At 73.2% G+C, this 222355-nt stretch carries 222 protein-coding genes, 1 tRNA gene and 2 pseudogenes (2 of these 225 only partly in view); 82 read left to right on the forward strand and 143 right to left on the reverse strand.

Features of this window, described 5'->3' with window-relative positions; genetic code table 11:
• Positions 1-133 carry the start of a D-inositol-3-phosphate glycosyltransferase gene (gene mshA / locus BLU82_RS26690; protein ID WP_092623971.1) on the reverse strand. It extends 1136 nt beyond the left edge of the window, so the window shows 133 of its 1269 coding nt (coding positions 1-133); the start codon lies at positions 131-133; its stop codon lies beyond the left edge, outside the window.
• Between the two features lie 226 nt (positions 134-359).
• Between mshA and BLU82_RS26695 the strand changes: the two genes are divergently transcribed.
• On the forward strand, positions 360-1499 hold the full coding sequence (locus tag BLU82_RS26695; protein ID WP_197682497.1) for a peptidoglycan-binding protein: 1140 nt from the start codon (positions 360-362) through the stop codon (positions 1497-1499).
• Positions 1500-1549: 50 nt separating this feature from the next.
• Here BLU82_RS26695 and BLU82_RS26700 read toward each other — a convergent pair whose 3' ends face one another.
• Positions 1550-2257 carry a hypothetical protein gene (locus BLU82_RS26700; RefSeq protein ID WP_092623972.1) on the reverse strand — a complete coding sequence of 236 codons (708 nt, stop codon included), beginning with the start codon at positions 2255-2257 and terminating at the stop codon, positions 1550-1552.
• A gap of 181 nt (positions 2258-2438) precedes the next feature.
• On the opposite strand from BLU82_RS26700, the gene BLU82_RS26705 reads away from it, so the two are divergent.
• A complete protein-coding gene (locus tag BLU82_RS26705; RefSeq protein WP_092623973.1) occupies positions 2439-2717 on the forward strand; it encodes a winged helix-turn-helix domain-containing protein in 279 nt (92 codons plus the stop codon).
• Between the two features lie 8 nt (positions 2718-2725).
• Here the strand turns inward: BLU82_RS26705 and BLU82_RS26710 are convergent, their stop codons facing one another.
• From BLU82_RS26710 to sigK, 6 genes and pseudogenes are all read right to left on the reverse strand, one after another.
• The gene (locus BLU82_RS26710) at positions 2726-3367 is read right to left on the reverse strand and encodes a sortase domain-bontaining protein (RefSeq protein ID WP_092623974.1); all 642 of its coding nucleotides are present in this window, start codon (positions 3365-3367) and stop codon (positions 2726-2728) included.
• The gene (locus BLU82_RS26715; RefSeq protein ID WP_092623975.1) at positions 3364-4197 is read right to left on the reverse strand and encodes a DUF4397 domain-containing protein; all 834 of its coding nucleotides are present in this window, start codon (positions 4195-4197) and stop codon (positions 3364-3366) included. The genes BLU82_RS26710 and BLU82_RS26715 overlap by 4 nt, the downstream gene beginning before the upstream one ends.
• Positions 4194-6104 carry a hypothetical protein gene (locus BLU82_RS26720; protein ID WP_157741281.1) on the reverse strand — a complete coding sequence of 637 codons (1911 nt, stop codon included), beginning with the start codon at positions 6102-6104 and terminating at the stop codon, positions 4194-4196. The genes BLU82_RS26715 and BLU82_RS26720 overlap by 4 nt, the downstream gene beginning before the upstream one ends.
• A gap of 667 nt (positions 6105-6771) precedes the next feature.
• Positions 6772-7771, reverse strand: a pseudogene (locus BLU82_RS26725) (IS481 family transposase).
• Between the two features lie 484 nt (positions 7772-8255).
• A complete protein-coding gene (locus tag BLU82_RS26730) occupies positions 8256-9056 on the reverse strand; it encodes an anti-sigma factor domain-containing protein (RefSeq protein ID WP_092623977.1) in 801 nt (266 codons plus the stop codon).
• Positions 9053-9643, reverse strand: a complete 591-nt coding sequence (sigK, locus tag BLU82_RS26735; protein WP_092623978.1) for an ECF RNA polymerase sigma factor SigK — start codon at positions 9641-9643, stop codon at positions 9053-9055. The genes BLU82_RS26730 and sigK overlap by 4 nt, the downstream gene beginning before the upstream one ends.
• A 115-nt stretch (positions 9644-9758) precedes the next feature.
• Between sigK and BLU82_RS26740 the strand changes: the two genes are divergently transcribed.
• Genes BLU82_RS26740 through BLU82_RS26760 form a run of 5 tightly spaced genes read left to right on the forward strand, consistent with a single transcriptional unit; the run spans position 9759 to position 15016 of the window.
• On the forward strand, positions 9759-11045 hold the full coding sequence (locus BLU82_RS26740) for an NAD(P)/FAD-dependent oxidoreductase (RefSeq protein ID WP_092623979.1): 1287 nt from the start codon (positions 9759-9761) through the stop codon (positions 11043-11045).
• Entirely contained in the window at positions 11042-11755 is a 714-nt protein-coding gene (locus BLU82_RS26745; protein WP_092623980.1) for a DUF1365 domain-containing protein, read from the forward strand. The genes BLU82_RS26740 and BLU82_RS26745 overlap by 4 nt, the downstream gene beginning before the upstream one ends.
• Positions 11752-12984: a cyclopropane-fatty-acyl-phospholipid synthase family protein gene (locus tag BLU82_RS26750; RefSeq protein WP_092623981.1), complete on the forward strand. Its 1233-nt coding sequence runs from the start codon at positions 11752-11754 to the stop codon at positions 12982-12984. The genes BLU82_RS26745 and BLU82_RS26750 overlap by 4 nt, the downstream gene beginning before the upstream one ends.
• Positions 12981-14195: a cyclopropane-fatty-acyl-phospholipid synthase family protein gene (locus BLU82_RS26755; protein ID WP_092623982.1), complete on the forward strand. Its 1215-nt coding sequence runs from the start codon at positions 12981-12983 to the stop codon at positions 14193-14195. The genes BLU82_RS26750 and BLU82_RS26755 overlap by 4 nt, the downstream gene beginning before the upstream one ends.
• Complete coding sequence (locus BLU82_RS26760) at positions 14195-15016, forward strand: DUF1295 domain-containing protein (RefSeq protein WP_092623983.1); 822 nt, start codon at positions 14195-14197, stop codon at positions 15014-15016. Before BLU82_RS26755 ends, BLU82_RS26760 begins: the two co-directional genes overlap by 1 nt.
• Here BLU82_RS26760 and BLU82_RS26765 read toward each other — a convergent pair.
• Positions 14989-16329, reverse strand: a complete 1341-nt coding sequence (locus tag BLU82_RS26765; protein WP_370246223.1) for a deoxyribodipyrimidine photo-lyase — start codon at positions 16327-16329, stop codon at positions 14989-14991. The two genes, BLU82_RS26760 and BLU82_RS26765, sit on opposite strands and share 28 nt — an antisense overlap.
• A 41-nt stretch (positions 16330-16370) precedes the next feature.
• On the opposite strand from BLU82_RS26765, the gene BLU82_RS26770 reads away from it, so the two are divergent.
• On the forward strand, positions 16371-17828 hold the full coding sequence (locus BLU82_RS26770) for an SDR family oxidoreductase (protein WP_092623985.1): 1458 nt from the start codon (positions 16371-16373) through the stop codon (positions 17826-17828).
• Positions 17829-17926: 98 nt separating this feature from the next.
• On the opposite strand, the gene BLU82_RS26775 is transcribed toward BLU82_RS26770, so the two are convergent.
• The 4 genes from BLU82_RS26775 to BLU82_RS26790 all read right to left on the reverse strand — a co-directional run bounded on the left by BLU82_RS26775 (position 17927) and on the right by BLU82_RS26790 (position 23027).
• Positions 17927-19960 (reverse strand): MMPL family transporter, encoded by a 2034-nt coding sequence (locus tag BLU82_RS26775; RefSeq protein ID WP_092623986.1) that lies wholly within the window; start codon positions 19958-19960, stop codon positions 17927-17929.
• 47 nt (positions 19961-20007) lie between these two features.
• The gene (locus tag BLU82_RS26780) at positions 20008-20508 is read right to left on the reverse strand and encodes a MarR family winged helix-turn-helix transcriptional regulator (protein WP_092623987.1); all 501 of its coding nucleotides are present in this window, start codon (positions 20506-20508) and stop codon (positions 20008-20010) included.
• A gap of 143 nt (positions 20509-20651) precedes the next feature.
• Complete coding sequence (locus tag BLU82_RS26785; protein ID WP_092623988.1) at positions 20652-21335, reverse strand: fasciclin domain-containing protein; 684 nt, start codon at positions 21333-21335, stop codon at positions 20652-20654.
• Between the two features lie 51 nt (positions 21336-21386).
• Positions 21387-23027 (reverse strand): molybdopterin-dependent oxidoreductase, encoded by a 1641-nt coding sequence (locus BLU82_RS26790; RefSeq protein ID WP_092623989.1) that lies wholly within the window; start codon positions 23025-23027, stop codon positions 21387-21389.
• 198 nt (positions 23028-23225) lie between these two features.
• On the opposite strand from BLU82_RS26790, the gene BLU82_RS26795 reads away from it, so the two are divergent.
• Both BLU82_RS26795 and BLU82_RS26800 read left to right on the forward strand, forming a co-directional pair.
• On the forward strand, positions 23226-23807 hold the full coding sequence (locus BLU82_RS26795) for a Uma2 family endonuclease (RefSeq protein WP_092623990.1): 582 nt from the start codon (positions 23226-23228) through the stop codon (positions 23805-23807).
• 83 nt (positions 23808-23890) lie between these two features.
• The gene (locus BLU82_RS26800) at positions 23891-27607 is read left to right on the forward strand and encodes an ABC transporter ATP-binding protein (RefSeq protein WP_172885708.1); all 3717 of its coding nucleotides are present in this window, start codon (positions 23891-23893) and stop codon (positions 27605-27607) included.
• 105 nt (positions 27608-27712) lie between these two features.
• On the opposite strand, the gene BLU82_RS26805 is transcribed toward BLU82_RS26800, so the two are convergent.
• Positions 27713-28999: a sugar phosphate isomerase/epimerase gene (locus tag BLU82_RS26805; protein ID WP_092623992.1), complete on the reverse strand. Its 1287-nt coding sequence runs from the start codon at positions 28997-28999 to the stop codon at positions 27713-27715.
• 225 nt (positions 29000-29224) lie between these two features.
• Here BLU82_RS26805 and BLU82_RS26810 point away from each other — a divergent pair, with 225 nt between their 5' ends.
• Entirely contained in the window at positions 29225-29596 is a 372-nt protein-coding gene (locus tag BLU82_RS26810; protein WP_092623993.1) for a hypothetical protein, read from the forward strand.
• Between the two features lie 15 nt (positions 29597-29611).
• On the opposite strand, the gene BLU82_RS26815 is transcribed toward BLU82_RS26810, so the two are convergent.
• Positions 29612-30301 (reverse strand): FadR/GntR family transcriptional regulator, encoded by a 690-nt coding sequence (locus tag BLU82_RS26815; protein ID WP_092623994.1) that lies wholly within the window; start codon positions 30299-30301, stop codon positions 29612-29614.
• 62 nt (positions 30302-30363) lie between these two features.
• On the opposite strand from BLU82_RS26815, the gene BLU82_RS26820 reads away from it, so the two are divergent.
• A complete protein-coding gene (locus tag BLU82_RS26820) occupies positions 30364-31575 on the forward strand; it encodes an alpha-hydroxy acid oxidase (RefSeq protein ID WP_092623995.1) in 1212 nt (403 codons plus the stop codon).
• Positions 31576-31602: 27 nt separating this feature from the next.
• On the forward strand, positions 31603-32451 hold the full coding sequence (locus BLU82_RS26825; protein WP_092623996.1) for a fumarylacetoacetate hydrolase family protein: 849 nt from the start codon (positions 31603-31605) through the stop codon (positions 32449-32451).
• Between the two features lie 115 nt (positions 32452-32566).
• Here BLU82_RS26825 and BLU82_RS26830 read toward each other — a convergent pair whose 3' ends face one another.
• The 3 genes from BLU82_RS26830 to lysS form a co-directional block, all read right to left on the reverse strand.
• The gene (locus BLU82_RS26830; protein ID WP_069108942.1) at positions 32567-32902 is read right to left on the reverse strand and encodes an Lsr2 family protein; all 336 of its coding nucleotides are present in this window, start codon (positions 32900-32902) and stop codon (positions 32567-32569) included.
• A gap of 76 nt (positions 32903-32978) precedes the next feature.
• Positions 32979-33569: an amino-acid N-acetyltransferase gene (locus tag BLU82_RS26835; RefSeq protein ID WP_092623997.1), complete on the reverse strand. Its 591-nt coding sequence runs from the start codon at positions 33567-33569 to the stop codon at positions 32979-32981.
• Complete coding sequence (lysS, locus tag BLU82_RS26840) at positions 33566-35062, reverse strand: lysine--tRNA ligase (protein ID WP_092623998.1); 1497 nt, start codon at positions 35060-35062, stop codon at positions 33566-33568. The genes BLU82_RS26835 and lysS overlap by 4 nt, the downstream gene beginning before the upstream one ends.
• Before the next feature lie 105 nt (positions 35063-35167).
• On the opposite strand from lysS, the gene BLU82_RS26845 reads away from it, so the two are divergent.
• Positions 35168-35509: a hypothetical protein gene (locus BLU82_RS26845; protein ID WP_157741282.1), complete on the forward strand. Its 342-nt coding sequence runs from the start codon at positions 35168-35170 to the stop codon at positions 35507-35509.
• A gap of 564 nt (positions 35510-36073) precedes the next feature.
• Here the strand turns inward: BLU82_RS26845 and BLU82_RS26850 are convergent.
• Positions 36074-37009: an NAD(P)-dependent oxidoreductase gene (locus BLU82_RS26850; protein ID WP_092624000.1), complete on the reverse strand. Its 936-nt coding sequence runs from the start codon at positions 37007-37009 to the stop codon at positions 36074-36076.
• Between the two features lie 71 nt (positions 37010-37080).
• Here BLU82_RS26850 and BLU82_RS26855 point away from each other — a divergent pair, with 71 nt between their 5' ends.
• Entirely contained in the window at positions 37081-37989 is a 909-nt protein-coding gene (locus tag BLU82_RS26855; protein ID WP_197682499.1) for an RNA polymerase sigma-70 factor, read from the forward strand.
• Here BLU82_RS26855 and BLU82_RS26860 read toward each other — a convergent pair.
• The 6 genes from BLU82_RS26860 to BLU82_RS26885 all read right to left on the reverse strand — a co-directional run bounded on the left by BLU82_RS26860 (position 37986) and on the right by BLU82_RS26885 (position 44149).
• Positions 37986-38765 (reverse strand): type III pantothenate kinase, encoded by a 780-nt coding sequence (locus BLU82_RS26860; RefSeq protein ID WP_092624001.1) that lies wholly within the window; start codon positions 38763-38765, stop codon positions 37986-37988. The genes BLU82_RS26855 and BLU82_RS26860 overlap by 4 nt on opposite strands.
• 2 nt (positions 38766-38767) lie before the next feature.
• Positions 38768-39652, reverse strand: a complete 885-nt coding sequence (gene nadC, locus BLU82_RS26865) for a carboxylating nicotinate-nucleotide diphosphorylase (protein WP_092624002.1) — start codon at positions 39650-39652, stop codon at positions 38768-38770.
• Between the two features lie 2 nt (positions 39653-39654).
• The gene (locus BLU82_RS26870; RefSeq protein ID WP_092624003.1) at positions 39655-41283 is read right to left on the reverse strand and encodes an L-aspartate oxidase; all 1629 of its coding nucleotides are present in this window, start codon (positions 41281-41283) and stop codon (positions 39655-39657) included.
• 337 nt (positions 41284-41620) lie between these two features.
• On the reverse strand, positions 41621-42457 hold the full coding sequence (gene panC, locus BLU82_RS26875; protein WP_092624004.1) for a pantoate--beta-alanine ligase: 837 nt from the start codon (positions 42455-42457) through the stop codon (positions 41621-41623).
• A 16-nt stretch (positions 42458-42473) separates the two neighbouring features.
• Positions 42474-43499 (reverse strand): hypothetical protein, encoded by a 1026-nt coding sequence (locus BLU82_RS26880; RefSeq protein WP_092624005.1) that lies wholly within the window; start codon positions 43497-43499, stop codon positions 42474-42476.
• Positions 43493-44149: a hypothetical protein gene (locus tag BLU82_RS26885; protein ID WP_157741283.1), complete on the reverse strand. Its 657-nt coding sequence runs from the start codon at positions 44147-44149 to the stop codon at positions 43493-43495. The genes BLU82_RS26880 and BLU82_RS26885 overlap by 7 nt, the downstream gene beginning before the upstream one ends.
• 109 nt (positions 44150-44258) lie before the next feature.
• On the opposite strand from BLU82_RS26885, the gene BLU82_RS26890 reads away from it, so the two are divergent.
• Genes BLU82_RS26890 through BLU82_RS26900 form a run of 3 tightly spaced genes read left to right on the forward strand, consistent with a single transcriptional unit; the run spans position 44259 to position 46844 of the window.
• Positions 44259-45053 (forward strand): ABC-2 family transporter protein, encoded by a 795-nt coding sequence (locus BLU82_RS26890; protein ID WP_197682500.1) that lies wholly within the window; start codon positions 44259-44261, stop codon positions 45051-45053.
• A complete protein-coding gene (locus BLU82_RS26895; protein ID WP_092624007.1) occupies positions 45046-45849 on the forward strand; it encodes an ABC transporter permease in 804 nt (267 codons plus the stop codon). Before BLU82_RS26890 ends, BLU82_RS26895 begins: the two co-directional genes overlap by 8 nt.
• Complete coding sequence (locus BLU82_RS26900) at positions 45846-46844, forward strand: ATP-binding cassette domain-containing protein (RefSeq protein WP_092624008.1); 999 nt, start codon at positions 45846-45848, stop codon at positions 46842-46844. Before BLU82_RS26895 ends, BLU82_RS26900 begins: the two co-directional genes overlap by 4 nt.
• Here BLU82_RS26900 and BLU82_RS26905 read toward each other — a convergent pair.
• Positions 46813-48195, reverse strand: coding sequence for an MFS transporter (locus BLU82_RS26905; RefSeq protein ID WP_092624009.1), 1383 nt, complete (start codon positions 48193-48195; stop codon positions 46813-46815). The genes BLU82_RS26900 and BLU82_RS26905 overlap by 32 nt on opposite strands.
• Before the next feature lie 90 nt (positions 48196-48285).
• Here BLU82_RS26905 and BLU82_RS26910 point away from each other — a divergent pair, with 90 nt between their 5' ends.
• Positions 48286-48804, forward strand: coding sequence for a helix-turn-helix domain-containing protein (locus BLU82_RS26910; RefSeq protein ID WP_092624010.1), 519 nt, complete (start codon positions 48286-48288; stop codon positions 48802-48804).
• Here BLU82_RS26910 and BLU82_RS26915 read toward each other — a convergent pair whose 3' ends face one another.
• The 3 genes from BLU82_RS26915 to BLU82_RS26925 all read right to left on the reverse strand — a co-directional run bounded on the left by BLU82_RS26915 (position 48805) and on the right by BLU82_RS26925 (position 52732).
• On the reverse strand, positions 48805-49698 hold the full coding sequence (locus BLU82_RS26915; RefSeq protein WP_092624011.1) for a Rossmann-like and DUF2520 domain-containing protein: 894 nt from the start codon (positions 49696-49698) through the stop codon (positions 48805-48807). It lies immediately after the preceding gene.
• 124 nt (positions 49699-49822) lie between these two features.
• Positions 49823-51958 carry an FtsX-like permease family protein gene (locus tag BLU82_RS26920; RefSeq protein WP_092624012.1) on the reverse strand — a complete coding sequence of 712 codons (2136 nt, stop codon included), beginning with the start codon at positions 51956-51958 and terminating at the stop codon, positions 49823-49825.
• 3 nt (positions 51959-51961) lie between these two features.
• A complete protein-coding gene (locus BLU82_RS26925) occupies positions 51962-52732 on the reverse strand; it encodes an ABC transporter ATP-binding protein (protein ID WP_092624013.1) in 771 nt (256 codons plus the stop codon).
• Positions 52733-52839: 107 nt separating this feature from the next.
• On the opposite strand from BLU82_RS26925, the gene add reads away from it, so the two are divergent.
• Positions 52840-53799: an adenosine deaminase gene (add, locus tag BLU82_RS26930; protein WP_092626338.1), complete on the forward strand. Its 960-nt coding sequence runs from the start codon at positions 52840-52842 to the stop codon at positions 53797-53799.
• On the opposite strand, the gene BLU82_RS26935 is transcribed toward add, so the two are convergent.
• Positions 53796-54851 carry a LacI family DNA-binding transcriptional regulator gene (locus tag BLU82_RS26935; protein WP_092624014.1) on the reverse strand — a complete coding sequence of 352 codons (1056 nt, stop codon included), beginning with the start codon at positions 54849-54851 and terminating at the stop codon, positions 53796-53798. The genes add and BLU82_RS26935 overlap by 4 nt on opposite strands.
• 124 nt (positions 54852-54975) lie before the next feature.
• Here BLU82_RS26935 and BLU82_RS26940 point away from each other — a divergent pair, with 124 nt between their 5' ends.
• Positions 54976-56202 (forward strand): MFS transporter, encoded by a 1227-nt coding sequence (locus BLU82_RS26940; protein WP_197682502.1) that lies wholly within the window; start codon positions 54976-54978, stop codon positions 56200-56202.
• On the opposite strand, the gene BLU82_RS26945 is transcribed toward BLU82_RS26940, so the two are convergent.
• From BLU82_RS26945 to BLU82_RS26955, 3 genes are read right to left on the reverse strand one after another with little or no spacing between them, the layout of a single operon-like run.
• A complete protein-coding gene (locus BLU82_RS26945; RefSeq protein WP_092624015.1) occupies positions 56199-56609 on the reverse strand; it encodes a VOC family protein in 411 nt (136 codons plus the stop codon). The genes BLU82_RS26940 and BLU82_RS26945 overlap by 4 nt on opposite strands.
• A gap of 20 nt (positions 56610-56629) precedes the next feature.
• Entirely contained in the window at positions 56630-57304 is a 675-nt protein-coding gene (locus tag BLU82_RS26950) for a response regulator transcription factor (protein ID WP_197682503.1), read from the reverse strand.
• Positions 57301-58482, reverse strand: coding sequence for a sensor histidine kinase (locus BLU82_RS26955; RefSeq protein ID WP_157741284.1), 1182 nt, complete (start codon positions 58480-58482; stop codon positions 57301-57303). Before BLU82_RS26955 ends, BLU82_RS26950 begins: the two co-directional genes overlap by 4 nt.
• A 100-nt stretch (positions 58483-58582) precedes the next feature.
• Between BLU82_RS26955 and BLU82_RS26960 the strand changes: the two genes are divergently transcribed.
• Positions 58583-59188 carry a dihydrofolate reductase family protein gene (locus BLU82_RS26960; RefSeq protein WP_157741285.1) on the forward strand — a complete coding sequence of 202 codons (606 nt, stop codon included), beginning with the start codon at positions 58583-58585 and terminating at the stop codon, positions 59186-59188.
• Here BLU82_RS26960 and BLU82_RS26965 read toward each other — a convergent pair.
• The 12 genes from BLU82_RS26965 to BLU82_RS27020 form a co-directional block, all read right to left on the reverse strand.
• Positions 59104-59517: a hypothetical protein gene (locus BLU82_RS26965; protein WP_092624017.1), complete on the reverse strand. Its 414-nt coding sequence runs from the start codon at positions 59515-59517 to the stop codon at positions 59104-59106. The genes BLU82_RS26960 and BLU82_RS26965 overlap by 85 nt on opposite strands.
• The gene (locus BLU82_RS26970) at positions 59514-59879 is read right to left on the reverse strand and encodes a hypothetical protein (RefSeq protein WP_092624018.1); all 366 of its coding nucleotides are present in this window, start codon (positions 59877-59879) and stop codon (positions 59514-59516) included. The genes BLU82_RS26965 and BLU82_RS26970 overlap by 4 nt, the downstream gene beginning before the upstream one ends.
• Before the next feature lie 11 nt (positions 59880-59890).
• Positions 59891-61570 (reverse strand): DUF885 domain-containing protein, encoded by a 1680-nt coding sequence (locus tag BLU82_RS26975; protein ID WP_197682504.1) that lies wholly within the window; start codon positions 61568-61570, stop codon positions 59891-59893.
• 296 nt (positions 61571-61866) lie between these two features.
• Positions 61867-62289, reverse strand: a complete 423-nt coding sequence (gene panD, locus BLU82_RS26980) for an aspartate 1-decarboxylase (RefSeq protein ID WP_092624019.1) — start codon at positions 62287-62289, stop codon at positions 61867-61869.
• 4 nt (positions 62290-62293) lie between these two features.
• Positions 62294-63739 carry a PH domain-containing protein gene (locus tag BLU82_RS26985; protein WP_092624020.1) on the reverse strand — a complete coding sequence of 482 codons (1446 nt, stop codon included), beginning with the start codon at positions 63737-63739 and terminating at the stop codon, positions 62294-62296.
• Positions 63736-64230: a PH domain-containing protein gene (locus BLU82_RS26990; RefSeq protein ID WP_197682505.1), complete on the reverse strand. Its 495-nt coding sequence runs from the start codon at positions 64228-64230 to the stop codon at positions 63736-63738. The genes BLU82_RS26985 and BLU82_RS26990 overlap by 4 nt, the downstream gene beginning before the upstream one ends.
• 42 nt (positions 64231-64272) lie before the next feature.
• Complete coding sequence (locus BLU82_RS26995; protein ID WP_092624021.1) at positions 64273-65316, reverse strand: hypothetical protein; 1044 nt, start codon at positions 65314-65316, stop codon at positions 64273-64275.
• 36 nt (positions 65317-65352) lie between these two features.
• A complete protein-coding gene (locus BLU82_RS27000) occupies positions 65353-65973 on the reverse strand; it encodes a hypothetical protein (protein ID WP_092624022.1) in 621 nt (206 codons plus the stop codon).
• Positions 65974-66044: 71 nt separating this feature from the next.
• A complete protein-coding gene (locus tag BLU82_RS27005) occupies positions 66045-66560 on the reverse strand; it encodes a DUF1684 domain-containing protein (RefSeq protein WP_197682506.1) in 516 nt (171 codons plus the stop codon).
• A gap of 110 nt (positions 66561-66670) precedes the next feature.
• Entirely contained in the window at positions 66671-67648 is a 978-nt protein-coding gene (locus BLU82_RS27010) for an ABC transporter substrate-binding protein (RefSeq protein WP_092626346.1), read from the reverse strand.
• A gap of 99 nt (positions 67649-67747) precedes the next feature.
• Entirely contained in the window at positions 67748-68485 is a 738-nt protein-coding gene (locus BLU82_RS27015) for an ABC transporter permease (RefSeq protein ID WP_197682507.1), read from the reverse strand.
• Positions 68482-69186, reverse strand: coding sequence for an ABC transporter permease (locus BLU82_RS27020; RefSeq protein ID WP_092624024.1), 705 nt, complete (start codon positions 69184-69186; stop codon positions 68482-68484). The genes BLU82_RS27015 and BLU82_RS27020 overlap by 4 nt, the downstream gene beginning before the upstream one ends.
• Before the next feature lie 24 nt (positions 69187-69210).
• Between BLU82_RS27020 and BLU82_RS27025 the strand changes: the two genes are divergently transcribed.
• A complete protein-coding gene (locus tag BLU82_RS27025; RefSeq protein WP_092624025.1) occupies positions 69211-70365 on the forward strand; it encodes an ABC transporter ATP-binding protein in 1155 nt (384 codons plus the stop codon).
• A gap of 13 nt (positions 70366-70378) precedes the next feature.
• Here the strand turns inward: BLU82_RS27025 and BLU82_RS27030 are convergent, their stop codons facing one another.
• Positions 70379-70966, reverse strand: coding sequence for a hypothetical protein (locus BLU82_RS27030; protein WP_092624026.1), 588 nt, complete (start codon positions 70964-70966; stop codon positions 70379-70381).
• A 412-nt stretch (positions 70967-71378) separates the two neighbouring features.
• Between BLU82_RS27030 and BLU82_RS27035 the strand changes: the two genes are divergently transcribed.
• Positions 71379-72227, forward strand: coding sequence for an alpha/beta fold hydrolase (locus tag BLU82_RS27035; RefSeq protein WP_092624027.1), 849 nt, complete (start codon positions 71379-71381; stop codon positions 72225-72227).
• Between the two features lie 51 nt (positions 72228-72278).
• Positions 72279-72770: a GNAT family N-acetyltransferase gene (locus BLU82_RS27040; RefSeq protein ID WP_092624028.1), complete on the forward strand. Its 492-nt coding sequence runs from the start codon at positions 72279-72281 to the stop codon at positions 72768-72770.
• Here BLU82_RS27040 and BLU82_RS27045 read toward each other — a convergent pair.
• From BLU82_RS27045 to BLU82_RS27070, 6 genes are all read right to left on the reverse strand, one after another.
• On the reverse strand, positions 72767-73240 hold the full coding sequence (locus BLU82_RS27045; protein WP_157741286.1) for a DUF3180 domain-containing protein: 474 nt from the start codon (positions 73238-73240) through the stop codon (positions 72767-72769). The two genes, BLU82_RS27040 and BLU82_RS27045, sit on opposite strands and share 4 nt — an antisense overlap.
• Before the next feature lie 20 nt (positions 73241-73260).
• Entirely contained in the window at positions 73261-73827 is a 567-nt protein-coding gene (gene folK, locus BLU82_RS27050) for a 2-amino-4-hydroxy-6-hydroxymethyldihydropteridine diphosphokinase (protein ID WP_092624029.1), read from the reverse strand.
• Positions 73824-74186: a dihydroneopterin aldolase gene (folB, locus tag BLU82_RS27055; RefSeq protein ID WP_092624030.1), complete on the reverse strand. Its 363-nt coding sequence runs from the start codon at positions 74184-74186 to the stop codon at positions 73824-73826. Before folB ends, folK begins: the two co-directional genes overlap by 4 nt.
• A gap of 68 nt (positions 74187-74254) precedes the next feature.
• A complete protein-coding gene (gene folP, locus BLU82_RS27060; protein WP_197682508.1) occupies positions 74255-75115 on the reverse strand; it encodes a dihydropteroate synthase in 861 nt (286 codons plus the stop codon).
• The gene (gene purD / locus BLU82_RS27065; protein WP_092624031.1) at positions 75112-76350 is read right to left on the reverse strand and encodes a phosphoribosylamine--glycine ligase; all 1239 of its coding nucleotides are present in this window, start codon (positions 76348-76350) and stop codon (positions 75112-75114) included. The genes folP and purD overlap by 4 nt, the downstream gene beginning before the upstream one ends.
• An 11-nt stretch (positions 76351-76361) precedes the next feature.
• Positions 76362-77264 (reverse strand): TIGR03564 family F420-dependent LLM class oxidoreductase, encoded by a 903-nt coding sequence (locus tag BLU82_RS27070; protein WP_092624032.1) that lies wholly within the window; start codon positions 77262-77264, stop codon positions 76362-76364.
• Between the two features lie 91 nt (positions 77265-77355).
• Between BLU82_RS27070 and BLU82_RS27075 the strand changes: the two genes are divergently transcribed.
• Positions 77356-78237 carry a LysR family transcriptional regulator gene (locus BLU82_RS27075; protein WP_092624033.1) on the forward strand — a complete coding sequence of 294 codons (882 nt, stop codon included), beginning with the start codon at positions 77356-77358 and terminating at the stop codon, positions 78235-78237.
• Positions 78237-79013 carry a tyrosine-protein phosphatase gene (locus tag BLU82_RS27080; RefSeq protein ID WP_092624034.1) on the forward strand — a complete coding sequence of 259 codons (777 nt, stop codon included), beginning with the start codon at positions 78237-78239 and terminating at the stop codon, positions 79011-79013. Before BLU82_RS27075 ends, BLU82_RS27080 begins: the two co-directional genes overlap by 1 nt.
• An 8-nt stretch (positions 79014-79021) precedes the next feature.
• Here the strand turns inward: BLU82_RS27080 and BLU82_RS27085 are convergent, their stop codons facing one another.
• Positions 79022-79612: a GNAT family N-acetyltransferase gene (locus BLU82_RS27085; protein WP_092624035.1), complete on the reverse strand. Its 591-nt coding sequence runs from the start codon at positions 79610-79612 to the stop codon at positions 79022-79024.
• Positions 79613-79662: 50 nt separating this feature from the next.
• Between BLU82_RS27085 and BLU82_RS27090 the strand changes: the two genes are divergently transcribed.
• Complete coding sequence (locus tag BLU82_RS27090) at positions 79663-80256, forward strand: GNAT family N-acetyltransferase (protein ID WP_092624036.1); 594 nt, start codon at positions 79663-79665, stop codon at positions 80254-80256.
• A 10-nt stretch (positions 80257-80266) separates the two neighbouring features.
• Here the strand turns inward: BLU82_RS27090 and BLU82_RS27095 are convergent, their stop codons facing one another.
• The 4 genes from BLU82_RS27095 to BLU82_RS27110 all read right to left on the reverse strand — a co-directional run bounded on the left by BLU82_RS27095 (position 80267) and on the right by BLU82_RS27110 (position 84415).
• Positions 80267-81553, reverse strand: a complete 1287-nt coding sequence (locus tag BLU82_RS27095; RefSeq protein ID WP_092624037.1) for an adenylosuccinate synthase — start codon at positions 81551-81553, stop codon at positions 80267-80269.
• Positions 81554-81617: 64 nt separating this feature from the next.
• Positions 81618-82028 (reverse strand): DUF3151 domain-containing protein, encoded by a 411-nt coding sequence (locus BLU82_RS27100; protein ID WP_092624038.1) that lies wholly within the window; start codon positions 82026-82028, stop codon positions 81618-81620.
• Positions 82028-83050, reverse strand: coding sequence for a class II fructose-bisphosphate aldolase (fbaA, locus tag BLU82_RS27105; RefSeq protein ID WP_092624039.1), 1023 nt, complete (start codon positions 83048-83050; stop codon positions 82028-82030). The genes BLU82_RS27100 and fbaA overlap by 1 nt, the downstream gene beginning before the upstream one ends.
• Before the next feature lie 87 nt (positions 83051-83137).
• Positions 83138-84415 carry an ATP-binding protein gene (locus BLU82_RS27110; RefSeq protein ID WP_092624040.1) on the reverse strand — a complete coding sequence of 426 codons (1278 nt, stop codon included), beginning with the start codon at positions 84413-84415 and terminating at the stop codon, positions 83138-83140.
• Between the two features lie 194 nt (positions 84416-84609).
• Between BLU82_RS27110 and BLU82_RS27115 the strand changes: the two genes are divergently transcribed.
• The 3 genes from BLU82_RS27115 (at position 84610) to BLU82_RS27125 (ending at position 87627) form a co-directional block, all read left to right on the forward strand.
• On the forward strand, positions 84610-84876 hold the full coding sequence (locus BLU82_RS27115) for an HPr family phosphocarrier protein (RefSeq protein ID WP_069108994.1): 267 nt from the start codon (positions 84610-84612) through the stop codon (positions 84874-84876).
• A 138-nt stretch (positions 84877-85014) separates the two neighbouring features.
• The gene (locus BLU82_RS27120; RefSeq protein WP_172885709.1) at positions 85015-85737 is read left to right on the forward strand and encodes a FadR/GntR family transcriptional regulator; all 723 of its coding nucleotides are present in this window, start codon (positions 85015-85017) and stop codon (positions 85735-85737) included.
• 81 nt (positions 85738-85818) lie between these two features.
• Positions 85819-87627, forward strand: a complete 1809-nt coding sequence (locus tag BLU82_RS27125) for a hypothetical protein (protein WP_157741287.1) — start codon at positions 85819-85821, stop codon at positions 87625-87627.
• Between the two features lie 185 nt (positions 87628-87812).
• Here the strand turns inward: BLU82_RS27125 and BLU82_RS27130 are convergent, their stop codons facing one another.
• Both BLU82_RS27130 and BLU82_RS27135 read right to left on the reverse strand, forming a co-directional pair.
• Positions 87813-89231, reverse strand: coding sequence for an MFS transporter (locus BLU82_RS27130; RefSeq protein WP_197682510.1), 1419 nt, complete (start codon positions 89229-89231; stop codon positions 87813-87815).
• 50 nt (positions 89232-89281) lie between these two features.
• Positions 89282-89947: a hypothetical protein gene (locus BLU82_RS27135; protein ID WP_092624043.1), complete on the reverse strand. Its 666-nt coding sequence runs from the start codon at positions 89945-89947 to the stop codon at positions 89282-89284.
• Between the two features lie 102 nt (positions 89948-90049).
• On the opposite strand from BLU82_RS27135, the gene BLU82_RS27140 reads away from it, so the two are divergent.
• A complete protein-coding gene (locus tag BLU82_RS27140) occupies positions 90050-90649 on the forward strand; it encodes a hypothetical protein (RefSeq protein ID WP_092624044.1) in 600 nt (199 codons plus the stop codon).
• Here the strand turns inward: BLU82_RS27140 and BLU82_RS27145 are convergent.
• Positions 90646-91290 (reverse strand): class I SAM-dependent methyltransferase, encoded by a 645-nt coding sequence (locus tag BLU82_RS27145; RefSeq protein ID WP_092624045.1) that lies wholly within the window; start codon positions 91288-91290, stop codon positions 90646-90648. The two genes, BLU82_RS27140 and BLU82_RS27145, sit on opposite strands and share 4 nt — an antisense overlap.
• Before the next feature lie 53 nt (positions 91291-91343).
• On the opposite strand from BLU82_RS27145, the gene BLU82_RS27150 reads away from it, so the two are divergent.
• On the forward strand, positions 91344-91799 hold the full coding sequence (locus BLU82_RS27150) for a hypothetical protein (protein ID WP_197682511.1): 456 nt from the start codon (positions 91344-91346) through the stop codon (positions 91797-91799).
• A gap of 38 nt (positions 91800-91837) precedes the next feature.
• Here the strand turns inward: BLU82_RS27150 and BLU82_RS27155 are convergent, their stop codons facing one another.
• Positions 91838-92200 carry a hypothetical protein gene (locus BLU82_RS27155; RefSeq protein WP_092624046.1) on the reverse strand — a complete coding sequence of 121 codons (363 nt, stop codon included), beginning with the start codon at positions 92198-92200 and terminating at the stop codon, positions 91838-91840.
• A 106-nt stretch (positions 92201-92306) separates the two neighbouring features.
• Between BLU82_RS27155 and BLU82_RS27160 the strand changes: the two genes are divergently transcribed.
• Positions 92307-94853, forward strand: a complete 2547-nt coding sequence (locus BLU82_RS27160; protein ID WP_092624047.1) for a polysaccharide lyase family 8 super-sandwich domain-containing protein — start codon at positions 92307-92309, stop codon at positions 94851-94853.
• A gap of 28 nt (positions 94854-94881) precedes the next feature.
• Here the strand turns inward: BLU82_RS27160 and BLU82_RS36050 are convergent, their stop codons facing one another.
• The 7 genes from BLU82_RS36050 to BLU82_RS27190 all read right to left on the reverse strand — a co-directional run bounded on the left by BLU82_RS36050 (position 94882) and on the right by BLU82_RS27190 (position 102226).
• Positions 94882-95016 carry a hypothetical protein gene (locus tag BLU82_RS36050; RefSeq protein WP_255367090.1) on the reverse strand — a complete coding sequence of 45 codons (135 nt, stop codon included), beginning with the start codon at positions 95014-95016 and terminating at the stop codon, positions 94882-94884.
• Between the two features lie 68 nt (positions 95017-95084).
• Positions 95085-95744 (reverse strand): ribonuclease H, encoded by a 660-nt coding sequence (locus BLU82_RS27165; protein WP_197682512.1) that lies wholly within the window; start codon positions 95742-95744, stop codon positions 95085-95087.
• A 60-nt stretch (positions 95745-95804) separates the two neighbouring features.
• Complete coding sequence (locus tag BLU82_RS27170) at positions 95805-96710, reverse strand: aminoglycoside phosphotransferase family protein (protein ID WP_092624048.1); 906 nt, start codon at positions 96708-96710, stop codon at positions 95805-95807.
• Positions 96707-98014, reverse strand: coding sequence for an alkaline phosphatase family protein (locus BLU82_RS27175; RefSeq protein ID WP_092624049.1), 1308 nt, complete (start codon positions 98012-98014; stop codon positions 96707-96709). The genes BLU82_RS27170 and BLU82_RS27175 overlap by 4 nt, the downstream gene beginning before the upstream one ends.
• A 44-nt stretch (positions 98015-98058) precedes the next feature.
• Positions 98059-100509, reverse strand: a complete 2451-nt coding sequence (locus tag BLU82_RS27180) for an excinuclease ABC subunit UvrA (RefSeq protein ID WP_092624050.1) — start codon at positions 100507-100509, stop codon at positions 98059-98061.
• Positions 100506-101285, reverse strand: a complete 780-nt coding sequence (locus BLU82_RS27185; protein ID WP_092624051.1) for an ABC transporter permease — start codon at positions 101283-101285, stop codon at positions 100506-100508. Before BLU82_RS27185 ends, BLU82_RS27180 begins: the two co-directional genes overlap by 4 nt.
• Positions 101282-102226 carry an ABC transporter ATP-binding protein gene (locus BLU82_RS27190; RefSeq protein WP_092624052.1) on the reverse strand — a complete coding sequence of 315 codons (945 nt, stop codon included), beginning with the start codon at positions 102224-102226 and terminating at the stop codon, positions 101282-101284. Before BLU82_RS27190 ends, BLU82_RS27185 begins: the two co-directional genes overlap by 4 nt.
• Before the next feature lie 70 nt (positions 102227-102296).
• On the opposite strand from BLU82_RS27190, the gene BLU82_RS27195 reads away from it, so the two are divergent.
• Positions 102297-103040 (forward strand): TetR/AcrR family transcriptional regulator, encoded by a 744-nt coding sequence (locus BLU82_RS27195; RefSeq protein WP_197682513.1) that lies wholly within the window; start codon positions 102297-102299, stop codon positions 103038-103040.
• Between the two features lie 6 nt (positions 103041-103046).
• Here BLU82_RS27195 and BLU82_RS27200 read toward each other — a convergent pair whose 3' ends face one another.
• Both BLU82_RS27200 and BLU82_RS27205 read right to left on the reverse strand, forming a co-directional pair.
• Positions 103047-103424 (reverse strand): SRPBCC domain-containing protein, encoded by a 378-nt coding sequence (locus tag BLU82_RS27200; protein ID WP_092624054.1) that lies wholly within the window; start codon positions 103422-103424, stop codon positions 103047-103049.
• A gap of 3 nt (positions 103425-103427) precedes the next feature.
• On the reverse strand, positions 103428-103913 hold the full coding sequence (locus BLU82_RS27205) for a hypothetical protein (protein WP_157741288.1): 486 nt from the start codon (positions 103911-103913) through the stop codon (positions 103428-103430).
• A 127-nt stretch (positions 103914-104040) separates the two neighbouring features.
• Here BLU82_RS27205 and BLU82_RS27210 point away from each other — a divergent pair, with 127 nt between their 5' ends.
• Together BLU82_RS27210 and BLU82_RS27215 are read left to right on the forward strand one after the other, a co-directional pair.
• Positions 104041-105459 carry a PLP-dependent aminotransferase family protein gene (locus BLU82_RS27210; protein WP_092624056.1) on the forward strand — a complete coding sequence of 473 codons (1419 nt, stop codon included), beginning with the start codon at positions 104041-104043 and terminating at the stop codon, positions 105457-105459.
• Between the two features lie 5 nt (positions 105460-105464).
• Entirely contained in the window at positions 105465-106031 is a 567-nt protein-coding gene (locus BLU82_RS27215) for a GNAT family N-acetyltransferase (protein ID WP_092624057.1), read from the forward strand.
• On the opposite strand, the gene BLU82_RS27220 is transcribed toward BLU82_RS27215, so the two are convergent.
• From BLU82_RS27220 to BLU82_RS27250, 7 genes are all read right to left on the reverse strand, one after another.
• Positions 106018-108132: an alpha-galactosidase gene (locus tag BLU82_RS27220; protein ID WP_092624058.1), complete on the reverse strand. Its 2115-nt coding sequence runs from the start codon at positions 108130-108132 to the stop codon at positions 106018-106020. The genes BLU82_RS27215 and BLU82_RS27220 overlap by 14 nt on opposite strands.
• A 61-nt stretch (positions 108133-108193) precedes the next feature.
• Positions 108194-109102 carry a dihydrodipicolinate synthase family protein gene (locus BLU82_RS27225; RefSeq protein ID WP_092624059.1) on the reverse strand — a complete coding sequence of 303 codons (909 nt, stop codon included), beginning with the start codon at positions 109100-109102 and terminating at the stop codon, positions 108194-108196.
• A gap of 173 nt (positions 109103-109275) precedes the next feature.
• Positions 109276-110109 (reverse strand): carbohydrate ABC transporter permease, encoded by an 834-nt coding sequence (locus tag BLU82_RS27230; RefSeq protein ID WP_197682514.1) that lies wholly within the window; start codon positions 110107-110109, stop codon positions 109276-109278.
• Entirely contained in the window at positions 110106-111044 is a 939-nt protein-coding gene (locus BLU82_RS27235; protein WP_092624060.1) for a carbohydrate ABC transporter permease, read from the reverse strand. The genes BLU82_RS27230 and BLU82_RS27235 overlap by 4 nt, the downstream gene beginning before the upstream one ends.
• Positions 111041-112315 carry an extracellular solute-binding protein gene (locus BLU82_RS27240; RefSeq protein WP_157741289.1) on the reverse strand — a complete coding sequence of 425 codons (1275 nt, stop codon included), beginning with the start codon at positions 112313-112315 and terminating at the stop codon, positions 111041-111043. Before BLU82_RS27240 ends, BLU82_RS27235 begins: the two co-directional genes overlap by 4 nt.
• Before the next feature lie 107 nt (positions 112316-112422).
• Complete coding sequence (locus BLU82_RS27245) at positions 112423-113184, reverse strand: SDR family NAD(P)-dependent oxidoreductase (protein WP_092626362.1); 762 nt, start codon at positions 113182-113184, stop codon at positions 112423-112425.
• Between the two features lie 47 nt (positions 113185-113231).
• Positions 113232-114287 (reverse strand): zinc-binding alcohol dehydrogenase, encoded by a 1056-nt coding sequence (locus tag BLU82_RS27250; protein WP_092624062.1) that lies wholly within the window; start codon positions 114285-114287, stop codon positions 113232-113234.
• Between the two features lie 113 nt (positions 114288-114400).
• Here BLU82_RS27250 and BLU82_RS27255 point away from each other — a divergent pair, with 113 nt between their 5' ends.
• The 4 genes from BLU82_RS27255 to BLU82_RS27270 are packed head-to-tail and all read left to right on the forward strand — an operon-like array spanning position 114401 to position 118846.
• Positions 114401-115804 carry an ABC transporter substrate-binding protein gene (locus BLU82_RS27255; RefSeq protein WP_092624063.1) on the forward strand — a complete coding sequence of 468 codons (1404 nt, stop codon included), beginning with the start codon at positions 114401-114403 and terminating at the stop codon, positions 115802-115804.
• A gap of 5 nt (positions 115805-115809) precedes the next feature.
• Entirely contained in the window at positions 115810-116751 is a 942-nt protein-coding gene (locus BLU82_RS27260; protein WP_197682515.1) for a carbohydrate ABC transporter permease, read from the forward strand.
• A 2-nt stretch (positions 116752-116753) separates the two neighbouring features.
• Positions 116754-117677, forward strand: a complete 924-nt coding sequence (locus BLU82_RS27265) for a carbohydrate ABC transporter permease (protein ID WP_370246338.1) — start codon at positions 116754-116756, stop codon at positions 117675-117677.
• Positions 117674-118846, forward strand: coding sequence for an ROK family transcriptional regulator (locus BLU82_RS27270; RefSeq protein ID WP_092624065.1), 1173 nt, complete (start codon positions 117674-117676; stop codon positions 118844-118846). The genes BLU82_RS27265 and BLU82_RS27270 overlap by 4 nt, the downstream gene beginning before the upstream one ends.
• A gap of 14 nt (positions 118847-118860) precedes the next feature.
• Here the strand turns inward: BLU82_RS27270 and ptsP are convergent, their stop codons facing one another.
• The 3 genes from ptsP to BLU82_RS27285 all read right to left on the reverse strand — a co-directional run bounded on the left by ptsP (position 118861) and on the right by BLU82_RS27285 (position 122896).
• Complete coding sequence (ptsP, locus tag BLU82_RS27275) at positions 118861-120519, reverse strand: phosphoenolpyruvate--protein phosphotransferase (protein ID WP_370246226.1); 1659 nt, start codon at positions 120517-120519, stop codon at positions 118861-118863.
• Positions 120520-120605: 86 nt separating this feature from the next.
• On the reverse strand, positions 120606-122063 hold the full coding sequence (locus BLU82_RS27280) for a PTS transporter subunit EIIC (RefSeq protein ID WP_092624066.1): 1458 nt from the start codon (positions 122061-122063) through the stop codon (positions 120606-120608).
• A 53-nt stretch (positions 122064-122116) separates the two neighbouring features.
• On the reverse strand, positions 122117-122896 hold the full coding sequence (locus BLU82_RS27285) for a GntR family transcriptional regulator (RefSeq protein WP_069109023.1): 780 nt from the start codon (positions 122894-122896) through the stop codon (positions 122117-122119).
• 150 nt (positions 122897-123046) lie between these two features.
• On the opposite strand from BLU82_RS27285, the gene BLU82_RS27290 reads away from it, so the two are divergent.
• The 6 genes from BLU82_RS27290 to BLU82_RS27315 all read left to right on the forward strand — a co-directional run bounded on the left by BLU82_RS27290 (position 123047) and on the right by BLU82_RS27315 (position 126851).
• Positions 123047-123817, forward strand: coding sequence for a GntR family transcriptional regulator (locus tag BLU82_RS27290; protein ID WP_197682517.1), 771 nt, complete (start codon positions 123047-123049; stop codon positions 123815-123817).
• A gap of 59 nt (positions 123818-123876) precedes the next feature.
• Entirely contained in the window at positions 123877-124917 is a 1041-nt protein-coding gene (locus BLU82_RS27295) for an SIS domain-containing protein (RefSeq protein ID WP_092626368.1), read from the forward strand.
• A gap of 35 nt (positions 124918-124952) precedes the next feature.
• Complete coding sequence (locus BLU82_RS27300) at positions 124953-125183, forward strand: glucose PTS transporter subunit EIIB (protein WP_053204840.1); 231 nt, start codon at positions 124953-124955, stop codon at positions 125181-125183.
• Positions 125180-125641 carry a PTS glucose transporter subunit IIA gene (locus tag BLU82_RS27305; RefSeq protein WP_231947593.1) on the forward strand — a complete coding sequence of 154 codons (462 nt, stop codon included), beginning with the start codon at positions 125180-125182 and terminating at the stop codon, positions 125639-125641. Before BLU82_RS27300 ends, BLU82_RS27305 begins: the two co-directional genes overlap by 4 nt.
• A complete protein-coding gene (locus tag BLU82_RS27310) occupies positions 125638-126303 on the forward strand; it encodes an HAD family phosphatase (RefSeq protein ID WP_157741290.1) in 666 nt (221 codons plus the stop codon). The genes BLU82_RS27305 and BLU82_RS27310 overlap by 4 nt, the downstream gene beginning before the upstream one ends.
• Before the next feature lie 65 nt (positions 126304-126368).
• A complete protein-coding gene (locus BLU82_RS27315; RefSeq protein WP_092624069.1) occupies positions 126369-126851 on the forward strand; it encodes a hypothetical protein in 483 nt (160 codons plus the stop codon).
• A gap of 613 nt (positions 126852-127464) precedes the next feature.
• On the opposite strand, the gene BLU82_RS27320 is transcribed toward BLU82_RS27315, so the two are convergent.
• Positions 127465-127944: a DUF4262 domain-containing protein gene (locus BLU82_RS27320; RefSeq protein ID WP_157741291.1), complete on the reverse strand. Its 480-nt coding sequence runs from the start codon at positions 127942-127944 to the stop codon at positions 127465-127467.
• Between the two features lie 184 nt (positions 127945-128128).
• On the opposite strand from BLU82_RS27320, the gene BLU82_RS27325 reads away from it, so the two are divergent.
• A complete protein-coding gene (locus BLU82_RS27325; protein ID WP_092624071.1) occupies positions 128129-128626 on the forward strand; it encodes a pyridoxamine 5'-phosphate oxidase family protein in 498 nt (165 codons plus the stop codon).
• Positions 128627-128633: 7 nt separating this feature from the next.
• Here BLU82_RS27325 and BLU82_RS27330 read toward each other — a convergent pair whose 3' ends face one another.
• The 8 genes from BLU82_RS27330 to BLU82_RS27365 all read right to left on the reverse strand — a co-directional run bounded on the left by BLU82_RS27330 (position 128634) and on the right by BLU82_RS27365 (position 135691).
• On the reverse strand, positions 128634-129350 hold the full coding sequence (locus tag BLU82_RS27330) for an ABC transporter permease (RefSeq protein WP_092624072.1): 717 nt from the start codon (positions 129348-129350) through the stop codon (positions 128634-128636).
• Positions 129351-129361: 11 nt separating this feature from the next.
• A complete protein-coding gene (locus BLU82_RS27335; protein WP_092624073.1) occupies positions 129362-130273 on the reverse strand; it encodes an ABC transporter ATP-binding protein in 912 nt (303 codons plus the stop codon).
• The gene (locus tag BLU82_RS27340; protein WP_092624074.1) at positions 130270-131166 is read right to left on the reverse strand and encodes an ABC transporter permease; all 897 of its coding nucleotides are present in this window, start codon (positions 131164-131166) and stop codon (positions 130270-130272) included. Before BLU82_RS27340 ends, BLU82_RS27335 begins: the two co-directional genes overlap by 4 nt.
• Entirely contained in the window at positions 131166-132071 is a 906-nt protein-coding gene (locus BLU82_RS27345) for an ABC transporter ATP-binding protein (protein ID WP_092624075.1), read from the reverse strand. The genes BLU82_RS27340 and BLU82_RS27345 overlap by 1 nt, the downstream gene beginning before the upstream one ends.
• A gap of 130 nt (positions 132072-132201) precedes the next feature.
• Entirely contained in the window at positions 132202-133560 is a 1359-nt protein-coding gene (locus BLU82_RS27350; protein ID WP_092624076.1) for an FAD-dependent oxidoreductase, read from the reverse strand.
• Positions 133553-134212 carry a TrmH family RNA methyltransferase gene (locus tag BLU82_RS27355; RefSeq protein WP_092624077.1) on the reverse strand — a complete coding sequence of 220 codons (660 nt, stop codon included), beginning with the start codon at positions 134210-134212 and terminating at the stop codon, positions 133553-133555. The genes BLU82_RS27350 and BLU82_RS27355 overlap by 8 nt, the downstream gene beginning before the upstream one ends.
• 37 nt (positions 134213-134249) lie before the next feature.
• Entirely contained in the window at positions 134250-134888 is a 639-nt protein-coding gene (locus tag BLU82_RS27360) for a hypothetical protein (protein ID WP_092624078.1), read from the reverse strand.
• A gap of 65 nt (positions 134889-134953) precedes the next feature.
• A complete protein-coding gene (locus BLU82_RS27365) occupies positions 134954-135691 on the reverse strand; it encodes a DUF5642 family protein (RefSeq protein ID WP_157741292.1) in 738 nt (245 codons plus the stop codon).
• A 155-nt stretch (positions 135692-135846) separates the two neighbouring features.
• On the opposite strand from BLU82_RS27365, the gene BLU82_RS27370 reads away from it, so the two are divergent.
• Both BLU82_RS27370 and BLU82_RS27375 read left to right on the forward strand, forming a co-directional pair.
• On the forward strand, positions 135847-136332 hold the full coding sequence (locus BLU82_RS27370) for a SigE family RNA polymerase sigma factor (protein WP_370246227.1): 486 nt from the start codon (positions 135847-135849) through the stop codon (positions 136330-136332).
• A complete protein-coding gene (locus BLU82_RS27375; RefSeq protein WP_092624080.1) occupies positions 136325-137224 on the forward strand; it encodes a hypothetical protein in 900 nt (299 codons plus the stop codon). Before BLU82_RS27370 ends, BLU82_RS27375 begins: the two co-directional genes overlap by 8 nt.
• Here BLU82_RS27375 and pyrE read toward each other — a convergent pair.
• Positions 137221-137760, reverse strand: a complete 540-nt coding sequence (gene pyrE, locus BLU82_RS27380) for an orotate phosphoribosyltransferase (RefSeq protein ID WP_092624081.1) — start codon at positions 137758-137760, stop codon at positions 137221-137223. The genes BLU82_RS27375 and pyrE overlap by 4 nt on opposite strands.
• 30 nt (positions 137761-137790) lie before the next feature.
• Here pyrE and BLU82_RS27385 point away from each other — a divergent pair, with 30 nt between their 5' ends.
• A complete protein-coding gene (locus tag BLU82_RS27385) occupies positions 137791-138426 on the forward strand; it encodes a hypothetical protein (RefSeq protein WP_092624082.1) in 636 nt (211 codons plus the stop codon).
• A gap of 49 nt (positions 138427-138475) precedes the next feature.
• On the forward strand, positions 138476-139597 hold the full coding sequence (locus BLU82_RS27390; protein WP_092624083.1) for a VanZ family protein: 1122 nt from the start codon (positions 138476-138478) through the stop codon (positions 139595-139597).
• Here BLU82_RS27390 and BLU82_RS27395 read toward each other — a convergent pair whose 3' ends face one another.
• Positions 139598-140359: an SDR family oxidoreductase gene (locus BLU82_RS27395; RefSeq protein ID WP_092624084.1), complete on the reverse strand. Its 762-nt coding sequence runs from the start codon at positions 140357-140359 to the stop codon at positions 139598-139600.
• Between the two features lie 110 nt (positions 140360-140469).
• On the opposite strand from BLU82_RS27395, the gene BLU82_RS27400 reads away from it, so the two are divergent.
• A complete protein-coding gene (locus BLU82_RS27400; RefSeq protein ID WP_092624085.1) occupies positions 140470-141909 on the forward strand; it encodes a serine hydrolase in 1440 nt (479 codons plus the stop codon).
• A gap of 69 nt (positions 141910-141978) precedes the next feature.
• Here BLU82_RS27400 and BLU82_RS27405 read toward each other — a convergent pair whose 3' ends face one another.
• Positions 141979-142212 (reverse strand): hypothetical protein, encoded by a 234-nt coding sequence (locus BLU82_RS27405; protein ID WP_092624086.1) that lies wholly within the window; start codon positions 142210-142212, stop codon positions 141979-141981.
• A gap of 243 nt (positions 142213-142455) precedes the next feature.
• Between BLU82_RS27405 and BLU82_RS27410 the strand changes: the two genes are divergently transcribed.
• From BLU82_RS27410 to BLU82_RS27420, 3 genes are all read left to right on the forward strand, one after another.
• Positions 142456-143262 (forward strand): helix-turn-helix transcriptional regulator, encoded by an 807-nt coding sequence (locus BLU82_RS27410; protein ID WP_157741293.1) that lies wholly within the window; start codon positions 142456-142458, stop codon positions 143260-143262.
• The gene (locus tag BLU82_RS27415) at positions 143259-143468 is read left to right on the forward strand and encodes a DUF397 domain-containing protein (RefSeq protein ID WP_092624088.1); all 210 of its coding nucleotides are present in this window, start codon (positions 143259-143261) and stop codon (positions 143466-143468) included. The genes BLU82_RS27410 and BLU82_RS27415 overlap by 4 nt, the downstream gene beginning before the upstream one ends.
• Positions 143469-143532: 64 nt before the next feature.
• Positions 143533-144282 carry a siderophore-interacting protein gene (locus BLU82_RS27420; RefSeq protein WP_092624089.1) on the forward strand — a complete coding sequence of 250 codons (750 nt, stop codon included), beginning with the start codon at positions 143533-143535 and terminating at the stop codon, positions 144280-144282.
• A 32-nt stretch (positions 144283-144314) separates the two neighbouring features.
• On the opposite strand, the gene clpB is transcribed toward BLU82_RS27420, so the two are convergent.
• Positions 144315-146900, reverse strand: a complete 2586-nt coding sequence (clpB, locus tag BLU82_RS27425) for an ATP-dependent chaperone ClpB (protein ID WP_092624090.1) — start codon at positions 146898-146900, stop codon at positions 144315-144317.
• A gap of 106 nt (positions 146901-147006) precedes the next feature.
• On the opposite strand from clpB, the gene BLU82_RS27430 reads away from it, so the two are divergent.
• Positions 147007-147369 carry a DUF4333 domain-containing protein gene (locus BLU82_RS27430; RefSeq protein WP_157741294.1) on the forward strand — a complete coding sequence of 121 codons (363 nt, stop codon included), beginning with the start codon at positions 147007-147009 and terminating at the stop codon, positions 147367-147369.
• Here the strand turns inward: BLU82_RS27430 and BLU82_RS27435 are convergent.
• Entirely contained in the window at positions 147352-147822 is a 471-nt protein-coding gene (locus BLU82_RS27435) for a TetR-like C-terminal domain-containing protein (protein ID WP_231947594.1), read from the reverse strand. The genes BLU82_RS27430 and BLU82_RS27435 overlap by 18 nt on opposite strands.
• 7 nt (positions 147823-147829) lie before the next feature.
• Between BLU82_RS27435 and BLU82_RS34850 the strand changes: the two genes are divergently transcribed.
• The gene (locus BLU82_RS34850; protein WP_172885494.1) at positions 147830-148306 is read left to right on the forward strand and encodes a hypothetical protein; all 477 of its coding nucleotides are present in this window, start codon (positions 147830-147832) and stop codon (positions 148304-148306) included.
• Between the two features lie 105 nt (positions 148307-148411).
• Positions 148412-149378: pseudogene (locus BLU82_RS27440) on the forward strand (IS481 family transposase).
• Between the two features lie 13 nt (positions 149379-149391).
• On the opposite strand, the gene BLU82_RS27445 reads toward BLU82_RS27440, so the two are convergent.
• The 4 genes from BLU82_RS27445 to dnaK all read right to left on the reverse strand — a co-directional run bounded on the left by BLU82_RS27445 (position 149392) and on the right by dnaK (position 153557).
• A complete protein-coding gene (locus tag BLU82_RS27445; protein ID WP_231947852.1) occupies positions 149392-149712 on the reverse strand; it encodes a heat shock protein transcriptional repressor HspR in 321 nt (106 codons plus the stop codon).
• Between the two features lie 98 nt (positions 149713-149810).
• Positions 149811-150959, reverse strand: coding sequence for a molecular chaperone DnaJ (gene dnaJ / locus BLU82_RS27450; protein ID WP_092624094.1), 1149 nt, complete (start codon positions 150957-150959; stop codon positions 149811-149813).
• A gap of 31 nt (positions 150960-150990) precedes the next feature.
• Complete coding sequence (gene grpE / locus BLU82_RS27455) at positions 150991-151677, reverse strand: nucleotide exchange factor GrpE (protein WP_092624095.1); 687 nt, start codon at positions 151675-151677, stop codon at positions 150991-150993.
• Positions 151674-153557, reverse strand: coding sequence for a molecular chaperone DnaK (gene dnaK, locus BLU82_RS27460; protein WP_092624096.1), 1884 nt, complete (start codon positions 153555-153557; stop codon positions 151674-151676). Before dnaK ends, grpE begins: the two co-directional genes overlap by 4 nt.
• A 150-nt stretch (positions 153558-153707) precedes the next feature.
• On the opposite strand from dnaK, the gene BLU82_RS36055 reads away from it, so the two are divergent.
• Together BLU82_RS36055 and BLU82_RS27465 are read left to right on the forward strand one after the other, a co-directional pair.
• Complete coding sequence (locus tag BLU82_RS36055) at positions 153708-153836, forward strand: hypothetical protein (RefSeq protein ID WP_255367091.1); 129 nt, start codon at positions 153708-153710, stop codon at positions 153834-153836.
• 4 nt (positions 153837-153840) lie between these two features.
• Positions 153841-155028 carry a heparan-alpha-glucosaminide N-acetyltransferase domain-containing protein gene (locus BLU82_RS27465; protein WP_092624097.1) on the forward strand — a complete coding sequence of 396 codons (1188 nt, stop codon included), beginning with the start codon at positions 153841-153843 and terminating at the stop codon, positions 155026-155028.
• Here the strand turns inward: BLU82_RS27465 and BLU82_RS27470 are convergent.
• Positions 155008-156315 (reverse strand): SGNH/GDSL hydrolase family protein, encoded by a 1308-nt coding sequence (locus BLU82_RS27470; RefSeq protein ID WP_092624098.1) that lies wholly within the window; start codon positions 156313-156315, stop codon positions 155008-155010. The two genes, BLU82_RS27465 and BLU82_RS27470, sit on opposite strands and share 21 nt — an antisense overlap.
• Positions 156316-156808: 493 nt before the next feature.
• Between BLU82_RS27470 and BLU82_RS27475 the strand changes: the two genes are divergently transcribed.
• Positions 156809-159292 (forward strand): M14 family zinc carboxypeptidase, encoded by a 2484-nt coding sequence (locus BLU82_RS27475; protein WP_172885711.1) that lies wholly within the window; start codon positions 156809-156811, stop codon positions 159290-159292.
• Between the two features lie 57 nt (positions 159293-159349).
• On the opposite strand, the gene BLU82_RS27480 is transcribed toward BLU82_RS27475, so the two are convergent.
• The 3 genes from BLU82_RS27480 to BLU82_RS27490 all read right to left on the reverse strand — a co-directional run bounded on the left by BLU82_RS27480 (position 159350) and on the right by BLU82_RS27490 (position 162615).
• Positions 159350-159862 carry a ferritin gene (locus BLU82_RS27480; protein ID WP_092624100.1) on the reverse strand — a complete coding sequence of 171 codons (513 nt, stop codon included), beginning with the start codon at positions 159860-159862 and terminating at the stop codon, positions 159350-159352.
• A gap of 81 nt (positions 159863-159943) precedes the next feature.
• Entirely contained in the window at positions 159944-161878 is a 1935-nt protein-coding gene (locus BLU82_RS27485; RefSeq protein WP_092624101.1) for an FtsX-like permease family protein, read from the reverse strand.
• Positions 161875-162615 (reverse strand): ABC transporter ATP-binding protein, encoded by a 741-nt coding sequence (locus BLU82_RS27490; RefSeq protein WP_231947595.1) that lies wholly within the window; start codon positions 162613-162615, stop codon positions 161875-161877. The genes BLU82_RS27485 and BLU82_RS27490 overlap by 4 nt, the downstream gene beginning before the upstream one ends.
• Before the next feature lie 103 nt (positions 162616-162718).
• On the opposite strand from BLU82_RS27490, the gene BLU82_RS36060 reads away from it, so the two are divergent.
• Positions 162719-163267 carry a helix-turn-helix transcriptional regulator gene (locus tag BLU82_RS36060; protein ID WP_092624103.1) on the forward strand — a complete coding sequence of 183 codons (549 nt, stop codon included), beginning with the start codon at positions 162719-162721 and terminating at the stop codon, positions 163265-163267.
• Between the two features lie 19 nt (positions 163268-163286).
• Here the strand turns inward: BLU82_RS36060 and BLU82_RS27500 are convergent, their stop codons facing one another.
• Entirely contained in the window at positions 163287-164474 is a 1188-nt protein-coding gene (locus BLU82_RS27500; protein WP_092624104.1) for an MFS transporter, read from the reverse strand.
• Positions 164475-164566: 92 nt separating this feature from the next.
• On the opposite strand from BLU82_RS27500, the gene BLU82_RS36190 reads away from it, so the two are divergent.
• Positions 164567-165541, forward strand: coding sequence for a LysR family transcriptional regulator (locus tag BLU82_RS36190; RefSeq protein WP_092624105.1), 975 nt, complete (start codon positions 164567-164569; stop codon positions 165539-165541).
• On the opposite strand, the gene hutI is transcribed toward BLU82_RS36190, so the two are convergent.
• The 5 genes from hutI to BLU82_RS27530 all read right to left on the reverse strand — a co-directional run bounded on the left by hutI (position 165527) and on the right by BLU82_RS27530 (position 172518).
• Positions 165527-166711, reverse strand: coding sequence for an imidazolonepropionase (gene hutI, locus BLU82_RS27510; protein WP_092624106.1), 1185 nt, complete (start codon positions 166709-166711; stop codon positions 165527-165529). The genes BLU82_RS36190 and hutI overlap by 15 nt on opposite strands.
• Positions 166712-166731: 20 nt before the next feature.
• Entirely contained in the window at positions 166732-167229 is a 498-nt protein-coding gene (locus BLU82_RS27515) for a helix-turn-helix domain-containing protein (protein WP_069109061.1), read from the reverse strand.
• A gap of 212 nt (positions 167230-167441) precedes the next feature.
• Complete coding sequence (locus BLU82_RS27520) at positions 167442-169676, reverse strand: bifunctional diguanylate cyclase/phosphodiesterase (protein WP_092624107.1); 2235 nt, start codon at positions 169674-169676, stop codon at positions 167442-167444.
• Positions 169673-171805 carry an Rv1355c family protein gene (locus tag BLU82_RS27525; protein ID WP_092624108.1) on the reverse strand — a complete coding sequence of 711 codons (2133 nt, stop codon included), beginning with the start codon at positions 171803-171805 and terminating at the stop codon, positions 169673-169675. Before BLU82_RS27525 ends, BLU82_RS27520 begins: the two co-directional genes overlap by 4 nt.
• Positions 171802-172518 carry a hypothetical protein gene (locus BLU82_RS27530; RefSeq protein WP_092624109.1) on the reverse strand — a complete coding sequence of 239 codons (717 nt, stop codon included), beginning with the start codon at positions 172516-172518 and terminating at the stop codon, positions 171802-171804. The genes BLU82_RS27525 and BLU82_RS27530 overlap by 4 nt, the downstream gene beginning before the upstream one ends.
• Before the next feature lie 863 nt (positions 172519-173381).
• On the opposite strand from BLU82_RS27530, the gene BLU82_RS27535 reads away from it, so the two are divergent.
• The 3 genes from BLU82_RS27535 (at position 173382) to BLU82_RS27545 (ending at position 177560) form a co-directional block, all read left to right on the forward strand.
• Positions 173382-174674, forward strand: a complete 1293-nt coding sequence (locus tag BLU82_RS27535) for an MFS transporter (protein WP_092624110.1) — start codon at positions 173382-173384, stop codon at positions 174672-174674.
• Between the two features lie 465 nt (positions 174675-175139).
• Positions 175140-176495 carry a GGDEF domain-containing protein gene (locus tag BLU82_RS27540; protein ID WP_172885713.1) on the forward strand — a complete coding sequence of 452 codons (1356 nt, stop codon included), beginning with the start codon at positions 175140-175142 and terminating at the stop codon, positions 176493-176495.
• Between the two features lie 42 nt (positions 176496-176537).
• Positions 176538-177560 carry a lactonase family protein gene (locus BLU82_RS27545; protein ID WP_092624112.1) on the forward strand — a complete coding sequence of 341 codons (1023 nt, stop codon included), beginning with the start codon at positions 176538-176540 and terminating at the stop codon, positions 177558-177560.
• Between the two features lie 17 nt (positions 177561-177577).
• Here the strand turns inward: BLU82_RS27545 and BLU82_RS27550 are convergent, their stop codons facing one another.
• Positions 177578-179017, reverse strand: a complete 1440-nt coding sequence (locus BLU82_RS27550) for a multidrug effflux MFS transporter (protein ID WP_197682521.1) — start codon at positions 179015-179017, stop codon at positions 177578-177580.
• A gap of 145 nt (positions 179018-179162) precedes the next feature.
• Entirely contained in the window at positions 179163-180200 is a 1038-nt protein-coding gene (locus tag BLU82_RS27555) for a hypothetical protein (protein ID WP_092624113.1), read from the reverse strand.
• A 110-nt stretch (positions 180201-180310) separates the two neighbouring features.
• Between BLU82_RS27555 and BLU82_RS27560 the strand changes: the two genes are divergently transcribed.
• Both BLU82_RS27560 and BLU82_RS27565 read left to right on the forward strand, forming a co-directional pair.
• The gene (locus BLU82_RS27560; RefSeq protein WP_092624114.1) at positions 180311-180739 is read left to right on the forward strand and encodes an SPW repeat protein; all 429 of its coding nucleotides are present in this window, start codon (positions 180311-180313) and stop codon (positions 180737-180739) included.
• Positions 180740-180818: 79 nt separating this feature from the next.
• Positions 180819-181421, forward strand: a complete 603-nt coding sequence (locus tag BLU82_RS27565) for a nitroreductase family protein (RefSeq protein WP_092624115.1) — start codon at positions 180819-180821, stop codon at positions 181419-181421.
• Between the two features lie 2 nt (positions 181422-181423).
• Here BLU82_RS27565 and BLU82_RS27570 read toward each other — a convergent pair whose 3' ends face one another.
• Genes BLU82_RS27570 through BLU82_RS27585 form a run of 4 tightly spaced genes read right to left on the reverse strand, consistent with a single transcriptional unit; the run spans position 181424 to position 183686 of the window.
• Complete coding sequence (locus tag BLU82_RS27570; protein WP_157741297.1) at positions 181424-181948, reverse strand: SRPBCC domain-containing protein; 525 nt, start codon at positions 181946-181948, stop codon at positions 181424-181426.
• Positions 181945-182265 carry a helix-turn-helix transcriptional regulator gene (locus BLU82_RS27575; protein ID WP_092624117.1) on the reverse strand — a complete coding sequence of 107 codons (321 nt, stop codon included), beginning with the start codon at positions 182263-182265 and terminating at the stop codon, positions 181945-181947. Before BLU82_RS27575 ends, BLU82_RS27570 begins: the two co-directional genes overlap by 4 nt.
• Before the next feature lie 48 nt (positions 182266-182313).
• Positions 182314-183336, reverse strand: coding sequence for a DUF1648 domain-containing protein (locus BLU82_RS27580; RefSeq protein WP_092624118.1), 1023 nt, complete (start codon positions 183334-183336; stop codon positions 182314-182316).
• Positions 183333-183686, reverse strand: a complete 354-nt coding sequence (locus BLU82_RS27585; protein ID WP_092624119.1) for a GntR family transcriptional regulator — start codon at positions 183684-183686, stop codon at positions 183333-183335. The genes BLU82_RS27580 and BLU82_RS27585 overlap by 4 nt, the downstream gene beginning before the upstream one ends.
• A gap of 69 nt (positions 183687-183755) precedes the next feature.
• On the opposite strand from BLU82_RS27585, the gene BLU82_RS27590 reads away from it, so the two are divergent.
• The 5 genes from BLU82_RS27590 to BLU82_RS27610 all read left to right on the forward strand — a co-directional run bounded on the left by BLU82_RS27590 (position 183756) and on the right by BLU82_RS27610 (position 188108).
• A complete protein-coding gene (locus BLU82_RS27590; RefSeq protein WP_092624120.1) occupies positions 183756-185861 on the forward strand; it encodes a S9 family peptidase in 2106 nt (701 codons plus the stop codon).
• A gap of 98 nt (positions 185862-185959) precedes the next feature.
• On the forward strand, positions 185960-186283 hold the full coding sequence (locus BLU82_RS27595) for a YtxH domain-containing protein (protein ID WP_092624121.1): 324 nt from the start codon (positions 185960-185962) through the stop codon (positions 186281-186283).
• Entirely contained in the window at positions 186249-186662 is a 414-nt protein-coding gene (locus BLU82_RS27600; RefSeq protein ID WP_092624122.1) for a phage holin family protein, read from the forward strand. The genes BLU82_RS27595 and BLU82_RS27600 overlap by 35 nt, the downstream gene beginning before the upstream one ends.
• A complete protein-coding gene (locus BLU82_RS27605; protein WP_092624123.1) occupies positions 186659-187003 on the forward strand; it encodes a DUF3618 domain-containing protein in 345 nt (114 codons plus the stop codon). The genes BLU82_RS27600 and BLU82_RS27605 overlap by 4 nt, the downstream gene beginning before the upstream one ends.
• A gap of 10 nt (positions 187004-187013) precedes the next feature.
• Entirely contained in the window at positions 187014-188108 is a 1095-nt protein-coding gene (locus tag BLU82_RS27610; RefSeq protein WP_092624124.1) for a YihY/virulence factor BrkB family protein, read from the forward strand.
• Positions 188109-188715: 607 nt separating this feature from the next.
• On the opposite strand, the gene BLU82_RS27615 is transcribed toward BLU82_RS27610, so the two are convergent.
• The 11 genes from BLU82_RS27615 to BLU82_RS27665 form a co-directional block, all read right to left on the reverse strand.
• On the reverse strand, positions 188716-188907 hold the full coding sequence (locus BLU82_RS27615; protein ID WP_092624125.1) for a hypothetical protein: 192 nt from the start codon (positions 188905-188907) through the stop codon (positions 188716-188718).
• Between the two features lie 12 nt (positions 188908-188919).
• Positions 188920-189768, reverse strand: a complete 849-nt coding sequence (locus BLU82_RS27620) for a DUF4097 family beta strand repeat-containing protein (protein WP_092624126.1) — start codon at positions 189766-189768, stop codon at positions 188920-188922.
• A 28-nt stretch (positions 189769-189796) separates the two neighbouring features.
• A complete protein-coding gene (locus tag BLU82_RS27625) occupies positions 189797-190291 on the reverse strand; it encodes a hypothetical protein (protein ID WP_092624127.1) in 495 nt (164 codons plus the stop codon).
• A 116-nt stretch (positions 190292-190407) separates the two neighbouring features.
• Entirely contained in the window at positions 190408-192531 is a 2124-nt protein-coding gene (locus BLU82_RS27630) for a (Fe-S)-binding protein (RefSeq protein WP_092624128.1), read from the reverse strand.
• Between the two features lie 62 nt (positions 192532-192593).
• Positions 192594-193178, reverse strand: a complete 585-nt coding sequence (gene dcd / locus BLU82_RS27635; RefSeq protein WP_092624129.1) for a dCTP deaminase — start codon at positions 193176-193178, stop codon at positions 192594-192596.
• Between the two features lie 22 nt (positions 193179-193200).
• Positions 193201-193839 (reverse strand): trimeric intracellular cation channel family protein, encoded by a 639-nt coding sequence (locus BLU82_RS27640; RefSeq protein WP_197682522.1) that lies wholly within the window; start codon positions 193837-193839, stop codon positions 193201-193203.
• Positions 193840-193873: 34 nt separating this feature from the next.
• A complete protein-coding gene (locus BLU82_RS27645) occupies positions 193874-194305 on the reverse strand; it encodes a hypothetical protein (protein WP_157741298.1) in 432 nt (143 codons plus the stop codon).
• A 10-nt stretch (positions 194306-194315) separates the two neighbouring features.
• Positions 194316-195500, reverse strand: coding sequence for an ABC transporter permease (locus tag BLU82_RS27650; protein ID WP_197682523.1), 1185 nt, complete (start codon positions 195498-195500; stop codon positions 194316-194318).
• A 44-nt stretch (positions 195501-195544) separates the two neighbouring features.
• Positions 195545-196219 carry an ABC transporter ATP-binding protein gene (locus tag BLU82_RS27655; protein ID WP_092626378.1) on the reverse strand — a complete coding sequence of 225 codons (675 nt, stop codon included), beginning with the start codon at positions 196217-196219 and terminating at the stop codon, positions 195545-195547.
• A 17-nt stretch (positions 196220-196236) separates the two neighbouring features.
• Positions 196237-197583 (reverse strand): hypothetical protein, encoded by a 1347-nt coding sequence (locus BLU82_RS27660; RefSeq protein WP_092624132.1) that lies wholly within the window; start codon positions 197581-197583, stop codon positions 196237-196239.
• Complete coding sequence (locus BLU82_RS27665; RefSeq protein WP_092624133.1) at positions 197580-198737, reverse strand: hypothetical protein; 1158 nt, start codon at positions 198735-198737, stop codon at positions 197580-197582. Before BLU82_RS27665 ends, BLU82_RS27660 begins: the two co-directional genes overlap by 4 nt.
• A gap of 100 nt (positions 198738-198837) precedes the next feature.
• Between BLU82_RS27665 and BLU82_RS27670 the strand changes: the two genes are divergently transcribed.
• Positions 198838-199542 (forward strand): response regulator transcription factor, encoded by a 705-nt coding sequence (locus BLU82_RS27670; RefSeq protein ID WP_092624134.1) that lies wholly within the window; start codon positions 198838-198840, stop codon positions 199540-199542.
• Positions 199532-201484, forward strand: a complete 1953-nt coding sequence (locus tag BLU82_RS27675) for a cell wall metabolism sensor histidine kinase WalK (RefSeq protein WP_092624135.1) — start codon at positions 199532-199534, stop codon at positions 201482-201484. The genes BLU82_RS27670 and BLU82_RS27675 overlap by 11 nt, the downstream gene beginning before the upstream one ends.
• Here BLU82_RS27675 and BLU82_RS27680 read toward each other — a convergent pair whose 3' ends face one another.
• From BLU82_RS27680 to BLU82_RS27720, 9 genes are read right to left on the reverse strand one after another with little or no spacing between them, the layout of a single operon-like run.
• Positions 201485-202771, reverse strand: a complete 1287-nt coding sequence (locus BLU82_RS27680) for a TRAP transporter large permease (RefSeq protein WP_092624136.1) — start codon at positions 202769-202771, stop codon at positions 201485-201487. It lies immediately after the preceding gene.
• A 3-nt stretch (positions 202772-202774) separates the two neighbouring features.
• Positions 202775-203551: a creatininase family protein gene (locus BLU82_RS27685; RefSeq protein ID WP_092624137.1), complete on the reverse strand. Its 777-nt coding sequence runs from the start codon at positions 203549-203551 to the stop codon at positions 202775-202777.
• Complete coding sequence (locus BLU82_RS27690; protein ID WP_092624138.1) at positions 203548-204087, reverse strand: TRAP transporter small permease; 540 nt, start codon at positions 204085-204087, stop codon at positions 203548-203550. Before BLU82_RS27690 ends, BLU82_RS27685 begins: the two co-directional genes overlap by 4 nt.
• Positions 204084-205133 (reverse strand): TRAP transporter substrate-binding protein, encoded by a 1050-nt coding sequence (locus tag BLU82_RS27695; protein WP_092624139.1) that lies wholly within the window; start codon positions 205131-205133, stop codon positions 204084-204086. Before BLU82_RS27695 ends, BLU82_RS27690 begins: the two co-directional genes overlap by 4 nt.
• Entirely contained in the window at positions 205130-205609 is a 480-nt protein-coding gene (locus BLU82_RS27700) for a RidA family protein (RefSeq protein ID WP_092624140.1), read from the reverse strand. The genes BLU82_RS27695 and BLU82_RS27700 overlap by 4 nt, the downstream gene beginning before the upstream one ends.
• Positions 205606-206571, reverse strand: coding sequence for an NAD(P)-dependent oxidoreductase (locus BLU82_RS27705; RefSeq protein ID WP_092624141.1), 966 nt, complete (start codon positions 206569-206571; stop codon positions 205606-205608). Before BLU82_RS27705 ends, BLU82_RS27700 begins: the two co-directional genes overlap by 4 nt.
• On the reverse strand, positions 206568-207713 hold the full coding sequence (locus BLU82_RS27710) for a mandelate racemase/muconate lactonizing enzyme family protein (protein ID WP_092624142.1): 1146 nt from the start codon (positions 207711-207713) through the stop codon (positions 206568-206570). Before BLU82_RS27710 ends, BLU82_RS27705 begins: the two co-directional genes overlap by 4 nt.
• The gene (locus tag BLU82_RS27715) at positions 207710-209353 is read right to left on the reverse strand and encodes a thiamine pyrophosphate-dependent enzyme (RefSeq protein WP_092624143.1); all 1644 of its coding nucleotides are present in this window, start codon (positions 209351-209353) and stop codon (positions 207710-207712) included. Before BLU82_RS27715 ends, BLU82_RS27710 begins: the two co-directional genes overlap by 4 nt.
• Entirely contained in the window at positions 209350-210021 is a 672-nt protein-coding gene (locus BLU82_RS27720) for a GntR family transcriptional regulator (RefSeq protein WP_092624144.1), read from the reverse strand. Before BLU82_RS27720 ends, BLU82_RS27715 begins: the two co-directional genes overlap by 4 nt.
• A 146-nt stretch (positions 210022-210167) precedes the next feature.
• Between BLU82_RS27720 and BLU82_RS27725 the strand changes: the two genes are divergently transcribed.
• A tRNA-Gly gene (locus tag BLU82_RS27725) sits at positions 210168-210241 on the forward strand.
• Between the two features lie 87 nt (positions 210242-210328).
• Positions 210329-211072, forward strand: a complete 744-nt coding sequence (locus BLU82_RS27730; protein ID WP_157741299.1) for a hypothetical protein — start codon at positions 210329-210331, stop codon at positions 211070-211072.
• Here the strand turns inward: BLU82_RS27730 and BLU82_RS27735 are convergent.
• From BLU82_RS27735 to BLU82_RS27755, 5 genes are read right to left on the reverse strand one after another with little or no spacing between them, the layout of a single operon-like run.
• Complete coding sequence (locus BLU82_RS27735; protein WP_092624146.1) at positions 211029-211430, reverse strand: GNAT family N-acetyltransferase; 402 nt, start codon at positions 211428-211430, stop codon at positions 211029-211031. The genes BLU82_RS27730 and BLU82_RS27735 overlap by 44 nt on opposite strands.
• Before the next feature lie 21 nt (positions 211431-211451).
• The gene (locus BLU82_RS27740; protein ID WP_092624147.1) at positions 211452-211739 is read right to left on the reverse strand and encodes a DUF1905 domain-containing protein; all 288 of its coding nucleotides are present in this window, start codon (positions 211737-211739) and stop codon (positions 211452-211454) included.
• A 26-nt stretch (positions 211740-211765) separates the two neighbouring features.
• On the reverse strand, positions 211766-212443 hold the full coding sequence (locus BLU82_RS27745; protein ID WP_092624148.1) for a hypothetical protein: 678 nt from the start codon (positions 212441-212443) through the stop codon (positions 211766-211768).
• Positions 212444-212453: 10 nt separating this feature from the next.
• Positions 212454-213203 carry a glycoside hydrolase family 16 protein gene (locus BLU82_RS27750; RefSeq protein ID WP_092624149.1) on the reverse strand — a complete coding sequence of 250 codons (750 nt, stop codon included), beginning with the start codon at positions 213201-213203 and terminating at the stop codon, positions 212454-212456.
• A gap of 27 nt (positions 213204-213230) precedes the next feature.
• Positions 213231-213761 (reverse strand): GrpB family protein, encoded by a 531-nt coding sequence (locus tag BLU82_RS27755; RefSeq protein ID WP_092624150.1) that lies wholly within the window; start codon positions 213759-213761, stop codon positions 213231-213233.
• 43 nt (positions 213762-213804) lie between these two features.
• Between BLU82_RS27755 and BLU82_RS27760 the strand changes: the two genes are divergently transcribed.
• On the forward strand, positions 213805-217041 hold the full coding sequence (locus BLU82_RS27760; protein WP_092626385.1) for a BTAD domain-containing putative transcriptional regulator: 3237 nt from the start codon (positions 213805-213807) through the stop codon (positions 217039-217041).
• Here BLU82_RS27760 and BLU82_RS27765 read toward each other — a convergent pair.
• Positions 217026-217565 carry a dihydrofolate reductase family protein gene (locus tag BLU82_RS27765; protein ID WP_092624151.1) on the reverse strand — a complete coding sequence of 180 codons (540 nt, stop codon included), beginning with the start codon at positions 217563-217565 and terminating at the stop codon, positions 217026-217028. The two genes, BLU82_RS27760 and BLU82_RS27765, sit on opposite strands and share 16 nt — an antisense overlap.
• 125 nt (positions 217566-217690) lie before the next feature.
• On the opposite strand from BLU82_RS27765, the gene BLU82_RS27770 reads away from it, so the two are divergent.
• On the forward strand, positions 217691-218065 hold the full coding sequence (locus BLU82_RS27770; RefSeq protein WP_092624152.1) for a DUF1801 domain-containing protein: 375 nt from the start codon (positions 217691-217693) through the stop codon (positions 218063-218065).
• A 22-nt stretch (positions 218066-218087) separates the two neighbouring features.
• Positions 218088-218840, forward strand: coding sequence for a GNAT family N-acetyltransferase (locus BLU82_RS27775; protein ID WP_092624153.1), 753 nt, complete (start codon positions 218088-218090; stop codon positions 218838-218840).
• Positions 218841-218849: 9 nt separating this feature from the next.
• Here the strand turns inward: BLU82_RS27775 and BLU82_RS27780 are convergent, their stop codons facing one another.
• Together BLU82_RS27780 and BLU82_RS27785 are read right to left on the reverse strand one after the other, a co-directional pair.
• Entirely contained in the window at positions 218850-219449 is a 600-nt protein-coding gene (locus BLU82_RS27780; protein ID WP_092624154.1) for a hypothetical protein, read from the reverse strand.
• A 65-nt stretch (positions 219450-219514) separates the two neighbouring features.
• On the reverse strand, positions 219515-220564 hold the full coding sequence (locus BLU82_RS27785; RefSeq protein WP_092624155.1) for a glucose 1-dehydrogenase: 1050 nt from the start codon (positions 220562-220564) through the stop codon (positions 219515-219517).
• Positions 220565-220667: 103 nt separating this feature from the next.
• Between BLU82_RS27785 and BLU82_RS27790 the strand changes: the two genes are divergently transcribed.
• Positions 220668-221255, forward strand: a complete 588-nt coding sequence (locus tag BLU82_RS27790) for a dihydrofolate reductase family protein (protein ID WP_092624156.1) — start codon at positions 220668-220670, stop codon at positions 221253-221255.
• Here the strand turns inward: BLU82_RS27790 and dinB are convergent.
• Positions 221233-222355: the 3' portion of a DNA polymerase IV gene (gene dinB / locus BLU82_RS27795; protein WP_092624157.1), read on the reverse strand. It continues 74 nt past the right edge of the window; 1123 of the gene's 1197 nt are visible here — the last part of the coding sequence; its start codon lies off the right edge, out of view — the gene reads right to left on this strand; it ends in the stop codon at positions 221233-221235. The two genes, BLU82_RS27790 and dinB, sit on opposite strands and share 23 nt — an antisense overlap.

Raw genomic sequence — 222355 nt, forward strand, 5'->3', positions numbered from 1 at the left:
GCGCCGCCAGCCGGCGGGCCAGCTCGACGACGTACACGTTCATGCCGCCGGCGTTGCCGCCGCCGGGCTGGTCGAGCGGTGAGGTGTGGACGCTCAGCATCATCACCCTGCGCGGTGCGCCCGTGCCCGACATCACAATCCGTGCAACCGCCTGCGCCGGTGCCCGATTCCCTGGCACAGTGCGCTCGATTGCTGCTGTTTTGACTGGATAACCGCGAATCACCCGAGAAATCCCTGTGGCCGATACCGAGTCGTGATGGAGATTGCCGCCTCCATACGGCAACCTGGTCGCGGTTTGGTGAGTCTTCAAGGGTGGGAGCGGCGTCGAGGGGACGCCGTCAAGAGGGGGAGGAACGATCGTGACGCGTGGCAGGAAGGCCGGCACGGGCGCGCTCATCGCCGTGCTCGCCGTCGCCGTGGTGTCGGCCGTGCTCATCGGCTGGAACCAGTTCGGCCGCGACGAGCCGGCGTCGGCCAGCCCGGAGCGGTCCGGCCAGACCGCGACGCCACCGGCCGAGGAGCCATCGGACACCCCGACCCCGACGGCGACACCCACCCCGACGGTCACCCCGACGCCGACTCCCACCACCACGCCCACGCCGGAGGCGCTGATGGCCACCGGCGCCAGCGGCGACCAGGTGCGCGAGCTGCAGGCCCGGCTCAAGCAGCTGGAGTGGTACGCGCCCGACATCACCGGCGAGTTCGACGAGGTCACCGCCACCGCCGTCGCCGGGTTCCAGGGCAAGCGCGAGCTGCCGGCCACCGGCGAGGTCGACCAGGCCACCTGGGACACCCTGGTCGGGATGACGCAGACGCCCACCGAGGACGAGCTGAACAACGTGCTGACGCCCGGCCCGACCATCCTCGGCCCCGGCGACACCGGCGACCAGGTCCGCGAGCTGCAGGCCCGGCTCGAGCAGATCGGCTGGTTCAGCGGCGACGTCACCGACACCTACGGCGACACCACCACCGCGTCGGTCAAGGGCTTCCAGGACAAGCGCGGCTTCCCCGCCACCGGCGAGGTCGACCAGCGCACCTGGGACAAGATCGTCGAGATGACCCGCACGCCCACCGACGACGAACTGCACAACCGCGAGCCCGAGAACAACGGCGGCGACACCGACGGCCTCGACCCGCGCTGCCTCACCGGCCGGGTGCTGTGCATCGACAAGTCGACGAACTCGCTGCGCTGGGTCGTCGACGGCGAGGTGCGCATGACCCTCGACGTCCGGTTCGGCACCGACGAGCTGCCGACCCGCGAGGGCGCGTTCCAGGTGAACTCCAAGTCGCGCGACCACGTGTCGTCGCTGTACGACACGCCGATGCCGTTCGCGATGTTCTTCAGCGGCGGCCAGGCGGTGCACTACTCGCCCGACTTCGCGGCCAACGGCTACAACGGCGGTTCGCACGGGTGCGTCAACGTCCGCGACCGCGACGCCATCGAGTCGCTGTTCGACCAGGTCAACGTCGGCGACGCCGTCATCGTCTACTGGTCCTGACTTAGCGCTGACCGACGGCGGCCGGGGGCTCCCCGGCCGCCGTCGGCGCGTCAGCGCTCGCCCGGGCGGCGCACCGCCCTCGGCCCCGGCCCGCCGGTGGGCCTGGCCGGCGGGACGTCGGCGAGCTGCCAGCTGTGCGGCGGGCTGGCGTCGTCGTGGCCTCGCGGCAGCGAGCAGGCGTCGACGGCGCGGCCACTGTCAGGCGCCGGTCCCTCGGCGACGCAGGGCAACGCCTCGGTGAGCATGACGTCGTCGGCGTACCAGAGCAGCCACCACCACGGCTGCGTGCTGACGGCGGCGTGGTCGCGCGGCTGGCCCAGCCCGATGTGCGGCAGCCGGTGGCCGGCGGCGTACTCGCACACGATGAGGTCGCCGGCCCGGGCGTCGGACTCGCCGGCGGCGCCGTTCCCACGGTGGAGGGCGAGCCGTTCGGCGTCGGAGCGCGACAGCACGATCGAGGCGGCACAGGGCGGATCCAGGCCCGCGACCGGCGGCACGCCGGCCGGCAGCGGCTCGACCTTGCACAGGTGGGCCGGGCCGCCGCCCAGCCCGACGTCGGTCTCGCTCCAGCGGGTGACCGGCCGGTAGCCCAGGCGCCGGACCAGTGCGTCCCAGCCGCGCGGGCCCGGCACGGACGGCTGGCCGCGGACCGCGTCGATCAGGGTGCCGTCGGGTCGCCTGATCTGGACGACCGGCAGCGGCCGGTCGGGCGCCAGTGCCGGGATGTGGAAGGCGGCGTAGTGCAGGCGAGGCAGCATGTCGGATCGGTCTCCGATCCCCCGGGGACGGGGTCGTGAGTACATTGCAAACAGCTAAAAGGTGTCACGAACCTCGGACAATTGCTATAGGGAGCCGTAGGGTGCGGCCGGACGCACAGGGGTGCGCGCCCGTGCGTCCTGGTGATAACCGCAGGTCGGGCACGCTCTAGATTCTGGATCCGTGGAGACCTTCGATCCGGATCCTCAGCTGCGCGGCTACGTCTTCGTGCGACTCGCGGACCATCTCCTCGCCGAGATCGCCGCGGGCCGGATCACGGTCGGCGGGCGCCTGGCCAACGAGCGCGAGATGGCGCAGACCTACGGGGTGGGCATCGGCACGGTGCGCCGGACGCTGGAGCTGCTGCGCGAGCGCGGCATCGTCGAGACGTACCCGAGCAAGGGCACCTTCGTCATCGCGGCGACGCCTGCCGACGACAGCGGCGCCGACGGGGCCGGCTGACCCCGGCGTCAGGCGCTGGCCGTCGCGAAGACCACCAGGTTGTCGACGTAGTGGCCGGTGGACTCGTCGAACGTGTGGCAGGTGATCAGCCGCAGCTGGCGGTCCGGCACCGGGCCGTAGACCTCGTCGGACGGGAAGTCGGCCTGGGGCACCGTGCGGCTGCCGTCCACCACGAACTCAGCGACGGCGCCGGAGCTGAGCTCCACCTCGATCCGGTCGCCCGGACGCAGCCGCGACAGCGCGGCGAAGACGGCCGGACCGTCCGGCGAGTCGACGTGGCCGGCGAGGACCGCCGGGCCGGGCGCGCCGGGCACCGGGCCGCCGGCGAACCAGCCCGCCGACTGCCAGTCCTCCGGCGCGGCCAGCCGTCCGTCGTCGCCGCGGTGCAGGGTCTCCAGCGCGCTGTCGACGCCTATCGCCGGGATCCGCACCCGCACCGGCGCCGTGTGGTCGACGGGGATCGGACGCGGCCCGGTGGTCCCGGCCGGCGTGGTGACGTCCGGCGGGGCCGCCGCGGGCGACCCGGCCGTGGGCCCGCGGCCCGCAGCCGGCTCCGTCCGGTCCGCGACGGGCTCCGTCCCGTCCGTGCACCCGCCGAGACCGGCGGCGACGACGGCCGCCACGACCAGCGCCGCCGCCGCTCGGCTCATGCCACTCGTCGGCGGCGCGCCAGCACCCCGGTGACGACGGCCAGCCCAGCCGCCAGCACCACCGCGCCGAGCGGCGCCGTCCAGCCCGGGGAGGTGTCGAGCCCGCGGCCGCCGGTCTGCACGCCGCCGGCCGGGGCGTCCGGCGTGCCGGTGCTGTCCACGACCCCGACGACGCTCAGCGCGCCGTCCACGTCGAGGACGAAGAGCGTGTTGACGGTGCCGGCGGCGAGGTCGACGGAGGTACTCCCGGTGCCGGCGTCACTGCTGAGGTCGAGCGTCCAGCGGCCGCCCGGCACCTCGCTGTAGCCGGTCGCCGTCCCGAAGGCGGCGTCGTCGGCTAGGACCGTGCCGGTGTCGGTCGTGACGGTGACCGACGGCGACGAGACGGCGGCCGAGATCAGCCGCACGCGCGCCTGGCCCGCCGCCGGCGCCGTCAGGTCGTCGACGAGGATGCGGCCGGACAGCTCGGCGTTCAGGCCTACCGCGGCGACGGTGATCGCGACCCCGTCCTCGATCTCCACCGCCGCCGTGATGACCGGCTCGGAGTCCGCCGGCGCGCCGGCCGGGCGCATCGCCGCGGTGTAGGTGCCGGCGGGCAGCCGCGCGTAGCCGGACACGTCGCCGTAGCCGACGTCCTGCAGTTCCAGCACGGACTCGCCGTCGAGGCCGGTCAGGCTGACGTCGACCTCCGGGGTGTCCGGTGACAGGTGCGCCAGCCGGGCCCAGCCCGCGGCCGCCGGTTCCTCGCTCCCCTGGGCGCCGGCGGCGGTGCCGGCGGCCAGGGCGACGACTCCCACGGCCGTGGCCAGGGACCTGACGATGCGTTTCATGGGCTCTCCTCGGGATGCGGTGGGTCGGGGAGCAGACCGCGCGGTGCGGTCAGCGAGTACGTGGCGGTGACGGTGGTCCCGTCGGTGTCGACCTGCGACGGCGTGAACGGCGCCGGCTGCCCGAGCAGCCAGAGCGCCAGCCGGGCCGCCTCGTCCTCCGTCGGCAGGCCGGTGAGCACGAGCCGGCGACGCACCCCGGCGTCCTCGCCCGGCAGCGCGGGCAGCGACACGCCCAGCTCGTGGGTGCCGGACAGCTTGCCCAGGACGATCACCAGCCGCGGGTCGACCCGCCCGGCCGCCGCGACGGCGCGCGCGGCGGCGTCGAAGGTCAGGGCGTCGTTGCGCAGCAGCTGGCCGGTCGCGTACCGGACCGTGTGCCGGTCACCCGCGGCGACCGCCTCGGCGACGTCGCGGCCGAGCGGGTGGACCGCCCGGATCTCCACCCGGCCGTCGCCCTGCCCGAACGCCGCGACGACGGTCGACTCGGCCAGCGCGGACCTGATGTCAGCCCGGTCGGCGTCGTCGTCGCGCAGTGCCGCGGTCCACACGACGTAGTCGTAGTGGGTCCAGCCGGGCGGGCGCGGGTCGAACGGGCCGTCCTCCTGGACGTCGTCGTCCTCCTGGACGTCGTCGTCCTCCCGCGCGGCGGCGTCCGGGAAGCTGGTGAACGGCACCAGCCCGGCCGCCGCGAACCCGGACCGCAGCAGGTCCGCCCGCAGCGTCTGGTCGACCACCAGCCGGCCGTCGCGCGGCACGTTCGCCGTCAGCCAGCGCTCGGCCTGGGCGACCGGCGCGACCGGGTCGTCCCGCAGCAGCGGGCGCAGCTCGCCCGGCCAGGTCGCCGTCACCGCGACGACCAGCGCGGCCGCCGCGGTCGTCGTCATGATGGCCAGCGGCGTCGCCTCCGGCCGCCCGCGCACCGCCAGCAGCCGGACGACCAGCCGGTGCGCCGTCGCGGGCACCAGCAGGGCGGCCAGCGGGACCGCCGCGACCGGCAGCACGACCGGCACCGGCCCGCCCGGCACGACGATCAGCAGCGCCAGCGTGATCAGCGCGGCCGCCGTCGGCCGCAGGGCCGGAAACAGCAGCGCTGCGCCCGCCGCGACCGGCCCGATCGCCACCAGGACCGGATCCAACGCCCACCACCGCTCCGGCGCCGCACTGCCCAGGTCGTCCAGCGTCGCGAGCACGTACCCGTAGGCGCCGGCGCTGGCCGCGGCGGCCACCCCGGTCAGCGCGAGCCGCCACCGTCGCGCCGTCACCTGCTGCCACATCGTCCACACGACGAACGGCGCCACGACGACGAACGTGGGCTGCGTCAGCGCCGCCAGCAGCACCGCGACCCCGGCCGCCGGGAACGCGACGGGCCGACCTCGCCGCGCCGTCGCCAGGACGAACGCGAGCAGCATCCACAGCACGGCGACGTTCTCGGCCAGCACCAGCCGGTGCAGGTGCAGCGCCAGCGGCGACGCCGCGAAGATCACGACGGCGACCGCGGCGGCCGGCCGGGCCACCCCCAGGCGCCGGGCCAGCGCCCACATCAGGACGGCGCCGAGCAGCAGCACGACCAGCAGCGCCTCCCGCCCACCCCCCACCACGTGCGTCGCCCGGTCCAGCGCGCCGGCCGGCCCGGTCCACGCCGCCAGCTGGGCCGCGGCGACGCCGTTGGCGCCGTCGGTCACCTGGGCCATCAGGTCGCCCTCGGCCTCGGTGAACGCGGGCGAGCGGGTCATGCCGGCGGCGTGCACGAAGCCGGCCAGCGTCAGCAGCGGCGCCAGCCAGGCGAGGTCCGGGCCGTGCCTGCGGAACCAGCCGCGCACCCGGCGCGGCCGCGGCGGCCTCGGCTGCACCGGAATCGGCAGCCGCAGGTCGTCGAGGTCCGGCGGCAGCGCGGGCAGGGTCGTCACGGTGTCGCGCAACGCCGACGCCTCCCCCCGAGGTGTCGCACAGACCTGCGCGCCGGCCCATGGCGCGGCGATGCCACGCCATGATCGCCAGGCAGGTCAGGCTCGCGGTTCCTGACCAGAAAGTCTTCGGCGGGAGTGTATACCTGAATGTGACTATGTGAGGCGAAATGTGGTGATTGGGTTCCGCGGTTGGCGGTGCGGGCCCTGTCAGTGCTCCGCTGGTCCGCCGGCAGGCCGCGCCGCTGGTCCGCCGGTGGGCCGCGCCGCTGGTTCCCCGGCGGGCCGCGCCGCGGGTACGCCGGTGGGCCGCGCCGCGGGTACGCCGGTGGGCCGCGCCGCAAGCGTTCGCCCGTGTGCACGTCGTCGCGGGCCACAGCGACCAGCGCCGCGCGAGTCTGTCGGTGCCCGCCCGTAGGGTGGGCACCCTCCCTAGAGGGGCGGGTCATACCTACCTCGCGCTGAGCAGCAACCGCACCACTGCCCTGCACTACAGCCACGCCCGCCGCCCGGCACGACTACCGCCGGGCACCGCCGTGCTACGCCCGCCGCCCGGCGCCACCGCTGCCCCGCACACCGCCGCCCCGCACCACCGCCCGCCGCCGACGCCGGGCGCGCTTGCAGCGCCGCGCGAGTCTGTCGGTACCCGCCCGTAGGGTGGGCACCCTCCCTAGATGTGATGTCCAGGGAGGTTGGTCAGCCGGGTGATCGGTGGCTGGCCTCCGATGGCGGAGTGGGGGCGGTGGTGATTATAGAAGTGCAGCCAGCCGGGCAGGGCTGTGTTGCGCTGGTCGGTTGACTCGTAGAGGCGTGCGTAGGCCCAGCCGTCGGCCAGGGTGCGGTGGAATCTCTCGATTTTGCCGTTGGTCTGCGGCCGGTAGGGCCGGGTCCGTTTGTGGACGATGCCGAGGTCGGTGCAGGCGTCGCGCCAGGCGTGGGAGCGGTAGCAGCTGCCGTTGTCGGACAGCACCCGTTCAACGGTGATGTCGTGGTCGGCGAACCAGGCCACCGCGCGGTGCAGCACGCCGATCGCGGTGGTGGCTTTCTCGTCGGTGCAGATCTCGGCGTAGGCGACGCGGGAGTGGTCGTCGACGACGGTGTGCACGAACGCGGTGCCGGTGCGAGGGTCGTGGCGGTGGTTGCGCTGCCCGGTCCTGTTCGCCGTGGCTTCTCGGTTCTTGTCGCCTTGCTGGCGTCCGAGGAAGCGGTGCCCGCCGCCGTCGGGGATGTTGGGCGAACTTGGTCACATCGACGTGGATCATCGAGCCCGGGTGCGGGTGTTCGTAGCGGCGCAACGGTTCAGCGCTGACCCGGTCGATACGGGCAAGCCGGTTGATCCGGCACCGCACCAGCACCGCGTGCACGGTCGACGCGGGCATCCCGAGCCGGCCAGCGATCTGGACCGGACCAAGCCGATGCCGCCACCGCAGCCGCACGATCCGCCGCACCACCTCCGGCGTGGTCCTGGTCGGGCTCGAGTGCGGCCGCGAGCTACGATCGGCCATCCCCGCAGCACCTTCGCTGCGGTAGCGGTCGGCCCACTTCTTCGCGGTGCGCGCAGCGACCATGAACATCTTGGCCGCGGCGACGTAGGTCCAGCCACGATCGACGACCAGCCGAGCCAGCCGCAGACGGGCACGCGGGGTCAGAGCAGCGTTAGCGTGGGACACGAGGGCCTCCGGTCGATGAAGCGGTGAACTAGACAGCTCCACTTCACAACCGGAGGCCTTCACCTGTCAGCCAGGCTCACCAACACCGGGCGGCACAACCTCCCCGGACATCACACCTAGAGGGGCGGGCCATACCTACCTCGCGCTGAGCAGCAACCCCACTACCGCCGCCCCGCACCACCGCCCGCCGCCGCCCCCCAGCCCGCTTGCAGCAACCGTGCGAGTCTGTCGGTACCCGCCCGTAGGGTGGGCACCCTCCCTAGAGGGGCGGGTCATACCTACCTCGCGCTGAGCAGCAACCCCACCACCGCCGACACCACCGCCCGGCGCACCCGCCGGCCCCCAGCCCGCTTGCAGCACCGCGCGAGTCTGTCGGTACCCGCCCGCAGGGTGGGCACCCTCCCTAGAGGGGCGGGTCATACCTACCTCGCGCTGAGCAGCAACCCCACTACCGTCCGGCACGACCGAGGGGCGGGCCCGGCGATCAGGCGGTCGGCAGGTCGATCAGCATGACGGGGTCCGTGGTCGGCTGCGGCGACCCGCCGTCCGGTTCGACGGTGATGCCGAGCCGGTCGGCGCCGGCGAGGCCGCGGGCGGTGAAGGGACCGACGTGGCCGTCGGGGGGGTTGCCGAGGACGCCGGCGGACACCACGCCGCCGTCGTCGTGCATGAACCACAGCTGGTAGGTGTGCCCGGCCGGTGCCGGCGCCATGCCGTCGCCGATGAACACGGCGACGTCCAGCGAGCGCGCCAGCAGCACGGTGCCGCTGCTGTCGCCCTCGCCGACCCGCACCATCTCCATGTCCTCCGCACCGACCAGTTGCCGCATCTGGGCGCCGATCTGCTGCGACCGGTCGAGGTCGGACTGCACGTCGTTCAGCCGGATCCCGAGCACGACGATCGCCGCCACGGCCGCTGCGGCCAGGCCGGTCGCGACCCGCGGCCACCAGCGCCGCAGCGCCCGCCCCGCGGCAGAACCCGACCCTGCAGCAGAACCCGACCCCGCGGCAGAACCGAGCGGCGTCGACCCCGCCGCAACCCGCGGCGGCAGCGGCCGCACCTCGGCGATCCGGGCGAGCACCTCCTCACGCATCCGCGGCGGCGGCGTGACGGCGGCGGCGACGCCGAGGCGGGCGGCGGTCTCGCGCAGCTCGTCGACCTCGACGCGGCAGTCGGCGCACTGTTCGAGGTGCTCCTCGAACCGGCTGACCTCGTCCGGCGGCAGCGCGTGCAACGCGTACGGCGCGGCCAGGGTGTGGATTCCGGCGTCCACGTGCTCGTTCATCGCCCCACCCCCATGCAGTCGCGCAGCCGGGCGAGGCCGTCGCGCAGCCGCGTCTTGACCGTACCGAGCGGAGCATGCAGCAGCTGCGCGACCTCGCGATACGTGTAGCCGTCGTAGTAGGCCAGCGCGATCGACTCGCGCTGCAGCCCGGTCAGCGAGTCGAGACAGCGGCGTACCTGTTCACGCTCCACGTTCGCCTCCACCTCGTCGGCCACATGGTCGTAGGGCCGCTCGTCGTCGCGGCGGGCGGCGCGCTCCTCGCGGTCGCTGCCGGCCTGTTCGCGGCGGACGCGGTCGACGGCGCGGCGGTGGGCGATCGTGAGGATCCAGCCGCGCGCGCTGCCCCGCTCGGGCTCGTACCGCGACGCCGTCCGCCAGACCTCGACCAGCACCTCCTGGGCGACCTCCTCGGCCAGCGCCCGGTTGCGGACCACCGTCGTCGCGATGCCCAGCACCGGACCGGCCATGCTGTCGTAGACCTGCTCGAAGGCGGCGTGGTCGCCGCGGGCACAGTGGTCGAGCAGCCGGCCGAGCCGGTCGCCCGGCGGCTCCGGCTCACCCGCCGGCACCGATCGCAACGTCACCATCGTGCGTCCTCCACCGTCATCGTCCACCTGACTGCCCCGAGTTCGCAGCCGTGGGGACGGCGGATTGGTCGCGGTCCGCACCAATCCGCGCGCACGCGGGCCGCGAACCCCGGGCATGGAGCCCACGCGACCGTCGGTGGCGGTGATCGGATCCGGCATCGCCGGCCTCACCGCCGCCTACCTGCTGCAGCGCCGGTACGACGTGCACCTGTTCGAGGCGGACGACCGGCTGGGCGGGCACGCGCACACGCACGACGTGCCGGGCGCGGGCGCGCCGGTCGCGGTGGACAGCGGATTCCTCGTGCACAACGAGCGAACCTATCCGCGGCTGACCCGGTTGTTCGGCGAACTCGGCATCGCGACCACCGAGACGGACATGTCGATGAGCGTGAGCTGCGCGTCGTGCGGGCTGGAGTACGCGGGCGCGCTCGGCCCGTCCGGCGTGTTCGCCCAGCGCCGGTCCGCGGCCAGGCCGCGGTTCCTGCGGATGCTCGCCGAGGTCGCGGCGTTCCACCGGCGGGCGCGAGCACTGCTGGCGAACGACGCGGACCAGAGGCTGACGCTCGGCGCGTTCCTCGCCCGGCACCGGCACACCGCCTACTTCGCCGACCACTTCATGGTGCCGCTGGTGTCGGCGGTCTGGTCGGCGGGACGAGCGGACGTGCTGCGGTATCCGGCCCGGTTCCTGTTCCGGTTCCTCGACAACCACGGCATGCTCGCGGTCGGCGGGTCGCCGCGCTGGCGGACGGTCACCGGCGGCTCGCGGACGTACGTCGAACGGGCGGCGAAGGAGCTCACGTCCGTGCGCACGTCGACCCCGGTCCGCGGACTGCGGCGCACCGGCGACGGCGTCCTGGTGCGCGAGGCGTCGGACACGGTGCAGCGGTTCGACCACGCCGTCGTGGCGACCCACGCCGACCAGGCGCTGCGACTGCTGGAGGACCCGACGGCGGACGAGCGGGCCGTGCTGGGGACGTTCGGGTTCTCGGTCAACACGGCGGTGCTGCACACCGACGCGACGCTGCTGCCCCGGGAGCGGCGGGCGTGGGCGTCGTGGAACCACGTGGTGCCGGCCTGCGGTCCCGGCGCGGGGGCACGCACGCGGCCCGTGGCGATCTCGTACCACCTGAACCGGCTGCACCGGCTGGGCGGTGCGGCGGGTGGGCGGGAGTACATCGTCACGCTGGGCGGGACGGACCGGATCGCGCCTGACGCCGTCGTCGCCCGGATGGTCTACGCGCACCCGATCCACACCGTCGAGACGGTCGCGGCACAGCGGCGGCTGCCCGGCCTCGCCACCGCCCGGACGGTGTACGCGGGCGCCTGGCAGGGCTGGGGGTTCCACGAGGACGGCTGCGCGTCCGGCGTCCGCGCCGCCGAGCATCTGGGGGTCCGCTGGTGACGGCGCTGTACTTGGCCACGGTGACGCACACGCGGTACGAGCGGGCCCGCCGGACGTTCCGCTACGGCACCTTCCTGTGGCTCGTCGACCTCGACGACCTGCCCCGGCTGCCGCGGGCGCTCGCGGCGTTCCGGGCCCGCGATCACTTCGCCGGCGACGCCGCGACGATCCGGGACGGGCTGGCATCGTGGCTGGCGGAGAAGGGTATGGCTCTCGGCGGCGGCCGCGTGCTCATGCTCTCGGGCGCGGCCGTGCTCGGGTACGTGTTCAATCCGCTGACAGTGTTCTGGTGCCACGACGCGGACGGCGCGCCGCTCTGCGTCGTCGCGGAGGTGCACAACACCTACGGAGGCCGGCACGCCTACGTCCTGCACCCGGACGAGCAGGACCGGGCGACGACCGCGAAGGAGCTCTACGTGTCGCCGTTCTTCCCCGTCGACGGCCGCTATGCGATGTCCGTCCCCCGTCCCGGCCACCGGCTGCGGCTGGCGGTCACCCTGTTCCGGCCCGGGCCCGGCGGCGCGGACGTGCCCGCGTTCGCCGCGTCGCTGACGGGCCGCCGCCGGCCGGCCACCGTGCCGCAGCTGCTCCGGCTGCTACTGCGCTACCCCTGGGCGCCGCTGCGGGTCAGCGCGCTGATCCGCTGGCAGGGCGTCCGGCTGTGGCTGCGCCGGCTGCCCGTCGTCCCGCGCCGAGGTGCGGCCGCATGAGCGCCGTCACCAGCATCGACATCGGCCGCTGGCCGGACGTCGCCGTCACGCCCGCGGCCGGTGGCGCACGGCTGCGGGCGGCCCGGACGGCGGTCGGGTACGCCGCGCGGGTGGCAGGGGTCCGGGTCGTGACGGCGGACGGCGCGCTCGGCGCCGCGCCGGGCGCACCGGTGCTCGAGGTCCGCCGGGCCCGCGAGTTCTTCGCCCGCATCGGCCGCGACGGCATGATCGGCTTCGGCGAGGGGTTCATGAGCGGCGCGTGGACGGCGCCCGACCTCACCGGCGTGCTGACGGCGTTCGCCGGCCGGCTGACCGGCCTGGTCCCGCCGCCGTTGCAGCGGCTGCGCCGGCTGACGCAGCCGTCGATGCCGGCCGCCGAGTTCGCCGACCGCGCCGGCGCACGGCGCAACGTCAGCCGTCACTACGACCTCTCCAACGAGCTGTTCGCGCTGTTCCTCGACCCCTCGATGACGTACTCGTCGGCGTTGTTCGGACCCGGCGACGACCTCGAGCGGGCCCAGCTGCGCAAGATCGACGCGGTGCTGGACGCCGCGGCGGTCCGGCCCGGCGCACGGGTGCTGGAGATCGGCACCGGCTGGGGCGCGCTGGCGGTCCGGGCCGCGACCGAGCGCGGGGCGCACGTCACCACCGTCACGCTGTCCGAGGAGCAGGCCGCCCTCGCCCGGTCCCGCGTCCAGACGGCGGGGGTGACGGACCGCGTCGACGTGCAGGTGCGCGACTACCGCGACGTCGAGGGCCGCTACGACGCCGTCGTCAGCGTCGAGATGATCGAGGCCGTCGGCGAGCGGCACTGGCCGCAGTACTTCGCCACGCTGGGCCGGGCGCTGGCGCCGGGCGGGCGGATCGGGCTGCAGGCCATCACGATGCCGCACGAGCACCTGGTGGCGACGCGGCACTCGTGGACCTGGATCCACAAGTACGTCTTCCCCGGCGGGCTGATCCCGTCGGAGCGGGCGATCCGGGAGCACGCGTGGCGCGACGGCGGGCTGTCGGTGCTGCACCGGCGCTCGTTCGGCGCGCACTACGCCGAGACACTGCGGCAGTGGCGCGAGCGGTTCCTGGCCGGCGCCGACGCCGTCGGCGCGCTCGGCTTCGACCCGGTGTTCCGGCGGATGTGGGAGTTCTACCTGGCCTACTGCGAGGCCGGGTTCCGCACCGGCCGGCTGGACGTCGAGCAGTACACGCTCGGGACTGGAGGGGTCCGATGACCGCGACGGCAACGCGGCTGCACGGCCTGCTAGGAGAGGTGCTCGGGACCGAGCCGCCGGTGCGGATCCGGGCGTGGGACGGCAGCCTGGCCGGCCCGGCGGACGCGCCGGTGGTCGCGCTCCGGTCGCCGATGGCGCTGCGCCGGCTGCTGTGGCGGCCCGGCGAGCTGGGGCTGGCCCGGGCATACGTCGCCGGCGACCTCGAGGTGGAGGGCGATCTCGGCGCCGCGTTCGCGCACACGCGGCGCGCGTTCGCGGCGGCCCGGACACGGCCGACGCCGGGCGCCGTCCGGTCGGCGTGGCGGGCGGCTCGCGACTGGCGGCTGCTGGGCGCGCCACCGCCGGCCCCGCCCGAGGAGGCCCGGCTGCGCGGACGACGGCACACGCAGCGGCGCGACCGCGCGGCGATCAGCCACCACTACGACCTCGGCAACGACTTCTACGCGCTGCTGCTGGACGAGACCATGGCGTACTCGTGCGGTTACTGGACGCCGGACGTGCCCGACGGCGACGGCGCGGCCGCGTCGCGGGCCAAGCTGGACCTCGTCTGTCGCAAGCTCGAGCTGCGCCCCGGCGACCACCTGGTCGACGTCGGCTGCGGCTGGGGCTCGCTGGTGCTGCACGCGGCCCGCGAGTACGGCGTCCGGGTCAGCGGCTACACCATCTCGCAGGCGCAGGCGTCGTTCGTCCGCGACCGCATCGCCCGGGCCGGGCTGGGCGACCACGCCGCCGTCGAGCTGCGCGACTACCGCGACCTCGACGTCACCGGCGCCGACGCCGTCGCGTCGATCGAGATGGGCGAGCACGTCGGCGCAAAGCGGTACCCGGAGTACGCGGCCGTGCTGCACAACACCGTCCGCCCCGGCGGCCGGCTGCTGCTGCAGCAGATGTCGCGGGGGCGGCACGCGGCCGGCGGCGGCGCGTTCATCGAGTCCTACATCGCGCCCGACATGCACATGCGCCCGCTGCCCGAGACGCTACGGATGGTCGCGGCCGCCGGGTTCGAGCTGCGCCACGTCGAAGCGCTGCGCGAGCACTACGTGCGGACGATCCGGTGCTGGGCCGGCCGGCTGGAGCAGCACTGGGACGACGTCGTCGCGCTGGCCGGCGAACGGACCGCGCGCGTCTGGCGGCTCTACCTCGCCGGCGGCGCGGCCGCGTTCGACGAGGGCCGCATGGGCGTCGACCAGATCCTGGCGGTGCGGCGCTGATGGGCGGCATCGCGTGGAACGGGCTCGGGGCGAGCCTCGGGCTGACCGCCGCCGTCGTCGTCGTGCTGATGGCCGGCGTGGTGGCTTGGGTGGCCCGCGGCGGCGCCGTCGTCGTCATCGACACCGTGTGGGGCGCCGGGTTCGCGCTGGTCGCCGTCGTGACCTGGCTGGCGTCCTCCGGTGACGGCGACGACGTGCTGCGGGCGGTCGTCACCGTCCTCACCGTCGTCTGGGGCGTCCGGCTCGCCGTCCACCTGCACCGGCGCAACCACGGCAAGGGCGAGGACCCGCGCTACGAGGACCTGTTCGCCCGGCATTCCGGCAGCAGGGTGCGCGTGACGGCGCTCTGGGTCTGCCTGCCGCAGGCGGTGATCCTCTGGTTCGTCTCGCTGCCGGTGCAGGTGGCGCAGTACGTGACGCTGGAGCCGGCGTGGTGGCTGGTCGGGCTGGGCGTCGTGGTGTGGGCGGTCGGGCTGGTCTTCGAGGCCGTCGGCGACGCCCAGCTGGCTCGGTTCAAGGCCGACCCGGCCAACCGCGGACGGATCATGGACCGTGGGCTCTGGCGCTACACACGGCACCCCAACTACTTCGGCGACGCCTGCGTCTGGTGGGGCCTGTGGCTGTGCGCGTGCGTCACCTGGCCGGGCGCGGCCACCGTCGCATCGCCGCTGCTCATGACGTTCTTCCTGGCCCGCGGGACGGGCAAGGCGCTGACCGAGAAGCGCATGTCCGGGCGGCCCGGTTACGCCGAGTACGTCGAGCGGACCAGCGGCATCGTCCCGTTGCCGCCGCGTCAGAGGTCGACCAGCGGGTCCGGATAGTCCAGGCCCCGGCGACGGTCGTCCGGCAGCGTCCACGGCGTGTGGACGGCGGCGCCCTCGACGTCGCGCAGCTCGGGCACGTAGCGGCGGACGTAGGCGCCGTCGGGGTCGAAGCGCTTGGCCTGGCGCAGCGGGTTGAGGACGCGGTTGGGCCGCGTGTCGTTGCCGGTGCCGGCCACCCACTGCCAGTTGCCGGCGTTGTTCGCGACGTCGCCGTCGACCAGCCAGCGGAAGAAGTGGGCGGCGCCGGCCCGCCAGTCGACCCGCAGGTTCTTCGTCAGGAACGACGCCGTCACCAGCCGGGCCCGGTTGTGCATCCAGCCCTCGCGCAGCAGCTGGCGCATGCCGGCGTCGACGATCGGCACGCCGGTACGGCCCTCCTGCCAGGCCCGCAGTGCGTCGGCGTCATCGCGCCATTCGACGTCACGGCGCCGGTAGTCCTTCGCGGCGACGGACGGGACCGCCGCCGTCACCTGGTGGTGGAAGTCGCGCCAGGCCAGCTGCCGGACCTGTTCCGGGGCACAGCCGGCCAGCCGGTTGGCCACCTCGAGCGGCGAGACGCAGCCGAAGTGCAGGTACGGGCTGAGCCGCGAGGTCCGGTCGCCGGCGAGGTCGTCGAGGTCCGGCTCGCCGTCGCCGGCCCTTCGGACGGCCGCCTCGAGGACGGCGCGCCCGGCGGTCTCGCCACCGTCGGGAAGATCGGGCGAGGAGTCGCCGTCGGACAGGTCCGTGACGGCAGGCAGCCGGCCGATCCGGTCGAGGGCGCCGCCAGCTCCGGGGATCGTCGGCGGCGCCGCGTGCTGGTCGCGCCACTCGACCGCGTCCCAGGCCCGCCAGTACGGAGTGAAGACGCGGTAGTGGTCGCCGCCGGCCGGGGCCAGCGCGCCGGGCGGGACCACCGTCACGCCGGGATGGGCCCGGAACCGCACGCCCCGCCCCGCGCACCCGTCGGCCAGCCGCTGCTCGCGGCGCTGGGCGTAGCCACTGACGTCGGCGCTGCACACCAGCGCCGTCGCCCCTGTCTCCGCGACTACCGCCATCGTCTCCTCGACGACGTCGCCGCGGCGCAGCACCAGGTTGCCGCCGCGCTGCCGCAACTGTTCGCGCAGGTCGGCCAGCGCCCGGGCGAGGAACGCGGCCCGGTTGGGCGCGGCGTTCCGGCCGCCCAGGATCGCGTCGTCCAGCACGAACAGCGGCACCACCCGGTCGGCGTGCTCGCAGGCGGCGGCCAGCGCCGGGTGGTCGTGCACCCGCAGGTCGCGGGTGAACAGCACCACTGCCGTCTTCTCCATCGTCGGACTCATACCCGTCATTCGAGGCCCATCCGCTCCCGGATGGGGTACGAACCCCCGACATGAGGGTTCTCGTCGCCGGCGCGACCGGCTATGTCGGCAGCCGCCTGGTCCCGCGGCTGGTCGCCGCCGGACGCACCGTCCGCTGCCTGGCCCGCGATCCCGGCAAGCTGCGCGACCAGCCCTGGGCGAGCGAGGTCGAGGTCGTGCGCGGCGACGTGCTGGATCGGGCCGGCCTCGCCCCTGCCATGGAGGACGTCGACGTCGTGCACTATCTCGTGCACTCGCTGGCGACGCGCGGCTTCGCCGAGACCGACCGGAGGGCGGCGACGACAGTGGCGGCGGCGGCCGCGGACGCCGGTGTGGGCCGGCTCGTCTACTTGGGCGGGTTGCACCCGCCGGCCACCGCCGGGCTCTCCGACCACCTGGCGTCGCGCACCGAGGTCGGCCGGATCTTCCTCGACGGGCCGGTACCGGCGGTCGTGCTGCAGGCCGGCGTGGTCATCGGCTCCGGTTCGGCCAGCTTCGAGATGCTGCGCCACCTCACCGAGCGGCTGCCCGTCAGCGTGACGCCACGCTGGGTGCACACCCGCACCCAGCCCATCGCGATCCGCGACGTCCTCGCCCACCTGGTCGCGGCCACCACCCTGCCGGGCGAGCCGAACCGGACCTTCGACATCGGCGGCCCGGACGTGCTGACGTACGCGGACATGATGCGCGGCTATGCCCGCGTCGCCGGGCTGCCCCGCCGGGTGATCGTGCCGGTCCCGCTGCTGACGCCGTGGCTGTCCGCGCAGTGGGTGAACCTGGTGACGCCGGTGCCGCGATCCATCGCGGTCCCGCTGATCGAATCGCTCGAGCACGAGGCCGTCTGCACCGAGGACGACCTGCGCGACCTGCTGCCGGAGCCGGTCGACCCGACGCCGTATGAGCGTGCGGTCGAGCTGGCGCTGGCCCGCATGCGCGACGGCGAGGTCGAGAGCCACTGGTCCGCCGCGTCGCCCGCCGGTGCGCCGTCGGACTCGCTGCCCAGTGATCCGTCCTGGTCCGGCGGCTCGGTGCGGGTGGACCAGCGGTCCGTACGGTGCGCCGTCCCGCCCGAACGGCTGTGGCGCGTGGTCGAAGGCATCGGCGGTCAGAACGGCTGGTACTCGTTCCCGCTGGCCTGGGCGGTGCGCGGCTGGGCCGACCGGCTCGTCGGTGGCGTCGGCCTGCGCCGCGGCCGCCGCGACCCGGCCCGGCTGCACCTCGGTGAGGCGCTGGACTGGTGGCGGGTCGAGGCGATCGAACGTGGCCGGCTGCTGCGACTGCGCGCGGAGATGAAGGTGCCGGGGAGGGCCTGGCTCGAACTGACGGTGACGCCCGACGGCGACGGCGCCCGCTACGGCCAGCGCGCGGTCTTCGTGCCCCGCGGCCTGACCGGCCAGCTCTACTGGTGGATGTTGTGGCCCTTCCACGGGATCATCTTCGGCGGCATGTCCCGCAACATCACCCGCACGGCCGCTCGTCCGAGCGTCTGAGGGGCGGAGGATGCGGAGCCGGCGTCAAGAGCGCCCGCGGCATGCTTCACCGCCGCGAAGCGGAGCCGGCGCAGCATCCTCCGCCCCTCAGGCGCGGGCTAGCGATCCGTGCGCTTCGGCCACCAGACGCGTGGGCCGAGGTCGTAGGCGAGGGCGGGCACGAGCAGCGAGCGGACGACGAAGGTGTCGAGCAGCACGCCGAACGCGACGAGGAAGGCGATCTGCGCCAGGAACAGGATCGGGATCACCGCGAGCGCCGAGAACGTGGCCGCGAGCACCAGCCCCGCCGACGTGATGACGCCGCCGGTGACGGCGAGCCCGCGCAGCACGCCGGGCCGCGTGCCGATGCTCGCCGACTCCTCCCGCACCCGGCTCATCAGGAAGATGTTGTAGTCGATGCCGAGCGCCACGAGGAACACGAACGCGAACAGCGGCACGCCGGGGTCGGCGCCGGGCCAGCCGAGGACGTGGTCGAAGACCAGCCCGGCCACGCCCAGCGTCGCGGCGAAGCTCAGCACGACGGTGAGCACCAGCAGCACGGGCGCCAGGACGGAGCGCAGCAGCCCGATCAGCACGAGCAGGATCACCGCCAGCACCACCGGGATGATCAGGGTGCGGTCGCGGGCGGAGATCTCGTTGGTGTCCAGCAGTTCGGCAGTCCGGCCGCCCACCAGCACGTCCTCGCCGACGTCGTCGAGGGCGGCCCGCAACTCGCGGACGGTGCCGACGGCGGCGTCGCTGTCGGCGGGGTCGGCGAGGGTCAGCTCGAGCAGCGCACGGTCACCGGCGATCTGCGGCTCCGGCGCGTTCGCCGCCGGGCTCACGCCGTCGACGCCCGTGGCCGCCTGAGCCACCCGGTCCGCGTCGCCGGACGAGCTCAGGACGAGCACCGGCGAGCCGGAGCCGCCGGGGAAGTGCCGGCTCAACGCCTCCTGACCCTCGACCGCCTCGACCCGATCGAGGAACAGCTCGCTCTCGCTGACGCCGTCGGCGCGGAAGGTGGGCACGAGCGCGGTCAGCGCCAGCAGCACCGCGCCAACCCCGGCCCACAGTGCGCGGGGGCGCCGGCCGACCAGCCGGGCGACGCGGTCCCACACGCCGGCGCGCTCCGGCGCCTCCGAGCCGTACCGCGGCCGGAACGGCCAGAACGCCGCCCGCCCGAGCAGCACCAGGACGGCCGGCAGGAAGGTCAGCGCCGCCAGCAGCGAGGCGCCGATGCCGAGGGCGGCCACCGGGCCCAGGCTGCGGTTGGAGTTCAGGTTCGACAGCAGCAGGCAGAGCACACCGGCGATGACGGTGCCGCCGGAGGCTACGATCGGCCCGGCCGCCCGCCGCAGCGCCGTCGCCATCGCCTCGAACCGGCCGCGGTGCTCGCGCAGCTCCTCGCGGTAGCGGGCGACCAGGAGCAGCGCGTAGTCCGTCGCGGCGCCGACGACGAGGATCGACATGATGCCCTGGCTCTGCCCGTTCAACGTCAGCGTGCCGGCGTCGGCCAGCAGGTACACCGCCCACGACGCCAGGCCGAGCCCGAGCACCGACGACACCAGCACGGCGAGCGGCAGGATCGGGCTGCGGTAGACCACCAGCAGGATCACCAGCACCACGGCCAGCGCCACCACCAGCAGCACGCCGTCGATGCCCGCGAACGCCGATCCCAGGTCGGCGGCGAACCCGGCCGGGCCGGTCACGTGCACGGCGGCGCCCGCCGCCTCGCCCAGGGTGGCCCGGATCTCCTCGACGACGGCGTCGACCTCGGCCGCGCCGGAAGTGTCGATCTGGACGACGGCGGTGAGCGCGTTACCGTCCTCGGACGGGATCGGCGGGCTGACCGGCGGGGTGACGCCGTCGAGCCCGGCCACCCGCTCGAGCTGGGCCGCGGCCTCGCCGGCCGCCTCGGGCGCCAGCCCGTCCGGGGCCTCCCAGACCACGACCGCCGGCAGGACGTCGGCGTCCTGGAAGTCCGCCCGCGCGTCGGCGACCTCGGTGGACTCGGCGTCGGAGGGCAGGAACGCGGCGTTGTCGTTCTCGGCGACCTCGCCGAGCCGGCCCGCGTACGGGCCGCCGACAGCGCCGACCGCCAGCCACCCGAGCAGGAGGAGGACGGGGACGAGCCAGCGCAGCCGAGAGGGCATGCTCGGGCCTTTCGTTTCGATGGTCGAATATCTCGATCGTCGAGATATTACCCGCGCCCGGCCCCGTCACGCTCCCGGTGGGCGACGAGCGCCTCGAGCGCCGTCGTCAGGAACCGCTGCACGACGTCGAGGTCGTGCTCGTCGTACCCGGCGAGCCGGTCCGCCATGTCGACCGCCAGCGGGCCGAAGTAGGCCGGGCCGAGCGCGGCGGCCGACGGCTCCAGCCGGACCAGCACCCGGCGGCGGTCGCGCGGATCGGTCTCGCGGCGCAGGTGGCCCGACGCGACCAGCCGGTCGACGAGCGCCGTCACCGATGCCGACGAGAGTCCCAGTTCGCGCCCGATCGCGCCGGCCGTGACGTCGCGGCCCTCGCGCGCGGCTGCCACCAGGACGAGCAGCGCGCGGGCGGCGGAGTGGTCGATGTCGTGGGCCGCACCGAAGCGGCGGGCGAGGTCGGCCATCTCGGCGCCGAGCAACTGGAGCTGCCTGATGACGGCGTCGGTGCGCGCGTCCCTCGGCCCCGCCTCGCCGGGCGTCTCCGTCGCCATGGGGTCATGGTCGCAGACACCCGCGCCCGCGGGCCGGAGGGATCGGTGGATGTGGAGCCGGCGTCAAGAGCGCCCGCGGCATGCTTCACCGCCGCGTAGCGGAGCCGGCGCAACATCCACCGATCCCTCCGGGTCGCCCTTTCTCACATCGGCGGCATCAGCACGCCGTCGATGAGGTAGACGGTCGCATTGGCCGTGGTGACACCGCCGCAGATGACGTTGGCGTCGTTGACGGTCATCGCGTCCGGCGTGCCGGCGACGGTCACGGGCGCGCCCTGGACCGTCGTCTGCTCGCCGACCACCTGGTCGGGCGACAGCTGGCCGGGCACCACGTGGTACGTCAGCACCGTCGTCAGCAGGTCGGCGTCGGTCGACAGCGTCGTCAGCGTGGCCGGGTCGACCGCTGCGAACGCGTCGTCCACGGGCGCGAAGACGGTGAACTCGCCGCCGTTCAGCGTGTCGACGAGGTTGACCTGCGGGTTCAGCTCGCCGGACACGGCCGAGACGAGCGTCGTCAGGATCGGGTTGTTCGACGCGGCCACCGCGACCGGGTCGTCGGACATGCCCTCCACCGACCCCTCGCCGTCGGGCACCTGGGACGCGTAGTCGGCGCAGCCCGGGCCGACCGGGCCGGCCATCGGTTCCTCCGTCATCTCGTCGGCCGGCTCGCCGGCGTCCTCGCTCGGCGCCGCGGAGCTGTCGCCGCTGCCGCCGTTGCCGCTCGCCGTCGAGTCGTCGTCGCCGTCGTCGCCGCAGGCGGACAACGTCAGTGTGAGAGCGGCGGCGGTCGCCAGCAGGACGGGGACTCGCCTGGTCAGGAGCTTCATGATCGGTTCCTCTCGTGCTCGTTCTGATGGGTGTCGGGTCGTGTCGGGGAGTCAGGTCACGCGCACCACCACCGAATGCCAGCCGCTGGACCCGTCCGGGAACGGCGGTGCCTGCTCGTCGGTCTGCCGGTCGCCGGCGCCGTCGGTAGCGCGGACGCGCAGCGTGTGGTTGCCCGGTTCGGCGTCCCAGTCCCACGACCACTGCCGCCAGGTGTCCGCCGACGCCTCGGCGGCCAGCCGCGCGGGCCGCCAGTCGCCGTCGTCCACCTGCACCTCGACCCCGGCGACGCCGCGGTGCTGCGCCCACGCCACCCCGGCGACGACGGTCCGGCCGGCAGGCAGCTCGGCGAACGACCCCGGCACGTCGATGCGCGACGCCGTCTTGATCGGGGCCTCGGCCGCCCAGCCGCGGTCGGTCCAGTAGGCGGTGGCGCGGTCGAAGCGGGTCAACTCCAGGTCCGTGACCCACTTCGTCGCCGACACGTAGCCGTACAGGCCGGGGACGACGAGGCGGGCGGGGAAGCCGTGCGCCACCGGCAGCGGCTCACCGTTCATGCCGATCGCCAGCAGCGCGTCCCGCCCGTCCGTGACGACGTCCAGCGGCGTGCCCGCCGTGAACCCGTCGACGCTGGTCGAGAGCAGCATGTCGGCGTCGGCGCTCGGGTTCGCCCGGGCCAGCAGGCCGGCCAGCGGGTAGCCGAGCCAGACGGCGTTTCCGGCCAGCTCGCCGCCGACCTCGTTGGAGACGCAGGTGAGCGTGATCATGCGCTCCACCAGGTCCAGCCCGAGCACGTCGTCGAAGTCGAGCTCGATCTCCCGCTCCACCATCCCGTGGATCCGCAGCCGCCACTCCTCCGGCGTCACGCGCGGCAGGTCGAGCGCGGTGTCGACGCGGTAGAAGTCCGGGTTCGGTGTGGTGAACGGCGACACCCCCGCGACGTCCAGTTCGGCGCCGGCCGGGACCGCGGGCGCCGGATCGCTCGGCGGCGGGAGCCGCAGCGCATCGCGTGCCGCCCGCACGTCGGCCAGCGTCTGCCCGAACCGCCGCCCGCCGACCGCCGACAGCACCGCCAGGCCCGCCACCGCCGCCGTCAGCACGACGACCTCCCGCCGCGACGGCCGCTTTGCCTCCGCCCTGCCGACACCCGCCCTGCCGACGCCCGCCCCCTCGGGGTCGGCGTCGGTGTCGGTGCCGGTGGGGTCGTCGCCTCGGCCTGCAGTCACCCTGGTCCCGGGCGCGCCGGAAACGGCGCGGAGCCGCCCCACCAGCACCGTCAGCGCCACTACGCCCGCGACGACCCCGGCGAGGGTCGGCACCGCCCAGGCCGCGGTGGCCGTCGGACGGTTCAGGGCCGCGGCGACCGCCACGGCGCCCAGCACCAGCAGCACCGCCGCGCCGGCCCACCGCCGCCACAGCTCGAGCAGTCCGCCCGCCGCCGACACCAGCAGCAGCACGCCGGCCATCCCGGCCAGCAGCACCTGCTTGTCGTTCTCGCCGAACGTGCGGATGGCGAAGCTCTTCAGCCACTCCGGCGTCAGGTCCACGAACGTGTTGCCGACCGCCAGGAACGGCGCCGCGGCCGGCTCCGCCACGAGCGCCGCGACCAGTTCGCCGACGCCCAGGGTGAGCCCGCCGGCCGCGATTCCGGCCAGCGCGGCCAGTGCTCGAGTCCCCCACCGGTGCGTCGTCATGCCCCGTGTTCGACGCGACTCCGGGCCCGGATTGGTCGCGTCCCGGGAATCAGCCGTTCGGCCGGTTGTCCACAGGCTCGGCCGGACTCGCCGGTTGTCCACATTTCCCGATCTGCCGATGGATCACGGCCCACCGACCAGCAAGAGTGGCGGCATGCCGAACAGCAGTGCGAAACTCACGAGAACAGGAGAAGCCAGATGGTGGTGGTCGACATGGCGGCGGTCGAGTTCCCGGCGAGCCGACAACGCTGGGCGTTCGAGGACCTCCTCGAGTTGCCCGAATCCGACTGGCGCTTCGAGATCGTCGACGGTGGGCTGCACATGACCCCGCCGCCGAGCCTCTATCACGACGGCATCTGGTTGCGGCTGCGCGACCTCATCCGCGATGCCGTCCCAGCGGCCTACGTGGTGCACGGGCCGACGGCGATCGACCTCGATCCCAGTTACCTCATCCCCGACCTCACGGTGCTTCGACGCGACACGGTCCGGCGCGGCCGCAACCTGATCCGTCCGTCCGAGGCGCTCCTCGTGGTCGAGGTGGTCTCTCCGGGGTCGAAGTCCGCCGACCGCATCCTGAAGCCGGCCACCTACGCGGCCGCGGGCATCCCACATTTCTGGCGGGCGGAGTTCCAGCCGGAGCTCAGCCTCACCGCCTACGCGCTGCCCGACGGCGCCCGCACGTACACCGAGGTGGGCACCTGGACGGCCGGCCAGACGGCACCCATCCGGGCGCCGTTCGAGGTCGACATCGAGATCGCGGAGCTGGCTCCGGACCGTTGATCCGCCCGACCGGCCAGGCGTAGGCTTTTCGCCGACCCCCAGTCGGGGTGATCACAATCCGACCGCTGCTTCGGGAGCTCCCTGTGCCCAGCCGCACCGCGTCCGCGCGTCCCTCAGCCCAGACCGCCAAGCCGTCAACGCCGTCGCTGGCCGTCGCGTCAGCCGAACCCTCACAGCCGCCCGGCACGTTCCGCCGGCTCGCTCCGTACCTCCTCCGCCACCGCGGCACCCTGGCCATCTCCGTCGTCGTGGCCCTGGCCTGGGCCGTCGCCGTCGCCGCCGTTCCGGTCACGCAGGGCCGGGTCGTCGACGACGCGATCACCGACCGCAGTGCGCCGCTGCTGCCGATGATCCTGCTGCTCATCGGCCTGGCGGTAGCCCGCTTCGTCCTCTCCGGCTGGTGGCGCTACGTCGGTGGCACCACCGCGTTCCGCATCCAGGACGACCTGCGCCGCGACGTGTACGACACGTTGCAGCGCCTCGACTTCACCGGCCACGCGCAGTTGCAGAGCGGCCAGCTGGTGTCGCGCATCAGCGGCGACCTTCGCTACGTGCACATGCTGCTCAGCTGGATCCCGCAGGTGGCGGCGACATTGCTGTCGTCGCTGCTGGCGGTCGTCGTCATGTTCATGCTGTCGCCGCTCATCGCGGCGCTGGTGGTGGCCGTCATCGTGGTGGTGTTCGCGGTGACGAACCGGCAGCGCCGCCAGGTGTACGCGGCCGGGTGGGACGCCCAGGACCGGGAGGCGGAGATGACCTCCCGGGTCGAGGAGGCCGTCACCGGCGTCCGCGTCGTCCGCGCGTTCGGCCAGCAGCCGGCCGAGACCGAGCGGCTGCACGGTGCGCTGCTCGACATGTTCCGGGCCCGGGTCCGGGCGGTCCGGTTGCGCGCCCCGTTCATCGCCTCGCTGCAGGGCGCGCCGCTGTTCGGGCAGGTCCTGGTGCTGCTGGCCGGCGGTCTGCTGGTCATCCAGGGCCAGCTCACCCTCGGCGTCTTCCTGGCCTGCACCGGCTACCTGGCCGAACTCATCGGCGCCGCCCGGGTGGCCGGCATGGTGCTGACGAACGCGCCGCTGTGCAAGGCGTCCACCGAGCGGGTCGGCGAACTGCTCGACCTGCGGGCCGAGATCACCGAACCGCTGCGCCCGGCCGCCGCCGACGAGCAGGGCGGCGCGGTCTCCTTCCACCGTGTCCGGTTCGCCTACGCCGACGGCGACGGCCACCAGGTGCTGCGCCACTTCAGCCTCGAGGTGCGGCCGGGCGAGACGGTCGCGCTGGTCGGGCCGTCCGGCTGCGGGAAGTCGACGGCGCTGTCGCTGCTCCCCCGCTTCTTCGACGCCGACGCCGGCACCGTTACCGTCGACGGCATCGACGTGCGGCGGTGGTCGCTGCCGGAGCTGCGCCGCCGCATCGGGGTGGTGTTCGAGAACAGCTTCCTGTTCTCCGACACCATCGCCGCCAACATCGCCTACGGGAAACCCGAGGCCGGCATGGACGAGATCCGCGCGGCCGCCCGCGCGGCGCTGGCCGACGAGTTCGTCGAGGCGCTGCCCGACGGCTACGACACCGTGGTCGGCGAGCAGGGCATCACGTTGTCCGGCGGGCAGCGGCAGCGGGTCGCGCTGGCCCGGGCGCTGCTGGCCGAACCCGACATCCTGCTGCTCGACGACGCCACCTCGTCGGTCGACGTGAAGGTCGAGGAGCGCATCCACGCCAACCTCGAACCGTTCCTCGCCAGCCGGACCGTCCTGCTGGTCGCCTACCGCGAGTCCACGCTGCGGCTGGCCGACCGCGTCGTCCTGGTCGACGACGGCCGGGTGGTCGACGAGGGCGGGCACGCCGAACTGCTGGAACGCAACACGCTGTACCGCGACCTGTTCGGCGACGGCCCCGGCAGCGACGAGCGCGCCGACGATCTGATGTCGCACGCCCGGGCCGGACGGTTCGAGGCCACGGCGTCGGCGTGGGAGTCGCGGCAGGACGCCACCGGCTCGCTGCCCAGCCTGCACATGACGGTGCCGCCGGCGGTCGCCGAACGCATCGCCGCGCTGCCACCGCCCGCCGACCCGCCCGGCGTCGACCTCGGCCGCGAGAACTCCGCGCGCGGTCCGTTGCGGCTGGCGTCGTTCCTGCGCCCGTACGTCGGCGGCCTGCTGGTCGGCCTCGCGCTGGTCGTCCTCGAAGCGGCGATCACGCTGGTCAACCCGATGCTGGTGCAGCGTGCGGTCGACGACGGCATGCGCGCCGGCGCCACGGACGTGCTGTTGTGGGTGTGCCTCGGAGCGGCGGTGCTGGTCGGGCTGCTGTGGCTGGACCAACGCACCGGGTTCCTGTGGACGACGCGCAGTACCGAGCGGCTGCTGCTGGCGATGCGGGTGCGCATCTTCGGGCAGCTGCAACGGCTGGGCATCGACTACTACGACCGCACCCAGGCCGGCCGCGTCATGACCCGCATGACGTCCGACGTCGACGCGATCGCCCAGTTGTTCCAGGTCGGGTTGATCAACGCCGTCGTCAGCATCGCCACGTTCGCCGGCATGACGGTCGTGGTCATCGCGCTCGACCCGATGCTGGCGCTGGTCGTGCTGGGCGTCGTGCCGTTCGCCGCCGCCGTCACGTGGTGGTACCGGCGGCGCGCCTCGGTCGCCTACGACGACGCCCGCGAGCTGCTGTCGACGATCAACGCCGACGTGCAGGAGAGCATGGCCGGCATCCGGGTGACGCACGCGTTCCGGCGCGAGGCCGTCAACCTCGAGCGGTTCGCCGGGCTCGGCCGCCAGTACGTCGACGCCAGCCTGCGCGGGCTCTACGCCACCGCGGTGTACGTCGCCGCCATCGAACTGCTCTCGGTGCTGGCCATCGCGGCCGTGCTCTGGGTGGGCGCGCAGCGCATCGAGGCCGGCACGCTGGCGCTCGGCACGCTGATCGCGTTCCTGCTGTACCTCGCCCAGGTGTTCGCGCCGATCCAGCAGCTGTCCTCGGTGTTCGACGTGTACCAGCGGGCCCGCACGGGGCTGGTCCGGGTGCGTGCGCTGCTGGCGCTGGACACGTCGACGCCGGTCCGGCCCGACGCCGTCCCCGTCGACTCGATCGCCGGTGACCTCCGGTTCGAGCAGGTCCGGCTGCGCTACGCCAGCGCCGCCACCGACGCCGTCCGCGACGTCGACCTGCACGTGCCGGCCGGCCAGCGGGTCGCGTTCGTCGGGCGCACCGGCGCCGGCAAGTCGACACTGTCGAAGCTGGTCGCCCGGTTCTACGACCCCACCGACGGCCGCGTGCTGGTCGACGGCCGACCGCTCGACGACCTGGACGTCACCAGCTACCGGCGGCACCTGGGGTACGTGCCGCAGGAACCGTTCCTGTTCTCGCGGACCATCCGCGACAACATCGCCTACGCGCGGCCGGACGCCAGCGACGCCGAGGTCGAGGCGGCCGCCCGCGCCGTCGGGGCGCACGAGTTCATCACCCGGCTGCCGGGCGGTTACCACCACGTGGTGGCCGAACGCGGCCGGTCGCTGTCGGCCGGCCAGCGGCAGTTGGTGTGCCTGGCCCGGGCGCTGCTCGGCGACCCGTCCATCCTCATCCTCGACGAGGCGACGTCGAACCTCGACCTCGCCAGCGAACGGAAGGTGAACCAGGCCATGCGCGTGGCGTCGGCCGGCCGCACCACCATCGTCGTCACGCACCGGCCGCAGTCGCTGCACTGGGTCGACCGCGTGGTGGAAGTGGCGGACGGGCGCATCGCCACCGACGAGCCGGCGCCGAGGTATGTGGAGCGGGTGTTGAGCCGGGCGGGTTGACGACGGCGCGGGGTCGGCTCCTCGGGGTCGGAGGGGGCGGATCTGGGCGTGCTTCTAGGGGTATCACCCGGCCGGCCGGGGGTCGCCCGGCCGGCCGGGGAGTCCTCAGCGCGCCATGTTCGCCATGTTGGTGCCGCTGATGATCGCGTGCCGCAGCGACCGGCCCGGGTCGCCGGCGCCGCCGGGTGCGGAGTCGTCCTCGTAGTTGGGGTTGTGGTAGCCGCGCGGGCGGTGCCGCCGGAAGATCGCGTCGTAGTCGATGTCGCTGCGGGGGTCGCCGAACGGGATCATCCGGTAGCCCTCGCCGACGCCGACGGGCTGGTCGTCGCGGCGGTCGCCGTCCTTGGCGTGGTACAGGGGGTAGCGCAGCGGCTGGGCGGCGATCTGGTCGATCGGGCTGAAGATGCTCTCGCGGCGCTGGCCGTCCCAGTCGTAGTACCAGCGGAACCGGTGCTGCGCCGAGTGCGCCCAGTAGATGTCGATCTCGCAGTAGCACTTCGTGCTGGGCGTGATGTCCAAGTAGTACTGCATCTTGCGGATGCCGGACTCGCCACGCACCATCTGCGGCTGCGGCAGCGGATTGCCGGTGACGCGGTCGACCGTGACCTCGACCATCGGACCGTCCTGCAGGAAGCCGTAGGCGTCGGCGTGGTTGTGCGGGTAGATCGAGATCCGCCATTCGCGGCCGAGGTCGTTCAGCGCCTCCCACTTCTGGCCGGCGACGTCCCAGGCCTCCTTGGCCGAGCTGCCGGTCGGGTCACCGCCGGTGCCCATGTACGGCATGCCGACGATCGAGGCGAACTCCAGCTCGATCTGGAACCGGTCGTAGTCGTCGGCGGTCATGCCGCCGTTCGGCCCGCCCGGCCAGCTGTTGGGGATGAAGCCGTGGTTGCCGATGGCCTCCAGCCCGGCCTCGTCGAGGAAGCCGCGCAGCGTCCGCGCGTAGTCGAGGTAGGCGGGGAAGTTCTCCCGCAGCAGCCGGCCGCCCGACGAGAGCGGCGGGACGGTGCCGCCCTGGTTCTCGGCGTGCTGGCCGTATCCGGCGAACTCGACCTGCTTGAAGCCGGCGTTCGCCAGGAACTGGAACACCTCGCGGAAGCCGCCGGGCAGCGGCACCAGCTCGCCGAGGTCGTCGGGGTCGGCGGGGAAGTTCGGGCCGCCGAGGTAGCCCATGGTCGGGGCCGGGTTGTTCCAGATGCCGCGCCGCGCGGTCGCGTCGCGCTGGGTGTACAGGATCGTGCCGCGCTTGCCCGGGGGCAGCAGGGGGTTGGGCACGTTGCTCACCAGCGGGCCGGCCAGCGCCGGCGTGGCCGGCACGATGGCTGCTGCCGCGAGCGTGCCGGCGCTGATCGTCAGCAGCCGGCGCCGGCTCAATCTGTGTTCCTGAGCCATGGTCGTCTCCTCGCTCCGTCGAAAGTGCGGGACCGTTGCTCGAGATGCTCACTGCACCGGAGCTGGCTGCGGCCGAAACTTTCGACGACAAGCGTGGAAAGCCGCCCCGATGTTGGGGAAACAGTAGCGGCATCCCGCCGTAACTTCGAGACCCTTCGAGATCGCGATTGTCCGATTTGCGCCACGGCGACGCCGCACCCGCCGATCGCTGTGCCAGAGTGAGACATGCCGGTGCCCGCCCACGTCCGCCGCCAGTGCCAGGAGCTCCTGAAGGCAGGAGAAGAGATCGGCTACCTGATCCCGGTCACCACGGTCTGGATCGGCAGCGTGATGTCCGGCATCGACTGCTACATCGCCGTCACCGACCGGCGCATCGCCGTGCTCACCGGCGGCCTGCTCCACAGCGGCCGGCCGACCGACGTGAACCTGCAGTATCCACGCGCGACGCGGCTCGGGCCGGTCGAGTTCGCCCCGGCGCCGACGTTCCGGCTCGGCTCGCGCGCCTACGAGATCGAGGACGAGTACGTGGCGCAGGTGCATGCCGCCGACGCCGAGCTGGACGGCCTGCTGCCGGAGGACCCGTTCCCGGACGCGTGACCGCCGCGGATGGGGTCAGGCCAGGCGGGACGCCTTGTAGAAGCCCTCGATGTGCTCGGCGACGAGTTGGGCGGCGAGGTCGCCGTCACCCTCGGCGACGGCGGCGAGCACGGCACGGTGCTGGGCGCGGAGCATGGTGGCGACGGGGGTCCAGTCGGGCACGTTGGGCGCGGCCGCGATGACGTAGCCGTGGATCGCCTCGCGCAGCGACGCCATGATCGTCGACACCAGAACGTTGTCGGCGAGGCTGGCCAGCGCGACGTGGAACTCGGCGTCGAGGAGGTGGAACCGCTCGCGCGGGAGGTCGGGCTCGTCCATGGCATCGAGCAGCTGCCGCGCCGCCGCGACCTGCGCCGGGGTGGCCCGGCCGGCCGCCTCGCGCACCGCCCACGACTCCAGCAGCACGCGGGTCTGGACGATGTCGCCCATCGGCAGGTGGCTGGTGGCGAGGTGCAGCCGCAGCGCGGCCGTCAGCGGCGAGCCGGGGTCGGCGACGATGACGGCGCCGGCGTCGGGCCCGGAGCCGACAGCGGTGCGGACGACGCCCATGGCTTCGAGGACACGGATCGCCTCGCGGACCGACGGCCGGCTGACGCCGAGCTGGCCGGCCATCGCCCGTTCGCCGGGCAGGCGGTCGCCCAGCCGCAGCTTTCCGGCCGCGAGATCGGCCTCCACCTGACGGAGCACCAGCTCGTGGGTCCTCATGCTGGGAACCCTACTGATACCGTGTGGTCTGACCACATGGCTGACGTCCACGGAGCCGCTCCATGACCGACCGACAACTCCCCCGCTGGTCCGAACTCAAGCCGCTGCTGCGCACCAAGCGGCCCACGCTCAACCCGACGGACCGCCGGCTGGAGAACGCGCTGACCATCGCCGACCTGCGGCGCATCGCCCGCATGCGCACCCCGCGGTCGGTGTTCGACTACACCGACGGCGCCGCGGAGGCCGAGATCAGCCTGCGCCGGGCCCGGTCGCTGTTCGCGAACCTGGAGTTCCGCCCGTCCGTCCTGCACGACGTGTCCGACGTCGACACCACGACGACGATGCTGGGCCGGCCGGCCGCGCAGCCGTTCTCCTTCGCCCCCACCGGCTTCACCCGGATGATGAACCACGAGGGCGAGAGCGCCGTGGCCCGGGTCGCCGAGCGCACCGGCATCCCGTACTCGCTGTCGACCATGGGCACGACGTCCATCGAGGACGTCGCCGCCGCGGCGCCGCGGGCGCGCAAGTGGTTCCAGCTGTACGTGTGGAAGGACCGCTCGGCCGGCGAGGACCTGGTGAAGCGGGCCGCGAACGCGGGCTTCGAGGCGCTGGTGCTCACCGTCGACGTGCCGGTGGCGGGGGCCCGGCTGCGCGACGTGCGCAACGGCTTCACCATCCCGCCCACGCTGACGGCGAAGACGGTGCTCGACGCCGCCGTGCACCCGGCCTGGTGGATGAACATGCTGACGACGAAGCCGCTGCAGTTCGCGTCGCTGACATCGTGGAAGGGCACCATCGCCGAGCTGCTGGACATGCTGTTCGACCCGACGATGACCATCGACGACCTCGCCTGGCTGCGCTCGATCTGGTCCGGGCCGCTGATCGTCAAGGGCGTCCAGACCGTCGACGACGCGCGGCGGGTGGTCGACGCGGGGGCCGACGCGATCGTGCTGTCGAACCACGGCGGCCGCCAGCTCGACCGCGCGCCGGTGCCGCTGCGGCTGCTGCCCGACGTGGCCGCGGCGGTCGGCGACCGCACCGAGATCTACCTCGACACCGGCATCACCAGCGGCGCTGACATCGTGGCGGCGAAGGCGCTGGGCGCCGACGCCTGCATGGTCGGCCGCGCCTACCTGTACGGCCTGATGGCCGGCGGCGAGCGCGGCGTGGCCCGGGCCGCCGAGATCCTGACCACCGAGGTGCGACGCACCATGCAGCTGCTCGGTGCCCGTACCGTGGACGAGCTGAACCCTGGCCACGTCCGGCTCCCCTGATCCGCACATCACTCACGAGGAGACGACATGCAACTGATGCGCATCGGTGACCGGGGCGCTGAGCGCCCCGCCGTCCGCGCCGACGACGGCACGGTGTACGACCTGAGCTCGGTCACCGGCGACATCGACGGCGCGTTCCTGTCCGGCGACGGCGTGGCGCGGGCCCGCGCCGCGCTGGCCGAGGGCGGCCTGCCGCAGCTGCCGGCGGGCGGGCGCGTCGGAGCCCCGATCGCCCGTCCCGGCAAGGTGGTGTGCATCGGCCTGAACTACCGCGACCACGCCGCTGAGACCGGCGCGGCGATCCCGCCGGAGCCGATCATCTTCATGAAGGCGCCGAACACCGTCATCGGGCCGGACGACACCGTGCTGGTCCCGCGCGGCAGCGTGAAGACCGACTGGGAGGTCGAGCTGGGTGTCGTCATCGGGCAGGAGGCCCGCTACCTCGACTCCCCCGAGGACGCGCTGGGCGTCATCGCCGGCTACGCCATCTCCAACGACGTCTCGGAGCGCGAGTTCCAGCTCGAGCGCGGCGGCCAGTGGGACAAGGGCAAGTCGTGCGAGACGTTCAACCCGCTCGGCCCGTGGCTGGTGCCGGCCGACGAGGTCGACGACCCCGGCAAGCTGGGGCTGCGCCTGTGGGTGAACGGCGAGCAGCGGCAGGACGGCACCACGGCTGACCTCATCTTCGGCATCGGGCACGTCGTCTGGTACCTGAGCCAGTTCATGGTGCTCGAGCCGGGCGACCTGGTGAACACCGGCACCCCCGCCGGGGTGGCGATGGGCATGCCCGGCCAGCCCTACCTGCGGGCCGGCGACGTCGTGGAGCTGGAGATCGACGGGCTCGGCCGGCAGCGCCAGGTCTTCGCCGACGCGTAGCTCACACCCGTTCCCGAGGGACGCGAGGGGCCGGCCGCCTGACCACCAGGCGCCGGCCCCTTACCGCGTCAAATCCCCCGTGCATCTCCGCGGTTGATGCGTTGACGAGTCGTCGTCACCCGTGCGCGGACTCGTACTTCGCCAGGATGTCGGACGGGATGCGACCCCGGTCGGACACCTTCAGGCCCTGGTCGCGGGCCCATTCACGGATGGCCGTGGTGTCGGTGCGGCTGGCCCGCCCACCCGTGGCGGCGGCCCGCCCTCGTCCCCGCCGCGCCGACGCCCGGCGTGCCGAGGCGACGTAGGGCGCCATGGCGTCGCGGAGCTTGCCGGCGTTCTTGGCCGACAGATCGATCTCGTACGTGGCTCCGTCCAAGGCGAAGCTCACGGTCTCGGTGGCTTCACCGCCATCGAGATCGTCGAGCAGAATCACCTGAACCTTTTGCGCCATCGTTGATCCTTCCTGCGGGGGTGCCCTCGAAGATTAAGTATGACATCACTATTGTTACGCCTCAGTACACCGAATTTCAATTCGCCTGCCGCGAGTCGTCCTGGTCGTTTTGTGACGTGGTACCCATTCGACGAAGCATCCGCACGTTACCCAGAGTATTCGGCTTCACCCGGTCGAGGTCGAGGAACTCCGCAACGCCTTCGTCCGCCGAGCGCAACAACTGTGCGTAGACGTCGGTGTCTACCGGCGTGCCTTGCACTCGCTCGAAACCGTGCCGCTCGAAGAAGTCGACCTCGAACGTGAGACAGAACACCCGCACGACCCCGAGTTCTTCGGCCACCTGCAGCAAGCGGGAGAGCAGTACGTGCCCGACACCGTGGCGCCGCCATTCCGGCGCCACGGCGAGGGTGCGAACCTCCGCCAGATCCTCCCACATGACGTGCAACGCGCCACAGCCGATGACAGTGCCCACCGCGCTGCTCTCCGAAACCGTTTCGGCCACCCAGAACTCCTGGATGTCCTCGAAAAGCGTCACGGTCTCTTTCGATAGCAGGATCCGCTGGGACGCGTAACCGTCGAGCAGTCCGCGGATGTGCCGTACATCGGCGGTGCGTGCCCGCCGTACCCGATAGCGCTGTTCCGGCTCGTTATCAGCCGGTGCCGTCATTCCGGCTTCACCAGCGGGAACAGGATCGTCTCGCGAATGCCGGAGTCGGTGAGCAGGATCATCAGGCGGTCGATTCCCAGGCCCATGCCGCCGGTGGGGGGCATGCCGTATTCGAGCGAGCGGAGGAAGTCCTCGTCGAGTTGCATGGCCTCGGGGTCGCCGGCGGCCGCCCTGAGCGACTGCGCCGTCAGCCGATCGCGCTGCAGGACGGGGTCGACCAGCTCGGAGTAGGCCACGCCCATCTCGACGCCGCGGATGACGAGGTCCCACGCCTCGGTGAGCCGGGGGTCGTCGCGGTGTGGACGGGCCAGCGGCCGCGCCTCCTCCGGATAGTCGCGGATGAACGTGGGCGTCATGAACGTGTGCTCGGCCAGCTTCTCGAACAGCTCCAGCACGACCTCGCCGTGGCCCCACGACGGGTCCAGCCCGACCTCGTGCTTCTCGGCCAGCTCGCGCAGCCGCTCGACCGGGGTATCGATGGTGACCGTCTCGCCGACGGCCCCCGAGACGGCCTCGTGCAGCGTCAGGTGCTGCCAGGGACCCTCGAGGTCGATCTCGCCGCCGCGGCCGTCGGGCACCACCGTGCGGCCGACCGCGCGCGCGGCGTCGACGACGAGGTCGCGGATGAGCTCGGCCATGGTGTCGTAGTCGCCGTAGGCCTCGTACGCCTCGAGCATGGTGAACTCGGGGCTGTGCGTGGAATCGATACCCTCGTTTCGAAAAATGCGGCCGATCTCGTAGACCTTGTCGACGCCGCCGACGATGGCCCGCTTGAGGTACAGCTCGAGGGCGATACGCAACGTCATCGGAATGTCGAACGCATTGAGATGCGTCTGGAAAGGACGCGCCGACGCCCCGCCGTGGATCAGCTGCAGCACCGGCGTCTCGACCTCGATGAACCCGTGCCGATGCAGCGTTTCGCGGATCGACCGGGTGACGACGGCGCGAGTTCGCACCATGGCCCGGGCGTCCGGATTGACGATGAGGTCGACGTAACGCTGCCGGACCCGGGTTTCCTCATTCAAATCCTTGTGCGCCACCGGCAGCGGCCGCAGCGCCTTGGAAAGCATGGTCCAGCGCTCGGCCGACACCGACAGCTCACCGCGCTTACTGACGATGACCTCGCCCTCGACGCCCACGTGATCGCCGATGTCGACCAGGTGCTTCCAGGAGGCAAGGCTCTCCTCACCGACGCGATCGAGCGAGAGCATGACCTGGAGTTCGGTGCCGTCGCCTTCACGCAGCCGGGCAAAACAGAGTTTGCCGGTGTTGCGCAGGAAGATCACCCGGCCCGCGACGGACGCGCGGTCGCCGGTTTCGGCGCCGGGGGGCAAGTCGGGATATGCCGCCCGCAGCGCCTCGAACGTGTGGCTGCGCGGGAATCCGAGACGATACGGCGGCTGCCCCGAGGCGAGCAACTCCGCGCGCTTCTCGCGCCGGATGCGCAGTTGCTCGGGCAAATCCTGATCGTCGGTCGGCGGCTGTCCACTCATGAAGGACAAGCCTAGGCGGTACGCGATGCCCGCCGTTCATGGGCAGGCGCGGAATGGTTGCCGCCGTTACCACGAACTGTCACGCTGGGTGTGGAGGTGAGGTCGATGAGCACAGTGGAGGTCGTCGACCGCGGGGGCCGCGAGATCGTGGTGTTCCTGGCCGGCGAGGTCGGCACCGATCCCGACGACGCGTTCGGCCCGGCCATCGACAGGGTCGTCCAGCTGGAGCAGTTGAACGCGCTCGATCACGTGGTCGTCGACATGCACCGGGTCACGGGTATGACCGACGCCGCCATCGAGTTCCTGCGCGCGCTGTCCACCCGCGGCCAGACGTCGGGCTACGAGGTGTCGTTCGCCGCGGTCAGCGGGCCGGCGCACCGGGCCATCGAGGCGAACGGCTGGACCTTCGCCGAGCACAGCCCCATCGTGCCGCCGGGTCGCGTCTGAGCTTCTCGGCGGGTGCGCCGCCCTGGGGTCTTTCGGTGGGGTGTGCTGCCTCGGCTGTTTCGCGTTGGGGTGCCGCCTCGCCTGCATCTCGTTGGGGCGCCTCCTCGGCTGTTTCCCGGTGGGGGTGCCTCCTCGGTTGCGCTTTCGGCCGGAGTGACACCCCGCCCGGCCGGGAGGGCCCCCACCCTACGGGCGGGCACCGACAACCTCGAACGCGCGCGGCGCTGGTGCGCGGTCGTCCGCGCCTCGGTGGGGCGACATCCAGCCTGCGGTGCCCGGCGCAGCGCCGCCTCGGCTGAGGCTCGCGGCCGGGACGGCGCCTCGGCTGAGCTTCGCAGCCGGAGCGACCCCCTGAGCTACTCGGCCGGAGCAACCCCCGTCGGCTCTCGGCGGCGATGGCGCCTCGGCTGAGCTTCTCGGCCGGAGTGACACCCCGCCCGGCCGGGAGGGCCCCCACCCTACGGGCGGGCGCCGACAACCTCGAACGCGCGGCACCGCTGCGCACGGTCGTCCGCCCTCCGGCGCGCGAGGTCGTCTCGCCCCGGCCGTCCGGGCCCGACGCGACTACTGCTCGTAGAATCCCTGCCGCCAACTCGGATGCTCCGGCTTCCAACCCAGCTCGCGCTTGGCCTTGACGTTCGACGAACCGCGCAGTGAGGTCATGAAGGCGATGCCGAAGTCGCCCATCAACGGCCGGGCCAGCCAGGTGGGCAGGCGCCGCGGCGGCTTCGCCTCGAACGCCGCGGCGAGCGTGGTCAGCACGTCAGCGGCCGGCGCCGGGTCGTCGTCGACGATGTTGTAGATGCCGGGGGCACCGCCCTCGATCGCGGCCAGTGTGGCGCGGGCGGCGTCGTCGATGTGGATGACGGTCCAGATGGCCGTGCCGCCGCCGACGATCGGCAACTGCCGCTTGCGCATCAGGCCGGCGAACTTCTCGCTGGTCAGCCCGGTGCCGTGGCCGTAGAACGTGCCGTAGCGCAGCGCCAGCCCGTCGATTCCGGGTGTGCCGGTCGTGACCCGCTCCAGGTGCTGGATGCCACGCATGGTCTGACTGCAGGCCGACTCCGGGTTCGGCTCGAGCGGGTCGTCCTCGGTCTTCACCGGGCCGCCGCTGCGGGCGTTGGGCCAGCCGGTGTAGCTCTGTGCGACGAACCGGGTCACCCCGGTCTCGCGAGCCGCCGCCAGCAGGTGGTCGGTGCCCTCGATGCGCAGCCGGTTGGTGGTGGCGAAGTCGCGGTCGAACCGCTTCATGTTGCCGCTCTGGTCGCTCAGCGCGCTCTGCTGATGCACGATGACGTCCGGGCGGGCGGCGCGGACCGCGGCCGCCACGCTGGCAGCGTCCAGCCCGTCCATGACGACGCCCTCGGCGCCGGCGGCGTTCAGGTCGGCGACCTTCGCCGCCGAGCGCGTCGTGCCGGTCACCTCGTGGCCGGCCTTGATCAGCAGCGGGACGAGGGACCGCCCCAGGGCGCCGGTGGCACCGGCCAGGAAGACTCGCATGTCCTTCTCCTCTTCTCGTGTGCTGCCCCCTCCGACGAGGCCACCGCCCGTCCTGTGACAGGATCACTGCCGTGACCGATCTCGCGGTCGCCCACGACGACCTCCGGCCGCTGATGTTCTCAGTGGCTTACCGCATGCTGGGCAGCGTCAGCGAAGCCGAGGACGTCGTCCAGGAGGCGTTCCTGCGCATGCACCGCGCGTCCCAGTCCGGCACGCGTGCCGACAACCCCGAGGCGTACGCCACCACCGTCACCACCCGGCTGGCCATCGACGCGCTGCGCTCGGCCCGGCACCGGCGTGAGCAGTACGTCGGGCCGTGGCTGCCGGAACCGCTGCTGGCCACGGACGACGACCCGGCGCGGCGGGTCGAGCTGACCGAGTCGCTGTCGACGGCGTTCCTCGTCGTGCTGGAGACGCTGTCACCGGTCGAGCGGGCGGTGTTCCTGCTGCGCGAGGTGTTCGGCTACGGCTACGGCGAGATCGCGGCGATCGTGCAGCGCAGCGAGGCCAACTGCCGGCAGCTGATGACCCGCGCCCGCAAGCACATCGAGGAGCGACGGCCGCGGTTCGAGCCGTCGCGGGACCACCGCGACGAACTGGCCCGCACGTTCTTCGCCGCCCTCGACGACGGCGACGTCGGCGCGCTGGAGCGGCTGCTCGCCGACGACGTCGAGTTCCAGGGCGACGGCGGCGGCATCACCGCGGCGGTGCGCAAGCCACTGACCGGCGCGCTGCAGGTGGCCCGGTTCCTGGCCAACCTGGGCCGCACCGGCGCGCAGCTCGGGGCGACGGTGACCCCGGTGACGGTGAACGGCCAGCCCGGCGCCCGGGTGTCCGACCCCGACGGCGCGGTGATCGGCGTGCTGTCGCTCACCATCGCCGACGGCCGCGTGGTGGGCGTGCACAACCAGATCAACCCCGAGAAGCTGCATCACCTCGGCCCGGTCGGCGACCTCAACGCCCTGATGGAGCAGCGCTAGGCGGGGTGGTTGCGGTCGAAGACGAGCCGCAGGCCCATCAGCGTCAGCCACGGCTCGTGGTACGTGATCGTCGCCGCCTCGTCCAGCACCAGCGGCGCCAGCCCACCCGTCCCGATCACCGTGACACCGTCGAGTCCCACCCCCAGCTCCGTCGCCATGCGGGTGACGACACCGTCGACCTGGGCGCTGAAGCCGTACAGTGCGCCGGACTGCAACGCCTCGACCGTGTTCTTGGCGATGACCGACCGGGGCCGGACCAGTTCGACCCGGCGCAGCTGGGCCGCGGCGTTGCGCAGCGCCTCCAGCGACACGTCGATGCCGGGAGCGATGGCGCCGCCGACGTATTCACCGCGGGCCGAGACGACGTCGAACGTGGTGGCGGTGCCGAAGTCGACGATGATGCACGGCCGCCCGGTGCCGTACTTGTGCATGGCGGCGAGCGCGTTGACGATGCGGTCGGTGCCGACCTCGCGCGGGTTGTCCATGAGGATCGGGACGCCGGTCTTGACGCCGGGCTCGACCAGCAGCGCCGGCACGTCGGCGAAGTAGCGCTCCGTCAGCCACCGCACCTGGCGCTGCACCACGGGGACCGTCGAGCAGATGGCGACGCCGTCGATCGGCTCGTCGGTCCCCGCGAACAGCCCGCGCAGCAGCGCCATGAACTCGTCGGTGGTGCGCGAGGGCATGGTCGCCACGCGCCAGTGGTGGCGCACCTCGAGGCCGTCGAGCAGTCCGATGACGGTCTCGGTGTTACCGACGTCGATCGCCAGCAGCATGGTCAGGAGGCCTCGACGACGTCCAGGCCGAGGTCCAGTGCCTGCACCGAGTGGGTCAGCGCGCCGGTGGACAGGTAGTCGACGCCGGTGGCGGCGTACGCGCCGGCCTGCGCCAGCGTCAGCCCGCCGCTGACCTCGAGCCGGGCCCGTCCGTCGACGACCTTCACCGCCTCGAGCACGTCGTCGACGGTGAAGTTGTCGAGCAGGACGAGGTCGGCGCCGGCCTCGACCGCCTCGCGAGCGCCGTCGACGTCGTCGACCTCGACCTCGACGGTGAGGTCGGGGTAGGCCCGCCGGACCGCCTCGAAGGCTGCCGTGATGCCTCCGGCCGCGACGATGTGGTTGTCCTTGATCAGCGCCGACTCTGACAGCGTCGACCGGTGGTTGACCCCGCCGCCGACCCGCACCGCGTACTTCTCCAGCGGGCGCAGCAACGGCGTGGTCTTGCGGGTGTCGCGGACGGCGGCGGTGGTGCCGGCCAGCGCGTCGACCCAGGACCGGGTGGCGGTGGCGATGCCGGACAGCCGGCTTGCGAGGTTCAGCGCGGTCCGCTCGGCCAGCAGCAGCTGGCGGGCGCGGCCGTGCACCGTCAGCACCTTCGCGCCGACCTGCAGCTCCGCGCCGTCAGCGGCGTGCCGCTCGATCTCGACACCGGGGTCGGTGGCGGCGAAGACCGCCTCGGCCACCGGGAGGCCGGCCAGCACGCCGGCCTCGCGGGCGCCGAGCACCGCGACCGCGAGCTGGTCGGCGGGCACCGTCGCCACCGTGGTGACGTCCGCGCCGCCGCCGAGGTCCTCCTCCAGCGTGGCCCGGACGAGATCCTCGACGTATCGGGGGTCGAGACCCGCCTCGCTCAGCGCGAGTGTCACGGGCTCGGGCAGACTCATCGCTACTCCTTCATGGGCTCATATGTCGTCGTGAGCACGCCGTCCGGGTCCACGACGCTGACCAGGTGGCCGCGCCAGCGGGGGTCGTCCCGGTCCGGGAAGTCCTCACGCCAATGACCGCCACGCGTCTCCTCCCGCATGGCGGCATGACGACCGAGCGTAACGGCCACGGTGTGCAGATTGGTCGTCTCCCACGAATCCGGGGTCATTCGCTCACTCGCGGGGTCGGCGGTGAGGCTCGCCAGCCGGGCCGCGAGCGTCGTCAGCGTCGGCTCCGAGCGGAGCACGCCGGCGCCGGCCGTCATGGCCGACTGGACGAAGGGGCGGGCGTCGGCGGCCAGCAGGCCGACCGGGCCGCTGCGCTCGACCGGGTCGCCGGGGTGGGCGTCGCCGAGCGACGACGCGAGGTCCTCGGCGATGCGGTGACCCCAGACCAGCCCCTCCAGCAGCGAGTTCGACGCGAGCCGGTTGGCGCCGTGGACGCCGGTGCAGGACACCTCGCCGCAGGCGTACAGGCCGGGGACGCTGGTGCGGCCGCGGCGGTCGGTGCGCACGCCGCCGCTGGCGTAGTGCTGAGCCGGCGCGACGGGCACGAGGTCGGTGGCGGGGTCGATGCCGTAGGAGCGGCAGCGGGCGACGATGGTCGGGAACCGTTCCTCCAGGAACGCCCCGCCGAGGTGGCGGGCGTCGAGCCAGACGTGCTCGGCGCCGGTCTCGGCCATCGCGGTCATGACGCCCTTCGCGACGACATCGCGCGGGGCCAGCTCGGCCAGCTCGTGCCGGCCCTTCATGAACCGGCGGCCCTCGACGTCACGCAGGACGGCGCCCTCGCCGCGCACCGCCTCGGAGATCAGCGGCTGCTGCCCCTTGGCGGAGCGGCCGAGCCACAGCACCGTCGGGTGGAACTGGACGAACTCGAGGTCGGCGATCTGCGCGCCGGCCCGCAGCGCCGCCGCGACGCCGTCGCCGGTGGAGACCGGCGGGTTGGTGGTGGACGCGTAGACCTGGCCGAGCCCGCCGGTGGCCAGCACGACCGCCCGGCCGAGCGCCGCGCCGACACCGCTCTGCCGCCCTTCGCCGATGACGTGCAGGACGACCCCGCAAGCCCGGCCGGCGGCGTCGGTGAGGACGTCGGTGACCAGCGCGTGCTCGACGACCTCGATCTGCGGGTCCTCGCGGACCGCGGCCAGCGCCTCCAGCAGCGCGCGGGAGATCTCCTTGCCGGTCTGGTCGCCGCCGGAGTGCGCGATGCGGTCGCGGTGGTGGCCGCCCTCGCGGGTCAGCGCGATGTCGCCGTTGGGGGTGCGCTCGAACTGCGCGCCCAGCTCGACCAGCTCGCGGACCCGCCGCGGCCCCTCGGTCACCAGCGTGCGGACGGCGTCCTCGTCGCACAGGCCGACGCCGGCCACGAGGGTGTCGCGCAGGTGCTGCTCGGGACTGTCCTCGGGCCCGAGCGCCGCGGCGATGCCGCCCTGCGCCCACGCGGTGGCGCTGTCAGCGAGACGGGTCTTGGTCACCAGCAGCACCCGGCCGGCCTTGCGGGCCTCCAGCGCCGTGGTGAGCCCGGCGATGCCGCTGCCGACCACGACGACGTCGGCGGACGCCGTCCAGCCGGGGTCTTCTGTGCGCATGCGGCGGGGTATGCGAACTCCGGTCACGCGCCAAGAGCCTACGCCTCGGAGTCGCGACCCCTTGCTCACCCAACGTCCAGGCGCCCGCCCCAACGCCGATGCGGCAGAGGTCAGCCGGTGACCGATCGGTCTCGGCGACAGTGACACCCCGCCCGGCCCGGGTGGGGCCCACCCTACGGGCGGGCACCGACACTCTCCGCCGCGACGACCCGGCCATCCCCGGCCTCGGCGCTGCAGGTCGGGTCACAGCGGACGCCGGGAGCCGTTCGGGGTTCGAGCCCTCGCCCCCCGTACGACGGTCTGCGGCAGCCGCCGGGGTGGCGCTGGTCACGCAGCCCTAGGGCAGATCGACGGCGATGTTGTCGATGAGCCGGGTGGTGCCGGTGCGGGCCGCGACGAGGAGGCGGGCCGGCCCGGAGAGCGGGCCGGTCGCGAGGTCGGCGGTGCGCAGTTCCAGGTAGTCGAGCTCGACGCCGGTGAGCTCGGCCCGGGCGGCGGCGAGGACGGCGTCCGGTCCGCCCGCCGCGGCGGCCGCGCCCGCCTCCAGCGCCCGCCCCAGCACCGGCGCGGCGGCCCGCTCGTCGGCGGAGAGGTAGCGGTTGCGGCTGGACAGCGCCAGCCCGTCGGCCTCGCGGACCGTGGGCACGCCGACGATCTCGTACGGCAGGTCGAGGTCGGCCACCATGCGCCCGACGAGGACCAGCTGCTGGTAGTCCTTCTCCCCGAACAGCGCGTAGCTGGGCACCGTGAGGTTGAGCAGCTTCGCGACGACCGTCAGCACGCCGGCGAAGTGGCCCGGACGCACCGCGCCCTCCAGCTCGGCGCCCAGCGGCCCGGGCGCGACCGTCACCTGCGGGTCGCCGAGCGGGTACAGCTCCTCGGTGGCCGGCGCGAACACGATGTCGACGCCTTCCTCGGCGCAGACGGCGAGGTCGGCGCCGAGCGGGCGCGGGTAGCGCTCGAAGTCCTCACCCGGCCCGAACTGCAGCGGGTTGACGAAGATCGTCACCACCAGGGTGCCGCCGGCGCCGACCAGGTCACGGGCGGCGCGCATGAGGGCACGGTGGCCCGCATGCAGCGCGCCCATGGTCAGGACGACGGCGGACTCCTGCTCGCCGCGGGCCAGCGCCTCGGCGAGCTCGTCTCGGGTACGGGCGACGATCGGCTCGGTCACCCCGCCACGCTACCGGTCAGCGCGTGACGACCGTCTGCACCTCCGCGACCGGCAGGTCGAACGTCGCCGACGTGGTCTGCGGGTCGAGCGGCCCCCGCGGCTCGCCGTTGGCGAACCACTCGATCGTCCACTGGCTCTCCGCCAGCACGCTCGCCACCCCGCCCGGCAGCTGCGCGCTGGACCGGGTGAACGTCAGCGCGCAGTCGGACGATGCGCCCGACGTCCACTCGACACCGTGACCGTCGCACGACACCGGCGCGGCGTTGGCGGCGGAGAAGTTCATCGAGTCCATGGTCGCCTCGACCATGGCCTCGTTCTCGCCGGCCTCGGCGTGCACCTCGAGCGTGACGGGGCCGTCCTCGAGCCACATCCACGTGGGCAGGTTGACGAAGGTGGCGCCGTCGCCGTCGCGCCGCGGGTTCCAGCCGATCTGCGGGTCGGGCAGCGTCATCTCGTCGTAGGCGACCTGGACCAGGACCTCCGGCGGGATGGGCGGCACCGGGACGGGCTCGCCGGGCTCGACGTAGAGCGGCTCGAACTCGTTCTCGAACCACTCGTCGGAGTAGTCGAAGAAGTCCTCGATGGGGCCGTCGTAGTCGGCGCTCGAGCACATGCCGGACCACCACCGGCCCTCGGTGTCGTCCTTGTATGCCTCGTAGCCCTCGTACGGCGGGATCGGGTTGCCGTCGGCGTCGCGGCCGCCGATCCACTCGCCGCTCTGGACCATCTCGTAGTACTCCTTGCCGCTCCACGTCGTGTTGAAGTACCGACATGGCGGCAGCACGGTGACGGACTCGCCGGGGATCTCGTAGCCCTCGTCGCCCGACGTGGTGCCGGAGCCCCACACGAGGATGGTGACGGCGCCGTCGCCGGAGTCGGCGTCGGAGCCGCCGTCATCGTCGTCGCAACTGCTGATGCCGCAGCGCGGCGCCGGGTCGGCCGCCGCCGGTGGGACCGCGGCCGCCGTGAGGCCGGCGGCGACGAGCAGGGCAGGCGCAGCGCCGAGGGCGACGCGCCGGGTGGTTCGATATCGGTTCAGCATGATGCGTCCTCGTCGAGAGTGTTCTCGTTGACCTTCCAGCCGCTGCCGTCGTTGCCGAGAACGACGCGCATCGGGATGACCGGGTTCTCGGCGACGCCGTCCGGCGGGCGCTCCTCGCCGTCGTCGACGAGCAGGAGCGCCGTGGCGTCGACGCAGCCGCCGAGGACGACCAGGTTGTCGCCGGTCTCCTCGACCTGCGGGGTGATGACCATCTCGCCGCCGTACCGGATGCCGTTCTCCTCCTGGTACGCCAGGGAGTCCTCGACCGTCTGGACGACCGGCGCCACCGCGAGCGCGGGAAGCTGCTCACTCAGCCGCACCTCGCGCAGCGACCAGCGCCACTCGCGGGCGAACTCGACGTACGCCGCCAGCGCGGCCTCCTCGACCGGGCCGGACGGTACTGGGGTGACGATGGTGACGCCTGCGTCCGGGAAGGCGTGCTCGGTGGGGCCGGCCGGCTCGTCCGCCGGCGTCTGCGTGGGATCGTCCGACGGGTCGGCCGACGGGTCGGCGCTGGCCGCCGTGGTCGTCGACTCGGCGAGCCCGGTGGGTTCCTCGCCGCCGGAGTCGCCGCAGCCGGTCAGCGTCAGCACACCGGCGCAGACGGCAAGGACGGTCGCGCGCAGTGGGTGCTGCGGACGGGCAGACAAGTGCACTCGCTCCTCGCGAACCGGATACCGAACTGCCGTGCGTGCCCGGTCGCAAGGTAACACAAAACCCTATGACAGCGGAAAGCGGGCCGAGTAATGTACGGCGACTGTGCGCCTGTTCGCCACGCTCATGGTCCTCGGCTTCCGCCGGTGGTCGACGTATCGTCTGGCGACCGCCGCCGGCGCGTTCACCAACACCGTGTTCGGCTTGATCAAGGCGTCCATCACGGTCGGCGCCATCGGGGCGGCGGGCGGCACGCTGGCCGGCTACGACGCCCAGACCGGCGCCACGTACGCGTGGCTGGTGCAGGCCCTCGTCGCGCCGGTCAACGTGTTCAACTGGAACGAGCTGGCGCTGCGCATCCGCGACGGCGACGTCGCCATCGACCTCGCCCGCCCGCTCGACCCGCAGTTCGCCTACCTCGCCGGGTTCCTCGGCCGCGGCGCCCACCAGTTCATCCCGCGCGGTGCTCCGCCGCTGCTGGCCGGCGCGCTGATCACCGGGCTGGCGCTGCCGGCGACACCGCTCCCGTACCTGCTCGGTGCGGTCAGCGTCGTGCTGGGCATCTCGGTGTCGTTCTCGGTCTGGTGGCTGGTCAACCTGTCGGCGTTCTGGCTGATCGAGCTGCGCGGCGTGCTCACCCTGAACGTCGTGGCCATGGGCATCCTGTCCGGCCTGGTCATCCCGGTGCACTGGTTCCCGGGCTGGCTGTCCACGCTCGCCGCGCTGACGCCGTACCCGTCGATGCTGCAGGCGCCGGTCGACGTCCTCATGGGGCGGGCGCAGGGGACGGCGGCGCTCGGCGTGCTGGCCGTCCAGGCGGCCTGGCTGACCGGCGTCCTGCTGCTGGGCCGGCTGGTGTTCGCCCGCGGCGCCCGGAAGCTGGTGGTGCAGGGTGGCTGAGCGGCTTCGCCCCTACCGGGTGCTGGTGGGGTCGCGGATGCGGTCGCAGACGGCGTACCGGCGCTCGTTCCTGTCCGACCTGCTGGGCAGCCTCAGCATCGGGCTGATGGAGTTCGCCGAGGTCTACGTCCTGTTCGCCAACGTCGACGTGCTCGGCGAGCTGGACTTCGCCGCGGCGGCGCTGCTGTTCGCGCTGTCCAACGTCGGCTTCAGCGTCGCCGACCTGCTGGTCGGGCACGTCGACAACCTGCCGGTGTACCTGCGCGAGGGGACGCTGGACGCGTTCCTGCTGCGGCCACTGCCGGTCCTGGCCCAGCTGATCACCAGCGACGTGTCGCTGCGCCGGCTCGGCCGGGTCGCCGTGTCCGTCCTCATCCTCGTGATCGCGCTGCCGCTCAACGACATCGACTGGACACCGGCCAAGGTCGCGCTGTTCGTGCTGACACCGCTGACCGGGGCGGTGGTCTTCGCCGGGCTGTTCGTCTGCGCCTCGGCCATCCAGTTCTGGCTGGTCGAGGGGTCGGAGTTCTCGAACGCCTTCACCTACGGCGGCGCCTACGCGTCGAGCTACCCGGCCAGCATCTTCAGCCTGCCGATGCGGCTGCTGTTCACGTTCGTCGTGCCGGCCGCGTTCATCGCGTACCTGCCGGTGCTGGTGCTGCTGGACCTGCCCGGTCCGCCGGGCACACCGCACTGGCTGGGCTGGTGCACGCCGCTGGCCGCCGTCGCCGTCTGGGCCGTCGCCCTGCTGGGCTGGCGGGCCGGCCTTCGCCACTACACCGGGACGGGATCATGACCGAGCCGATCATCCAGGTGCGCGACCTGCGCCGCGAGTTCGTCGTCCGCAGCCCGGCCGGCCGGCTGCGCCGCGCGCGCACCGTCGTCGCCGCCGTCGACGGGCTGACCTTCGACCTCGCCGACGGCGCCGCCGTCGGGTACATCGGGGCGAACGGCGCCGGGAAGTCGACCACCATCAAGATGCTCACCGGGATCCTGGTGCCGACGGAGGGGACGGTGCGCACCTGCGGGCTGGACCCCGTGCGCCGCCGACGCGACCTGGCCCGGCAGATCGGCGTCGTGTTCGGGCAGCGCAGCCAGCTGTGGTGGGACCTGCCGCTGGCGGAGTCGTTCCGGGCGCTGGCCGCGATCCACCGGCTGCCGGAGGCGTCCTGGCCGGTCCGCCGCGACGAGCTGGTGGACCGGCTCGACCTCGGCGAGTTCCTGGCGACGCCGGTGCGCCAGCTCTCGCTCGGCCAGCGGATCCGCGGCGAGATCGCGGCGGCGCTGCTGCACTCGCCGCGGCTGCTCATCCTGGACGAGCCCACCATCGGGCTGGACGTGCTGAGCAAGGAGCGGCTGCGCGTGTTCCTCGCCGAGCAGCGGGCGCTGCACGGCACGACGCTGCTGCTCACGACGCACGACATGGACGACGTGCAGCGGCTCACCGACCGCGTCCTGGTGGTCGACCACGGCCGGCTGGTCTACGACGGGACGCTGCCCGGGCTGACGGCGCAGGTCGGCGCGGAGCGCGTCATGGTCGTGGACCTGGTCGAGCCGGTGCCCGACCTCGGCCGCGTCGACGGCGCCCGCCGCGTCGCCGTCGAGTCCGACGGGCTGCGGCACCGGTTCGCGTTCACCCCGGAGCGGACGACGGCGGGCGCGATCCTGGAGGCGGTCGGGCGACGCGGCCAGGTGCGCGACCTCGCCATCGAGGAGCCCGACATCGAGGACGTCGTGCGCCGCCTCTACCTCACCCAGGTCAGGAGCGACGGTCCCGCAGCAACACCATGAGCAGCGCGCTCACCGCGGCCAGCACGGCGCCGGTCATCAGCATGACGTCGGTGGCGTGGCCGAGATCGGGTCCCGCCGCACCCACCACGGCGACCGCCACGGCGACACCGATCGCCGCGCCGACGTAGCGGGCCGCGCTGTTGGCGCCGGAGCCCATCGCCGCGCTGCGAGGCGGGACCGAGTCGACCGCCAGCCGCGGCAGGATCCCGTTGACCAGACCGCTGCCGACGCCGGCGACGACGAGGCCGGGCAGCAGCCGCTGCCAGGACCCGGCGTCGAGGAAGCCGAGCAGCGCGACCGTGCCGACGGCGGACAGCCCCAGCCCGACGGCGACGATCGCCCAGCCGGGCCAATGCCGGGCCAGCCGGCGCACCTCGAGCGCGACGACGAACGCGATCCCCGCCCACAGCGACGACAGCAGCGCCGTCGACATCGCCGACAACCCGAGCCCCTGCTGCATGAGCGTCGGCAGATAGCTGAAGAAGCCGATGACGGCGACGCCGGTCGCCAGCGCGCCGACCGTTGCCGCCACGAAGTCGCGCCGGGCGAACAGGCTCAGGTCCAGCATCGGCTCGCGGCCACGCCACTCGGCCAGGACGAACCCGCCGAGCAGCGCGACGGCGGCCACGGCGAACACCACGGCCGACACCGTCACGCCGTCGCGCACCTGGATCAACGCGGTGAACAGCGCCGACAGGCCGAGTCCCAGCGTGGTGACGCCGAGGCCGTCGAACCGACGCCGCACCGGCGCACGCGACTCGTCCAGCACGACCGCGCCGATGACCGCGATGACGACGCCGAGCACCGCGAACACGACGTACGCCGTCCGCCAGCCGCCGGGCACCGGGGCCGCGGCGACGATCGGGCCGACGGCGATGCCGGCGCTGACCGTCGCGCCCCAGACGGTGGTGGCGCGCAGCCGCGCGTGGCCGTCCGGGTGGGCGTGGGCGATCAGGCCGAGGCTGCTGGCCAGCAGCGCCGCGCTGGCGGCACCCTGGACCACGCGGGCGACGACGAACACCGTCGCCGTCGGGGCCATCGCGCCGGCCACCATCGCGGCGGCCAGCACGCCGAGGCCGACCAGGAACACTCGCTTGCGGCCGTAGTCGTCGGCGACGCTGCCCGCGGCGAGGCTCAGTGCGGCCAGGCCGAGCGGGACGCCGTTGAGCGTCCACGTCACCGCCGCGTGGCCGAGCTCGAAGCTCGCCCCGATGTCGCGCAGCGTCGCCAGTGGGGCGGTGTAGTTCATCAGCACCAGCAGCGTCGCGGCGCTGGCCACGAGCAGGGTCACCCGCGGTGGCCGGCCGGTGCCGGTGGCGGGGGCCTGGAGGGTGACGGACGGGGAGGTCATGGCGGCGCGCTCCTGAGTTCGGTGACTGAACCTAGGGCACTCTACGCCCATCAGTTCGATGAATGAACCCAGGGGTCGTAGACTGGTCGCATGGCGCTCGGAACCGACTACGGCGGCCAGGACTGCTCCCTGGCCAAGGCGCTGGAGCTGGTCGGCGAGCGGTGGACGCCGCTGATCCTCCGCGACGCCTTCGTCGGCGTACGCCGCTACCGCGACTTCCTCGACCACCTCGACATCCCGCGCGCGGTGCTCGCCGCCCGGCTGCAGGCACTGGTCGACGCCGGCGTCATGACGAAGGAGCGGTACCAGGACGCCCCGCCGCGCGACGAGTACGTGCTCACCGCCATGGGCCGCGACCTGTGGCCGGCGCTGCACCTGCTCAGCCAGTGGGGCGAGCGGCACCTCAGCGAGCACGGCCCGCGACGCGTCTACACACACCTGTCGTGCGGTTCGCAGCTGCGGAACGGCAGCTGCCCGACCTGCGGGGCCGTCCGGCCCGAGGACGTCGAGGTGCGGCCCGGCCCCGGCGCCACGCAGACCCGCACCGACGCGGTCAGCGTGGCGCTGCGCGAGCCACACCGGCTGCTCGAGCCGCTGCGCACGTCCTGATCAGAGCGCCGACGGCGGCTCGGCGAGCACGTCGATCAGCGCCTCGGCGTCGCCGGCCTTGAGCCGCCCAGCGGCCAGCGCCCGGCCGGCGGTGCGCCGGGCCAGCGCGACGTAGGTGCTCACCGACTCCGGGCGGGCCGCGGCGATCTCGGCGAGGTGGCTGGCGACGGTGCCGGCGTCGCCGCGCGAGACCGGGCCGGTCAGCGCGTCGTCGCCCTGGCGCAGGCTGTTGTCGAGCGCCGCGGAGAGCAGCGGCGCCAGCACCTTGTCGGGCTCGGCGACGCCGGCAGAGCGGAGCAGGTCCATGGCCTCGTTGACCAGCGTGACCAGGTGGTTCGCCGCGTGGCTCAGCGCCGCGTGATAGAGCGCGCGGTGCTCTTCGGCGACGCGGACCGGGTCGGCCCCCATCTCGACGACCAGCGCCTCGGCCACCGGCCACAGCGGCTCCGGCGCCGTGACGCCGAACGTCGCGCCGGACAGCCGCTGCAGGTCGACCGACGTGCCGGTGAACGTCATGGCCGGGTGCAGCGCCAGCGGCAGCGCGCCGGCCTTCGTCGCCGGGTCCAGCACGCCGACGCCGTAGCGCCCGCTGGTGTGCACGACCAGCTGGCCGGGCCGGACAGTGTTCGTCGCGGCCAGCCCTTCGACCAGCGCCGGCAGCGCGTCGTCGGGGACGGCGAGCAGCACCAGCCCCGCCCGGGCGAACACCTGCGGCACGTCGACCAGCGGCACGTCAGGCAGCAGCGCGCCGGCCCGGGTGCGGCTGGTGAGCGAGACGCCGTAACCGGCGACCACGTGGTGCCCGGCCCGGGCCAGCGCCGCGCCGAGCACCGCGCCCACTCGCCCGGTACCGACGACGCCGACGTCGAGCCGCGCCGGCCGTTCCTCCGTCATCGGACCAGGCTAGATCACCCGCGCCCGCCCACGACGGAGCCGTCGCGGCAGTCGCCCGGCCGCTTGCAATGAGCACCTGTACGCATCGATGCGTATCGGTGCTCATTGCAAAGCGGGCGCGGGGTCACTCGGCCGCGAGCGCCATGACCGGTGACGTGCGCGCCGCCCGCTGGCCGGGGGCGATCGAGGCCAGCACGCCGAGCAGGGTCGCGACGGCGGCGCTGATGGCCAGCTGTCCCCACGGCACGACGAAGTCCAGCTCCTCGACGCTGGCGACGGCGGCCCAGGCGAACAGCGCGCCGGCCGCCGACCCGACCACCGCCGCCACCGCGCCCATGAGCGCCGCCTCGACGCCGAGCATCACCCGGGTCTGGCGGCGGGTCAGGCCGAGCGCCCGCAGCAGCCCGATCTCCCGGGTCCGCTCGTGCACCGACAGCGACAGCGTGTTCGCGATGCCGATGAACGCGATCACCAGCGCCAGCGCCAGGATCGCCAGCACCAGGTTCACGGCCTCGTTCAGGTTCTCCTCGAACTCGGCCCGCCGCTGGGCGAAGCTCTGCACGGACAGCTCGGGGTGGTCCTCGGTCGCCGCGACGATCGCCGCCCGCGCGTCCTCGTCGTCCACGCCGTCGGCCGCGTTGACGGCCAGCAGGTCGGCGCCGTCATCGGTCACCGAGCCGGTCTCCGGCAGCTCCTCGATCGCCCGCGCGACGTCGTCCGGGATCGGGTCGGCGGTGGCGGTGCGGACGGCGAAGTCGGCCGGTATCCGGCCGTCCACCACCGCGCCCACGCTCTGCCGGGACGACTCCACGACGGTGAGGAAGCCGGCCACCGTCGTGACGCCGATCAGCAGCGCCGCCGTCGTGGCCGCCACCCGGCGCGGGTTGCGCACCGCGTTCGCCGTGGCCAGCTCGGCCGTCGACCGCCAACCGCCGGACAGCCGGGCGGCCACCGCGCCGATCGCGCGGACCAGCGGCGGCACCACCTTCGGGCCGAGGATCAGCAGGCCGAGGAAGCAGACCGCCGCGCCGAACACGACCAGGATCAGCCCGGCCCCGCCGCCGGACGTCCCGGCGGCCGCGCCCGCGACCAGCACCAGCGCGCCGGCCGCCAGCCCCAGCACGCCGAGCGCGATCCGGGCCCGTCCCGTGGCGCGGCTGTCGGCGCCGTCCGGCACCGCCTGCAACGCGGCCAGCGGCGCCACCCGGGTCGCGGCCCGGGCCGGCAGGAGCGCCGACCCGACGGTCATCAGCACGCCGATCGCGACCGACCACGCCACCGTCGCCGCGGTGACCGTCAGCACCAGCGACTCACCCAGCGCCGAGCCCGCCGCGAGCGCCGTCAGCGCTCCGGCCCCGACGCCGACGAGGCTGCCGGCCAGCCCGATCGCGACCGACTCCGCCAGCACGCCGCGCAGCACCTGGCGCCGGGTCGCGCCGACGGTGCGCAGCAGCGCCAGCTCCCGGGTGCGCTGGGCGACCAGGATCCGGAACGTGTTCGCGATGACGAACGCCGCCACGATCAGTGACACCGCGCCCAGCATCAGCAGCGGGATCCGTAGCGCCTCGCGCTGCGACGACGAGTCCATCAGCCGCTGCGCCAGCTCGCTCCCCGTGATCACCTCGTGGTCGGCGCCCAGCGCGGACCGGACGGCGGCCGCGTCGGCGCCGTCCTCCAGCCGCAGGTCCACCCGCGAGGCGCCGGGCGGGTCGGCGAACTCGCGGACGAGGTCCCAGCCCGCGGTGAGCTCGAGGTCGTCGATGCCGTCGGCGGACAGCTCGGTCAGGCCGGCGATCGGCAGCGTGACCAGGTCGGCCGTGCCCTCGGCCGCGACGGTGATCTCGTCGCCCTCGGCCAGGCCCAGCCGGTCGGCCGAGCGCCGGTCCAGCAGCACGCCGCCGTCCGGCACGTCGGCACCCAGCGGCGCGGCCAGCAGCCGGGCGGTCGCGAACGGGTCGATCCGGCCGTCGGTGTCGACGGTGTGCACGCTCACGCCGCTCCGGGGCGCGGCCGCGGCCACCCCGTCGGCCTCGCCGACGGCGGCGACCTCGTCCGGCGACAGCGTCGCGCCGTCCGGCGCCAGCACCGCGAGGTCCACCCCCTCGGCGTCGGCCGCCAGCTCCTGGCGGGTGCCCGCGTCCAGCGAGTCGGTGAGGATCAGCGTCGCCGCGGTGAAGCCCACCGACAGGACGACGACCAGGCCGGTCAGCACCAGCCGCAGCAGATGGGCGCGCAGCCCCGCCAGCACGATCGATCGCATCGCTCAGCCGCCCAGCCGGCGCAGGCCGTCGATGACGGCGTCGGGCGTGGGGTCGGCGATCTCGCCGGCGACGTGACCGTCGGCGAGCATGACGACACGGTCCGCCGACGACGCCGCGACCGGGTCGTGCGTCACCATGACGACGGTCCGGCCGAGCTCGCGCACACTGGTGCGCAGGATCGCCAGCACCTCGCCGCCGGAGCGGGAGTCCAGGTTGCCGGTGGGCTCGTCGGCGAAGATCACCTCGGGCCGGTTGATCAGCGCCCGCGCCACGGCGACCCGCTGCTGCTGTCCGCCGGACAGCTCGCTCGGCCGGTGCCGCAGCCGGTCGCCGATGTCGAGCACGTCGATGATCTCGGCGAACCAGCGCCGGTCCGGCCGCTTGCCGGCCAGCTTCAGCGGCAGCAGCACGTTGGCCTCCGCGTCCAGCGTCGGCAGCAGGTTGAACGCCTGGAAGACGAAGCCCAGCCGCTCGCGCCGCAGCAGCGTCAGCTCGGTGTCGTTCAGCGCGGTGAGGTCGGTGTCGCCGAGCAGCGCCCGGCCCGACGTCGCGGTGTCCAGCCCGGCCAGGCAGTGCACGAGCGTCGACTTGCCGGACCCGGACGGACCCATGATCGCGGTGAACCGCCCGGCCGCGAACGCGACGTCGACGGCGTCGAGAGCGCGGACGGCGGTGTCACCGCTGCCGTGCAGCTTGGTCAGGCCGACGGCACGGACCGCCGGCGCGAGGACGGCGCCCGGGGCGCCGGAAGGAATCGTGGAAGGCAGGCTCACGCTCCCAGCGTCGCGAGAACGCCGCCGCGAATCGTCGGACCTGCGGGTGGACCCGGCGTACGACGAAGGTCGTAGGGTCGGTTCCCGTGCCGATCCGTCCCGTCGAGATGCTGCCGAAGGTCCAGTCGCACCTGCACCTCACCGGGGCGATGCGCCCGGCCACGCTGGACGAGCTGGCCACCCGGCACGGCATCGCGGTGCCGCCGCTGGCCGCGCTGACCGGCGGACCGTACGAGTGGGCCGTCTTCCAGGGTCGTTACGACGCCGCCCGGGCCGCCATCCGCACGCCTGACGACGTCGCGCGCGTGGTCCGCGAGGCGGCCGAGGACGACGCCGCCGGCGGCTGCGGCTGGTCCGAGCTGCAGGTCGACCCGACGTCGTACGCGCCGGCGCTGGGCGGGCTGGAGGCGGCGGTCGAGGCGGTCCTGACGGCGGCCGCGGCGGCGCCGCTGCCGATGGGCGTCGTCGTGGCGTCCAGCTGGGCCCGCTCCGGCGAGCACGCGGCGACGCTGGCCCGGCTGGCCGCCCGCTACGCCGGTGACGGCGTCGTCGGCTTCGGGCTGTCCAACGACGAGCGGCTGGGCCGGGTCGAGGACTTCGCCCCGGCGTTCAGCGTCGCCGCCGACGCCGGGCTGTTGCGCACCCCGCACGGCGGCTTCTTCACCGGGCCGTCGCACGTGCGAGCCTGTGTCGAGGTGCTCGGCGCCACCCGGATCGGGCACGGCACGTCCGCCGTCGCCGATCCCGCCGTCCTGGCGCTGCTGGCCGAGCGCGGGGTGGCGCTGGAGCTGTGCCCGTCGTCGTACCCGCCGTTCGGGGTGCACGCGCTGGACGAGCTCCCGGTGCGGACGCTGCTCGCGGCCGGCGTCGCGGTGACGGTCGGCAGCGACGACCCGCTGCTGTTCGCCGTCGGGCTGGCCGGCCAGTACGCGCTGTGCCGCGACGTGCTCGGCCTGGCCGACGCCGAGCTGGCCGCGCTGGCCCGCGCCTCGATCACCTCGTCGGCGGCGCCCGCGTCACTGCGAGAGACGCTGCTGGCCGGCGTGGACGCCTGGCTCGCGGATTAGACGGGCGGCGGCGCGGACGTGCTGCCGACCCGCAGGTGCACCGGCAGGTGCACGTCGGCCGGCCGCCGCCCGGCCAGCAGCTCGGTGACCATGCGGCCGGTCAGCTGGCCCTTCTCGACCATCGGCTGCACCACCGTCGTCAACACGCGCTCGCCCAGCCAGGGCGTGTCGATGCCGTCGTAGCCGACCACGGTGAGGTCGTCGGGCACCCGCAGCCCCAGCGCCTCGGCCGCGCGGATGACACCGACGGCGAGCAGGTCGCTCTGCGCGACGATCGCCGTCGGCCGTTGCGGCGCCGAGAGCAGCAGCCGGCCGGCCCGCTCGCCCTCCTCGACGACGTTGCTGGGCGCCTCGACGACCGGCACCCGCCCGAAGACGTCCTCGGTGGCGGTGAGCCGGGCCCGGCAGTCGGCGAACCCGACGACGGCGCGGCGGGCGTCGTCGACCAGGCCGCTGCGGCCGTCGAGACGCAGCGGCAGCGCGGCGACCGCGACCCGCTGGTGCCCCAGCTCGGCGACGTGCTTCGCCAGGTCGAGCGCGCCGCCGTAGTCGTCGATGCGCAGCAGCGTGACCTCGGGGCGGTCCGGCCCGTCGATGGCGACCACCGGCACCCCGCGGCCGATGAAGAGGTCCAGCAGCGGGTCGTCGTCGCGGCCGCAGGTGGCGAACACCACGGCGTCGACCGGCATGCGCGACACCTGCTCCGGCGTCGGGCTGCCGTGCTGGGCGTCGCCGGAGAGCAGCAGCAGGCCGGTGCCGGACGGGCTGAGCGCCTCGGCGATGCCGTCGAGCAGCGCGACGGCGACCGGGTCGCGGAACGCGTACAGCAGCCGCTCGCCGACCACCGCGCCGACGATGCCGGACCGCCCGCGGCGCAGCGACTGGGCCAGCGGGTCGGGCCCGGCGTAGCCCAGGTCGCGGGCCGCGGCCAGCACCCGTTCGCGGGTGGACGGGGCCACCGGACCGGAGCCGCTGAACGCCAGCGACGCGGTGGACGGGGACACGCCGGCCCGCGCGGCCACCGCCGCCAGGGTCGCCCGGTGCTCGCCCACGTCAGCTCCCCTCCGCGGAATTCACGCTTGCATCAGATCCTTCTCCATAGGAGAATATCGAATCGATTCGATCGAATCGATTCGACCACGAAATCCTGATGTTCCTGACCCCTGGGGATGCTCCGTGAACCAGTCTGCTCCGGCCCCGTCGCCCGACCTGGCCAGGGCCGTCCGTGCCCGCAACGCCGTCGCCACGGTGTTCGCCCTCAACGGGCTGGCCCTCGCGAGCTGGATGGCGCGCATCCCCGAGGTGCGCGACCTCCTCGGCCTGACACCGGGCGAGATCGGCCGCGTGCTGCTGGCGCTGGCCGTGGGCTCGCTCATCGCCCTGCCCACGTCGGGGTTCGTCGTCAGCAAGATCGGCGCGGCCCGCACGGTGGCCGGCGGCTCGGTGCTGGTGGCGCTCGGTCTCACGCTGGCCGGCATCGGGGCCGACACCGCGGGTGTCGTCGCCGTCGTGGCGGCTGGGCTGGTGCTGTTCGGCTACGGCTCGGGGTCGTGGGACGTCGCGATGAACGTCGAGGGCGCCGCGGTCGAGCGGCTGCTCGGGCGGACCATCATGCCGCGGTTCCACGCCGCGTTCAGTCTCGGCACGGTGACGGGAGCCGGCCTCAGCGCCGGCCTCGCGGCCGTCGGCGTCCCCGTCGTGGCGCACCTGGCCACCGTCAGCATCGTCGCGATGATCGTCACCATCATCGCCACCCGCAGCTTCCTGCCGCACGCCGCCGAGGTCGAGGCCGAGGACGGCACGCCGGTCGAGAAGATCTCCGTCCTCACCGCCTGGCGCGAGCCGCGCACGCTGCTCATCGGCCTCATGGTGATGTGCGCCGCGCTGGTCGAGGGCATCGCCAACGACTGGCTGGCGCTCGGCCTCGTCGACGGCTACGAGGTCAGCAACACCGTCGGCGCCATCGGCTTCGCGATCTTCCTGTCCGCCATGACGGTCGGCCGCATGGCCGGCACCCAGCTGGTCGACCGGTTCGGCCGGTTGCCGGTGCTGCGCGTCAGCGCCGTGCTGGCCGCCGGCGGCGTGCTGCTCGTCGTGTTCGGCGGCTCGCTCTGGGTCGCGCTGGTCGGCAGCATCGTCTGGGGCTTCGGCGCCGCGCTGGGCTTCCCGCTCGGCATGAGCGCGGGGGCCGACGACCCGCGGCGGGCGGCCGCGCGGGTCAGCGTCATCGCGTCGGTCGGCTACACCGCGTTCCTCGCCGGCCCGCCCATCCTCGGCTGGCTCGGCGACCACGAGGGCGTGCTGAACGCGCTGCTGGCGGTCGCCGTCGCCGCGACCGTCCTCGGGCTGGTCTCCCCCGCGGCCCGTGAACAACGCCCGGCCCGGGTCGAGGTCGGCGACTAGCTCTCGGCGAAGTCGGCGGCGGTCATGCCCTCCGGGTGCCCGGCCGGCCACTGCACCAGCTCGATGCGGTAGCCGTCGGGGTCGGTCAGCCAGGACGTCGCCATGCCCTCGCCGTGATCGGCCGGCGGCTCGGCGGTGACGCCCTTCGCGGCGAGCTCGGCGACCGTCGTCGCCAGGTCGTCGGTCTGGACGACGAGGTGGTTGACGGCGCCGGTGTCGGTGACCGGCCGCGCGGGGTCGTGCACCAGCTCAAGGCTGACGAACGGGTCGCCCGGCAACTGCAGCATGGTCAGGCTGCCGAACGGCGTCTCGGGGACACGGCCGCGCACGACGTAGCCGAGCGCGGTGTAGAACGCGAGCGAACGGTCGAGGTCGGTGACCCGGAGGCCGAGGTGCAGCATGCGCATGCGCGGCAGGGTAGCCGACGCTACGAGGTGCCCGGCCGCACCAGCCCGGTCTCGTAGGCCAGCACCACCAGCTGCACGCGGTCGCGCAGGCCGACCTTGGCCAGCACCCGGCCGATGTGCGTCTTCACCGTCGCCTCGGTGACGAACAGGGCCGCCGCGATCTCGGCGTTGGACCGGCCGCGGACCACTTCGCGGACGATCTCGTGCTCGCGCTGGGTCAGCTCGGCCCAGACGGCGTCGGGCGGGGTGGCGTCCTCGGGCAGGTGCCCGGCGAACCGTTCCAGCAGCCGCTTCGTGGTGCTCGGCGCGACGACGGCGTCGCCGGAGTGCACCGTGCGGACGGCGTCGAGCAGCGTCGGCGGCGGCGCGTCCTTGAGCAGGAACCCGCTGGCGCCGGCCTTGATCGCGGCGAACGCGTACTCGTCGAGGTCGAACGTCGTCAGGACGATGACCTTCGGCGCGTCGTCGCGCGTGCGCAGCCGCCGGGTGGCCTCGACGCCGTCGAGGACGGGCATGCGCACGTCCATCAGCACGACGTCGGCCGCGGTGACGGCGAGCGTGTGCAGCGCGGCGTCGCCGTCGCCGGCCTCGCCGACCACCTCGAGGTCGGGCTGGGAGTCGATGACCATCCGGAACCCGGCCCGGACCAGCTGCTGGTCGTCGACCAGGAAGACCCTGACCGGCTGCACGCTCACTTCCCCTCGCCGTAGGGCAGGTCGAGGTCGACCCGCCAGCCACCACTTGACGACGGTCCCGCCGTCACCGTGCCGCCGTACATCGTCATCCGCTCCCGCATGCCCACCAGTCCCTGGCCGAGCCCGTCGCTCGGCGCGCCCGCGCCCCGGCCGTCGTCGCTGACCTGAGCGGTCAGCCGGTCGGGCGCGAACACCAGCGCCACCTTCGCACGGGCCGCCGGTCCGGCGTGCTTGAGGGCGTTGGTCAGCGCCTCCTGGATGACCCGGTACACCGCGAGCGACGGCCCCGGCGGCAGCGGCCGCGGCGGGCCGGTGACGTCGAGCTCGACCGGCAACCCGGCCTGGCGCACCGACGTGACCAGCTCGGGCAGCGTGCCCAGCCCCGGCTGCGGGCGGACCGAGCCGTCGTCGTCGCCGTCAGCCGTACGGAGCACGCCGAGCAGCCGGCGCATCTCGGCCAGGGCGCCACGACCGGTCTCGCCGATCGTCTTCAGCGCGTCGAGGGCGGCCTGCGGGTCGTGGTCGCCGGCGTAGCGGCCGCCGTCGGCCTGCACGACGATGACGGACAGGTTGTGCGCGACGACGTCGTGCATCTCGCGGGCGATGCGCGAGCGCTCTTCGGCGGCCGCGAGCTGGGCCCGCTGGTCGCGTTCGCGCTCGGCCTGGTGCGCCCGCTCGACCAGCTCGGCGACGTACGCCTGCCGCGTGCGCCGCACGTCGCCCATCGCCCAGGCCCCGATGACCGTCGCGGACAGCCCGATGGCGCTGGCCACGAACGCCTCCGCGCTCTCCTCGATCGACGGGACGTAGCGCACGGTGCCCAGCACGACGCCGAGGAACCCGGCCGCGAGCCCGGCCCGGCTGGCCCACCGCGGGCCGTAGGCGCTGACGGCGTACAGGCCGAGCAGCAGCGCGACGTCGTACGGGGTCAGCTGCAGCCCGGTGGCCCACTGCACCAGCCCGGCGGCCACCAGCACGCCGAACGACTCGACCGGCCGCACCCGCCGGAACACCAGCGCCGCGCACATGACCGTCCCTAGGACGAAGTGCGCCCAGGCGGGGTCGAACGCGGCCGCCGTGAACACCACCATCGTGACGAACACGCCCAGCGCGATGACGGCGTCCGGCACCACGGGGTGCCGGCGCACCCACGCGTACAGCCGGTCCCTGCGCCTCACGGTGAGCAGGCTAGCTCGCCGCGGCCTTGCCCGCCGCCGGACGTTTCGCCCGAGCCCGAAACACTGCCGAGTCGGGACCGCGTCGCCGAGACTGCTTGCCATGCAGACCAGCACTGGAAAGGTCCAGCTCGCGTTCATGATGTCGCTGGACGGCTTCGTCGCCGGCCCCGGCCACAGCATGGGCTTCATGGACGGGACCACGGTCCGCGACGGCGTGCATCGGGAGCTCATCGAGAGCACCGGCGCGATCCTGGCCGGACGCGACGGCTACGACAGCACCGGAGGAAACCTACTGCCCTACGGCGGCGCATGGAGTGGGCCGATCTTCGTCCTCACGCATCACCCCGAGGACGTCCACACAGCCGACGGCGCCACGGTGCTGAGCTGCTCCGCGGCGGAAGCGGTGCGGATCGGTCTGGAGGCGGCGCGCGGCCGGAACCTGCAGGTGTTCTCCCCGACGATCGGCCGGCAGCTGCTCCGCCTGGGACTGGTCGACGAGATCGACGTCCATGTGGCGCCCGTCCTGCTCGGCGACGGCATCAGGCTCTACGACGCGCCCGGCGGCGAGCTCGTCCGCCTGGCCCGGGACGGCGACGGCCCCGGGCTCGCCGCGCGGCTGCGCTACCGGCCGGCGTCCTCGGTGTCACGGGTGCGGCGCAGCCAGAGCAGGCCGAGCACCGGCAGCACCAGCGGCACGAACCCGTAGCCGCGCCCGAACACCGACCACACGGTGTCGTCGGGGAAGTCGCCCGGGTCGAACGCGGTGATGGCGCCCACCGTCAGCACCCCGATCAGCTCGACGGTGACGGCGGTCAGCGCGACCCGGCGGGCCGTCGCGCCGGGGCGGGCCAGCGCCACGGTCGCGACGATGTACACGAGGGCGGCGAAGGCCGACAGCAGGTACGCGAGCGGCGCCTCGTCGAAGTTCGTCGCGATCTGCACGCCGGCCCGGGCCGACGCCGCGAGCGCGAACACCGCGTAGACGGCGATCAGCAGCCGGCCGGGACCGCTGGAGCGCCGCGACGTCGCGCTCACCCGGCCCCCGCGTCCCAGAGCTGCTGCATGCGCACGACCAGCACCGGCACCACCAGAGCGGCCACGACCAGCACCGACGTGCCCCAGCGGGACTTCTCGGCGAGCGCCCAGAACAGCCCGAGCGGCACGATGATGAGGGTCATCAGCAGGTACCCGACGAACGTCGCGGTCTCGTCCGGCGCGCCGTCGGTGACCATCAGCACGATCGCCACCGCCGCCTGCACGAGGAGCAGCAGCTCGACCACACCGGCGCCGATGACGTACGGCTCGCGCGGCGGCTGGTTGCGCACGACCGCCACCAGTGCCCACGCGGCGTAGGCCAGCGAGGCGACGATGACGGCCCAGTCGACGACGGCAACCATGGGTCAGCCCGTCACGGGAGCCGGGCCAGCTCGTCGGTGAGGTCGTCCAACCCCAGCGAGCCCATCGAGAGCGCGGCCATGTGCCACGCCTTGAGGTCGAAGTCCGCGCCCCGCGCCGACCGCGCCGCGTCGCGGCCGGCCAGCCACGCCCGCTCACCGAGCTTGTAGCCGATGGCCTGCCCCGGCGCACCCAGGTAGCGGACGATCTCGGAGTCGAGGAACGCGGTGTCGCGGCCGTTGAACGCGCCGAAGAACTCGCGGGCCAGCTCCGGCGTCCACACCTCGCCCGGGTGGAACGTCTCGCCGTTCGGGATGCGCAGCCGCAGGTGCATGCCGATGTCGATGATCACCCGGATCGCCCGCATGATCTGCGCGTCGAGGTAGCCGAGCCGGACCGGCGGGTCGGTGAGGTAGCCCAGTTCGTCCATCAGCCGCTCGGCGTAGAGCGCCCAGCCCTCGGACATCGCGCTCACCGAGCCGAGGCTCACCTGGTAGCGCGACAGCCGGCCGGCGACGTGCACCCACTGCGCCAGTTGCAGGTGGTGACCCGGGACGCCCTCGTGGTACCAGGTGCTGACCAGGCCCCACACCGGGAACCGGGTCTCGCCCAGCGTCGGCAGCCAGGTGCGGCCGGGCCGGCTGAAGTCGAGCGACGGGCGGGTGTAGTACGGCGCGGCCGCGCTGCCGGGCGGCGCGATCATCGCCTCGACGTGCTTGATCGGTTCGGCGAGGTCGACGTGGATTCCGTCGAGGTCGGCCATCGCGCGATCCATCAGGCCCTGCAGCCAGACCCGGACCTCCTCGACGCCCTCGATCGCCTCGCCGTGCTCGTCGAGGTGGCGCATGACGGCGAGCGGCGTGTGGCCAGGCAGGACGGCGTCGGCGGCCTGCTTCATCTCGTCGGCGATGCGGTGGAACTCGGACCAGCCGTAGGCGTAGGCGTCCTCGAGGTCGAGGTCGGAGCCGGTCCAGTAGCGCGCGGCGGCGGTGTAGCGCTCGCGGCCGACCGCGTCGGGCGTGCCCTCGGCGCCCGCGCGGTAGCCGGCGAGGTGGTCGCGCAGCTCGGCCAGGCCACCGCCGGCGACGGCGGCCGCTGCGGTCAGCTCGTCGCGCTGGGCGTCGGGGCCGTTCGCGACGAACGAGGTGTACCAGTCGGCCTCGAGCCAGGTGTCGAGCTGTTCGAGGACGGTGTCGACCTGACGCGGCGCGGCGTACAGGCCGCGGCGGGCGCCCTCGTCCAGCGACGCCTGGAAACTGGCGACGGCCGCCGGGATGTTGCGCAGCCGCCGGCCGATGACCGCCCAGTCGTCGTCGGTGGCGGTCGGCATCATCAGGAACACCGAACGCATCGACTGCACCGGCGAGAACAGGTTGCTCAGCTCGCGCAGCCCCTCACCGGCGTCGTGCAGCGCCAGCGACGCCGTCAGCCGCTCGCGCAGCAGCCGGGCCGCGCGGCGCTCCTCGACCGGCAGCCCGCCGTCGCCGGCGGCCCGCTCGGCGGCGTCCAGCTCGGCCAGCGTGCCGCGCGCCGCGTCGGCCACCACCTCGCGGCCGTCGGGCGAGTAGTCAGGCATGGCGTCGACACCGGGCCTGATGCCCAGCGCGGTCCCGACCAGCGGGTTCAGGTCGGCGATGGTCTCGACGTAGCGGTCCGCGATGTTCCGGGGTGTGTCGGCGTCGTCGTGAGGCACCGGCCCATCATGCCTCGGAGCCTGCCACCGTGTGCGTCAGGGTCTCCGGGACACCGGCTCGCATCGTCGTGAGGCACCGGGCCACGACAATGCCTCGGTCCCGACCGCAGTGTGCGTCAGGGTCTCCGGGACACCGGCTCACATCATCGTGGGGCACCGGGCCACGACAATGCCCCGGTCCCGACCGCCGTGTACGTCAGGGTCTCCGGGACACCGGCTCAGGACACCGGCCCGCATCGTCGTGAGGCACCGGGCCACGACAATGCCTCGCGCCCCGCCGCAGCGTGCGTCAGGGGTCAGCCGGTCGCGACGGTGTCGCCGCGCACCTGGGCGGCCGCGCCGGGCACCGGTTCGGCGGGGTCGGCGCCGGTCGCGACGATGCGGTTGGCGGCGTCGACGTGCACCACCCGCGGCTGGAACCCGCGCGCCTCGGCGTCGTCGACCAGCCCGTAGCTGATCAGGATGACGAGGTCGCCGGGCTGCACGAGACGGGCGGCGGCGCCGTTGATGCCGATGACGCCGGAGCCGCGCCGGCCGGGGATGACGTACGTGGTGAGGCGCGCGCCGTTGGTGATGTCGACGATGTCGACCTGCTCGCCGGGGAGGAGGTCGGCGGCGTCGAGGAGGTCTTCGTCGACGGTGACCGATCCCACGTAGTGCAGGTCGGCCTGCGTGACGGTGGCGCGGTGGATCTTGCCCTTCATCATGGTGCGGAACACGGGTTCACTCCTGGTCTCGCTCGCTCGATGCGGCCGGTGGGCCGTCACCGTCGGCGTGGCCGTCGGGTCGGGGTGCCGACTGCTGCCGGTACCTCGCCATCCATTGTTCTGGAACATCGGTCTTGCGTGCCAGCCGGGCCCGTTCGGCCTGCTCCTCGGCGATGACGCGGGCCTCGGCCGGCCGCCGGTGCGCGATGACGGCGTCGACCGGACCGGGGGTGGTGTCGACGTGCACCGACGCCAGCCCGAGCCGGCGCTGCAGCGGCCCCTGCACGATGCGCACGCTCTGCGTCTTCGCGTGCGGGACGGCGGTGAGGTTGCGGTACAGCACGCCCTCGCGCACCACGACCACCTGACCGTCGACGCCGTACGCCAGCCGCTTCCAGCCGAACGGACGCAGCCAGCGAGCCGGCCGCGGGGCGTGCGTCAGCGGCACCGACAGCGGGTCGGACCCCGGCAGAACGTGCCGCAACACCTCGGCCGCCTCCTCGTACGTCGCCACCGGCAGCAGCGTGGACGTGCGCTGGCTGTCGTCGGACGACTCGCCGCTGTAGCCCGCGACGTCGACGTCCAGCCGCACCCAGCCCTTCCCTCTCCACAACAACGGCTGGCGCATGGCTACTCCCTGCACCCGGCCGGGCGGCACGGTCTGGTGCTGGGTGTCGAGCAGGCCCTTGCGGATGCGGTAGCCGTCGGGCGACTCGGCCAGGACGAACGCGAAGTTGCGGCCCAGCTGCCCCCACAGCGCGGCGCCGATGGCGATGACGCCCGGCAGCATCGACGACAGCACGCCGACGGTGACCTGGCTGTCGCGGAAGAACAGGAACGCGACGCCGATGCCGAGGATGAACACCACGCCGGTGACGAACGCGCCGGACAGCACCGTCGACCACACCAGCCGGTCCAGCGGCACCTGGTGCACGACCCGCTCCGGCGCCTCCGGCGTGTCGGCGTCGATCCCGGCGGCCCGGGCCAGCAGCTCGGCCCGCAGCCGCACCGCGTCGTCGACGGCGAGGTACTGCAGCGGCGCCTCGGCCTTGCCGCCGCCGGCCACCTCCAGCCGCAGCTCGGAGACGCCGAGCAGCCGGCCGGCCAGCGGGCGGTTGATGTCGACGGCCTGCAGGCGGTCCAGCCGGACCCGCCGGGAGCGGCGGTTCAGCATGCCGGAGTCGATGCGCAACGCGTCGCCGTCGAAGCCGTACCGGGTGAACCACCAGGACAGCAGCCCGACGATCATCCCGACGACGGCGAACGCCAGGACGGTCAGGCCGAACCGGCCCATCTCGCCGGAGCGCAGCGCGTCCTGACCGCCGATGCCGATGGCCAGGGCGAGGAAGCCCCAGCCGCGCAGCAACGGGGTCAGCGGGTGGAGGCGGCGGAAGTGCTCGGGCGTCGGGTCGACCCGGGCGGCCTTGCTGCCGTCGGCCTCGCTCCCCGGCGTGGTGGTCACAGACCGGCCGCCTGGGCCTCACCGAGCGCCGACAGCCGGTCGCGCAGCCGCGCGGCCTCGGCGGCCGGCAGGCCGGGGATCTTCGCGTCGGTGGCCGGCGAGGCGGTGTGCAGCTGGACGGTGGCCAGGCCGTAGCGCCGCTCCAGCGGGCCCGACGCGACGTCGACGAACTGCATGCGGCCGTACGGCACCACCGTCAGCCGGCGGTACATGACGCCGTGGGTGACCAGCAGGTCGTCCAGCCGCTCGGCGTAACCCCAGGCGCGCCAGTTGCGCGGGATCAGCCACAGCCCCCACACCAGCGCGATCAGCGCCGCGGCGACGACCGGGAGCACCCCGGCCGCCCCGAAGATCAGCCCCAGCACGACGCCAGCGGCGCCGGCGACCAGCGTCACCGTGATCAGCAGCACCAGCCGGCGCAGGTCGACGAGCTTGCGCGACACCTGTTGCCAGGCCTCGCCGGGCGGCGCGAAGAGCTCCTCCTGGTCCACGGCGTCGAGGCTACCCCGCTGCTCATCGCGCGGCGGCGCGGCTCAGCGGGTGACGACCGTCTGGACCTCGGCGACCGGCAGGTCCAGCGACGTCGGCGGCGAGACCACGGCGCCCAAGGCACCGCCGTCCACCGGGGTGCCGCCCTGCTGGCCGGACCACGACGCGACGTAGGCACCGGTGGCCGTGACGGTGTAGGCGAGCCCCGGCACCCGCGCCGACGAGCGAGTGTGCAGCAGGCTGCAGCCGGCCGACTGGGGCGTGCCGGCCGCGTACGACGTGCGGGCCTGCTCGGCCGTGCAGCCCGCCGACGGGCCCGCCGACGAACGGACCGTGAGGCGGTCGGGGTCGGCGACGACGGTGGCGGAGTCGTCGCCCGCCGTTGCCGTGACCTCGAGCCGGACGAAGCCGTCGCGCGGGCCGTCGCCGGGCGCCACCCAGAACCAGGTCGCGAGGTTGACGTAGGAGGTGGCCGCCGGGTTGCGCATGGTGTCGGGCGCCGGGATGGCGAGGTGCTCGAACGCCACCTCGGCCAGCAGCTCCGGCGGAACCGGCGGCGTGGGCGGCTGCGGCGGCGTGCTGCCCTCGGGCACCCAGAGGGTGTGCGCGCCGCCGTTGGCCGCGACCAGCTGGTCGAAGCACTCGCCGGCCACGTCGAAGTCGCCGTCGACGTTGAGCAACGTGCCGAACGCCCAGTGACCGGGCTCGTCGCGGTGCGCCTCGATCTCCTCCAGCGGCGGGTAGACGAAGGTCTGCTCGTTGCCGGGCCCGACGGGGTCGTCGAGGCTGTCGTACTCCAGTGCCCAGTTCTGGTACGCCCACTCGCCGGTGGCGAACTCCATGACCTCCCAGTAGCACGGCGACGGCACCTGCACGCTGACGGACACCCCGCCGCCGTCGCCACCGGAGCCGTCGCTGCCGTCGAGGCCGTTGCCGGTGAGCGAGACGGCGACGGCGGTGAGCCCGCCCTCGTCGGCGTCGCCGCCGACCTGGTCGTCGCCCACTCCGGCGAGGGCCGGCGCTGTGCCGAGCAGGGCGAGGAAGCCGGTCGTCACGCCGGTGAGCAGGGCCGTTCGTGCGCGTCGCATCGTCGTCTCCCGTGGGGGTGTCACTCGGCCGTGCGGTCAACCGCAGTCATGGTCGGATTCCTGCACGTCGGCGACGACCCAGGCGTCGCCGTCGGCGGCCAGCTGCACCAGCACGGGCAGGAGGTCTCCGCGGCTGTCGGCGACCTCGGCGCCATCGGCGTCGACGTCGTAGGTGTCGCGGCCGTCGAGGCAGTCCTGGATGGCCGCCGTCGGGCCGCTGACCGAGACCACGAGCGGCGCGAGGCGCAGCGTGCCGATGGTGCGGTGACCGTCGGCCAGCAACCGCGACGCGACGTCGACGACGCGTTGGCGCTGCGGGTCGGCGGAGAGGTCGAGGAGCGGCTGGTGGGCGGGGTCGGGCAGGCTCACCGCGGTGAGGTCGGCGCGCCAGAAGGCGAGGTACGCCTCGAACACCGCGAGGTCGGCCGGCGCCTCCGGCGGGGCGCCGCCGACCTCGAGCGCCCAGTCGCCGTCGGCGGGGCCGGACGGGTCAGCCGTCGGCGGGTCGGACGCGTCGGTGGTCGGCTCGCCGGTGACCGTGCCGGACTCGGCGTCGTCGATGTCGAGCAGGCCCAGCGGCGGCTCGCCGGGCGCCTCGCAACCCGTCAACAGCACGGCCGACACCGCCACCGCGGCGGCGATCCCACGCATCCGCATTCCGCCCACCTCGCGCAGAAAAGATCCATTGCGACAATCTGTCGGAGGTGAGCGTACCGTGTGTCAGCCGGTCATTCCCCGGACCCCGTGGGCGGCACGAACTCACCCGCCGCGACGTCGACGTCGAGGGTGTTGCCGGGCGGCGCCAGCGGGCACGTCCACGCGGGGTCGTAGGCGCAGGACGGGTTGTAGGCGAAGTTGAGGTCGACGACGAGCGCGTCGTGCACCGAGCCGCCGAGGTCGGCGCCCTTGACGGTGTCGAGCAGGTAGCGTCCGCCGCCGTACGTGGCCCGGCCGGCCGACGCGTCCTTGACCGGAACGAACACCCCGCCGCCGTAGGAGTCGAGCCACCACACGTCGAGGTCGCCGAGCGGCAGGTGTAGCCGTCCGGCCAGCACGAACGGCACGACGCCGTCGGTGGCCGTGGGCACCTCGAGCCGTCGCGGCTCGACGTCGGGGTCGACCGGCAGCACGAACCGCAGCGCGGCGTCGTACGGCGCGTGCCGCAGCCCCGCGAAGCCGGCCCGCCGCTCGGGCGGGACCGGCGACGCGGGATGCGTCCGCACCAGTTCGTCCCGGCCGGCCACCCACTGCTCGTGGGCGCCGGCCGGATCTGCCTCGCTCTCGTCCCGGACGGCGGCGTAGAGCGCGTGGACCCGCCGCCGCCAGTCGAGGACGTCGAGCGCGCTGATGGAGCTCAGAGCAGCCCCTTGTCCTCGAGGTAGGCCCGCGCGACGTCGGGAGCCTGCTGCCGCTCGGCGTCGACCTGCGCGTTCAGCATGGCGAGGTCGTCGGTCGTGAGCACCTCGGCCAGCTGGTTGAGCGCGTCGGCGATGCCGGGGTCGCCGGCGGACTCGGTGTTGACCACCGGCACCAGGTTGTCGGCCGCCTGCAGCGCCTGGTCGTCCTCGAGCACCACCAGACCGAACTGGTCGAGCGTGCCGTCGGTGGTGCCGACCAGGCCCAGCTGCGCGTCGCCGCGCTGCACCGCCGTCTTCGTCTCGCTGGTGCTGAACCCGGTGGCCAGCGGCGGGTCGACGATGTCGAGCCCGTACACCGACTCGAGGCCCGGCTCGCAGAACGGCCGGTCGGGGCACTCCTCGACCGCGGCCAGCGTGATGGGCTGGCCCAGCGCGCCGAGGTCGGAGAGCGTGGTGAGGCCGTTCTCGTCGGCGAACTCCTGGGAGACGGCGAACGCGTTCTGGCTGGCCGCCTCGGCCGGGTCGAGGATGGTCAGCCCGCGCTCCTCGGCCAGCGGCCGGGCCGCGTCGACCGTCTCGGTGGCGTCGGACGTGGCGATGGGCGCGCTCGACGGCGCGTCGGGGCCGTTGACGGCGCCGTTGAGGAACTCGGCGAACGTGGCCAGGTACTCCGGCACGACGTCGATCTCGCCGCTCTCGAGCGCCGGCTCGTAGATCTCGCGGTTGGCCACCGACTGGATGTCGACGTTGTACCCGGCGTCCTCGAGCAGCGCCGCGTACATCTCCTGCATGATCACCATCTCGGTGAAGTTGGCGCCGCCGACGGTGAGGTCACCGCCACCGCCGCCGTCGGTGGCGGTGGAGTCGCCGTCACCCTCCTCGAACGGGTCGTCGTCGTCGCCGCCGCACGCCGCCAGCGACAGCGCCAGGCCGGCCGCGGTGGCCAGCACGGCCGCTCGTCTCCGCATGGTCATGTTCTTCACCGGTGTCACCTTCTGTGTCCCGTGCCGGGCGCCAGGCCCCGCACGCGTGTCCGGCGAGCACCCTCATAGCGCCCGCGTGGAATCAGTCAACTACGCGCCACTGACAACCTCGTCCGTGACGAGCGGCATTCCCCGGTCACGATCGCGTTTCGACCGTCCTTGCCGCGTGGCCCGGCGCATCGGGTCGGCGGCCCGCTGCAGCAGCGCCATCACACCCTCGATCGCCAGCGCCAGCAGGCCGACCATGATCGCGCCGCCGATCAGCTCGGGCACGTCCTGCCGGTTGAAGCCACTGGTGATGATGCGGCCCAGACCCGGCCCGGAGATGACGGCGGCCAGCGTCGCCGTCGCCACCACCTGCACCGTCGCCAGCCGGATGCCGCCCATGATGAGCGGCACCGCCAGCGGCAGCTCGACGCGGCGCAGCAGCTGGAGGCCGTTCATCCCCATGCCGCGAGCCGCCTCGACGGCGTCGCGGTCGACCTCGCGCATGCCGACGTAGGCGTTGGTGAGGATCGGCGGGATCGCGAAGAGCACCAGCGCGATGACCGTCGTCCAGATCGACAGCCCGAGCGGGGTCATGTACAGGATCGCCAGGATCGCGAACGTCGGCACCGCCCGGCCGACGTTGCTGATGTTGACGGCGAGCGCGCCGCCTCGTCCGATGTGCCCCAGCCAGAGCGCGATCGGCAGCGCGACGGCGCAGGCGATCGCCATCGACAGCAGCGTGATCCACAGGTGCTCGGTCAACCGGGTGCCGACGCCCGTCGGACCGGACCAGTTGTCGCCGTCGAGCAGCCAGTTGACGCCGTCCACCAGCCCGTTCACGCGTGCACCCCCCGTCGCCACGGCGTGAGCCATCGTTGCAGCGCCAGTAGCAGCAGGTCGGCCACCAGCGCCAGGACCACGCAGAGCACCGAAGCCGTCAGCACCTCGGCGTGGAAGTTGCTGCGCTGGCCGCGGGCGATCAGGTTGCCGAGGCCGCCGTGGCCGACGATCATCCCGATGGTCGTGAGCGCGATGGTGGACACCGTCGCGACCCGGAGCGCGGCGAACACCGCCGGCACGGCCATCGGCAGCTCCACCTTGCGGAGCAGCCGGAAGCCGTCGTAGCCCATGCCGACCGCCGCCTCGCGGACGTCGCCCGGAACCGCGTCCAGGCCGGTGAGGATGCCGCGGACCAGGATCGTCAGCGAGTACAGCACCAGCCCGATCACCACCGTCGTCGCGGTGAGCTTGGTGAGCGGCACCAGCAGCGAGAACATCGCCAGCGACGGGATGGTGTACAGGGCCGTCGACGTGCCCAGGATCGCGCCGCGCAGCCACCCGACCCGGCGGGCGACGACCGCCAGCACGAGCGCGAGGGCGAAGCCGATGACGACGGACACCACCGTGATGGTGACGTGCTGGCCGAGCGCCTCCATGATCTCGTCCCAGCGAGTACGGACGTACTCGCCACACACCCAGTCGTTGCGCACGAGGCAGTTGTCGGTCAGGGTTGCGGTATGAACGGGCCCGGAGAGCGCCATTCCGTTGACGCTACCGAAGAACCGATGATTCGTCTCGACCGCGTCTCCAAGACGTACCCCGACGGCACCGTCGCGGTGCAGGAGCTCACCCTCGAGGTGGGCCGCGGCGAACTGGTCGTGCTGGTCGGGCCGTCCGGCTGTGGCAAGACCACCACGATGAAGATGGTGAACCGGCTGGTCGAGCCGACCGGCGGGCGCATCGTGGTCGACGGTGTGGACGTCACCGACGCCGACCCGGTGGCGCTGCGCCGCGGCATCGGCTATGTCATCCAGAACGTCGGGCTGTTCCCGCACCGCACCATCGAGGAGAACATCGCCGTCGTCCCCGAGCTGGTCGGCTGGCCTCGCAAGCGTCGCCACGAGCGGGCCCGCGAGCTGATGGAGCTGGTCGGCCTCGACCCCGCGGTGCACGGCAAGCGGTACCCGCACGAGCTCTCCGGCGGGCAGCGGCAGCGGGTCGGCGTGGCCCGCGCGCTCGCCGTCGACCCTCCCGTCCTGCTCATGGACGAGCCGTTCAGCGCCGTCGACCCGGTGGTGCGGTCGCAGCTGCAGGACGAGTTCCTGCGGCTGCAGGACGACGTCCGCAAGACCATCCTGTTCGTCACGCACGACATCGAGGAGGCGGTCCGGCTGGGCGACCGCATCGCGGTGTTCAAGCAGGGGGGCCGGCTGGAGCAGTTCGACACCCCGGCGGCCATCCTCGGCGCGCCGGCCACCGACTTCGTCGCCGACTTCGTGGGCGCCGACCGCGGCCTCAAGCGGCTCTCCGTCACCGCCATCACGCCGGCCGACCTCGAGCACCCGCCGGTCGTCAAGGCCGACGACGACCTCGCCACGGCCGGCGCCGCCCTCGGCGACGAGCGCTGGGCCGTCGTCCTCGACGGCGACGGCGGACTGGCCGGCTGGGTGGGCCACGACATGCTGACCGGCGCCGGGAAGGTCCGCGACCACGCGCGGCGCATGGAGGCGTGGGTCGAGCTGGACGATTCCCTCAAGGTGGCGTTCGCCGAGATGCTGCAGTGGAACGCCGGCTGGATCGCCGTCCTGGACGACGGCGACCGCTACGTGGGCGTGCTGACGCCGGCGACGCTGCACGCGGCGCTACGGCGCTCCGTCGAGGCCGAGGCGAAGGACGTCGCCCGGGCCGAGGTGGTGCTGGAGACGGTGCAGAACGCCTGACGGCTCGTTCGGCTCAGGCGCTGCGTTCCTGGCGCTGCTGCACCGGGGCGGACTTCTTCTTGCGGTCGGCCTCGGGCAGCAGGTCGGTGTTCTTGTCCTCCCACTTGATGAGGTCGACCACCGTCGGCGCCTCGGAGAGGTCGGGCCACAGGTCGTTCCACTCCGCGCCCTCGGCCAGCCGGGCCAGCTCGACGCTCGGGGTGGACGCGCCGGGACGGGCGCTGCGGGCGGCCGCGATCTCGGCCTCCAGCAGGTCGAGCTTCGACCGCATGACGTCGATGCGCTCGGACGCGACGTCGAGCAGGCCGACCATGTGGTCGGTGAACTCGCGGTGCTCCTCGGAGTAGCGGGCGTGCGCCTGGGAGTACTCCGCCGCCTGCTCGGCGCGGACCGTGGCCACCTCGACCCGCAGCCTGCGCTCCAGCCGGAGCACGAATGCGCCCAGCACCGCCGCGCCGACGGCGCCCGCGGCCGCCGCGATGCGCGGCCACGGCCCGTCCAGGACCATGGCGGCGACCGTCAGCGCGATGGCCGCCGCGGGTGCGGCGACGGCGAGCAGACGGACAGCGGTGAGACGGCGGCGGTGACGGACGGAGGCCATGGGCGTCACCGTACCTTCTTGTACGGCGCGAATCGGACTTCACACGCCGCGCCACACCGGGAACTTCCGTCCCGCGTTTCACCCGCGCCGCGGCCGCCGACGCGGTCTCACTGCCGGGCCGCTCGGCCCCGGACTCGCCGGGCGTCGGTGGCGTGAGCGACGGCCCTCCGCGCCGCGCCCAACGCACGCGGCCGGCGCAGGCACGCGGCCGGAGCCCGCCACGGCACGGGCGGCTCGTGCGGGACACGGGTGCGGCTCAGCGCGAGCCCGCTCGTCGCGCTTCCGGGCGGCAGCACACGTGGGGCGGTCATGCCTCGATGATCCAGGACGCGGGCGCGCGGCGTCACCTGGATTTCAGGCCGGGTGGCGCCGCCGTTCTCGTCATCTCGTGACGCCTGGCTACGGTGCGGGCATGCCGACCGTACGCGCCAACGGCGCCGACCTCGCCTATGACGACGCCGGAAGTGGGCCCGCGGTGGTGCTCGTGCACGCCGGCATCGCCGACCGGCGGATGTGGGACCACCAGGTCGCCGCGCTCGCGGAGCGGCACCGGGTGGTGCGCTACGACTGGCGCGGGCACGGTGAGTCCGGCCCCGCCGCCGGGGAGTTCGCCCACCACGCCGACCTGCTGGCGCTGCTGGACGCACTGGACATCGAGCGGGCGGCGCTGGTCGGCTGCTCCATGGGCGGCGCGTACTCCGTCGACGTCGCGTTGGCGGCGCCGGAGCGGGTGACGGCCCTGGCGCTGATCGCGTCCGGGCTGTCCGGGCACGAGTGGCCGGCCGAGATGGGCGCGCTGGCCCGCGAGCGGATCCTCGCCGCGGTGCCGGCCGACCGGCTGGCGCGCTACCGCGAGCACACGGCGGACCACGTCGACCCGGCGGACGTCGCGGCGATGGCCGAGGCACAGCTGCGGCTGACCGCCGTCGGGCCGGGGCGGGAGCCGTCCGACCTGGACCCGGACGCGTGGGAGCACATGGTGCGCATGTGCCGCCTGGTGTTCGAGCGCGAGTGGACCGGCCCGGCGCACACCGAGCTACCGGCCGACCCGCCGGCGAAGCCGCGGCTGGCCGGCGTCGTCCAGCCGGCGCTGGTGGTGAACGGCCGCGCCGACCTGCCGTACATCCAGGAGGTGTCCGGCCTGCTCGCGGACGGGATCCCGGGTGCACGGCGGGTCGACCTCGACGACACCGGCCACCTGCCGCCGGTGGAGCGCCCGGCCGAGGTGACGGCGTTGCTGACGCGCTTCCTGGCCACGTAGGGACCGGAAACCCGGGTGACCCCGGCCGGACCGTCCGGTTACGGTCGGGCGGTGCCCGAGCTGCAACGGCTGCGTGCCGACCACGCCCCGGCGGTCCTGGCCTTCGAGCTGGCCAACCGCGCCTACTTCGCCGCCTTCATCTCCGACCGCGGCGACGCCTACTTCGAGCACTTCACCGAGCGGTTCGACGCCCTGCTGGCCGAGCAGGAGGCCGGCATCTGCGCCTTCTACGTGCTCGTCGCCGCAGACGGCTCGGTGCTCGGGCGGTTCAATCTGGTCGACATCGATGACGGCACCGCGATCCTCGGCTACCGGGTCGCGCAGCACGTCGCGGGCCGTGGCGTGGCGACCGCGACCGTCCGTGAGCTGTCGCGCCTGGCGGCGTCGCGGCACGGGGTGCGCACGCTGCGGGCGGCCGTCGCCGAGACGAACGTCGCGTCGCGGAAGGTGCTGACGAAGGCCGGTTTCGTCCTGACCGGCCCGGCCGACCCGGCCGACATCGGCGGCCAGCCGGGCAGCTGGTTCGAGCTCGTGCTCGCTTAGGCCGGGTGGGCGCCGTTCTCCTCGTCGGACGGTGGCGGGACCTCGCCGGCGCGTTCCAGCCGGACGGCGGCCACCGTCAGCACGACCGCGGCCGCGACGACGACGGCGGAGAGGACGGCGCGGTTGCGGCCCATCGGGGAGTCGAGCAGGCCCAGCGCCAGCAGGCCGAGGCCCGTGTAGACGCCGGTGAGCAGGGCGCCGAAGTAGGCCGACGCCTTGGCGAGGGCGACGGAGCGGGCGACCCGGAGTGCGTCGATGCGCTGGTCGAAGCGCCGCTCGGTGATCCAGCCGCGCACCGCCCGGGCGCCGGCGAACATGCCGACGGCCAGGAACAGCAGCAGCAGCGGCAGCACCCACGGGATCGGCGGGAGCGCGCCCGACGCGGCGTCGACGATGCGGCCGATCGACCAACCGGCCGGGACCGCCACCGCGGCGACCCAGATCAGCGAGCCGATCTTCGTCCGTTGCACAGTGTGCCGCGACCCGGGGGTCAGGCCGGGATCTCGAGCGCCTCGTCCAGCCGGCGCACGCCGGTGGCGTCGACGGCCGAGCTCAGCTCCACGACGCGGCCGAGGCCGGGCACCGAGAAGTCGGGGTCGACGTCGGCCCACGGGATGAGCACGAACGCCCGCTCGGCGAGCCGCGGGTGCGGCACGTGCAGGTCGTCGTCGTCGGAGGTGACGTCGCCGACGGCGAGCACGTCGATGTCGAGCGTGCGCGGGCCGTTCGGGACGTCGCGGGTGCGGCCGTAGGCGGTCTCGGTGGACTGGGCCCGTTCCATCAGCGAGCGCGGCGACAGCGTGGTGTCGACGACGAGGACGGCGTTGAAGAAGTTCGGCGAGCCGCTGGGGGTGTCGACCGGTTCGGACTCGTACACCGGCGAGACCGCGACGGGCACGATCTCGGAGGAGTCGGTGAGGGTGTCGACGGCCGCCTGCAGGAACTCGAGGCGGTCGCCGAGGTTGCTGCCCAGCGCGAACGCCGTACGCCGCAGCGGACGCAGATCACCCGTCAGCGTGTCGGCGTCGACCACGTTGGGGTTGGGGACATTGGTCACGTTCGGGCCCTTCGAATCGTCACGGTCACGTCGTCGAACGGCACCGCCACCGGCGCCTCCGGCTTGTGCACGGTCACTTCCGCCGCCTCCACCCTGGGATCGTCCAGGCAGAGGTCCGCGATGCGCTGGGCGAGGGTCTCGACCAGCCGGACCGGCTCCCCCGAGACGAGGCCGACCACCCGTTCAGCAAGACTGCCATAGTCCACGGTGTCGGTCAGGTCGTCGCTCTGGGCCGCCGCACGGGTGTCGACGCTCAGGGCGACGTCGACGCGGAACAGCTGGCCGTTCTCCCGTTCATGGGCGAACCAGCCGTGGCGTCCACGCGCGGTGAGGCCGCGCAACTCGATACGGTCAGGCACCCCACGACCCTAGCGGCCCGCACCCGCTCATCGTGCACTCGGACGAGGGTGGGATTGGCCACGGTCGCTCACCCTTGCGCGAGCCGGGCCGCGACGTGCACCGCGTCGAGCGTCGCGGGGACGGTGTGGACGCGGACGCACCAGGCTCCGGCCAGCGCGATCGTCGTCGACAACGCGTCGGTGGCGGCGTCGCGGCCGACCGGCGGGCGCCGTTCCCCGGTCTGCGGATCGGCCAGCAGTTCGCCCAGGAAGGTCTTGCGCGACGCGGCGACGAGCAGCGGCAGCTCCAGCGCGTGCAGCTCGGCCAGCCGGGCCAGCAGCGTCCAGTTGTGGTCCCACGTCTTGGCGAAGCCGAGCCCGGGGTCGACGGCGATGTGCTCCGGCCTCACCCCGGCGGCGAGGGCGGCGTCGACCCGCGGCCGCAGCTCGGCGAGCACGTCGGCGACGACGTCGTCGTAGGCGATGCGCTCCTGCATGTGGTCGGAGTGCCCGCGCCAGTGCATGAGGACGACCGGCACGTCCGCCTCGGCGACGACGCGCAGCATGTCAGGGTCGGCCAGCCCGCCGGACACGTCGTTGACCAGCCGCGCACCGGCCTCGAGCGCGGGTGCGGCGACCTCGGCGCGCATGGTGTCGACGGAGACGACGGCGCCCGCGGCGGCCAGCTCGCGGATCACCGGCAGCACCCGGCGGCGCTCCTCGTCCGGCGACGGGCGCGCGGCGCCGGGCCGGGTGGACTCGCCGCCGACGTCGACGATGTCGGCGCCCTGCTCGATCAGCTGCAGCCCGTGCTCGATCGCGTCGCCGGGTTCGTACCAGAAGCCGCCGTCGGAGAAGGAGTCGGGCGTGACGTTCACGACGCCCATGACCAGCGCGCGATCCGGCCGCGGCAGGCCCGCGACGTAGCGCTCCGGGCGGCCGCTGCTCATCGGCGCAACGCGATGTCGGTGCGGTGGTGGCTGCCGTCGAGCCTGATGTGCCCGACCGCCTCGTACGCGCGGGCGCGCGCCTCGTCGATGTCGTCGCCGACCGCCGTGACCGACAGGACCCGGCCACCGCTGGAGACGACGGCGCCGCCGGCGTCCAGCCGGGTGCCGGCGTGCAGCACCTCGACGCCCTTGACGGCGGCCGCGTCGTCCAGCCCGCCGATGGGGTCACCGGTGCGCGGGGACGCCGGGTACCCGTGCGCCGCGACGACGACGGTGACCGCGGCGCCGTCGCGCCACACCGGCTCCGGGTGCTGGGCGAGGGTGCCGGTGGCCGCGGCCCGCAGCAGCCCGCCCAGCCCGGACCGCAGCCGGGCCAGCACGGCCTGCGTCTCGGGGTCGCCGAACCGGGCGTTGAACTCGACGACGCGCACGCCGCGCGACGTCAGCGCCAGCCCCACGTACAGCAGGCCGGCGAACGGGATGCCGCGGCGCTGCATCTCCTCGATGGTCGGCCGGACGACCCGCTCCATGACGTCGTCGACCAGGCCCTCGGGCGCCCACGGCAGCGGCGTGTACGCGCCCATGCCGCCGGTGTTGGGGCCCTCGTCGCCGTCGTAGGCGCGCTTGAAGTCCTGGGCCGGGGTGAGCGGCACGGCGACCCGGCCGTCGGTGACGCAGAACAGCGACACCTCGGGGCCGTCGAGGTACTCCTCGATGACGACGCGGCCGCAGGCCTCGGCGTGCGCGAGCGCGGCCGCGCGGTCGTCGGTGACGACGACGCCCTTGCCGGCGGCCAGGCCGTCGTCCTTGACGACGTACGGCGCACCGAAGCGGTCCAGCGCGGCCTCGGCCTCGGCGCGGGTCTCGCAGACCACGGCCATGGCGGTGGGCACCTCGGCCGCGGCCATGACGTCCTTCGCGAAGGCCTTCGACCCCTCCAGCCGGGCGGCCCGCCCGGACGGCCCGAAGCAGGCGATGCCGCGTGCCTTGACGGCGTCGGCGACGCCCGCCACCAGCGGCACTTCGGGTCCCACCACGACGAGGTCGGCGTCGAGCCGGGCGGCGAGGTCGGCCACGGCCTCGGGCTGGTCGGCGACGACGGAATGGACGGCGATGTCCGCGGCGATGCCCGCGTTGCCCGGCGCGGCGTGCACCTCGGACACCTCGGGGTCGCGCAGCAGGCAGCGCACCAGGGCGTGCTCGCGGGCGCCGGAACCGATGACGAGTACCTTCACGGACGCCGACCCTATCGGGCCAGCGTCGCCGCCACTTCCAGTGTCCGCGCCTGGTCCGCCGCGGGCCCGACCGGCAGCACCATCAACTCGTCCATACCGGCGTCGGCGAGCGCGCGGACGGCCCGGCCGACGGCCGCCTCGTCACCGGCGACGACGGTCTCGGCGGGTGTCCGGACGCCCTCGCGGTCCAGCTGGGCCCGATAGCTCGGCAGGTCGCCGGCGACGCCGAACCGCCGCTGCACCCAGTCGCGCACGCCGTCCGGGTCGCTGGTGACCGCGACGCAGACCCCGGCGATGACGGCGGGCCGTTCGCGCCCGGCGGCGGCAGCGGCGGCGGTGAGCGCCGGGACGACGTGCTCGCCGATCGAGCGCGGCCCGGCCCACGTGGTGACGACGCCGTCGGCCAGCTCGCCGGCCACCCGCAGCATCACCGGGCCGAGCGCGGACAGCAGCAGCGGCGGCGCCGCGACCCCGGCACCGGCCAGCTGCCCGTTCACCGTCACCGTCACGCCGGCGTGGGCGACCGGCTCGCCGCGCAGCAGCGGCCGCAGCGCGGTCAGGTACTCGCGGGTGTGCCGGGCCGGACGGTCGTACGGCACGCCGTACTGCCCCTCGACGATCGGCGCGTGGCTCGGACCGACGCCGAGCCGCAGCCGGCCGCCGGTCGCCGCCTGCGTCGTCAGCGCCTGGGCGGCCAGGGACAGCGGGTGCCGCGGATGGGTCCGGACGACGGCCGTGCCCAGCTGCACCTCCGGCACCGCCGCGCCGACCGCCGTCAGCAGCGTCAGGGGGTCCCAGCCGGACCGCTCGCTCAGCCACACGGTCTCGTACCCGGCCGCGGCGGCCGCCCGGGCCCGCTCGGCCACCGTCGCGACGCTCACGCCGTCGTCGTCGATCCACGCTCCGGTTCGCATGGATCCAGTCAAGCCGGCGGAACAGCCCGGACCAACGGCCAGTTGTGCTGTGCAGCGATCACGTCTGGTGATCGGCGCCGGGAGGTCGAGCGTGGAGTTGCGCCAGCTCAGGTACTTCGTCGCGGTCGCCGAGGAGCTGCACTTCGGCCGCGCCGCCGAGCGGCTGCACATCGTCCAGCCCGCGGTCAGCCAGCAGATCGGCCGGCTGGAGCGGGAGTTCGGCGTGCGGCTGTTCGACCGCTCGTCGCGCCACGTGCGGCTGACCGACGACGGCCGCCGGCTGCTGGAGCGGGCCCGCCGGGTGCTGGCCGCGGCCGCCGACACCGCGACGCTCGCGGCCGAGCTGGCCGGGCGCTCCGGCGTGCTGCGCCTCGGCGCCGGCGCCGGGCTGGAGCGACGGGTCGAGCGCGGGCTGACGACGCTGCGGGCGGACCGCCCGGACCTCGCGGTGACGTTCGCCGACGGCCCGGTGAGCACCCACCTCGACGCGCTGCGCCGCGGCGACCTGCACGCCGTCCTCGTCCGCGGCGCCGTCGAGAGCGACGACGACCTGGTCGCCACGCAGGCGTGGTCCGACGAGGTCGTGGCCGCGCTCCCGGCCGGGCATCCGCGCGCCGGCGCCGACACTGTCCGCGTCGCCGACCTCGCCGCTCACCCGGCCCGGCTGCCCGCGCCGCAGTGCGACGGGCCGTTCCACCGGCTGCTGGCCGGCGCCGGGGTGCGGCCGCTGCCCGACCGCCCGGCGGGCACCGTCGAACGGACCCTGTTGGAGCTGGCCGGCAGCAGCGACCAGTGGGCTCCGGTCCCGGCCGGCGGGCCGCCGCCGCCCGCCGGCGTGCGCACCGTCCGGTTCGATCCGCCGCTGCCGCTGCCGGGCGTCGTCGTGACGTCGGCGCGGACGCCCGCGGACTGCCGGGCCGGGCTGGTGGCGGCCTTCGGCGGACCCGACATCATCGACTACGGTGGACGCTGATGAGCGAACGATGGATCGACCTCGTCGGCGCGGTCAACGTCCGCGACCTCGGCGGGCTGCCCACCACCGACGGCGGCGCCACCCGGTTCGGCCAGGTGCTGCGCTCCGACAACCTGCAGGACCTCATCGGCGACGACATCGACCGGCTCACCGGCGAGCACCGTCTGCGCGACGTCGTCGACCTGCGCACGACGTACGAGGTGACGTCCGAGGGCCCCGGCCCGCTGACCCGCGTCCCCGACGTCACCATCCACCACCTGTCGCTCTACCCCGAGGTCGGCACCGCCACCGATGTCGAGGCCGACAGCGTGCTGCCGTGGACCGGCCGCGACGACGAAGAGGCCATCTGGGTGAACGCGGGCGTCTACTACACCAACTACCTGCGGCACCGGCCCGGCAACGTCGTGGCGGCGCTGCGCACCATGACGACCTCCGGCGGCTCCACGCTGGTGCACTGCGCGGCCGGCAAGGACCGCACCGGCGTCGTGTGCGCGCTGGCGCTGTCCGTCGTCGGCGTCGACCGCCAGGCCGTCGTCGACGACTACGTCCAGACCGGCGAGCGGGTCGACGCCATCATGAGCCGGCTCAAGGCCACGGCCACCTACGCCGCCGACCTCGAGGGGCGCCCCAACGACGCCAACCTGCCGCGCGCGGAGTCGATGCACACGTTCCTCGACTTCATCGACACCGAGTTCGGCAGTCCGGCCGGCTGGCTGGCGCGGCACGGCTGGACCGACGCCGAGACCGCCGCGCTGCGCGCCCGGCTGGTCGGCTGACGCGCACCTCAGCGCGCCAGCGCCGCCTCCAGCCGCGCCCGCACGTCCGGCCACTCGTCGCGCAGGATCGAGTAGTAGACGGTGTCGCGCCAGCTGCCGTCGGCGCGGCGCATGTGGTGACGCAGCACGCCCTCGCGCAGCGCGCCGAGCCGCTCGATCGCCCGCTGCGACCGGACGTTGAGGTGGTCGGTCTTGAGCGCCACCCGCTCGAGCGTCAGCGTCTCGAACGCGTGCCCGATGACCAGCAGCTTCGTCGCGGTGTTGACCTCAGTGCGCCACCACGGCGGCCCGATCCAGGTGGCGCCCACCTCGACCCGCAGGTTCGCGGCGTCGACGTCGAGGTAGGACGTCGTGCCGACGACGCGGCCGTCGGCGCGGCGTCTGATCACCCACGGCACGGCGTCGCCGCGCGCGGCCGCCGCCAGCGCGCGGTCGAGCGCTCCGGCCAGCCCGTCCGTCCGCGGATGCCAGGCGGACACCCAGCGGAACAGCTCGTCCGGCTCGGACACGGCGGCCTCGAGGTCACCGAGGTGCACCGACGACAGCGGCTCCAGCTCGATCCAGGCGTTGGACAGCGGGACGGCGGCGATGATGGTCACGCGCCCATCTTCGCCTACCGTCGAGGATCGACTGGAGAAGGGACCACCGCGTGATCATCCGGCCGTACGAGCCCGCCGACACCGACGCGCTCTACGACATCTGCTTGCGCACCGGCGACAACGGCGGCGACGCCACCGGCCAGTTCGCCGACCCCCGGCTGCTCGGCGAGCACTTCGTCGGGCCGTACCTGCGCTACGAGCCGGAACTGGCCTTCGTCATCGACGACGGCGCACCGGCCGGCTACGTGCTGGGCGTGCGCGACACCCCGGCGTTCGAGCGTGTCTGCGAGCGGGAGTGGTGGCCGCCGCTACGGGAGAAGTACCCGCCCGGCTCGTTCCCGGCCGGCACCCGCGACGCCGCCTACGTCCAGCGGCTGTACGAGTCGCACACGGCCGACCCCGCGATCGTCGCGGAGTACCCGGCTCACCTGCACATCGACCTGCTGCCCCGGGCGCAGGGCCAGGGCATGGGACGGGCGCTGATGGAACGGCTGCTGGCGGCGCTGCACGCGGCCGGCGCGCCCGCCGTCCACCTCGGCGTCGGCGCGGGCAACACCCGCGCCATCGCGTTCTACGAGCGCATGGGCTTCCAGACGCTGTACCAGTCGCCGAACGGCCGCACGATGGGCCGTCCGACGACCTGACCTGGGCGCGTCAGCGCACGAGGTCGCGGACCGCGACGATCTGCTCGCGGCCCGGTCCCACGCCGACCGCGGAGATCGGCGCCTTGCACAGGTCCTCGACGGCCTCGAGGTAGCGGCGTGCGGCCGGCGGGAGGTCGGCCAGCGTGCGGGCGCCGCTGATGTCGTCGTCCCAGCCCTCGAAGTACTCGAAGACCGGGACGGCGTGGTGGAACTCCGTCTGCGTCATCGGCATCTCGTCGTGCCGGACGCCGTCGATCTCGTACGCGACGCACACCGGCACCGGGTCGTAGCCGGTCAGCACGTCCAGCTTCGTCACCACGAGGTCGGTGGTGCCGTTGATGCGGGTGGCGTAGCGGCCGATGACGGTGTCGAGCCAGCCACAGCGGCGCGGGCGTCCGGTCGTCGTGCCGAACTCGCCGCCCGCCTTGCGCAGGCGGTCACCGTCGTCGCCGAACAGCTCGGTCGGGAACGGGCCCTCGCCGACCCGGGTGGTGTACGCCTTGAGCACCGCGATGACGCCGTCGATGCGCGTGGGCGGGATGCCCGAACCGGTGCTGGCGCCGCCCGCCGTCGCGTTGGACGAGGTGACGAACGGGTAGGTGCCGTGGTCGACGTCGAGCAGGGTGGCCTGCCCGGCCTCCATGATGACGACCTTGCCGTCAGTGAGCGCCTGGTCGAGCAGCAACGCGGTGTCGGTGACCATGGGCCGCAGCCGGTCGGCGTAGCCCAGCAGCTCGTCGGTGACCTCGTCGACGTCGGCCGCGCGCCGGTTGTAGACCTTCACCAGCAGCTGGTTCTTCTGCTCCAGCGCGCCTTCGACCTTCTGCCGCAGGATCTTCTCGTCGAACAGGTCCTGCACCCGCAGCCCGACCCGCGACATCTTGTCGGCGTAGGTGGGGCCGATGCCGCGGCCGGTGGTGCCGATGCGGCGCTTGCCGAGGAACCGCTCGGTGACCTTGTCGAGCGTGCGGTTGTACGACGGAATCAGGTGCGCGTTGGCGCTCACGACCAGCTTCGACGTGTCGACGCCGCGGGCCTCGAGCCCGTCGAGCTCCTCGAACAGGACGGCGAGGTCGATGACGACGCCGTTGCCGATGACCGGCGTGACGCTCGGCGTCAGGATGCCCGACGGCAGCAGGTGCAGCGCGTAGGTCTCGCCGTCGATGACGACGGTGTGGCCGGCGTTGTTGCCGCCGTTGAACTTCACGACGTAGTCGACCTGGCCGCCGATGAGGTCGGTGGCCTTCCCCTTGCCTTCGTCGCCCCACTGGGCGCCGACGAGCACGATCGCGGGCATGCGGTGTGTCCCCCTGTGTCGAGGTGCGGAGTCGTGCGGGGGACCGAGAGGGTCCCCCGCACGGTCAGCCGAGCGCTTCGGCGGCCTCGGCGCTGGAGTCGCGCAGGAACTGCGCGCAGCGGGCGGCCTCGTCGGTCTCACCGATGGCCTCGGCGGCCCTGCCGAGCGCGTTCAGCGACCGCAGGAAGCCGCGGTTCGGCTGGTGCGCCCACGGGACCGGTCCCTGGCCGCGCCAGCCGGCCCGCCGCAGCTGGTCGAGCCCGCGGTGGTAGCCGGTGCGCGCGTAGGCGTAGGACGTCACCGCGTCGCCGGCCGTGAACGCGCGGTCGGCGAGGTCAGCCCACGCCGCCGAGTAGGCGGGATGGGCCGCCGCCACCGTCGCGGCGTCGACGCCCGACTCCAGCGCCTCGCGGGCCGCGGGGTCGTCGGGCAGCAGCGTCTCGGGCGGTCCCGCCAGCAGGTTGTCGCCGGGCATCAGCGAATCTTCTGACCGGCCGACCGCAGCTGCTGGGTCGCCTCGACGACGCGCTCGGCGAGGCCCGCCTCGGCCAGCTTGCCCCACGCCCGCGGGTCGTAGGCCTTCTTGTTGCCCACCTCGCCGTCGACCTTCAGCACGCCGTCGTAGTTGGTGAACATGTGCGACACGACCGGACGCGTGAAGGCGTACTGGGTGTCGGTGTCGATGTTCATCTTGATGACGCCGTAGTCGACCGCAGCGCCGATCTCCTCGGCCGTCGAGCCGGAGCCGCCGTGGAAGACGAGGTCGAACGGCTTGTCCTTGCCGTAGCGCTCGCCGACCGCCTGCTGGATGTCGCGCAGGATCTCAGGACGCAGCTTGACGTTGCCCGGCTTGTAGACGCCGTGCACGTTGCCGAACGTCAGCGCCACGATGTAGCGGCCGCGCTCGCCCAGGCCCAGCGCCTCGGCGGTGGCCAGGCCGTCCTCGACCGTGGTGTACAGCTTCTCGTTGATCTCGTGTGCGACGCCGTCCTCCTCGCCGCCGACGACGCCGACCTCGATCTCGAGGATGGTGTTGGCCTCGGCCGACAGCGCCAGCAGCTCCTCGGCGACCTTGAGGTTCTGGTCGAGCGGCACGGCCGAGCCGTCCCACATGTGCGAGTTGAACAGCGGCGCGCCGCCGTTCTTCACCCGCGTGGTGGACAGCTCCAGCAGCGGCTTCACCCAGTGCTCGACGGCGTCGAGCGGCGCGTGGTCGGTGTGCAGCGCGATCTGGACGTCGTAGCTCTGCGCGACCTCGTAGGCGAACGCGGAGAACGCGACGGCGCCGCGGACGCGGTCCTTGATCGTCGGGCCGGAGATGTACTCGGCACCCCCGGTGGAGATCTGGATGATGCCGTCGCTCTCGGCCTCGGCGAACCCGCGGATCGCCGCGTTGATCGTCTGCGACGACGTCACGTTGATGGCCGGATAGGCGAACGAGCCGTTCTTGGCCCGGTCGATCATCTCGGCGTAGACCTCGGGGGTGGCGATGGGCATAGACGCTCCGTTCCGGTCGGGCGGCAGTACCCAGCCGCCCGGGCTCAGCCCCACGTCTACGGGGGGCACGCATGTCAGGCCCAGTATTCACCGTAACCCGGTGGTAACGCGAAACCCGTCCGCGGGCGTCCCCCAGAACGCGCAGATCGGGATCGCCCAGATGCGCTCGTCGAGCTCGAACGGGAGCGGTCCGGTGTGGAGGACGACGCCTCGGACGAACGACTCACCGAGTTGCTCGCGCAACCACGCCAGGTGCCGGGCGTCTCGTGACGTCGGCGCGGAGGTCGCCTTGACCTCGATGCCGATGATGCGCCCGTTCCCGAGGTCGACGACCAGATCGGCCTCCCGCCGCCCGCCCTCGGCCCGCAGGTGGTGCAGTCGCGGCTTTCCCGCGACGGTCACCAGCTCCGGCCTGAGCTGGGCCGCCACGAACGTGTCCAACGTCCGGCCGAGCAGATCCGCGTCGCTGAGGACGGCCGAGGCGTCGAATCGACCGGCGGCCGCGGCGAGACCGGCGTCGAGCAGATAGCGCTTCGGCCGCTTCAGCAGCCGGCTCAGACGGTTCGACAGCCAGGGCCGGACCGGCTCGTAGACGAACAGACTCTGCAGGAGATCGTCGTAGGCCCGCGCGGTCTCCTTGTTGATACCCGCGGCCTCGAACAGGGTGGTGTCGGCCGGCAGCCCGGCCGTGGACAACGCCAGCACCTCGAGGTACTGCCGCAGCAGCGCCGGCCTGCGGTCGGCGATCTGCTTCGCATCGCGGGTGACGAGCTGGTCGACGTAGCCGTCGTACCACTCACGGTGCAGCCGCTCGGGCAGCCGGAACACCGGCTCCGGGAAGCCGCCCTGCAGCGCCAGGTCCACGTACTCGTCGAGGTCGGCCGCGCCGGCCGGGACCCGAACCTCGTCGAGGCTCCCGGCGACGACGGCGGCCAGCAGCCCGGCGCCGTCAGCGGTTCCGTCGATCTCCCGGCGAGCCATGGGATACATCGCCAGCCGCATCACGCGCCCCGTCCCCGGCCACGTGGTCGCGGCGAGATCGGCGTCGACGCTGCCGGTCAGGAGGAACCGGCCGGGCCGGGGATCGGCGTCGACTGCGCGCTTCACGGCGCCGAGGACGGCCGGCACCTCCTGCCACTCGTCGATGAGCAGCGGCTCGTCCATGCGCCGCAGCGCGGCGTCGGGGTCGGCTTGGACCACCTGAGCTACGGCCGGTGTGTCGAGCCGCAGCACGCTCGCCGCGAGCCGCATGGCCGAGGTCGTCTTGCCCGAGGCGCGTGGACCGTTGACCAGCAGCGCGGGGAAGTTCGCGAGGCGATCGGCCAGGATGGCGTCGGACGCTCGCGGCAGGTAGATACCCTCCACCGACTCAGAGTAGCCGTTTTTCGCAGTCGACAATGGCCGATTTACGCACGCGTTTCTGGCCGTTTCACGCACCGATGAGCAGTCGTTCTTCGCGCCTGGCCGGCGGCAGCGGTGCCACAGGCGCTGCGACACGGGGCGGGACCTGCGGATATGCTGAGGGTCGCTTTACCCACGAGCTCAGCAGAGGAGACGCCGTGCCTGAGCGCACCGCAGTCGTCGCAAGCAAGGCCGGTCTGCATGCCCGGCCCGCCGCGGTCTTCGTCAAGGCCGCCGCGGAACAGCCCACCAAGGTGTCGATCCGCAAACCCGACGGAGACCCGGTCGACGCGTCCAGCATCCTGTCGATCATGACGCTCGGTGTCGAGCAGGGCGACCAGGTGATCCTGTCCGCCGAGGGCGAGAAGGCCGACGACGCCCTCGACGCCCTCGTCGCACTGCTGGAACGCGACCTCGACGAGTAGACCGCACGCTCGCGCGACGCTGCAGGTGGCCCGTCCACCTGCAGCGTCGTCGTTTATGGGTGGGGTTCGGCGGCGCTTGTGGTCCCGGACATTACTCGGTTATCCTACAAATCAACGCCATGCCGGGAGGAGTTTCACGTGGCCCAGGGGGACCAACTCACGCGACTGACGGCGCTGCCGCGGCCGCCGAGCCTGCACGAGTCCGTGCAGGCGGCGCTGCGCGACTACATCCTCACCAACGGACTACGCGCCGGCGACGGCCTACCGGCCGAGGGCGCGCTGGCCCAGCAGCTCGGGGTCAGCCGCAACTCCGTACGCGAGGCGGTCAAGGGGCTGGTGTCCCTCGGCATCCTCGAGACCCGGCGCGGCAGCGGCGTGTTCGTCAAGGACTTCTCGCTGTCCCTGCTCATCGACAACCTCCCGTTCAACCTGCTGTTCGATTTCAGCGAGCTGGCCGACCTGCTCGAGGTGCGCCGCGCCGTCGAGAACGACCTCATCGAACGGGCCGTGCGCCGCATGACCGACCGCACCCGGTCCGAGCTCGAGCAGATCCTCAGCGAGATGAAGGAGAAGTCCGACCGCGGCGCCGACGTCCTCGACGAGGACCGCCGGTTCCACCGCACCCTCTTCACCGACGCCGGCAACGCCGTCGCGCTCAAACTGCTCGACGCGTTCTGGCTGACGATGAGCCGGGCGGTGGCGCAGCGCGCCGAGATCGCCGACGACCGGCCGTCCGACACCTACCGCCAGCACGACGCCATCTACCGGGCCGTGCTCGACGGCGACGTCGCGGCCGTCCACGACGCCCTGTCCGACCACTACTCGCCGATCCTGACCCGGCTCGACCGCACCAAGTCGTAGTTCTCCCGTCTCGTGGGTGTGGACCGTCCGGTCCGCGCCCGGCTTCGCGCTGCCCTCTTCCGTCGCCTCCGAGGAGTTGCCATGACCGTGTCGCCGTTGACCCGACGTTCGTTGCTGGGAGCCGCCGGAGCGGGAGCCGTGGGGGTGGCCGCCGCGGGGCCGGTTGCTGCCGCTGACCCGTCCGGCGCCGAGGCGGAGACGGTGTCGTCGCGCGCGGCGGCGGAGCAGCGGATCGTCAACGGCCGGGTGCGGGCGCTGCGCACCTGCGGGTACGCCGAGGCCGGTGACGGAGGTGGCGCGCTGTACCGCCGGCTCGACGCGGCGCCGGCCGAGCCGGACCGCTGGCACCTGTGCACCCGCGACGGCGCCTGGTGGGAGCTGGCCGAGGACGTCGTGTCCGTCCGTGCGCTCGGCGCCGTCGGCGACTACGACGTCGCGACCGGCGCCGGGACCGACGACACGCTCGCGCTTCAGGCGGCCGCCCGGCGGGGTGGGACGGTGTACGTGCCGGGGGTGGACGGCGCCTACCTGACGACGGACTCGATCAGCCTGCTGGCCGACGGCACGCACTGGTTCGGCGACGGGCTGCGGTCGCGGATCACGCTGGTGTCCGGTGCGGGCGGCGCCGGCGAGCTGCTGGGCATCCATGGCGCCGCGCCGTCGACGCCGTCCGGGCCGCCGCAGCGCTACGTGCAGGGCGTGCGGGTCAGCGGGCTGCACCTCGACACCAGCAACGGGTCGAACGACAACGGCCTCGGCGGCTCGTTCTGCCGCGACGTGCAGGTCGACAACCTCTACTTCTCCCGTATCGGGCGCAAGGCGCTGACGTTCCAGTACCACTGCTCGAACATCCGCTGCCGCGATGTGACGGTGTTCGAGGCGGCCACCGAGCCGCGGTCCACGTTCGCCGTCATCAGCATCGAGGGCCAGACCGCCGGCGTCGACCTCTCCTACTACCCCGGCGGCACCACCAGCACCGAGGATCTCGGCGGCGCGGACGTCCACGACATCGCGTTCAGCGACATCACCTGCCTCTCGACCGGCTACAACTACGTCGTCGTCTCCAACGCGCACCGGATCCGGTTCGACGGCCTCGCGCTGGGCGACACCGCCGGTGCCGGGTCGTTCGTGATCTTCACCCGGAAGGTCTGGGACAGCCACGTCCGCGGTGTGCGCGGCGGCGACACGGCGCGGCGGTTCCTGGAGATCGGCGAGCTGGCCGACTCGTGCACGTTCTCGGACCTGCGCTTCGGGTCGACGACGGGGACGGGGGTTGACGGCCGGGCCGTGCGGATCGGTGGCACCCGGATCCGGCTCGCCGACGTGGCGTTCCGGCACGGCAACGCGGGCGCGCTCGAGGCCGTGCTGGTGGCCGGCGCCGACGCGACGATCACCGGCCTGCACGTCGCCGAGTGCGCGTCGCAGTACGTGCTCAACGCGCCGCCGGCGGGCGTCCGGCTGAAGCTCACCGATTCCACGTTCGTGTCCGCGGCCGGGGCGGCGTTCCGGATCAAGGGCTCGCGGGCGCACGTCGCGGGGAACCACTTCCGTACCCCGGCCGGGCCGTTCGCCGGGCGGTTCGAGGGCCCGGGCAACGTCTTCACCGGCAACCACGTGGCGGGGGCGGCGCCCGGCCGGCTGGTCGTCACGGCCGAGGCTTCCGCCGTCGCGACGCTGAACACGTTCGAGTCCGGCGCGACCATCACGTTCGACGGCGGCAGCCTCTACGCGAGCGCGGCGTTCGGCAACACCGGGCTCGCCGCGGGTGGGGCGAATCTGGTCCCGCTCGCCGGCGGCGCCCTGCACGCCGACGGGGCCGGGGTGCTGCGCATCAAGGACTCCCGCTTCACGTCCGACACCGACGGCGCGGTGGTGGGCGCCCAGACGTAGACGCCCAACCCCTCGCCGTCGGGCTCGGCGCGCGGGCCGCGGGTAGCGCGCGGGCCTGGGGCAGCACGCGGGCCCGGGGCGGCGCGCGGGCCCGGGGCGGCGCGCGGCTCCGGAGTGTCGGCCGCGCCGAGTCTGTCGGTGCCCGCCCGTAGGGTGGGCACCCTCCCTCGAGGGGCGGGTCATACCTACCCGTCGCTCGCACCCACGCCACCAGGCGCCCGGCCCCGCGGCAGTCGCCAGGCGGCCAGCAGCCCGATCAACCCGGCCGCCCCGAGTACGATCATCGCCAGCCCGTACGCACGGTCCGGCGTGGCCGTCAGCCCGGCCACCAGCACGGTGCCGGCGATCGCCGTCCCCAGGGTCGAGCCGAGGTTCGAGACGCTGCGCGACAGCCCGGAGATCTCACCCTGCTGACTCTCGCCGAAACTGGACTGCACGACGTTCACTGACGGCGTCAGCATCAGGCCCAGCCCGAGGCCGATCACCAGCAGGCCCGGCGCGAACGCCCACACCGACGGCGACCCGATCACCAGCGCCAGCAGCACCCCGATCCCGGCGATCGCCAGCACGAACCCGCCGACGATCAGCGTGCGCTGGGCCCGCCGCCGGGCCAGGCGCTCCGCCGCCAGCGACGACACCAGCAGGCCGGCCGTCGCGGCGGTGAAGATCACGCCCGTCTCGATGGCGTCGTACCCGCGCACCACCTGCAGGAACGTCGCGACGACGAAAGAGGTGCCGAGCAGCATCAGCCACTGCACGTTCTGCGTGACGAGTCCGAGGTTCGCCGTCCGGCTGCGGAACACCGCGGTGGACAACAACGGCTCCTCGCCGGCCCGTTCCTTCGCCCGGATCGACCACACGAATCCCGCCAGCAGCAGTGCACCGGAAGCGAGCAGCAGCACCATCAGCGCCGCGCTGTTGTCGGCCGCCAGGATCCCCATGACCAGCGCCGTCAGCCCGGCCGCCGACAACGCCGCGCCCCGCACGTCGAACGGCCGGTCAGGGTCCGGCGGCAGCGGGTCGCGCAGGTCGCGGCTGAGCCAGACGATCACGGCGATCACCAGCGCCTGGAACACGAACGCCGCGCGCCAGCTGATCGCCCACGTGATCAAGCCGCCGATCAGCGGCCCGGCCGCGCCGCCGACCCCGCCCATCGCGCTGATCAGACCGAACGCCCGCGCCCGCGACGTCACGTCGGTGAACAGCAGCGTCGCCAGGATGTAGACCGGCGGGATCAGCAGGGCCGTCCCGACGCCCTCCAGGATCGAGTTGCCCAGGATCAGCAGGCCGAGTCCGGGCGCCGCGGCGCTGAGCAGCGCGCCGACTCCGTAGATCGTCAGGCCGGCTCGGAAGCACAGCTTGCGCCCGTACTTGTCCGTCAGCTTGCCGCCCGGGATCATCAGCGCCGCCATCACCAGCAGGAACACGGTGATCGCGACCTGGACGCCCTGCACGCTGGTGTCGAGGTCGCGGCTGATGTCGTTGATCATCACGTTCATGTTCGAGCCGGCGAAGCTGCAGATGAACTGCGCGAGCGCGAGCGGGACCAGAACCTTCCGCAGCGCCTTCGACGGCCGGCCCGACGACGTCGTGTGCTCGGCCACGGTGCACCCCTGCCTCGATGCTGGCACGACGGACGGGCCGCGGCCAGTGATCAGCGGCGGTCGGCGACGATCAGTGGCTGGGCCGGGTCGGTGTGGTCGACGACGAGGTGGGCGCAGTCCAGCGGCCGGTCCCGCTCGCGGTAGAGCGCCTGGGCGGGCAGGTAGCGGTGGGTGTACCGCTCGACGACCTGCTGCTCACCGCCGAAGAGGTCGCGGTCACGGACCACGGCGCGGCGCAGCGTCTCGTCCGGCTCGACGTGCAGGTAGACGCTGAGCTCCCAGGCGTCGCGGAGCTCCGGGCGCAGCAGCAGCACCCCGTCGACGATGACGACGGAGTCAGGCGGCGCCTCGGCGATGGCCCGCTCCGTCGGCCGCCCGGCCCGGTGGTCGAACGTCGACCGCAGGTAGCGACGGTCGCCGTCGGGGCCGAGCGGGCGGAGCACGCCGTCGCGGATCGCCACGACGTCGAACGCGTCGAGGTAGTAGCCCTCCGGCGACAGCGCGCCGCGCCGCGACCGCAGCTCCGGCGGCTGGTGGAAGTCGTCGGCGCCGAGCCGGATGACCGGGCGGACGCCCTCGAGCGTCGCGGCGAGCTCGTCGGCGAACGTCGTCTTCCCGGCCGCGTCCGGTCCGTCGACGGCGACGCGGACCGGGTGGCCGGGATCGAGCGCCCGCAGCGTCGCCGCGACCGATTCCAGCAACCGCTGGCGTTCCATGTCAGGGCCCCTCTCTCGGCGTTCGGCGATTGTCCCCTGGTTCGTCGCGGGCGCGTGCTAGCCTGCCGCGCGGTTCTGCCACCTCCTGCTGGGACGTCCCCCATGTCGTTGTCGTTCGTCCGCCGCGCCGCGCTGCTCTCCGCCGGCGTCGTCCTCACCCTCACCGCCTGTGGTTCCTCCGACGACGACCCGTCGGCGGGCGGGTCGGACACCCCGGCGCCGACCTCGACCGAGCCGTCCACGGAGCCGTCCGCCGACCCGACGACCGAGCCGCCGGCGGACCCGTCGGAGCCGCCGGCCGAGACCCCCACCGAGACCCCGGCCGCGCCACCGGCCGGTGGGTCGGGGTCGCCGGAGACCACCGAGGCGGCGATCGCGCGGTTCGAGACGTTCCTGCACGCCCTCGGCGCCGCCGACGTCCCGACGATGTGCGCCATCGCCGGCCCGGCGGCCGCGCAGGCCGAGGCGGAGGGCTTCGGCCCGTGCGAGTCGACCATGGCGATCATGGCCACCCTGCCGTCGGCCGAGCAGCTGGCCGCCCTGGAGACCGCCACCATCGACCCCGAGCTGGTCGACGACAGCACGCCGAGCCAGGTGACGATCCCGATCGAGGCCGTGGTGGCCGACGCCACCTTCACCGAGGAGGACCTCGGCGACACCGTCCTCGCCTACCAGGACGGCGACTGGTTCATCGTCGACTAGTTCCTGGCGAAGAAGTAGCCGAACGAGCGGCCACCGCCCTTCGGGTTCGGCTCGTCCAGCCGCGCGGTGATCGTCAGCCCGGCGCCCTCGACCAGCGCCGCGATGTGCTCGCCCGGCAGCAGGTAGGCCTCGTACGAGACGGGGTGCCCGCCGTAGGCCTCGGTCGGGCGCAGGTGCTCGTCCAGGCCGAGGTGGGTGCCCAGCAGCAGGTGGCCGCCGGGCGCGAGCACCCGGCGGAACTCGGCGAACACGGCCGGCAGGTGCTCGGGCGGCGTGTGGTGCGTGGAGAAGTGCGCGACGACGCCGCCCAGCCCACCGGTGGGGAGGTCGAGCGCCGTCATGGAGCCGACGGTGAACGTCAGCTCCGGGTGCGCCGCGCGGGCCAGCTCGACCATGCGCGGCGAGAGGTCGACCCCCGACACGTCCAGCCCGTGCCCCGCCAGCTCGGCCGTCAACCCACCCGGTCCGCACCCGACGTCGACGACCGGGCCGTTGCTCTCGGCCAGCACGACCTCGGCGAACGCGCGCAGCATGGCGTGGCCCAGCGGCCCCAGCCGCGACGGCGGGAACCGCTTGGCGAAGGTGTCGGCGACGGTGTCGTAGGAGCTGCTGACGGCGGCGAGGAACGCGGGTTCGGTCACCCACGCGACGCTAGCCGCCGCCACCGACAACGTCTGTCGGCCAGGATGCGCCCATGACCGACGACGCGCGGCTGACCGCGCTCACCCAGCGGATGGCCGAGCTCGGTGCTCCCGACCCCGAGGGCTGGGCTTCCTCCGAGGTCCACGAGGACATCGCGCAGCAGGCCCGCTTCCTCGTCCTGCGCTCGCTCTGGCCCGAGATCATCGACGCCTGGGCGGGCGACGGCGTGCTCGAGCGCGTCCCGGTCGCCGCGCGCCTGCTGACCGAGGGCGCCTCGCGGGAGTCGCTCATCCAGGCGCTCCGGCTGGCCGCGTACGAGGCCGTGTTCGCGGTCCTCTACCGGATCGGCGCGGAGTCCGACGAGGACGCGCCCGACGACGCCCCCGGCTGGTCGCTGATCGAGCTGGCCGCGGACGGGACACCGACCGGCCGTGACGTCGGTGGCTTGTACGAGGATCTGCTGTCGCTCGATCCAAGCGGCCGCGAGGGCGCCGACTTCCTCAGCTGACGGCGGCGAGGAACGCGGGTTCGGTCACCTACGCGACGCTAGCCGCCGCCACCGACAGCCTCGTCGCGCAGCAGCGACGGGAGTACCCGTTCCAGGGCGGCCGCGTGCTGACGCAGCCGCTTGCGGACGAGCGCGGGCGTGTGCGCGTTCGACGGCACGTCCTGCGCCGGCCCGTCGTACAGCTCGCCCAGCAGCTGCTGCCGTTCTCCGCGTACGACGACGGTGCCGACCTCCGGTTCGTGGCCGCCGTGGTGACCGATCTCGACGTGCAGTCCGATGCGGTGGTACGCGATTCCGTCCGACGTCCGCTCCGGTCCCTCGAAGCCGGCGGTGAGCAGGAACGCGAAGATCGCCGGCGCTTCGTCCTGGAGCAGCGTGATCAGCCGAGGGCGCCCGTGCATCTCTCCATGATGCCTGGGATCTACCCGGCGGCAAGCGCTTGCCGCCCGGGCGGTTCGTCTGTTTGACTCCGCTCTGTCAGGTCTAGACCTCTGCCGAGGAGGACCCGTGGAGCTCAGTCGCCGCCGAGTGCTGTCGATGCTGTCCGCCGCGGGTCTGGCCGCGGTCGTCCACCCGCCGGGAGCAGGCGCGACCCGCGCGGGCGCGACCACCGCGGGCGCAACCGCGGGCGCGACCACCGCCGGCACCGACCGGCTGCTCGCCAACACCGCCACGATCTTCGCCGGCACGCCGGACGTCAACGCGCACCCGGCGGTGGCCGCCAAGCTGGCCGCGATCGACCGGACCGCCGCCACCTGGCGCACAGCCCTCGACGGCGCGGGCGCGGGCGAGCTGTTCGCCGGCCTGCCGCTCGGCACCAGCGACCCGAACCTCAACGCGACCTACCAGCACCTCTACGAGATCGCGCTCGCGACCGCCACCCCGGGCGCCGCCTTGCACGGCGACGCCACCGCCCGCACGCAGGTGCACGACGGCCTGGTGTGGCTGCACGACCACTACTACGGCGACCAGGCCGCGGGCTACTACGGCAACTGGTTCACCTGGGAGATCGGCGTCTCGACGCACGTCGGCAAGACCCTCGCCCTGCTCGGCGAGACCGGCGACCTCGTCCGGACCTACGTCGCCTCCATGGACGCCTACCTGCGCAACGGCATCGACGGCGACGTGAACCTGGACTCCCGCTTCCACACCGGCGCCAACCTCGCCGACATCACGACCAACCGGATGATCCAGGGCGCCCTGCTCGGCGACGAGGCGCGCATCCGCAAGGCGATCGAGGACCAGCTCACCGTCTTCGCGACGATCGACCCGTACGCGCTGCGGCACGGCAACACCGACGGCTACTACGCGGACGGCTCGTTCATCCAGCACCACTCGGTCGCGTACACCGGCGCGTACGGCCGTGCGCTGCTGACCCGCGTCGTGCAGACGCTGAAGATCCTGGAAGGGACGGGGTTCGCCGACGGCGCCGCGCTGGGCCCGATCGTGCAGCGGTGGGTGACCGACGGGTTCGCGCCGCTGATCTTCGAGGGCTGGATGATGGAGATCGTCAAGGGCCGGTCGGTCTCGCGCACGTCGACGGGGTACACCGACGTCGCGCAGGTGGTCGAGGCCGTCGTCGACCTCACCGGTCACGTGCCCGACCCGGCGCCGCTGCGCGGGTACGTGAAGTTCATCCGGTCGACGTCGCGGGCGGCGCTGGACCCGGCGACGTTCGTCTCGCCGGTGAGCGTCGCGCGCTTCGCCGACCTCATCGCCGACGACACCGTGGAACCCGCCGACCTCAACCCGCCCGAGCGCTGCGTCGCCTTCAACGCCATGGACAAGACGGTGCACCGCCGCCCCGGCTACACGTTCGCGCTGGCCCGCAGCTCGGACCGCATCAGCAAGTACGAGTACATGAGCGGCGAGAACCTCATGCCGTGGTTCCAGGGCGACGGCGCGCACTACCTGTACCTGTCCGGCGGCGACCAGACGCAGGCGTTCGGCGTCGACTACTTCACGACGGTGTCGCCGTACGGCCTCGCGGGCGTGACGGCGCCGGTCGAGGAGCGGCGGACGATCCCGCAGCTCTACGGCACGCCGTACTACGACAACCCGGGCCACCCGCTGAACTTCACGTCGTCGTCGCAGTCGCAGAACACCTACGTGTACTTCCCGCGCGGCACGAACGCCCACTCCGGCGGCGCGACGCTGGACGCGTACGGCGCCGCGGCCCTGGTGCTCTCCAGCGACGTCGCCTGGGCGGACAAGCAGCGCGGCGTGCTGCCGGACGATTTCGTCGCGTATCGCAACGCAATGGCGACGAAGTCGTGGTTCCTGTTCGACGACGAGATCGTCGTGCTCGCGGCGGGGGTCGGGGGCGACGCGGGCCGGGCGGCGACGACGTCGGTCGACGCGCGCATCGCGGGGGCGGCCGACCCCGTGACGGCGACCGGCGCGCTGCGCTCCGGCGCCGCGTGGACGGGCCCCGGCACCGCCGACCTCGCCTGGCTGCGCTGGGCGAACCCGGCTCAGGACGCCGCCGTCGGCTACGTGTTCCTCTCCGCGCAGCCGGTCCGCGTCGCGCTCGACACCGTCACCCGCAGCCGCCGCGTCGTCCGCACCGCGAACCCGGACACCGCCGTGACCAAGCGCGTCCTCGGCGTGACGATCGACCACCCGGCCGGCGCGGCGCCGTCGTCGCACGCGTACGCGCTGGTCCCGCACGCGACGGAGGCGGCGCTGACGGCGTACGCGGACGGCCCGCTGGAGGTGCTCGCGAACACCACCGACGTCCAGGCCGTGCGCCACACCGGGCTCCGGCTGACCGGCGTCAACACGTTCACCGCGGGCCGCCACGACGCCGGCGGGCTGCGCGTCGACGGACCCGCGTCGGTGCTGGCGCGGGGCCGCAGCCGGCTCACCACCGTCGCGGTGTCGGACCCGACGATGGACCGCGACGTCGTCGAGGTCGTCGTCACCGGCCGGACGCTGACCCGCGTGGCCGGCGACCGCGCCGTCACCGTGCGGCACACGGCCGAGGGCACACTGCTGGCCGTAGCGACCCGGCACGCCTACGGCCGCTCGTTCACCGTGACCCTGCGCGGCTGAGCGAGCGCTCCGCACCCGAGGTGGCGGGTCAGCGCTTCTTCGGGGTCGGGATGATCTCGATCTTGGACTTCGCCTCGGCCTTGGCGGCCTTGTCGGCGCGCTTCTGCTTGAGCGACTTGCCCGCCTTCTTGGAGAGGTGTTGTCGCGGCGACTTGTCGGCCATGGCTGCTCCCTGCTCGGGGAGCCTGATCAGCCCCTTGTGCACGTCACAGTACGCCTCATTCGCCCTTGTCAGGACTGCGCGATCTTGGCGGCGACGGCCAGTTCGTCGACGAGGTCGTTCATGGGGTCGCCGGAGTGGCCCTTGACCCAGCGGAAGACGACGTCGCCGCGTTGTTCGACGAGGTCGACGAACGGCTCCCAGAGGTCGCGGTTGGCCACCGGCGACTTGGTGGACGTGACCCAGCCGCGGGTGCGCCAGTTGCGCCACCAGGCGTCGCGGAAGCAGTTGACGACGTAGGCGGAGTCGCTGACGACGACCAGCGGGCCGGACAGCGCCTTGACCGCCTCGAGCGCCGCCGTGATCTCCATGCGCTGGTTGGTGGTGCTCGGCGCGGACCCCGACCCGAACCGCTCGCGCGAGACGGCCCACGCCCAGCCGCCCGGGCCGGGTGTGCCGGAGCAGGCGCCGTCGGTGTAGACCTCGACCGCGCCCTCGGGCGCCACCATGGCCGGCGGCCGGGGCCGCTTGGCGCGGGCCGGCTTCGCCGCGGCCGGGACGAGCGCCGACTCGGCGTCGCCGGGGACCGGGATGAGGGCGGGCGCGCCGGCGCAGGAGGCATGCACCCAGGCGCGGTTGCGGCCGCTGCCCGAGCTCTCGAGCTCGTCGCCGGGATGGATGTCTCCACCGCACGCACCACACCGACCGGCGTACTTCGCGAGCACGAGCACCTCTCCCTTCGACGAACGAACACCCGGCACCCTACCCGCGACGTCCGACAGGACAGTGGATCACACCCGGTGCCGCAGCAGGACGTCGGCGAGGGCGACGTCGGCGGGGTCCAGCGCGGCCTTGCCGTCCTCGATCTCCCAGAGCGCGTTCTGCAGGACGCGGCCCAGCGTCCAGCCCGCGGCTCGCCGCCGATCGACGCCGGTCAGCTCGCCGAGCAGGTCGAACCGGCGCAGCACGACCCGCTCGACCCCACCGGCGACGACGTCGTCCCAGCGGCTGTTCAGCGCCGGCCACAGGTCGAAGCCGGGGTCACCGGCCAGCGGCACGGGATCGATCGCCAGCCACGGCTCGCGCTCGCCGGCCAGGACGTTCCCGTCGTGCAGGTCCCAGTGCAGCAGCCGGTCGCCCGACTCCGGCAGCAGCTCCGCGACGGCGGCCGCGCAGGTCTCGACCAGCCGGCGTTCGGCGGGATCGGCCAGCGACGGCGCCGCCTCGGGCACGGCGGCGACCATCGCGGCGGCGACGTCGGCCAGCCGCGGCAGGCCGTCCGGGGCGGGCCGCGCGGTCAGCCGGGCCAGCAGCAGGCCGAGCACCGTCACGACGGCGTCGTCGTCGGGCAGCGCCGCCAGCGGCCGGTCGCCGTCGAGCCGTTCCAGCAGCATCGCGCCGCCGTCGTGAGCGAGCAGCCGCACCGCACCGTCGCCATCCCACGTCCGCAACCCGACGACGGCGGCCGCGGACTCCTCGTTGGCCGGCTGCAGCCGCAGCACCGCGGGCGTGCCGTCGGCGCGGACCACCGGCTGGACCAACGCCGCCATGCCGTTCCCGGCCGGCCCGTCAGGGCGCAGCTCCCACCGCTGCAGGGACGTGGCCAGCAGCCGCGGGAGATCCGCCAGCCAGGCCCGTCCGGCGTCGTCGCGGCCGTAGGACGTGACGAGAGCGGCCGGCGCCGCGTCGGGACTCACCCCGGCATCGTAAGCAGCGCCTCCGTGAGCACCCGGCCCTCGGTCCGCGCCGGCGCCGGGATGCCGAGCAGCGCGGCGATCGTCGGCGCGATGTCGACGTGCCGGGCGCCGTCGAGGCGGGCCCGCGGGCTCACGCCGCGCCCGGCGACCAGCAGCGCGGCCTCCCGCTCGCCGGTCCGGCCGTGGTAGCCGCGCGGGCCGTCCGGGTCGGTCAGGCCGAACGACCAGCCCGCGACCGGCTCGGCCACCAGGTCGCCCAGCAGCGGGCTGGCGCCGAACGCGTCGAGTTCGTCGCGGCCGTAGACGCGCTCGACCGGCTCGACCGACTCCAGCGCGGCTCGCGCCCGCGCGATGCCGTCCGCCGTCCGCGCGGCGCCGAGCAGGTACACGTTGGCGACCCCGCCGACCACCATCGCGACGTCCGTCGACGGCGCGGGCGCGACGCCGGGCGCGACGAACTCGGGCGTGAACCCGGCTGCGGTCAGCGCGCCCAGCACGTCGCCGCCGAACGCGCGGGTGAACGTCGTCATGCCGTGGTCGCCGAGCAGCACGAACGCCGTGCTCCCGTACGTCCCGACGTCCTTCGTCGCCTGCACGAGCCGGCCCAGGGCGGCGTCCAGCGCGGCCAGCCGGCCGGTCATGCCGGGCGACTCCGCGCCCTCGGCGTGCCCGAGCGCGTCGAGGTCGTCGGCGTAGACGGCGAGCAGCGTCGGCGGCTCCTCGACGGTGACCGTCGTCGAGCCGGACTGAACCGGCCGTCCGTGCAGGATGTCGGCCGCGATGTCGAGCCGCGACGGCCCGGTGCCGCCCGGCTGCACGTACAGCGCCCGCGGGTCGCCGAACACGACGCCATGGTTCTGCAGGATGAAGAACTGCACCGACGCGACCGTCCCGCCGGCCGCCGTCACCGCCTCGGCGATGGTGGGCGCCTCGAGCGTCCTGCTCTGACTGACCGCCCGCCCGGTGGCCGGGTCGAGGAAGTACGGCGTGTTCAGGTGCGTGCGCGGCCAGGCGCCCGAGACGACGCTGGCCCACGACGTGTTCGTGATGGACGGGAAGCAGCCGGTCGTCGTGCCGATGACGCCGCGGCGGGTCAGCGCGTCCAGATGCGGCGTCTCGACGAGGTCGAGGTAGGCCGGGTCGAACCCGTCCCACCCGACCAGCACGACGTGCCGCGCCCGGTCCCGGCCGGCGCCCTCCACCGCGTCGGCGATGGAGGGCAGCGCGAGGGCGGCGGCGGCCCCGGCGCCGGCGGCGAGGACGGCGCGGCGGCTGACGGAACGTCCAGACGAGGGGATCTCCATGTGGCCCAGCGTTCCCACCCGGAGTGAACGCCACCCGGCCTGATTCAGTCGGCGAGGTAGCGGGCCAGGTACTCGCCGGTGTACGTCGACCCGTCGGCGGCGAGGGCGGCGGGCGTGCCCTCGAACACGACCCGGCCGCCGTCGTGGCCGGCGCCGGGGCCGAGGTCGATCACCCAGTCGGCGGCGACGACGACGTCGAGGTTGTGCTCGATGACGATGAGGGTGTTGCCGTCGTCGACCAGCCGGTGCAGCAGCGCGACCAGGTGCTCGACGTCGGCGAGGTGCAGGCCGGTGGTGGGTTCGTCGAGCACGTACAGCTTGCCGCCGACGACCAGCTCGCTGGCCAGCTTCAGCCGCTGCCGTTCGCCGCCGGACAGGGTGGTGAGGGTCTGGCCGAGCGTGAGGTAGTCGAGGCCGACGTCGCTGAGGCGCTGCAGCGTGGGCCGGATCGCCTTCTCGGTGAAGAACTCCAGCGCCTCGGCGACGCTCAGCTCGAACACGTCGGCGATCGACCTGCCGCGGACGAGATGCTGCTGCGCCTCGTCCTTGAACCGGCGGCCGCGGCAGACCTCGCACATCGTCGTGACGCCGTCCATGAACGCGAGGTCGGTGAAGATGACCCCTGCGCCCTGGCACTCGGGGCAGCCGCCGTCGGAGTTCGGGCTGAACAGCGCCGCCGGCGCGCCCGTCGTCCGGGCGAACAGCGACCGGATGGGGTCGAGCACGCCGGTGAACGTCGCCGGGCTGGACCGCCGCGACCCGCGCACCGGGCTCTGGTCCAGCATGACGGCGTCGGGGCGGACGGCGGGCAGGTGGCCGCGGATCAGGCTGCTCTTCCCCGACCCCGCCACCCCCGTGACGACCGTCAGGACCCCCAGCGGCAGGTCGACGGTGACGTCGCGCAGGTTGTGCGTCGACGCGTGCTCGATGCGTACGTGCCCCGACGGCGTCCGCGCGGCGCCGGCGTCGCGCGTCACCCGAGCCGCCCGCAGCCCCCGCCCCGTCCGCGTGTCGGACTTCACCAGCCCGTCGTAGGACCCCTCGTACGTGACGGCGCCGCCCGCCCGCCCCGCCCCCGGCCCCATGTCGATGCAGTGGTCCGCGATGGCCATGATCTCCGGATCGTGCTCCACGACGACCACCGTGTTGCCCTGGTCGCGCAGTTCCTCGAGCAGCGAGCCCAGCCGGTGCACGTCGCGCGGATGCAGCCCGACCGTCGGCTCGTCGAACACGTACAGCAGGTCGGACAGGCTGCTGCCGAGGTGCCGGACCATCTTCACCCGCTGCGACTCGCCACCGGACAGCGTCGACGTGGCGCGGTCGAGGCTGAGGTAGCCGAGGCCGAGGATGCCGAGCCGTTCCACCTGGTCGGCGGCGTCGGCCACGAGCGGTGCGACCGAGGGGTCGTCGATGGCCCGGATGACGCCGGCCAGCTCGTCGGCCTGCAGGGCGTTGAGGTCGGCGATGGACCGGCCGGCGATCAGCGACGACCGCGCGCTCTCCGCCAGCCGCGTCCCGCCGCAGTCGGGGCACACCCCGCGCGTGACGATGCGCTCGAACGCCTCGCGCGTCTTGCCCTTGTACGCGTCGGGTTCCTTGTGCAGGTAGAGCCGGTTGAACCGGGCGACGACGCCTTCATAGCTGGTGACGTCGGGGTTCGGCGCCTTGAGCTCGCCCTGCTCGGCGTACATGAAGATGCGCCACTGCTCGTCGCTGAACTCGCGCAGCGGCACCGACGGGTCGAAGAAGCCGCTGCGCGCATACGACCGCCAGAACCAGCCGCCGACGCCGAACGCCGGAAACGTCAGCCCGCCGTCGTCGAGCGACCGGTCGCGGTCGACCAGCTGCGACTCGTCGACCACGCTCACGACGCCGAGGCCCTGACAGCGCGGGCACATGCCCTGTGGGTCGTTGAACGAGAACGCGTTGGAGTACCCGGCGAACGGCCGCCCGGCGCGGGAGAAGATCAGCCGCAGCCGCGCGCCGATGTCCGTCGCCGTGCCGACGGTGGACCGCGCGCCGCCGCCGAGCCGCTTCTGGTCGACGACGGTGACGGCGCACAGGTGCGCCATGCGGTCGACGTCGGGCTGGCCGTAGCTGGGCAGCCGGTTCCGGGCGAACGCGCTGAACGTGGCGTTGAGCTGGCGTTGCGACTCAGCGGCGAGGGTGTCGAAGACCAGCGACGACTTGCCCGACCCGGACACGCCGGTGACGACGGTCAGATGCAGCTTCGGGATGTCGACGTCGATGTTGCGCAGCGTGTGCTCGCGCGCGCCACGGACCTCGATGAACCCGTGATGCGGACGTTCGCCGTGCGGATCTTGTCCGTTCGGACGTTGTCCGTGCGGACGTTGTCGGTGCCCGCCCGTAGGGTTGGCCTCCCACCCGGCCGGGCGGGCTGTGACTTCGGCGCGCGCGTCGCTGACGGCGGACGGTCCGGGGCCCGGCGGCTGGGGGTCCGGCGGGGTCGGGCGAGCACTGTCATCCAACGTCATCGGTTCGATCTCCGGTAGGCAGCAGCGGACAGCGGCGCGAACACCGCCACCATCAGGATCGGCCAGATCACTGACAACTCCTGTCCGTGATTCGCCGGCCAACTTCCACCGGCGACGCCGGGGTTGCCCAGCAGCGAGCGCACCGCGTCGGCCGTCGCCGAGAGCGGGTTCCACTCCGCCACGGCGCCCAGCCACGACGGCATCGTCGCGGGGTCGAGGAACACCGTGGACAGGAACCCGACCGGCCAGACCATGATCTGCACCGCCGCGACGGCCTCCGGACCGGGCGCCTTCAGCCCGGCCCACACGCCCACCCACAGCAGCCCGAATCGCAGCAGGAGCAGCAGCCCGTACGCCGCCAGCACCTCGCCCGGACCGGCCGACCACCGCCAGCCCAGCGCGAACCCGGCGAGCGTCATCGCGGCCAACCCGGCCACCGACGCGGCGAGGTCGGCGAGGCACCGCCCGGCGACCACCGACCCGCTGTGCAGCGGCAGCGACCGGAACCGGTCGGTCACCCCGCGCGACGCGTCGGCGGTGATCGCCGCCATCGTGGTCTCGAGCCCGAACAGCATGGTCAGCGCCAGCACGCCGGGCACGACGAACGGGACGTAGTCGCCCGCGCTGCCGGCGATCGCGCCGCCGAACAGGCCGCCCATCATCAGCACGATCAGCACCGGGAACAGCAGCGTCACCAGGAACGGCACCGGCTGCGCCCGCCAGTGCCCGAACGTGCGGCCGGCCAGCACCAGCGAACCGTGCACGAGCGAACTCATCGCGCCACCTCCGAGACCGTGTTGACGTGCACGAAGACGTCGTCGAGCGTGGGGCGGCGGACGGCGAGGTCGACGGGCGCCAACCCGGCCCCGGCCAGCGCCGCGCAGTACCCTGTGACGCCGCCCGCGTCGGCCACCGGGACCGCGACGCCCGCGCCGGACACGTCGACCGGCCCGACGGCGTACGGCCCGGCCGCCCGCCCCGCCGCCGCGGCGTCGTCGGCCGAACCGAACCGCGCCTCGACCCGGGTGTCCCCCACCAGCGACGTCAGCTCGGCCGGGCTGCCCTCCAGCACGACCCGGCCGTCGCGGAGCATGGCGACGTGGTCGGCCAGTTCGTCGGCCTCCTCCAGGTACTGCGTGGTGAGCAGCACCGTGACGCCGTCGTCGACCAGCCGCCGCACGGTCGCCCACACCTCGCGGCGAGCCTCCGGGTCGAGACCGGTCGTCGGCTCGTCGACGAACAGCACCGACGGCGGCACGACCAGGCTCGCGGCGAGGTCGAGCCGGCGCCGCATGCCGCCCGAGTACGTCCCGACGGCCCGCTCCGCCGCGTCGGCCAGCCCGAACCGCGAGATCAGCTCGTCCGCCCGGGCCCGCGCCGCCGCCTTGGCCAGCCCGCGCAGCCGTCCGAACAGCACCAGATTGGCCCGGCCGCCCAGGATCTCGTCGACGGCCGCGTTCTGCCCGACCAGCCCGATGGCCCGCCGCACCCCGTCGCCGTCGGTCCGCACGTCGTGCCCCGCCACCGTCGCCGTGCCGTCGTCCATGGCCAGCAACGTCGTCAGGATCCGCACCGCCGTCGTCTTGCCCGCGCCGTTGCGGCCCAGCAGCGCGCACACCGTGCCGGCGGCGACCCGCAGGTCGAACCCGTCCAGCGCCGGCCGCTGCGCCCCGCGGTAGTGCTTGCGCACCGCCCGCGCTTCGATGGCTGCGTCCACTCACCCTCCTCGATCTCGATGGAGCCGTACAATGTACGGTACAACGTACGGAAGGTGAGAGGATATTTCCGTGCCCTCGAACGCGCCGCGCCCGTCCGACCCCGGCCGGCTGGTCTCGCTGCTCTGGGAGCCGTCCGACCGGCCCGGCCGCACCGGGCTCACGAAGCAGGCCGTGGTCGAGAACGCCATCGCCATCGCCGACGCCGAGGGCCTCGGCGCGCTGACCATGCGGCGGGTCGCCGACCGCCTCGGCGTCGGCGCCATGACGCTCTACACGCACGTCCCGGGCAAGCCGGAGCTGGTCGAGCTGATGCTCGACGCCGTCGCGGGCGAGGCCTACGCCGACGGCGCGCTGCCGGGCGAGCAGGACGGCTGGCGAGCGGGGCTGCGGCACATCGCCGAGCGCAATTGGCGCCACCACCTGCGGCACCCGTGGACCGTCGAGGTGGTGCCCGGGAGGCCGGTGCTCGGGCCGGGCGTGTCCACGAAGTACGACCTCGAGCTGGCGCCGCTCGACGGCATCGGGCTGGCCGACCTCGAGATGGACCAGGTGCTGTGCGGCGTGCTCGCCCTGGTGGAGTCGACGGCACGGCAGCAGATCGGGCTCGACCGCGTGCGCACGAGCGGCGGCGACCTCGACTGGTGGGCGACGGTGAGCCCGGCGCTCGCGCGCTCGATGGGCTCGGCCCGGTTCCCGCTGGCCGCGCGGGTCGGCGCCGCGACCGGCGAGGCGGTCGAGGCGGGCGACCCGCACGCCGTCATGCGGCTGTCGCTGGACCTCCTCCTCGACGGCGTCGCCGGCCGGCTGCGCTGAGCCTCGTCACGCCGGCGGCGGCGCCCCGTCGGTGAGGAACGAGGTCTGCGTGAGGTGCACCCGGGTCCCGCCGCGCTCCGGGACCAGGGCGAACGCGACCAGCAGCGAGGGCCGTCCGCTGAGGTCGGGTGAGGACGAGCGGTAGCAGATCCGCCGTGGCGGGTCGGCGTCGACGACGGCGAGCGCGACCGTCCCCGACCCGGCGGTGGCCGTGTTGCGCCACATCTGCTCGCCCCGCGCACCGACGACCGGCTCGAACCGCGCGTCGTCGGGCCACCACCGGCGTAGGTGCTCCGGCCGGCTGAGCACCTCGTAGACCACGTGCGGGGGCGCCTCGACGTGGATGACGCGTTCGATGGAGCCCTGCTCCACCGTGTCGATCACGGGCTACTGCGCCGGCGCCGGGAACGCGGTGCCCTGGTCGTAGATCGACAGCCAGCGGCCGCGCTCGAACGTGTAGGTCACGACGGTGAGCGCGCGCGACTTGAAGCCGATGCTGGGCAGCTCGTAGGTGGCGTCGTACTCGATGGTCGCGGTCTTGCAGCCGTGGACGTGGCGGTCGATCTCGGTCCACGTCCAGATCGCCTCGCGGTTCTCGAAGTGGCTCTTCTGCGCGGCCATGATCGCGTCGATGCCCGAGAACCGGTGCCCGCTCGCGAAGACGCTGACGGCGTCCTCGTGGTGACCCTCGCGCCAGGTCTCGGCGTCGAAGTCGCGGAACGACTCCATGTCGGCGCGCTGTGCCTCGTCGAACCTCGCCGCGCACCCGCGGTTCTCGCCGCGTGCGTCGTCGGTCGCCGCCGCGATGCCTGGCAGCGCCACCGCACCCGCGGCCAGCACCGCGGCGAGCGTCCGTACCGTGTTCTTCCGCATCGTCACCCCTCCGAGTTCCTGCCGATGCCCGGCACGCTAGCCAGGCTCGGACGGCGTCCGCTGGGCCACAGCGAGAGGTTCCGCACTGAGCCGGTCACGGGACGGTGACGCCCTAGGCTCAGGCTCCATGGACCTGCACGTGCGGCTGGACGGCCGAGGTGACCTGTCCGGGCAGCTGTACCGGCAGGTCCGCGCCGCGATCCTGGCCGGACGGCTGCCGGCCGGACAGCCGCTGCCGCCGACCCGCGAGCTGGCCGGCGACCTCGGCATCGCGCGCAACACCGTCAGCATGGCCTACGACCGGCTGGCCGCCGAGGGCTTCCTCACCGCCCGTCCCGGCGTCGGCACGTTCGTCGCCGACGGCCTCGCCCAGGACGGCCCGCCCGGCGACGACGGCGACCAGGTCGCGCTCGCGCCGCGGGCGGTGTGGGCCGGGCTGCCCGAGGCGGCCGACCTCGCCGCGGCCGACGCCGAGTACGACTTCCGGCCCGGTGTCCCCGACGCGACGCTGTTCCCGTACGCGGCGTGGCGCCGGGTGACCGCCCGCCAGCTGCGCGCGTCGGCGGTCGGGACCGGCGCGCACATCGCGTCCGCCGGGCATCCGGCGCTGCGGGCCGCGATCGCCCGTCACGTCGCCGTCGCTCGCGGCGTACCGGCATCGGCCGACGACGTGATCGTCACCAGCGGCAGCCAGCAGGCCGTCGACCTCCTCGCCCGGGTCCTGCTGGCCCCCGGCGACGTCGTCGCGGTCGAGGACCCGGGGTACCCGCTGCCGCGCAAGCTGCTGACGGCGTCCGGCTTCTCCGTGGTCCCGGTCCCGGTCGACGGCGACGGCCTGGTGGTCGGCGCGCTGCCTGACGCCGCCCGCCTGGTCTACGTCACGCCGTCGCACCAGTTCCCGCTCGGCCCGTCGATGTCGCTGGGCCGGCGGCTGGCGCTGCTGGAGTGGGCCCGGCGCACCGGCGCCCTGATCGTCGAGGACGACTACGACAGCGAGTTCCGCTTCGCGGGGCGCCCGTTCGAGCCGCTGGCCGGGCTCGGCGCCGCCGGCCACGTCGCCTACGTCGGCTCGTTCTCCAAGACGCTGCTGCCCACCCTGCGCCTCGGCTTCGTCGTCGCGCCGCGGTCGCTGCGCGATGCCATGCACAAGGCCAAGCAGCTGCTCGACTGGCACACCGCGGTGCCCGCCCAGGCGGCGCTCGCCGAGCTGATCGACGAGGGCCTGTTCGCTCGGCACCTCAAGGCGATGCGCCGGGTGTACGCGCAGCGGCACCACCTCGTGACGTCGCTGCTGCGCCGCGACTTCGCCGGCCTGCTCGAGCCGGTCCCGTCGCTGGTCGGCCTGCACGTGACCGCCCTGCTCACCGACCCCTCCGCCGACGACGTCGAGGTCGCCGCCCGCGCCCGCACGGCCGGGGTCGAGGTGCTGGCGCTGTCGCCGCTGGCGGTGACCCACCCGGTCCGAGGGCTGGCGCTCGGCTACGGCGCCATCGCCGAGGACCGCATCGCCGCCGGCCTCGCCCGCCTCCGGGCGTCCCTACCCTGATGCCCATGCCGCCTGTGCACATCCGTCCGTACGACGACGCCGACGCGCCGAGCTGGCTGCGCTGCCGGCTGCTGAGCTTCTTCACCACCCAGTACTACGACGACGTCGTCACGCGACGGCCGCGCTACGACGAGCCGTCGATCCAGCTCGTGGCCACCGACGGCGCCGACGTCGTCGGGATCCTCGACGTGAGCATCGGGGCCGGCGACGCCACCATCGAGACCGTGGCCGTCCTGCCGGAGCACTCGCGGGCGGGCATCGCCACCCGGCTGCTGCACGCCGCGCTTCCCGAGCTCGAGCAGCGGAAGCTCCGAACCCTCGACGCGTGGACGCGCGAGGACACGGCGGCCAACGCCTGGTACCGATGCAACGGCTTCCGCGAGGAGCACCGCTATCTGCACGTCTACCAGGACTGGGACGAGCGCGACGCCGGGTTCACGGCGCCAGCCGGCCTCGGGACGCCGGTCCGGGTGTTCGCGCACGCCCCCATCGAGCGAGAGGCGGAACTGCGGGCCCGGTTCCGCCGGGTCCACCTGTGCCGCCAATACGTGTTGAGCCTCAGACCGCGGTGAGCTCCAGCGTGAGCACCTGGCCCGGGTTCAGCGGCGGCGCCTGCAGGCCGACCGTCGAGAGCACGCGGCCGGGGAGCTCCACCGCGCCGGACTCCAGCCAGGCCGCCGGCCGGGCCCACCGCGGCAACTCGCTGCTCAGCCCGGCGATCGGCGTCACCCGGTAGGTCACCGCCGGGTCGAGGCCGGGCAGCCGCAGGCGCGGCGGGATGTCCGCGGTCATCGTCTGCAGCGCGACGTAGGCGAACACGGCGTGCCCGGGGCCGGCCACGCCGTGCAGGACGTGGGCGTCGTCGGTGTCGGCGCGGACGACGCGGCCGGTGTGCAGGAGGGGGCGCAGCCGCTTGTAGGTCGCAGCCCAGTCGGAGAGCAGCGCCAGCTCGGACGGCGAGCACTCGGTGATGTCCCACTCGATGCCGGCATGGCCGAACAGCGCCGTCGCACAGCGCAGCTGCAGTTCGGTGACGCGCCCGGACACATGGGTGCGGCCAGGGCCGACGTGGGCGCCGATCAGCTCCGGCGGCAGCAGCAGTGACGTCCACCGCTGGATGGCCTGGCGGTCCAGCGGGTCGTTGCTGTCCGACGCCCACACGCGGTCCGTCCGCTGAATCACCCCCAGGTCTACTCTCGCCCCTCCGGACGAGCACGACTCGATCTCCAGCGACGGGTGCCGCGACCGCAGCTCGTCGAGCAGCCGGTACACCGCGGCGGTCTGCTCGTGGACGCCGGCGTGGCCGTCGTGGACGGCCTCGAGCAGGTCGCGGTTGTGGTCCCACTTGAGGTAGTCGATGGCGTACTCGCCGACCAGCTTGTCCAGCCGCTCCAGAAGGTACGCGTAGACCTCGGGGTTCGCGACGTCGACGGTGTGCTGGTTGCGCCACGGACGGGGCAGCCGGGCGGGGTCGCTGAGCAGCCAGTCGGGGTGCTCCTCGACCAGCCGCGACCGCGGGTTCGCCATCTCCGGCTCGACCCACAGCCCGAACTGCATACCCAACGAGCGAACGTGCGAGACCAGCGGGTGCAGCCCGTCCGGCCACAGGTCGGGGTCGACGTACCAGTCGCCGAGGCCGCCGAGGTCGTTGCGACGGCCGAGGAACCAGCCGTCGTCGACGACGAAGCGCTCGACGCCGACGGACGCCGCGACGTCGGCCAGCGCCTGCATGCGGGAGAGGTCGTGGTCGAAGTAGACCGCCTCCCACGTGTTCAACACCAGCGGCCGCGGCGCCGGCGGGTGCGAAGCGCGCGCACGCAGCGACGTGTGCAGCCGCGCCGACAGCCCGTCCAAGCCGGAGTCGGAGTACACGAAGTACACGTCCGGCGTCGCGTACGACTCCCCCGGCGCCAGGACGACCTCGCCACCAGCCAGCAGCTCACCCGCGCCCAGCGTCGACCAGCCCTCGGCGACCCGCTCGGCGTCGTGCACCGTCCAGCCGCTCCAGCCGGCATGCACGCCCCACACCTCGCCGGAGCCGAACCCGAACCCGGCCGACCCGGCCACCAGCAGCCCGGTGTGCGAGTGACCGGTGCGCCCGCGCCGGGTCTCCAGCGATCGGATGCCCGGCAGGAACGCCTCGCGCTGCGGGATCTTCTCCAGCCCCCAGCGGCCGCTGAAGTGCAGCAGCTCGGCGGCGTGGTCGGGCACCGGCAGGACGGCGCGCAGCCCGCCCATGGTCCACGCGCCGTCGCCGTCGTTGGTGAGCGTGTGCCGGACTCGCAGCACACCGGCGGCGTCGAGGACGAGCGAGCTGACGACGGACACCCCCGCCGCCGTGTCGCGCGACGTCACCTCGACGCCGCCGCCGTCAGGGGCGACGGCGACGGACGCGGGCGCCAGCCGCAGGTGCGGGTAGGCGCGGTCGCGCGCGCCCTCGACGCCGAGCCGGCCGGCCCAGCCGTCGGCCTGGGCGGGCAGCAGCGACGGCGCCGCGGGGTCGGCCGGCGCCCCGCCGCGCCGGCCGGGGACCGCCACGGCCCGCAGCGCCGCGGCGTCGACGCCGGGGCCGAGGTCGGCGCCCCAGTGCAGCACCCGCGGCAGCCACGGCGTGTCCAGGTCGAGCACCAGGCAGGCGCCGGCCCGGGCCAGCACCACCAGCGACGAGTCCATCGGGCGAATCTCCCTCACGCGGCGACGAGTCCGGACCAGCCTGTCAGACCCGGCGCGGCGGTCAGGAGGCGGCCGGGTCGAGCTCCTTGACCAGCGCGTCGACGGCGGCGAGCGCGTCGGGACCCAGCCGCCCCCACGGCACCCGCGCCGCGCCGGCGTCCGGCCCGAACCGGTTGATCAGCTCCTTGACGACCGGGATCGAGCCCCACCGGTCGGCGACCGCCGCGATCTGCCGGAACGGACGGTGCAGCGCCAGCGCCGCCTCGACCTCGCCGGCCAGGATCCGCGACCGCACCTCGCGCGCCACCGGGGCCAGCACGTTGTAGAGACTGCCGATGGCGCCGGTCGCGCCGCAGGCCACACCGGCCGGCAGCAGCTCGTCCTTGCCGAAGTAGACGCGGACGCCGTCGGCGGCCTCGCGGGTGCGGATGAACTCCAGCAGGTCGCCGTCGGTGAACTTGACGGCGCGCAGGCTCGGCACCCGGGCGGCGGCCTGCTCGACCACCGCGGACGGCGCCGCGCGCAGCCCCGTCATCGACGGGATGTGGTAGTAGCACAGCGGCACGTCCGGCGCGGCCGACGCGATCTCGGCCAGGTAGTCGACGATCGCCGTGACCGACGGCGGCTCGCCGTAGAACGGCGCCACCGCGGCGATGAGGTCGACGCCGGCGTCGGCCGCGTGCCGGGCCAGCCGCCGCGCGTCCACCACGCTGAGGTCGCCGACGTGCGCCCCGAGCAGCAGCTGGTCGCCGCGGTGCTCGGCCCACGCGCCGATCAGCTCGGCCCGCTCGTCGACCGTCAGCGCCATCGACTCACCGGTGGTGCCGCCGACGAACGCGCCGTCGATGCCCAGCTCGACCAGGTGCGCCGCCTGGGCGGGCACGACCTCGGCGGCCAGGCTCTCGTCGGCCCGGAACGGGGTCGGCGTCGCCGCCCACAGCTCGAACGTGTCCGTGGTCTCTGTGCTCATGCACGTGCTCCTAGGGGGTGTCTCCCGGGTCTCGGCCGTAGCGAGCGGCGTCCAGGTGGATGCCTCGCAAGGCCGAGGAGGGAGTCATAGCGGGGTTCTATGACGACTGACGAGAACGCGGCGAGGCGCCGCCTGGGCGTCGCGCAGTAGGCCATGGACTCGGGAGACACCCCCTAGCTCTTGGTGGCACCGGCGGTGAGGCCGCCGACGATGTAGCGCTGCAGGAAGACGAAGACGACGATGATCGGCAGCGCGACCACGACGGAGACGGCCATCAGGTCGTTCCAGCGGGTCCCGAACGAGTTCGACAGCCCGGCCAGCACGACGGTGATCGGCTGCATGTCCGCGTCCGACGCCAGCGCCAGCCCGAACACGAACTCGCCCCAGGCGCCGAGGAAGCTGATGACCGCGACGGTGATCACCCCCGGCACCGAGACCGGCAGCGCGACCCGCAGGAACGCGCTCCAGGTGGTGCAGCCGTCGATCTTCGCCGCCTCGATCACCTCGCCCGGCACGGACAGGAAGTACGGCCGCAGGATCGTGATGGCCAGCGGGATCGCCAGCGAGCAGTTCGCCAGGATCAGCCCCGGGTACGAGTTCACCAGCTCGGCCCGGCTGAAGATCACGAACATCGGCAGCGCGAGGTTCACCGCCGGGACCATCTGCACGACCAGGAACAGCAGCATCAGCAGCGCGACGAACCGCACCCGCAGCCGGGCCAGCGCGTACGCCGCCGGCACGGCGACCGCCAGCGTCACCACGGTCGTCCCGACGGCGATGACGGTGCTGTTCAGCAGGCCGCGGCCGATGCCGGCGTGGTTGACCACCGTCTCGGTGTACGACGTGAGGCTGATCGGCGACGGGAACAGGTCCGGCGGCGTGGAGAAGATGTCCGAGGACTGCTTCAGCGACGTCGCCAGCATCCAGTAGACCGGCAGCAGGTAGGCGACGGTGATGAGCACGCCGCCGACGCTCAGCCAGCCGCGCTTGCGCCTGGTCGCCGTCACGACAGCTCCTCGCGGCGCAGCGAGCGGAAGTAGAAGACCGACAAGCCGAGCGGCACCACCAGCATCAGCGTGGTCGCGACGGCGCCGGTGTCGAACCGGAAGAACTCGAACGCCTCGTTGTAGGCGTAGATCGGCAGGATCATCGTGGCCTCGCCCGGACCGCCGCGGGTCATCAGGAACACCGTGTCGAAGGTCTTGAAGGTGGAGATGAAGCAGAGCAGCAGCGCGGTCAGGTTGACCGGCTTCAGCAGCGGTAGCGTCACGTGGGTGAACCGTCGCCACGCGCCCGCGCCATCGATGGTGGCCGCCTCGTACAGCGTGTCCGGGATGCCCTGCAGGCCGGCCAGCAGCAGGATCATGATGAACGGCGTGAACGACCACGCCGTCGCGATGACCACGGCGAACAGCGCCGGCACCGGCCGGGCCAGCCAGAACACGTCGCCGTCGACCAGCCCGACGGCCTCGAGCAGCGTGTTGATCAGCCCGTAGCTGCCGTCGAGCATCCAGCGCCAGACGTTGGCGCTGACGACCGTCGGCAGGATCCAGGCGAGCAGCAGCAGCGACCGCATGAGGTTGCGGCCCGGGAAGCGCTGGTTGAAGTAGACCGCCAGCGCCATGCCGAGCGCGAACGCGACGGCCACGGCGAGCCCGGTGTAGAGCAGCGAGATCACCAGCGCGTGCCAGAACGAGTCCCGGCCCAGCTGGTCGGCGTAGTTCTCCCAGCCGACCCACTCGGCCCCGCCCGTGACGATCTGTGCGACGCCGACGTCGCGGAAGCTGAGGTCGATGTTGAAGATCAGCGGGTAGAGCACAGTCGCCGCGACGAAGAGGACCGCGGGGACGACGAACAGGTGGTCGCCCCAGCGCCGGGCCCGCCGCGGGGCCCGGGCCGGAGTGGTGCTCGCCGTTCCCGGCGGGGCGACGGTGGTGGTCACTCGACGTTCGCCAGCGCCTCGTCGATCTGGCCCTGCGCGTCGGCCAGCGCGTCCTCGACGCTCGCCCCGCCGCCCGCTGCGGCCTGCAGCGCGCCCTGGATGCGGGTCAGCACCTCCGACGACGCGGCCGCGAGGTCGCCCTCGGGCGCCCACGCCTGCTGCAGCTGCTCGGCGAAGATCGCCCGCACCGGGTCGTCGCCGGTGTCGACGTCGTCACGCGCGGCCAGCTTGTTGCGCTCCGGCAGGTACTCGGCCAGCACGTCGGGCTGCTGCATCCAGGCGATGACGTCCCACGCGGCGTCCGCGTTCTCCGTCGACGTGCTGATGGCGAGGTTCTCCTGGCTGAGGAACGTGGCCGCCTCGACGTCGGAGGGCAGTAGCGCGACGTTCCACTGCAGCTCCGGGTTCTCCTCGGCCAGGATGCTCAGGTAGGTCGCCGAGTTGATCATCATGGCCGCCTGGCCGTTGGCGAACTGGTTCTTGACGTCCTCCTCGTTCCAGGTCAGGACGCCGCTGGACACCGCGCCGGCGTTGATCAGGTCGGTGAACTGGCCCAGGGCCGTCGCGCCGGCCTCGGTGTCGATGTCGGCCGGGTCGCCGCCGGCCGCGAGCAGCCGGATCACCAGCGCCGTCGCGCCCTCGTCACCCTCGATGCCGCTGAAGGCGAGGCCGTAACGCTCGCCGTCGGACAACTGGGTGGCATGGTCCTGCATCTCGGCCCACGTGGTGGGCGGTTCCAGGCCGGCCTCGGCCAGCATGGTCTCGTTGTAGTAGACGGCGTACGCGTCGGCCACGTGCGGGACGGCGTACGTGGCGCCGTCGACCTGCGTGGTCTCCCAGCCGGTCTCGAAGTAGTGGTCGGCCTCGCCCCACTCGTCGACGCGGTCGCTGAGGTCCTGGATCACCCCGGCGTCGGCCAGCGCCTGCGTCGTGAAGCCGTTGATGAGCGCGATGTCCGGCAGGTCGCCGCCGGCCGCCGACTGCAGCAACGTGCGGGTGAAGTCGCCGAACGGGATGTGCCGCGCCTCGATGGTGACGCCGTCGTGCTCCTCCTCGTAGCGGTCGAGCAGACCCTGCAACGCCGCCCCGGTCGGGGTGTCCGGCGTCCCGTAGTAGTGCCAAAGCGAGAGCGTGGTCGCGCCGCCGTCGTCCCCGCCGCCGGTCTCGTCGGCGTCGCCGCTGCCGCACGCGGCGAGCAGCCCCGCCGCGGCGAGCACCCCCACCGCCCGTGCCGTCCATGCGGCCGCCGACCGCCCGCCTGTCGTGCCCATGACACCTCCCTGTGTCCGCGATTCGCGCCTCGCGGAGACAGTAGTCAGATATCCCATATCCCGTCAATGGGTGGATCTGCGCTGGCAGATCCAGGAGGGTGAAGGACTCAGCCGGCAGGGCCGCCGGACACGTAGATGACCTGCCCGGTGACGAAGCCGGCATCGGGGCTGATCAGGTACGACGCGGTGTGCGCGATGTCCTCGGGGTAGCCGACGCGGCCGACCGGGATCGACCCCGCGGCGGCGCGCTGGTGCTCCTCGAAGGTCCGGCCCACACGCCGCGCACTGGCCGCCGTCATGTCGCTGACGATGAAGCCGGGCGCGATCGCGTTGGCGGTGACGCCGTGCCGGCCGAGCTCGAGCGCCAGCGACCTGGTGAAGCCGAGCAGGCCCGCCTTCGCACTGGAGTAGTGCGACCGGCCGTCGTCGCCGAGCGCGGAGATGCTGGAGATGTTCACGATGCGCCCCCAGCCGGCCGCGACCAGGTGCCCGACGACGGCGCGGGTGACGAGGAAGTGGCCGCGCAGGTTGATGCCGAGCATGTGGTCCCACTGCTCGACCGACATCTCGGTGATGGGCGCGACCGGGCCGACGCCGGCGTTGTTCACCAGCACGGTCGGCGCTCCGAGCTCGGCGACCACCTGGCCGGTCGCGGCCGTGACGGCGGCCTCGTCGGCGATGTCGCAGCGCAGGCCGAGAGCGCGCCCACCGGCGGCGGTGATGGCGGCCGCGGTCTCCACGGCGCCGGATTCGTTCAGGTCCAGGACGGCGACGGCGTGCCCGTCGCGGGCCAGCCGCGCGGCGACTGCGGCGCCGATGCCGTGGGCGCCGCCGGTCACGACGGCCACCGGGGTGTCGGGTCGGGTCATGGGCAGCAGCACACACCACGCCGCCGGATCGCGCCAGGGAGTATCGGTCAGCCGGCCGGGGCGGCGGGGAAGCGGAGCACCACCTGCAGCGCCTCGGCCGGACGGCGGTCGAGCAGCTCGAACGCACCGGCCACCTCCGTCACCGGCAGGACGTGCGACAGCAGCGGCGCGACGTCCAGGCGGCCGGACGCGACCAGCGACATCACCACCGTCAGCAGGCGGTCGTGGTTCCACCGGTCGCCGAGCGCCCGCGGTGTGCCGCCGATCTGGCTGGCCACGATCTCGACCCGGTTGTGGTGGAACTCCTCCCCCAGCAGCAGCCCACCCGCCTCACCCTGATAGAAGCCGGCCGCCACGACCCGTCCGCCGGGACGCACCGACCGGATCGCCTCGTGCAACGCGCGGTAGTTGCCGCTCAGCTCGATCGCCGTGTCGGCGCCGGCGCCGTCGGTGACCGACCGCACCGCGACCGCCGCACCGCCGGCCACGTCCGCCGGGACCGCCCGCACGGCGCCGAACCGCGACGCCAGCGCGACCCGGCCCGGCAGCCCGTCGACCGCCACCACGGAGCCGCCGTTCAGTTCCGCCAGCCGCGTGGCCAGCAGCCCGATGACGCCCTGGCCGAAGATCGCCACGTGCTCGCCGAGGTGCACGTCGGCGGCGAGCACGGCGTTCAGCGCGATGGCCCCGACCCGCGCGAACACGCCGTGCACCGGGTCGACGCCGGCCGGGAGCAGCCGCCGCGCCGCGATGACGGCCGGCACGACGGTCTCGGCGCGGTGGCCCCAGATGCCGTAGACGACGTCGCCGGCCCGCGGCGTCGTGACGTCCGGCGCGACCTCGGTGACCTGCCCGACCTCCTGGTAGCCCCAGCCGGAGACGGGGTAGGAGAACGCCGGCGCGCCCTCGGTGAACAGCCGCGCCGCCGGGTCCCACGTCTTCGTCAGGTACGGGTTGGAGCCGCGGTAGGCGGTCAGCTCGGTGCCGGCGGAGATGCCGGAGTACCAGGTGGCGATGCGCACCTGCCCCGCACCCAGCGGCGACGACGGCTCGTCGACGACGTCGACCTCACGCGGACCGGTGAACTGCACGACGAGCGGCATCCGGGCACCTCTATTTCGTCTGGAGAACAGGCAGATTATGTCTTGTCATCGGACATTATTAGGTGTTTCATGACCGTAACCCAGCTTGGCACTCTCCACGATGAGAGGTTCGCATGAGAGCACGCACCATCGGCCGCGGGGCGGCCATCGTCCTCGCCGGATCGGTCCTGCTCGCCGCGTGCGGCGGTGGCGACGACGACAGCAGCGGCGGGTCTCAGGACGCCGACAGCATCACGGTGTGGGTGGTCGAGGACATCGCCGACCGCGTCACCGCCATCGAGGCGATCGTCGACGCCTTCAGCCAGTCCTCCGGCGTCGACGTCGAGCTGGTGTCGGTGGCCGAGAACGACTTCGACCAGCTGGTCACGTCGTCGGCGGCGGCGGGCGACCTGCCCGACGTCATCGGCGCGACGTCGCTGGCCGGCGTGCAGTCGATGGCCGTCAACGAGCTGCTGGACACCGAGACGCCGGCGAGCATCGTCGACGACCTCGGCGAGGACACCTTCGCGCAGGCCGCGCTGGAGCTGACCCGCGACGGCGACACCCAGCTGGCGGTGCCCAGCGACGGCTGGCCGCAGCTCATGGTCTACCGCAAGGACCTGTTCGACGCGGCCGGGCTGGAGCCGCCGACCACGTTCGACGCCATCACGACGGCCGCCGAGACGCTGGACGGCGACGCCGTGGCCGGCATCGCCGCGCCGACCATCCCCGGCGACGCGTTCACCCAGCAGAGCTTCGAGTACTTCGCGCTGGGCAACGGCTGCGAGCTGGTCGACGACGAGGGCACGGTGACGCTGGACTCGCCGGAGTGCGCCGAGACCTTCGACTTCTACGCCGACCTGGTGCGCAACTACTCCGTGGCCGGCAACCAGGATGTCGACACCACCCGGGCCACCTACTTCGCCGGCCAGGCGGCCATGGTCGTGTGGTCGTCGTTCATCCTCGACGAGCTGGCCGGGCTGCGCAACGACGCGCTGCCGACCTGCCCCGAGTGCCGGGCCGACCCCACCTTCCTCGCGCAGAACAGCGGCGTCGTCACGGCGGTCCAGGGACCCAGCGGCGACGAGCCGGCGTCGTACGGCGAGATCACGTCGTGGGTGCTGACCGCGGACTCCGCGACCGACCCGGCGTCGGAGTTCGTCCAGTACGTCATGTCCGACGGCTACGTCGACTGGCTCGCCGTCGCGCCGGAGGGCCGCATCCCGACCCGTCAGGGCACGGCCGACGACCCGGAGGAGTACGTCACGGCGTGGGAGGGCCTCGACGCCGGCGTCGACACGCTGGCGCCGCTCGGCGACTTCTACGACGCCGAGACGCTGGAGACCGTGCGCACCAGCGCCGAGACCATCCAGCGGTGGGGGTTCGAGCAGGGCCAGGGCCAGCTGGTCGGCGCCACGCTCGGTGAGCTGCCGGTCGCGGCCGCGCTGAACGAGCTGGTCAGCGGCAGCGGCACCGGTGAGGAGGCCGCCCAGCAGGCGCAGGACGCCGTCGCCGAGATCCAGCAGAGCCTGGAGTGACGACGGTGCCCCGCACCGACACGCTGGCCCGCCAGGAGTCCCGGCTCGCGTTCCGGCTCATCTCGCCGACGCTGCTCATCGTGGTCGTCGTCGTGGTGCTGCCGGTGATCTGGACGATCTCGCTGGCGTTCCAGGACGTCCGGCTGATCAACCTGCGCGACGCCGGGTTCTTCGGCGAGTACAGCCTGGACAACTTCGCGACGGTGTTCGGGTCGTCCGGATTCTGGTCGTCGCTGTGGACGACGGTCGTGTACACCGTCGGCGCGACGCTCGGCTCGATCGCCATCGGGCTGGTCGCCGCGCTGGCGCTGCGCAAGCCGTTCCGCGGCCGCGGCGTGCTGCGCGCGGCGATGCTGCTGCCGTACGTCGCGCCCGTCGTCGCCGTGACGTTCGTGTGGTCGGTCGCCCTGAACCCGCAGTTCGGCATCGTCAACGCCTGGGGCACCCGGTTCCTGGGCTGGGACGAGCCGGTGCCGTTCCTGTCGCAGCGCGACTACACCGTCGGGCTGTTCGGGGTGGACGTGACGGTGCCGCTGGCGCTGCTGACGGTCATCGCGTTCGAGGCGTGGCGGTACTTCCCGTTCGCGTTCCTGTTCCTCATCGCCCGGCTGCAGGCGCTGCCCGGCGAGCTGGACGAGGCCGCCATGGTGGACGGGACCTCGATCTGGCAGCGATTCCGCCACATCACGCTGCCGCAGCTGATGCCGGTGATCGCGCTGCTGACCATCCTGCGGTTCATTTTCACGTTCAACAAGTTCGACGACGTGTACCTGCTGACCGGCGGCGGCGCCGGCACCGACGTCGTGTCGATCCGGGTGTACGAGTTCCTGACCGCCCGCACCGACATCGGCGCGGCGGCCGCGCAGTCGCTGGTGCTGGCCGGCGTGCTGGTCGTCTTCATCGCCGTCTACCTGCGGACGGCCGCGGCCCGAGGGGAGACGTCGTGAGCGTGGACACCGTCACGACCGCACCGCCCACGACGCCGGACCGCCCGTCGTCGCGCCGGCGCCGTCCCCGCAGCCGCGAGGAACGCGTCTGGGGCAGCCTGCGGGTCGTCACGATCGTCGGGCTGGCGCTGGTGACGATCGTGCCGTTCCTCTACATGCTGGTGCTGTCGGTGCGCCCGATCGCCGAGGTGCTGCTGGAGCCCGGACGGCTGTGGGTGTCGCCGTCGGAGGTCACCGCCGACACCTACCGCGAGGTGCTGACATCCGTCGACGACGGCGGCCAGGGGTTCCTGCGCTACATGGGCAACAGCGCGCTGGTGGCCACCGTGACCGTGGTGGTGACGCTGGTGGCGTCGATCCTCGGCGCGTACGCGGTGAGCCGGCTGGCCTTCCGCGGCCGCGGCGCGTCGGGCTTCCTGTTCCTCATCGTGTACCTGTTCCCGCCGATCCTGCTGGCGATCCCGCTGTTCGTGCTGTTCTCGCAGCTCGGTCTCCGCGGCAACCTGCTGGCGCTGGCGATCGTGTACGTGGCGCAGACTGTGCCCGTGGCGATCTACATGCTGCGCAACTACTTCTCGACCATCCCGGTGTCGCTGGAGGAGGCCGCACTGATCGACGGGTGCACGCGCTTCGGCGTCATCCGGCGCATCAGCCTGCCGCTGTCGATGCCGTCGCTGATCGCGACCGGGCTGTACGTGTTCATGATCGCGTGGAACGAGTTCCTGTTCGCGCTGCTCTTCCTGGTCGAGCGGCGCGACAACTGGACGGTCAGCCTCGGGCTGTCGCGGCTGTCCGGGTCGATCGAGGTGCCGACGACGGTGCTGATGGCCGGCTCGGTGGTGCTCACGCTGCCGATCATCGCGTTGTTCTTCCTGGCCGAGCGGATGCTCGTCGAGGGCCTCACCAGCGGCGCGGAGAAGGGATGACGGGCACGACGGCAGGGCAGATCCTGCAGCTGGTCCGCTCCGGCGAGGTGAGCACCCGCCGCGAGCTGCTGGAGCAGACCGGGCTCTCCCGGTCGACGCTGACCCAACGGCTGGCCATGCTGACGGCGGCCGGCTACCTCAGCGAGGCGGCCGCACAGCACTCCGGCGTCGCCGGGCGGCCGGCGAAGGGCCTGTCGTTCGTCGACACCGACAAGTACGTGCTGACCGCCGACCTCGGTGCGACGCACGCGCGGCTGGCGCTGCAGGACGTCGCCGGGGCGATCCTGGCCGAGAGCACCAGCCGCATCCGCATCCAGGACGGGCCGGACCCGGTGCTGACGGCGGTGCTGGACGGGTTCGCGACGCTGCTCACGTCGGCCGGCCCGGCGGCGCGCGACGGCCTGTGCGGCGTCGGCATCGGCGTGCCCGGGCCGGTGAACGTCGCGACGAAACGGCTGCAGCAGCCGCCGATCATGCCCGGCTGGGACGACCATCCGGTGACGACGGTGTTCGAGGAGCGGTTCGGGGTGCCCACCCTGATCGACAACGACGCCAACCTCATGGGGCTCGGCGAGGCCCGGCGCTTCCACCCGGACGTTCCGAGCCTGCTCTACGTCAAGGTCGGGACGGGCATCGGCGCCGGGCTGATCATCGGCGGGCGGCCGGAGCGCGGCATCGCGGGCGGCGCCGGCGACATCGGCCACATCCGCATCGCCCACCCCGTCGCCGGTGCGGTCTGCGCGTGCGGCGCCAACGGCTGCCTGGCCGCGCACGCCAGCGGCGGCGCGCTGGTCCGTCAGCTCACCGACCGCGGCATCGCGGCCGAGACCGCCACCGACGTCGCCCGCCTGGTGCAGGCCGGCAACGCCGACGCGATCGCCCTCGTGCGCACCGCCGGCCAGCTGGTCGGCGAGGTGCTGGCGACGGCGGTGGCGCTGCTCAACCCGGGTGTGCTGGTGATCGGCGGGTCGATGGCGCTGACCCACGAGCACTTCCTCATCGGCGTGCGCGAGTCGCTGTACGAGCGGACGGTGCCGCTGGCCACCCGCGACCTCACCGTCACGGCGTCGGCCCTGCAGGACCGCGCCGCCATCGAGGGCGCCCGCATCATGGTCGTCGACCACGTCTTCTCCGCCGCCGCCGTCGACGCCCGCCTCGGCGCCCCTTGACGCCGCCCGCGGCGTCAGGCGAGCGGCGGCAGTTCCGCGTGGACGGCGGCGCGCGCGGCCTTGGCGTCCGGCGCGGAGAGCGCCAGGTCGGCCAGCCGCACGCACTCGGCGCGGGTGACGGAGAGCAGGGTCGCGGCGACCTCGGGGATGGCGCGCGCCGTCATCGAGAGGCTGGTCACGCCGAGGCCGGTCAGCACGACGGCGAGCGCGGGGTCGGCCGCGGCCTCGCCGCAGACGCCGACCGGACGCTCCGCCTGCAGGCCCGCCTCGGCCGTCAGGTGCACCAGCCGCAGCACGGCCGGCTGCCACCCGTCGCTCAGCTCGGCCAGGTCGCCGAGCAGGCGGTCGGCCGCCATCGTGTACTGGGTGAGGTCGTTGGTGCCGAGGCTGGCGAACGCCACCTTCGCCATCAGGTGGTCGGGGGTCAGCGCGAGCGCCGGCACCTCGACCATCACCCCGGCCGTCGCGAGGCCGAAAGTGGCGGCCCGGGCGACGAAGTCGGCGGCCTCGGCGGGCGTGGAGATCATCGGCGCCATCACCCACACCTCGGCGCCGGACGCCTCGCCCGCCCGCGCGATGGCCTCCAGCTGGTGGTCGAGCACCTCCGGGTGCCGCCACGCGGTGCGATAGCCGCGCACGCCCAGCGCCGGGTTCGCCTCGGACGCGTCGGTGAGGAACGGCAGCGGCTTGTCGGCGCCCGCGTCGAGCGTGCGCACCACCACCTTCTTGCCGGCGAACGGCGCCAGCACGGCCGTGTACTGCTCGACCTGCTCGTCGACGGACGGCTCCTCGGCGCGGTCGAGGAAGCAGAACTCGGTACGGAACAGCCCGACGCCCTCGGCGCCGGCCTCCGCGGCGGCCGCGGCGCCCTTCGGGTCGCCGACGTTGGCCAGCAGCTGCACGCGGTGGCCGTCGGAGGTGCGGCCGGTGCCGTCGAACGTCAGCACCCGGGCGGCCGCGGCGCGGACCTGCTCGACGAGATCGGCCGGCGGGTCCGGCTGGATCGTCCCGGCGCCGCCGTCGACCAGCACGACGGTGTCCTCGGCGACGTCCAGGATCCCGGCCGCGGCGACGACGGCGGGCAGGCCGAGCGCGCGGGCCAGGATCGCCGTGTGCGACGTCGGCCCGCCGCCCTCGGTCACCAGCGCCAGGCAGGTCGCCGGGTCCAGAGTCGCGGTGTCGGCCGGGGCGAGGTCGTGCGCCACCAGGACGAACGGCTCGCCGCGTTCGGGCACACCGGGCGCCGGCCGGCCGTCGAGCACGGCGACGATGCGGTCGCGGACGTCGGCGACGTCGCGGGCCCGCTCGGCCATGTACCCGCCCAGCGACTCGAGCATCGTCTGCACCTCGGCCGCCGCGTCCCACACCGCGCGGGGCGCCGACGTGCCGTCGGACAGCTTCTTCTGCGCGGCCGTGACCAGCGTCGGGTCGGCCGCCATCAGCGCCGTCGCCTCGAGCACCGCGACGCCGTCGCCGTGTGCCGCCGCCGCCCGCCGCTCGAGGTCGGCGCGGACCTGCTCGGCTGCCGTGGCGATGCGGGCGCCCTCGGCCGCGACGTCGGCGCCGTCGGGCAGCGTCGCGCCGGCCGGCGGCTCGCCCACCGGGTCCGGCATCCGGACCACCGGTCCCGCCGCTCGTCCGGAACTGACACCCACACCGCTGATCACTGCCACTACTCCTCCTTGCGTGTCCTCACACGATCATCGGCACTTTCCGGCCCGCGTGGGCCGGAAAGTGCCGATGGTCACTGTGGTGCTGGTTACTTCGGCTCGCCGTTCGACGACGGCCCCAACGGCGGCTCGGGCGCCGGAGGCGGACCCGACGCCGGGCGGTCGGGGGACGCACCGAGATCCGAGGTGCCGGGAGCGGGCGCCGGCGCGCCGGCCGGAACCTTCTCCTCCTCCTCGACGAGCGCCGCCGCCTCCTCGCCGAGCGAGGCCTCGACCGCGGCCTCGTCGTCCTCGCGGCCCGGGGTGCGCAGGTTCCACTTGGTGATCACCCAGCGGAACAGGAAGTAGTAGACCACCGCGTAGCCCAGGCCGATCACGATCAACAGCAACGGTTTCTCCGCGATGCGGAAGTTGATCGCGTAGTCGATGAAGCCGGCCGAGAAGCCGAACCCGTCGCGGATGTCCAGCGCGTTGGTGAGCGCCAGTGCCGTGCCCGTCAGGATCGCGTGGATGAAGTACAGCGGGAACGCGACGAACAGGAACGAGAACTCCAGCGGCTCGGTGACGCCGGTGAGGAACGAGGTCAGCGCGGCGCCGAGCATGATGCCGCCGACGATCTTCTTCTGCGCGGGCTTGGCGGTCTGCCAGATGGCCAGCGCGGCGGCAGGGAGGGCGAACATCATGATCGGGAAGAACCCGGTCATGAACGCGCCCGCGGTCGGGTCGCCGTTGAGGAAGCGCAGGATGTCGCCCTGGACCGCCTCACCACCCGGCGGGGTGTACTCGCCCAGCTGGAACCACGGGAACGAGTTGAGGATGTGGTGCAGGCCGAGCGGGATCAGCAGCCGGTTGAAGAACCCGTAGAGCCCGCCGCCGAGCACGTCGTTCTCGGTGACCCACTCACCGAGGTTGGTCAGCCCGTCGTTGAACGGCTTGTAGAGGAAGCTCATGCCGACAGCGATGAAGATCGCCACCAGGGCGGTGATGATCGGCACGAACCGGCGGCCGCCGAAGAAGGCCAGGTACGGCGGGAGCTTGATGCGGTAGAACCGCTGCCACAGCAGCGCCGCCGTGATGCCCATGATGATGCCGCCGAGCACGCCGAAGTTGATCAGCTCCTGCTCAGCGCCCTCGGCCGGGGCGCCCAGGATGTGCGGCGACATCGCGTCGGTCACGCTCTTGTAGACCAGGTAGCCGACCACGGCGGCCAGCGCCGTCGAGCCGTCGGCCTTGCGGGCGAAGCCGATCGCGACGCCGAGCGCGAAGATCAGCGGCAGGTTGTTGAAGATGCCCGCCCCGGCCGCCCCCACGACCTCGGACACCGGCTGCAGCCAGTGCAGCCCGTCGTACTGCGCCAGACCGGCGGGCAGGCCCTCCGGCACCGTACCGGGCTCGCCACCGAGCATGTCGTTCGAGCCGAGGCGCAGCAGCAGGGCCGCGGCCGGCAGGACGGCGATCGGCAGCATGAGGCTGCGGCCGATGCGCTGCAGCACCGCGAGGCCGGGGAAGCCGCGCTTCCCGGTCGCGGTGGCGGTCACCGCGCTCATCCCGTCGCTCCTCTCGCCGTCATGCGGATGTGAGGGTTCACGTGCGCTCTCCTCTACAGGTGGTGTCCGGGCCCGGCGCCTGCCGAGCCCGTGGTGGGGGTGCGTTCCAGCGTCATGTGCACCTGGTACCGGTCGGCGCGGTACCACGAGGTGACGTGCTCCATCGGCCGCCCGGCGGCGTAGGAGGTCTTGCGGAACACCAGCAGCGGCGCGGCCGGCGGCACGCGCAGCAGCCGGGCCCGCAGCGGGTCGGCGCCCTCCGCCCACACCGTCTGGGCGGCGGAGTCGAGGACGCGGCCGTAGTCGTGGGCCAGGATCGAGTAGACGGAACTGGTGAGGTCGCGCTCGAGCAGCCCGGGCAGCGGGGCGGCCGGCAGCCAGGACACCTCGTGCGCCATCGGCGCGCCGTCGGCCGAGCGCAGCCGCTCGATCCGGTAGGCGCGGTCGGTGACGTCCAGGCCGAGCGCGGCGCGGGCCGGCGGCGGCGCCGCGGTCTCGTCGGCACCCAGCACGACGGTCGACGGCTTGTGGCCGCGGCGGCGCATGTCCTCGGTGAACGAGGACAGGTGCATCTGCGACTCGATGCTGGCCGCCGCGACGAACGTGCCCTTGCCGCGGACGCGGTACAGGCGGCCCTCGGCGACGAGGCGCCCGACGGCCTCGCGTACGGTGGCACGGCTGACCTTGAAGCGGGCCACCAGCTCGCGTTCGGACGGCACCGGCGCGTCGGGCACCAGCTCGCCCTCGATCATCGCGAGGAGGATCTCCCTCAGTTGCCGGTGTTTGGGCACCGGTCCGTCGACCACGTTCACGGAGACCCTCTTTCCCGACATATCGGTCAGTGGTAGGAACTGGTCTAGATGACTTGACCAGTGGCCCATACAATGTGGCTGCACCTCGAACTTGTCAAGGGGTGTGTGCCGAATCGACCGGCTGGCCGGATGCCCGGACGGCCCCGACCCGATGCGAGTCCCGTGCTGTCCTTGCGCCGATCGACGCTCAAGTACCTGCAGGTGCGCGACTACCTGCGGAGTCTCGTCGTCAGTGAGCTGCGTCCGGGCGACCCCGTCCCGTCGGAGCGCATGCTGTGCGAGCGCTTCGCCGTGTCCCGTATGACGGTGCGCCAGGCCGTCGACGCGCTGGTCGTCGAGGGGGTGCTGGAACGCGTGCAGGGCCGCGGCACGTTCGTCGCACCACCCAAGGTCGACCTGCAGGTCCGGCTGGCGTCGTTCACCGAGGAGATGACCCGCCGCGGCATGACGGCCGGCGTCAAGGTGCTCGCGTCCGAGCTGGTGCGGGCCGAGCCCGACATCGCCGAGGCGCTCAAGGTCGCGCCCGGCGAGCAGCTGGTCCACCTGCACCGGCTGCGCTACGCCGACGACGAGCCGATGGCCGTCGAGCACACCTGGCTGCCCGCCGACCGGCTGCCCGGTTTTCTCGAGGACGGCACCCCTGACAGCGTGTACGTCGAACTGGACGCCCGCGGGCTGATCCCCGACTGGGGCGAGGACACCATCGACGCCGGCGAGGCCGACCACGAGGAGGCCAAGCTGCTCATGATCAAGCCGGGCAAGCCGGTGCTGCGCATCTCGCGGCGCGCGTTCACCGGCGACTCCGCCATCGAGTACAGCCGGTCCGCGTTCCGGTCCGACCGCTACACCCTGTGGGTGCCGGTCGCCCGGCCGAACCCGGCGGTGGTGCCGCGAAAACGCGCCGAGGAGCCCGACGCCGCCGCCCCCGGCGCCACCACCTGAACCCGTCCCACGTCACCGACCCACCCGACAGGAGAGATCGCCTCGTGACCCACACGATCATGGCCCGTGAGATCGCCGAGCAGCCGGAGGCGCTGGCCCGTACCTTCGAGTCGCTGCTGCCGCTGCGTGCGGAGCTGAAGGCGCTGGCCGCGGACCGCCGCGTGGTGCTGTTCGTCGCCCGCGGGTCGTCGGACAACGCCGCGATCTACGGCCGGTACCTGCTCGAGGTGCACGCCGGGGTTCCGGGCGGGCTGGCCGCGCCGAGTGTCGCCACGCACTACCACTCCGACCTCGACCTGTCCGAGGCGCTCGTCGTGTCGGTGTCGCAGTCCGGAGAGACCGAGGAGATCGTCGAGACCCAGGCCTGGGCCGCCGCACATGGCGCCCGCACCATCGCCGTCACCAACGACGGCGACAGCGCGCTGGCCGGGGCCGCCGACCTCGCGCTGGTGACCCGTGCCGGCGCCGAGAAGGCCGTGCCCGCCACGAAGTCGTACCTCACCCAGCTGGCCGCGATGGTCGTGCTGGCCGACGCGCTCGCCGCGAAGCCGGGCACGCTCGACCCCGACCTCGACCGCGTGCCCGAAGAGGTACAGCGGCTGATCGAGCGGCGCGAGGGCGTCGACGAGGCGGCCGAGCGGCTCGCGTCCACGCCCGAGACGCTGGTCAGCGGCCGCGGCATCACGTTCGGCACGGCGCTCGAGGCGGCGCTGAAGCTGGAGGAGACCTGCCTGCGCCCGGTGCGCGGGCTGTCCTACGCCGACCTGCGGCACGGCCCCATCGCCGTCGTCGACGCCGAGCACGTCGCGCTGCTGGTGTCGGCGGCCGACGGGCCGATGGTGGCCGGCATGACGGAGCTGGCGCACGACCTGCGTCGCCGCGGCGCCGCCGCGACCATCGGCATCGGCGGCGACACCGGGTTCGCCGGCGCCGTCGACGTCTCCGTGCCGGGGCCGGCGCTGCGCGAGCTGGTGGCGCCGCTGGCCCTCGTCGTGCCGGCCCAGTTGACCGTCGAGGCGCTGGCGCGCAGGCTCGGGCTCGACCCGGACGCGCCCCGCGGGCTCTCGAAGGTCACCCAGACCGACCCGGCCGGCAGCTGAGCCGGCCGCGCACACTCGTCAATCGGAGGGGACACATGGACAAGGCCGAGCAGATCCTGAAGGCGCTGGGCGGCGCCGGCAACATCGTCGAGATCGAGCCCTGCGCCACGCGGCTGCGCACCGAGGTGCACGACGCCGCGCTGGTGGACGAGAAGGCGCTCAAGGCGGCCGGCGCGTTCGGCGTCATCTCGGCCGGCCAGGTCGTCCAGGTGGTCGTCGGGCCGGAGGCGGACACCATCGCCACCGACATCGAGGACCTGATGTGACGCAGCTCGATGTGCTGTCGCCGGTGCCCGGGCGGGTGATCGAGCTGGCCGAGGTGCCGGACCCGGTCTTCGCCCAGGCACTGGTCGGCCCCGGGCTGGCGGTCGACCCCGACCGGTCCGGCCCCGTCACGGCGGTCGCGCCGGTCCCGGGGAAGCTGGTCAAGCTGCACCCGCACGCGTTCGTCGTCCAGACCGACGACGGCGCGGGCGTGCTCACCCACCTCGGCATCGACACCGTCCAGCTGGCCGGCGAGGGCTTCCGGCTGCACGTCGCCGAGGGCGACGTCGTGGCCGCAGGCGCCGCCGTCGTCACCTGGGACCCGGCCGCCGTCGAGGCAAGCGGCCGGTCGCCGGTGGTGCCGGTCATCGCGCTCGAGGCGACGCCGGGCCAGCTCGGCGAGCTGCGGGCCGCGGGCCCGGCCGAGGCGGGCGACGTCCTGTTCACGTGGGCGCGGTGAGCGCCGGGCTCGACGCGGCGCTCACCGGCCGGCGGGCCGCGCTGCTGGACCTCGACGGCACCCTGATCGACAGCGAGCCGGCCAACCAGGCCGCCTACCGGTCGTACTTCGCCGCCCGCGGCTGGGACGTCGGGCCGGACGTGCTGCGCGCGTTCGCCGGTCGCCGCGGCGCCGAGGTGTTCATGCAGCTTGCCGGGCCGTGGACCGGCGAGGACGCCCTCGCCCTCGTCGACGGCGTCATGGCCCGGGTCGACCACCAGGCGCACCCGCCGCGGCCGGTGCCCGGCGCGGCCGAGCTGATCCGCCGGCTGCACGCGTCCGGAGTCCCCGTCGCGCTGGTGACGTCGGCCGGGCGAGCGTGGGCGGAACGCGCCGTCGGCGACGTCCTCGGCGTCCGCGACCTCTTCGCCGCGTTCGTCACCGCCGAGACGACGTCCGCGGGCAAGCCCGACCCCGCGCCCTACCTCGCCGGCGCCGCCGCCCTCGGCGTCGACCCGTCCGAGGCGGTCGCGCTGGAGGACACCGTCCCGGGCGTGCACTCGGCGCTGGCCGCCGGCGTCGGCCTCGTCATCGGCGTCGCCACCGGCACCCCGCCCGGCCTCCTCCTCGACGGCGGCGCGAAACGGGTCGTCTCCGGACCGGCGGAGCTGCTGCGGTCCTGACCACGCGGTTTGGCCGGCATCCGGACGGGTACGTGTGGGGCAGACTCCGGAGGAGGTCGGGAGCCATGTTGATCGTGCTCGCACTGCTCTTGTTCGCCGTCGCCGGCGCCGCTGTCTATGTCATCGCAGCCGACGGAACCGGCGAGGTGCTGCTGGACTCGCTCGGCCTGAACACCGAGATCCCGGTCTGGGGTGTGTTCGTCGCCGGCGCCGTGACGATGCTCGTGGTGCTCGCCGCGGTGGCCGCGCTCGCCGCCGGTATGCGGGCCGCCCGGGCGCGGCGGTCGGAGATCCGCTACCTGCGTCAGAAGGTGGCCCACCAGGATCTGGCCGAGGACCGCGCCGCCGCCGACCGCTCGACCGTCGATGGCCGCCCTGGGGATGCCGACCGCGCTGGTGCCGCCGACCGCTCGGGGACCACGGCGGACAGCGCCGACGCTCCGGCCGGCGAGGACGGCGGACCCGGCCGGCTGAGCCGCTGGCGCCGCCGCCGCACCGACGACAGCGACACCGGCCAGTCGACGCCGAGTGTCAGTGCCCGCCCGTAGGGTGGGACTCCCTCCCAGCCGGGCGGGCCATGCACCCGGTGCGCCGCGCGAAACTCGCGGCCACCACGCGGCGCACGCGAGCGGTTCGGCACCTGACGAGGCGTGACGCTGACCCGCGCCGGCGGGGCCTGGTCCAGGCACCTGGATCGGCGCGCCGGGCCGGAGCGCCGAGTGCAGCGTACGTGCGTCGGCGCGGCTGGGCTGGCGCACCCGGACAACGGGATGGACCCAGCGCACCCAAGCCGACGGGCCTGGTCCAGCGCACCTGGATCGGCGCACCCGGGCCGGAGCGCCGAGTGCAGCGTACGTACGTCGGCGCGGCTGGACTGGCGCACCCGGACAACGGGATAGACCCAGCGCACCCAAGCCGACGAACCGGGTCCAGCCGCACCGGGAGCCGAGGGTCCGGCGCAGGGGGCCGCACCAGCCGGCCCCACCCGCTAGGATCCGACGACCATCGGCCGCCGGCAATGGCGCCGGCGGCCGATGCCCACGGCCCACCACCCGGGTGATCATCCCGGCCGATCACCACGGGCGACCCGCGTCCGACCATCACGGCCGATGGTCAGCGACCGATGGGCCGCGCCGACGAACCGCGCCCCGATGACCGCGGCTACGGGCGAGGCGCCGGCTGCAGCCCGCCGGGCAGGTCGTAACCGTCGTCCCAGGGGAAGCGTCCGGCGGAGTCGTCCCAGATGAGCTGGAGGGCGGGCACGGGATCGGCCGGGCCGCGGTGGTAGTAGCGCTGCGCCGACCCCAGCACCGGCGGCTCGTCGCCGTCGTGGAAGGGGAAGAGCTGCAGGCGGTGCGACCAGCCGGGCAGGCGCATCGGCCGGCCGGGCCCGAACCGTTCACCCTCGCGGACGCGGTCGCCGAAGTGGTTCAGCACCCAGGCGCTGGCCTGCAGGTCGAGCCCGTACACCAGCAGTTCGGGATGGCCGAACCCGTACAGCCCGACGGTGTAGGCGAACGGCGGGGCGCCGGCCGCGTACTGGACCGCCCAGCCGTGCCGGCGGACGGTGTCGCGCAGCCACGCGTCCTCCTGGTCCTGCCACTGCTGCAGCTGAAGCGGCGTGCACGCGTCCAACGCCATGATGTCGACCTCCGGGGAAAGATTCACAAGAACAGGAGTTCGAACACTAGCAGCGGCCACCGACAACGTCGCCCCCAACGGAGGGACGACGAATTCAGGCGCAGTGGCATGTCGAGAACGCGGCACCGGCTCCGTCCCCGGGGTACGAACGGCCACGACGGGCCGCGTCACGAGAGGACACCTCATGCAGCCGAACGAGATCGCCGAGATCCTGAACCGCCCGTACAGCCAGGAACTGCTGGCCCGCGACATCACCCGGCTGGCCTACGTGGCCACCGACGGCACGCCGCGCACGGTGCCGATCGGGTTCACCTGGAACGGCACCGAGATCGTCATGTGCACGCCGACGAACGCACCGAAGCTCGCGTCGCTGCGGGCCAACCCGGCGGTGGCGCTGACCATCGACACCGAGGTGCACCCGCCGAAGATCCTGCTGCTCCGCGGCCGCGCCGAACTCGACCTCGTCGAGGGCATCCCGGAGGAGTACATGAAGATGAACACCAGCTACGAGATGACGCCCGAGCAGCGGGCCGAGTGGGAGGTCGCGGTCCGCGGGCTTTACGACGCGATGGTGCGCATCGTGGTGAGGCCGACGTGGGCGAAGCTGATCGACTTCGAGGCCACCCTGCCCACCCCCGTCGAGGAGCTGATCAGGCAGAAGGCCGAGAGCCAGGGCGCCTGAGCCCGGCTCATTCCTCGCCGGCCAGCGAGAGCACCCGCAGCCGCTGGCCGGCGTACCAGGTGGCGCCGACGATGACGACGGCCAGCAGCACCCCGGCCACCGCGAGCCGGACGTCGGACGAGACGAGGTCGCGAGTGGCGATGGCCTCGGTGAGCGAGAGCGACCACTGCTGGACGCTCAGCGTCCGCGCGCCGGGGACGAACGAGCCGAGCAGCCCCTCCCAGATCAGCGCGTACGCCAGCCCGTACACCACGGCGTGCCGGGTGACGACGGACAGCAGCAGGAAGATCGCGCTGTACGCCACCGACGCGACCAGCGCCGCGACGCCGAAGCCGAGCGCGATGCGCCCGGCCGTTCCGGACATCACCAGGCCGGCGACGAACGTCGGCACGGCGGCGAACAGCACCGTCGCGCACGCGGCGACGACGAACTTGCTGAGGATGATCCGCGGCCGCGAGATCGGCTTCGACAACACGTAGACGATCGAGCCGTCGTCGATCTCGGGGCCGATGACGCCGGTGCCGACGATCAGCCCGAACAGCGGCACCAGAGCGGCCACCGAGACGGCGCCGAGGAAGTCGGCGGTGACCTGGTGGTCGACGCCGACGGTGACGCGCAGCAGCACCGCCATGGAGAGGAGCAGCACCGACATCAGCAACAGCAGCCAGGCCCGCCGGCCTCCGAGCAGCGCCCGGTAGGTCAGCCGGACAACGGTCCCGTTCATGTCTGGTACCCCTAACTCTTCACCAGGTAGGAGAAGACGCTCTCGAGCGACTCGTCGGTGGGCGAGACCTCGAAGAGCCTGATGCCGGCGTCGCGGGCGACGCGCGGGAGCAACTCGGTGAACCGCAGGAACGACACCGCCTCGACGCTCAGCACGCCGTCGTCGAGCTGGACGCCGGCGGTGGAGCCGTCGGCGATGAGCGCCGAGGCCAGCCCGCGGTCGTCGGAGGAGCGGATGACGTACTGGTGCGGCCGGTCGGTCATCAGCCGCCGGATCTCGCGGAAGTCGCCGGACGCGGCGTGCCGGCCGGCGACCATGACCTCGATCTGCTGCGCCAGCTGCTCGACCTCTTCGAGGATGTGCGAGCTGAACAGGACGGTGCGGCCGTCGGCGCCCATCTGGCGCAGCAGTTCCATGAGGTGCAGCCGCTGCCGGGGGTCCATGCCGTTGAACGGCTCGTCCAGCAGCAGGACGGACGGGTCGTGCACCAGCGCCGAGGCCATCTTGACCCGCTGCCGCATGCCCTTGGAGTACTCGCCGACCTTGCGGGCCTGCGCGAACTCCATCTCGACGGCGGCCAGCGCGCGCTTCGCGGCGGCGCCGGGGTCGGGCAGGCCGTGCAGTTCGGCGTTGGCCAGTACGAACTGCCAGCCGGTGAGGAAGTCGTACGCGGCCTCGCGCTCGGGCACCAGCCCGATGGTGCGGTAGACCTCGGGGTTCTTCCAGACGGTGGCGTCGTCGAGCGTCACCGACCCGGCCGACGGCGCCAGGAACCCGGCCAGCATGCCGATCAGCGTGGACTTGCCGGCGCCGTTGGGGCCGAGCAGGCCGGTGATGCCCGGCCCGATGGTCATGGTGACGTCGTTGACGGCGACGACGTTGCCGTACCAGCGCGAGACCGTGTCGACGGAGAGGACGCTCATGCCGAGACCTTCCGGTAGCGCAGGTTGAGCAGGGCCCAGCAGGCGCCGATGACGGCGAACGTCACCAGCACGTACACCACACCACCGGCGTCGCCGGGCGGCGGCGCGACGGCTCTGCCCGAGGCGTCCAGCACCCAGGTCTGGAACCCGTCGACCAGCGTGACCGGCGACAGCAGCCCCAGCCAGCCGGCGAGGTCGATGTCCTCCACCTCGTAGCGGATGATCCCCTGCAGTGCGCTGACGGCGGCGAAGCTCAGCGCGAAGAGCGTGATGATGGCCGCGACACCGAGTCCGCGGCGGGCGGTGAGCGACGCGATGACCAGGCCGATGCCGGCGTACACGACCGCGTACACGACCGCGCCGAGCAGCGCCAGCAGCAGGTCACTGGTCTGTTCCCAGGCCGGCAGCTCGGCCAGCAGCGCGCCGACGTACATGATCAGCATCGGCGCCGCGATCAGCAGGAACAGCGCCGTCGAGAGCGCGCCGTACTTCGCCAGCACGTAGTCGGAGCGCTCCATGGGCCGGGAGAAGTACAGCGGGACGGTCTTGAACCGCAGGTCGCGCGAGAGCGCGGCGGGCGCCTGCGCGGCCACGAACATGGCCACCATGGGTTGTGCCGCGACGAAGACGTAGGCGGAGTACGGCAGCGGCAGCCCGCCGGTGAGGTCGCCGGTGACGTTGGTGATGACCGCGAGGATGAACGCCGGCACGCACATGACGCCGAGTAGCAGCATGGGCAGCACCTTCGAGCGGGCGGAGCGGCCCAGGCCGAACGCCCCGCGCAGGCTGTGCACGTACAGCGCCCGGGTGACGCGCGCCCGGCCGAGCCGTGGGCCGTCGTACTTGCGGTAGCCGATGTCGTGGATGACACCCGACGGAGTCTGCTCGGACATCAGCCCCGCTCCTCCTCGAAGATTTCGGAGATGTGGTGCCGGCTCTGTTCCAGCCGGATCAGGCCGACGCCCTCGGCGGCGACGGCGTCGCGCACGAGGTCGTACACCTTCTCGTCGTCGAGCGGGAGCACCAGCTGCTGCGTGCCGTCGTGGCTCACCGTGAGGCCGGCGGCGGTCAGGCTGGCGGCGACGGCCTCGGCCGCGGCGGACACCTCGACGACCAGGAACTGACTGGTGCGGGTGAACTCCGACGTCGACGACGACCGCAGCAGCGTGCCGCCGTCGATGACCACCACGTGGTCGGCGATGCGCTCCAGCTCGCCCAGCAGGTGCGACGTGACGAGCACGGTGATGCCGAACTCGGCCCAGATGCGCCGGATGAGCGCCAGCATGTCGTCGCGGCCGACCGGGTCGAGGCCGTTGGTGGGTTCGTCGAGCATGACGATCTCGGGGTCGTGCACCAGCGCCTGCGCCAGCTTGACCCGTTGCTTCATGCCAGTGGAGTAGCCGCCGATGGGGCGGTACCGCTCTTCGTAGAGGCCGACGTGGCGCAGGGTGTCGGCGGTGCGCTCGCGGGCGGCGTCGGCCGGCAGCCCGGACATGCGGGCCATGTGCACGACGAACTCGGTGGCGGAGACGTCGCCGGGGAGGCAGTCGTGCTCGGGCATGTAGCCGACCCGTTCGCGGATCTTCGGGCCGTCCGCGGTGACGTCGAGCCCGAAGACGCTGGCCCGTCCCGACGTGGCCGGTGACAGCCCGAGCAGGATCTTGATCAGCGTCGACTTGCCCGCGCCGTTGGCGCCGACCAGCCCGACGACGCCCGGCTCGACGTCGATGGTGAGCCGGTCGAGCGCGGTGGTCGCCGGGAACCGTTTCGTCAGTTCCTCGGTCTGGATGACAGGCACGGATCGACGCTACCGCCGCGGCAGGTCGTCGCGCGTCCAGCGGTGGTACGACACGCGAGGTCGTCCCCGAGCACGATCATCCCGGAGGCGCCGGCGCGGGCGACCCTGAGATCGCCTCAGGGTCGCGGCGTCAGAGCCGGTCGGCGGCCTTGCGGGCGGCGATCTGGACCGGATCCCAGACGGACGAGAACGGCGGCGCGTAGGCGAGGTCGGTCATCGCCAGCTCGCCGACGGTCAGCTCGGTCCAGAGTGCCATGGCGCACACGTCGATGCGCTTGGCCGAGCCGTCGCGGCCCACGATCTGGGCGCCCAGCAGCCGCCCGGTCGGCCGCTCGGCGACCATCTTGACGGTGATCGGCTGGGTGCCCGGGAAGTAGCCGGACCGCGTGGTCGACTCGATGGTGACGGCGACGTGGTCGAGCCCCGCCGCGACGGCGTCGCCCTCGGTCAGGCCGGTGCGGGCCAACTCGAGGTCGCACACCTTCGTCAGCGCGGTGCCGACGATGCCGGGGAACCGCGCCTGCCCGCCGCCGAGGTTCGTCCCGAGCACGCGGCCCTGCTTGTTCGCGTGCGTGCCGAGCGGGACGTGCACCCAGTCGCGGCGGACGCGGTCCCACGTCTCGACGCAGTCGCCGGCGGACCACACGCCGTCCGCGACCCGCTGGGTGTCGTCGGTGCGCAGCCCGCCGGTCGGGCCGAGCGGCAGCCCGGCGGCCCGGGCGAGGCCGGTGGCCGGGCGCACGCCGGTGCCGAGCACGACGATGTCGGCGGGGTACGTCCCGGCGTCGGTGACGACGGCCGTCACGGCGCCGTCCGGCCCGGTCTCGAACGCCGTCACCGCGGCCGACGTGACGACGTCGATGCCCATGCCCTCCATGGCGGCGTGCACCTGGGTGCCGAGGTCCGGGTCGAGGGTGTTCATCGGCTCGTCGCCGCGGTCGACGACGGTGACGGCGAGGCCGCGGCGGACCATCGCCTCGGCCATCTCGAGACCGATGTACCCGGCGCCGACGACGACCGCCCGCTCGGGCGGCCGCGCGAGCGACTCGAGCACCGCGGCGCCGTCGTCGAGCGTCTGCACGCCGTGGATGCCGGCCGCGTCGGAGCCGGGGACGTCGGGCCGTACCGGCGCGGCGCCCGTCGCGATGACCAGTTCGTCGTAGCCGAGCCGCTCGGTGCGCCCGGCCGCGTGGTCGACCACCTCGACCCAGCCGGCGTCGGTGTCGAGGGCCACGGCCTCGGTGAGCAGCCGGACGTCGATGCCGTTGGCGCGGTGCTCGTCGGGCGTGCGGGCCACCAGCGCGCCCGGCGAGGGGACGTCGCCGGCGATCCAGTACGGGATGCCGCACGCGGAGTAGGACGTCCAGTGCCCGCGGTCGACCGCGATGACCTCCAGCGAGCGCCCGGCCGCCTTCGCCGACCGCAACGCCTGCGACGCCGCGCTCATCCCGGCGGCGTCCGCCCCGATCACCAGCACACGGTCAGCCATCGGCTCCTCCGGGAACGACGTGCCGGCGGATCCAGGCGTGCATGGCGATGGCCGCCGCCGCGCCGGCGTTGATGGAACGGGTGGACCCGAACTGGGCGATGGAGAGGACGGCGTCGACGTGCTCGCGCGCGGCCTCGGAGAGGCCCGGGCCCTCCTGCCCGAACAGCAGGACGCAGGCGCGCGGGAGGTCGTAGGTCTCCAGCGCGACCGCGCCGGGCAGGTTGTCGATGCCGAGCACCGGGACGCCCTCGGCATGCGCCCAAGACGCGAGCGCGGCGAGGTCGGCGTGGTGCCGGACGTGCTGGTAGCGGTCGGTGACCATGGCGCCGCGGCGGTTCCAGCGGCGCCGCCCGACGATGTGCACCTCGGCGGCGAGGAACGCGTTCGCCGTGCGGACGACGGAGCCGATGTTGAAGTCGTGCTGCCAGTTCTCGATGGCGACGTGGAACGGGTGCCGGCGACGGTCGAGGTCGGCGACGATGGCGTCGTTGCTCCAGTAGCGGTAGGCATCGACCACGTTGCGGCGGTCGCCGTACTCGAGCAGCTCGGGGTCGTACCGCGGGTCGTCGGGCCATGGTCCCGGCCACGGCCCGACGCCGGGCTGGTGGTCCGGCGCTGACTCGTCCGCCGCCGGGGCCGCCTGGTCGCTCACACACCCCACCGTAGTTCGTGCCTGACGGCCGGGCCGGTCAGCCCCGCGCGGCGCGCAGCTTCTCCAGCGCCCGCACCGTCAGCTCGTCGAGGTCGAACGTCGAGGACTCGGGGGTGACCGCCACGAACATGCCCTCGGCGCCGTCGATCAGGTAGACGACGTGGTCGAGGGTGTCCGGCGCGCCGGCCGCGGTGGTGGTGGCGTCGAGCGCGATGACGTGGTCGGCGTCGACCGGCGGCCCGCCGGTGACGTGGGTCCTGATCGTCAGGTCGACCGGTTTGCCGGCCATCTCGCCGCTGACGGTGACCTCGCGGCAGCGCTGGTAGTACTCCTCGATGGCGGTGATGTCGTCGACGGACGCGCCGGTGTAGACGGCCTGCACGAAGACGTCGTCGCCGGACACCGCGGCCATGCCCGCGGACTCGACGTCGTGGCGGCGCAGCGGGTCGGCCGGGTCGTCCTGGCATTCGGCCGGCTCGTAGGTGACGTTCTCGAGCAGCTGCGCCATGCTCTGGATGGTCCCCGTCAGCTCGAGGGCGTCGACGGGCAGCAGCTCGACGTCGTCGGGGAGGTCGTCGGCGGTGAGCAGGGCCGCGTCCAGGTCGACGCCGCCGCTCCCGCAGGCGCTCAGCAGGACGGCGGTGGCGACCAGCGCGGTCCGGGCCGTCGTGCGCATCGCCTGATCACACTACCGGCCGCGCCGGGCCGCCCGCACGGCGACCCGGCGCGACGCGGCTGGTGTCAGCCCTGCGCCTTGAGCTTGTCCAGAGCGGCGACGGCCAGCGCGTTCAGGTCGAACGTGGTCGACTCCGGGTTGCCGGCCACGTAGACCCCGCGGTCGCCGTCGATCATGTAGATGATCCGGGTCGGGACCGCCGGCATGGCCGCCGACTCCGTCACCGTCTCGACCGCGATGACCTCGTCGGCCTCGACCTCCGGCGCGTCGACGGTGGTGGTGCGGATCGTCATGTCCAGCGACTGGCCGCCGGCCTCACCGCTGACGGTGATCTCGCCGCAGCGGTCGTAGTACTCCTGCACGCTTGCGACGTCGTCGGCGCTCGCGTTCGTGTAGACGGCGTTGATCAGCGCGTCGGTGCCCGACGTGGCGGTCATGCCGGCCGCCTCGGCGCCGTCCTTCTGCAGCGGGTTGGTGTCGTAGGCCTGGCAGTCGGCCGGCTCGTAGGTGACGCCCTCGAGCAGCTGCGCCATGCTCTCGCCGGCGCTGTCCAGCTGCGCGACGTCGAACGCGGACACCGCCGCGCCCTCGGGGAGGTCCTCGGCCGACAGCAGCGCGGCCTCCAGGCCGGAGGCGGCCGCCTCGCCGTCCTCCTCCTCGGCGACGTCGTCCGCCGGGGTCTCGTCGGCGGCGGCGGTCTCCTCGCTCGCGGCGGTCGCGTCGTCGCCCGCGTCGTCGTCACCGCCGCATGCGGCGAGGAACAGGGTGGCGGCCACAAGCGCAGAAATTCCGAGCTTTCGCATGGTTCGTCTGATTCCTTGACAGAAGGGTAAGCGTGTTGTCACGCAGGGGAACGGCGGCAAATGTACCCACCGGCGGACGCCCGCGTGGGCGGTGCGAGAGATTCCCGCCGGACGGACGATGCAGCGGATCGGCCACCCCGCTACGTCTGAGAGACATGGGCGTGGACTTCCACGAGTACGTGGTCACCCGGCGGCAGCCGCTGCTGCGGCTGGCCTACCTGCTCACCGGTGACGCGCACCTCGCCGAGGACGTCGTCCAGACGGCGCTGCTGCGGGCCTTCCGGCAGTGGCGGCGGGTGAGCCGGGCCGACCAGCCCGACGCCTACGTGCGGCGCATGGTCGTCAACGCCTACGTCGACGGGAAGCGGCGGCGCAGCTCCACCGAGGCGCCCACCGCGCCGGTCGACCTGCCCGCCGTCGCGACCGGACCCGATCATGGCGACGCGCACGCCGAGCGGACGGTCATGTGGACCGCGCTCGCCGGACTGCCGCGGGTGCAGCGGGCGGTGCTGGTGCTGCGGTTCTACGAGGACCTCGACGACGCCCGCATCGCCGAACTGCTGGGCAGCACGCCGTCGACGGTCCGGTCGAACGCGTCGCGGGCCCTGGCAACGCTGCGGAAGGAGTGGACCCGTGTCTGACCACGACCTCGAGACCGCGCTGCGGGCCACGCTCGCCGGCCGCGCGGCGGACGCCCCGGCGGGCGACGACCTCGCCGACACCGTGACCCGGGTGGGCCTTGCCAGGCGGCGCCGGCGCCGGGTCGCGGGAGCGGCGACGGTGCTCGCGGTCGGCGCGCTGGCCGGGCTGGCCGGACGCGGTCTCGTCCCCGTCGCCGGCGACGCCGAGCCGCAGCCGGCCGCCAGCACTCCCGCCGACGTTGCGACCGGCCTGGTCACCTGCAACATGTACAACGGATGGCCGCCGTTCGATCCCACGCTGCTCACCGAACGGCCGGCGTTGGACCCGGAGAGCGACCTCGGCATCGCCGTACGGACCACCGCGCGGCCATCCATCGCGGCCCGACTGATCGACCGCTGGACGCTGATCGACCAGGTGGGCTCGACGGCCTATCTGTTGATCTGGCTGAAGGACACCGAGGAGACACGGAACATGGTCGACGGCGGACTGGCGACGGCCGTCTACACCCAGGCGTCGGACGGCAGTTGGGCATACCAAGGCGGCGGCGGTGGTTGTGAGCCGCAACGCTACTTCGACGACGGCCTCATGCCTGGGTGGTGGTCGCTGCGCACCGTGCCAGGCGCCGACGACACGTCGGTCGACATCAACGTCAACTCGGACGAGTGCTCCAGCGGCCAGTCGCCGGCGGACCGGCTGACCGAGCCGATCGTGGAGTACACCGCCGACGCCGTCCTGATCACCGCCCGCGTCGAACCGCTGGCGTACGGCGCGTACACCTGCCAGGGCAGCCCGTCGGCGCCGTTGACCGTCCACCTCGACGAGCCGCTGGGCGACCGGCAACTGCTGGACGGGCAGTGGTATCCGCCGCGCCCGGTGACCACCGAGCCCTAGAGACCGAGGTCGGCCTGGGAGTAGGCGGCGCGGTACTCCAGCCCGGCCGCCTCGATGCGCTCCCGCGACCCGGTGTCACGGTCGACGATCACGGCGACGGCGACGACGTCGGCGCCCGCTTCGCGCAGCGCCTCGACCGCCGTCAGCACGCTGCCGCCGGTGGTGGAGGTGTCCTCGACGGCGAGGACGCGGCGGCCGGTGACGTCGGGGCCCTCGATGCGGCGGCGCAGGCCGTGTTGCTTCGCGTCCTTGCGCACGACGAACGCGTCGAGCGACTGCCCGGCGGCGGAGGCGGCGTGCAGCATGGACGTGGCGACGGGGTCGGCGCCGAGGGTGAGCCCGCCCACGGCGTCGAAGGCGAGGTCGGCCGTGAGGTCGCGCATGACCTGCCCGACCAGCGGCGCGGCGGCGCCGTCGAGCGTGATGCGGCGCAGGTCGACGTAATAGTCGGCCTCCTTGCCCGACGACAGCACGACCCGGCCGCGCACGACGGCCTTCTCGACGATGTGGCGGCGCAGCTCATCCCAGGCACTCACGAGGCACGAGCGTACGGCAGGCTGGTCGGCGTGCAGCCCGCAGCCGTCGTCGTCGTGTCCGGACCGCTCGGCCCGTGGGCCGGCGGGCCGGCGCCCAGCACCGTCCCCTACCCGGTCGTCGTCGCGGCGCCGGTGGCCGAGCGCCGCCCGTACGCGGTCAGCTGGCTGGCCGACGCCGCGCGCCGGCTGCTCGCGGCCACGCCCGCGTCGCCGCTGGTGCTGGTCGCCCACGGCACCGCCGGGCCGCTGCTGCCGGCGCTGGCCCGGGCGCAGCGGGCGGCCGGCCGGCGCGTCGGCGGCTACGTGTTCGCCGACGCCACCCTGCCGCGGCCCGGCGCGCCGTCGCACCTGGACCTGCTGCGCGCCGCCGACGGCGCCGCCGCCGACGCCGCCCACGACGTCCTGCACACGGACGGCGCGGTCTGGCCGCCGGACGCCGCGCACCCGGGCGACCACGACTTCTGGACCGAGCGGCTGCCGCCGGCGCCGGACTGGCCGGACGCGCCGTGCGGCTACCTGCACACCGGCGCCGCCGTCCCCGGCGTCGGTCCGGGCGACTTCTGGGCCCGCTCGGCGGCGGCCCGCGGCTGGCCCGTGCACACCATGACCGGCGGCGAGGACGTGACGGCCGCGCTGGCCGCGACGATCGCCGCCCTGCCCGGGTGAGTAGCGCGATCGGCTGACCCCGGGCCGCCCGCGCGGCCAGAATGTGGCCGTGACCGACGCGTGGACCTGGCCGGCCTACGTGGCCGTGCTGTTCGGCACCGTCACGTTCGTCGTGTTCTTCGCGCCGATCGTCGTGATCGAGTCGCGCACGTACGGCCGGCTCAGCCCGCTCCGGCTGGCCGGCGCGGCGCTGTTCGCGATCTACGGCATGGCGCTGGTGGCCTACACCCTGCTGCCGTGGCCTGAGTCGGACTGGTGCGCTGCGCACGAGGCGCCGCCGGTGCAGTGGCGGCCGTTCCACTCGATCGACGACATCGTCACCGACACCGCCGGGCTGTCGCTGATGGCCCGGCTGGAGAGCGCGGCCGTCCTGCAGGTCGTCTTCAACGTCGTGCTGTTCGTGCCGTGGGGACTGTTCCTGCGCCGGTTCTTCGGCCGCGGCCTCGGCCTGACGGTGCTCAGCGGCGCCGCGGTCTCGGTGCTGATCGAGACCACCCAGGGCACCGGCGTGTTCGGGCTGGCCGGCTGCGTCTACCGCGTGGCCGACGTCGACGACGTGCTGACGAACACGGCCGGCACGGTGATCGGCGCGCTGCTGGCGCCCGTGCTGCTGCGCTGGATGCCCGGCCAGGAGTTGCGGCGGACCCGCCGCGAGCCACGTCGTGTGACGCGCTCCCGGCGGTTGCTCGGCATGGTGGTCGACCTCGCCGCCTACACGGCGGTGGCGGCCGTCGTCGCCACCGCCTACCGGGCGTACGTCCTCTACGGCCGCGGCGACGAGCTGCCCGCCGACGCCGGCTGGGGCGACCGTGCGGTGCCGTCGATCGTGGCGTTCGTGCTGGTGGTGCTGGTGCCGACGCTGTCGGGGCCGGGCGCGTCGCTGGGCCAGCGCGCGCTCTGGCTGGCGCCGCGGTGGGCCGACGGCGCCGGCCACCGGTCCCGGGCGCTGGCACGGTCGCTGTGCGGGTTCGGTCTCTACAGCCTGCTCGACGTGGTCAGCGCGCTGCCGCCGCTCGGCGACGGCGTGACCGACGCCGCGGCGTCGCTGACGAACGTCGTCATCGTGGTGTCCGGGCCGGCCGTGGTGTTCGGCGGGCCGCGCGGGCTGTCGTTCCGGCTGGCCGGCGCACAGCTGGCCGACGCCCGTGCGGAGGCCGCCGCCGCGCGCTGATCAGCGCCGGCGGGCCGGGTGCCGCTGCCCGATACCGAGCACCAGGCTCCGCGGCAGCCGGGGCAGCGCGGCGGCGGCCACCTTGTACACCGCGCCAGGCACGGACACCACCTTCCGCCGCCGCAGGTCCTTGAGCGCGGCGGCGACCACGGCGTCGGCGTCGAGCCACATCCACGACGGCAGCCCGGACATGTTCAGCCGGGCGCGATCGTGGAACTCGGTGCGAACGAACCCCGGAGCCAGCGCCATCACCTGGACGCCGGTGCCGCGCAGCTGCGGCGCGAGGCCCTCGCTGAACGCCGTCACCCAGGCCTTCGCCGCGCTGTACGTGCTGCGCGGCACCCAGCCGGCGACGGAGCTGACGTTGACGACGGCGCCCCGCCCGCGCTCGACCATGCCGGGCAGCGCGGCGTGCGTCAGCCGCAGCACCGCCCGCACCAGCACGTCCAGCAGGTACTCCTCGTCGGCGACGTCGTTGCCGAGGAACCGGCCGGGCGCCGCGAAGCCGGCGTTGTTGACCAGCAGGTCGACCGGGCGGGCGGCATCGAGCAGCCGCCGCTCCACCGCCTCGACCCCGGTCGCGAGGTCGGCCGGCAGCACCTCGGCGCCCACGCCGTAGGCGCCGCGCAGCTCGCCGGCGACGGCCTCCAGCCGGGCCTCGTCACGGGACACGAGAACGACGTCGTGGCCGCGCGCGGCGAGCGCCCGGACGAAGGCCAGGCCGATGCCCGCGGTGGGCCCGGTGACGAGTGCCGTTGCCATGCGCCGAACCCTACGCCGCCGACCACGATGCGAGACCAGCGGCCGAATCGCGATACATCGGGACGATCATGGTCACACATCGGTCAATGCGGTCGATAAGGTCATGATTCGTGAGCGATCTTTCCCACCCCGCCGTAGCCGACGCGACCCGCTACTTCGACACCTGGGTCGCCTTCCGGCAGCAGTACGACCGCGTCCCCGGCATCCAGGCCGCGGTCCTCCACGAGGACAAGCTGCTGCTGTCCAGCGCGCACGGGCTCGCCGACGTCGAGCACCACGCCGCGCTGACCCCGCAGCACCTGTTCCGGATCGCGTCGCATTCGAAGACGTTCACGGCCACCGCGGTCCTGCAGCTGGCCGAGCGCGAGCAGTTGCGACTGGACGACCAGGCGGTGCGCTGGCTGTCGTTCCTGCGCGGCACGCCGCTGGCCGCCGTGACGGTGCGCGAGCTGCTCGGCCACGGCGGCGGCGTGGTGCGCGACAGCCGCGACGGCGACTTCTGGCAGCTGGCGCACGCGTTCCCCGACGAGGACCGGCTGCGCGACATCCTGCTCGACGACGGCGCCGGCGTGCTGCCCGCGAACGAGCGGTTCAAGTACTCCAACATCGGCTACTCGATGCTGGGCCTGATCGTCGCGGCGGCGTCGGAGCAGCCGTACCACGTGTTCGTCCAGGAGAACATCGTCGAGGCGCTGTCGCTGGAGAACACCGGTCCCGAGTACGACCCGGTCCGCGCCGGCGACTACGCCACCGGCTACACCGCGCTGTCGTATGCCGACCACCGCATCCCGATCGACCACGTCGACACCGCGGCGATGGCGGCGGCCACCGGGTTCTTCAGCACCGCCGAGGACCTCGTCCACTACGTCGCGGCACACTTCCACGGCGACACCCGGCTGGTGTCCGACGCGTCGAAGCGGCTCATGCAGCGGGCGGAGTGGAAGGTCGACGGCCGCGGCGACGCCGAGTACGGGCTCGGGTTCGGCCGGGTCATGATCGGCGACCGGCTGGTGTTCGGCCACGGCGGCGGCTACCCGGGGCACATCACCCGGACGTCGTTCGACCCGGCCGGGCGGCTGGCCGTCTCGGTGCTCACCAACGCGATCGACGGGCCCGCGCAGGCGCTCGCCGACGGGCTGATCCGGCTGGTGAACCTGGCGCAGACCACGGGCCCGCAGCTGGCGCCGTCGGCGGCGGACCTGTCCCGGTTCACCGGGCGGTACGCCAGCATGTGGCGCGTCTTCGACGTCGTCGACCTCGCCGGCCGGCTCTACCTGCTGGACCCGACCGACCGCGACCCCACCGAGGAGCCGATGCGGCTCGCCGTCGTCGACGACCACACGCTGCGGATCGCCGGCGGCACCGGCTACGCGCCCGTGGGCGAGACCATCCGCTACCACTTCGGCGTCGACGGCGTCGCCTCGGTGCAGGCCTTCGCCATGACGGCGTACCCGATCGACCGGGTGGCCCGGGCGGTGCGCACGCGCGACCGCGTCTCCCCGGGCACGCCGCTGGTCACGGATGGTGTCGGCGACGCTCCCGGGAGATGAGCTCGCAGACGGCCCACAGCAGGGGCAGGGCAAGGACAACGAGGGTCGAGGTCATCTCACTCACCGGGTTCAGAACCGCGGGCGCGGTTCGGCGCGGGTCACGCTGTGGCTCCACTGGCCGGCCCAGGCCGCCGCGGGGCAGGGCCAGCTCTCTCCGCACTCGCGGCACGACGACGAGCGGTGCGGCATCCAGCGACGGCCCGGGACGTGGTCGTGCAGCAGCCTGGAGGCGTACGCGTCCAGCTCGTCAGCGGTCCAGTCGACGAGGCCGTACCCGTGCGCTCGGGCCGTGAAGGGGGCCATCTCTCCTCCGTCGTGCCGGGCCTCCGGGAGGCCCGTGCTCGGGGCTCGTCCGCGCCCGTTCGAGGCGGGGCGGCGGACCGGGACCTGGCACGGCTTCGCCACGGCTCGGATCAGCCGAAACGCTGCGCCATAGCCCTTGGCGAAGTATCGTGCATGATCTGAGCCACCCGCGGGAACAATCTGGGTGTCACGCCCGCCACCTGTGACGCCGTCCGCGACTTTGTGACATCGCCAGGAGATGCCGTGACAGACCATGATCCGGATTCCGCGGCCGCCTTTTTCGGTGGTGAGCTGGCGCGTGCGCGTCACCGTGCCGGCCTCACCCAGGAACAGTTGGCGGAAAAGCTCAACTACTCCCGCGGAGCCGTCGCTAATGTGGAAACTGCGCAGCGGCCTCCGCAGCGAGAGTTCGCGGAACGGTGCGATGAGATCCTGGGAACCGACGGCCTGCTCGTCCGCGCTTGGAAGATGGTGAGCCGCGAGTCGGTGCCCGCGAAGTATCGAGGGTTCATCGAGGAGGAAGAACGGGCAAAGTCGATCCACACCTACGAGCAGACATTCCCGCCCGGTCTCCTGCAGACACAAGCGTATGCACGCGAGCTCCTGGCGGGCGTCAGGATGGCTTATGACAACCACGTCGACACCCAGGTCGAAGCCCGGATTCGGCGGCAGGAGATCCTCCGCCGCGATGATCCACCGAGGCTACGAGCGGTGATCGACGAGGCCGCGCTCCGCCGGATGATCGGCGGACCGGACGTCATGAGAGATCAACTGCAATACCTGCTCAAAATGGGCGAGATGCGTCATATCACCATTCAGGTGATTCCATTCGCCGCGGGAGCGCACGCCGCGCTGAACGGACAAATGACGATCTTCGACCGCCTGAACGGGCAACCGGTGTTGTACTACGAAGGCCCTACCGGGGGTCACCTCATGACGGACAGCGGAGTCGTGGGTGATGCCGTGGACCGGATGGATGTACTCCGGGCCCAGGCGTTGTCCCCAGATGAATCGGCGGACCTGATCCGCCAAACGATGGAGGAACTATGAACGAGGTGTCGGAGCTGGCCGGCGCCGTGTGGCGCAAGTCCAGCTACAGCAACGGCGATGGTGGACAGTGCGTCGAGATCACGCCGCTGTCTGACGGTGGCATGGCTGTGCGCGACAGCAAGAATCCCAACGGTGGAATTCTGAGGTTCACCGCTGGCGAGTGGTCGGCGTTCGTGATGGGCGCGAAGGCCGGCGAGTTCGACTGAAACCGAGCGACCTCCGACCGCCCCCGCAGCCTTCTGGCCGCGGGGGCGGTCCTACGATGCGGGCATGACCGCCGGATCCGTCCCCGCCCGCGGGTCGTACGGCCGGCTCCGGGTCACGGCCGTCGCGCCGATCACCCCGGCGATGCTCCGGCTGACCGTCGCGGTCGAGGAGCCGCACCTGCCGCTCGACCCGTCCTGCCCGAACCAGGTGCTGCGGCTGTCACCGCCGGACGACGACGCCGGCGTGCTGAGCGGGGCGCGGCCGGCCAGCCGCACGTACACGATCCGCCGTGCCAACCCAGCGACCGGCCTGCTCGACCTCGACGTCGTCCTGCACGGTGACGGGCTGTTCGTCCGCTGGGCGCGGACGGCCGCACCCGGCGACACCCTCGACTTCACCGGCCCGCGGCCGCACGCCGTGCCGTCGCTCACCGCCGATGCCGTCGTCATGGCGACCGACGAGACCGGCCTGCCGGCGCTGGCCGCCGTCGCCGCGGCCGCGCCGTCCGGGCTGGCGATCCACGCCGTCGTCGAGGTGGCCGACGCCGCCGAGGAGCAGCCGCTGCCGTCGGCCGCGGACCTGCGGGTCACCTGGCTGCACCGCGACGGCGCCGCGGCCGGGACGACCGGTGCGCTGGAACGCGCGGTCCGGTCGCTCCCCTGGCCCTCCGGCGCCGTCGACGTGTGGGTCGCCGGCGAGGCCGGCGAGGTGCGCGCCATCCGCCGCTTCGCCGCCACCGACCGCGGCGTCGAGCGCCACCGGCTGCACGCGTTCGGCTACTGGCGCCGCGGCCGCGCCGGCTCTCCTGCCTGACGGGGGCGCGTGGTGCGCTGTGGGGCGGACCGTCAGGCGGGGCGGACGCTGAGCTTGTCGGCGCTCTCGTCGAGGTCGACGACGACGGTGTCGCCGTCGCGGACCTGGCCGGCGAGGATCTCCTTCGCCAGCTGGTCGCCGATGGCCGTCTGCACCAGGCGGCGCAGCGGCCGGGCGCCGTACACCGGGTCGTAGCCGGTGAGGGCCAGCCACTCCTTCGCGCTGTCGGTGACCCGAAGCGCCAGGCGGCGGTCGGCCAGGCGCTCCGCCAGCTTCACGACCTGGAGGTCGACGATGCGGGCGAGCTCGTCGGTGCCGAGCGGCTCGAACATGACGATGTCGTCGATGCGGTTGAGGAACTCGGGCTTGAACGACGCCCGGACGACCTCCATGACGGCGTCGCGCTTGGCCTTCTCGTCCAGCGCCGGGTCGGCGAGGAACACCGAGCCGAGGTTCGACGTGAGGATGAGGATGACGTTGCGGAAGTCGACCGTGCGGCCCTGGCCGTCGGTCATGCGGCCGTCGTCGAGCACCTGCAGCAGGATGTCGAAGACCTCGGGGTGCGCCTTCTCGACCTCGTCGAGTAGCACGACGGAGTACGGGCGACGACGCACCGCCTCGGTGAGCTGGCCGCCCTCCTCGTAGCCGACGTAGCCGGGCGGGGCGCCGACCAGCCGCGCGACGCTGTGCTTCTCGCTGTACTCGCTCATGTCGATGCGGACCATGGCGCGCTCGTCGTCGAAGAGGAAGTCCGCGAGCGCCTTGGCCAGCTCGGTCTTGCCGACACCCGTCGGACCCAGGAAGACGAACGAGCCGGTGGGGCGGTCGGGGTCGGAGATGCCGGCTCGGGACCGGCGGACGGCGTCGGACACGGCCGTCACCGCGGTGCGCTGCCCGATGACCCGGCTGCCGAGCTCGTCCTCCATGCGCAGCAGCTTCTCGGTCTCGCCCTCGAGCAGCCGACCGGCCGGGATGCCGGTCCAGGCCGCCACGACGTCGGCGACGTCGTCGGGACCGACCTCCTCCTTGACCATGGTGGCCGCCGCCTGGGCGTCGGCCACCTCGCTGGCGGCCGCCAGCTCCTTCTCCAGCTCCGGGATGCGGCCGTACAGCAGCTCGCTGGCGCCGGCGAGGTCGCCCTCACGCTGCGACCGCTCGGCCTGACCGCGCAGGTCGTCGATCTGCTCCTTCAGCGCGCCGACGCGGTTCAGCCCGGCCTTCTCCTGCTCCCAGCGGGCCTCGAGCGCGCGCAGCTCCTCTTCGCGGTCGGCCAGCTCGGCCTGCAGCGACGCGAGCCGCTCACGCGACGCGGCGTCGTGCTCCTTGTCGAGCGCGAGCTCCTCCATCTTGAGACGGTCGACCTGGCGGCGCAGGGTGTCGATCTCGACCGGCGAGGAGTCGATCTCCATGCGCAGCCGCGACGCGGCCTCGTCGACGAGGTCGATGGCCTTGTCGGGCAGCTGCCGGCCGGTGATGTAGCGGTGCGAGAGCGTGGCGGCGGCGACCAGCGCGGCGTCGGCGATCTGCACCTTGTGGTGCGCCTCGTAGCGCTCGCGCAGCCCGCGCAGGATGGCGACGGTGTCCTCGACGCTGGGCTCGCCGACGTAGACCTGCTGGAACCGGCGCTCGAGCGCGGCGTCCTTCTCGATGCGCTCGCGGTACTCGTCGAGCGTGGTGGCGCCGACCATGCGCAGCTCGCCGCGGGCCAGCATCGGCTTGAGCATGTTGCCGGCGTCCATGGCGGAGTCGCCGGTGGCGCCCGCGCCCACGACGGTGTGCAGCTCGTCGATGAACGTGACGACCTCGCCGTCGCTGGCCTTGATCTCGTCGAGGACGGCCTTGAGCCGCTCCTCGAACTCGCCGCGGTATTTCGCGCCGGCCAGCATGGCGCCCATGTCGAGGGAGACCAGCCGCTTGCCGCGCAGCGACTCGGGCACGTCGCCGTCGACCATGCGCTGGGCCAGCCCTTCGACGACGGCAGTCTTGCCGACGCCGGGCTCGCCGATGAGGACCGGGTTGTTCTTGGTGCGCCGCGACAGCACCTGGACGACGCGGCGGATCTCGGAGTCGCGCCCGATGACGGGGTCGATCTTGCCCTCGCGGGCCCGCTCGGTGAGGTCGACGCCGTACTTGTTCAGCGCGTCGTAGCTGCCCTCGGGGTCGGGGCTGGTGACGCGGGCCGTGCCGCGCACCTCGGTGAACGCGGCGCGCACCTTCTCGGCCGTGACGCCGTGCCTGGCCAGCAGGTCGCGCACGGGCGACTGCACGTGTGCCAGCCCCACGACCAGGTGCTCGGTGGAGACGTACTGGTCGTCCATCTCGCGGGCGACCTCACCGGCGTGCGACATGACGGCGTAGGTGCTGCGCGCGAGGTTCGGCGACGCGACGGTCGAGCCGGCCGCCTTGGGCAGCCCCTCGAACGCGACGTCGACGTCGCGGCGGACGGCCGGGAGGTCGGCGCCCGCGGCCTCGAGCAGCGGACCGGTCAGCCCACCGGACTGGATGAGCAGCGCACGCAGCACGTGCACCGGCTCGACGGCCGGGTTCCCTGCGGTCGCGGCGCTGCGCACGGCGACGGACAGCGCCTCCTGAGCCTTGGTGGTGAGCTGGTCGGACATCGATCTCCTCTGGTGCTCGATCACTTTCCCAAGACAACCGTGACAGAGTTGAGCCTATTCCACTCAACTCTGCGTCGCCAGTCCGAGCACTGGAACAATGACGATGATGCCCGGACGTCTCCCGGCCACCCTGGCCGCCACCGCTCTCGCCGTCGCCGCCCTGGCCGGCTGCTCCGTGCTGGGCGACCGCTCGATCCCCCGCTCCGACCTCGAGGGCGCGGTGAAGCAGCTGATGGAGGAGCAGTCCGGCCAGCCGGTCGACTCCGTCGGCTGCGACGGCGACCTCGCCGGCGAGGTGGACGCCTCGGTGCGCTGCACGGCGACGGTGGCCGGCGAGGAGGTCGGGCTCACCGTCACCACCACCGACGTCGACGGCAACGACGTCCGGTACGAGGTGCGCAACGACTCCGCGACCCCAGCGCCGACGTCGTCGCCGACCGAGCCGGCGCCGTCACCGACGTCGGGCTGACGCCGCCCAGCCGGCCACGTTCGCCCGTATCGCCGCGTCGAAGACGGCCGCGGGGTCGCCCGCGCGCGGGGGCATGAACGCACCCAGCTCGATCGAGACCAGGCCGTGCACGTTGGCCCACAACGCGGTGGCGATCGACTCGGCCGCCGGGTGCTTCGGGAACGTGCCCGCGCGGACCGCCCGCCGCACGGCGTCGAGCAGCGGCTCGAACGTCCGCGCACCGGCCCGCGCCGCGCGTCGCCCGACGTCGTCGGGGCTCAGCTCGCCGAACATGACGCGGTAGCCGTGCGGGTCGGCCAGTGCGTTCTCGCGGTAGGCGTGGCCGAGCCGGACGAGGTCGGCGACCGGATCGTCGCTCCGCCCGAGCGCCGCCAGCCGCTGCGCGAACCGGGCGAACACCTGCGCGTACAGCGCCGACACCAGCCCCGGCTTGCCGCCGAACAGGGAGTACACCGCGGCCGTGGACGTGCCGGCCTCGGCCGCCAGCGAGCGTAAATTCAGCGACGCGACGCCGCCGGAGGACACCGTGGCGGTGGCCCGTTCCGAGGCCACCCGGCTGGCCGGAGTGCTCCTGCTCGCCGCCGTCACCATCGAGTCCGGCGGCTGGTATCTCACCCGCATCGCCCGCGGCAAGGTCCCGGCTACCGACTTCCAGCGCTCGTTCGCCCGGGCCGGCCACGGCCACGCGGGCATGTTCGTCACGCTGGGGCTGATCACCGCGGTGCTCACCGACGCGACGACCTTGGACGGGTTCGCGGCGTGGGTGGCGCGCTCAGGGGTGCCGATCGCGGCCATCGTGATGCCGGCCGGCTTCTTCTTCTCGTCGCTCGGCCCCGGCCGCACGACGCCGAACCGGCTGATCTGGCTGGTGTGGATCGGCGCGGTGATCCTGGCCGCCGGCCTGGTGACTCTCGGCGTGGGCCTGTTGACGGCCTAGTTGTACTCGGCCGTGAGGTTGGTGGCGGGCGTGTCGGATTGAACGGGTGAGAGCCTCCGGGTGGGGTGTGGCTTGTCGAAGGTCCCACTCCGCTCGGAGGCTCTCGTGTCTCACCGTAATGCGCGCACCACGTTTCAGGGCCGGTTGTTGATCGTTGAGCGTCACCGTGCCGGTTGGCCGCAGTCGCACATCGCGAAGGCGATGGGTATCTCGCGTAAGTGTGTGAAGAAGTGGCTGGACCGCTAGCGGCCGAGGGCGAGGCCGGCCTGCACGAGCGATCCTCGCGGCCCCGTTCGTGTCCGCGCCGCACCAGCGCGGCGGTTGAGCAGCAGATCCTCGAGCTGCGCCGGTGCGAACGCCGTGGGCCGGATTGGATCGGCGCCGAACTGGGTGTGCCGGCCCGGACCGTGTCGCGGGTATTGGCTCGCCACCAGGCACCACGATTGTGCACGCTGGACCCCATCACAGGGCAGGCCATCCGGGCCTCGAAGAACACCGCGGTGCGCTACGAACGCGACCGACCCGGTGAGCTGGTCCACATGGACGTCAAGAAGATCGGCAAGATCCCCGACGGTGGTGGCTGGCGCGCCCGTGGTCAGACCCGAGACGCCCACCAGTCCCGGGTGGACAAGTCCCCGATCGGATTCGACTACGTGCACTCACTCGTCGATGACTACTCCCGGCTCGCGTACTCCGAGATCCTGCCCGACGAGAAGGGCCCGACCTGCGCGGCGTTCCTCACCCGAGCGATCAGCTACTTCGCCGCGCACGGCATCACCCGGATCGAGCGACTGATGACCGACAACGCATGGGCCTACAGGTGGTCGCTGCGCCAGATCTGCACAGCTCACGGCATCAAGCAGAAGTTCATCCGACCCCACTGCCCGTGGCAGAACGGCAAAGTCGAGCGCCTCAACCGCACCCTGCAGACCGAGTGGCCTACCGGCAAGTCTTCACCAGCAACGCCGAACGCGCCGCAGCCCTTGACCCCTGGATCGAGCACTACAACACTCAACGACGCCACAGCGCACTCGGCGGCCTCCCACCGATCAGCCGCCTGCCACCAACGTGACGGCCCGGTACACCTAGTCGCCGGTGACGAAGCGGGAGCGGTACACCGCCAGGGCCGACGTGAACGCCGGCACCGGCAGGTAGTCGGCGGGCTCTTCGGCCGCGCCGGTGATGAGCTCGAGCTGCTGGCGCAGCGTGTGCACCTCGGCCTCGAGCGCGAGGATGCGCTTGATGCCGACGAGGTTGACGCCGTCTTCCTGCGACAGCCGCTGCACCTCGCGCAGCAGCTCGACCTCGCGCAGCGAGTAGCGACGGCCGCCGCCGGGGGTGCGCCGAGGCGACACCAGCCCGAGGCGGTCGTACTGCCGCAGCGTCTGCGGGTGCATGCCGGCCATCTCGGCCGCCACGGAGATGACGTACAACGGCTCGTCGTCGCTGACCAGCCGGGCGGCGCCGGACAGCGCCACGATGAACCGTCCTCCGGCCTCCATGGTCATCCCTCCTTCGCCGCCAGGCCCATCAGCTCGGCCCGGACGTCGTCGCCCGAGGTGGCCGTCTGGAACTCCTCGAGCGCGTGCTTCGCGTCGCCCTTGAGCGACGGAGGCACCGTGACCTCGACGGTGACCAGGAGGTCGCCGCGGGTGCCGTCCTTGCGGGGCGCGCCGCGGCCGCGGACCCGGAAGGTGCGGCCGTTCGGCGTGCCCGGCGGCAGCTTGAGCGTGACCGCGCTGCCGCCCAGCGTGGGCACCTTGATGTCGGCGCCCAGCGCCGCCTCGGGGAACGTGACCGGGACGGTGACGGTGAGGTGCTCGCCGCGCCGCCCGAACACCGGGTGGGTGCCGACGTGGATGATGACGTAGAGGTCGCCCGCCGGGCCGCCGCGCTCGCCCGGCACGCCCTTGCCGCGCAGCCGGATGCGCTGGCCGTCGACCACGCCGGCCGGGATGCGCACGTGCATGACCTTGCTGGTGGTGCCGCGGCCCGAGCCGGCACACACCGGGCAGGGGTCGTCGACCACCAGGCCACGGCCCCGGCAGTCCTTGCACGGCTCGGCCATGCCGAAGCCGCCGGAGTCGGTGCTGGTGAAGCCGGTGCCCGAGCACGTGGGGCAGACCCGCGGGACGGTTCCGGCCCGCGCGCCGGTGCCGGCACAGGCCGAACACGCCGACGAGCTGGTCAGCTTCAGCGGGATGGTCTTGCCCTCGACCGCCTCGCTGAACGTGACGGTGACCTCGCGCTCGACGTCGGCGCCCCGGCGTGCGCCGGTGCTCCGCGGCCGGTTGCGCTGGCCGAAGATGCCGCCGAACACGTCGCCGAGACCACCGCCGCCGCTGCCGGAGAACAGGTCGCCGAGGTCGAAGTTGAAGTTCCCGCCGCCCCCGCCGGCCGGCGTGCGGATGCCACTGCCGAACAGCGTGCGCGCTTCGTCGTACTGCTTGCGCTTGGCGGGATCGGACAGCACGGAGTACGCCTCGGAGACGTCCTTGAAGCGCTCTTCCGCCGCCTTGTCGTCCTTGTTGCGGTCGGGGTGGAGCTCGCGAGCAAGGGTGCGGTAGGCCTTCTTGACCGTGGCCGCGTCGGCGTCCTTCCCGACGCCCAGGATCTTGTAGTAGTCCTTCTCGATCCAGTCCTTGGTGCTCACGGGCTCCCCCCTCCTCTCCGTTGACTGAACGTCAGCTCTGGTCGTCCTTATTCTCCGCCGAGTCGTCCTCGGCGGGTGTCGCCGGCAGCGCCTCGGTCGGCTCGGCCACCGCGACGCGCGCCGCCCGGATGATCCGCTCGCCGATGCGGTAGCCGGGCTGCAGGATCTGCGTGCAGGTGGGCACCTCGACGTCGTCGGAGTAGCCGTGCATGAGCGCCTCGTGGATCATCGGGTCGAAGGCGTCGCCGGGCTCGCCGTAGCGGACCAGGCCGGCCTTCGCCGTGACGGCCTCGAGCGCCTCGCCGACCGACCGGAATCCGCCGTTGAGGTCGCCGTGTTCGCGGGCCCGGCCGATGTCGTCGAGCACGCCGAGCAGCTCGGCCAGCACCTCGGCCTTGGCCGCCTCGCGGTTGGCCTCGCGGTCGCGCTCGACCCGGCGGCGGTAGTTGACGTACTCGGCCTGCAGCCGCCGGAGGTCGTCGAGCCGCTCGGCCGCCTCGGCCTTGGCGGCGGCCAGCTCTTCGCCGGCCACCGCCGCCGCGGCGTCGGACGCGGCGGACGCCGCGGACGCGGGAGCCGCGGCCCCCGCGTCCGGACCGGCGGCGTCGTCGGCACGACGCTCGCCGGTCTCGGGATCGATACGGCGCCGGTCGCGGATGACGGGCTTCAGCTCTTCGGGGTCATCGCCCGACCCCGCGGGTCGCTGCGCATCGGTCACTTGGTGTCCTTCTCGTCGTCGACGATCTCGGCCTCGACGACATCCTCCTCGGCGTTGTCGCCGTCGGCGGACGCGTCGGCGGCGTCGCCGTCGGCCGGGCCGGCCTGGGCGCCGTCGCCCGACGGAGCCTGCGCGTTGGCGTAGATGGCCGCGCCGAGCGCCTGGAAGGCGGTCTGCAGCCGCTCGGTGGCCGACTTGATGGCCGCGTCGTCGTTGCCCTCGAGCGCCTTCTTCGCCTCGGCCAGGGAGGTGTCGACGTCGTCGCGGACCTCCTGCGAGAGCGTGCCGACCTTCTCGGTGTTGTCGGCGAGGAACTTCTCGGTCTGGTACACCAGCGACTCGGCCTGGTTGCGGTTCTCGGCGGCCTCGCGACGCTTGTGGTCCTCCTCGGCGTACTGCTCGGCCTCGCGGACCATGCGCTCGATGTCGTCCTTGGGCAGCGACGACCCGCCGGTGATCGTCATGGACTGCTCGCGGCCGGTGCCGAGGTCCTTCGCGGACACGTGCACGATGCCGTTGGCGTCGATGTCGAAGGTGACCTCGATCTGCGGGACGCCGCGCGGCGCCGGCGGCAGACCGGTGAGGTCGAACGTGCCGAGCTTCTTGTTGTAGGCCGCGATCTCGCGCTCGCCCTGGTAGACCTGGATGCCCACCGTCGGCTGGTTGTCGTCGGCCGTGGTGAAGATCTCGGAGCGCTTCGTCGGGATGGTGGTGTTGCGCTCGATCAGCTTCGTCATGACGCCGCCCTTGGTCTCGATGCCGAGGGACAGCGGGGTGACGTCGAGCAGCAGGACGTCCTTGACCTCGCCCTTGAGCACGCCGGCCTGCAGGCTGGCGCCGACGGCGACGACCTCGTCGGGGTTGACGCCCTTGTTGGGCTCCTTGCCGCCGGTGAGCTCCTTCACGAGGTCGACGACGGCGGGCATGCGGGTGGAGCCGCCGACCAGGACGACGTGGTCGATCTGGTCGACGGAGATGCCGGCGTCGCGGACGACGTTCTGGAACGGCGACTTGGTGCGGGCCAGCAGGTCGGCCGTCATCTGCTCGAACTGCGCGCGCGACAGGGTCTCGTCGACGTGCACCGGGTTCTTCTCGGCGTCCTGCGCGATGTACGGCAGCGAGATGGACGTCTGGGTGCTGGACGACAGCTCGATCTTGGCCCGCTCGGCGGCCTCGCGGACGCGCTGCATGGCGATCTTGTCCTTCGACAGGTCGATGCCATGCGCGGCCTTCACCTGCGCGACCATCCAGTCGACGACCTTCTGGTCCCAGTCGTCGCCACCGAGGTGGTTGTCGCCGCTGGTGGCCTTCACCTCGACGACGCCCTCGCCGATCTCGAGCAGCGAGACGTCGAAGGTGCCGCCACCGAGGTCGAAGACGAGGATGGTCTGGTCGTGCTCGCCCTTGTCGAGGCCGTACGCCAGCGCGGCCGCGGTCGGCTCGTTGACGATGCGCAGGACGTTGAGGCCCGCGATCTCGCCGGCCTCCTTCGTGGCCTGACGCTGGGAGTCGTTGAAGTACGCGGGGACCGTGACGACGGCGTCGGTGATGGTCTCGCCCAGGTACGCCTCGGCGTCGCGCTTCAGCTTCTGCAGGACGAACGCCGAGATCTGCTGCGGCGTGAAGTTCTTGTCGTCGATCTTCTGCGACCAGTCGGTGCCCATGTGGCGCTTGACCGAGCGGATGGTGCGATCGACGTTGGTGACGGCCTGGCGCTTGGCCACCTCACCGACCAGGACCTCGCCGTTCTTGGCGAAAGCCACCACGGACGGGGTGGTCCGGGACCCCTCGGCGTTGGCGATGACGGTGGCCTCGCCACCCTCGAGAACGGCCACGACGGAGTTCGTCGTGCCCAGGTCGATGCCGACGGCTCGAGCCATGGCAGATACCTCCAGTGTGTTCCTCAGCAGTGTTGAGTCAGTATGGCTCAACCTACAACCTTGAGCCACGTTGGCTCAACTTCTGACATACGGCACAACGAGCGAACCGCTCTGAGGATTCCCTCAGTTTCTGCGCGTACGCTGACCGCCATGTTCCCGGAGTTCCAGGACGACGACGCACCCCGCCGTCCCGACGTGCGCAAGAAGATCGTGGCCGCGGTCCTCATCCTCTGCCTGGTCGCGGGCGTGGCGCCGTTCCTCGCCGCCCTGATCTTCTAGTCGCATGGCCGTTCAGGAGGACGCCCGGCCGGTCGCCGTCCGCAGCCGCCTGCTCGGCGTCGACGCCGCCCGCGGTATCGCCCTCCTGGGCATGATGTCGGTGCACATCCTCCCGGCCGTCGGCGAGGACGGCGGCCTGACCGCGTCGCGGCTGATCGCCAGCGGACGGTCGTCGGCGCTGTTCGCGGTGCTCGCCGGCGTCGGGCTGGCGCTGGCCACCGGGGGGCGCACGCCGCCGCGGGGCCGGCCACTGGCCGCCGCGAGCGTCGGCGTGGCGCTGCGGGCGCTCGTCATCTTCCTGGTCGGCCTCTGCCTGGGCGCCTTCCCGTCCGGCGTCGCGGTCATCCTCGCCTACTACGGGGTGCTGTTCCTGCTGGCCATCCCGTTCCTCGGGCTCGGGCCGCGGGTGCTGCTGCCGCTCGGCCTGCTGTGGGCCGTCGGCGCGCCGTTGCTGAACCACCAGTGGCGCATCGACCGGCCGCCGGCGTCGTACGACATCCCCACGTTCGACTCGCTCCAGCAGCCCGGCGACCTCCTGCGCGAGCTGCTGGTCAGCGGCTACTATCCGGTGTTCCCGTGGCTGGCGTACGTGCTCGTCGGGCTGGGCATCGGCCGGCTGGCGCTGGCGTCGACGCGGGTCGCGACGACGCTGCTGGCCGGCGGCGCCGCGCTGGCGGTGGCCGCCTGGGTGACGTCGAGCGTCCTGCTCGACAACGGCGGGCTGGAGCACCTGGTGGCCGCCGGGCTGGGCGGGCACCCGGCCAGCCCGTTCGACTTCGCCGACGTGGTCAACCACACCTCCTTCTACGGCACCACGCCGGCGACCAGCTGGTGGTGGCTGATCGTCGCCTCACCGCACTCCGCGACGCCGTTCGACCTGCTGCACACCATCGGCACCAGCGCGGCCGTGCTCGGGCTGATGCTGCTGCTCGCGCCGCGGGCCCGGCCGCTGGTGTGGCCGCTGGCGGCCATCGGCGGCATGACGTTCACGCTCTATACCCTGCACGTCGTGCTGCTGTCCGGCCCGATCCAGGGCCACGACCTCTCGACCTACCTGGTCCACGTGGCGATCGCGTTCGCCATCGCCATGCCGTGGCGGGCGTTCATCGGACGCGGGCCGCTGGAGGCGGTCGCGGCGGGGCTGGGCCGGGCGGGGCGGGAGGCCGTGCTGTCACCGTCGCCGCGGCGATAGCACGCTGAGGTCCACCGCGTCGGCCATCGCCGCGTACCCGGCGTCGCCGGGGTGCAGGTGGTCGCCGGAGTCGTACTCGGCGCGCATGCGCAGCGGCTCGTCCGGGTCGCGCAGGACGGCGTCGAAGTCGATGACCGCGTCGAACGCGCCGGACTCGCGGATCCACTCGTTGACCGCCGTCCGCACGGCCTCGCGTTCCGGCGTCCACGTGCCCCAGCCCTGGAACGGCCCGATGGTCGCGCCGACCACCCGCATGCCCTGGTCGTGGGCGCGCTGGATGATCTGCTCGTACGCCGCGATCAGCTTCTCGGGGTCGTACTGCGAGTTCGGCTGCTGGATGTCGTTGACGCCCTCGAACACCACCACGGTGCCGGCGCCGGTCTGCGTCAGCACGTCGCGGTCGAACCGGGCCAGCGCGTTGTCGCCCTGGCCGGGGCTGTTGGCGTGCAGCAGCAGGCGGTTGCCGCCGATGCCGGCGTTGAGGATGCCGAAGCGGTGCGGCCGCGGCTGCTGGAGCATGCGGTCGGCCAGGTAGTCGGGCCACCGGTGGTTGGCGTCGCGGGTGGAACCGCTGCCGTCGGTGATGGAGTCGCCCAGGAACACCACCGCGCCCGACGTCGCGCCCCGCACGTCGAGGCCGTCCAGGAACCAGAACGACGTCGTCGTCGCCGGGAACGACGACCCCGACGGCGCGGTGGTCTGGTCGCCGGTCGCGACCCAGCCGGTCGAGTGCGCCGCCGAGTGATAGGTCGCGGGACCGGTCGGGCCGGGCACGTAAAGGCTCACCAGCACGTCGCTGTCGTCGGCGATGCGCAGCGCGACGGGGTCCGAGACCAGCTCGGCGCCGGCCGGGATCGTCACGGCGGCATCGCCGGAGAACGTCACCGCGCTCACCGTCGCCGCGTCGACGTCGCCCGGGCCCGCGCCCGGCAGCGCGAGCGTCGCCGCACCCACGACCAGAGGCTGGGCGCCGTACACGTTGGTGAGCCGGAGCCGGACCTGCGAGCCGCCGACGGAGACGTGCAGCCGCTGGCGCAGCGTGGTGTCGGTGAACCCGGCCAGGGCCTGGCCGTTCTGCGGGCGGGCGACGGCGGTGGCCCAGGTTCCGACCCAGTCGTCGGACGCGGACGTCGCCGCCGGGGCGGCGTGGTCCGGTGGCGCCGGCGGGGCGTCGGCGGCGGGGACGGCGGTGGTGGCGCCCGCGATGAGCGCGGCGCCCGCGGCTGCTGCGGCCAGCGGTCCGGCCCAGCGTCGAAGGGAGGTCGGCAGCGAACGGGACAGCGGCATCGGCGTCTCCTCGTCGTGTCGGCCGCGCCCGGCAGGGGGTGGCCGGGCGCGGCACTCGTGACGCTATGTCGCCCTCCGCACCGGCCACCAGCCGTGCTGCGGCGAACGGCCGCTTCGGTGCGGCAAGCGGTTTCCCCGCCCGACCGGACCGCACCGGTAAATGCACGGCAAACAGCCCAATTTACCGGTTCGTTATTGCAGCGTCAATAGTATCTTGCACCGCAACATCAGCATTGACCCCCGGGATTCCTGTCGCTAGGTTACGTGCACCCCCACATCAGTCTGTCCGGCGAATAGCAGGGCACAAGATGCGTCGCCGGGCACTATTCCACCGGAGGTCCCGACGATGTCAATGAAGCGCGCTCTGACGGGTGTGGCCGCAGCCGCCCTCGCAGCAACAGTGCTGGTCGTCGTGCCAGGCGAGCGAGGAGCGAGCACCGCGGACGCCGCTGCTGATGACATTCCCACCCCCACGGAATTCTTCGGATTCGCCATGGGCACCAGCGGAAAGCTGGCGCCTTTCGAGCAGATCAAGGACTACTTCGAGCTGGTCGCCGAAGAATCGGACAGCGTCGAGTACGAAGTGGCCGGCACCACCACGCTGGGCCACGAATACCCGGTCCTACGGGTGAGCTCAGCCGCGAACCTCGCCCGGATCGACGAGATCCTGGCCGCGAACGAGCGGCTGGCCGACCCGCGGGCCGACCTCACCGAGAGCGAGGCCCGCACGCTGGCCGAGCAGAGCGTGCCGGTCTACTACCTGGAAGCGACGCTGCACTCCACCGAGGTGGGCAACCTGCCCGCGCTGGTCGATGTGATCCACCGGTTGTCGACCGAGCGGTCGGAGTTCGTCCAGAACATCCTCGACAACCTGGTGATCCTGGTGGTGCCGTCGGCCAACCCGGACGGCCAGCACCTGCTGGTCGACTACTTCAACGAGACCGAGGGCACCGGCTACGCGCGCACCTATCCGGACCTGTACCACAAGTACGTCGGGCACGACAACAACCGCGACTGGATCTTCTTCACGCAGGAGGAGTCGCGCATCCGCACCCGGCTGGAGCAGCAGTACCGGCCGGTGATCCTGCACTTCATGCACCAGGCCGGGTCCAACAGCCCGCGCATGTGGGTGCCGCCGTTCGACGAGCCGCTCGGCCCGAACATCGACTCCATCACGATCTCCGCGTCGAACGCGCTGGGCGCCGAGGTCGCCAACGCCGCCGCCGAGGCGGGCCTGCCCGGCGTCAGCACGGACGACGCCTACGGCATCTTCTGGAACGCCGACGTGTTCGGCACCGGCCCGCACCGCGGCGCGTCGCTGTTCCTGCACGAGATCGCCTCGGTCCGCGACCTCGCGCTGCCGTTCTCGAACCCCGACGGCACCCCGCCCGGCGCCCGCGACCGCACCATGCGCACGTTCGACCCGTACACCGAGAAGACGTGGACGCTGGAGCAGATCGTCGAGTACGCGAAGCTGTCGATGTACACCGGCCTGGACAGCGTGGCCAAGGACGCCGACGACTGGCTGTACAACAACCTCTACCAGGTCAACCGCAAGAACATGGAGCCCGATGGCGGGCCGGAGACGTACCTCGTGCCGGCCGGCCAGCGTGACCCGTTCGCCGTCAAGCAGCTGGTCGAGATCTTCGACATCGCCGGCGTCGAGGTCGACCGCGCGCTGTCGACGGTGCGGGTGGGCCGGCAGACGTACCCGGCCGGCACGCTGCTGGTCCAGAGCCGGCAGCCGATGGGCAGCTGGGTCGACCAGGTGCTCGAGGTGGACCAGTACCCCGACCAGGCACGCAAGTGCGCCGACTGCCCGCTGATCATGCCGTACAGCGAGACCACCGACAATCTCGGCATGTTGCTCGGCCTGACGGTGCAGCCGGTCGACGGCGCGCGGGTGGCCCGCACCGAGCGGATCACCGCCGCCGACATCACCGCGCCGGCGGTGCCGAACGCGCCGGCCGGCGGCGCCTACCTGGTGCGGCCGACGACGTACGGCCTGACGCACGCGATCGCCCGGCTGCAGGAGGACGACGTCCCGGTGTTCCGCGCGGCGGCGGGCTTCACCGCCGGCGGCACAACGTACGAGCCCGGCACGCTGATCGTCCCCGCGACGGCGGCCGCGCGCGCCACGCTGACCGAGGTGTCGCAGCTCACCGCGCTGCCGGTGACGACGGCGGCGCAGGTGCCCGGCGTCGACGCGCTGCAGCTGAAGCCGGACACGAAGATCGGGCTGATCCGCGGCGCGAACAACATGCCCGGCGGCTGGCTGATGTGGCTGGCCGACACCTACGGGCTGAACTACGAGGTGGTCGAGGCGGACGACTACGCCGACCTGGCGCAGTTCGACACCATCCTCGTCGCGCCGGGCGTCACCAAGGCCCGCATCGTCACCGGGGTCAACCCGGCGCTGGTCCCGGAGGAGTTCCACTGGGCCCGCGGCGTCGGCGAGGCCGGCTGGCAGGCGCTGGCGACGTGGGTGCGCGACGGCGGCAACCTGGTCGCCGTCGGGTCGGCGGCGGAGACGGCACGCGACCTGCTCGCGCTGCCGATCACCAACGCGACGCCGGCCGACCGGGCCGCGTTCAGTGCTCCGGGCACGCTGCTCAACGCGCAGTTCGACCCGGCCGCCCCGGCCACCTGGGGCATGCCGGCGAACTGGCCGGTCTGGTACAACAACAGCCCGGCCTACCGGGTGACGGCCGGCGCCGGCGCCACCGTCGCCTCGACGTACCCGGCCTCCGGTGAGCTGCTGGCCAGCGGGTACGCGCACGGCCAGGCGGCGCTGGCCGGGCTGGCGAACGTCGTGACGGTGCCGGTGGGCGCCGGTGAGGCGACCGTCGCCGGTGCGGACATCACGTTCCGCAGCTGGCCGCGGGCGACGTGGACGATCGTGTCGAACGCGCTCTACAACGGCGCCGGCAGCACCGTGCCGGCGGCCGAACTGGCGGCCCGGGTGACCGGCCGCTAGGCGGTTCGCGCCCCGCCCCCGTGGTCCGGAGTTCCGGGCCACGGGGGCGGTTCGTCGCTACTCGCCGTCGTCGGCGCCGGGCGTGCGGACGCCGAGCTCGGCGTCGAGACGCAGCAGGCCGGGGCCGTCGTCGCCGATGAGGTGCAGGCGGCCGAGGATCTCGGAGACGGTCGCCTCTTCCTCGATCTGCTCCTCGACGAACCAGCTGAGCAGCGGCAGGCTGTCGATGTCGCCCTCGGCGACGGCCAGCCGGTACAGCGCCCGGATGGACTCGGACACCCGCTGCTCGTGCGCCAGCGATGCCTCGAACGCCGTGACCACCGCCGAGCCGGGATCCTTCGGCGCCGCGATGTCGCCGATCTGCGGACGGTTGCCGCGGTCGGTGACGTGCTGGGTGAACTTGGCCGCGTGCACACGCTCTTCATCGGACTGGATGCGCATCCACGACGCCATGCCCGGCAGGTTGGCGTCCTCGAGCGCGATGGCCAGCTGCAGGTAGGCGATGGACGACTCGAGCTCGAGCGTGATCTGCTCGGAGAAGGCTTTGGCAAGCGTGTCGTTGAGCTTCATGTGCACGACGTTAACGCAGCTCAGAGGGTATTTCCACGAAGTCCTGCCTACCCTTGCGAAGGTTCGCCGAACCTGCCTTCGTCATTCGCGCGCGGCGGCCAGGGCCACCGGCCGCGCGCGCGTGACCCACCACGCGACGGCCGGCGCCACCACGGCGGCCAGCAGCATCGTGCCGGCCACCGTCGCGGCGGCGAGCCCCCAGGGCAGCTCGACGATCGCGACGCCGACCGACTTCCGGGCCGCGACGGCGATGCCGGCGAGCGCCGCGGCGACCACGAGTCCGCCGAGAACGAGTCCCACCGCCGTGACGACGAGCGCCTCGACGGCGGTGGTCGCCACGACCTGGCCGCGGGTCAGCCCGGACAGCCGGGCCACGGCGTGCTCGCGGCGGCGTCCGGTGCCGGCGATCACCATGGCGTTGACGACCGCCATGACGGTATAGAGCGCGGCGAGCACCAGGAGCACGGTGAGGGTGGCGGTGTTCGTGCGCTGCTGGTCGCGTGCGGCCGCGGCGATCCAGGCGTCGACGCCGATCACCTCGCCGTAGGCGGCGGCCGCGCGGGTCACCGTCGCCGGGTCCTCGCCGGGCACGACGCGCAGCAGGACGTCCGCGGGCGCGTCGGCCAGCTCGGCCGCGGGCACCAGGTCGCGCGGGACGAGGATCCGCTGCCGGTCGGAGAGCCGTTCGGGCAGGACCACGGCGATCCGTGCGTCGACGACGGTGTCGCCGACGCGGACCGTGGCGCGCTCCCCCAACGGGTAGCGGACACCGTCGGTGGGCCGCTCCATGACCGCGATCGCGGGCCCGGTGAGCTCGCCGAGCTCACCGGCGACCGGCCGGACCCGATGGACCCGGGCATAGGCGTCCGGGTCCACGACGGCGATGCCGTCGTGATGTCGCTCGGTCGCGGGACCGTCGTCGCCGGTGGCGGGCAGGTCGACGGCGAGCGGCAGCCGCTGTTCCGGCGACGCCGCCTCGACCCCCGGCAGCCGGGCGAGGTCGGACACGTGCTCGCCGGTCGTGGCGACGACGAGGTCCGCGCCGGTCTGCGCGCGCTGCTCGACGGCGATCCCGCTGGTCGTCGCGTTCACCCCGCCAGTGAGGCTGAGCACGGTCGCGACCAGGACGATCACCGGGGCCGCGGTCGACGCCGATCGCTGGACGCCCTGGCGGACGTTGGCGTAGGCGAGCCGCCCGAGGGTGCTCGGCCGCACGGGCGCCGCGAGCAGCAGGCTCATCGACGGCAGCAGCGCCGGGCCGAGCAGGCTGAACGCGACGGCCCCGGTGATCGCGATCCCGAGACCCAGTGCCAGGGCGACGACGAGCCCGGCGAACGATGCGGCGACGACCTGCACGACGGTCAGCGTCAGCATCGCGAGTCCGCCGGCCCACCGTCCGGCCGTCATCACCGAGGACGCCGCCGGGGCGTCGCGGACCGCATCCAGCGGCGGGATGCGGCCCGCCCGCCGGGACGCGACCGCCACGCCGAGGACGGCCACACCGACACCGATGCCGGCGGCGAGCCACCCGGGCCAGGCCGGCCGGGTGAGGACGAAGCCGGCGGGCACGAACTCGGCGCGCCGGAGCAACCACAGCTGCGCCGCCACTGCCGGGCCGGTCAGTGGCAGACCCAGCGCCGCGCCGATGCCCCCGAGGAGCACCGCCTCCCCCGTCAGCACCAGCCGCACCTGGAGCCGCCCGGCGCCGAGCAGTCGCAGCAGGGCGAGGTCACGGCGGCGTTCGGCGACCGTGAACGAGAACGTGGTGGCGACGATGAAGACGGTGAGGAACCCGGCGAGGATCGCGCTGATGATCATCACCGTGGCCACGCCGTCGAACGCCTCGCGAACGGCGGCCGCGACGTGCGGCGTGAGGCCGGCGGTGACGGGCGGCGTGGCGGAGGCGGCGACCGTCGCGGCCGAGGCGATCAGCGCGACCCCGGCGGCGACGGTGACGACGGCGCCGGCGAACAGCGGCCAGCGGTCGCGGAAGCCCCGCAGCGACAGGCCGATCACCGTCGCTCCAGCCCGGCCAGGGTGGCCGCGACCGCGCCGGCCGACGCACGCTCCAGCCGGTCGACGACACCGCCGTCGACCAGGAACACCACGCTGTCGGCGGCCGCCGCAGCGGCGGGATCGTGGGTGACCATGACGACCGTCTGGCCGTCGTCCACCATCCGGCGCAGCAGGCCGAGCACCGACCGGGACGCGGCGGAGTCCAGGGCGCCGGTGGGCTCGTCGGCGAACAGCACCGCGGGGCGCGTCGCGATCGCGCGAGCCAGCGCCACGCGCTGCTGCTGGCCACCGGAGAGCTGGCCGGGGCGGTGGCGGGCGCGGTCGCCGAGCCCGACGGACTCGAGCGCGGCACGGATCCGCGCGCGGGACGGCCGCGTGCCCGCGAGCCGGAGCGGCAGGGCGACGTTCTGGGCGGCCGTCAGCGACCCGACCAGGTTGAAGTTCTGGAAGGCGAAGCCGACGGCGGTGCGCCGCAACCGGGTCAGCGTGCGGTCGGCGGCCCGGGTGATGTCGGTGCCGGCCAGCACGACCCGGCCGGCGTCGGCCCGTTCCAGCCCGGCCAGACAGTGCAGCAGGGTTGACTTCCCCGAGCCGGACGGGCCCATGACGGCCAGCCAGGTCCCCGCCGGCACCTGGAGGGTCACGTCGGCCAGGGCGGCCACGGCAGTCGCGCCGGAACCGTAGGTCTTGGTCACGCCGACGGCGGTGATCGCCGCGGGCGGTGTGGTGTCGGTCATCGCGTCCATCCCAGCCGCGACGGCGCCGTCACGGTATGGGCGTGGACGAGACAATCGCCGCCGGCCTGGGGTAGCGCGCACGCCACCCCCGTACTGTGAGGTCATGACCTCGCCCGTCACGGCCTTGGCGCCACAGCGTGCGCTGCCGCTCCCGGCCACGATCCTGCTCGCGGCGGCGCTCGCGGTCGTCGACGTCGTCGTGGTGGTGGCCGCCGCCGCGCTGCCGGTGATCCTGGTCGTCGCGCCCGCTCTCGTTCCGGCCGACCGCATCGACCTCGGCTTCTGGCACATCGACAGCACGGCAGAGGCGTGGCTCGCGGTGCTGCCGGGGGCGGCACTGCTGGCGGCCGAGCTCCCGCTCTTCGCCCGGCTCGGACGGGCCCAGCTGGACCTCGTGCGCCGGCCGGCCGCCCCGGCGCCGGCGCCGCCCGAGCCGGCCCCGTCCGACTTCGTGGCCGCCCTCACGCCACGCGAGCGCGAGGTGCTCGAGCTGATGGCCGAGGGCCTGACCAACACCGCCATCGCGGCGAGGTTGTTCGTCAGCGAGGCCACCGTGCGCAAGCACATCGGGCGCATCTTCGCCAAGCTCGGCGCCGACCGCGGCGCCACCGACCGCCGAGTGGCGGCGGTCGTCGCCTACCTGCGCACCTGAGCCCGTGAACGCGAGATCGTCAAGGCCGGCCGGCCCGCCCGAGCGAGACGGCCACCGGGACCGCCACGACCAGCGCCACCATCGCCGCTCCGGCCACCAAGGCCGTGAAGCCGCCCGCCGCCACCACCAGCCCGGCGACCGGCGCGCCGCCGCCCGCGGCCAGGCCCATCGCCACCTCGCCCACGCCCTCGGCCCGCGGCCGGTTCTCCGGCGCCGCGCCCGCGGTCAGCAGCGCGCTGCCGGCCAGCACGCCGGCGTTCCAGCCGAGGCCGAGCAGGCCCAGCGAGACCAGCAGCGCGACCTCGTCGTCCGCACCGGCGGCGCCCACGACGCCTGACGCGACCAGCAGCACGGCGGCCGCGGCCGTCACTACCACCGGGCCCACGCGGTCCAGCACTGGGCCCGAGACGATCGACGGGACGAACATGCACAGCGCGTGCACGCTGACGATGCCCCCGACCACCGCCGGGCCGTGACCATGCGCGACGAGGTGCACCGGCGCCACCGCCATGACCCCGACCATCACCAGGTTCGTGCCGGCCAGCAGCGCGACCGCGCGCGCCGGCACGGCCGTCCTTACGGCGGGCGGGCGGCGCGCCGGCGGCTGGTCCGTCCGGGCCAGCGGACCGAGCAGGGCCGCCGCGACGACGAAGGCCACGACGGCGATGAGGTACAGCCCGGTGAGCGGGGGCAGGCCGGCCGCGGACGCGAACCGACCGCCGGACGCCAGCAGGTTCGGCCCCGCGACCGCACCGGCCGCGACCGCGAACAGCACCAGGCCCAGTGCCCGGCCCCGGCCGGCCGGCTCGCCGGCGTCGGCCGCGGCGTAGCGGGCGAGGAACACCGACGCGTTGCCGACGCCGAACACCGCGCTGCCGGCCAGCAGCAGCCCGAGCCCGGCCCACGCGGCGGCCGCGACGACGATCACGGCGCCGGCCGCGCCCAGGAGGTATCCGAGGGCCAGTCCGGACGGTCGCCCGGCGCGTGCACTGACCCGTGAGACGAGGACGGCGCCGACGGCGGACCCGGCGACGTGCACGCCGACCGGCAGTCCAGCCGTCGCGGGGTCACCGGTCAAGTCGTGCGCCAGCAGCGGTCCGGCGAGACCGCCGGCGGCCAGGCCGACGCTGCCGACGGCGGTCGCGGCGGCGAGCAGCGCCAGCCGGGTGCGGGTGGTGGCGTGCATCGTGCTGAGGGAGATCGTCATGTCCTCCACGATCGGGCCCGTCGCCCGCGAGCGTCCAACACCTGTTCGAGCGGCATTGACCGCCCCGGGTTGTCAATCGATAGGGTGGCCGGGTGCCCGACGTCGACACCCGGCTGCTACGGCACTTCGTGGCCGTGGCCCAGGATCTCCACTTCGGCCGCGCCGCGGCGCGGCTGTTCGTCGCGCAGCAGGCGCTCAGCCGCGACATCGCCCGGCTCGAACGCGACCTCGGCGTCCGGCTGTTCGATCGCACCACCCGCAAGGTGACGCTGACCCCGCCGGGCGAGCGGCTGCTGGCCCGCGCCACCGAGCTGCTGGCCCTGCACGACGCCATGCTCGCGGAACTGCGCGACACCACGCGGCCGCTGCTGGTCGACGTCATGCACGACCGCTCGACGGCGCTGCGAGTGCTGGAGGCGGCCCGGCCACTGGCGCCGGAGCTAGAGCTGGAGGCGCGCTTCCACGGCGGCTGCGACGCCGCCGTCCGCGGCCTGCTGGCGCACCGCGTCGACGTCGTTTTCGGCCGACTCAGCGGGGTGCTGGTCGCGCTGCCCGCGAACCTCACCCGCCGCCTCGTCCGGCTGGAGCCGCTGGGCCTGATGGTGCTCGACGACGATCCGCTCGCACGCCGCGACACCGTCCCGCTGGCCGCCCTGCGCGGCCGCACCGTCGACACCAGCGGCGGGAACCCCGAGGCGCCCGAGTGGGTCGAGCTCGGCGCGGAACTGGTGCGCACGCACGACGGCACCGTCGCGCCCGACCACCACCCGGGCATGGCGGCCGTCGCCGCCGCCCCGCCGGAGGAGACCACGCACCACCTGCGCGCCACCGGCTGGCCGGTGCTCACCAAGACCGACGCGGCGCCGATCCCGGGCACCGTCGTGCGGCCGTTGACCGACCCGGTGCCGCTCTACCCGTGGACGATGGCGCACCGGGCCGAGCTGCGCCATCCCGGCCTCGACGCCCTGAACCGCGCCCTCGACCGGCTCATCCCGGCCGAGGGCTGGCTCGACCCGCCGGCCGGCGCCTGGCTGCCGGCCGCCGACCGCGCGCTACTGTCCGGCTAGGCCGGGCCGGCCGCCGACCCAGGTGTCGGCGATCTGCGGCACGCCCGGCCGGTAGGCGAGATGGACGTACGAGGGCGCGTCGAGGACGGCGAGGTCGGCGCGGGCGCCGGGCGACAGCCGCCCGACGTCGGTGCGGCGCAGGGCCGCCGCGCCGCCGGCCGTCGCCGACCAGAGCGCCTCGGCCGGCGTCATGCGCATCTCGCGGACCGCCAGCGCGATGCAGAACGGCATCGAGGACGTGAAGCAGGAGCCGGGGTTGCAGTCGGTGGCCAACGCGACGGTGGCGCCGGCGGCCAGCAGCCGGCGGGCGTCGGGGTACGGCGAGCGGGTGGAGAACTCCACCCCCGGCAGTAGCGTGGCGACTGTGCCGGAGCCCGCCAGCGCGGCGACGTCGGCGTCGTCGAGGAAGGTGCAGTGGTCGGCGCTGGCGGCGCCCAGCTCGCAGGCCAGCCGCACGCCCGGGCCCTGGCCCAGCTGGTTGGCGTGCATGCGCGCGCCCAGCCCGCGGGCGAGGCCGGCCGTCAGCACCGCGCGGGCGGCGTCGGCGTCGAACGCGCCGGTCTCGCAGAACACGTCGATCCAGCGGGCGTGCGGCGCGCAGGCGTCGAGCATGGGGCCGGTGACGAGGTCGACGTAGGCCGCGGGGTCGGACGTGTACTCGTCCGGGACGACGTGGGCGCCGAGGTAGGTGGTCTCGTCGGTGTGCTCCGCCGCCAGCGCCAGGGCACGGGCTTCGTCGGCCACCGTCAGGCCGTAGCCGCTCTTGATCTCGACGGTGGTGGTGCCCTGCCGGCGCATCTCCAGCACCAGGCGGGCGAGGTTGAGGGCGAGCTGCTCGTCGGGGGCGGCCCGGGTGGCGGCGACGGTCGTGCGGATGCCGCCGGCGGCGTACGGCTGGCCGGTCATGCGCGCGGCGAACTCGGCCGAGCGGTCGCCGGCGAAGACGAGGTGGGCGTGGCTGTCGACGAACCCGGGCACGACGCAGCGGCCGTCGAGGTCGATACGGGAGTCGGCGCTGGGTGCGGCGGGGGCCGGGCCCACCCAGAGGACCTGACCACCGGAGTCGGCGATCAGGGCGGCGCCGGAGATCTCACCGAGCGGCGAACCGTCGCCGTACGCGGGGTCGTTCGTGACCAGCAGCCCGATACCGTCGAGGAGAGTCGTCGCCACGACGTGAGCCTAGCTGCGGCTCAGGCGGAGCTGGCGGCCAGGACGCCCCACGCGACGAGCTTCTCGCGTAGTTCGGCCGGCGGGATCTCGTAGAGCAGTGCGGCCAGCGAGATGTCCTCGGACCGGATGGTCAGCACCGGGCTGCCGAAGTCGTTGCGCTGCCGCTGGATGGACGCCACGAAGGTGGCCAGCCGCTCGGCCTCGGGCGGTGCGTTGCGCAGCGCGTCGAGATCGAGGACCAGCTTGCCCTCCTGCGTCGGGATACGGGACCGGGCGCCGTCGGACACCAGAGTGTCGACCGGGACGCCGTAGAACTCGGCGAGCTCGGCGATGCGCCTGATCGACGCCACGCGGTCACCGCGTTCGTAAGAACCGACCACGACAGCGCGCAGCCGGCCACCGGACTTCTCCTCGACGGCCTGGAGCGAGAGCCGCCGGCGCTTGCGCAACGCGCGCAACCGTGCGCCCACGACCTTCGCGAAGTCCTCCTCCGTCGAGTCCGGACTGCCGTCGTTCATCGTCGAACTCCCCAAAGGTGCCTCGTCCTCCGTACTGATCCGCCCGCACCAGCACGCCTGCGCCGCCCCCCTGGCAGGGTCCCGGACAACGCCCGGGACAGATCAGAGAATACCGGGCAATCGTGGCCGATTGATCACCGACCGTCCGAGACTTTGTTCAGCTGGCATGCTAGGAGGTCAGGCGAGGACACGCCAACGGCACGTGTTCCACGTCACACCATGCGAAGCGGGACTCCTGGGTTGCGGGCCTGCTCCAGCACCACCTGGGCAGGCAGCGGCTTGGACATGAAGAACCCCTGCGCGCGGTAACAGCCGAGGTCGAGCAGGGTCGTGACCGCCGCTGGGTCCTCGACGCCCTCGGCCACCGTGGTCAGGTTGAACGCCTCGGCGAGCCGGACGATCGCGGCGACGATGGCGCGATCGCCACTGCTCTCGGCCAGTGCCGAGACGAAGCTGCGGTCGATCTTCAGGATGTCGACCGGGAGCTGCTTCAGCTGGGCCAGCGAGCTGTACCCGGTGCCGAAGTCGTCGATGGCGAGCGTGACGCCCAGCCCGCGCAGCCCGTTGAGGGTGGTCTGGACGTCGTCGATCTCGCGCATCACCGTGCTCTCGGTGATCTCGATGCCCAGCTCGGCCGGCGCCAGGCCGTACCGGCTGAGCAGGGTGGCGACGAAACCGACGAAGTCGGCGCTGATCAGCTCGCCGGCGGAGATGTTCACCCGGACCAGCGGCGGCGGCACCGGCGACGTGCGCTTCCACGCCGCGAGCTGCCGGCACGCCTCCTCGAGCACCCAGCGGCCGAGCTCGGCGGAGAGGTTGATCTCTTCGACGACGGAGATGAAGGCGTCGGCCGCGAGCAGCCCGCGCTCGGGGTGCTGCCAGCGCACCAGCGCCTCGACGCCGGTCATGCGGCCGTCGCGGAGGTCGAACTCGGGCTGGAAGTACAACCGCATCTCGTTGTGGCTGATGGCGGAGCGCAGCCGCAGCTCGAGATCGGCGCGGACGAGGAGCTTGGATCGTAGGTCGTCGTTGAACACCACTACGGAGTCTCCACCACGCTCTTTGGCCTCGAGCAGCGCGACATCGGCGTTGCCGAGCAGCTCGTCGACCGTGCTGGGCATGTCCCCGTTGACCACGACGCCGATGCTGGCGCTGCGGCTGATGGCATGGCCGCCGACCTCGAGCGGCTCGGCGACGCGGTCGAGGATGCGCCGGGCGGCCCGCTCGGCGGCGGACGTCGACCCGATCTCGTGCAGCACGATGACGAACTCGTCGCCCGCCAGCCGTGCGACCACGTCGTTCGGGCGGACGGAATCGCGCAGCCGTTCCGCGACGGCCTGGATGAAGCTGTCGCCGACGGTGTGGCCCAGCACGTCGTTGACCGTCTTCAACCGATCCATGTCGGCGAAGAGCACCGCGAGCGGAGCCCGGGGATCGGCCTCCAGCACGGCGTTGAGGTCTTCGACGAACGCCCGGCGGTTCCACAGCCCGGTCAGCTCGTCGTGGTAGGCGTGGTGGTGCAGGCTCTCCTCGGCCGCGACCCGGGCGTCGAGCTGCACCAGCAGCGAGGAGATGGCGCGCAGCGCCCGAACCTCGGGGCGGGTCCAGATGCGGTCGCCGAAGTGGATGAGGCCGAGCACACCGCGGGTGGTGTCGTCGTGGATGAGCGGCACCATGGCCAGCGAGACCTCGGGCACGCCGGAACCGGCGCGGACACGTTCCTGGTAACTGAGCTGCCCGTCGGTCGGCCGGGTGATGAACGGCTCGCGCTGGTCCTTGATCATCGCGAAGATCGGGTCGTCGGTGTCCCACGGCACGATGCCGAGCGGGTCGGGATCGGGGACGTCCACCCGGCGCGGCCATTCGTCGACCAGCACGCTGGCCTGCAGCCCCGGGTCGTTGTGCCGCAGAAAGCAGGTGTCGGCGCCGAAGTAGCGGCCCAGCTCGCTGATGACCCGGAACAGTGTCTCGGCGAGGTCGCGGGCGGTGACGCCCATCAGCTCGGCGGCGACGTAGGTGACGAGGGCGTCGAGCCGGCCGTGCTGGTCGGTGATCTCGCCGGCCTCCATGACGGCCGTGCACAGCTGCCCGGAGACCGACAGCAGCTCGCGGTCCTTCGCGACGTACGTGGTGCCGTCGAGCCGCACCAGGCAGATGGCGCCGACGAAGTCGCGGTAGGCCACCTTGACGGCGAGAACGGTGTAGCCGGCGGGCGTGGCGCGCTCGACCGGCTCGGTGCCGGACCGGCCGGCGACCTCGCTGGTGGCGGCGCGGATGGCGTCGCGCATGGCGGTGAGGTCTTTGCCACCGACCCCGGCCGCGGCGGCGCTTCCCCACGACACCATCGGCATGCCGCCGTCGACGGCGAGCAGGTCGGCCGAGATGGAATCCGTGGCCCGAGCCAGCGCCTCGAGGAGCGGCTGGATCGTCTCCGGGTCCATCTTCATAGATTGCTCCCTGCCTCCAGGGCGTCCCGAACGGTGCGGTCGGCAGACAGGCGGCGGCTCCGGACGCTGACGCTAGGAGCGTATCCGATCCGCATCACCAGTGCGACGTGCCTCCGCCCAAGTCCGACGATCCCGGCGAAATCATCACGCAGCCGGCGAAGCCGGTCGGAGTACCGCGGCGACAGCTGCTCGAAGTCGGCGTCGTCGACCCCGAAGATGAACACCGGCGACATCGGGTGGACGGCGAGGCCGAGCCGCTCGGCCTCGATCCAGACCCGCTCGACGGCCTGGCCGCCGCGCACGTAGTCGGCCGGCGACGACCCCGCGACGGAGACGACGGCCAGCCCGCCGGCGGCCTCGACGCGGTCGCGGGTGGACTCGCCGAGCGCCCGGCCGAGGTCCTGCTCGGCGAGGACGGCCATGACGTCGGACCGCCGCGCCACGCCCAGCTTCGCGAGGTCGGAGCGGTCCAGCTCGAGCGTCCGGACGTCGATGCCCCAGTCCAGCGCGTCGATGCCGGGCCAGCGCAGCTCGCGCATCATCTCGCGGTGCAGGTGCTCGGTGAGGTAACGCAGCCGGTCGGACTCGCCCAGTAGCTCAGCCAGCTCCTGCAGGTGGTCACGCCCGGTGACGAGGTGGACGTCGCCGCTCTCGGCCGCGGCGGCCGCGCGCAGCACGTCCTTCGTCTCCGGCGGCAGCGGCCTGGGCTCGTTGACGTGCCGGTTCGAGACCCGCCGCAGCATGGCGTCGTACAGGTCGGCCAGCTCCGGGTCGGAGGCGGTGCCGAAGCGCAGGCCGGCCACGTGGTCGCCGTCGGGCCGGATCTCGACGTCGCCGAGCAGCCCGTGCCGGGCGGCCGCGACCCGCGCGTTGAACAGCGCCGCGCCGATGGCGACGTAGCTGCCGCGGAACGCGACGTCCAGCGTGGACGTCTGTGTGCGATCGAGGCCGATGTCCAGCCGGCCGGGGCCGAGCGTGAACGTCCACGGCTGGGTGTTGCCGCCCGACGGCGCCAGCCGCGCGGCGTGCACGACGGCGGCACGCGGCTCGGCCGGCGCCGGTTCGGGGTCGACGACGAGGTCGGCGCCGAAGTCGGCGTCGGCGGCCGGCGGCGGATCGGCCAACTTGGACAGCACGGCTTCGAGGTCGACCCGGGCCCGACCGGACGGCAGCGGCGCGCCCAGGCCGAGCTTGCGGACCGCGGCGGCCACCGTCGCGGCGCCCAGCGTGATGTCGCCGCCCAGCTGCGGCCAGGTGTTGAGGGTCTCGTCGACCTCCGTCATCGACGCGGCCATCGACGCCGACAGCTCGCTCGGCTCGAGCACCCGCAGCACGTACGGGACCTTGTCGTGCGTCGACAGGCCCATGAGGTCGGCCGGGCGTGCGTCGCCGAGCAGCCCGTGGAACAGCGGCCGGTCCGGCTCGAGGTCGTAGCGCTCGACGTCGAGCAGGCCGCGATCGCTGGTCTCCATGACGAGCGGCAGCCGGTGCCGCCGCGCACCGTCGCGCAGGGCCAGCTTCACGTCGAAGGAGTCGCACTCCTCGACGACGACATCCAGGCCGCCGAGGAAGTCGTCGACGGTGTCGAGGGTGAGGCCGGACGGCTCGATGCTCACCTCGATGTACGGGTCCAGCTCGGCGATGCGGCGGGCCACCACGACCGCCTTGTTCACACCGAGGTCGAAGATCGTCCCCGGAATGCGGTTGAGGTTGGACAGCTCGATCTCGTCGAAGTCGGCCAGCCGGATGTGCCCGCAGCTGCCCTCCAGCGCCAGCGTGTGCGCGATGGCGTGGCCGACGCTGAGGCCGACGATGCCGACGGAGACGCGGCGCAGCCGCTGCTGTTCCTCGGCGGTGATCTTGTTGCGGTTGCGGTCGGTGCGCAGCCGCTGGAAGGCCTCGGGCCCGAGCAGATGCACCAGGGTGCGCCGCCACGGGTAGTAGTACCACCGCGCCGGCTCGCCGACGATCTCCGGTGAGGGCGCGGAGAGCAACCGGGCGAGGTCACGCTGCTGCTGCTCGATGGTGTCGACGACCTGCACCGCGGAGTCGGCGCGCAGGCCGGCCAGCCGCTCGGGGTCGTCCACCAGCTCAGGGCGCCAGCTGGCCCCGTTCGTGGCATCGGTCATCGTGTGCCCGGAACCTCCGTGCCCGTGGCGGTGCGGAACTCGCGCTCGAAGAGCCGACGCTGGTCTTCAGTGGCGCGCCCTGCCGCCGTCTTGCCGTCCCACGTCAGCATCGTCGTGCGGTAGCGGTCGTCGGGGTAGCGGGCCGGGATGATGCCGGGCAGCTCCTCGGCGCCGGAACTGGCCCAGCGCGGCGCCGCGTGCTCCGCCGCGGAGCAGTAGGCGTAGCGCACCCCGAGCAGCCGCATGGCGTGCACGAAGGCCCTCGACATGAGGTCGGCCAACGCGGACTTGTGCTCCGCCGTGGCGTCCACCCAGACACCCTTGAGCTCGATGACGCCGTCCGGCAGCGCGGCCTCGATCCACTCACTGGCCAGCGAGGCGGACACCGGCTCACTGGCCAGCTCGCGGGGCGCGTAGGCGTCGCGCACGGAGCCCAGCGGGCCGTTGACGTAGCAGCCGGCCCAGACCTTCCCGCTGTCGTCGGACACGATCGCGAACACCGGTGCGCTGGACGTCTGCGTGGCCACGGGCAACGCCAGGGCCTGTTCGACGTGATAGCGCCGGTAGCTGGCCCGGGCGCCCTCGGCGTATGCGATCCACTGATCGAACCGCCGACTCGGCGTATAGAAGCGCATCATCATGCCTGATGCCTCGTCCCGGAAGCCGTACAGCTCGCGGGTGATGTGCGCGGCAGGCTTGAGGGGGCTGGTCATGGCATCCACACCTGGCTTCACGGCTCCGTCCGGTCTACTCGATCTGTACCGTATGCGCCGTTCACGCTATAGATGCATAATGCCCGACTCGACGCGAGGGCGACGCCGGAATGGAGAACGCGACGGGTGCCTGCCCCCCAACAGACCCGCCGCGTCTCCACAATGCGGCGGCAGGACCAGCCCGCGGAAACCTGCCGCCGCCCCGTTTGGGACGTGGTGCGAACGTCCCCGGACGCGCGCACCACGTCCCCTTTTCACGGCACGGCCTGTGCAGGGCGGAGGGCCGTACCGGTCCAAGGTCACGGCTCGAGGCCGTGAATCGCACCTCCGATGCTTCCCCGGCCGCGAGGCGCCACTTCCGTGACATCCCCGTCCCTCGCGACCAATCCAACGTATTGGACTGGAGCACCTAATTGCTGGTGCGGATGTTTAGAAGAATAGACAGGGAAAACCGATCTCGCAACAACTACTTTGCGTAACAAAATGTGACGCAGAGTAGCGGTTCGATCTTGGGCCGTGGCGTGACGCTCAGTGATCAAAAACTTACGCTACGTCACTGCTCTGCAGCTCAGCGGCCTGCCGCCGCGAACGGCGCGAGACGCCGACGGCGCCCGCCGCTCCGGACGATAACGCTGCGCGACGATTCCGCGGAACCGAAACGCGCGATTTTCCCAGCGATCCGGCAGGGCTATTCCGAACGCCCATCCGGTGCCCACTCAATTGACCGCCGAACTTCGTCGCAAGGTAGGAGTCGTCCGTGGCGACGCCCCTGTCACCGGCGACAACGGCCGCGCGAAGCCACCGCGCCGCATCGTGATCACCACCTTGCCCGTCGTCATCGGACCGGTCAGACTTCACCGGAAATGTCTACGCCGCCGGCTTCCTACCGCCACGTCTTCGGCGTGGCGGAGTTCCGCTGGCTGTGGCTGGCGCACCTGCTCTCCGTCATCGGCGACCAGCTCGCGCGCGTGGCGCTGACCCTGCTGGTGTTCGACCGGACGGAGTCGGCCGGACTGGCCGCGCTGACCTACGCGCTGACGTACCTCCCGGACCTCGTCGGCGGCGCGACGCTGGCCGGACTGGCCGACCGGTTCCCGCGGCGCGACGTCATGGTGGCCGCCGACCTCGCGCGGGCGGCACTGGTGGCGGCCATGGCGATCCCCGGCGTCCCACTGGCCGCGCAGGTGTGCCTGCTGGCCGTGGTGCAGCTGCTGGCGGCGCCGTTCTCGGCCGCGCGACAGGCGGCGCTGCCGGACATCCTGAGCGGCGACCGGCTGGCCCTCGGGCTCGGCGTCTTCTCCATGACCTACCAGGCGGCGCTCGTCGTCGGCTTCGGCGCCGGCGCGGCGCTCGTCGCGGGGCTGGGCGCACCCACCGCCCTGCTGGTCGACGCGGTGACGTTCCTGCTGTCGGCGGTGCTGATCGCGCGCGGTATGGGCCCGCACCGTCCCGTCGCGCCGCCGCCGGGCCCGGCGCCGGGCACCCAGGCGCCGCCCGGCCAGTGGGCCACCGTCCGGGCCGGCTGGCGCGTGGTCGTCGGCGACCCGCGGCTGCTGACCCTGCTCGCGATTGCCTGCTGTTCGGGGTTCTACGTGGTGCCGGAGGGGCTCGCGGTGCCGTTCGCGGCCGAGATCGACGCCGGTTCCTCCGGCGTCGGCTGGCTGCTCGTCGCCAACCCCGTGGGGACGGTCGTCGGCATGCTGGTGCTGGGCCGGCTCCGGCCGGAGCGCCGGCTCGCGCTGATGGGACCGCTCGCGGTCGCGAGCAGCCTGGTGCTGATCCCCACCGGGCTGCTGCCCGGCCTGACCCTCTCGGTCGTGCTGTGGACCGTGAGCGGGGCGTGCTCCGCCCACGACATGGTCGTCCAGGCCGCCTACGTCCAGTCGGTGCCCGCACACCGCCGAGGCCAGGCGGTCGGGCTCGCGATCGCCGCCCTGCGGGCAGCGCAAGGCCTCGCCATCGTCGCCGCCGGCGTCCTGGCCCAGTTCCTCTCACCGTCGACGATCATCCTCGTCGCGGCGATCGTGGGCACCCTGGCCGCCGGCGCCGCATGGCACCGCTGGTCCCGCTTGGCCTCGCCCCGCGCCCATCCACCACCCCAGGGCGAAGCCGGCAGTCTCCTCGACCGGTCTCGAACGGCCGGAAACACACCATGACTCGTCGAGGTCAGGTCCAGGTGTTGTCGCGCATGGCACTACTCCCTCCGCGTCGTCGTTGTCCGAGTGACCCGTCAGGTCCAGGTGTTGTCGCGCATGGCACTACTCCCTCCGCGTCGTCGTTGTCCGAGTGACCGTCAGGTCCAGGTGTTGTCGCGCATGGCCCGCTCCTCTTCTGCTCGTATCGGTCGTGGCCGGGTCGTCCCGGCTCAGGTCCAGGTGTTGTCACGCATGGCGCTCACCTCCCCGTCGAGTAGCAGGGCAGCCTTCGGCACCGCGTCGTCGCACACCGCGCGACCCCTCCTCTCGCAGCGCCGCGCACGCCTGAATCGGAGTGCGGCGAAACGCCCCATATGCGCTCTCATTGTTGCCGACGCTCCAGCGACAGAACGTCCCACTTTCAGTTACTATGTGCCCACTCTGCGGGACCCCAGCGAACTGCGCAGGTGAGAGCGAGTGCACGGCATGATTCGGCGAACTCGGAGCTGGTTCGTCGGCTGGGCGCTCTGGCAGGCGCCGCCGCCTGTGCGCGTGCTCGTCGTGCTGGCGTGCACGGTCGCCGCCGGCACGAGCATCGCGACCGCGTTCCCGTTCCCGATCACCGGTTCCGACGTCGCCCGGTTCAGCGTGCTGGCGGTCTGTGCCGTGGTCTCGGTCGAACTCACCCGGCACATCGAACGTCGCCGGGTCTACGGCCACAGCAGTTCGGTCGCCTACATCGACACGAAGGCGGTCTGGAGCTTCGCCGCCGTCATCGTCCTGCCGCCGGTGTTCGCCACGGCGATGGTCATCCTGACCTACCTGCTGACCTGGACCCGCGTTCAGCACGAGCGTTCGGGCGGTCTGGTCTACCGCTGGTTGTTCTCGGGCGCGACGGTGCTGTGCGGCACCCAGGCCGCGGTCGCCGTCCTGGCCCTCGGCATGCACGACTACCCCGGCGCGCCGGCCACGTCCGGGCTGGCCGGGCTCTCCGACCTCGGCGTCATCACACTCGCCGCGGTGCTGCGATGGGCCATCAACGTCGCCCTCGTGATGGTGGCGATCGCCCTCAGCAAGCCGAACATCGAGGTGCGCGAGCTGTTCTCGAACTTCGGTGAGCAGATGCTCGAGGCCGGTGCGATGGGCCTCGGGCTGGTCGCCGCCACGGTAGTCGTGACCAACCCGTTCGTCATGCCGGGCATCGTCGTCGCCATCGTCGCGCTGCACCGCGGCATCCTGGTCAACCAGTACCAGCAGGCGTCGCGCACCGATGCGAAGACCGGGCTGTCGACCGCCGGGTGGTGGCACGACTTCGCCGACCAGGCGCTCGTCCGGGCCCGCGACCACGGCGCGACCCTGGGTCTGCTGATCGTCGACCTCGACCACTTCAAGCGGCTCAACGACACGTTCGGGCACCCGCACGGCGACCGCGTGCTCAAGGCGGTGGCGGAAGAGCTGATCGCGGAGATCCGCAACGAGGACGCCTGCGGCCGGTGGGGCGGCGAGGAGTTCGTCGTGGTGCTGCCCGACGTCGGCGACCACCGCAACCTGTACAACGTGGCGCAGCGCATCCGACGGCGCATCGAGTCCGTCGCTGTCGAGCCGCCGGCGCACCTCGCCGACGCCGGCGACCCCGCGTTCACGGCGTCGGTCGGTGGCGCCATCTACCCGTCGCCGGGCGTCGGCAACCTCGACGAACTGCTGCTGGCCGCCGACACCGCGCTCTACGCGGCCAAGAACGGCGGCCGCAACACGGTCCGGCTCAGCGAGCTCGACCTCCCGGCCGCCCCGGTCCGGCCGACCCTCTCGCCGTCGGCGGAACCGCCGTCGTCGGCCGGCTGACCCGCGGGCGGGCCGCCGGCGCCGTTCCGGAATGATGGGCCGATGCGCGCATTCATCGGGGCCGCCACCTCGGGTGGCCAGGGCCGGCCAGCAGCAGGCATCACCGTCGCCGACATCGAGAAGGGCGTGGTGACGCCGGTCGGCGAGCCGGCCCTCCACGGCGTCGGCAATCCCATGTACCTGGCGTTGTCGGACGACGGCCGGGTGCTCTACGCGATCCACGAGGTCGACGACGGCGCGGTCAGCGCGTGGGCGGTCGGCGATGGCGCACCGCGGCCGCTGGGCGAGCCGCGGTCCACGGGCGGCAACGGGCCGTGCCACCTCTCGGTGCACCCGAGCGGACGGTACCTGCTCACCGCCGACTACGGGTCCGGCTCGCTGAGCGTGCACCCCATCGGCGCCGACGGCTCGCTGGGCGACGCCACGCACGTCGTCCGGCACGAGGGCGGCGGACCCGACCCGGAGCGGCAGAACGGCCCGCACGCGCACATGATCGTCACCGACCCCGAGCGCGGCCACGTCCTGGCCGCCGACCTCGGCACCGACACCGTCTACCGCTACGCCCTCGACGACGCGACCGGCCGGCTGTCGCTGGTGGACGAGATCACGCTCGCGCCCGGCGCCGGGCCCCGTCACCTCGTCATCCGCGGCCGGTACGCGTACGTCGTCACCGAGCTGGCCTCCACGGTCACGGTCGTCGACCTGACGACGGCCGAGGTCGTCGCCGACGTCTCGACGCACGTCGACGACGGCCGCGGGGCGAGCTACCCGTCGGCCATCCGGATCGGCGCCGACGGCCGGTTCCTGTACGTGGCGAACCGCTTCGTCGACGACATCGCCGTGCTGTCCGTCGACGGGCCGGACGTCGCGCTGGTCGCGACCGTGCCCTGCGGCGGCGGCCACCCGCGCGACCTCGAGCTGGACCCGTCCGGCGAGTACCTGTACGTCGCCAACCAGTTCACCGACCAGCTGGTGTCGTTCCGCATCGACCGGCAGACCGGCCGGCCCGAGCCCACGGGGGACGTGCTCAGCACGCCGAGCCCGGCCAGCATCCTGTTCGGCTGACCGGGCCGGCCACTGGGTCAGGACCGGGTGCGCTGCCGGCGCGCCCGGCGGGCGCCCGGCCGTCCCGGCACGGTGTCGTGCATGGCGGCCGGGCGGTGCGCCCCGCCCGGGGTGAGGCGGCGACGGCCGCGGCGACCGGCCGCGGCCGGCTCGGGCACGTGCGCCTCGACCACCGCCGGCGGCGGGGTCTCGCCGGTGATCGGCGGGTCGGGCTCGAGACCGGAGATCTGCTTGGGCCGCGCGACCAGGAACATCGCGCCGACGGCGAGCACCGACATCGCGAACATGACGCCCGCCATGGGCACCGCCGAGCCGGTGCCGAACGCCCCGACCAGCGGCGCGCTGACCGCGCCGACGACGAAGTTCATGGCGCCCAGCAGCGCGGCCGCCGTGCCCGCCGAGCGGCTGTGCCCGGCCAGCGCCAGCACCGGGATGTTCGGCATGGTGAAGCCGACCGTGGTGAGGATGACGAACAGCGGCACCGCGATGCCGTAGATGCCCAGCAGCCCGGTGGCCGCGAACAGCACCATGAGCGCGGCAGCCACCGAGGCGGCGACCAGTGCGCCGGCCAGGATCCACTGTGGCCGCACCCGGCGCACCAGCCGCGCGTTGAGCTGCGTCGCCGCGATGAGCCCGAGCGAGTTGACGCCGAAGAGGATGCCGTAGGCCTGCTCGGACAACCCGAACACGTCCTGGAACACGAACGACGAGCCGGAGATGTAGCCGAACAGCGCGGCCATCATCAGCCCGCCGGTCAGCATGAGGCCCACGAACGTGCGCTCGCGCAGGATCGAGCCATACGTGCGCAGGGTGTCGGCGACCCCGCCGGAGCGGCGACGCTCCTCGGGCAGCGTCTCCTGCAGCCCGAACAGGACGACGGCGACCAGCCCGAGGCCGAGGGCGGCCAGCACCCAGAAGACGCCGCGCCAGTCGGTGAACTGCAGCATCTGGCCGCCCAGCGTCGGCGCCAGCACCGGTGCGACGCCGGTGACCAGCATCAGCCGCGACAGCAGCCGGATGGCGGGCATGCCGGTGTAGAGGTCGCGGACCACGGCCATGGACACGACGGCACCGGCCGCGGCGGCCATGCCCTGCAGGACGCGGAAGACCCCGAGCACCTCGATGGTGGGCGCGACGGCGCACAGCAGCGACGCCACGACGTGCATCAGCGTGGCGGCGATGAGCGGACGGCGGCGGCCGACGGCGTCGGACCACGGGCCGAGGATGAGCTGGCCGACGGCGAAGCCCAGCAGCGTGCCGGTGAGGGTCAGCTGGACCTGGGCCTCGGTGGCGCCGAGGTCGCCCGCGATGTCGGGGAACGCGGGCAGGTAGAGATCGATGGTCAGCGGTCCGAGTGCGGTGAGCGCGCCGAGCACGAGGATCCGGCGGATCATCGTGCTGCGGGACAGGCCGGTGACGCCGTCGGCGTCCGGCACGGCGCGAGTGCGCGCAGGCAAGGGCGGCCTCTTCCAGAGGTAGTACGTGAAGGGAGCAAGCGGCGCGCGACTGCTGCGGCGCGAAACACCGACATGCTCAACTGTGCCAGAGGCGCCTAACATTCCGACAGGGAGTTTCGTGTGACGCGGCGTACAGCCGCCCGCGTCAGCGCAGTAGCGGCGCGACCGCCTTCCAGCCCGGGTCGGGCCGGCTCTGCACCGCGGCGGTGCCGTGCGTCCACTGCTGCAGCACCGCGCCCACCGGCGCGGGGTCGACCTCGAGGCCGTCGACGTAGAGGTGCACGACGACCTTGCCCTCGCCGGTGACGCGGCCGACATGGACGACCTGCGGGCCCTCGCCGCCCAGCTCCGCGATGACCTGCTGGACCAGCCGCTCGGCGTCGTCGAGCAGGGAGTCGTCCGGCGGCATGCCGTCGGACCCGGGCGCGTAGTCGAGCACGAGCGCGACGTGGGTGTCGGCCAGCGGCCGCTCGACGCGGTCCAGCGGGCGGCGCACCAGCGCGACGATCGGGCCCTTGCGCCCGCTGCCGCGCAGCAGCGCCCAGACGTCGTCGGACGGGCGCAGCTGGTCGACCACCGTACCCAGCATCGACACCGGGATGGCGTCGAGCGGCGGGTCGGCGGCGACCTCGACCTCGCCGATCCAACGCTCCGCCTCGTCCTCGCCCAGGGCGGCGTCGAGGCCGTGGAAGGCGACGGAGAGCCGGTGCTCCTTGTCCAGCAGCGGGAACAGCGGGTGATGGATGACGACGTCCAGCCGGCTGCGCTGCGGGTCGACGCGGGTGCCGGCCACCAGCTCGCGCAGCTCGATGTCGTAGTCGTCGACCTTCATGACGACGGAGTCGAACAGGGCGGGGTCGGCGCGGCGCACCGGCGCGAACTCGACCTCGGGGTCGTCGGGCGCGGCCAGCATCCAGCGCTCGGCCAGCCCGCGCAGCTCGGCCTTGCCGCCGCTGGACACCACCAGCATGAACCGCTTCGCCGCGCTCGGCGAGACCTCCCAGTTCAGCGACGGGTCGATGGCGGCGACCGGCGGGCGCAGCAGCTCGATGAGGTCGTCGGAGCGCTTCTCCTCGAACGCCGCGAGGACGTCGTCGCGGTGCTCGCTCCACCACGCCCAGAACCGGGCGATCGCGGGCCGGGGGTCGTCGGTCACCCTGGTCTTGCGGCGGAAGATCGCCATTTGGAGCTCGTCTCTTACGGCGGCGGCTGATCGCTTCGACGATCAAGGGTCGAGAGGAGCATCATAAGAGTGCGGGATCGACCCGGTGTCCTCCGAAGGAGGTGGGGGTCATGACCATGCCGACTCCCGACATCGAACAACACCCCGACGTCGCCGCCATGAGGCACAGGTACGACCAGCTCGCCGAGACCCCCGTCGCGCAGTCCGCCGACGGCCTCACGTTCCTGGCCGGCCTCTACGTCGCGATGTCGCCATGGGTGATCGGATTCTCCGACCACTCCGCGCTCACCATGGCCAACCTGTTCACCGGCATCGCCGCCGCCCTGCTGGCAGCCGGGTTCGTGGCCTCCTACGGCCGCTTCCACGGCATGGCCTGGGTCGCGCCCATCCTCGGCGCCTGGGCCATCGTGGCGCCCTGGGCCGTCGAGGGGCCGACGCCGGAGAACTCCGCCATCGTGAGCAACATCATCGCCGGCGCCGTCATCGTGTTGTGCGCCCTCGCCATGATGTCCGGCGGCATGCGCCGGACGCGCACCTGAACAACGGGCCTCCGGGCGGCGGCGCTCCTTCCCCGATCCCGTGCGCCGCCGCCCGGACCTGGTCCACGATGATGGACCCATGGAGTTCGCCGACGTCGTCGTCCGTCGCCGCATGGTCCGCAACTACACCGACGAGCCGGTCGACCCCGCCGTCGTCGACCGCGTCCTCACCCACGCGCTGCACGCGCCGAGCGCCGGGTTCAGCCAGGGCTGGGCGTTCCTGCGCCTCGACTCCCCCGCCGACGTCGCCCGGTTCTGGGACGCGGCCACGCCGCCCGGCGACGGCTCCGACGCGTGGTCGGCCGGGCTGCGCCGAGCACCCGTGCTGATCGTGCCGCTGTCGTCGAAGGCGGCCTACCTCGACCGGTACGCGGAGCCGGACAAGGGCTGGACCGACCGCGACGAGGCGCGCTGGACGGCGCCGTACTGGGACATCGACACCGGCATGGCCAGCCTGCTCATGCTCCTGACCGTCGTCGACGAGGGCCTGGGCGCCTGCTTCTTCGGCATCCCCGCCGAGCGCGTCGACGCGTTCCGCGCGGCCTTCGGCGTCCCGGCCGACTACAAGCCGATCGGCGTCGTCAGCATCGGCCACCGCGCGCCCGACCGCCGTTCGCCGTCGCTGCGCCGCGGCCGCCGCGACCTCGACGCCGTGGTGCACCGAGGCCGCTGGTCGGCCTGACGTCACCCGCGCCCGGCCGCCGCCGCGTACGTCGCGGCCAGGCCGGCCCAGTCGGGTTCCAGCGCCGCGACATCGCCGCCGTCGAGGTGGACGCCGAGCGCGTCGAGCATGGCGTGCCAGCCCGTGCCGAAGTCGACGGCCGGCTCGGGGCGCAGCGGCCGGTGCAGGAGCACGAGGACGGTGCCGTCGCCGGACGCGGTGAGTTCCCAGCGCACCGTGGACTCGGGCTCGCCCGGCCACCGCCAGGTGTGCTCGAGCGCCACCAACGGCTCGACCGCGAGGACGACGCCGTCGGCCGTCCCCTCGTCGCCGAAGTCGTAGGTGACCGTGCCGCCTACGACCGCCTCGATGCGGACGCCGGGAACCCAGCGGTCCTGCTGGTCGGGGTCGACCAGTGCCTGCCAGACGCGCTCGGGGCGGTGCCGCAGCCGGCGTTCGAACCGCACCTGCCAGGCGCCGTCGTCGCCGACACCGAACGTGCCGCGGCGGTCGTCGGCGGGCGGAGGAGCGTCGGGAGCCGTCGTCATGGGATGTCCTTCCATCGTTCGTCCAGATGTGCTTCGAAGGCGTCGAGCCGCGCCGCCCAGTTGTCCCGGGTGCGCTCCAGCCAGTCGTCGACCTCGGCCAGGCCACCGGGCCGCAGGCGGTACAGCCGGCGCTGCCCCTCGCCGCGCCAGTCGACCAGGCCGGCCTCGCGCAGCACCCGCAGGTGCCGCGAGACGGCCGGCCGGCTGACGTCGAACTCCGCGGCCAGCTCGCCCGCGGTGTGCTCGCGACGCGTGACCAGCTCGAGCAGCCGCCGGCGGGTCGGGTCGGCCAGCGCCTCGAAGACGTCTGAGGTCATGGTCCATTCGTAACACATAGGTTACGTAACTGCCAAGTTACCCAACGCTCAGACACCGCCGAAGCGACGCTCCAGCAGGGCGTTGAGCAGCGCCGCCGCGGTGCCGGCGTCGTCGACGGTGACGAGAGTGCGCACGCCGTCGGTCCGTTCGACCAGCAGCGCCTCGCCGCCGCGCAGCACGTACCCGCGGGTGCCCTTCAGCGGGCCGACGGCGGAGAGGCGGTAGCCCCAGCCGCCGAAGTCGCGGGCCGGGCGGACGGTGACGGTGCTGGCTCGCGCGATGCGGTCCAGCGACGTGTGCAGACGCGGCCGCCCGAACCGGCCGCGGACCGTGAGCCCGCGCTCGTCGACCGTCACCGTGATGGAGAACATCGCGGCCGCGAGGACGGCCAGCGCCACACCGATGCCGAGCACCCACCACTGCCGGGCCAGGACGCCGACGACCGCGGTGACGCCGATGCCGGCGACGAGCACGACGGCGGGCAGGCCGCCGGTGGCGGCGGACCGGGTCCAGACCACCCGCTCACCAGCGCCGACGGCCAGCTGCGGCGCCTCGGTGGCGCCGGGCGGCAGCGGCCCGAGCGGCCGGCCGGGCGACGTCCAGCGCGGCGTCAGCGCCACGGCCAGCAGCGCGACGACGACACCGGCGGCCACCGCCAGCGCGATGACCGCCCCGGGCAGCTCGACGGAGGCAGCGTCGGCCGTCCCGCGCTGCCGCTCGGTCAACAGCACGACCAGCGCCGTGACGAACGCCGTCGTGCCGGCCGTGGTGGCGGCGACGACCCGGGTGACGGTGCCGTCGGCGCGGACCGCGATGACCAGCACGACCCCGATGACGGCGAACGCGGCGGCGAACCCCGCGATCAGCCAGGCCACCGTGGACACCGAGCTGAAGCCGTCCGCCGTCCCGTCGGCGCCCCAGTGGCTGGCGACCCGCGCCGGCAACTCGTCGCGCCAGCCCAGCACCAGCGCGGCGCCCACGGCGCCGATCGCGATCGGCAGGCCGGCCGCGGCCAGCAGCGCCCGTGTCAGCACGCCGCGGCCCGGGCCACCCGTCGTCTGCTCCGTCATGAGTACTCCCTCCGGATCAATGCGGTGAGCTCGTCGGCGCTCAGCCCCAGCCGGCGCGCTTCGGCGATGGCGCCGGCGACGGCCTCACGCAGCCGCGCCAGGCCGCCCGCGCCGGCCTCGGTGACCACCGCACCGCGCCCGCGGCGCAGCTCGACCAGCCCTTCGTCCCGCAGCAGCTGGTAGCCGTGCAGGACCGTGTGGACGTTCAGCCCGAGCGACTCGGCCAGCTCGCGCGCGCTGGGCAGCCGCTCCCCGGCCGCCAGCTCGCCGCGCGCGATGGCGCCGCGGACCGCTCCGGCCAGCTGGGCGAAGAGCGGCTCGGCGGATGCCGGGTCGAGTCGGATGAGCATGCCTCGATTGTATTGTTCTAGCTCTAATAGAACAACTTGACGGGCGTGGTGGTGCGATAGCGTCTGCTCATGACGGAGATCCCCGCGCCGCCCGTGGCGAAGCAGGTCCCTGCCGAGCGGACCGTCCATGGCGACACCGTCGTCGACGAGTACGCCTGGCTGAAGGACCGCGACGACGCCGACACCGTCGCCTACCTCGAGGCCGAGAACGCCCACACGCAGGCGGCCACGGCGCACACAAAGGCGCTGCAGGACGAGATCTTCGACGAGATCAAGAGCCGCACGCTCGAGACCGACCTCTCGGTGCCGGCGCGGCACCACGGCTGGTGGTACTACACGCGCACGCTCGAGGGCAGCCAGTACCCCATCCACTGCCGCTCGCGCACCGAGCCGGAGCTGCCCACGGACCCCGCCGAGCCGATCGTCTCGCCCGCCGACGAGCAGGTGCTGCTCGACCAGAACGAGCTGGCCGGCGACTCCCCCTACTTCGCGCTCGGCGCGTTCGACGTCAGCCCCGACGGCCGGCTGCTGGCGTACTCCACCGACTTCGACGGCGGCGAGAAGTACACGCTGCGGTTCAAGGACCTCGAGACCGGCGCCACGCTGCCCGACGAGGTGCCCGGCACCTACTACGGCTCGGCGTGGGCGGGCAACGGCAGCGCGCTGTTCTACACCACCGTCGACGACGCCATGCGGCCGTACCGCGTGTGGCGGCACCTGCTCGGCACCGAGGCCGCCGCCGACGTCATCGTGCACGAGGAGACCGACGAACGGTTCTTCGCCGGCGTCGGGCTCACCCGCAGCGAGCAGTACGTCGTCATCGAGCTGGGCAGCCAGATCACCAGCGAGACGTGGGTGCTGCCGGCCGGCGACCCACGTGGCGAGTTCCGCGTCGTCCAGCCGCGCGAGCAGGGTGTCGAGTACTCGATCGACCACACCGGCGACTCCTTCTTCATCGTGCACAACAAGGACGCCGTCGACTTCGAGCTGGTCGTCGCGCCGGCTTCGGCGCCGGAGCGCGGCAACTGGCGGCCGGTGCTGCCGCACACCCCGGGCGTCCGCGTCACCGGCGTCGACGCGTTCGCCGGCCATCTCGTCGTGTCCATGCGCCGCGAGGGCCGCACCGAGCTGCACGTCATGCCGCTGGCCGACGGCGTACCCGGGCCCGGGCGCGACATCGGGTTCGACGAGCCCGTGCGCACCGTCCGGCCGGGCGGCAACCCCGAGTTCGACACCACGGTGTTCCGGCTCGGCTACGCCTCGCTCACCACGCCCAGCTCCGTCTACGACTACGACGTCGCCGGCGGCGGGCTGACGCTGCGCAAGCGGCAGCCGGTCCTCGGCGGCGTCGACCTGTCCGCGTACGAGTCGGTCCGCGAGTGGGCCCTCGCCGACGACGGCACCCGCATCCCGATCTCCCTGGTCAAGCGGCGCGACACCCCGCGCGACGGCAGCGCTCCGTGCGTCCTGTACGGCTACGGCGCCTACGAGGCGTCGATGGACCCGTGGTTCTCGATCGCGCGGCTCTCGTTGCTGGACCGCGGCTACGTGTTCGCCATCGCGCACGTGCGCGGCGGCGGCGAGCTGGGGCGGCGCTGGTACGAGGACGGCAAGCTGCTGCACAAGCGCAACACGTTCACCGACTTCATCGCCTGCGGCGAGCACCTGGCGTCGGCCGGCTGGACCTCGCGCGACCGGCTGGCCGGACGTGGCGGCAGCGCCGGCGGCCTGCTCATCGGCGCCGTCGCCAACCTGTCCGCCGGCACCTTCGCCACGTTGGTCGGCGAGGTGCCGTTCGTCGACGCACTCAACACCATCCTCGATCCGACGATGCCGCTGACCGTCGTCGAGTGGGAGGAGTGGGGCAACCCCGTCGACTCCGCCGAGGTGTACGCCTACATGAAGTCGTACTCGCCCTACGAGAACCTCTCGGCGCGGCCCTATCCCGCCATCCTCGCGACGGCCGGGCTGAACGACCCCCGGGTCGGCTACCACGAGCCGGCCAAGTGGGTGGCACGGCTGCGCGCGACCGCCACCGGCGACCGTCCGCTGCTGCTCAAGACCGAGATGGGCGCGGGTCACGGCGGGCCGTCCGGCCGCTACGACGCCTGGCGCGACGAAGCGTTCACGCTGGCCTTCATCATCGATGCAACAAGCCCCTCAAGCTTCGCATAATTCATTTATTGGGCGTTCGTGACCTGCGCGAACGCGGCGCATACGCGCGTCCCGATCGGGTAAGCCGCCACTCAACGGCGAGAAACCTGGGAGGGACCATGAAAGGCAAGCTGATCCTCCTGGCCGGCGCCGCGGTCGGGTACGTCCTCGGCACCCGGGCCGGGCGGCAGCGCTACGAGGAGCTCAAGGGCAAAGCCGACGCGCTGTGGCACGACCCCAAGGTGCAGCAGAAGGTCACGGACGCGCAGGAGGCCATGCGGGCCCGGGCGCCGGAGCTCCAGGAGAAGCTCACCGACGCCGCGTCGCGCGCCTCCGGCAAGGTGCGCTCGACGATGCACCGCAACGACGGCGACGGCGACGCCAGCGACATCCCGGAGGTGAGCGCCCATGGCCGCAACGGGCACTACCCGCAGTCAGGATGACCACTCCGTCGCGGAACTGGTCCGGGAGTTCTCGACGCAGACGTCGCATCTGATCCGCGACGAGTTGCGCTTGGCCCAGGCGGAGATGTCGGTGAAGGCGAAGCATGCCGGAATCGGCCTCGGCCTGTTCGGCGGCGCCGGGCTGCTGGCCTTCTTCGGGGTCGGCGCCCTGGTGACGGCAGCCATCGCCGCGCTCGCACTGACCAGCCTGGACGTGTGGGCCGCGGCGCTGATCGTCGCCGCCGTCCTGTTCCTGCTGGCCGGCGTCGCCGCGCTGGTCGGCCGCGGCGAGACCAAGCAGGCCTCGCCCACCCCGGACCGCACCGTCGAGAACGTCAAACGCGACGTCGAGGAGCTCAAGGAGGGCAGGCACCGATGAGCACCACCACTACGCGCACGAACGCCGCCACGACCGGTGAACCGCCGAAGGACGCGACACCGGAGGACATCGAGCGGCACATCGAGCAGACCCGCGCCGACCTCGGCCGCACCGTCGAAGCGCTGCAGCACAAGCTGGACGTGCGCAGCCAGGCACGCGAGCGGCTGAGCGCCGTCCGCGACCGGGCCGGTTCCCTGGCCGGGTCGGCCCGCGACCGGGCCGGCTCCCTGGCCGCGAGCGTCAAGGCACTGGCCACCCGCCCGGCGACGATGATCGCCGCCGGCGCCACGGTCGTGGTCGGCGGCGTGGTGGGCGCGGTCGCGTGGAAGCGGCGGCACTGAGGAGCACCCCATGGCGACGCACATCCACGGACGCGATTCCTCGGCGGACCGGCCGCGCCCCGACGACGTGGCGGCGGACCAGTCGGCGGCGGACGGGCCGAGGCAGCTCACCCGACCGTCCTGGACCTACGTCGCCCGCCGCTCGGTGCGCGAGTTCATCCGCGACGAGTGCCCGGACATGGCGGCGGCGCTGACGTACTACTCGGTGCTGTCGCTGTTCCCGGCCCTGGTGGCGCTGGCGTCGTTGCCGGCGCTCATCGGGCAGGACAGTCAGCGGACGACCGACCAGCTCGTCGGCATCGTCCAGGACATCGCGCCGTCGTTGGTGACGTCGGATCTGGAAGGACCCATCAATCAGCTCACGAATGCTCCGGGCGCCGGCTCAGCGCTGATCATCGGTCTGCTGGTCGCGCTGTGGTCGGCGTCCGGCTACATCGGCGGTTTCGGCCGCGCGATGAACCGCATCTACGACGTCGACGAAGGACGGCCGTTCTGGAAGCTGCGGCCGCAGCAGCTGGCGCTCACGCTGCTGACGATGCTGCTGGTACTGGCGGCCGCCGTGCTGCTGGTGGTCAGCGGCCCGGTGGCGCGGGCCATCGGCGACGCGATCGGGGTCGGCGACACCGCCGTGACCGTCTGGAACATCGCCAAGTGGCCGGCGCTCGTGCTGATCGTCGTGGTGATCGTGGCGATGCTCTACTGGGGCACCCCGAACGTGCGCCGGCCACGCTTCCGCTGGGTCAGCGCCGGCGCCTTCATCGCGATCGTCGTGTGGGCGCTCGGCTCGGCCGCGTTCGGCCTCTACGTCGCGAACTTCGGCAGCTACGACCGCACCTACGGGTCGCTGGCCGGTGTGGTGATCTTCCTGCTGTGGCTGTGGCTGACCAACCTGGCCCTGCTCTTCGGCGCCGAGTTCGACGCCGAGACCGAACGGGCCCGCGAGTTGCTGGCGGGGGTGCGCGCCGAGGAGGCGATCCAGCTGCCGCCTCGCGACACGCGCAAGATCGAGAAGGACTCCGAGAAGCACGCCACCCTGGTGCGCCGCGGCCTGCGGCTGCGGCAGTCCGGCGGCGACGACACGTCGCTGCCGGAGAAGCGCCCCTGACGGCGGCTCGTTCTGGCGGCGGGCGCACCATCGGCCGCGGCCGGCGGTCAGCGGGCCGAACCCGGCGGCGACGCGCCAGCGGCAGGCAACCGGCCGCCCGTCGGTTGGCGCGGACCCGGCCACGACCGCCCGCCCAAGCCCGGCGGCGACGCGCCGGCGGCAGGCAACCGGCCGCCCGTCAGTTGGCGCGGACCCGGCCACGACCGCCCGCCCAAGCCCGGCGGCGGCGCACCAGCGGCCGGCCGACGGTCAGCGGGGCGAACGGTCAGCGGGGCGAACGCCGCATCGGAGGCTGGCCGAGGGTCAGGTGGCGGGAACCTGCCACGCCCGCGAACCCGGCCACGCACCGCCCGCCCCGATCCCGGGGGCGCTCCATCGGCCGCGGCCGGCGGTCAGCGGGGTGGACCCGGCGGCGCCGTTGCCAGCGGCAGGCAACTGACCGTCCGCCGGCCACGCCCGCGACCCGGCGACGCCCGGCGACCCAGCCACCCCGGCGACCCAGCCACCCCGGCGACCCAGCCGCCCGGCGACCCAGCCACCTCGGCGACCCGGCCTCGCCCGCCCTCCGACCTGCCGCGGCGCGCCACGGCAGGCAGCCGGCCGTCCGTCAGATGGCGCGGACGCGGCTGGCGCAGGCGCGGGCCTCGAGCCGGCGGGCGAGGCGGTCGAGCAGACGGGCGGCGAGTTCGAGGCGGCGGGTGCGGCGGGCTCGGCGGGCGAGCCCGGCCGTGACGGCGGCGTGCTCGAGGTCGGCGGCGCGGACACGGTGCAGGGTGTCGGGGTACGGCTCGTAGCTCATGACGGTCTCCTTTCAGGTCGTGCGGAGCAGCCGGACGGAGCCGCTGACGGTGGTGATGGCGAGCAGCAGGGCGCGGTCGGTCTCGGCGGGCGCGTCGGTGTGGTCGAGATCGGAATGGATGGACCCAGAGATCGACGACACGTCGAGGTGGGCGGCGGTGCCGGTGACGATGCCGACCGTGACGTTGCCGCTGGCGCTGCGGGCCCGGAGCTCGCCCTCGACGGCGCGGTGGGCGGTGATGTCGCCGGACGCGGTCTTGAGCTCGACTCGGCCGTCGACCGCGGCCAGCCGGATGTCGCCGGAGGCGGCGGAGACACGGCCGCTGCTGAGCGGCTGCTCGACGTCGATGGAGCCGGAGCCGGACTCGAGCTCGACGGTGCCGCCGGCAGTGCCGAACCGGATGGACCCGGAGCCGGTGCGGACCCGGGCGCCGGCGGTCTCGGTGACGTAGACGTCGCCGCTGCCGGTGGTGAGCTGGAGGTCGGAGCAGGTGTCGACGGCGATGTCGCCGGAACCGCACTTGGCGGCGACGTCGGCGAACCGGCCGTCGAGGCGGAGGTCGCCGGAGCCGGCCTGGGCGTCGACGCGGCTGCCGGTGGGGATCGTGACGGTGATGTCGACCGACGTGGAGCGGCCGAGCAGCGACGTGGTGCGCGGGACCTCGATGCGCAGCGCGCCCGGCCGGTGCTCGACCAGCGTGCGGTGGGCGAGGTCTTCGCCGTCGTGGCCGGCCGGTCGCAGCTCGACCAGGATCTCGGTGGCGTCGTCGGCCGCGGTGACGACGACGTCGCCGGAGCGCTGCTCGACGGTCAGGCCGATGGGGCCGTCGGCGGGGAAGCGGTGGGTGACGATGTCGGACACGGGAGTCTCCTGAGGTCGCGGGCGGGCGTCAGCGCACCCAGCCGGAGAGGTTCCGGCCGATGGTGACGCGGCTGGTGGACGAGCGCTGCGGCTCGAAGGTCTGCAGCACGGCGCGGATCAGCCAGGCGTTGACGGACATGCCCTCGGCGGCGGCCGCCTCTTCGACCCTGACCTTGAGCGTCTCGGGCAGGCGGAGCGACACCCGCGAGGTGCCTTCGTCCTCCGGCGGCAGCGGCGGCGCCGGCGGGGTGGGCGGCTGCGGCGGGTGCGGCGGCGCGTGGACGGTCTCGGTGGCGACCATCTCGGGGTCGCCGCCGCGCAGTCGGACCTCCACGGCGATGCCGTCGAGCTGGCTGGTGACCTCGGCCGCGGCGTCGCCCAGCGCCTCGAGGAGCGTGAGCCGCAGCGACGGCTCGACGGCGTACGACAGCCGCTCGGCGGCACCGCGGACGTCGTCGGAGGCGGCCTGGCCGGCCGCGGCCAACGAGCCGCGCAACGCTTCGACGTACTGGGTGAGGTCCATGACGCCATGATGGCGTCATCGTGGCGTCACGTCAAGCGCCAGAATGACGCATCGCTGACAGCAGGCTGCGCCGGGTGACGCCACAACGGCGTCACCCGGGCGTCACCTGGAGTGGGTCAGGAGCCTCGCTGCACGGCGGCGAGCAGCAGTTGGGCGACGTCGAGGACCTCGACGCCTTCGCCGCGGCCGTCGGCCTGGGCCTCGGTGAGGCCGTCGGAGAGCATGACGCGGCAGAACGGGCAGCCGACGGCGATGGCCTCGGCGCCGGTGTCGAGCGCCTCGGCGGTGCGGGCGCTGTTGATGCGGGTGCCGATGCGCTCTTCCATCCACATGCGGGCACCGCCGGCGCCGCAGCAGAACGAGTTCTGCTGATTGCGTGGCATCTCGCGCAGCTCCACGCCCGGCAGCGCGCCGACCAACTCGCGCGGCGGGGTGTAGACCTGGTTGTGCCGGCCCAGGTAGCAGGGGTCGTGGTAGGTGACCGGCCGTCCCGCGATCTGAGCGTCGCCGACGGGCGCGACGGGGGTCAGCTTCCCCTCGCGGACCAGCCGGTTCAGCAGCTGGGTGTGGTGCACGACCTCGAGCTCCAGCCCGAGCTGGGCGTACTCGTTCTTGATGGTGTTGAAGCAGTGCGCGCACGTCGACACCACCCGCACCGCCTTGGACTCGCGCAGCACGTCGATGTTCTGCGCGGCCAGCTGCTGGTACAGGAACTCGTTCCCGGACCGGCGTGCGGGATCGCCGGTGCAGGTCTCGCCGTCGCCCAGGACGGCGAACGACACCCCGGCGGTGTGCAGCAGCTCCGCGACCGCCTGCGTCGTCTTCTTCGCGCGGTCCTCGAACGCGCCCGCGCAGCCGACCCAGAACAGCCACTCGACCTCGTCGAGCGAATCGACCTCGACGCCCACCCGCGGCACCTCGAACGACAGCCCCGACGCCCAGTCCATGCGCTTGGACGCGTTGACGCCCCACGGGTTGCCGGCCTTCTCCAGGTTCTTGAACAACCCGTTCAGCTCGGACGGGAACTCGGACTCGATCAGCGACTGGTACCGGCGCAGGTCGAGGATGTGGTCGACGTGCTCGATGTCGACCGGGCACTGCTCCACGCACGCCCCGCAGGTGGTGCACGACCACAGCACGTCCGGGTCGATCACGCCGCCCGCGTCGACGGGGCCCACGAGCGGACGCTCCGCCTCGGCCTTCGCCGACTCGTCGCCCGACAGCAGGTACGGCGCCTTCGCGTAGGCGTGGTCGCGCAGCGCCGTCACGAACAGCTTCGGCGACAGCGGCTTCTCGGTGTTCCACGCCGGGCACTGCGACTGGCACCGCCCGCACTCCGTGCACGTCGAGAAGTCGAGCAGCCCCTTCCAGGAGAAGTCCTCGACCTTCCCGACCCCCAGCGACGCGTCGTCGTCGAGATCGTCCAGCGCCTCGAAGTCGACCGGCTCGCCGTTGACCGTCAGCGGCTTCGCCGCACCCAGCGCGGGCCCGCCCTCGGGGTCGCGCTTGAACCAGATGTTGAAGAACGCCAGCCCCCGGTGCCAGCCCACCCCCATCGTCAGGTTCCACGCCAGCACGATGAAGAACACCCACGACACGGTGATCTTCAGCCCGGCGACCAGGTGCACCGTCAGCTCGACGTCAGCCGTCGGCACACCGGAGAACCACGACCTGATGAACGCCGTCAGCGGGAAGTGCAGCACGTCACCGAACAGGCGGTACTCCAGGCCGCGCAGCACCAGGATGCTCGCCGCGATGGTCGCGATGGTGAACTCGACGTAGTACGCCTGCCAGAAGTTCGACCCGAAGAACCGCGACCCCCGCTCCAGCCGCCGCGGATGCGAGCGCTGCCGCACCACCGTCAGCACAGCGATGCCCAGCAGCGTCGTCCACGCGATGACCTCGGTAAACCACTCGAACGGGATCCAGTGCCCGATGAGCGGCAACGCGTACCGCGCGTCGAACAACTGCCCGTACGCCGTCACCAGCGTGAAGAACAGCGCGAAGAACCCGACCATGACGAACCAGTGCGCCACCGCCACCACGGGCCGCTTCGCCATCTTCGTGTGCCCGAGGAACTCGCGCACCAACGTGCGAGTGCGGCCCGACGGGTTCAGCTTGCGGCCCGGCGCGGGCCCACCCAGCCGGATGACCCGCACCATCCGCATGATCGCGTCGGTGAGCACCACCAACGACAACACCGTCACGCCCAGCGCGACGACGATCGCGACATACTGCATGCGGGCTCGGCCTCCTTGCCGATCGGACGGGTCTCACGACCCAGATTACTCGCGGGTAACCGCTACGCGCCCTCGACCCGGGTCCGGTGGAAGTTGAGATGCGACCGGCTGGGCGTCGGGCCGCGCTGCCCCTGGTAGCGCGAGCCGTGCCGGGCGGTCCCGTACGGCTCCTCGGCCGGCGACGTCAGCTGGAAGAAGCACAGCTGGCCGATCTTCATGCCCGGCCACAGCTTGATCGGCAGCGTCGCCACGTTGGACAGCTCGAGCGTGACGTGGCCGGTGAAGCCGGGGTCGATGAACCCGGCGGTCGAGTGCGTCAGCAGCCCCAGCCGGCCCAGGCTGGACTTGCCCTCGAGCCGGGCCGCGACGTCGTCGCCGAGCGTCACCGCCTCGTAGGTCGACGCGAGCACGAACTCGCCGGGGTGCAGGACGAACGGCTCGCCGCCGTCGGGCTCGACCATGCGGGTGAGGTCGGGCTGCTCCTCCGCGGGGTCGATGTGCGGGTACCGGTGGTTCTCGAACACCCGGAAGTAACGGTCGAGCCGGACGTCGATGCTCGACGGTTGGATCATCTCCGGGTCGAACGGGTCGAGCACGACCCGCTTCGACTCGACGGCGGAGCGGATGTCCCGGTCGGAGAGCAGCATGTTGGGACACTACCGAACGCGCTCAGCCGTCCGGGGCCTGACGGCGGTAGGCCAGGGGCGCGCGCCAGCTGTAGCGCAGGGCCAGCGCCCGCAGCGTGAACGTCACGACACTCGCGCCGACGCCGGTCCAGACCGACAGCGCGTCCAGCCGCCACAGCACGGCGGTCGCCGCGGCGCCCACCATGGCGGGCAGCGCGTAGATGTCGTCGTAGCGGAACAGCGACGGCACCTCGCGGGCCACGACGTCGCGCAGCAGACCGCCGCCGACCGCGGTCGTCACGCCGAGCAGCACCGCCGACACCGCCGGCACGTCCGCGGCCAGCGCCTTCGCCGTCCCGGTGACGCAGAACAAGCCCAGCCCGACCGCGTCGAACAGCAGCAGGGTGCGCCGGAACCGCGAGACGTGCGGGTAGTAGAGGTAGACGACGCCGACGGCGAGCAGCACCGGCGCGAGGTACACCGGGTGTTCCAACGCGGCCGGCCGCACCCCGATGATGACGTCACGGACGACCCCGCCGCCCAGGCCCGTCATCCCGGCCAGCAGCGCGCTGGCGACGACGTCGAACCCCTTGCGCGCCGCCAGCAGCGCGCCGGTGACCGCGAAGAAGAACACTCCGACGAGGTCGAGCGCGAGCTGGGTCCGCTCCGCGAAGATCTCCACGGACCCAGCATCGCGCAGCCAGGCCGGCGAGGTGTCAGGACGCGACGCCGTGCGGGCCGATGTCGCGGGTCAGGGTGTACGGGCTGCCCGGCCGCGGCTCGTGCCAGTACCAGGACTCGGCGTCCCAGCGCACGCCGCCGAGGTCGCGGCCGGTGCGCAGGACGTCGTCGTGCTCGGGGGCCAGCATCGCGACCCAGAGCTTCGCCGGTTCGAACAGCCGCACCCGCCAGTGGGTGCCCTCGCCGAACCGGGGGAGCTCGACCGGCGCGATGATGTCACCGAGCCGGGCGATGACGTCGACGTCGCGTCCCGCCGGGCGGAGCGTCACGAACACCGCCACGTAGTCGACCTCGTCTACGCTGCCGACCCGCTCGTGGTGCCGCACCGTCGCGTCGTACACGCGCGGGTCCAGCAGACACGGCGGCTCCTGACGTGAGCGGCGGAAGAACTCCCTGGGGCTGCGCATCGGAGTCAGCCTAGCCGCTGCGCAGCGCCGCGATCGGCTCGACGGCGGAGGCCCGCCAGGCCGGGTAGGCGCCGGCGACCAGCCCGATCAGCCCGCCGAGCAGCGGCGCCACCAGCGCCAGCCTGATGTCCAGCAACGGCGTCCAGTCGCGCACCACCGACACCCCGACCGTGGCGAGCACCCCGACGGTCGACCCGACGAGCCCGCCGAGCAGCCCGACGATGCCGCTCTCGATCAGGAACTGCCCGGCGACGTGTGACCGCCCGGCGCCGATCGAGCGCCGCAGCCCGATCTCGGAGATCCGCTCCATCACCGACAGCAGCGTGACGTTCGCGATGCCCAGCCCGCCGACCAGCAGCGCCAGCCCGCCGAGCGCCAGGAACAGCCCGTTGACGTCGGCCGACACGTTGTCGCGCATGGACCCGGGCGGCGGCGGCGCGTTGACGTCGAGCAGGTCGGGGTTGTTCGGGTCGACGGCGATCGGCGCCTGCCGGCCGATCAGCTGGGCCGCGCCGACGTCCGTCCGGACCTCCAGGGCCTCGGGCGCCGCCAGCGCGTACAGCTCGCGCGCGGTCGTCATCGGCATGATCACGGAGTCCTGCAGCTCGGTGCGGTAGTCGACGGCGTCGAGGATCCCGATGACGGTGAACGCGCGGTCGCCGATGAAGATCGACGGCTGCGAGTCGACCCGGTTGATGCCCAGGCGGTCGGCGGCGTACCGGCCGAGGACGACGACGGCGTCGCCGCGCGCGTCGTGCCCCTCGTCGAAGAACCGGCCGCCGGCCAGCCGCGCGCCGAGCGCCTCGAACAGCCCGGCCGACGCGGCACCGACCGGCACCACCTGCTCCTGTGTGCCGTACGGCACCCCGCGAACGGCGTCGCCGCCCACGTCGACGGAGGCGAACGTGCCCGCCGACGCGACGCCGGCCAGCCGCAGCATCCGCTCCGGCGCGTCCCACGGCAGCTGCGTGAGCGCCACCTCGCCGTCGGGGCCGTCGGTCTCACCCGCCGCGACGGTGACCCGGGTGGCCGCGACGGCGTCGAAGCGGTCGGTGATCTGCCCCGCGGCGGTCTGCCCGAGCCCGATCGTCGCCACCATCGCCGCGATGCCGAGCACCGTGCCCAGCGTGGTCAGCGCCAGCCGCGACGGCCGGGCGGCGACGCCGGCGAGCGCCTCGCCGAACAGGTCGGTCATCCGCATTCGACGGCCGCGGTCGGTCGCCCGCTGCCGCGGCCGCCTCACGCGACCACCCCGGCCGCCACGACGTCGGACATCACGCCGTCGACGATGCGGACCCGCCGCTCTGCCCGCTCGCTGACGTGGTCGTCGTGGGTGATGACGGCGAGCGTGATGCCCTCGGCGTGCAGCTCGTCGAACAGGTCGAGCACCGACGCCGCGTTGCCGGAGTCGAGGTTGCCGGTCGGCTCATCGGCCAGCAGCAGGCTGGGCTGGGCGACCAGCGCGCGGGCGATGGCCACCCGCTGCCGCTCGCCGCCGGACAGCGTGAGCGGGTCGAAGTCGAGCCGGTGACCGAGCCCGACCCGCTCCAGCGTGGCGACGGCGCGCGCCGTGCGCTCCTTGCGCGGCACCCGCCGGTAGATCATCGACAGCTCGACGTTCTCCAGCACGCTGCGGTGCGGCAGCAGGTGGAACGCCTGGAAGACGAACCCGATGCGCTCGCCGCGCACGCGGGTGCGGCGCCTCTCGGACAGCGTGCTGACGTCGACGCCGTCGAGCCGGTAGACGCCGTGCGACGGCCGGTCCAGCAGGCCGAGCAGGTTCAGCAGCGTCGACTTCCCCGACCCGGACGGCCCGATGATCGACAGGTACTCGCCCTGCGCGATGGACAGGTCGACGTCGCGGACGGCCTCGACCCGCGGCGGGCCGGGGAACACCCGGCCGATGCCGCTCATCTCGACGACCGGCGGCGTCACTCGTCGCCTCCGTCGCCGGAGTCGTCGCCGCTGTCGCCGACGACCACCAGGTCGCCCGCGGCGAGCGTGCCGTCGACGGCGGTGACCTCGGCGTAGCCCTGGGCAGTCAGGCCGACCTCGACCTCGACCAGCTCGGCGACGCCGTCGCGCATGACCTCGACCCGCGACTCGCCGCCCGGCCCGGCGGTGAGCGCCGCCAGCGGGACGGCGAGCACGTCGCCCTCGGTGCTCTCGATCGGCACCGTGACGCGCACGTTCTGCCCGCGCAGCGCCTCGGCCTGCTCGGGCGTCAGCTCGCCCGGCGTGACGGTGACGTTCCAGCCGGAGGCGCCCTCGCCCTCGGCTTCGGCGATGGCGGTGATGGTGCCGGGCACCTGCTCGCCGGTCGGCAGCTCGATGGAGACGGGCTGGTCGACGGCGAGCAGCTCGAAGTCGGCCTTGTCGACATTCGCCGTGACGACCAGCGAGGCGCCGCTGACGGACATGGCCGCGCCGTCGATCTGGCCGCCGCGGCGCACGTGCACCTCGTCGACCCGGCGCGGCAGGCTCGGCACGAACACCACCTCGGACGCGGGCAGCGGGGTGCCGGCGGCGGCCGCGGCCTCGTCGCGGGCCGTCCGCGCGTCGGCGAGCTGCTCGCGCGCGTCGTCGAGCGCGTCCTCCAGGGCGTCGGTGTCGACCGGCGCGCCGTCCGGACCGGGCGCGGACTCGTCGGCCGACTCGACTGCGTCCTCGGCGTCCTCGACCGCGTCCTCGGCCGCCTCGACGGCGTCGTTGGCCGCGTCGAGCTCGGCCTCGGCCCCCGGATCCGGCGCCGGCGCCTCGTAGCCGATGCGTTCGAACAGCTCGGCCACGGCGTTGCCGGTCGACAGCGTGTACTCGTCGTCGACCTCGCCCGGGTCGAGCCCGAGGCGGTCGAGTGTGACCTCCAGTTGTGCGACGTCCGGGCCGCTCATGCCCGGCCGCAGCGACCGGTACATGGGCAGCTCGCCGGCCAGCGCGATCAGCGGCCGGCCGACGATCTCCAGCAGCGCGGCGCCCTCGGCGATCTCCGCGCCGACCTCGGGCACCTGGCCGGTGACGATCGGCGGCGTCTCCAGCCCACCGGTCTCCGGCTTGACGTCGACGGCGCCGGCCGCGGACACGTCGCCGCGGGTCACGACCTCGCTGTTGAGCGTGCGGGTCTCAACCGGCACCGTGACCTCGGACGCCTCGGGCGCGGCCGTCCGCGCGATGGCGTCGGCGGGTGAGGTGATGCGGGTGCCGGCGAAGATGCCGGCACCCAGGGCGATGACGGCAGTACCGCCCACGACGAGCAGGGTCCGGCTGCGTGCTCGGCTCACCCGACGCCACCGGCGCTACCCGCCGGGCCTTCGGCCATCGCGTCGCGATAGCGCTCGAGCTCGGCCTCGTGCTGGTCGACGAACTCCTCCTCGAAGCCCCACGCGACGTCCTTCTGGACCTCGGCGTACTCCTGCTGCTCGCAGTCGTAGTCGGCGGTCGCGACCGCGATCTCGTACTCCTGCAGCTCGGCCAGCGCCGCCTCGTCGATGTCGGCCTCGGTGTCGCCGCCGACGCTGACGCTCGGCTCGTCCTCGCTGTCCGGCGCGTCGGTCGGGGCCTCGTCCTCCCAGCCGTAGAGCTCGCTCATCCGGTCCATGACCGTCTCTTCGGGCTGGCCCGTGGTGTCGAACTCGCTGTAGCCGGCCTCGGCCATGCACGCCGCCCACGCCTCGGTCGCCTCGACCATGCGCGGGTCGCTCTCGACCCGCTGGCGCAGCGCCTCCAGGTCCTCGAACAGGCCCTCGAACTCGCTCATGTCGAAGCCGCCCATGAGGCCCTCGTCGCCGTAGACCTCCGCGCTGGCCTTGCCGTGGCAGCCCTGGTCCTGCAGATCCGGCGGCGCGCCGTCCTCGCCCGGCGCGATGGAGACCGCGCCGCCGTTGCCGCTCACCTCCACGGCGTCGCCGAAGAGCGCGCGGTTGTACTCCTCGAGCGCCGCCTCGGACAGGCCGTCGCGGATCGCCGCGTTCGGGTCGGTGTCCTCGGTCTCGGTGTCCTTGCCCGGGTCCATGAGCGTCGTCATGCCGTAGCCGTACTCGCGGGCGAACTCGTCCGGCGGCAGCGAGTAGGCCTCGGCGAACGGGTCGTCGCCGCCCTCGCCGCCGCCTGGGTCGACCGGGATGTACTCGAAGCCCGCCTCCTGCATGCAGGACGCGACCAGCTCTTCGACCTGCCGCAGCTGCTGGCGCTCGTCCTCGCCCAGGTCGGCCATCGAGAAGGCGACGGTCATGCCGCCACCGCTGCCGAGGCCGGAGTCCTCGCCCAGGTACTGCTCCAGGGGGCTCAGCTCCTCGCCGTCGCCTGACTGGCCCGACGTGCCGCCGTTGCCCCCGTCGTTCTGCCCGCCGCTGCCGTCGTCGCCGCAGCCGGTCAGGACCAGGCCGGCCACGCAGGCGTACGCCAGCAGCCGGGCCCGTGCTCGCCAATTCGTCATGCCAGCAGGGTGCGATCAGCGCTGTGAAGAACCTGTGAAGGAGCCGTCAGATCCGCGCTCTTCACAGGTTCCTGACAGCTTCCTGCCACACTCGAATGCCATGGGAGCCCGGATCCTCGTGGCCGAGGACGACGTCAAACAGGCCGAGCTCGTCCGCCGTTACCTCGAACGCGAGGGCCACTCCGTCGTCATCACGCACGACGGCCGCGCCGCCCTCGACGAGGCGCGGCGGCGCCAGCCCGACCTGCTCGTGCTGGACGTGATGATGCCGCGGGTCGACGGCCTCGACGTCTGCCGCATCCTGCGCACCGAGTCCGACACCCCCATCATCATGCTGACCGCGCGGTCCACCGAGGACGACCTGCTGCTCGGTCTCGACCTCGGCGCCGACGACTACCTCACCAAGCCGTACAGCCCCCGCGAGCTGGTCGCCCGGGTCCGCACCATCCTGCGCCGGGCCGACCGGCACCGGGCCGCCGACTCCCGGCTGCGCATCGGCGACCTCGTGGTCGACACCGCGCGGCACCAGGTGTACGTCGGCGGGCGCGAGATCGACGTGACGCCGGCCGAGTTCAAGATCCTGGCCTGCCTGGCCGCCGAGCCCGGGCGGGTGTTCCCGCGGCAGAAGCTGCTGGAGCAGGCGTTCGGCTTCGACCACTACGCGCTGGACCGCACCGTCGACGTGCACGTCATGAACCTGCGGCGCAAGCTCGAGGCCGATCCGGCGGCCCCGGCGTTCCTGCTGACGGTGTACGGCGTCGGCTACAAGATGGCCGATCACCCAGGAGTGCGCGATGCGTCGTAGCCTGTTCGTCCGCCTGCTCGTGCTCTCGCTCGGGGTGGCGGTCATCTCGATCTCCGCGACCGCCTGGCTCACCACGCAGAGCACCAGCCAGCGGCTGCGCGGCGAGTTCGCGCGCACGCTCGAGGCCGATTCCCACGTCTACCAGAACCTCGTCGTCTACGCGCAGAACAACGACTCGTGGGACGACGTCGGCGACCTCGTCGACGAGCTCGCGCGGGCGACGGGCAGCCGGGTCGCGCTGACCGGCGCCGACGGCGAGGTGCTGGCCGACTCCGCCGGTTCCGGCGGCGACGCGCCGCCGCTGCCGTCGACGCCGACCGCCGAGATCGACGCCATGGCGCCGCTGTCGGTCATGGCCGGCGACTTCTCGATGGCGTCGGCCGTGCCGTTCGTCGACACCTGGTCCAGCGGTGTCGTGGCCGACGAGGCGACACCGTCCCCGGGCGACGAGGCCGCGCCGCTGGAGGAGACGATCAGCATCACCGGCATGGGCACCAGTTTCGTCAGCATCGGCACGCCGATGTCGACGCCGCTGGACTGGCGGCTGACCAAGGAGGAGGCCAGGGCCCGCGAGCGCCTGGTCGCCGACGCCAACGCCTGCCTGCGCGACCTCGGCAGCGACGAGCTGATCGTCAGTCCCGACGGCACGGTGCTGCGCGCCACGACCGACACGCTCACCAGCGTCCTGGAGCTGCCGGCCGAGTCGACGACGGTCGACGACTCCGTCCGCGGCTGCGTGCCGCCCGAGCTGTCCGAGGCCAGCGCGGCCAGCAAGGCGCTGAACGCCGAACAGGTGCGGCTGACCGAACAGTGCCTCGCCGACGCCGGCATCGTGCCCCAGCCCACGGTCGCCGAGACCGGGCTGGTGCAGCTCTCCGTCGACTCCGGAAACGAGGCCGAGGTCGACCAGCTGTACGACTGCTCCGTGTCGGCCGGCGACCAGGCGATGGAGCCGTTCCTCGCCGACGCCGCGCTGCTGTACATCGGCACGACCGACCGGTTCGACGCGCTCTCCGGCGACGGATGGGTGCGTACGGCGCTGACCGGCCTCGGCGTGCTCGCGGCCGCCACCGGCATCACCGTCTTCGCCGGCCGGCGACTGTCGCACCCGATCCGCACCCTCACCGAGGCGGCCCAGCGGCTGGCGTCCGGAGGACGGGGCACCCGGGTCCAGGTGACGGGCAGCGACGAGGTGGCGCGGCTGGGGCACGCGTTCAACGCCATGGCGTCGTCGATCGAGGAGAACGAGCGGCAGCGCAAGGCGATGGTCAGCGACATCGCGCACGAACTGCGCACGCCGCTGGCCAACGTCCGCGGCTACCTCGAGGCGGCCGAGGACGGCGTGGTGCCGATGGACCCGCAGCTGGTGTCGTCACTGCTGGAGGAGTCCACGCTGCTGCAGCGGCTGATCGACGACCTGCAGGACCTCGCGCTCGCCGACGCCGGCATGCTGCGGATGCACCGCGAGAGCATCGACGTCGCCGACCTCGCCCGCCAGGTGGTCGCCGCGCACCAGCCGTCGGCGTCCGGGTCGCAGGTTGAGCTGGTGGTGGCCGCGCCGCCGTCGGTCGTGGCCGACGCCGACCCGGTGCGGCTGCGCCAGGCGCTGGGCAACCTGGTGGCCAACGCCGTCCAGTACTCCGGCACCGGCAGCACCGTGCTGGTGCGGGTGTCGCGCGACGCGGTGTCCGACGAGGTGGTGCTGGCCGTGCGCGACGACGGTCCCGGCATCGCGCCCGAGCACCTGGAGCACCTCTTCGATCGCTTCTACCGCACCGACACCTCCCGCACCCGGGCCACCGGCGGCAGCGGCCTGGGCCTGGCCATCACCAAGCACCTGGTCGAGGCGCACGACGGCACCGTCACGGTGTCGAGCATGGTGGGCGCGGGGTCGACGTTCACCGTCCGGCTGCCGTCGCGGGCGCCCGTCCCGGCCACCTGATCAGCCGAAGGCGACCTCCGGCAGCCAGGTGACCAGGCCGGGGACCAGCGCCAGCAGCAACAGCATGGCGATCATCACGGCGAGGAACGGCAGCACGGCCACGCTGAGCTTCCCGAACGACACCCCGCTCATCTTGGTGAGCACGTAGAGCAGCGCGCCGACCGGCCACGTCAGCAGGCCGAGCATGAGGTTCACGACGACGATGACGCCGAAGTGGATCGGGTCGATGCCCAGCTCGGTCGCCACCGGCAGCAGGATCGGCAGGAAGATCAGGATCGCCGGCACCGCGTCCATCGGCATCCCGACGATGAGGAAGAACACCATCGCCAGCAGGATGAACGCCACCGGGCCCACGTTGAGGTCCTCGACCAGCGACGACAGCCCGGTCGCGAGGTCGCCCACCGTCAGCACGTACGAGAACGCGCCGACCACCGCGAAAAGGATCATGATGGTCGCGCTGAACACGGCGCCGTCGCGGAACAGCGGCAGCAGGTCGCGCGGCGCCAGCGTCCGGTAGACCACCAGGCCGAGGAACAGCACGTACGCCGCGGCCAGCATGGACAGCTCGGTGATGGTCGCGAAGCCGGTGAGGATGCCGCCGATCAGCAGCACCGGCGCGCCGAGCGCGGGCAGCGCGGCCAGCGTCAGCGGCCACAGGTCGGCGGCCCGGCGCGGCACCCGCTCCGTCCGCGGCAGCAGGCCGCGGCGGGCGTTCCACATGATCAGCAGCACCATCGAGCCCGCCAGCAGCAGCGCCGGCACGACGCCGCCGAGGAACAGCTTGCCGACGGACAGGTTCGTCACCAGCGCGACGAAGATCATCGGGATGCTCGGCGGCGCGATCGGCCCGATGACGGCGGCGCTGGCGTTCACGGCGGCGGCGAACTCGGGCCGGTAGCCCTCCTTCTTCATCGCCGGCAGCATCACCGACGAGACGGCGGACGCGTCGGCCGGCGCGCTGCCGGACACCCCCGACACCGCGACGTTGACGCCCACCGACGCGTACGCGAGGCCGCCGCGGTAGCGGCCGAGGAAGTACATCATCAGCCGCAGGATCCGCTCGGTCATGCCGGTGCGGTTCAGCAGTTCGCCGGTGAGGATGAAGAACGGGATCGCCAGCAGCTCGAAGTTGCCGATGCCCTTGGCCATCGCCGTCGGCAGGCTGGTCGCGTCCCCGAGGCCGAGCGCGCCGATCGTCACCAGCGCGGCCACGCCCATCGAGATCCAGACCGACAGGCCCAGCCCCATACAGGCGAACAGGGTGAGGAACAGGACGATGGTCTCCATGGCTCAGACCCCGTCCGCCTCGAGCCGCGAAGGCCGGGCCGCGAACGCGCGGACGAACTCCGCCGTCCGGCGCACCGCGGCCGCGACGATCTCGTCGCCCGCCTCGCGGCTGGCCAGGCGGGCGTCGCCGAACACGCCGTTGCGGGTCCGCGACGCGAACGAGCGCGGCACCGTCACGGCGAACGGCTCGTAGTTGTCCTCGAAGGCGCCGTAGTCGTCGACGTGGTCGCCGGCCTCCAGCGCGTCCGGGCGGACCAGGTCCGCCGTCACGGCCAGCGCGACGCTGGTCTCCACCTCGCAGGCGTGCCCCCAGCGCGCGGTTTGACGGTGTGCGGCCACGGCGTCCGCGGCCTGCGTCATCCAGAACGCCGACGCGGCCTCGACGCCGTGCTCGTAGGTCAGCTCCGTCGTGAGGACGCCCAGCACGTTCTCGTTGCCGCGATGCCCGTTGACGAACACGACCTTGCGCAGTCCGTGCGCGCGCAGGCTCAGCACCACGTCGGTGAGCACCGCGCGGAACGCGTCGGCGCCGATGCTCAGCGTGCCCGGGAAGGACAGGTGGTGCGCGGACAGCCCGAACGGCAGCGGCGGCGTGACGACGGCCAGCGGCGCCACCTCGTCGGCGACGCGGCCGGCGATCTCCGCGGCGACCCGCCAGTCGATGCCCATGCCCAGGTTGGGGCCGTGCTGCTCGGTGGCGCCCACCGGGATCAGGGCCACCTTCGCGTCCGCAGCGAGCGCCGCGAACTCGGTGGTGGTCAGGTCGCTGAGCCGGGTCATGCCGGGCTCCTCTCCAGGTCGGACTCGGGCACCGGCGGCGGGAAGCCGTGCGCGCGCAGCGGCATGGTCACGGCCGCGACGAGCAGCAGCACGCCGGCCACCGGGATGGCGGCATAGGCCCACGAGGTGGGCACACCGAGCTGGACGTACGGGATGTGGTCGCGGGCCTGCGCGACGGACAGGCCGGCGCCGACGACGATCGCGAAGAAGCCGATCTCGGCCACGCGCAGCAGCACGAGCAGCACCCGCAGCGGCCGGCCGGTGAGCTTGGAGTCCAGCCAGCCGGTCGTGATGTGCTCGGCGAAGCAGTACGCCGCGACCGACCCGAGCATGACGGTCCAGAGCAGCAGCAGCTGGCTCAGGTCGGTCACCCACAGCCAGCCGTGCCCGATCTGCCGGGCCACCATCTGGGCCAGGTTCACGACGAAGATCGCGAAGAAGGCCAGCCCGCCGGCCCACGCGGTCGCCCGGCCGAGGCCGGTGGCGACGGCGGCGAAACGGCCTCCGCCCGCGCGCGGGCCGGCGGAGGGGGTCACGACGCCTGCTCCTTCAGCTCGGCCACCTCGTCCAGCAGGCCTTCGGGCCACAGGTCGCCGTCGAACTGACGGAACGTCTCCGAGACGGCGGTGCGGAAAGCCTCGACGTCGGGCTGGACGACGGTGAGCGACTGCTCCAGTGCGGCCATGGCCTCGTCCATCTGCTTCTGCACCTCGGCGGTGTCCAGCTCGCCGGCCTCGTGCGCGGCGTCGACGACGGCGTCCTTGTCGTCCTGGCACAGGCCCTGCCACCAGTCGTCGGACACGTACCAGGACCGCGCGTCGCGGATGTAGTCCGTCGGCATGTAGTAGTCCTGCACCTCGTCGAGGCTCTGGTTGACGATGGTGATGGAGCCGTTCTCCTGCGCGTCGACGACGCCCTGGCGCAGCGCCAGGTACAGGTCGGCCAGCGGGACGACCTGCGGCTCGGCGCCGAGCGCCCGGGCGAACGCCTGCGGCATCGGCGCCTCGGCGATGCGCAGCTTCAGGCCCTCCATGTCCGCCGGCGTCTCGATCGCCCGGTTCGCCGACAGCGCCCGCGGCTCCGCGTCGCCCTCGATCGCGATGACGCGGACGCCGGTGGCCTCGGCCGCCTCGTCCAGCAACTCGCCGAACCGGTCGGTGCGCAGCACCTCGAGCAACTGGTCGTAGCTGTCCCACAGGAACGGGACGCTGGTGATGGTGAACGCCGAGGCGCCCTCCAGCGTCGGGTAGATGCTGATGCCCTCGTAGAACAGGTCGACCTCCTGCCCGGCGCTGAGCCCGGCGAAGATGTCGTTGACGCCGCCGATCTGGCTGTTCGGGAACACCCGGACGGTCAGCCGGCCGTCGGTGCCCTCGTCGACCAGCTCGGCGAACTTCTCCGCGGCCAGCGTGGCCGGGTCGGACTCGGCCCGGATCGTGGCCAGCCGCAGCTCCTGGTCGGTGCACTCCGCGGCGTCGCCGCCGCCGCTTCCGCCGTCGTCGCCGGTGACGAAGCCGCAGCCGGACGCGGCGACGACGCAGAGGGCGGCGATGAGGGTGGTGCGCGTCTTCATGCGGGTCATGCGGTGCCTCCCGAGGTGACGGTGAGGATGAACTCGATCTCGACGGGTGAGCGGCGCGGCAGGGCCGCCACGCCGACGGCGGACCGGGCGTGCCTGCCGCGGTCGCCGAAGATCTGCCCGATCAGCTCGCTGGCGCCGTCGATGACGCGCGGCTGGTCGTGGAAGTCGGGGGTGCCGGCGACGAAGCCGGTGACGCGGAGCACGCGGCCGATGCGGTCGAGGCCGCCGGCGTGCTCGGCGGCGCAGGCCAGGCCCTGCAGCACGCAGATGCGGGCGGCCCGCTTGGCGGTCTCGAGGTCGACGTCGTCGCCGAGCCGGCCGGTGATGCGGACCTCGCCGTCCTCCTTGGGCAGCTGGCCGCTGACGTACAGGACACCCGCGTGCTCGGTGACCGGCACGTAGTCGAAGCTGGGCGTGGCCGCCGGCGGCAGCTCCAGGCCGAGCTCGCGCAGTCGGGCGGTGGGGCTGTCGGTCACTGGTCCTCCTCGGTGTCGGGCGACAGGCGCGCCGCGTAGTCCGCCGCGCCGGAGGCGGCGGTGCCGTACCGGGGCGAGAAGCCCAGTTCGGCGCGGATGCGGCGGTCGTCCATCAGGGGCAGGTCGGGTGCGCCGTCCGGGATCTCGACGACGGTGGCGTCGGCGCGGCCGGTGCTGCTCGCGGCCACGATGGCCCGGACCAGCTCGGCCAGGCCGCCGCGGTGGCCGACGACGTTGTAGAGCGGGCTGGGCGGGTCGGTCCCGACGCCGGCCAAGAGTGAGGCCGCGGCGTCGTCGACGTGGATCCAGTCGGCGGTCCCGGTCCAGGCCTCGATGCGGGCCGGGCGCCCGGCGACGAGGTCGGCGAGGAACCGGACCAGCGTCTCCTGGCTGCCGCCGTACCAGCGGCCGGGCCCGTAGACCAGCGGCAGCCGGATGCCGGCGACGGGCAGACCGAGGTCGGCGGCCAGCACCCGGGCCAGCTGCTCGGCGCCGACCTTGGTGGCGCCGTAGACGAGGTCGGGCGTCAGCGCGGCGTCCTCGTCGACGGTGCCGCGACCGGCGGCCGGGCCGTAGACGGTGCTGCTGCTGGACCAGCACAGCCGCCGGACGCCGTGTGCGGCCGCGGACTCGATGACGTTGGCCAGGCCGCGGATGTTCACGTCGACGGCCAGGGCCGGGCGGTGCCGGGCGCCGGCGGCCAGGCCCGACGCGCCGACGCCGAACGCGGCGAGGTGGACGATCGCGTCGGGGCGCGTGTCGGCCAGGACGGCGTCGACGGCGGCGCGGTCGGTGACGTCGAGGACGGTGTGCCCGACACCGTCGGGCAGGTCCGGCAGCGCCGGGCCGCCGGGCGCGTCGTGGCCGGTGACGACCACGCGCCGGCCCGCGGCGACGGCGGCACGGGCGACCGCGGCACCGATGAACCCGGTGCCGCCGATGACGAGGACGGGGCCGGTCATCGGTCCACCCGCAGCCGGTCGAGGGCGTCCTCGTCGATCTCGATGCCCAGGCCGGGGCCGTCCGGGACCATCACGGCGCCGTCGACCAGCGTGAACGGGCGGGTCGCCAGGTCGTCGCGTAGCGCGTTGCGGCCGCGGTCGTGCTCCAGCCACAGCGGCTCGGCCGGGTGGTCGACGTGCGGGTAGTCCGGCACGGCGGCCAGCAGCTGCACCGACGCGGCCTGCGCGACGACGCCGCCCCACACGTGCGGCGAGAACCGCACGTTCCACGTCTGCGCCAGGTGCGCGATGACCCGCGCCTCGCCCAGCCCGCCGCACTTGGACACGTCCGGCTGGACGACGTCGACCAGCCGCTCGGCGATGAGGTCGCGGAACCCGTAGCGGGTGTAGACGGCCTCGCCGGCGGCCAGCGGGACTCCGCAGCCGCGCAGCAGCGCCCAGCCGCTGCGGTCGTCCGGCGACACCGGCTCCTCGATCCAGCCGGGCGCGAACTCGCGCAGCCGGTCGATCGAGCGGCGGGCCTGGTCGGCGGTGTAGTTGCCGTTGAAGTCGAGCAGGATCGCGGCGTCCGGGCCGAGGATCTCGCGGGCGGTGCGCGCCCGGGCGACGTCGCTGTCGAAGCCGAGGCCGAGCTTGATCTTCACGCCGGTGTAGCCGTCGGCGGCCAGCTCGCGCAGCCCGTCGGCGAACCGGCCGTGGTCGTTGTCGCGGGTCACGTAGCCGGCCGACGCGTACGGCGTCAGGCGGTCGCGGGTACGGCCGCCGAGCAGCACGTGCACCGGGACGCCGAGCGTCCGGCCGAGCGCGTCCCACATCGCGATGTCGATGGCGCCGGCCGCGGCGATGTGGTGGCCGCCGCTGGAGTGGTGGTAGCCCTGGTTGAACAGCCGGGTCAGCCAGCTGCCCGACGGCTCCAGCCGCGCGCCCGCCAGCCCGCCGGCCAGCTCCTCGATCAGCACCGCCGTCGCTCGCGACGAGCCCCACGCCTCGCCCCAGCCGACCACGCCGTCGGTGGTCTCCAGCCGCACCAGCGTCGCGGCCCGGGCGTGCACCAGCCCGCGGGCCGAGCCGTAGGCGTCGTCGGGCGCGAAGGCGTCGCGCACCGCGACCGCCTCGATGCGAGCGATCTGCGGAACGGTCATGCGCGCGCTCCCATCAGGCCGGACAGCCGGGCGGCCGGAGTCAGCACGTCGGAGTCGGTGCGGACCACGAGGACCCGTGGCCCGGCCTCGCGCCGCAACTCGGCCAGCGCGTCGTCGAGCTGGCCGGTGTCGGTGACGGTGCGCGCGGCGGCGCCCAGCGACCGGGCGAAGCCGGCGAGGTCGACCGGGCCGATGTCGACGCCGCCGGTGCGGCGCAGCTCCCGGGCCTGGTGCATGGCGATGGTCCCGTAGAGCAGGTTCTGGAAGACGACGACGATCGGCTCGACGCCGTAGCGGGCGGCGGTCTCCAGCTCCTGCCCCGTCATGAGGAAGCCGCCGTCGCCGGCGAGGGCGAGGACCGTGCTGTGTCTTTGCGCCAGAGCGGCGCCGATCGCCGCCGGGACGGCGTAGCCCATCGCGCCGGAGATCGGCGCCAGCTGCGTGCGCGGCCGCTCGAACCGCCAGTACCGGTGCCCGAAGACGGAGAAGTTGCCCGCGTCGCTGGTGACGACGGTGTCGTCGGCGAAGCCGCGGCGCAGCGCGGCCATGACGTCGGCCGGGTGGACGCCGCCGGTGGCCTCGTCGTGCGGGGCGCCCGGGTCGCTGAACGCGAGGTAGCGGGCGTGGGCGTCGCTCCAGTCGTGCGCCGGTTCGCCGGGGCCGGCCCGCTCGACCAGCGCGGCGGCGAAGGCGCGCACGTCGGCGACGACCCCCAGCTCCAGCGGGACGACGCTGCCGAGGGTGTCCGGCTGGGTGTCGACCTGGACGACCCGCGTCCCCTCGGCCGGCAGCGCGTACGTCTGCGTCGTCACCTCGTCCAGGCGGCTGCCCAGCACCAGCACGACGTCGGCCGTGCGCAGCGGCTCGAGCAGCTCGGGCGCCGTGCCCAGCGTCAGGTGGCCGAGGTAGTGCTGGTGCGTGTTCGGGAAAGTGTCCTGGCGGCGGAACGCCGTGTAGACGCCGAGCCCGTACCGCTCTGCCAGCGCGGTCAGCACCTCGTGGCCGTCCTGCGCGCCCTCGCCGAGGATGACGACCGGGCGGGCGGCCCGCTCCAGCAGGCCGGCCGCCGCCGCGACCTCGTCCGGGCCCGGTTGCGGCCGGGGCCGCGCCGGCACCCGGCGTCCGGCCGGCCGTCCCGGTTGTCCGAGCAGGTCAGACGGGAAGGCCACCACCGCCGGACCCGGCCGGCCGGACGTCGTCATCGCCAGCGCCCGCGCCACGACGTCGGCGGCGCGGTCGGCGCGCTGCACCGTCGCCCCGAACGTCGACAGCTGGGCGAAGAACCCCGGCAGGTCGACCTCCTGGAAGGCCTCCTTGCCGAGGTGGTCGGTCTCGACCTGGCCGAGCAGCACCAGCATCGGGGTGGAGTCCTGGTGCGCCGTGTGCACCCCGATCGCGAGGTTCGTCGCGCCGACGGCCCGGGTCGCCATCGCGACCGCCGGGCGACCCGTCAGCTTGCCCTCCGCCTCGGCCATGAAGGCCGCGCCGGACTCGTGCCGCGTCGAGATCAGCTCCAGCTCCGGGCGCCGCACGACCTCGTCGATCAGCTCCAGGAAGCTCTCGCCGGGGACGGTGTAGAACCGCCGCACCCCGGCCTCCGCGAGCAGGTCGACCGTCGCGGCCGCCGCCGTCGTCGTCACTGCTGCGCCTCCTCGGGCTGCTGCAGCCGGCGGAACACGTTCTCGACGTGAGCGGCGGCCTCTCTCAGCAGGGCCGGGCCGTCGCGGCCGACGAGCGCGGCGAAGATCGCGTGGTGCTCGGCCTGCGCCTCGCGCGCTTCACCGACCGAGCGGCCCTGGTAGTGGCGGGCGACCTGCACGTGCACCTTGAGGTCGTCGAACGCGTCGAGCAGGAAGATGTTCCCGCCCGCGGCGACGGTGGCCCGGTGGAACTGCGCGTCGAGCTCGTTGAACGCCTGGATGTCCAGCTCCGGCGCCCCCGCGACGCCGTCCAGCTTCTCCACGATCTGCCGCAGCTCGTCGATCGTCTCGTCGTCGAGGTGGTCGACGGCCGTGCGCAGCGCGCCCTGCTCGATCACCGACCGGGCGTCGAACAGCTGCCGCAGCTCGTTCTCGTCGAGCAGGTCCGTGACGCGGAAGCCCTTGTACGGCTCGACGCTGACCAGGCGCTCGGTGACGAGCCGGTTCAACGCCTCCCTGATCGGCGTATGACTGACGTCGAGCAGCGCGGACAGCCGCTCCATGGTCAGCCGCTGGCCGGGCGCCAGCCGGTGATCGATGATCTGCGCCCTGAGCATCTCGTAGGCCCGGTCGCTGAGCGCATCCCTGGAGACCTTCCCGCCAATCATGGATTTTATAAAATCTATCGTTTGCCGGGTTGTCAAGGGGTGGGCCGAGAACGTGATGGTGTGAAGACGGCGTCAGGCCGGGGATGTGTGCACTGCCCAGCAGAACCGGTATGCTCGGCGTCGTGCCGCCTCTATGGGCGGCATCTGCGGGTGTAGTTCAATGGTAGAACTCCAGCTTCCCAAGCTGATAACGCGGGTTCGATTCCCGTCACCCGCTCCACGCCTCCACCGCCGGTTTCGGTGCCATCATGGACACCACCGACCAGGCACGGCCAGACGGTCGCCGCCGAGCAGGTAGGAGCCGCTGATGTCCAGGCGGAACCATGGCCGCAGTGGCTCGATCACCGGCGCCCCCGGGTCCACCTGGTGGGCGCCCCGGGCTCGCGGCTGGTGGATCGCCGTGCTGTTCGCCATCGGGTCGTTGCTGTTCGCGGTCGGCTCCGTGCCCGCGTACGTCAGCGCCGTCGGGACCCGGTGGGACACCGCCACCTACTTCGTCGGCTCGCTGTTCTTCACGTCGGCCTCGTTCCTGGCCTACCGCGAAGCGGTCGACGCCGGCCCGGCGCATCGGCGCTTCTTCGTCTACCAGCCCGGGCGGATCGACTGGTGGGCGACCGCCGTTCAGCTGGCCGGGACGCTGTACTTCAACGTCAGCACGGGAGTGGCCATGGCGGCCAACCTGTCCGCCGAGACCGAGCACCAGCACCTCTGGCGGCCCGACGCGATCGGCTCGGTCTGCTTCCTGGTCGCCAGCTTCCTGGCCTGGTACGAGGCCTGCCACGGCTGGGTCGCCTGGCGTCCGCGGTCGTGGTCCTGGTGGATCACGCTGACCAACCTGATCGGCTCGATCGCGTTCGGCATCTCCGCCGTCGCGGGCTACATCAACCCGATCACCGGCCAGGTGCACGACGCGGCGCGGGCCAACACGCAGACCTTCATCGGCGCGGTGTGCTTCCTCATCGGCGCCGTGCTGCTGCTCCCCGAACGGACTCAGGAGACAGCCGGCGTCACTCCCCCTTCAGCTGGATCAGGCCGGCGTTCGTCGGGGTGAATCCGCAGGCGTCGAAGTAGAACGAGCGCAGGTGGTCGTCGAAGTCGACGTGGAGCCATTCGCAGCCGGCGGCTCGGGCGTTCTCGCGGGCCACGGCGATCAGCCGCACGCCGACGCCCTGCCGCTGCGCTCGTGCCGCCACCGCGGTGTCCTGGATGAACGCGTGCACCAGCCCGTCCCACACGACGTTCACGAAGCCGACGAGGTCGCCGTCGGCGCGCGCCGTGACCCAACCGACGCTGTGGCGGTCGAGTTGCGCCTGCCAGTCGTCGTCGAAGGGGCGGTGGTCGAAGGCGTCGGCGTGCAGGGCGTTCACCTCGTCGTTGGTGAACGGGCCGCGCCACTCGAAGGTCGTCATCGCCCCATCCTGGCCCGCTGCTCAGACGTCGACGAACAGGTTGATCGTGACGACGTCGCCGATCTGCAGGTTCTCGGCCCGGCGGACGACGTCCTTGAGGGGGACGAGGTAGCCGCCGTCCTTCGGGTAGAGCGACGTGGTCCACTCGGTGCCGTCGATGCGGGCCTTGACCGGGATCATCCCCCAGCCGTACGTCACCATCGCCGCCGCCTCGGCCAGCTCGGCGCTCTCGTCGGCCGGCACCGTCACGAAATGGAACGGCGACGGGCCGCGCCAGTGCCAGATCTCACCGCTGAACTCCAGCTCCACCGGCTCAGCATAGGGACGACCCGGCGTCAGTCGCGGACCTCGAGCCAGTCGAGCGCCTCCTGGCGGGTCCGTACCACCTCGCGTCCGAAGCGGGGCAGGTCGACCATCGCGACCGGCCCGCCGTAGAACGCGTCGTCGTCGGCGCGGATGCCGAGGGCGGCGAGGTACTCGATGAGGATGTCGCGGTTGAACCGCTGTTTGATCAGGCGGGCCCGATACAACTCGGGACGCTCGAACGACAGTGGGTCGCCGTACTCGTGCCAGCTCCACCGGCCGTCGGCGCAGTCCGCGCAGAGTGACCGTTCCTGCACCGGCCACGGCACGCCGGCATGCCGTGCGACCCGCAACTGGGTCCCGCCGTGCCCGGGTCCGTGCCGTGGCGAGTGCAGCGCGGTCACCCGGCGGACGCCGGGCAGCGCGGCCGCGACCGGACCCGCAATGCTCGGCTCACCACCCGTCGCCCTGTTGTCGATCAGCGCCGTCCAGGTCTCGCCGCATCCGATGACGAGGTAGCGCGTCACCGGCACGGTGAACGGCTCGAGCGCCTCGAGGCAGGCGGGGTACGGCGGCAGGCCGCGCTGCCACCAGCGGCGGCGCCGTACCGTGCCGTGCCACACCGCCGCGACGACCTGGTCGAACGGGCCCTGCAGGTACGAAACCCACCAGCCGGCCGGGCTGGCCGATCCGCCGAGCAAGCGCTGCACGCCGGCGAGCCTAGACCGCGGGCAGCGGCTCGCCGCTCACATGCGTCACCACCAGCTCCGGGACGGCGCCTTCGGAACCGCCGCGGGCGGGGAAGTCGAACACGCCGAGCATGAGCTGCATCGGGTAGTCCGGCGCCTGGTGCACCACCCGCACGACCTGCCCGTCGACGCTGAAGGTGAGGCGGCCAGGGCGCCAGTCGACGCCGTAGAGGTGGAAGTCGGAGAGCTCCAGGTCGAGCCAGGGCGTCGCGAAGTCCTCGCTCAGCAGCGGGTCGCGGAAGGCGTGCACCCCCATGCCGACGTCGTGCGGGGCGGACCCGAACACCTCCATGACGCAGATCTCGCCGGACCGCTCCGGCCGGTCCTCGATGCCGGACAGCCAGAACGCCACCATCGAGCGCTCCGTGACGACGCCGCGCATACGCGCCTCGAACCGCCCGTACGTCGGCGTGTACCCCCAGAACGGCGGCTGCTCCTCGCGCACCGTGAGCCCCGGCACGAACGGCTGCTGCCCGACGGTGCTGCCGACGGGCCCGGAGAACGCGCCGGTCTGCAGCGCCGACACCCGCAGCGGCTCGTCGTGGCGGTCGGCGCACCAGAGGCCCTGCGTCGGCGGAATGGACAGCCGCAGCTCACCGTCGCTGACGGTGTAGGTGGCGGCCGACTCGGCGCGCGAGCTCCAGTGGGACAGGTAGAAGGGACACCAGACGCTCGTGTCGAGGTCGTCGCCGTCGAACCGTTCCTCCATACGCACGGCCATGCCAGATCGTAGCCCCGTCCCCGGACATCATTCCCAGACGGACACCGACGGGAGTCCGCGGTGCGCCCGCGCGGCGTCGACCAGCTCCTGGACCAGCGCCGTCTTGGCCCGCGTGTACGCGTCGGAGTCGTCGGTGCGGGTGGCGAGGTCGCGCTTGAGCGCGCCGTACCGGCCGGCAGCGTCGGGGTGGGCGCGCAGGTGGTCGCGGAGCAACCGCTCGTTGCGGGTGTCCCACGTGTCGGCGGTGACGACGTGCAGGTGGTGGGTGCGCCGGCCGGTGGCGTCGTCGCGCGGGTAGAACAGCCGGCCGGTCATGCCGGTGTCGAGCCGCCGGTACCCGAGCGCGAGCAGCGCGTCCTCGCGGGCCGTGACGGCGTCGAGCGCGGGCACCGACGCCATGAGGTCGATGATCGGCTTGGCCGCGAGCCCGGGCACCGACGTGCTGCCGATGTGCTCGAGCTCCAGCAGGACCCCGGGCAGCGCCGCGCGCAGCTCGCCGGCGGCCGCCTCGGCCAGCGCGGGCCACGCGGGGTCGTACTCACGCACTTCGATGACCATCCGGCCACGCTAACGAACCCCGGCCCGTGGTTAGGGTGTGCTCATGCGTTTCGGCGTCCTCGGCCCGCTGGCCGTCTGGACCGACGACGGCGGCAGCGTCACCGTCCCGGGGGTGAAGGTACGGGCGCTGCTCGCCGACCTCCTCGTGCACCAGGGCCGCACGGTGTCGGCCGACCGACTGGCCGACGACATCTGGGGCGACGACGCGCCGGCCAACCCGGGCGCCGCGCTGCAGGTGCGGGTGTCGCAGCTGCGCAAGGCGCTCGACGACGCCGAGCCGGGCGCCCGCGACCTCGTCGTCTCCCGCGCCCCCGGCTATGCGCTCGAGACCGCTGCCGTCGACGTCGCGCGCTTCGCCGAGCTCGTGGCCCGCGCCCAGGACGCCGGCGACCCGGCCCGGCGCAAGGAGTTGCTGACGGAGGCGCTCGGCCTCTGGCGCGGCCCGGCCCTCGCCGACTTCGCCGACCACGAGTTCGCCGCCACCGTCGCCGCCGGCTGGGAGGAGCGCCGGCTGGCCGCGCTCGAGCTGCTGGCCGAGGCGCGGCTGGAGCTGGGCGAGCACACCGTCCTGGCCGCCGAGCTGGCCGCGCCGGTCGCCGACCACCCGTTCCGCGAGCGGCTGCGCGCCGTCCACCTGCGCGCGCTCTACCGGGCGGGACGGCAGAGTGAGGCGCTGGACGGCTACGACGAGTTCCGCCGCGGCCTCGCCGACGAGCTGGGGCTGGACCCGGGCCCGGAGTTGGCCGCCCTGCACCAGGCCATCCTCGAACAGGACCCGAGCCTGGCCCCGTCGCCGCAGCGGCGGCGGGCCCGCACCAACCTCCCGCCGCCGGTCGCGCTGATCGGCCGCGACGCCGCGCTGGAGGACCTGCGCGAGCTGCTGGGCAAGGAGCGGCTGATCACGCTGACCGGCCCGGGCGGTGTCGGCAAGACCCGGCTGGCGACGTCCGCGGCGCACCCGCTGGCCGACGGTTACGACGACGGCGGCTGGCTGGTCGAGCTGGCCGCGCTGGAGCGCCCGCATCCCCGTCGCGCCGTCGACGACATCGCCGAGCTGACGATGGCCACGCTCGGCATCCGCGACGTCGCCGAGCCCGGCGAGCGCCCCGCCACCCCGGCCGACCGGCTGGCCGAGGCGCTGCGCGAGCGCCGGATGCTGCTGGTCCTGGACAACTGCGAGCACCTCGTCGAGCACGCGGCGGCGCTCGCCGACCGGCTGCTGCGCGCCGCGCCCGGCGTCACGGTCCTGGCCACCAGCCGCGAACCGCTCGGGCTCAGCGGCGAGGTGCTCTGGGACGTCCCGCCGCTCGACCTGCCCGAGGCCGACGACCACCTCGCCGAGTCCGGCGCCGTGCGGCTGTTCGTCGAGCGGGCGACGGCGTCGGCGCGCGGCTTCACGCTGGACGCGTCGACCGGTCCGGCCGTGGCCCAGCTGTGCCGGCGCCTCGACGGCATCCCGCTCGCGCTGGAGCTGGCCGCGACCCGGGTCCGCGCGCTGGGCGTGCACACGCTGCTGGACCGCCTGGACGACCGCTTCCGCGCGCTCGGCAGCGGGCCGCGCGACCGGCCGGCCCGGCAGCGCACGCTGCTCGCGGCCATCGAGTGGAGCTGGAACCTGCTGGAGCCGGACGAGCAGACCGTGCTCCGGCGGCTGGCCGTCCACGCCGACGGCTGCACGCTGGCGGCCGCGGAGGCGGTCTGCGCGGAGGACGGCGACCTCGACGTCCTCGACCTGCTGGTCCGGCTGGTCGACCGGTCGCTGGTCGTGGTCGACGAACGGGCCGGCGGGCCGCGCTATCGGCTGCTGGAGTCCGTCGCCGCGTACGGCGTCAACCGGCTGCACGAGTCCGGCGAGCACGCCGTCATCCGGGCCCGGCACGCCCGCTACTACACCGACCTGGCCGAGCGGGCCGACGCGGAGCTGCGCGGTCACCGTCAGGGCGCCTGGCTGCACACCCTCGACGTCGAGTCGGCCAACCAGCGCGCGGCGCTCGACTCCGCCGAACGGCTCGGCGACGCCGAGCTGGCGCTGCGGCTGACCGGCGCCCTGACGTGGTACCGGCTGCTGCGCGGCCGGCCGACGGAGGCCCGCCGGGCGCTGGAGACGGCGCTGACGGTCGCCGGCGAGGCGCCGCCCGCCGTCCGCGGCCGGGCGCTGACCTGGCACACCGGCATCACGATCCTGCAGGGCGACCAGCACGACTGGGCCGAGCGGTGCGAGGCGGCGCTGCGCCCGTTCGACGAGGCCGACGACCCGGCGGCCCGGGCGCACGCGGAGTGGTTCCTCTGCCACGCGACGTTCGACCTCGGCGACGCCGCCTTCACCGAGCGGCTGCTGGACAGCGCCACCGAGGGCTTCGCGGCGACCGGCAACCGCTGGGGCGAGGCCGCGGCGCTGACGCTGCGGGCGCGGCTCGCGCACGTCAACGGCGACGCGGCCGCGATGGAGGCCAGGGCGTCCCAGGCCGTGCGGATCTTCACCGACCTCGGCGACGGCTGGGGCGTGCTGCAGGCGACCGACTGGCTGATCGGGCAGGCCGACCTCACCGGCGACTACGACCACGCGCGACGGCTGTGCGCCGACGCGCTGACGCGGGCGGAGTCGCTGGGCCTGTGGTCGGAGGTCTCCGGCGTGCTGTCGTGGCTGGCATGGATCGAGGTCCAGACCGGCGACAACCTCGCCGCCCGCGAGCACGGCGAGCGGGCGCTGCGGCTCGCCGCCGAGCACAGTGGCCGGTCCGCGCAGGTGTTCGCGTCGCTCAGCGTGAGCTTCGCCGCCCGCCGGTCCGGCGACTTCGACGCCGCCGAGGAGCTGCTGACCCGCCTGCTGCGCGGCGCCGAGGAGCAGTCCGAGACCGCCGGGACCGCGTTCTACGCGCCGATGGTGCTGAACGAGCTGGGGCTGCTCACCGCCGAGCGGGGCGACCCCGCGGCGGCGCTCGACCTGCACCTGCGCTCGCACGACGTCGGTGTCGAGATCACCGCGGGCCGCGATCAGACGGCCGCGCTGGAGGGCGCGGCCGCCGCGCTGGCGCTGTCCGGAGCGGCACGCGACGCCGCCGTCGTGCTCGGCGCCACCCGGGCCGCCCGCGACACCGTCGGCTTCCCGCTGTCACCGGCCGAGCGGCTGGAGGCCGAGCGCGTCGCGGCGCTGGTCCGATCGGTGCTGGACGACGCCGCGTTCGAGGCGGCCGTCGCCGACGGCGCGCGCATGACCAGCGCGGCCGCCCGGGACCTCGCCGGGCGGCCGCGCAGGGAGCCGGATCACTTGGGCGCGTAGACGCCCACGATGATCCCGGAGTCGAAAACGGTCTGGTCGACCAGCTTCAGGTGGCTGACGTCGAAGCCGTCGCCCAGCCGGTACCCGTCGCCACCGGCGATGACCGGGTACGTCCAGAAGTGGTACTCGTCGACCAGCTGATGCTCCAGCAGCGTGCGGTCCAGCTCGCCGGTGCCGTACTTGATGATGTTCTCGCCGGGCTGCTGCTTGAGCTCGGCGACGGCCTGGGCGACGTCGCCCTCCAGCGCACGGGCGTTCCACTCCAGGTCGCCCGTCAGCGTCCGCGACGCGACGTACTTCGGCAGCGCGTTCATGCGGTCGGCGATCGGGTCGCCGGCCCGCGACATCCACGCCTCCTTGAAGCCGTCGTAGGTCTCGCGGCCCAGCAGCATCGCGTCGGAGCCGTCGACCAGCTTGGCGTTGTAGTTGTTGTGCTGCTCGTCCCAGTACGGCTGGCCCCAGACGTGCGGCTCGCCGATGCAGCCGTCGAGCGTGATGAAGGTCGACTCGATGATCTTGCGCATGATGTCCTCCTGGTCGGTTCGTTCTCGATGACCCCCACGATGCCGGTACCGCCTTACGGTTTCCTTCAGGTTCCGCTTCAGGCGTGTCCACAGCGGGTACGCGGGGAGGCAGGAGGTGCACCGTCATGAACACCAGCTCCCACCAGATCGGCGTCTGGCTCGATCAGCTGCCCGCCGACCGCCGGGCGGAGGTCGAGGCGCTGGCCGGCCAGGTCCGTGCCGCCGTCCCGGGGCTCGACGAGGCGATCAAGTGGAACCGGCTGACCTTCACGGCCGGCGGCGACTGGCACCACTGGGTGTGCGCCGTCGCCGCGACGAAGCACGGCGCCAGCCTGTCGCTGCACAAGGGCGCCCTCCTCGACGACCCGGAGCGCCTGCTCACGGGCGACGGCCAGTACCTGCGCACCGTGCCGGGCGCCCGAGCCGGCGAGCACGCCGCGGCGCTGGCGGACCTGCTTCGACAGGCGGTCGACCGGCAACGCGACATGCTTCCCGGCTGACGCGAGTGGCACAATCCGCCGCATGCCCGCGAACCTGATCGTCGAACCGCTCGATCGGCGGCCGGAGCTGGCCGCGATGCAGTCACAGCTGCCGAACCTGTGGCCGCGCTTCATGCAGCAGGACCCCACCGCGAATCTCTATTACCCGGACGTCGAGGCCAACCACCCCGAGCACGTGCTCATCGCCTACGAGGAGCCGGACACCCCGGTCGCGCTCGCCTACACCGTCCCGTTCGAGTTCGGCAGCGAGCACCGGCGGGAACTGCCCGACGACGGCTGGGACGGCGTCATCCGGTGGGCCGCGCAGGACCGCGACCGCGACACCCGGCCGACGCTGGTGTCGGCGCTGGAGATCTCCATCCGGCCGGACCGGCGCGGCCAGGGCCTCGCGCAGGTGCTGCTCGCGGCGATGCATGAGAACGTCCGCCGGCTGGGCTTCACCGAGCTGGTGGCGCCGGTCCGGCCGAGCGCGAAACACCTCGAGCCGCACACGCCGATGCACGAGTACGCCCACCGCACCCGCCCCGACGGCCTGCCGGAGGACCCGTGGCTGCGGGTACACGCCCGCGCCGGCGCGACGATCGCCAAGGTCGCGCCGCGGTCGATGGTCATCACCGGCACGCTGGCCGACTGGCGCGAGTGGACCGGCCTCCCGTTCGACACCACCGGCGACGTCGTCGTCCCGCAGGCGCTGCTGCCCGTCCACTGCAGCGTCGAGCACGACCACGCCGTCTACGTCGAGCCCAACGTGTGGATGCGCCACCCGGTCGGCTGACCGACGGCGTCAGCGGTCGGCCTGGTGGTACTCCAGGCCGGCGCCGGACGGGATCAGGTAGGCCGCCCACCGCTCCACCGGCGGCTGCCCGCCCAGCGACCGCGCCGTCGTCAGGCCCGCGACCTCGGGACCGATCAGCGCCAGCCGGAACGGCACCGCGGCGAACAGGCGGGCGCCGATGTCGGCCAGCCAGCGGTCCAGCGGCCGCCGCCACAGCAGGGAGTCGCCGCCGCGGAACGGGAAGGCGGCGCTGCGCGGCTCGGCGAGGTCCAGCGCGCCGACCGGGATGAAGAACACCAGCCAGTCGGTACCGGACACCTGCCGGACGGCCCGCGCCCCGCAAACGACGGTGCGCTGCCGCGGCAGCGTGACGAGACCGGCCAGGCGGCCGTGCCGCTGCAGCGCGGCCGCGGTGCACGGCGCGTCGGTCCACGTACCGGGGTCGTCGCGGCCGGCCGCATGGCACCCGGCGACATCGGCGGCCGCCCACAGCGTCGTCAACGCCGTCTCCAGCCGCGCGTCGTCGCGTTCGCCCAGCTCGACGGCCAGTTCATAGGCACCGCCGAGCCAGAGCGCGTCATCTCGCAGATCGGAAGCGTCCGCCGCCACGGGACCATCATTCCGGCTGGACGGCGCTCATGGGGGTGGTTCCGGACATCTCGGGCCAGACGGTCCTAGATGAGGTCGACGACCACCTTGATGTCGTCGTCCTCGCGCCGCAGTGCCCGCGCCGCGTCCTCCAGTGGCACCCGCCGGGTGATCAGCCGGCCGAGCCAGGCGGGGTCGGCCGCCGCCAGAGCGTCCGCCGCGGCCCGGTAGTGCCGGTGGTTGGCGTTGACCGACCCGAACAGCACGTCGTTCTCCAGCACCATCTCGCGATAGCCGCTGCCCGCCTCGACGGAGATGCGTCGCCCGGCGGCGTACACGCCGGTCAAGCAGACGATGCCGAACGCGGCGGTGTTCGCCATGGCGCCGAAGGCGAGGTCGGAGACACCGGTGGCCTCGATGACGACGTCCGGCCGGACCTTCTCGGCGGCCCGCTCCAGCCCGTCGTGGTGGTACGTCGCGCCGAGGGCGGCGACGGCGTCCGGCTTGGGCCCGCGGCCGACGACGTCGAGGACGTGCACGTCCAGTCCGCGCTGCACGCCCAGCAACGCGGCCAGCAGACCGATCGGACCGGCGCCGGTGACGAGCACCGAGGCGGGCTCGAACCACGCCCGCTCCCCGATGCGCTGGATCTGCTCCCACGCCTTCGCCACCACACTGGCCGGCTCGACCAGCATGCCGACCGGCTGCAGTGCCGGATCGAGCACGACCACGTCGCCGTCCGGGACGCACCATGCCTGCGAGCCGAAGCCGTCCAGTCCCTTGATGCCGTGCTCGGTGTAGCGGCCGTTGCGGCACATGTCGAACTCACCATGCGCGCAGGCCGGGCACGGCACCGGGTCGGGCCGCCGGACGACGCCGACCACCAGATCGCCCGGCTCGGCCCGGCTCCCGGCCGGCGCCCGCAGGACCCGGCCGAGCGACTCGTGCCCCAGCACCAGGAGGTCGCGACCGGGCGGCGGGTCTCCGTACTCACCAGCGACGATCTCGGCGTCGGTGCCGCAGATCCCGATCGCGACGCCCCGCACCAGCAGGTCGCCCTCCCCTGGCGTCGGGTCGGGCACCTCGCGGACCTCGAACGACCCGGGCCGGCCGGGCTCCACCGTCATCGCGCGCACTGTGGACCCTTACCCCGGAACCCATCGGCCACCGGAGTAAGAATACTTGACGGGTGGACACTATTTGATGAGGATAGGGGGCCCATCAACCAGGAGGAAGGCCATGTCCACGTCGGTGCTCTACATGTCCATGTCCGTCGACGGCTACATCGCAGCGCCGGACGACTTCCTCGGCGGCCCCGAGGGTCACCGGCTGCACGAGTGGTTCGCGCCGGGCGGCGAGTTCGCCGAGCTCACCGGGCCGGCGGCGCAGGTGATGGAGGAGATGGGTGCGGCCGGCGCCGTCGTCACCGGACGGCGCACGGCCGAGCTGATGGACCACTGGGGCGGCGACCTCGGCGGCCGGCCGATCTTCGTCGTCAGCCACCGCCCGCCGGGTCCGGCCGCGCGGTTCGGGTACCCGCTGGTGACCTACGTGACCGACGGCGTCGCCAGCGCGATGGAGCAGGCGCGGGCCGCGGCCGGCGACAAGGACGTGCACGTCCAGGGCGGGTACACCGCGCAGCAGGCGCTCGCGGCCGGTGTGCTGGACGAGCTGCAGATCGCGCAGGTGCCGGTGCTGCTGGGCGGCGGCCGGCGGCTGTTCGACCTGCTGCCCGCCGAGGTCGAGCTGGAGATCGTCCGGGTCATCGACACCCCGGAGGCCACCCACCTGCGGTATCGCGTGGTCAGTCCGGCAGCATCGGCATGACCAGGCCCTCGTCCTTGTTCAGCAGCACCGCCCGGGTGACGGCGCGGACGCCGAACCGGTTGCGGACGTCGTCGACGGTGGCGTCGAGGGCGCTGCCGCCGTGGCGGTCGATGGGCAGCGCCAGCTGCAGCGGATCGTCGTCCTCGAGGTTGCTCAGCGCGACGCCGACCAGCGTGAGGCCGCGCTCCTCGATGGTCGGCGCCGTCGCGGCGACGAGGTTGCGCACCACCGTGAGCAGCTGGCCGGTGTGCGACGTCGGCTCGGCCAGCGTGTGCGAGCGCGTCGCCCGGGTGTAGTCGTCGAAACGCAGCCGCAGGACGACGGTGCGAGCGACCCGGCGGGCGGCGCGCAGCCGGCGGGTGACGCGGTCGATGATGCCGACGACGACGGCGTCCAGCTCGGCCGCCGTGCGGCGGCGGCTGCCGAGCGCGTGCTGCGACCCGATGGAGTGGCGGCGCTGGCCGACGACGACGCGGCGCGGGTCGCGGCCGATGGAGAGCGCGTGCAGGTGCCGGCCGGCCGCCGGGCCGACGATCGCGACCAGCGATCGCTCCGCGAGCAGCGCGACGTCGCCGACGGTGTGGATGCCGCGCTGGCGCAGCTTCACCGACGTCTTCTCGCCGACGCCCCACAGCCGCTCGATCGGCAACGGGTGCAGGAAGTCGAGCTCGCGGTCGGGCTCGACCACCAGCAGGCCGTCGGGCTTGGCGACGGCGCTGGCCACCTTGGCGAGGAACTTCGTGCGGGCGACGCCGACGGTGATCGGCAGGCCGACCTTCCGCAGCACCTCGCGGCGCAACCGGGCAGCGATCTCGGGCGGCGAGCCGGAGATCTTGGCCAGCCCCCCGACGTCGAGAAACGCCTCGTCGATGGAGAGCCCCTCCACCAGCGGAGTGGTCTGCCGGAACACGTCGAACACCGCCTCGCTGGCCGCCGAGTAGGCGGACATGCGCGGTGAGACGACGACGGCCTCGGGGCACAGCCGGCGCGCCTGGCGGCCGCCCATCGCCGTGCGCACGCCGCGCGCCTTGGCCTCGTAACTGGCGGCCAGGACCACGCCCATGCCGACGATGACGGGCTTGCCGCGCAGGTCGGGGTCG

This window comes from Jiangella sp. DSM 45060 (assembly GCF_900105175.1).
GTDB lineage: Bacteria > Actinomycetota > Actinomycetes > Jiangellales > Jiangellaceae > Jiangella.

Excerpts from the sequence above, each read along its gene's own strand:
- BLU82_RS26700 (WP_092623972.1), bottom strand. The coding sequence starts at position 2,257 with ATGCTGCCTCGCCTGCACTACGCCGCCTTCCACATCCCGGCACTGGCG.
- BLU82_RS26710 (WP_092623974.1), bottom strand. The coding sequence starts at position 3,367 with ATGAGCCGAGCGGCGGCGGCGCTGGTCGTGGCGGCCGTCGTCGCCGCC.
- BLU82_RS26715 (WP_092623975.1), bottom strand. The coding sequence starts at position 4,197 with ATGAAACGCATCGTCAGGTCCCTGGCCACGGCCGTGGGAGTCGTCGCC.
- BLU82_RS26730 (WP_092623977.1), bottom strand. The coding sequence starts at position 9,056 with ATGAACGAGCACGTGGACGCCGGAATCCACACCCTGGCCGCGCCGTAC.
- sigK (WP_092623978.1), bottom strand. The coding sequence starts at position 9,643 with ATGGTGACGTTGCGATCGGTGCCGGCGGGTGAGCCGGAGCCGCCGGGC.
- BLU82_RS26740 (WP_092623979.1), top strand. The coding sequence starts at position 9,759 with ATGGAGCCCACGCGACCGTCGGTGGCGGTGATCGGATCCGGCATCGCC.
- BLU82_RS26750 (WP_092623981.1), top strand. The coding sequence starts at position 11,752 with ATGAGCGCCGTCACCAGCATCGACATCGGCCGCTGGCCGGACGTCGCC.
- BLU82_RS26755 (WP_092623982.1), top strand. The coding sequence starts at position 12,981 with ATGACCGCGACGGCAACGCGGCTGCACGGCCTGCTAGGAGAGGTGCTC.
- BLU82_RS26760 (WP_092623983.1), top strand. The coding sequence starts at position 14,195 with ATGGGCGGCATCGCGTGGAACGGGCTCGGGGCGAGCCTCGGGCTGACC.
- BLU82_RS26765 (WP_370246223.1), bottom strand. The coding sequence starts at position 16,329 with ATGACGGGTATGAGTCCGACGATGGAGAAGACGGCAGTGGTGCTGTTC.
- BLU82_RS26770 (WP_092623985.1), top strand. The coding sequence starts at position 16,371 with ATGAGGGTTCTCGTCGCCGGCGCGACCGGCTATGTCGGCAGCCGCCTG.
- BLU82_RS26775 (WP_092623986.1), bottom strand. The coding sequence starts at position 19,960 with ATGCCCTCTCGGCTGCGCTGGCTCGTCCCCGTCCTCCTCCTGCTCGGG.
- BLU82_RS26780 (WP_092623987.1), bottom strand. The coding sequence starts at position 20,508 with ATGGCGACGGAGACGCCCGGCGAGGCGGGGCCGAGGGACGCGCGCACC.
- BLU82_RS26785 (WP_092623988.1), bottom strand. The coding sequence starts at position 21,335 with ATGAAGCTCCTGACCAGGCGAGTCCCCGTCCTGCTGGCGACCGCCGCC.
- BLU82_RS26790 (WP_092623989.1), bottom strand. The coding sequence starts at position 23,027 with ATGACGACGCACCGGTGGGGGACTCGAGCACTGGCCGCGCTGGCCGGA.
- BLU82_RS26795 (WP_092623990.1), top strand. The coding sequence starts at position 23,226 with ATGGTGGTGGTCGACATGGCGGCGGTCGAGTTCCCGGCGAGCCGACAA.
- BLU82_RS26805 (WP_092623992.1), bottom strand. The coding sequence starts at position 28,999 with ATGGCTCAGGAACACAGATTGAGCCGGCGCCGGCTGCTGACGATCAGC.
- BLU82_RS26810 (WP_092623993.1), top strand. The coding sequence starts at position 29,225 with ATGCCGGTGCCCGCCCACGTCCGCCGCCAGTGCCAGGAGCTCCTGAAG.
- BLU82_RS26815 (WP_092623994.1), bottom strand. The coding sequence starts at position 30,301 with ATGAGGACCCACGAGCTGGTGCTCCGTCAGGTGGAGGCCGATCTCGCG.
- BLU82_RS26820 (WP_092623995.1), top strand. The coding sequence starts at position 30,364 with ATGACCGACCGACAACTCCCCCGCTGGTCCGAACTCAAGCCGCTGCTG.
- BLU82_RS26825 (WP_092623996.1), top strand. The coding sequence starts at position 31,603 with ATGCAACTGATGCGCATCGGTGACCGGGGCGCTGAGCGCCCCGCCGTC.
- BLU82_RS26830 (WP_069108942.1), bottom strand. The coding sequence starts at position 32,902 with ATGGCGCAAAAGGTTCAGGTGATTCTGCTCGACGATCTCGATGGCGGT.
- BLU82_RS26835 (WP_092623997.1), bottom strand. The coding sequence starts at position 33,569 with ATGACGGCACCGGCTGATAACGAGCCGGAACAGCGCTATCGGGTACGG.
- lysS (WP_092623998.1), bottom strand. The coding sequence starts at position 35,062 with ATGAGTGGACAGCCGCCGACCGACGATCAGGATTTGCCCGAGCAACTG.
- BLU82_RS26845 (WP_157741282.1), top strand. The coding sequence starts at position 35,168 with ATGAGCACAGTGGAGGTCGTCGACCGCGGGGGCCGCGAGATCGTGGTG.
- BLU82_RS26850 (WP_092624000.1), bottom strand. The coding sequence starts at position 37,009 with ATGCGAGTCTTCCTGGCCGGTGCCACCGGCGCCCTGGGGCGGTCCCTC.
- BLU82_RS26860 (WP_092624001.1), bottom strand. The coding sequence starts at position 38,765 with ATGCTGCTGGCGATCGACGTCGGTAACACCGAGACCGTCATCGGACTG.
- nadC (WP_092624002.1), bottom strand. The coding sequence starts at position 39,652 with ATGAGTCTGCCCGAGCCCGTGACACTCGCGCTGAGCGAGGCGGGTCTC.
- BLU82_RS26870 (WP_092624003.1), bottom strand. The coding sequence starts at position 41,283 with ATGCGCACAGAAGACCCCGGCTGGACGGCGTCCGCCGACGTCGTCGTG.
- BLU82_RS26880 (WP_092624005.1), bottom strand. The coding sequence starts at position 43,499 with ATGCTGAACCGATATCGAACCACCCGGCGCGTCGCCCTCGGCGCTGCG.
- BLU82_RS26900 (WP_092624008.1), top strand. The coding sequence starts at position 45,846 with ATGACCGAGCCGATCATCCAGGTGCGCGACCTGCGCCGCGAGTTCGTC.
- BLU82_RS26905 (WP_092624009.1), bottom strand. The coding sequence starts at position 48,195 with ATGACCTCCCCGTCCGTCACCCTCCAGGCCCCCGCCACCGGCACCGGC.
- BLU82_RS26910 (WP_092624010.1), top strand. The coding sequence starts at position 48,286 with ATGGCGCTCGGAACCGACTACGGCGGCCAGGACTGCTCCCTGGCCAAG.
- BLU82_RS26915 (WP_092624011.1), bottom strand. The coding sequence starts at position 49,698 with ATGACGGAGGAACGGCCGGCGCGGCTCGACGTCGGCGTCGTCGGTACC.
- BLU82_RS26920 (WP_092624012.1), bottom strand. The coding sequence starts at position 51,958 with ATGCGATCGATCGTGCTGGCGGGGCTGCGCGCCCATCTGCTGCGGCTG.
- add (WP_092626338.1), top strand. The coding sequence starts at position 52,840 with ATGCTGCCGAAGGTCCAGTCGCACCTGCACCTCACCGGGGCGATGCGC.
- BLU82_RS26945 (WP_092624015.1), bottom strand. The coding sequence starts at position 56,609 with ATGCGCATGCTGCACCTCGGCCTCCGGGTCACCGACCTCGACCGTTCG.
- BLU82_RS26960 (WP_157741285.1), top strand. The coding sequence starts at position 58,583 with ATGCAGACCAGCACTGGAAAGGTCCAGCTCGCGTTCATGATGTCGCTG.
- BLU82_RS26970 (WP_092624018.1), bottom strand. The coding sequence starts at position 59,879 with ATGGTTGCCGTCGTCGACTGGGCCGTCATCGTCGCCTCGCTGGCCTAC.
- BLU82_RS26995 (WP_092624021.1), bottom strand. The coding sequence starts at position 65,316 with ATGCGACGCGCACGAACGGCCCTGCTCACCGGCGTGACGACCGGCTTC.
- BLU82_RS27000 (WP_092624022.1), bottom strand. The coding sequence starts at position 65,973 with ATGCGGATGCGTGGGATCGCCGCCGCGGTGGCGGTGTCGGCCGTGCTG.
- BLU82_RS27010 (WP_092626346.1), bottom strand. The coding sequence starts at position 67,648 with ATGACCATGCGGAGACGAGCGGCCGTGCTGGCCACCGCGGCCGGCCTG.
- BLU82_RS27020 (WP_092624024.1), bottom strand. The coding sequence starts at position 69,186 with ATGGCGCTCTCCGGGCCCGTTCATACCGCAACCCTGACCGACAACTGC.
- BLU82_RS27025 (WP_092624025.1), top strand. The coding sequence starts at position 69,211 with ATGATTCGTCTCGACCGCGTCTCCAAGACGTACCCCGACGGCACCGTC.
- BLU82_RS27030 (WP_092624026.1), bottom strand. The coding sequence starts at position 70,966 with ATGGCCTCCGTCCGTCACCGCCGCCGTCTCACCGCTGTCCGTCTGCTC.
- BLU82_RS27035 (WP_092624027.1), top strand. The coding sequence starts at position 71,379 with ATGCCGACCGTACGCGCCAACGGCGCCGACCTCGCCTATGACGACGCC.
- folP (WP_197682508.1), bottom strand. The coding sequence starts at position 75,115 with ATGAGCAGCGGCCGCCCGGAGCGCTACGTCGCGGGCCTGCCGCGGCCG.
- BLU82_RS27070 (WP_092624032.1), bottom strand. The coding sequence starts at position 77,264 with ATGCGAACCGGAGCGTGGATCGACGACGACGGCGTGAGCGTCGCGACG.
- BLU82_RS27080 (WP_092624034.1), top strand. The coding sequence starts at position 78,237 with ATGAGCGAACGATGGATCGACCTCGTCGGCGCGGTCAACGTCCGCGAC.
- BLU82_RS27095 (WP_092624037.1), bottom strand. The coding sequence starts at position 81,553 with ATGCCCGCGATCGTGCTCGTCGGCGCCCAGTGGGGCGACGAAGGCAAG.
- BLU82_RS27100 (WP_092624038.1), bottom strand. The coding sequence starts at position 82,028 with ATGCCCGGCGACAACCTGCTGGCGGGACCGCCCGAGACGCTGCTGCCC.
- fbaA (WP_092624039.1), bottom strand. The coding sequence starts at position 83,050 with ATGCCCATCGCCACCCCCGAGGTCTACGCCGAGATGATCGACCGGGCC.
- BLU82_RS27125 (WP_157741287.1), top strand. The coding sequence starts at position 85,819 with ATGACCGTGTCGCCGTTGACCCGACGTTCGTTGCTGGGAGCCGCCGGA.
- BLU82_RS27135 (WP_092624043.1), bottom strand. The coding sequence starts at position 89,947 with ATGGAACGCCAGCGGTTGCTGGAATCGGTCGCGGCGACGCTGCGGGCG.
- BLU82_RS27140 (WP_092624044.1), top strand. The coding sequence starts at position 90,050 with ATGTCGTTGTCGTTCGTCCGCCGCGCCGCGCTGCTCTCCGCCGGCGTC.
- BLU82_RS27150 (WP_197682511.1), top strand. The coding sequence starts at position 91,344 with ATGACCGACGACGCGCGGCTGACCGCGCTCACCCAGCGGATGGCCGAG.
- BLU82_RS27155 (WP_092624046.1), bottom strand. The coding sequence starts at position 92,200 with ATGCACGGGCGCCCTCGGCTGATCACGCTGCTCCAGGACGAAGCGCCG.
- BLU82_RS36050 (WP_255367090.1), bottom strand. The coding sequence starts at position 95,016 with ATGGCCGACAAGTCGCCGCGACAACACCTCTCCAAGAAGGCGGGCAAG.
- BLU82_RS27175 (WP_092624049.1), bottom strand. The coding sequence starts at position 98,014 with ATGGAGATCCCCTCGTCTGGACGTTCCGTCAGCCGCCGCGCCGTCCTC.
- BLU82_RS27180 (WP_092624050.1), bottom strand. The coding sequence starts at position 100,509 with ATGACGTTGGATGACAGTGCTCGCCCGACCCCGCCGGACCCCCAGCCG.
- BLU82_RS27185 (WP_092624051.1), bottom strand. The coding sequence starts at position 101,285 with ATGAGTTCGCTCGTGCACGGTTCGCTGGTGCTGGCCGGCCGCACGTTC.
- BLU82_RS27205 (WP_157741288.1), bottom strand. The coding sequence starts at position 103,913 with ATGCGGAAGAACACGGTACGGACGCTCGCCGCGGTGCTGGCCGCGGGT.
- BLU82_RS27210 (WP_092624056.1), top strand. The coding sequence starts at position 104,041 with ATGGACCTGCACGTGCGGCTGGACGGCCGAGGTGACCTGTCCGGGCAG.
- BLU82_RS27215 (WP_092624057.1), top strand. The coding sequence starts at position 105,465 with ATGCCGCCTGTGCACATCCGTCCGTACGACGACGCCGACGCGCCGAGC.
- BLU82_RS27220 (WP_092624058.1), bottom strand. The coding sequence starts at position 108,132 with ATGGACTCGTCGCTGGTGGTGCTGGCCCGGGCCGGCGCCTGCCTGGTG.
- BLU82_RS27225 (WP_092624059.1), bottom strand. The coding sequence starts at position 109,102 with ATGAGCACAGAGACCACGGACACGTTCGAGCTGTGGGCGGCGACGCCG.
- BLU82_RS27240 (WP_157741289.1), bottom strand. The coding sequence starts at position 112,315 with ATGGGCACGACAGGCGGGCGGTCGGCGGCCGCATGGACGGCACGGGCG.
- BLU82_RS27245 (WP_092626362.1), bottom strand. The coding sequence starts at position 113,184 with ATGACCCGACCCGACACCCCGGTGGCCGTCGTGACCGGCGGCGCCCAC.
- BLU82_RS27250 (WP_092624062.1), bottom strand. The coding sequence starts at position 114,287 with ATGCCGCTCGTCGTGCAGTTCACCGGTCCGCGTGAGGTCGACGTCGTC.
- BLU82_RS27255 (WP_092624063.1), top strand. The coding sequence starts at position 114,401 with ATGAGAGCACGCACCATCGGCCGCGGGGCGGCCATCGTCCTCGCCGGA.
- BLU82_RS27270 (WP_092624065.1), top strand. The coding sequence starts at position 117,674 with ATGACGGGCACGACGGCAGGGCAGATCCTGCAGCTGGTCCGCTCCGGC.
- BLU82_RS27280 (WP_092624066.1), bottom strand. The coding sequence starts at position 122,063 with ATGAGCGCGGTGACCGCCACCGCGACCGGGAAGCGCGGCTTCCCCGGC.
- BLU82_RS27285 (WP_069109023.1), bottom strand. The coding sequence starts at position 122,896 with ATGTCGGGAAAGAGGGTCTCCGTGAACGTGGTCGACGGACCGGTGCCC.
- BLU82_RS27295 (WP_092626368.1), top strand. The coding sequence starts at position 123,877 with ATGGCCCGTGAGATCGCCGAGCAGCCGGAGGCGCTGGCCCGTACCTTC.
- BLU82_RS27300 (WP_053204840.1), top strand. The coding sequence starts at position 124,953 with ATGGACAAGGCCGAGCAGATCCTGAAGGCGCTGGGCGGCGCCGGCAAC.
- BLU82_RS27315 (WP_092624069.1), top strand. The coding sequence starts at position 126,369 with ATGTTGATCGTGCTCGCACTGCTCTTGTTCGCCGTCGCCGGCGCCGCT.
- BLU82_RS27320 (WP_157741291.1), bottom strand. The coding sequence starts at position 127,944 with ATGGCGTTGGACGCGTGCACGCCGCTTCAGCTGCAGCAGTGGCAGGAC.
- BLU82_RS27325 (WP_092624071.1), top strand. The coding sequence starts at position 128,129 with ATGCAGCCGAACGAGATCGCCGAGATCCTGAACCGCCCGTACAGCCAG.
- BLU82_RS27330 (WP_092624072.1), bottom strand. The coding sequence starts at position 129,350 with ATGAACGGGACCGTTGTCCGGCTGACCTACCGGGCGCTGCTCGGAGGC.
- BLU82_RS27335 (WP_092624073.1), bottom strand. The coding sequence starts at position 130,273 with ATGAGCGTCCTCTCCGTCGACACGGTCTCGCGCTGGTACGGCAACGTC.
- BLU82_RS27340 (WP_092624074.1), bottom strand. The coding sequence starts at position 131,166 with ATGTCCGAGCAGACTCCGTCGGGTGTCATCCACGACATCGGCTACCGC.
- BLU82_RS27350 (WP_092624076.1), bottom strand. The coding sequence starts at position 133,560 with ATGGCTGACCGTGTGCTGGTGATCGGGGCGGACGCCGCCGGGATGAGC.
- BLU82_RS27360 (WP_092624078.1), bottom strand. The coding sequence starts at position 134,888 with ATGCGCACGACGGCCCGGACCGCGCTGGTCGCCACCGCCGTCCTGCTG.
- BLU82_RS27365 (WP_157741292.1), bottom strand. The coding sequence starts at position 135,691 with ATGCGAAAGCTCGGAATTTCTGCGCTTGTGGCCGCCACCCTGTTCCTC.
- BLU82_RS27370 (WP_370246227.1), top strand. The coding sequence starts at position 135,847 with ATGGGCGTGGACTTCCACGAGTACGTGGTCACCCGGCGGCAGCCGCTG.
- BLU82_RS27395 (WP_092624084.1), bottom strand. The coding sequence starts at position 140,359 with ATGGCAACGGCACTCGTCACCGGGCCCACCGCGGGCATCGGCCTGGCC.
- BLU82_RS27405 (WP_092624086.1), bottom strand. The coding sequence starts at position 142,212 with ATGGCCCCCTTCACGGCCCGAGCGCACGGGTACGGCCTCGTCGACTGG.
- BLU82_RS27415 (WP_092624088.1), top strand. The coding sequence starts at position 143,259 with ATGAACGAGGTGTCGGAGCTGGCCGGCGCCGTGTGGCGCAAGTCCAGC.
- BLU82_RS27420 (WP_092624089.1), top strand. The coding sequence starts at position 143,533 with ATGACCGCCGGATCCGTCCCCGCCCGCGGGTCGTACGGCCGGCTCCGG.
- clpB (WP_092624090.1), bottom strand. The coding sequence starts at position 146,900 with ATGTCCGACCAGCTCACCACCAAGGCTCAGGAGGCGCTGTCCGTCGCC.
- BLU82_RS27430 (WP_157741294.1), top strand. The coding sequence starts at position 147,007 with ATGCCCGGACGTCTCCCGGCCACCCTGGCCGCCACCGCTCTCGCCGTC.
- BLU82_RS27445 (WP_231947852.1), bottom strand. The coding sequence starts at position 149,712 with ATGGCCGGCATGCACCCGCAGACGCTGCGGCAGTACGACCGCCTCGGG.
- dnaK (WP_092624096.1), bottom strand. The coding sequence starts at position 153,557 with ATGGCTCGAGCCGTCGGCATCGACCTGGGCACGACGAACTCCGTCGTG.
- BLU82_RS36055 (WP_255367091.1), top strand. The coding sequence starts at position 153,708 with ATGTTCCCGGAGTTCCAGGACGACGACGCACCCCGCCGTCCCGACGTG.
- BLU82_RS27465 (WP_092624097.1), top strand. The coding sequence starts at position 153,841 with ATGGCCGTTCAGGAGGACGCCCGGCCGGTCGCCGTCCGCAGCCGCCTG.
- BLU82_RS27470 (WP_092624098.1), bottom strand. The coding sequence starts at position 156,315 with ATGCCGCTGTCCCGTTCGCTGCCGACCTCCCTTCGACGCTGGGCCGGA.
- BLU82_RS27475 (WP_172885711.1), top strand. The coding sequence starts at position 156,809 with ATGGGCACCAGCGGAAAGCTGGCGCCTTTCGAGCAGATCAAGGACTAC.
- BLU82_RS27480 (WP_092624100.1), bottom strand. The coding sequence starts at position 159,862 with ATGAAGCTCAACGACACGCTTGCCAAAGCCTTCTCCGAGCAGATCACG.
- BLU82_RS27490 (WP_231947595.1), bottom strand. The coding sequence starts at position 162,615 with ATGACCGACACCACACCGCCCGCGGCGATCACCGCCGTCGGCGTGACC.
- BLU82_RS36060 (WP_092624103.1), top strand. The coding sequence starts at position 162,719 with ATGACCTCGCCCGTCACGGCCTTGGCGCCACAGCGTGCGCTGCCGCTC.
- BLU82_RS27500 (WP_092624104.1), bottom strand. The coding sequence starts at position 164,474 with ATGACGATCTCCCTCAGCACGATGCACGCCACCACCCGCACCCGGCTG.
- BLU82_RS27515 (WP_069109061.1), bottom strand. The coding sequence starts at position 167,229 with ATGAACGACGGCAGTCCGGACTCGACGGAGGAGGACTTCGCGAAGGTC.
- BLU82_RS27520 (WP_092624107.1), bottom strand. The coding sequence starts at position 169,676 with ATGAAGATGGACCCGGAGACGATCCAGCCGCTCCTCGAGGCGCTGGCT.
- BLU82_RS27525 (WP_092624108.1), bottom strand. The coding sequence starts at position 171,805 with ATGACCGATGCCACGAACGGGGCCAGCTGGCGCCCTGAGCTGGTGGAC.
- BLU82_RS27530 (WP_092624109.1), bottom strand. The coding sequence starts at position 172,518 with ATGACCAGCCCCCTCAAGCCTGCCGCGCACATCACCCGCGAGCTGTAC.
- BLU82_RS27535 (WP_092624110.1), top strand. The coding sequence starts at position 173,382 with ATGTCTACGCCGCCGGCTTCCTACCGCCACGTCTTCGGCGTGGCGGAG.
- BLU82_RS27540 (WP_172885713.1), top strand. The coding sequence starts at position 175,140 with ATGATTCGGCGAACTCGGAGCTGGTTCGTCGGCTGGGCGCTCTGGCAG.
- BLU82_RS27545 (WP_092624112.1), top strand. The coding sequence starts at position 176,538 with ATGCGCGCATTCATCGGGGCCGCCACCTCGGGTGGCCAGGGCCGGCCA.
- BLU82_RS27555 (WP_092624113.1), bottom strand. The coding sequence starts at position 180,200 with ATGGCGATCTTCCGCCGCAAGACCAGGGTGACCGACGACCCCCGGCCC.
- BLU82_RS27560 (WP_092624114.1), top strand. The coding sequence starts at position 180,311 with ATGACCATGCCGACTCCCGACATCGAACAACACCCCGACGTCGCCGCC.
- BLU82_RS27565 (WP_092624115.1), top strand. The coding sequence starts at position 180,819 with ATGGAGTTCGCCGACGTCGTCGTCCGTCGCCGCATGGTCCGCAACTAC.
- BLU82_RS27570 (WP_157741297.1), bottom strand. The coding sequence starts at position 181,948 with ATGACGACGGCTCCCGACGCTCCTCCGCCCGCCGACGACCGCCGCGGC.
- BLU82_RS27575 (WP_092624117.1), bottom strand. The coding sequence starts at position 182,265 with ATGACCTCAGACGTCTTCGAGGCGCTGGCCGACCCGACCCGCCGGCGG.
- BLU82_RS27580 (WP_092624118.1), bottom strand. The coding sequence starts at position 183,336 with ATGACGGAGCAGACGACGGGTGGCCCGGGCCGCGGCGTGCTGACACGG.
- BLU82_RS27585 (WP_092624119.1), bottom strand. The coding sequence starts at position 183,686 with ATGCTCATCCGACTCGACCCGGCATCCGCCGAGCCGCTCTTCGCCCAG.
- BLU82_RS27590 (WP_092624120.1), top strand. The coding sequence starts at position 183,756 with ATGACGGAGATCCCCGCGCCGCCCGTGGCGAAGCAGGTCCCTGCCGAG.
- BLU82_RS27595 (WP_092624121.1), top strand. The coding sequence starts at position 185,960 with ATGAAAGGCAAGCTGATCCTCCTGGCCGGCGCCGCGGTCGGGTACGTC.
- BLU82_RS27600 (WP_092624122.1), top strand. The coding sequence starts at position 186,249 with ATGGCCGCAACGGGCACTACCCGCAGTCAGGATGACCACTCCGTCGCG.
- BLU82_RS27605 (WP_092624123.1), top strand. The coding sequence starts at position 186,659 with ATGAGCACCACCACTACGCGCACGAACGCCGCCACGACCGGTGAACCG.
- BLU82_RS27610 (WP_092624124.1), top strand. The coding sequence starts at position 187,014 with ATGGCGACGCACATCCACGGACGCGATTCCTCGGCGGACCGGCCGCGC.
- BLU82_RS27615 (WP_092624125.1), bottom strand. The coding sequence starts at position 188,907 with ATGAGCTACGAGCCGTACCCCGACACCCTGCACCGTGTCCGCGCCGCC.
- BLU82_RS27625 (WP_092624127.1), bottom strand. The coding sequence starts at position 190,291 with ATGGACCTCACCCAGTACGTCGAAGCGTTGCGCGGCTCGTTGGCCGCG.
- BLU82_RS27630 (WP_092624128.1), bottom strand. The coding sequence starts at position 192,531 with ATGCAGTATGTCGCGATCGTCGTCGCGCTGGGCGTGACGGTGTTGTCG.
- dcd (WP_092624129.1), bottom strand. The coding sequence starts at position 193,178 with ATGCTGCTCTCCGACCGGGACATCCGCTCCGCCGTCGAGTCGAAGCGG.
- BLU82_RS27645 (WP_157741298.1), bottom strand. The coding sequence starts at position 194,305 with ATGCGCAGCCCCAGGGAGTTCTTCCGCCGCTCACGTCAGGAGCCGCCG.
- BLU82_RS27650 (WP_197682523.1), bottom strand. The coding sequence starts at position 195,500 with ATGACCGACCTGTTCGGCGAGGCGCTCGCCGGCGTCGCCGCCCGGCCG.
- BLU82_RS27655 (WP_092626378.1), bottom strand. The coding sequence starts at position 196,219 with ATGAGCGGCATCGGCCGGGTGTTCCCCGGCCCGCCGCGGGTCGAGGCC.
- BLU82_RS27665 (WP_092624133.1), bottom strand. The coding sequence starts at position 198,737 with ATGACGAATTGGCGAGCACGGGCCCGGCTGCTGGCGTACGCCTGCGTG.
- BLU82_RS27670 (WP_092624134.1), top strand. The coding sequence starts at position 198,838 with ATGGGAGCCCGGATCCTCGTGGCCGAGGACGACGTCAAACAGGCCGAG.
- BLU82_RS27675 (WP_092624135.1), top strand. The coding sequence starts at position 199,532 with ATGCGTCGTAGCCTGTTCGTCCGCCTGCTCGTGCTCTCGCTCGGGGTG.
- BLU82_RS27680 (WP_092624136.1), bottom strand. The coding sequence starts at position 202,771 with ATGGAGACCATCGTCCTGTTCCTCACCCTGTTCGCCTGTATGGGGCTG.
- BLU82_RS27685 (WP_092624137.1), bottom strand. The coding sequence starts at position 203,551 with ATGACCCGGCTCAGCGACCTGACCACCACCGAGTTCGCGGCGCTCGCT.
- BLU82_RS27695 (WP_092624139.1), bottom strand. The coding sequence starts at position 205,133 with ATGACCCGCATGAAGACGCGCACCACCCTCATCGCCGCCCTCTGCGTC.
- BLU82_RS27705 (WP_092624141.1), bottom strand. The coding sequence starts at position 206,571 with ATGACCGGCCCCGTCCTCGTCATCGGCGGCACCGGGTTCATCGGTGCC.
- BLU82_RS27710 (WP_092624142.1), bottom strand. The coding sequence starts at position 207,713 with ATGACCGTTCCGCAGATCGCTCGCATCGAGGCGGTCGCGGTGCGCGAC.
- BLU82_RS27720 (WP_092624144.1), bottom strand. The coding sequence starts at position 210,021 with ATGATTGGCGGGAAGGTCTCCAGGGATGCGCTCAGCGACCGGGCCTAC.
- BLU82_RS27730 (WP_157741299.1), top strand. The coding sequence starts at position 210,329 with ATGTCCAGGCGGAACCATGGCCGCAGTGGCTCGATCACCGGCGCCCCC.
- BLU82_RS27735 (WP_092624146.1), bottom strand. The coding sequence starts at position 211,430 with ATGACGACCTTCGAGTGGCGCGGCCCGTTCACCAACGACGAGGTGAAC.
- BLU82_RS27750 (WP_092624149.1), bottom strand. The coding sequence starts at position 213,203 with ATGGCCGTGCGTATGGAGGAACGGTTCGACGGCGACGACCTCGACACG.
- BLU82_RS27755 (WP_092624150.1), bottom strand. The coding sequence starts at position 213,761 with ATGGTCATCGAAGTGCGTGAGTACGACCCCGCGTGGCCCGCGCTGGCC.
- BLU82_RS27760 (WP_092626385.1), top strand. The coding sequence starts at position 213,805 with ATGCGTTTCGGCGTCCTCGGCCCGCTGGCCGTCTGGACCGACGACGGC.
- BLU82_RS27765 (WP_092624151.1), bottom strand. The coding sequence starts at position 217,565 with ATGCGCAAGATCATCGAGTCGACCTTCATCACGCTCGACGGCTGCATC.
- BLU82_RS27770 (WP_092624152.1), top strand. The coding sequence starts at position 217,691 with ATGAACACCAGCTCCCACCAGATCGGCGTCTGGCTCGATCAGCTGCCC.
- BLU82_RS27775 (WP_092624153.1), top strand. The coding sequence starts at position 218,088 with ATGCCCGCGAACCTGATCGTCGAACCGCTCGATCGGCGGCCGGAGCTG.
- BLU82_RS27790 (WP_092624156.1), top strand. The coding sequence starts at position 220,668 with ATGTCCACGTCGGTGCTCTACATGTCCATGTCCGTCGACGGCTACATC.